At 59.6% G+C, this 183,465-nt stretch carries 146 protein-coding genes; 61 read left to right on the top strand and 85 right to left on the bottom strand.

Translation table 11 applies throughout. The features are described from left to right. On the top strand, positions 1-962 hold a 962-nt coding region (locus R3C19_18705; GenBank protein MEZ6062378.1), incomplete at its 5' end, for a DsrE family protein. A gap of 307 nt (positions 963-1,269) precedes the next feature. Here the strand turns inward: R3C19_18705 and R3C19_18700 are convergent. Next, a complete protein-coding gene (locus R3C19_18700; GenBank protein ID MEZ6062377.1) occupies positions 1,270-1,812 on the bottom strand; it encodes a DUF2617 family protein in 543 nt (180 codons plus the stop codon). A 309-nt stretch (positions 1,813-2,121) separates the two neighbouring features. On the opposite strand from R3C19_18700, the gene R3C19_18695 reads away from it, so the two are divergent. The 3 genes from R3C19_18695 to R3C19_18685 all read left to right on the top strand — a co-directional run bounded on the left by R3C19_18695 (position 2,122) and on the right by R3C19_18685 (position 3,652). Continuing rightward, positions 2,122-2,532: a hypothetical protein gene (locus R3C19_18695; protein ID MEZ6062376.1), complete on the top strand. Its 411-nt coding sequence runs from the start codon at positions 2,122-2,124 to the stop codon at positions 2,530-2,532. 13 nt (positions 2,533-2,545) lie between these two features. After that, complete coding sequence (locus R3C19_18690; GenBank protein ID MEZ6062375.1) at positions 2,546-2,974, top strand: hypothetical protein; 429 nt, start codon at positions 2,546-2,548, stop codon at positions 2,972-2,974. Positions 2,975-3,058: 84 nt separating this feature from the next. Continuing rightward, positions 3,059-3,652: a thermonuclease family protein gene (locus tag R3C19_18685; protein MEZ6062374.1), complete on the top strand. Its 594-nt coding sequence runs from the start codon at positions 3,059-3,061 to the stop codon at positions 3,650-3,652. A gap of 130 nt (positions 3,653-3,782) precedes the next feature. On the opposite strand, the gene R3C19_18680 is transcribed toward R3C19_18685, so the two are convergent. The 9 genes from R3C19_18680 to R3C19_18640 form a co-directional block, all read right to left on the bottom strand. Next, positions 3,783-4,694, bottom strand: a complete 912-nt coding sequence (locus R3C19_18680; protein MEZ6062373.1) for a hypothetical protein — start codon at positions 4,692-4,694, stop codon at positions 3,783-3,785. Positions 4,695-5,702: 1,008 nt separating this feature from the next. Continuing rightward, the gene (locus tag R3C19_18675; protein ID MEZ6062372.1) at positions 5,703-6,389 is read right to left on the bottom strand and encodes an N-formylglutamate amidohydrolase; all 687 of its coding nucleotides are present in this window, start codon (positions 6,387-6,389) and stop codon (positions 5,703-5,705) included. A gap of 114 nt (positions 6,390-6,503) precedes the next feature. Further along, positions 6,504-7,742 carry a glutamate-cysteine ligase family protein gene (locus tag R3C19_18670; GenBank protein MEZ6062371.1) on the bottom strand — a complete coding sequence of 413 codons (1,239 nt, stop codon included), beginning with the start codon at positions 7,740-7,742 and terminating at the stop codon, positions 6,504-6,506. Further along, positions 7,739-9,214, bottom strand: coding sequence for a RimK family protein (locus R3C19_18665; protein MEZ6062370.1), 1,476 nt, complete (start codon positions 9,212-9,214; stop codon positions 7,739-7,741). The genes R3C19_18670 and R3C19_18665 overlap by 4 nt, the downstream gene beginning before the upstream one ends. Before the next feature lie 243 nt (positions 9,215-9,457). After that, positions 9,458-10,210, bottom strand: a complete 753-nt coding sequence (locus R3C19_18660) for a C39 family peptidase (protein ID MEZ6062369.1) — start codon at positions 10,208-10,210, stop codon at positions 9,458-9,460. Between the two features lie 196 nt (positions 10,211-10,406). Further along, complete coding sequence (locus R3C19_18655) at positions 10,407-10,871, bottom strand: hypothetical protein (GenBank protein ID MEZ6062368.1); 465 nt, start codon at positions 10,869-10,871, stop codon at positions 10,407-10,409. Between the two features lies 1 nt (position 10,872). Beyond that, positions 10,873-11,616, bottom strand: a complete 744-nt coding sequence (locus R3C19_18650) for a hypothetical protein (GenBank protein ID MEZ6062367.1) — start codon at positions 11,614-11,616, stop codon at positions 10,873-10,875. Between the two features lie 347 nt (positions 11,617-11,963). After that, positions 11,964-13,595, bottom strand: a complete 1,632-nt coding sequence (locus R3C19_18645; GenBank protein MEZ6062366.1) for a hypothetical protein — start codon at positions 13,593-13,595, stop codon at positions 11,964-11,966. Next, positions 13,595-13,867 carry a hypothetical protein gene (locus R3C19_18640; protein ID MEZ6062365.1) on the bottom strand — a complete coding sequence of 91 codons (273 nt, stop codon included), beginning with the start codon at positions 13,865-13,867 and terminating at the stop codon, positions 13,595-13,597. Before R3C19_18640 ends, R3C19_18645 begins: the two co-directional genes overlap by 1 nt. Before the next feature lie 286 nt (positions 13,868-14,153). On the opposite strand from R3C19_18640, the gene R3C19_18635 reads away from it, so the two are divergent. From R3C19_18635 to R3C19_18625, 3 genes are all read left to right on the top strand, one after another. Then, entirely contained in the window at positions 14,154-15,200 is a 1,047-nt protein-coding gene (locus R3C19_18635; GenBank protein MEZ6062364.1) for an alpha/beta fold hydrolase, read from the top strand. Between the two features lie 94 nt (positions 15,201-15,294). Further along, positions 15,295-15,519, top strand: a complete 225-nt coding sequence (locus R3C19_18630; GenBank protein ID MEZ6062363.1) for a DUF2905 domain-containing protein — start codon at positions 15,295-15,297, stop codon at positions 15,517-15,519. A 14-nt stretch (positions 15,520-15,533) separates the two neighbouring features. Continuing rightward, positions 15,534-16,034: an NUDIX domain-containing protein gene (locus R3C19_18625; protein MEZ6062362.1), complete on the top strand. Its 501-nt coding sequence runs from the start codon at positions 15,534-15,536 to the stop codon at positions 16,032-16,034. 3 nt (positions 16,035-16,037) lie between these two features. Here the strand turns inward: R3C19_18625 and R3C19_18620 are convergent, their stop codons facing one another. The 9 genes from R3C19_18620 to atpD form a co-directional block, all read right to left on the bottom strand. Beyond that, positions 16,038-16,874, bottom strand: a complete 837-nt coding sequence (locus R3C19_18620) for a FoF1 ATP synthase subunit gamma (protein ID MEZ6062361.1) — start codon at positions 16,872-16,874, stop codon at positions 16,038-16,040. A gap of 2 nt (positions 16,875-16,876) precedes the next feature. Continuing rightward, on the bottom strand, positions 16,877-18,385 hold the full coding sequence (locus R3C19_18615) for a F0F1 ATP synthase subunit alpha (GenBank protein ID MEZ6062360.1): 1,509 nt from the start codon (positions 18,383-18,385) through the stop codon (positions 16,877-16,879). A gap of 147 nt (positions 18,386-18,532) precedes the next feature. Further along, a complete protein-coding gene (locus R3C19_18610) occupies positions 18,533-19,285 on the bottom strand; it encodes a F0F1 ATP synthase subunit delta (GenBank protein ID MEZ6062359.1) in 753 nt (250 codons plus the stop codon). A gap of 2 nt (positions 19,286-19,287) precedes the next feature. Then, entirely contained in the window at positions 19,288-19,554 is a 267-nt protein-coding gene (locus R3C19_18605) for a F0F1 ATP synthase subunit C (protein MEZ6062358.1), read from the bottom strand. A gap of 6 nt (positions 19,555-19,560) precedes the next feature. Continuing rightward, positions 19,561-20,232: a F0F1 ATP synthase subunit A gene (gene atpB, locus R3C19_18600; GenBank protein ID MEZ6062357.1), complete on the bottom strand. Its 672-nt coding sequence runs from the start codon at positions 20,230-20,232 to the stop codon at positions 19,561-19,563. Beyond that, complete coding sequence (locus tag R3C19_18595; protein ID MEZ6062356.1) at positions 20,232-20,540, bottom strand: hypothetical protein; 309 nt, start codon at positions 20,538-20,540, stop codon at positions 20,232-20,234. The genes atpB and R3C19_18595 overlap by 1 nt, the downstream gene beginning before the upstream one ends. Then, positions 20,533-20,778: an AtpZ/AtpI family protein gene (locus R3C19_18590; GenBank protein MEZ6062355.1), complete on the bottom strand. Its 246-nt coding sequence runs from the start codon at positions 20,776-20,778 to the stop codon at positions 20,533-20,535. The genes R3C19_18595 and R3C19_18590 overlap by 8 nt, the downstream gene beginning before the upstream one ends. A 150-nt stretch (positions 20,779-20,928) precedes the next feature. Beyond that, on the bottom strand, positions 20,929-21,423 hold the full coding sequence (locus tag R3C19_18585) for a hypothetical protein (GenBank protein ID MEZ6062354.1): 495 nt from the start codon (positions 21,421-21,423) through the stop codon (positions 20,929-20,931). Next, positions 21,420-22,826 (bottom strand): F0F1 ATP synthase subunit beta, encoded by a 1,407-nt coding sequence (gene atpD / locus R3C19_18580; GenBank protein MEZ6062353.1) that lies wholly within the window; start codon positions 22,824-22,826, stop codon positions 21,420-21,422. Before atpD ends, R3C19_18585 begins: the two co-directional genes overlap by 4 nt. A 465-nt stretch (positions 22,827-23,291) precedes the next feature. Between atpD and R3C19_18575 the strand changes: the two genes are divergently transcribed. Continuing rightward, positions 23,292-24,512: an exo-alpha-sialidase gene (locus R3C19_18575; protein MEZ6062352.1), complete on the top strand. Its 1,221-nt coding sequence runs from the start codon at positions 23,292-23,294 to the stop codon at positions 24,510-24,512. A gap of 896 nt (positions 24,513-25,408) precedes the next feature. Here R3C19_18575 and R3C19_18570 read toward each other — a convergent pair. Continuing rightward, positions 25,409-25,702, bottom strand: a complete 294-nt coding sequence (locus tag R3C19_18570; GenBank protein MEZ6062351.1) for a hypothetical protein — start codon at positions 25,700-25,702, stop codon at positions 25,409-25,411. 22 nt (positions 25,703-25,724) lie between these two features. After that, complete coding sequence (locus tag R3C19_18565; protein ID MEZ6062350.1) at positions 25,725-26,369, bottom strand: ion channel; 645 nt, start codon at positions 26,367-26,369, stop codon at positions 25,725-25,727. 3,355 nt (positions 26,370-29,724) lie between these two features. Between R3C19_18565 and R3C19_18560 the strand changes: the two genes are divergently transcribed. Then, on the top strand, positions 29,725-30,468 hold the full coding sequence (locus tag R3C19_18560; GenBank protein MEZ6062349.1) for a hypothetical protein: 744 nt from the start codon (positions 29,725-29,727) through the stop codon (positions 30,466-30,468). Between the two features lie 87 nt (positions 30,469-30,555). Further along, positions 30,556-31,788, top strand: a complete 1,233-nt coding sequence (locus R3C19_18555) for a L,D-transpeptidase family protein (GenBank protein ID MEZ6062348.1) — start codon at positions 30,556-30,558, stop codon at positions 31,786-31,788. Here the strand turns inward: R3C19_18555 and R3C19_18550 are convergent. The 8 genes from R3C19_18550 to R3C19_18515 form a co-directional block, all read right to left on the bottom strand. After that, positions 31,699-32,319: a hypothetical protein gene (locus R3C19_18550; GenBank protein MEZ6062347.1), complete on the bottom strand. Its 621-nt coding sequence runs from the start codon at positions 32,317-32,319 to the stop codon at positions 31,699-31,701. The two genes, R3C19_18555 and R3C19_18550, sit on opposite strands and share 90 nt — an antisense overlap. Positions 32,320-32,526: 207 nt before the next feature. Continuing rightward, the gene (locus R3C19_18545) at positions 32,527-34,356 is read right to left on the bottom strand and encodes a hypothetical protein (protein MEZ6062346.1); all 1,830 of its coding nucleotides are present in this window, start codon (positions 34,354-34,356) and stop codon (positions 32,527-32,529) included. Between the two features lie 269 nt (positions 34,357-34,625). Further along, complete coding sequence (gene rpsT, locus R3C19_18540; protein ID MEZ6062345.1) at positions 34,626-34,898, bottom strand: 30S ribosomal protein S20; 273 nt, start codon at positions 34,896-34,898, stop codon at positions 34,626-34,628. Positions 34,899-35,073: 175 nt separating this feature from the next. After that, positions 35,074-35,787 carry a metallophosphoesterase family protein gene (locus R3C19_18535; protein MEZ6062344.1) on the bottom strand — a complete coding sequence of 238 codons (714 nt, stop codon included), beginning with the start codon at positions 35,785-35,787 and terminating at the stop codon, positions 35,074-35,076. A gap of 52 nt (positions 35,788-35,839) precedes the next feature. After that, positions 35,840-37,003 (bottom strand): aminotransferase class V-fold PLP-dependent enzyme, encoded by a 1,164-nt coding sequence (locus R3C19_18530; GenBank protein ID MEZ6062343.1) that lies wholly within the window; start codon positions 37,001-37,003, stop codon positions 35,840-35,842. A 20-nt stretch (positions 37,004-37,023) separates the two neighbouring features. After that, complete coding sequence (locus R3C19_18525; GenBank protein MEZ6062342.1) at positions 37,024-38,289, bottom strand: tagaturonate epimerase family protein; 1,266 nt, start codon at positions 38,287-38,289, stop codon at positions 37,024-37,026. A 78-nt stretch (positions 38,290-38,367) separates the two neighbouring features. Beyond that, positions 38,368-40,836 carry a DEAD/DEAH box helicase gene (locus R3C19_18520; GenBank protein ID MEZ6062341.1) on the bottom strand — a complete coding sequence of 823 codons (2,469 nt, stop codon included), beginning with the start codon at positions 40,834-40,836 and terminating at the stop codon, positions 38,368-38,370. Positions 40,837-41,007: 171 nt separating this feature from the next. Next, positions 41,008-41,475, bottom strand: coding sequence for an Rrf2 family transcriptional regulator (locus tag R3C19_18515; GenBank protein ID MEZ6062340.1), 468 nt, complete (start codon positions 41,473-41,475; stop codon positions 41,008-41,010). 136 nt (positions 41,476-41,611) lie between these two features. Here R3C19_18515 and R3C19_18510 point away from each other — a divergent pair, with 136 nt between their 5' ends. After that, positions 41,612-42,907 (top strand): hypothetical protein, encoded by a 1,296-nt coding sequence (locus tag R3C19_18510; GenBank protein ID MEZ6062339.1) that lies wholly within the window; start codon positions 41,612-41,614, stop codon positions 42,905-42,907. A gap of 8 nt (positions 42,908-42,915) precedes the next feature. Here R3C19_18510 and R3C19_18505 read toward each other — a convergent pair whose 3' ends face one another. Continuing rightward, complete coding sequence (locus R3C19_18505; protein ID MEZ6062338.1) at positions 42,916-43,365, bottom strand: response regulator; 450 nt, start codon at positions 43,363-43,365, stop codon at positions 42,916-42,918. 8 nt (positions 43,366-43,373) lie between these two features. Continuing rightward, positions 43,374-46,463, bottom strand: coding sequence for a PAS domain S-box protein (locus tag R3C19_18500; protein MEZ6062337.1), 3,090 nt, complete (start codon positions 46,461-46,463; stop codon positions 43,374-43,376). A gap of 297 nt (positions 46,464-46,760) precedes the next feature. On the opposite strand from R3C19_18500, the gene R3C19_18495 reads away from it, so the two are divergent. Further along, positions 46,761-47,900 (top strand): fused response regulator/phosphatase, encoded by a 1,140-nt coding sequence (locus R3C19_18495; GenBank protein ID MEZ6062336.1) that lies wholly within the window; start codon positions 46,761-46,763, stop codon positions 47,898-47,900. A gap of 215 nt (positions 47,901-48,115) precedes the next feature. Here R3C19_18495 and R3C19_18490 read toward each other — a convergent pair whose 3' ends face one another. Next, a complete protein-coding gene (locus R3C19_18490; protein MEZ6062335.1) occupies positions 48,116-49,738 on the bottom strand; it encodes a hypothetical protein in 1,623 nt (540 codons plus the stop codon). A gap of 338 nt (positions 49,739-50,076) precedes the next feature. Between R3C19_18490 and R3C19_18485 the strand changes: the two genes are divergently transcribed. From R3C19_18485 to R3C19_18475, 3 genes are all read left to right on the top strand, one after another. After that, positions 50,077-50,802 carry a class I SAM-dependent methyltransferase gene (locus tag R3C19_18485; protein ID MEZ6062334.1) on the top strand — a complete coding sequence of 242 codons (726 nt, stop codon included), beginning with the start codon at positions 50,077-50,079 and terminating at the stop codon, positions 50,800-50,802. Next, complete coding sequence (locus R3C19_18480) at positions 50,799-51,938, top strand: glycosyltransferase family 2 protein (protein MEZ6062333.1); 1,140 nt, start codon at positions 50,799-50,801, stop codon at positions 51,936-51,938. Before R3C19_18485 ends, R3C19_18480 begins: the two co-directional genes overlap by 4 nt. A gap of 511 nt (positions 51,939-52,449) precedes the next feature. Next, positions 52,450-53,781, top strand: coding sequence for a UDP-glucose/GDP-mannose dehydrogenase family protein (locus R3C19_18475; GenBank protein MEZ6062332.1), 1,332 nt, complete (start codon positions 52,450-52,452; stop codon positions 53,779-53,781). Positions 53,782-53,815: 34 nt separating this feature from the next. Here the strand turns inward: R3C19_18475 and R3C19_18470 are convergent, their stop codons facing one another. Continuing rightward, entirely contained in the window at positions 53,816-54,148 is a 333-nt protein-coding gene (locus tag R3C19_18470; GenBank protein MEZ6062331.1) for a hypothetical protein, read from the bottom strand. Positions 54,149-54,214: 66 nt separating this feature from the next. Beyond that, positions 54,215-57,097, bottom strand: a complete 2,883-nt coding sequence (locus R3C19_18465) for a 2-oxoglutarate dehydrogenase E1 component (protein MEZ6062330.1) — start codon at positions 57,095-57,097, stop codon at positions 54,215-54,217. A 305-nt stretch (positions 57,098-57,402) separates the two neighbouring features. On the opposite strand from R3C19_18465, the gene R3C19_18460 reads away from it, so the two are divergent. Further along, the gene (locus R3C19_18460) at positions 57,403-59,223 is read left to right on the top strand and encodes a c-type cytochrome domain-containing protein (GenBank protein ID MEZ6062329.1); all 1,821 of its coding nucleotides are present in this window, start codon (positions 57,403-57,405) and stop codon (positions 59,221-59,223) included. Between the two features lie 50 nt (positions 59,224-59,273). Here the strand turns inward: R3C19_18460 and R3C19_18455 are convergent, their stop codons facing one another. The 3 genes from R3C19_18455 to R3C19_18445 form a co-directional block, all read right to left on the bottom strand. Further along, the gene (locus R3C19_18455; protein ID MEZ6062328.1) at positions 59,274-61,109 is read right to left on the bottom strand and encodes a GTPase domain-containing protein; all 1,836 of its coding nucleotides are present in this window, start codon (positions 61,107-61,109) and stop codon (positions 59,274-59,276) included. A 90-nt stretch (positions 61,110-61,199) separates the two neighbouring features. Next, the gene (locus tag R3C19_18450; GenBank protein ID MEZ6062327.1) at positions 61,200-63,101 is read right to left on the bottom strand and encodes a GTPase; all 1,902 of its coding nucleotides are present in this window, start codon (positions 63,099-63,101) and stop codon (positions 61,200-61,202) included. Between the two features lie 344 nt (positions 63,102-63,445). Next, on the bottom strand, positions 63,446-63,751 hold the full coding sequence (locus R3C19_18445; GenBank protein ID MEZ6062326.1) for a ferredoxin family protein: 306 nt from the start codon (positions 63,749-63,751) through the stop codon (positions 63,446-63,448). Between the two features lie 15 nt (positions 63,752-63,766). On the opposite strand from R3C19_18445, the gene R3C19_18440 reads away from it, so the two are divergent. The 5 genes from R3C19_18440 (at position 63,767) to R3C19_18420 (ending at position 68,557) form a co-directional block, all read left to right on the top strand. Then, positions 63,767-64,168, top strand: a complete 402-nt coding sequence (locus R3C19_18440; GenBank protein MEZ6062325.1) for a hypothetical protein — start codon at positions 63,767-63,769, stop codon at positions 64,166-64,168. A 114-nt stretch (positions 64,169-64,282) separates the two neighbouring features. Beyond that, complete coding sequence (locus R3C19_18435) at positions 64,283-64,861, top strand: sigma-70 family RNA polymerase sigma factor (GenBank protein ID MEZ6062324.1); 579 nt, start codon at positions 64,283-64,285, stop codon at positions 64,859-64,861. Between the two features lie 303 nt (positions 64,862-65,164). Continuing rightward, positions 65,165-66,742: an Hsp70 family protein gene (locus tag R3C19_18430; protein MEZ6062323.1), complete on the top strand. Its 1,578-nt coding sequence runs from the start codon at positions 65,165-65,167 to the stop codon at positions 66,740-66,742. Between the two features lie 46 nt (positions 66,743-66,788). After that, complete coding sequence (locus tag R3C19_18425; protein ID MEZ6062322.1) at positions 66,789-67,814, top strand: hypothetical protein; 1,026 nt, start codon at positions 66,789-66,791, stop codon at positions 67,812-67,814. Between the two features lie 47 nt (positions 67,815-67,861). Beyond that, the gene (locus tag R3C19_18420) at positions 67,862-68,557 is read left to right on the top strand and encodes an RluA family pseudouridine synthase (protein ID MEZ6062321.1); all 696 of its coding nucleotides are present in this window, start codon (positions 67,862-67,864) and stop codon (positions 68,555-68,557) included. A 51-nt stretch (positions 68,558-68,608) separates the two neighbouring features. Here the strand turns inward: R3C19_18420 and R3C19_18415 are convergent, their stop codons facing one another. Beyond that, positions 68,609-69,304: a response regulator gene (locus R3C19_18415; GenBank protein MEZ6062320.1), complete on the bottom strand. Its 696-nt coding sequence runs from the start codon at positions 69,302-69,304 to the stop codon at positions 68,609-68,611. 209 nt (positions 69,305-69,513) lie between these two features. Here R3C19_18415 and R3C19_18410 point away from each other — a divergent pair, with 209 nt between their 5' ends. From R3C19_18410 to R3C19_18400, 3 genes are read left to right on the top strand one after another with little or no spacing between them, the layout of a single operon-like run. Further along, the gene (locus R3C19_18410; protein MEZ6062319.1) at positions 69,514-71,010 is read left to right on the top strand and encodes a cyanophycin synthetase; all 1,497 of its coding nucleotides are present in this window, start codon (positions 69,514-69,516) and stop codon (positions 71,008-71,010) included. Beyond that, the gene (murB, locus tag R3C19_18405; protein MEZ6062318.1) at positions 70,967-71,848 is read left to right on the top strand and encodes a UDP-N-acetylmuramate dehydrogenase; all 882 of its coding nucleotides are present in this window, start codon (positions 70,967-70,969) and stop codon (positions 71,846-71,848) included. The genes R3C19_18410 and murB overlap by 44 nt, the downstream gene beginning before the upstream one ends. Then, on the top strand, positions 71,842-72,759 hold the full coding sequence (locus tag R3C19_18400; GenBank protein ID MEZ6062317.1) for a D-alanine--D-alanine ligase: 918 nt from the start codon (positions 71,842-71,844) through the stop codon (positions 72,757-72,759). The genes murB and R3C19_18400 overlap by 7 nt, the downstream gene beginning before the upstream one ends. Before the next feature lie 75 nt (positions 72,760-72,834). On the opposite strand, the gene tsaD is transcribed toward R3C19_18400, so the two are convergent. Both tsaD and R3C19_18390 read right to left on the bottom strand, forming a co-directional pair. Then, a complete protein-coding gene (tsaD, locus tag R3C19_18395; GenBank protein ID MEZ6062316.1) occupies positions 72,835-73,875 on the bottom strand; it encodes a tRNA (adenosine(37)-N6)-threonylcarbamoyltransferase complex transferase subunit TsaD in 1,041 nt (346 codons plus the stop codon). Between the two features lie 3 nt (positions 73,876-73,878). Next, complete coding sequence (locus R3C19_18390; protein ID MEZ6062315.1) at positions 73,879-74,919, bottom strand: hypothetical protein; 1,041 nt, start codon at positions 74,917-74,919, stop codon at positions 73,879-73,881. A 175-nt stretch (positions 74,920-75,094) separates the two neighbouring features. Here R3C19_18390 and R3C19_18385 point away from each other — a divergent pair, with 175 nt between their 5' ends. Then, on the top strand, positions 75,095-75,880 hold the full coding sequence (locus R3C19_18385; protein ID MEZ6062314.1) for an SDR family oxidoreductase: 786 nt from the start codon (positions 75,095-75,097) through the stop codon (positions 75,878-75,880). 184 nt (positions 75,881-76,064) lie between these two features. On the opposite strand, the gene R3C19_18380 is transcribed toward R3C19_18385, so the two are convergent. After that, positions 76,065-76,625: a transcription termination/antitermination NusG family protein gene (locus R3C19_18380; protein ID MEZ6062313.1), complete on the bottom strand. Its 561-nt coding sequence runs from the start codon at positions 76,623-76,625 to the stop codon at positions 76,065-76,067. 166 nt (positions 76,626-76,791) lie between these two features. On the opposite strand from R3C19_18380, the gene R3C19_18375 reads away from it, so the two are divergent. Next, complete coding sequence (locus R3C19_18375; protein ID MEZ6062312.1) at positions 76,792-77,661, top strand: sugar nucleotide-binding protein; 870 nt, start codon at positions 76,792-76,794, stop codon at positions 77,659-77,661. 47 nt (positions 77,662-77,708) lie between these two features. Here the strand turns inward: R3C19_18375 and tssG are convergent, their stop codons facing one another. The 10 genes from tssG to R3C19_18325 all read right to left on the bottom strand — a co-directional run bounded on the left by tssG (position 77,709) and on the right by R3C19_18325 (position 88,649). After that, the gene (tssG, locus tag R3C19_18370) at positions 77,709-78,797 is read right to left on the bottom strand and encodes a type VI secretion system baseplate subunit TssG (GenBank protein MEZ6062311.1); all 1,089 of its coding nucleotides are present in this window, start codon (positions 78,795-78,797) and stop codon (positions 77,709-77,711) included. After that, positions 78,761-80,608: a type VI secretion system baseplate subunit TssF gene (gene tssF / locus R3C19_18365; GenBank protein MEZ6062310.1), complete on the bottom strand. Its 1,848-nt coding sequence runs from the start codon at positions 80,606-80,608 to the stop codon at positions 78,761-78,763. The genes tssG and tssF overlap by 37 nt, the downstream gene beginning before the upstream one ends. Positions 80,609-80,614: 6 nt before the next feature. Then, the gene (tssE, locus tag R3C19_18360; protein MEZ6062309.1) at positions 80,615-81,097 is read right to left on the bottom strand and encodes a type VI secretion system baseplate subunit TssE; all 483 of its coding nucleotides are present in this window, start codon (positions 81,095-81,097) and stop codon (positions 80,615-80,617) included. Next, a complete protein-coding gene (locus tag R3C19_18355; protein MEZ6062308.1) occupies positions 81,090-81,899 on the bottom strand; it encodes a type VI secretion system accessory protein TagJ in 810 nt (269 codons plus the stop codon). The genes tssE and R3C19_18355 overlap by 8 nt, the downstream gene beginning before the upstream one ends. Positions 81,900-81,919: 20 nt before the next feature. Further along, positions 81,920-83,488, bottom strand: a complete 1,569-nt coding sequence (gene tssC / locus R3C19_18350) for a type VI secretion system contractile sheath large subunit (GenBank protein MEZ6062307.1) — start codon at positions 83,486-83,488, stop codon at positions 81,920-81,922. A gap of 89 nt (positions 83,489-83,577) precedes the next feature. After that, the gene (tssC, locus tag R3C19_18345; protein ID MEZ6062306.1) at positions 83,578-85,071 is read right to left on the bottom strand and encodes a type VI secretion system contractile sheath large subunit; all 1,494 of its coding nucleotides are present in this window, start codon (positions 85,069-85,071) and stop codon (positions 83,578-83,580) included. Between the two features lie 2 nt (positions 85,072-85,073). Next, complete coding sequence (gene tssB, locus R3C19_18340; GenBank protein ID MEZ6062305.1) at positions 85,074-85,610, bottom strand: type VI secretion system contractile sheath small subunit; 537 nt, start codon at positions 85,608-85,610, stop codon at positions 85,074-85,076. Between the two features lie 217 nt (positions 85,611-85,827). Beyond that, the gene (gene tssA / locus R3C19_18335) at positions 85,828-86,946 is read right to left on the bottom strand and encodes a type VI secretion system protein TssA (protein MEZ6062304.1); all 1,119 of its coding nucleotides are present in this window, start codon (positions 86,944-86,946) and stop codon (positions 85,828-85,830) included. A gap of 610 nt (positions 86,947-87,556) precedes the next feature. Continuing rightward, positions 87,557-88,249, bottom strand: coding sequence for a sigma-70 family RNA polymerase sigma factor (locus tag R3C19_18330; GenBank protein ID MEZ6062303.1), 693 nt, complete (start codon positions 88,247-88,249; stop codon positions 87,557-87,559). Further along, the gene (locus R3C19_18325; protein ID MEZ6062302.1) at positions 88,242-88,649 is read right to left on the bottom strand and encodes a hypothetical protein; all 408 of its coding nucleotides are present in this window, start codon (positions 88,647-88,649) and stop codon (positions 88,242-88,244) included. The genes R3C19_18330 and R3C19_18325 overlap by 8 nt, the downstream gene beginning before the upstream one ends. Before the next feature lie 321 nt (positions 88,650-88,970). On the opposite strand from R3C19_18325, the gene R3C19_18320 reads away from it, so the two are divergent. The 3 genes from R3C19_18320 (at position 88,971) to R3C19_18310 (ending at position 92,344) form a co-directional block, all read left to right on the top strand. After that, on the top strand, positions 88,971-90,356 hold the full coding sequence (locus R3C19_18320) for a DUF1501 domain-containing protein (GenBank protein ID MEZ6062301.1): 1,386 nt from the start codon (positions 88,971-88,973) through the stop codon (positions 90,354-90,356). A gap of 451 nt (positions 90,357-90,807) precedes the next feature. Beyond that, positions 90,808-91,074, top strand: coding sequence for a BON domain-containing protein (locus R3C19_18315; protein ID MEZ6062300.1), 267 nt, complete (start codon positions 90,808-90,810; stop codon positions 91,072-91,074). Positions 91,075-91,306: 232 nt separating this feature from the next. Next, entirely contained in the window at positions 91,307-92,344 is a 1,038-nt protein-coding gene (locus R3C19_18310; protein MEZ6062299.1) for an ATP-grasp domain-containing protein, read from the top strand. 46 nt (positions 92,345-92,390) lie between these two features. Here the strand turns inward: R3C19_18310 and R3C19_18305 are convergent, their stop codons facing one another. Together R3C19_18305 and R3C19_18300 are read right to left on the bottom strand one after the other, a co-directional pair. Continuing rightward, positions 92,391-94,106 (bottom strand): hypothetical protein, encoded by a 1,716-nt coding sequence (locus R3C19_18305; GenBank protein ID MEZ6062298.1) that lies wholly within the window; start codon positions 94,104-94,106, stop codon positions 92,391-92,393. Positions 94,107-94,214: 108 nt separating this feature from the next. Next, positions 94,215-97,502, bottom strand: a complete 3,288-nt coding sequence (locus R3C19_18300) for a family 78 glycoside hydrolase catalytic domain (GenBank protein MEZ6062297.1) — start codon at positions 97,500-97,502, stop codon at positions 94,215-94,217. Between the two features lie 556 nt (positions 97,503-98,058). On the opposite strand from R3C19_18300, the gene R3C19_18295 reads away from it, so the two are divergent. The 4 genes from R3C19_18295 (at position 98,059) to selD (ending at position 104,176) form a co-directional block, all read left to right on the top strand. After that, on the top strand, positions 98,059-98,529 hold the full coding sequence (locus R3C19_18295; protein ID MEZ6062296.1) for a 6-carboxytetrahydropterin synthase: 471 nt from the start codon (positions 98,059-98,061) through the stop codon (positions 98,527-98,529). A 146-nt stretch (positions 98,530-98,675) separates the two neighbouring features. Continuing rightward, positions 98,676-100,613 carry a selenocysteine-specific translation elongation factor gene (gene selB / locus R3C19_18290; protein MEZ6062295.1) on the top strand — a complete coding sequence of 646 codons (1,938 nt, stop codon included), beginning with the start codon at positions 98,676-98,678 and terminating at the stop codon, positions 100,611-100,613. Continuing rightward, complete coding sequence (selA, locus tag R3C19_18285; GenBank protein MEZ6062294.1) at positions 100,600-102,018, top strand: L-seryl-tRNA(Sec) selenium transferase; 1,419 nt, start codon at positions 100,600-100,602, stop codon at positions 102,016-102,018. The genes selB and selA overlap by 14 nt, the downstream gene beginning before the upstream one ends. A 4-nt stretch (positions 102,019-102,022) precedes the next feature. Continuing rightward, positions 102,023-104,176, top strand: a complete 2,154-nt coding sequence (gene selD, locus R3C19_18280) for a selenide, water dikinase SelD (protein MEZ6062293.1) — start codon at positions 102,023-102,025, stop codon at positions 104,174-104,176. 126 nt (positions 104,177-104,302) lie between these two features. Here selD and R3C19_18275 read toward each other — a convergent pair whose 3' ends face one another. Next, a complete protein-coding gene (locus tag R3C19_18275) occupies positions 104,303-104,710 on the bottom strand; it encodes a thioredoxin domain-containing protein (GenBank protein MEZ6062292.1) in 408 nt (135 codons plus the stop codon). Positions 104,711-105,122: 412 nt separating this feature from the next. Between R3C19_18275 and R3C19_18270 the strand changes: the two genes are divergently transcribed. Then, positions 105,123-105,455: an iron-sulfur cluster assembly accessory protein gene (locus R3C19_18270; protein ID MEZ6062291.1), complete on the top strand. Its 333-nt coding sequence runs from the start codon at positions 105,123-105,125 to the stop codon at positions 105,453-105,455. A gap of 112 nt (positions 105,456-105,567) precedes the next feature. Here the strand turns inward: R3C19_18270 and R3C19_18265 are convergent, their stop codons facing one another. The 21 genes from R3C19_18265 to R3C19_18165 form a co-directional block, all read right to left on the bottom strand. Further along, entirely contained in the window at positions 105,568-106,497 is a 930-nt protein-coding gene (locus R3C19_18265) for a lactate/malate dehydrogenase family protein (GenBank protein MEZ6062290.1), read from the bottom strand. Positions 106,498-106,682: 185 nt separating this feature from the next. Further along, entirely contained in the window at positions 106,683-107,567 is an 885-nt protein-coding gene (locus tag R3C19_18260) for a class II aldolase/adducin family protein (GenBank protein ID MEZ6062289.1), read from the bottom strand. 25 nt (positions 107,568-107,592) lie between these two features. Next, the gene (locus R3C19_18255; GenBank protein ID MEZ6062288.1) at positions 107,593-107,871 is read right to left on the bottom strand and encodes a EutN/CcmL family microcompartment protein; all 279 of its coding nucleotides are present in this window, start codon (positions 107,869-107,871) and stop codon (positions 107,593-107,595) included. Positions 107,872-107,876: 5 nt separating this feature from the next. Continuing rightward, positions 107,877-108,476 carry a hypothetical protein gene (locus tag R3C19_18250; GenBank protein MEZ6062287.1) on the bottom strand — a complete coding sequence of 200 codons (600 nt, stop codon included), beginning with the start codon at positions 108,474-108,476 and terminating at the stop codon, positions 107,877-107,879. A 157-nt stretch (positions 108,477-108,633) separates the two neighbouring features. Beyond that, positions 108,634-108,894 (bottom strand): EutN/CcmL family microcompartment protein, encoded by a 261-nt coding sequence (locus R3C19_18245; protein MEZ6062286.1) that lies wholly within the window; start codon positions 108,892-108,894, stop codon positions 108,634-108,636. A gap of 51 nt (positions 108,895-108,945) precedes the next feature. Continuing rightward, positions 108,946-110,382, bottom strand: coding sequence for an aldehyde dehydrogenase family protein (locus tag R3C19_18240; GenBank protein ID MEZ6062285.1), 1,437 nt, complete (start codon positions 110,380-110,382; stop codon positions 108,946-108,948). A 121-nt stretch (positions 110,383-110,503) separates the two neighbouring features. Next, entirely contained in the window at positions 110,504-111,034 is a 531-nt protein-coding gene (locus R3C19_18235; protein ID MEZ6062284.1) for a hypothetical protein, read from the bottom strand. A 51-nt stretch (positions 111,035-111,085) separates the two neighbouring features. Continuing rightward, a complete protein-coding gene (locus R3C19_18230; protein ID MEZ6062283.1) occupies positions 111,086-111,469 on the bottom strand; it encodes a EutN/CcmL family microcompartment protein in 384 nt (127 codons plus the stop codon). A 24-nt stretch (positions 111,470-111,493) separates the two neighbouring features. Then, on the bottom strand, positions 111,494-112,693 hold the full coding sequence (locus tag R3C19_18225; protein MEZ6062282.1) for an acetate/propionate family kinase: 1,200 nt from the start codon (positions 112,691-112,693) through the stop codon (positions 111,494-111,496). 10 nt (positions 112,694-112,703) lie between these two features. Beyond that, positions 112,704-112,970, bottom strand: coding sequence for a BMC domain-containing protein (locus tag R3C19_18220; protein MEZ6062281.1), 267 nt, complete (start codon positions 112,968-112,970; stop codon positions 112,704-112,706). Positions 112,971-113,025: 55 nt separating this feature from the next. After that, a complete protein-coding gene (locus tag R3C19_18215) occupies positions 113,026-113,322 on the bottom strand; it encodes a BMC domain-containing protein (GenBank protein ID MEZ6062280.1) in 297 nt (98 codons plus the stop codon). Between the two features lie 155 nt (positions 113,323-113,477). Next, on the bottom strand, positions 113,478-114,233 hold the full coding sequence (gene pduL, locus R3C19_18210) for a phosphate propanoyltransferase (protein MEZ6062279.1): 756 nt from the start codon (positions 114,231-114,233) through the stop codon (positions 113,478-113,480). Between the two features lie 25 nt (positions 114,234-114,258). Further along, a complete protein-coding gene (locus R3C19_18205; GenBank protein ID MEZ6062278.1) occupies positions 114,259-115,032 on the bottom strand; it encodes a DeoR/GlpR family DNA-binding transcription regulator in 774 nt (257 codons plus the stop codon). A gap of 345 nt (positions 115,033-115,377) precedes the next feature. Further along, positions 115,378-116,463, bottom strand: coding sequence for a hypothetical protein (locus tag R3C19_18200; GenBank protein ID MEZ6062277.1), 1,086 nt, complete (start codon positions 116,461-116,463; stop codon positions 115,378-115,380). A 191-nt stretch (positions 116,464-116,654) separates the two neighbouring features. Further along, a complete protein-coding gene (locus R3C19_18195; protein ID MEZ6062276.1) occupies positions 116,655-119,306 on the bottom strand; it encodes an FtsX-like permease family protein in 2,652 nt (883 codons plus the stop codon). Next, positions 119,303-119,968, bottom strand: coding sequence for a hypothetical protein (locus R3C19_18190; GenBank protein MEZ6062275.1), 666 nt, complete (start codon positions 119,966-119,968; stop codon positions 119,303-119,305). Before R3C19_18190 ends, R3C19_18195 begins: the two co-directional genes overlap by 4 nt. Then, entirely contained in the window at positions 119,935-120,294 is a 360-nt protein-coding gene (locus tag R3C19_18185) for a hypothetical protein (protein ID MEZ6062274.1), read from the bottom strand. Before R3C19_18185 ends, R3C19_18190 begins: the two co-directional genes overlap by 34 nt. 96 nt (positions 120,295-120,390) lie before the next feature. After that, on the bottom strand, positions 120,391-121,083 hold the full coding sequence (locus R3C19_18180) for an ABC transporter ATP-binding protein (GenBank protein ID MEZ6062273.1): 693 nt from the start codon (positions 121,081-121,083) through the stop codon (positions 120,391-120,393). Between the two features lie 86 nt (positions 121,084-121,169). Next, entirely contained in the window at positions 121,170-122,777 is a 1,608-nt protein-coding gene (locus R3C19_18175; protein MEZ6062272.1) for an arylsulfatase, read from the bottom strand. 151 nt (positions 122,778-122,928) lie between these two features. After that, positions 122,929-124,320 (bottom strand): MFS transporter, encoded by a 1,392-nt coding sequence (locus tag R3C19_18170; GenBank protein MEZ6062271.1) that lies wholly within the window; start codon positions 124,318-124,320, stop codon positions 122,929-122,931. A gap of 408 nt (positions 124,321-124,728) precedes the next feature. After that, complete coding sequence (locus R3C19_18165) at positions 124,729-125,130, bottom strand: PEGA domain-containing protein (GenBank protein MEZ6062270.1); 402 nt, start codon at positions 125,128-125,130, stop codon at positions 124,729-124,731. A gap of 417 nt (positions 125,131-125,547) precedes the next feature. On the opposite strand from R3C19_18165, the gene R3C19_18160 reads away from it, so the two are divergent. From R3C19_18160 to R3C19_18120, 9 genes are all read left to right on the top strand, one after another. After that, entirely contained in the window at positions 125,548-126,912 is a 1,365-nt protein-coding gene (locus R3C19_18160) for a protein phosphatase 2C domain-containing protein (protein MEZ6062269.1), read from the top strand. Positions 126,913-127,163: 251 nt separating this feature from the next. Further along, complete coding sequence (locus tag R3C19_18155; GenBank protein ID MEZ6062268.1) at positions 127,164-128,828, top strand: HAMP domain-containing sensor histidine kinase; 1,665 nt, start codon at positions 127,164-127,166, stop codon at positions 128,826-128,828. A gap of 235 nt (positions 128,829-129,063) precedes the next feature. Next, on the top strand, positions 129,064-129,249 hold the full coding sequence (locus R3C19_18150) for a hypothetical protein (protein ID MEZ6062267.1): 186 nt from the start codon (positions 129,064-129,066) through the stop codon (positions 129,247-129,249). 241 nt (positions 129,250-129,490) lie between these two features. Next, entirely contained in the window at positions 129,491-131,113 is a 1,623-nt protein-coding gene (locus R3C19_18145) for a hypothetical protein (GenBank protein MEZ6062266.1), read from the top strand. Positions 131,114-131,312: 199 nt separating this feature from the next. Beyond that, positions 131,313-132,404 carry an NAD-dependent epimerase/dehydratase family protein gene (locus R3C19_18140; protein ID MEZ6062265.1) on the top strand — a complete coding sequence of 364 codons (1,092 nt, stop codon included), beginning with the start codon at positions 131,313-131,315 and terminating at the stop codon, positions 132,402-132,404. Between the two features lie 16 nt (positions 132,405-132,420). Further along, positions 132,421-133,491, top strand: coding sequence for an NAD-dependent epimerase/dehydratase family protein (locus R3C19_18135; protein MEZ6062264.1), 1,071 nt, complete (start codon positions 132,421-132,423; stop codon positions 133,489-133,491). Between the two features lie 61 nt (positions 133,492-133,552). Further along, on the top strand, positions 133,553-134,521 hold the full coding sequence (locus R3C19_18130; GenBank protein MEZ6062263.1) for a glycosyltransferase family 2 protein: 969 nt from the start codon (positions 133,553-133,555) through the stop codon (positions 134,519-134,521). 907 nt (positions 134,522-135,428) lie between these two features. After that, positions 135,429-135,833 (top strand): hypothetical protein, encoded by a 405-nt coding sequence (locus tag R3C19_18125; protein ID MEZ6062262.1) that lies wholly within the window; start codon positions 135,429-135,431, stop codon positions 135,831-135,833. 11 nt (positions 135,834-135,844) lie between these two features. After that, a complete protein-coding gene (locus tag R3C19_18120) occupies positions 135,845-136,423 on the top strand; it encodes a HEAT repeat domain-containing protein (protein ID MEZ6062261.1) in 579 nt (192 codons plus the stop codon). Between the two features lie 249 nt (positions 136,424-136,672). Here the strand turns inward: R3C19_18120 and R3C19_18115 are convergent, their stop codons facing one another. Next, positions 136,673-139,264: an alpha/beta hydrolase-fold protein gene (locus tag R3C19_18115; GenBank protein MEZ6062260.1), complete on the bottom strand. Its 2,592-nt coding sequence runs from the start codon at positions 139,262-139,264 to the stop codon at positions 136,673-136,675. Between the two features lie 398 nt (positions 139,265-139,662). On the opposite strand from R3C19_18115, the gene R3C19_18110 reads away from it, so the two are divergent. After that, positions 139,663-142,011, top strand: a complete 2,349-nt coding sequence (locus tag R3C19_18110) for a glycosyltransferase family 39 protein (protein ID MEZ6062259.1) — start codon at positions 139,663-139,665, stop codon at positions 142,009-142,011. A 237-nt stretch (positions 142,012-142,248) separates the two neighbouring features. Here the strand turns inward: R3C19_18110 and R3C19_18105 are convergent, their stop codons facing one another. Together R3C19_18105 and R3C19_18100 are read right to left on the bottom strand one after the other, a co-directional pair. Continuing rightward, complete coding sequence (locus R3C19_18105) at positions 142,249-143,241, bottom strand: glycosyltransferase family 2 protein (protein ID MEZ6062258.1); 993 nt, start codon at positions 143,239-143,241, stop codon at positions 142,249-142,251. A 42-nt stretch (positions 143,242-143,283) separates the two neighbouring features. Continuing rightward, complete coding sequence (locus R3C19_18100) at positions 143,284-144,177, bottom strand: MotA/TolQ/ExbB proton channel family protein (protein ID MEZ6062257.1); 894 nt, start codon at positions 144,175-144,177, stop codon at positions 143,284-143,286. Between the two features lie 568 nt (positions 144,178-144,745). Here R3C19_18100 and R3C19_18095 point away from each other — a divergent pair. Beyond that, a complete protein-coding gene (locus R3C19_18095) occupies positions 144,746-147,058 on the top strand; it encodes a polysaccharide biosynthesis tyrosine autokinase (GenBank protein ID MEZ6062256.1) in 2,313 nt (770 codons plus the stop codon). A gap of 42 nt (positions 147,059-147,100) precedes the next feature. Here R3C19_18095 and R3C19_18090 read toward each other — a convergent pair whose 3' ends face one another. Both R3C19_18090 and R3C19_18085 read right to left on the bottom strand, forming a co-directional pair. Continuing rightward, on the bottom strand, positions 147,101-148,420 hold the full coding sequence (locus tag R3C19_18090; GenBank protein MEZ6062255.1) for a polysaccharide biosynthesis/export family protein: 1,320 nt from the start codon (positions 148,418-148,420) through the stop codon (positions 147,101-147,103). A 134-nt stretch (positions 148,421-148,554) separates the two neighbouring features. Next, the gene (locus tag R3C19_18085; protein ID MEZ6062254.1) at positions 148,555-149,430 is read right to left on the bottom strand and encodes a hypothetical protein; all 876 of its coding nucleotides are present in this window, start codon (positions 149,428-149,430) and stop codon (positions 148,555-148,557) included. Between the two features lie 489 nt (positions 149,431-149,919). Here R3C19_18085 and wbaP point away from each other — a divergent pair, with 489 nt between their 5' ends. Beyond that, the gene (gene wbaP / locus R3C19_18080; GenBank protein MEZ6062253.1) at positions 149,920-151,512 is read left to right on the top strand and encodes an undecaprenyl-phosphate galactose phosphotransferase WbaP; all 1,593 of its coding nucleotides are present in this window, start codon (positions 149,920-149,922) and stop codon (positions 151,510-151,512) included. Here wbaP and R3C19_18075 read toward each other — a convergent pair. Both R3C19_18075 and R3C19_18070 read right to left on the bottom strand, forming a co-directional pair. Next, a complete protein-coding gene (locus R3C19_18075; protein MEZ6062252.1) occupies positions 151,509-152,495 on the bottom strand; it encodes a sulfotransferase in 987 nt (328 codons plus the stop codon). The two genes, wbaP and R3C19_18075, sit on opposite strands and share 4 nt — an antisense overlap. Positions 152,496-152,555: 60 nt before the next feature. Continuing rightward, positions 152,556-153,395, bottom strand: coding sequence for a class I SAM-dependent methyltransferase (locus R3C19_18070; protein MEZ6062251.1), 840 nt, complete (start codon positions 153,393-153,395; stop codon positions 152,556-152,558). A 425-nt stretch (positions 153,396-153,820) separates the two neighbouring features. Between R3C19_18070 and R3C19_18065 the strand changes: the two genes are divergently transcribed. From R3C19_18065 to R3C19_17995, 15 genes are all read left to right on the top strand, one after another. Next, the gene (locus tag R3C19_18065; protein MEZ6062250.1) at positions 153,821-155,215 is read left to right on the top strand and encodes an oligosaccharide flippase family protein; all 1,395 of its coding nucleotides are present in this window, start codon (positions 153,821-153,823) and stop codon (positions 155,213-155,215) included. Between the two features lie 99 nt (positions 155,216-155,314). Beyond that, positions 155,315-156,217, top strand: coding sequence for a hypothetical protein (locus tag R3C19_18060; protein ID MEZ6062249.1), 903 nt, complete (start codon positions 155,315-155,317; stop codon positions 156,215-156,217). A gap of 75 nt (positions 156,218-156,292) precedes the next feature. Beyond that, a complete protein-coding gene (locus tag R3C19_18055; protein ID MEZ6062248.1) occupies positions 156,293-157,339 on the top strand; it encodes a sulfotransferase in 1,047 nt (348 codons plus the stop codon). Positions 157,340-157,347: 8 nt separating this feature from the next. Next, positions 157,348-158,592 carry a glycosyltransferase family 4 protein gene (locus R3C19_18050; protein ID MEZ6062247.1) on the top strand — a complete coding sequence of 415 codons (1,245 nt, stop codon included), beginning with the start codon at positions 157,348-157,350 and terminating at the stop codon, positions 158,590-158,592. A 94-nt stretch (positions 158,593-158,686) separates the two neighbouring features. After that, positions 158,687-160,144, top strand: a complete 1,458-nt coding sequence (locus R3C19_18045) for a hypothetical protein (protein ID MEZ6062246.1) — start codon at positions 158,687-158,689, stop codon at positions 160,142-160,144. Next, complete coding sequence (locus tag R3C19_18040; protein MEZ6062245.1) at positions 160,141-161,364, top strand: glycosyltransferase family 4 protein; 1,224 nt, start codon at positions 160,141-160,143, stop codon at positions 161,362-161,364. Before R3C19_18045 ends, R3C19_18040 begins: the two co-directional genes overlap by 4 nt. Before the next feature lie 332 nt (positions 161,365-161,696). After that, positions 161,697-162,416, top strand: a complete 720-nt coding sequence (locus tag R3C19_18035; GenBank protein MEZ6062244.1) for a class I SAM-dependent methyltransferase — start codon at positions 161,697-161,699, stop codon at positions 162,414-162,416. 79 nt (positions 162,417-162,495) lie between these two features. Further along, the gene (locus tag R3C19_18030) at positions 162,496-164,103 is read left to right on the top strand and encodes an SDR family oxidoreductase (protein MEZ6062243.1); all 1,608 of its coding nucleotides are present in this window, start codon (positions 162,496-162,498) and stop codon (positions 164,101-164,103) included. Between the two features lie 4 nt (positions 164,104-164,107). After that, positions 164,108-172,147 (top strand): SDR family NAD(P)-dependent oxidoreductase, encoded by an 8,040-nt coding sequence (locus R3C19_18025; GenBank protein ID MEZ6062242.1) that lies wholly within the window; start codon positions 164,108-164,110, stop codon positions 172,145-172,147. 1 nt (position 172,148) lies between these two features. After that, positions 172,149-173,513: an aromatic ring-hydroxylating dioxygenase subunit alpha gene (locus R3C19_18020; protein MEZ6062241.1), complete on the top strand. Its 1,365-nt coding sequence runs from the start codon at positions 172,149-172,151 to the stop codon at positions 173,511-173,513. Continuing rightward, positions 173,407-174,141: an SDR family oxidoreductase gene (locus R3C19_18015; GenBank protein MEZ6062240.1), complete on the top strand. Its 735-nt coding sequence runs from the start codon at positions 173,407-173,409 to the stop codon at positions 174,139-174,141. The genes R3C19_18020 and R3C19_18015 overlap by 107 nt, the downstream gene beginning before the upstream one ends. Positions 174,142-174,150: 9 nt before the next feature. Continuing rightward, positions 174,151-175,608 (top strand): condensation domain-containing protein, encoded by a 1,458-nt coding sequence (locus R3C19_18010; protein ID MEZ6062239.1) that lies wholly within the window; start codon positions 174,151-174,153, stop codon positions 175,606-175,608. After that, positions 175,608-176,984 (top strand): O-antigen ligase family protein, encoded by a 1,377-nt coding sequence (locus R3C19_18005; protein MEZ6062238.1) that lies wholly within the window; start codon positions 175,608-175,610, stop codon positions 176,982-176,984. Before R3C19_18010 ends, R3C19_18005 begins: the two co-directional genes overlap by 1 nt. A 20-nt stretch (positions 176,985-177,004) precedes the next feature. After that, positions 177,005-177,823 (top strand): 4'-phosphopantetheinyl transferase superfamily protein, encoded by an 819-nt coding sequence (locus R3C19_18000; protein MEZ6062237.1) that lies wholly within the window; start codon positions 177,005-177,007, stop codon positions 177,821-177,823. A 12-nt stretch (positions 177,824-177,835) separates the two neighbouring features. Further along, positions 177,836-178,975, top strand: a complete 1,140-nt coding sequence (locus R3C19_17995) for a hypothetical protein (protein MEZ6062236.1) — start codon at positions 177,836-177,838, stop codon at positions 178,973-178,975. 100 nt (positions 178,976-179,075) lie between these two features. Here the strand turns inward: R3C19_17995 and R3C19_17990 are convergent, their stop codons facing one another. From R3C19_17990 to R3C19_17980, 3 genes are all read right to left on the bottom strand, one after another. Continuing rightward, a complete protein-coding gene (locus tag R3C19_17990) occupies positions 179,076-181,190 on the bottom strand; it encodes a S8 family serine peptidase (GenBank protein ID MEZ6062235.1) in 2,115 nt (704 codons plus the stop codon). 123 nt (positions 181,191-181,313) lie between these two features. Next, positions 181,314-182,357, bottom strand: a complete 1,044-nt coding sequence (locus R3C19_17985) for a zinc-dependent alcohol dehydrogenase family protein (GenBank protein ID MEZ6062234.1) — start codon at positions 182,355-182,357, stop codon at positions 181,314-181,316. Positions 182,358-182,441: 84 nt separating this feature from the next. Continuing rightward, on the bottom strand, positions 182,442-183,465 hold a 1,024-nt coding region (locus R3C19_17980; GenBank protein MEZ6062233.1), incomplete at its 5' end, for an alkaline phosphatase.

Below are 183,465 nucleotides of genomic sequence, written 5' to 3'. Positions count from 1 at the left end.
TCGCCCAGCGAGGTCCGGGGCGAGGACTCGGTCGCGGCTTCGGTCGCGGGGCCGGCGGTCGCGGCGCCGATGAGCGGCACGATGCTGATCGCGAGGATTTCCATTTTCTGCTGACGAATCATGAACAGATCACACGCACCGTAAAGCAGCTTCCCAATGGCGTGGAAACGCTGACGGAATCCGATTCACCGGAGGTTGCGGCAAGGATCAAACAGCACGTTCAGTGGATGCAGCGCCGAGTCGAAGAGACCAGGCCGATCCATCTGCGCGACCCGCTGTTCGCCGAATTGTTCCGACACACCGATAAGATCACGATGAAGCGGGAAGAAACGGAAAAGGGTGTTCGCGTCACGGAAACTTCCGATGATCCCTACGTTGCGAAACTGATTCAGGCGCACGCGGAGGTGGTTTCGAAGTTCGCCGCGAAGGGATTTGCCGAAGCGATGAAAAACCACGCCGTGCCCGGCCGCGAGGCACCCGAATACCGCGAAGCGACGGAACCGGCGATCGGCAAATACGGTAAGGTTGTCAGACTTCCGGAAGCCGCACAGCAGCCTCGCACCGGCAGCAGGATTGTCGTTGATGTCACGAAGGGCAGTGATCCCGACGTGCTGAATCCCGCGATCGAAAAAGTCGCTCGATTTGTGAACATCTACCAATCCGCCGGACAGGAATCGGCAACCGCTGAAATTGCGATTGTGCTTCACGGCGACGCGACACTGGCCGTGCTGAACGCGGATGCCTACGGAAAACAGTTTGGAACAGACGGTAATCCGAATCTGGACTGTCTTCACGAACTTCACGAAGCAGGTGTCGCGATCTATGTTTGCGGTCAGTCGCTGCTGAGCAAGGGAGGCAAACCCGAGGACGTGGTGGTCTTCGCCGATACGGCGGTGTCAGCGCTGACGACGCTGGTCAACCTGCAAAGTGACGGCTTTGCTTATATTCCTCTGGGCAATTGAATAAGGCTCCGCTGCAGAACGACACGCGGGGGCCTGATGCGCAAGCGCGATCGCCTTTCAGGAAGGGGCATGGCGGAAACCATGTCTTCGGTGCTGATGTGTGGCCGCAGTTTTCACGAACAGCGGTGGGCTGCGACGCCGTCGTGTTTGGCATTGTGATTCCGTCGCGCGCCCGCAATGCCGTCAGCACGATGGGAAGCCGATCGTGCCGCTGCGTCGGCACGACTGGACTCCGATCCCGCCGCGTGGTTTCGAGGGCGACGGAGTCGCGTCGTTCAAAGATCAGGATTCCTTCGGACGGGACGGGCTACAGCAGCTCAAACAGCGTCTGAGTTCTCAGCACCGCAGCGTTTTCCGGAAACGTGTGGAAGGCATGCACCACCAGCCCTTCCGACAACACGTCACACTTCATCAGGCTGATGCACTCGGGACTGTGTTCAGTTGCTCCGGGAAGTGTGACCGCCAGCGCCGCGTTCTGCGCGTCCGCTTCAAACTCCCGGTGCAACTGCAGGTATATTTCCGGAGGGACGTGTTCCAACTGATAACTGCAGTGGTACCGCACGCCGGGCAGATCGATCATGTGAGTGCGGTAGCCGATCAGCCGCCGATCAACAACTTTGCGATTCTGCGGAAGTGAATCGTGACGCGACGTTGCCACTTCGGTAATCACCGAATCTTCCGTCCGAAATGCGAGCAGGTGACCAGACCTTCCGATGCGAATCGTGGCTTTGTGCCCGCTGAAGGAAATCGTGCAGGTTCGCAGCGATTCAAAAAGCTCCGGATGAATGGGCCGCTCAAATGTGCGAAGCACCATGTCGGCGACATCAGGTCGAGTCAACTGGACGGGCATTTCGGATTCCTTTGCGAGATCGCTCTTCCGTGAGCGGAGTCTGCAGTATAGGTGCCGCGACGGAAGCCCGGAAATGGCCGAATCACGCGGTCCGGGAATTCGGGCGTTTTCCGGGAAACGCCGGCAACAACGATTCACTTTGGCCGGTGAGCGCGGTAGCCGGTACACCGATTCCGGGTTTCCGGGCACCTTCCGAATGCATCGACTTGCACGCTGCGACCTGAGCGAGTTCGGTCGTCGTAGTGCGCTGGTTGTTGTGATGCTACGATGCTGCCGTCACAGCGCCGGATTCGCGTCGCAGAGAGAGACATGAACGATACCATCGACGAATTTGAATCCATCTTTCGCCGCGCCGACAAGCAGGTCCTGTCGTTCGTGGACATTCCGATTTCGAACCTGGCCTTCGTGACGGACAGCAGTCCGGCAGATTCTGAGGCGGCACTGCAGACCGTTCAACCGCTGCTTTCTCGGCTGGAATCGGTCGACAACTGGCGCATCATTGCCGGCGAACGATATCACACCGTGGCGGAACTGCTGGCCGAGATCGACAACCAGCGCACGGATCTGATCGTGACCTACCGACATCTGCAGGAACGGTCCTTCATTCCTCAGCACAGTCTGGGCGTTTATCTGGACGTGCTGACTCAGACGACTTCGATTCCGGTACTCGTGTTGCCCGGAACGGCGGCTCAGCCGGTGTCCGTGTCAGGCGCGCTGTGACCGCGTGATGGTGATGGCGGATCACATTCGAGGTGACAACCGGCTGATCAACTACGGCGCGCGAATGTGCCGGACCGGCGGCACGATGTGGCTGTGCCACATTGAAGACGATCGCGTCTTCGAACGCTATATGAACGTGATCGAGCGGATCCCGGAAATCGATTCCGCGGATGCCCGACGGCTGATCGAAGAGCAACTGCTGGCCGAAGCCCGCGACTTCATCGAAGCGTGTGAAGTTACGATTCATGAAGAAGGCCCCAACATCGAGGTCAAGAGCCACGTCACGCGCGGGCACCACCTGCAGGAATATCGCCGGCTTGTGCAGGAACACGACATCGACCTGCTGGTGCTCAACACCAAGGACGATGACCAGTTGGCGATGAATGGCCGTGCGTATTCCATCAGCGTCGAATTGTCAGACGTGGCGATGCTGCTGCTGTAAAGACCGCCGCTCCTGACCGCCACTGTGCCGGTCGACATGACGACGCTTCGGCGCATGTGGTAACTTCCGCCGGTTCCGAATCTGATGCCTGAGCAAATGACAACCGGCGGAAACGTGAAGACTCGAAAACTGACTCCCGCTCAATGGGCAACAATCGTTCTGCTGGTGCTGGCCATCGGCAGATGGCTGCTGGGGTTCGAAACCGCGGTCCCGGAACCGGAGGACGGGAAAGCGTCCTCGCCAACAATTTCCGCCCGCGAATCCGCCGCGCCCGATCGGATCGTCACCGTGAAGCGTGTTTCGGACGGCGATACGTTCGTTTCCAGGGAAGACAACAAGCGTGTCCGGCTGATCGGTGTGAACGCTCCGGAACTTGAGCGTGAAGATCACGAAGAAGAGTTCTACGCCAAAGAAGCCACGCAGTGGCTGAGAGCTCGCATCGACGGCACGAAAGTTACACTGCGATTCGGACCGGACCCGGAAGATCAGTACGGCCGCATTCTGGCATGGGTCTACGCGGAAGACGGTTCATTGGTCAACAAAGAGATTCTGGAAGTCGGAAACGCTCGATTACTGGCAAGATTCGGGCTGCCCGCCGACCTGGAACCGGAGTTGCGGGCCGCCGAGGCAGCCGCGAGAGCTCGCGGTCTGGGCATCTGGCAAAAGAAGAAGCGTTGATGACCGCGTCCGCCAGGATTCCGGGATTGCAGAAATCCCTGTCCTGAAATCGCTTTGCTGGTGCCGGCCGCGGGAACGCGAAAGCGATATCGAACTGGGAAGTGTGAACCGTCGGCTGCCGAGCGGCATTTCAATCGCGGAATCGAACGTGACAGCGATGGCAGCAGTCGCTGAGCCTGTCGAACGCCTGGTTCGCAGCGTCGACTTTTTCTTCACGAACATCAATCAGCAGCGTCGACGCAAGTTCGTCCGATTCGGTCAACAGCCTGACGAATTCGGCGTCGCTGTCTGCCGGCAGGGTGCGGCTCGTTTCGTGCAGGATCTCGCTCAGCAGCAGTGCTTCTCGGCTGGCAGTGATCTCCGGCGCTGTCTCAGCGTCCGCTTTTGCCCAGTCCATGCTGCGGAATCGCTTCAGATGGTCGAAGCTGCGGCTGAGTCTTGCCATCGCCTCAGCCAGGGCTTCAACATCTGCAACCTCGACAAGTTCCGGCAGCTTCGTGTCAGGCAAAGGCGGAACAAAGGCAGCGACGTCGCGCCACAAGCCGGCGTATTCCTTACTCGTCCCCGCATCAGTAAGGATCTGCAGGGCGCGCGCAGCGTCCGCTGATCCTTCCACGCGACAGGCGATCGCGGCAGCCGCGGGACCGCGATGCTTTCCATGATGACAGTGAATGAATACGGGACCGGAGGTTTCCCGGATGACAGCCGTCAGGGCATTCGTCGCACCGGAGGGAATACCGTCATAGCCGAAGGGAATATGCACGTATCGCAGACCGTGCCGTTTCGCAAGTTCCACTTTCGGCCGAACGCCGTCAACGCTGACGATGGTCCTGACTCCCATTCGTTTCAGTGCAGCGAACGCCTCCGCAGTTTTCGGTTCTCCGCCTGAATACACGCGGTCTGACAGCCTGACCAGGTTCTCGACTTCGACGTGTTCGGAACCGTTTCGGTTGGAAAGCGATTCGTCCGCACGCACCGGTCCGGCAGTGATCGACGGAAATACGACTGCCGTCAGCAAGAAGAGGAGTTGCGGAGTCTTCACAGTGAGCCCCTGTAACCTTTGCGAACCGGGTCGCGATATTTCCGTTTGTGTCGGTTCAGACACACCGGCGATCACCGTCGGGGAATGTCCGGGCAACATCGCCACCGGTCGATTTCCCTTTGCCACGCGGCCCGGCCAATGGTTCATAGCAGATTCATCGGGGAACAGGATCTTCTCGGTGGGCAGATTTTGTCTTGCGATTCGAGAGATTTCCGTGTCGCCAGCAGAAGGACGAACAGCAAACGCTCGCCAGCCTTCCCGCAGGGCCGGGAACGTCATAACAGGTGTGTGCACCAGAAAAGCTCGCGGTCAGGCTGGTTTGAGGGAGGCCCAGTCGTTCTTCCCGGGATTGGGTTCGCTCTTGAAAAGGGCTCGCAGTTGGCAGAGCGCAACCACGATGTCCGCTTCCTTCAGACCGACGCTATGACATTGCTGATGCAATTGCCGGCTGATTTCTTCGAGAATCATCAACCCGGACACACAGCGGCATTCAACAGGCCGTCGTCGGCAACGTTCGCGATGACAAGGATCAATGGGCGGTGAATTGAACACGACACCGACCCACGGCATGCGACCTTCGACTTTTGCCCCCTGTTTTCCCTGCTGAGGAACGCCGGTCGCATCGAGTTCCACGTACGCGATCCTACGGTCAGAGGCATCACGACGCCAGTCCCGGACATCGTCCTCCCAAATTCCTGCCAACTTTCCAGATGCACACACGGCAGGCCAGTCGCGGTCGATCGGACTTTGCGTTCGGCGGCCATCGTCGCTACGATCGGGCGACGAAATCCCAACTGTCCATGTCACCTTTCCTGACGAATTCCCACGTGTCATCTCGCAGCTTCTCATCAGACGAGTCAACGCGGCTGTTCGACTCGCGGCGGTTACTGATCGGAGCAGTCGCGGCGGCTGTTTTCTATTTCGGCGCGGTCATCGGAGCGGCATCGTTTTCCGGCAAGCCGGCATTGAGCATTCTGAACGACGCTGCGGCCACCGCCGTTCATCACGTCAGCGAATCTCCAGAATCGCCTGGAGGAGGTCGTCCGTGAGCACTTGCGCGTCGCGCGGGTCGGCCAGGATCCTCTGATTGATTTCCAGCTCAATGCCCGCGTATTGCGAATTCGGCCAAAGCTTCCGCAGGTGCGTTGTGAAGCCGTCCGCCGTTCCCAGGTACGGATAGTTTCGGCGGACCCGCAGCTCCGGAGTCCAGTGCCTCAGCAACGCTCGCATGGCCGCGCACCACGCGACTTCCGTGGCCCGCGCCGGGTCGTACAACAGGCCGACGTCCGCATTGCGCACGCGGCCGTTCAGTTCCGGGACGAAGGAATGCACCGACACATGCAGAACGGGGCAGCCTTCACTGATAAACTGACCAATCGCATTTTCCACGTTTCGGCGATAGGGAAAATAGAACCGCCGCAATACGTCTTCGCGGTGCGCTTCGTCAAGCACCCGGCTGAATTCGGAAAACAGGGACCGGTGATGTGTTGACCGATTCAGGTCCACCAACAGGCGAGTCACCATCGAATGGAACAACGGCGCGGACACTTCGCGCGCAATGCGGAATGCAACCTGAAATGCTCCGATGTCGTAGCCGCGATGAGTCTCCAGAACGGCTTCGTGCCCCGCGAACAGCAATCGAAACTCATCAGGAACACTGTTCCCTGCATGTTCACAGGTGAAAAAACGCTGCATCGGCGATCCTTAAGAAACGAAAAGTGGGTTTCCGCCGAACGATGGCGTCTGATTGCCTCGGCAGGCACTTCTCAGGAGCCAGGTTCCTGCCGGGCGTGCGCTGTTGCGGGTTTGTCACGCAATGAATGCTCGCCCGTCGGCCAGGCAGTCCATCAGTTCCCGGCAAACAGCGACGATTGCTGCCCGCTGCGGATTGCGCTCCAATCGCGCCGTGATTCGCTGCGCCAGCGTGCCGTGTTCAACGATGTTGTCAATCGCGGCACGAATCCGCGGATCGGGAATGTCCGCGGACGTCAGCCGTCCGGCAAGCGTTCGCCAGATCTCACCCGCCGTCAGCGAAGAGACACCATCGATGCCGAACAGTCCCCGGTAGCCGCCATCGCTGACTACCGCCGCCTGAGCGTCGCGAGTTGTCTGCACCAGCAGTTCGGCCAGGTTGTCCGTTGCGGCGGCTTTCTGTGATGCGAGCGTCGACCATTCTTCGGTCACGAGGTTCTTCAGCACGGCGGCGATGATGGAACAGATTGCCAGATCCGCCGTCGGGAATTCCTGGATATCCAGCACGCGGATTTCAATCGCTCCCCGGTCGAAACGAGCGATCGCGCCGCGGGCATTCAGCCATTCGTGCTGCAGAATTCCATCGGGATCATGCGGTGCGATGTCACGATAGATCCGCCCAAAAATTTGTTCCTCGTATTCGGCCTTCGTGAATACGGCTTCCGGAACAACCTGTGCCGAAATCGACGGAATTGCCTTCGCATTGGTTCGGTAGTGGACGAGCCGGTTGTCCATTGTTCCCGTCAGTCGACCTTCGACAACCGGCGAACTTGCCGCCAGAGCCGGCAGCAGCGGAAGGACCAATCGAATAGCGGCGTGCAGCCGACCGAATTCCTCGTCGCCATCAAACGGCAGGTTGATATGCACGCTTTGCAGATTGGCCCAGCCGTGTCCGCGGCAATCGAAGATCCGATGAAAGGATTCATAGACAGGGCTGTAGTCATGTTCCCACAGGTGCATTTCGCGATGGGGGTCCATCAGCGGATGCATGGCGGTCGGCATCAGAGCGGCGCCGGCGGGTTCCAGCAGTTGATTGATCTTTCGGACATGTGACTGAAACTCATCCGCCAGCCCGTCCAGAGTCTTCGCCGGCCCGTTTGTTTTCAGTTCGATCACGTGAGCGGTCAGTTCGTTGGACCAGGCGAGTGCTCCGTGTTCAATTTCGGACGCGATCGCGCCGTCGGCGTCACGCAGCACAACGTCACTGATCGGGCGGACCGACAGTGTTTCCCGGTCCACAATCATGTATTCCAGCTCGACACCGTATCCTTCAAACAGGTGCAGCGGCTTGCTCACGGTTCGCGGACTCCCATCTTCCGGTTTTCGATCCGCTGCCGAAAGACAGTCATGATTCGGCGGTAGAGTTCATCTCTCAGCACAGTGTCTTCCTGCCCCGCGTCGATCGTCGGGTTGTCGTTGACTTCAATCACATAGAAGTTGTTTCCGGATTGTTTGACGTCGACGCCGTACAGTCCGTTTCCGATCAGATCGGCGGCCCGCAGAGCGATGCTGACGGCCTTTCGCGGAGCCAGTTCGATGGGAATTGTTTCGACTCGCCCGTAGCGGCTGCCGCCGTGTTCGTCACGCCGGACAATCTGCCAGTGATTGGGCGCCATGTGGTATTTGCACGCGTACAGCGGCTTTTGATCAATCACGCCGATGCGCCAGTCGAATGTTGTCGGCAGAAACTCCTGAGCCACGATCAGGTCGGATTCGTCCAGCAGAGTTTTCAGCGTTGACTGCAGTTCCTCGGAAGTTCGAGCTTTTGTGACTCCCGCTGAAAACGCGCTGTCGGGTTTCTTCAGCACGCACGGCAGGCCGAGTTCGGCTTCCAGGCTTTCCGCGTTGTCACGATGCACGACGACGGTTTTTGGCGTCGCCACTTTGTGACGCGACAGCAATTCCGCCAGGTAGACCTTGTTGGTACAGCGGACGATGGAAACCGGGTCGTCAATCACAACAAGTCCCATGTTCGCCGCGCGGCTGGAAAACCGGTAGGTGTAGTGATTGACGTAGGTCGTGTCGCGAATGAACAACGCGTCGAATTCCGCCAGCCGCGCATAATCGTCGCGCGTGACAAGTTCCGCTCGAATGCCCAGCGATTCGGCAGCTTTGACGAATTTCTTGATCGCCTGCGCGTTTGACGGCGGTTCCGGGTCGTCGGGATTGTGCAGAATGGCCATGTCGTGGCGTAGCGGCGACTTCCTTTTCACGCGCCCGCCGCGGCCGGAAAAATGCTGGCTGGCAACGTCTTTCAGAAAGCTGCGATGAGACTCCGGCACGTCATTCAGCGCGATGGTGGAAACGGATCGCAGAGTCCAGTGGCCGTCCTTTTCGCGAAAGAACTGTGCTCGCAGCAGCGGAGACTGAAACAGGTTGTACAGGTGCAGGCTCAGGCGATCGTACCGCTTCGCAAGGTTGCGGCCGAAGTAAACACTCAGCTTGAACTGCGACGACTGCAGGTGCGACAGACTGCTCTGGATCAGTTCATCCAGTTCCTGAGAGACCTGCCGGACAATTGCCGGCGATTTCACATCGCGGATGACGTTCGCGCTGGGTTGAGGCCGGTGACCGCGAGCTTCCGCCAGAAGTGAGACGTAATAGCCGATGCTCTGGTACCGAAAACTGCGGCAGAAATTGAATACTTTGACGGAACGCAGTTCACTGAACTCCGACTTCGTCAGGTAGTTCCGGGCGTCGACAACATCGACACCGGGAATCTCGAACGTCCATTCCTTCGGGTCATTCACGACGATCAGTGTCGACACGGCGTGATCCTTATTCTGAACGTTGAGCCCGACACAATTCCCGCGGACAGTGCAGCTCCCGCGGACGGTGCAGCCGCGCGAATCTCGTACGGCGACATCCATCTCATCCGATCCCTGGTGTCATCTCTCCTCAACGACATCTGTTCCCTCGTTTTTGAATTCAGCATCGGATTGGCGGAGCGACTTTCGGAATCGGGATGATGTTCGGCATGCCTCCGGCTGACAGTCCCATTTTGGGTATTCCTATTTCCGGGGTGTCAGGATCAACAGATTGGCGTCATACGTCAACGTACCCAGCAGGACGGCGCTGACCACGCGGTCAACGCCGATGACATAGTAGTTTTCCCTGGGCGCGACAGGATTCGGCAGGTACGGGTCAGCAACCTGCACCAGCTTGCGTTTGCGATCGTAGCCGCACAACACGACGAAGTGTCCCACCGGCGTTCCGCGGATGTCGTCCGGTTCGCACGTCGCGCCGATCTCTCGTGCGCTGCGGTACAAAAACGTGGAACTGAGTCCTGTCAGAATCGGTATGCCGCGACTCAGATACCGCCTCAGGATTTCACGCGTCAGGTCGACCATCCGAATGGTGCCGCCGCTCAGAATGAAGTTGCGGTACGCGTCGCCGGCCAGCCGCAGCTTGTCGTCGTGCTTGACGTCCAGTTGCGCCTGAAGTTTTTGCGACAAGTCCGTGATGGCGTTTCCGTCGGCATCAAACCACGTCGGATCAAACACGCGCAGATTGAACGTGTAGATCACAGCCTGATAGTTGCGGCGAATCGCGTGCTGACCCAGCATCGGAGCCAGAGTGCCGCCATCCACAAGCGCCGGTGTTTCAGAAATCACCTGGTCCAGAGAAACGACGTCGCCATAGTAGCCATAAACGGCCTGCAGGCACGTCGGGCCGCAGGTCGTGTCGTTCGGCTGCGCCAGAATACTCAGGTGAATGCCATCGACCAGCGTTTCGTCGTCAGGTGCAGACGGAAATGTTGACACCGCACTCCTTCACCGAAAGCCGGAACGATCGCCGTTGCACGCCCGCTGCCTCGCGACGCCGGCGCGACCGATGCCGACTCGTCAGACACGGAACCGGTCATGTGCGGCAGTCTAATCGCCGTTCGAAAATCCGCGAAGAGCGCTCGCCGGATTCCCGTGGTTCACAATTCCGCCCATTCCCGAGAACGCTCCGCCGTCATTGTGCCGACGAATCCGAAGCGGCCGGATTGCCGCCAGCCGGGCGGATCGATTCGAAGTAGCGCCGGATCGTCTGCCGATAGCCGGCGGGCAGCGCTTCGGCGTCCAGCACGGCGTCGGACATTTTCTGATACCGGCCAAATACTTCCCGCGCTTCGCGCTGAGCTTCCTGGGGAGTGAATTCACCAGACTCCGTTTCAATGTCCGTAGCGCCGTCTTCGCCAAGCTGTCCGGTCAGGCGAGCCATCTGCCGCTCACTTTCGAGCTTTGTTTTTTCCCCGTCGACGTTGCCGGCCGTTTTGGCGCCGGTGCTGCTGCTGGAATTGCGGGACCGAGCCTTCGTGGTTCCTTTCGCCAGGTTTCGAGTCTCACTGCCCTGCTGGCTTTCTCCCGCGACCTTCGCCGCTCCGGCACGCATCTGATTCCTGCTTTCGGCAAGCTTCATGGACTGAGTCTGCAGCATTTCAGACATTTGCTTGCGGACCGCATGCCGGCGAATCTGCTCGGCAACGTCTTCGGACGACTTCTGAACGGCATCGGCCTGCTGATCTCGCACGGCGTCGCTCGAGGCTGGACGTCTTTTCGCTCAGTTCATTCATGCCGGCATCCTGCATGGCTTTGGAAACCTCCGCGAGCTTTTCCGCGGCGGCCCTGGCCTCCCGGGCGTCCAGACTTTCCGGATCGGCTGCCTTCAGCTTGTCGGCTGCACCGGCGAGGTCTCCCTGCTTCAACGCTTCCGCAGCCGGCTGAAATGGTTCCGCCGTTTCCAGTGCTTCGCCGAGCGACTTCAGTTGCGTATCTGTCGCCGCAATGCTGAGTTCCGTCTGCAGTTGCTGAAGCTTTTGCTGCATATCGGACAACGTCGCTAGCGCTGTCGGCAGGTCAGCTTCGGGATCCTTTAACGCAGCCGTCTGCTTGCGCAGCTCATTCACCAGCCGTTCGAATTCCTCAAGCCCGGATTCCTGCGCGGCCTGCTGCAGGTCGTCGAGTTCGTCATCGACGCGGTCAGCGATGGCGGCCGATTCGTCCAGCGGCGCCGCTGCCGCTTCGATAAGTTTTTCATGCGAAGGCAGCAACGCGACCAGCACAGCCAGGGCGACGCTGGCCGGAGTCCACCAGGCCCATTTCGGCAGACCGATTCGCACAACCTGCGAAGCGTCGACGTCTCGCAGGTGTCGGACCGCATCCTTCACCTGCAGCCGCTGCAAGTTCCGAAGGCTGCTCGCTGCCAGCAAATTCCAGAGCCGTCACGATTCGATCTTTAAGGTGGTGGTGAGCATCGACGGCCGCGGCCGCCGACTTCCACGGCAATCGCTGCATCGCGGAAACAATCGCCGCGAGAAATCCCGTGACGAAGGGAATGACCAGCGCGGACCGCCACATCGCAACAGCTTCGACAAGTCCGGTCACAACCGCCGCGCGTGCCGCGGCACTCAGAAGCACGACGGCGATCGCTCCCGCAGAAACTCCGCCAAGAAAACTCAACAGCACCGCCCTCCAGCGCAGTCTTCTGCGAACGGGTGTCAGCAATTTGTGAACAGGATTGCTCATCGGATCATTCTGCTCGTGCGTCGTATCGCTCACTCTTCCAGGCCACCGTTTCGTCGTCGGTCTTCCGAGGCTTCTCGCTGCCCGCCTGACGTCCGGGCTTGCCCGGAATACAAAGCGACACCATCAGAAACAGCGTCGCTCCCAGCCCTGCGCCCAATACTGTTGATGACTTGATGTAGGCGCCCCTGAACTGAGACCGTTTCCTGCCTGGAGCATAGAGAAAAACTTCTTCGCTCCCGACCGGTGACGCAATTGGGGCACGTGCTTCGTTGAAGCCATCAAAAAATCCGACGGCATCCAGTTCCGCGCCGGCCGCGATTTGCGAAGCTTCGAATTGCTGATAATCCTGCTGGTATTGCTGCCCATAAGCCAGTTCCGCCTCGAATTTTTCCAGCAGACTGAGCATCACCGCCTGGCCCTGTGGAGACTCCCGCGAGGCGACGTCGTCGACGGAGCGACCATCGTCGTCCGTCGCAGCTATCGACGCGGCAATCATCTGCTGACGCTGCCGACAATGCTGTCGCAGAAACTCCTGCACCTCCGGATCCGGCCAGAATCGATCCGCCATGGATGACGCGCGAGCGAACGCGGTCCATGCGATATAACGCTGCCCAACTCGCAGCATTGTCTCTCCCAGCGCCAGTGCAAAATGCGGATTAGCGCCCCCGCCCTGTCGCCACATGCCGATGATTCCCAAAACCGGCTCATCGAACGGAACGGGCTTGCGGTGCGAAGGAACATCGACGCTGTCCCATTCCCGCTCGGCACCGACCCGCGTAATGTGCTCGCGGATTGGCTTCAGAGTTTCCCACATCATCGGATCTGACGGATCGACGTCCTGCTTGAAGAATTCGGGAACACCGTACTCGGCATCCCCCCTGCCGAACGTGACGTCCGTTGTGCGGGAGTACCCTGTATCCCAGGCCGCGATCTCCCGGTCCAACGCATGAGTGATATCCAGGTCAAGTCGGTTGCCCAGGCAGTCGAACGTCGACAGCAGCCGGGGATCTTCCATGGCCGCCAGCAGGAACTCCGCGATCGCCGCCTGCCAGCGTTCGCGTCCAAAGTGAGCCTCGGGCTTCACTTCGACCGACGAGCGGATGAAACCGACGCCCTCACGGAAGTCAGCCTTCGCTTTGTCGTCGCCGGCGATGGCGGTCGCAAAGCTGGCATGAATGAGCAGCGTTCCGAGATTCGCGTAGGTCGTGTACAGGTCTCGCCCTGATTGCCCGGAAGCCTGCTGCGCGGCAAGTTTGTCCCGGAGAATCGGAATCCCTTCTTCGGAACGCCGCAGGCGATCGAGGCCGACCGCCAGATCGTCAATCAGGGCGAATCGCTGCGGATCGTCGGCAGACAGACCGGTCAGCTTTTCGCGAGTCGCGCGGTTTCGTTCTTCATAATGAGCCGAACCGTGTTTCGGGAATCGCTCATGGATGACGTCGTGAACCATCGCCAGCCGCAGGGAAACGCCGCCGGAATACTGCGGGACGTGATAGGGAAGCGGAGCGGTTTCTGCCAGAAACGAAAAATCCCGGCCCGAGCCGAGTGCGCCCAGCAATCCCACGATGCAGCCGGCAACAGTACCCGCGGCCGCGCCGAACAGCACGAAGATGACGCGAATTTTCCGGGACGACATTATTCGGTTCCGGCTTCCGTTCGGACCTTCCGTTTCACCAGCGCGAGCGCCGTCGAACCAGCCAGCAGCAGCCAGCCACCCGCCGACATCATCGTCAGGTTCGGAGCGACCGGTTTGTTACGCGTTAGCATCGGCGGCCGTCCTTCGTACTGAGACCGGAATTCACGCTCGTGCTGTGGAAGTTCGGCATCGTTCAGGCAGGCCTGGCAGATCTCTCCGGTCGCTGTGCAGCAGATCGCCACCAGCAGAAGCGCGGGAAGTCGTTTTCTCATCGAAGAACTCCTCTTTGTTGTCGAACTGCCGGAAGGATCGAACCGCCGTCATCGGTGGAAATCCAGCGGCACGGTTTCGACCGCGACCGCAGTGGATTCTAACGCCGGGCCATCGGGAAAGCACGGCGATTTGGCCACGCCGCGTGTGGTCGCGCCGCTGCTGGCTCGGGGCAATGGCGTCGTGCCGATACTTTGAACTCTGGACCGAAATAACTGACATTCATTTCCAGCGCCGCGAGTCGTAGAATCCGCGCGCATTGATGTTGAACACTCAGGAACTGATGGCATGAGGCTCCACAGAACCGGGCGAACACACCTGCGACTGCGTCGACCCGCGGTCCTTGCGGTATCTCTGATTGCGGGAATGATGCTGATGGCAGAACCGGTTTCATCCACCGTCAACGCGGACGAAGGACCAGCCGAAGCCCGGTCTTCGGAAGTGAAGCTTCCGGTCACCTCGAAGACGCTGGGAGGCCGTCAGTTCTGGGGTGACGTGCATCATCTGCACGGTTGGAGAATTCAGAAAAATGTCATCACCGGCCACTATCGGTTGCTGGATCCCGACGACAAACGTCACTCCAGCGGAACGCTGGAAGAATGCCGGGCGCGTTTGGAAACGATCCGCGTCGAACGGCAGCTCCCGCCGATGCAGGGCAAGGCCGTGCTGTTGATCCACGGATTGATTCGGTCGTCAAAGTCCTTTCACGCCATGGAAACGGCGTTGCGGAATGACGGCTATGCGGTGGTCCGGTTTGACTATCCCAGCACGCGCGTGGCCATTGAAAATTCCGCCGCGTTTCTGCACAGCGTCATCGAATCACTCGGCGATGAAGTCACGTCCATCGACGTTGTCGCCCACAGCATGGGCGGCATCGTGCTGCGGAGCTTCCTTCAGCACTACAACGAACCGCGGCTGCACCGGGCGGTGATGCTGGGAGTGCCCAATCGCGGAGCGGAAATCGCCGACCGTTTTAAGAACAACGCGCTGTTCAAAGCCGTCTACGGACCGGCCGGAACTCAGCTTGCCAGCGGTCACGGCGGTATCGCCAGTGAACTTCCCATTCCGGAATTCGAATTCGGAATCATTGCGGGAGGTCGCGGAGCAGCCAGAGGATTCAACCCGCTGCTTCCCGGCGACAACGATACGACCGTGACTGTCCGCAGTGCGCGGCTGCCGGGAGCCAGCGACTTTCTGCTGGTGCCGGTGCTGCATTCGTTTCTGATGGCCAGCGAAGAACCAGTTAGAGCAACAGTCTACTTTCTGGACCACGGACGCTTTTCCCCGGACCGTGCTCCGCATCCGATCACGCCCGATCAACCCGACGAACCGTGAGCAGCGTCCGGCATCGCGGCCGGCGGCGCGTCGAAAAATCGTCACCGCGGCAAAAGCGGCCAGGCAACGCCGCGACAAACGCGAGGCAAACAGCATGACACAGCATCCCGCCTGGCTTCTGGTCGTCGCCGGGCTGATCATTGCCGGGATCGGTGCCGTTTGGCTGCTGGTTCCGTCGATCCCGTGGCTGGGAAAGCTGCCGGGCGATATCAGCCTGGAACGCGGCAATGTTCGATTCTACTTCCCGGTTGTGTCGTGCGTTATTGTGAGTTTGGTGCTGACGGGAATCGTCTGGCTGATCCGATTTCTGTCCAGGTGACCGGAGCGACGTTTGTGGCGACATTGCGTGTCAGCGCCGGCTTGCTGATGTACCGCATTGTTTCCGACGGCAGCGTCCAGGTGCTGCTGGTGCATCCCGGCGGGCCGTTCTTTGCGAACCGGGACGACGGAGCCTGGTCCATTCCGAAAGGGCAGGCCGAACCGGATGAAGATCTGCTGACGGCTGCACGTCGTGAATTTCGGGAGGAAACCGGTGTCGTGCCAGCCGGTCCATTCATTGCGCTGACACCGGTAACGCAGAAAGGCGGCAAAATTGTGCATGCCTGGGCGTTCGAGGGCGATTGCGATCCGGCTGCGATCATCAGCAACACATTTTCTCTTGAGTGGCCGCCGCATTCCCGTCAGCAGGTTGAATTCCCGGAGGTCGACCGAGCTGACTTCTTTGATGTCGATACTGCACGCCGGAAAATCATCGCCGCGCAGGCGGACCTGATCGACGAGCTTGAAGACCTGTTGACGAAGCAGGGTGAAGGTCGCGGGCTATCATCCGGCTGAGGCTCAATCAGCCTGAAATCGAAAGCGCTGCCGGCTTCCGGAGACGATGTCCAGCAGTTCCTGAGTGGACGCTTCGCTGCGGGCTCCCGCGAGTCGCCTCGCGGTTGCTGCGGCGGTTGTGTCGAGCCATTCCAGAGCGGACTCCGCAGCCATCAGCCGCATGCCGTGTTCGGCCGCTAAAGCATCCAGCAGGATTTCATAGAGCGTGATGTACAGGTACTCGCGCACGGCGACCGTCGTCAGATGATTCGCGTCGACGTAGGGTGAACGGCGCAGCGGGCTGGCGGCGTTGACGGGTGCGATCGGCAGCACTCGCACCGACAGCGGAGTGAAGTGACCGACTCCGTCGAACCCGGCTGAGACCACCTGCAGAGTGCCGATTTTCATTGCGAGGTAGTCGGTCAACACGTCCTGAGCCAGACCGAGCAGCAAACGCGACACACCTTCGTAACTTGCCGGAGCGTCGTAGCAGCGTGCGGGATCGATACCGTTTTTGGCCAGGACGCTTCTGACGCGCCGGCCGACGGAGTAGACGGTCCCGGCTTCGTACGTCCCGGCTTCCTCAACCGCCCTTTGAGAAAGCCTGGCGTTGTAGTCGCCGCACAAACCCAGGTCAGATGCGACAACCAGCAGTCCGGCGGGAACACCGGCGTGCAGCGGCTGGTGAATGCCGATTTCCGCGACCATCGTTTCCATTTCGCTGCGGTATTGCCGTGCGGCCGTCAGCGCCTGCCGCGCACGGCGGAAATGATGCGCCGACAGCGAACGCATGGCACTGACAGCGTCCTGCAGTGCTGCCAGAGTTTCCAGGCGGTGCCTGAGGTATTGCTGGCGTTTCATGATCATCGATCCTGCGCCGGAACGCGACTTCGCGCTTCCGCTACGAGAGGCTTGATGGCGTCTGGCCAGTTTCCTTCGGGCTCTTCACCGCGATCCAGAGCCGCCACAATTTCCGGTGCCTGCCGGCGGGCCACTTCGACCAGCGCCTCCGCGGCGACGACGGCCTGCCAGGGTTTCAGGTCGCTCAGCCAGTGTTCGGAGACCGCCGTCAGCGCCAGAACCTGGACAGCGATGCTGCGCGGCGAAAGCCGGGACTGTCGCAGCAGCGCTCGCAGGATGTTGCCTTCCCGCAGCGTGCCCTGCGTTGTCACATCAATGTCCAGACCGACTCGCGACAGCTTTTCCAGCGATTCAAACCGGGACAGTTGGATCTTCAGGTTCTTCGCGGCCCGGCGCATCGGCGGCGGCTGTGCGACTGCGCCGATCCGCGAGACACTGCGACCGATGTCGATGGCCGGTCGCAGGTCACGTTCGAAGCGGCCAGTGTCCAGGTAAATCTGACCGTCGGTGATTGAGATCAGATTTGTGGGGATATAGGCCGAAATGTCGCCGTCGGTTGTCTCCACCAGAGGGAACGCCGTCACCGATCCACCGCCGCGCTGATCGCTCATCGCCGCCGCTCGTTCCAGCAATTCGGCGTGCAGGTAGAAGATGTCACCGGGATAGGCTTCTCGCCCCGGCGGCCGGTCCAGCAGCAGCGCCAGTTCACGATAGGCGTCCGCGTGCTTGGTCAGGTCGTCGTAAACAACAAGCGCGTGGCCCCCGGCGTCGCGAAACGATTCCGCCAGCGACGCGCCGGCCTGCGGCGCCAGGTACTGTAATCCGGGACTGTCCGACGCGTAGGCCGCAATGATGGCTGTGTTGGACAGGCAGCCCGCACGTTCCAGCGCGTCACGCAGTGCTCTCACGCGCGACATCGGCTGTCCAATCATGACATAGACGCAGGCCACATCACCCGGCTTTTGAGCGGCGACGAAGTCGATGGCCAGAGCGGTCTTGCCGACATTGCGGTCACCGATGATCAGTTCCCGCTGGCCGCGACCAATGGGAATGGCGGCATCGACGGCTGTGACTCCCGTCCACAGCGCCCGTTCGACGCTGCACCGCTCGATGATTTCCGGTGCCGGGCGAAACAGCGGAAAGCGGTGTTCGCCCCGCAGCGGAGGCCCCTCGTCCAGCGGATTTCCCAGCGGATCCAGCACTCGGCCCAGAGCTTCCGGACCAACCGGCAGATCGGGCAGCCGGTTCATGCCGACCACTCCGTCGCCTTCGCGTACCTGCGCAGCGCCCGCCAGCAGCACAGCTCCCAGGTCACAGCTTCGCAGGTCGAAGGCAATGCCGAACGCGCCGGAATCAAAGACGAGCAGTTCTTCATACCGCACGTCTTCCAGGCCGGACACCGCTGCGACTCCATCGCCAACGCTGCGAACGACACCCCGCGGCTGTAGCCCGTCGGCCAGACGCACCGTTTTCGCCGCTGCGGCGAGCTGTTCGGCGACTGTGGGAATCACATCCGGCAAAGCTGGTGACTTTCTGTTGTGCCGCGAGTGTCCAGGCGGCGTGGTCGAGTCGAGCAGTCGACGACGTCGCCATGGTTCAAAACAGCACCGGCTTCAAGCCGGTTCCATCGCCTGAGACCCGAGATTGCGGTCGCTCGACTACGTGGATGTGTCGCGTAGAGGATTGTGATTGTTGGCATGATGATTCAACTCCCTGACCAGTGACTGGCGAGCGAAGCCGGTCAACCCGCCGACCGACGCGTCGATCAGACCGTCAGCCGTCAGAATTCGAACTCCGGCTCGCAAGTCGTCCATGGTTCTGAAATCCGCACCGGGCCCCGCCGAACCAAGGGCCTGCGTCAACGAGGCCCGTTGCTGCTCAGAAAGCTCACGTGCCGATTCGACTTTGACCGTTCCGAGACGGTCTGCCGACAAAATCCCAATTTGCCGGCACGCGGATTCCACAAGCGCGTCGTGAAGATCCGGCCCGGCGATTTGTTGCAACAGATGACCCACGGCATCCGCGGCGGCGTGCGCAGCCACACGGGCCAGAGTTTCCTGCTGAGTTTCAGACATGCGGACTGACTGCCGGCGGGCGAGCTCCAGTTCATGGTCAGCGGCTTTTCGTGCGTCGGCAACGATCCGCTGGGCCTGCTGACGCGTGGCTTTCAGTTCCCGGTCGCGTGTCGCATTCAATTCCTGCTGCAGGTTGTCGCGGGAGGCGTTGATTTCCTGTTGCATCCGCTGGGCATCGGCCAGTTTTTCCGCGGTCTGCTGTTCTTCGAGTTCCATCTTCTCACAACGGTTGCGCAATGCCTGACGCACGGGCCTGAAGAACAGCCAGGCCAGAACAGCGGCCAGCGTGAGAAAATTCGCGGCCTCGAACAAAAACGTGGTCAGTGTCGGCGACACGACTATCCGCCCGTGGTGCCGGTAAAGGGGTTCGCAAACAGCAGTATCAAAGCGATGACCAGGCAGAAAATCGCCGTGGACTCGACCATTGCCAGACTGACGAACAGCGTCCGCGTGATTGACGAAGCTTCGTCCGGCTGGCGAGCCAGAGCGTCCATGGCCGCCGCTCCGATGCGGCTTTCACCGATCGCCGCGCCGATGGCGCCCAGAGCCATCGTCAGCGCCGCTCCCGCCATCGCCACAATGGCGATGATTGTTTCGTCTTTCATCAGTGACTATTCCTCCCCGGCGCTGATTGCCGCGCCGATATAGACCGTCGCCAGAACTGCGAAAATGTAGGCCTGCAGCAATCCGATCAGCAGATCGAGCGCCATGATCGGAGTCGGCACCAGAAAGCCGGCCAGAGCCACCAGCAATCCGACCACAAGATGACCGGACATGATGTTTCCAAATAAGCGAACGGCAAGTGCCAGCGTCCGCGACAACTCGGAGATCACGTGCAGCGGCATCAGCAGCGGGTTCGGGCGAAAATAACGCCTGATGTAGCCCCACACGCCGTGAACTCGAATGCCGGCGATCGGCACGCTGAAGAAAACGACCGCCGCCAGGGCCGATGTTGTGGCCAGGCTGCCGGTTGCCGGATGCACTCCCGGCAGTTGTCCGGCGATGTTGCACGCCGCAATGAAGGTGAACAGGCTGCCCGTCAGCGTCGCCACCAGCACGTGACGCCTGCCGACGATGTCCGCGACCAGACGATCGCAGCTCTCCACGGCCGCAAACGCCGCTACCGACATCGCGTGTTGCGGATGACACCGGACGAAGTGTCGGAGAACCAATGCGGCTGAGATCAGCACGACCGTCACGACCGACGACGTCACCATCGTCTCCGTCACCGGAACGGGGCCGAGTCGAAACAGAACCGGGTCACCAAAGATTCTCAGATGCATCAGTTGAGCTGTCCCCTCGACGAAGATTGCGTTTGGTTCCCGGTCGGAGCAACCGCCCTGCGGAACGCCAGCAAGGTGGCAGGGATCGCAAAACCGATCGTCCAGCCGATGGCCGCCGCAGCGACGTGTCCCGCCAGGGCAGCGGCCGTCAGGATCGTGCCCACAACGACAAAGCGTGCCATCGCGAAAACGGGCGCCCAACTGGTCAGCCGATGAGCGGCCCGCCACAGCATCGTCACATGCGCCAGCCCGGCCAACAGCCCCGCGCACAGCCAGATGCCCGTCTGTGGATCGAATGCGTTAATCATGCCTGCCCGTCACCGATTTCCATGCCGCGTAACAGCCGATGAAAACGCCGGCCGTCATGAACATCAGCGTGTAGCGAACTCCGGTTCCCCATTGTACGTCCAGATATCGGCCCAGCAGACTTCCGCCGACGGAGCCCATTGCGATCGGCCAGCCGACCATTCCCAGCACACTCAGTGACTGCCAGAAACTGCGATGTCCCTTCTCACGCCGCGCCAGGCGCGCACCGTCGCGATGCACGGCCGCCCGTGGATCCGTTCGAGTTGTCCGGTTCGTGGGATGCATCACGTGGCTGCCGCTTTCATTACGTGCAACGCGGAATTCAATGTCCTTCGCTGCGATGGTCGAATCCGGTCGAGCCCGTCTTGAACGAAGGCATCGGGACGGCCGTCATTGGTTGCCACCTGTTTCCTCACCTCGATGCAGTTCCTGCAGAATGCGGGTCTCCAGCCGACCCAGCGTCCGGCGGATTTCCATTTCTTCGCTCGGCGCCGACAACAGTGAATCCAGTTGCCGGGAAACCGAATCGATATCGTCGCCCGCCACGGCGAGTGGAGTCAGCAGGCTGGCCGTTTCGCCGTCCGTGTGCAGCAGCCCGCCCGCTGTACCTGCATATTGCGTACCGCCGCCGTGTAGCCCACTGTTGCCCTGTGGCCCACTGTTGCCCTGTGGCCCACTGTCGCCCTGCGGCCCACTGTTGCCCTGCCGAACACCGTCGCCGCGCAGCACAATCAAGCCGGCTTCCACCGCCAGCACAGACGGCTCGCTTTGCGGCCGCAAACCGACCTGCCCGGTGTGCGTCGGCACACGCAGTGCTGAGACGTCTCGGTCGACGATCGTCTCGCTCGGTGTGCGGATGGTGACGTGCAGGGTCCTTCGAGTCATGACGCCTTCAGTTCCGACGATTCGTGCGGCCCGATTTCCTCCAGGGCACCGATCATGAACAATCGGTCTTCGGGAATCGTGTCGCATCGGCCATTCAGGATCGCTTCCACTCCGGCGACCGTCGCGGACGCGGGCACGTTGCGGCCCGGCATGCCGGTGAACGTTTCGGCAACAAAAAACGGCTGAGTCAGAAAATTGCGCACCCGCCTCGCTCGCCCGACAAGCCTGCGGTCTTCACCGGAAAGCTCGTCGATTCCCAGCATGGAAATCAGATCCTTCAATTCTTCATAACGTCCAAGGACGCGGCGGGCCTCCTGAGCGACATCGTAGTGCCGCTGTCCGACGATGGACGGGTCAAGCGCCTTCGACGACGAAGCCAGCGGGTCAACCGCCGGGTACAAGCCTTCGGCAGCCACGTCTCGCGACAGCACCAGCGAACTGTCCATGTGCCAGAAGGCGTGAGTGATCGCCGGATCGGAATAGTCGTCGGCGGGCACGTAAATCGCCTGAACCGAAACCATGTCGCCGTGCCGCGTGGCCGTGATGCGTTCCTCCAGAGCCGCGATGTCAGCGGCCAGAGTCGGCTGGTATCCGACGCGGGACGGCAGGCGCCCCAGCAGTCCGGATACCTCCATTCCCGCCTGCACGTGCCGGTACACGTTGTCGACCAGGAAGAGCACATCCTTCTTTCCGACATCTCGAAAGTGCTCTGCCACAGACAGCGCCGCCAGGCCGACCAGAAACCTCGCGCCGGGAGGTTCCTTCATCTGACCAAAGACCATCGCCGTGCGGTCCATGAAACCGTGATCACGCAGCTCCTGCCACAGTTCCAGTCCCTCGCGCGACCGTTCTCCGATGCCGGCAAAGACAGCGATGCCTTCCAGTTCGGCCACGGCGTTGTGGATGAACTCTGTCAACACGACCGTCTTGCCGACGCCCGCGCCGCCGAACACCGCCACACGTCCACCGTGAGTGAACGGGCAGAACAGATCGATCACCTTGATTCCGGTCGGATACATCTCTCCCAGGCCACGGCACTCGGAAGGCGGCGGAGGTGAACGGTACAACGGCAGAGTTTCGTCCCACGACAACTCGGGCCCGCCGTCCAGCGGTCGTCCACCCAGATCAATCACGCGGCCGATCAGCTGTTCCCCGACCGGAATTCGCAGTGGCAGTCCGCGACACGTCACCGCAGCCCCGCGTTTCATGCCGCGAGTACTGCCCGTGGCAATCGCGCGCACGGAGGAACGGCCCAGGTGAGAATGCACGACAGCCGTCACCGAAGCGAGCTGATCGACCTGGCATTCCAGCGCCGCATCGATCGGCGGCAAACCGCCTTCAAACCAGGCATCCACCACAGTTCCCCGAACCGCCGTGACTTTTCCGCCGATCACACCATCCATCGAATTTCCTTCGCATCTCCCTGACGCCGGACGCTGCCAGCTCATTGTGGCACGAAATCACACGCTGCGTCGCCGCACACCGCACCGGATTCCGGTTACCAGCGCCGCAACCAATTCGGCCGCCAGACTTCCATCGTACGCGCCTGCAACATCGGTTCCATGAACTCAAACTCCGCAAACCGAAAGATTCGATTCTCAACAGTCGTTCCGGAAAGCGACCAGGCCACAAGACATCCGGCTGATATCGGCACGCGCCCTGGGCTGGCACATCGGTGTGGTTTCCAGCCGACGATTCAATCGCTTCGCGTCCGGGAGAATGGAGACGATTGGTTTCGAAGGACGGGCGTGCAAATCCGCGAGGCTCGCTGTGAAGAAGTGTCGTTCAGCGGGGTTGCGGTGGAAGCCTGGTAGACCCAGGATGCAATATTCCCACGGAACAAACCCGCGACCAGAGACGACACATTCATGTCCGCGAAGAAAAACGTGATCACTTCATTCGCCGCTCTGCTGCTCACGCCGCTGGTTGCGCTGCACGCTCAGGACGAGTCTTCACAGCAGATCGCAGACGACGCGATCATGCTCGCCGACGACTGGGTGCCCGAAGACCCGCACCAGATTGACTTCGACAAACTACCGCGGGTCCAGGCCGACCACGCTGTCATCAGCGACGTTCGCGATGCCGCAGGGACTCGCGTTCATCAACACGCCTATCTGGCTCATCATGATGGCCGGTACTGGGCCATGTGGAGCGATGGGCCGGGGCTGCCCAGGGCCGGCGTGACTCCCCGGCAACATCGCAACATCGTGCCCGGTCACGATCAGCCTGGTACCAGAGTTTCCTTTGCGACAAGCGTCGATGGACTGCACTGGACGACGCCTGCCGACCTGTCCGGCCCACCGCGCATCGAAGGCTTTGGCTGGATCGCTCGCGGTTTTTGGCAACGTGACAGCGAACTTATCGCTCTCGCCAGCCACTTCAACGCGCCGGGGTATGAGGGTCCCGGACTTAGCCTGGAGGCCTTTCGCCGGAATGGCACGAAGTGGGTGGCTTACGGCACGGTGCAGGACGATTCGATGAACAACTTTCCGCCGAAGCGCCTTCCGTCGGGAGAATGGATGATGACCCGCCGCGATCACCAGCGCCAGGTCTCCGTCATGATCGGCGGCACGAAGGCCTTCAACGACTGGCGCATCAGTCCGCTCGCCGCGTATGACGACGACGGCCGCCCGGAGGAACCGTACTGGTACATTTTGCCCGACGGCAAAACGATCGTCGGCCTGATACGCGACAACGGCGGTTCAAAGTTCCTGCATCGCACGTTCTCACGAGACAACGGCCGGACGTGGAGCCAGATTCGCCGCACGAACTTCCCGGACGCCACCAGCAAATTCTTCGTGCATCGCACCAGCCGCGGCTACTACGTGATGGTGTCCAACTCGAACCCTCGCAAACGAGATCCGCTCACGCTTGCCATCAGCCAGGACGGACTCGTCTTCGACAAGCTCTTCTGGCTGATCGGCGGACGTCACGTCGACTATCCCCACATTATCGAGTACGACTCACATCTGCTGATCGCGTTCTCCGGTGCGAAACAAACGATGGAAGTCATGAAGGTATCGCTGGACGAACTGGAACGTCCGGGGATCCTGGAGTCGGCGGAGGCAGGAGTCCATCGGGAAGATTGAAGACTGCAGAGTGAAAACCAGGGGTGTTTTCCTGTGTCCTCAAACTTCCGGCCCGGACAGTCGCCGCAGGTCATCCGGCGTCCCGGGATGACGCAATGGAGGCGGCAGAAATCGTACCCGAATGCGGTCATCCGGAACGCGAGTCTGATCAACGGTTTAAGGATTTGCCGCCAGAACTCGCTGCAAATGCGCTGCAGGTTGGTGTCTCGCAGTGGCCCGACGTGACGCAGCTTGACGCAGACTTGAACGCGATCGTTTCGGCCTGGACATCGCGAGAACCCTCCTCAATGGCAGAGTTTGTCATCTGCACGGCCGCAGCGATTCCCCGTTGACCAGACGAAAAGACCCGGCTGGCTCATGCCCACCGGGTCCCCATGCGTTACTGAACAGAAGAATACCGATGCGATTGGGTCATCACCAGCGAAATCGACTGCGCAGGGAACCACGGCTGATGCGGCAGCATACGAGTTGTCGCGACGGTCGCCGGCTGATTCTGCCGGTGTCGGCTGGCTGCGGGAGAATTCGTGTCCCCGCGTTGTCCACTCGCCGATAGTAGACAAACGTCCTTTCGTCATTTCAGGGCGATCGGTGAGTGCGGGTGGTGGCTGCCACGGACACCGCGGCCACCACCCTGCCTCTCGCCACTGGATAGCGACGAACGAAGCAACCACTCGGACGGGGTGAAGGCGATTGTCACGGGCTTGACGGTCGCCGTTCACTCATTCGATGCTCCAGTCCCGCCAGACCAGGTAGTGCCATGCGACGTGGAGCACCGAGCCGCCGCAGATGATTATTCAGGCAAACTGCGCCGGAGTGATGGCCCGCCGCGGCTTCCCTGCGGGCGTTTCCTGCGTTCGCGGAGCTTTGTAAGGGTTCATGCGATCGTGCCTGGGCCGTCAGTCGATCCCGCGGACGATTCTGACGCCCAGCCTTCCGAGAATCCACCGAAGCCCGAAGAACGTCAGAATGGCCGCCACGAGCCCGCTCAGGCCGATCAGCAGCGCCGGCCCATTATCCATCGCATTTCGTCCCCGGACGTTCGCGAACGCCAGCCAGCCGGCCAAGACACCGTTTCCGACTGTGGCCAGCACCACCAACCAGCCGGCCACCGTGAAGCGGCTGAAATCGATATCGAGTTCGTTGACTTTCCGACCGATCCGCCCTGCCAAGCCATCATCATCGTTCTGCATTTCCGCGCCATTCTGTCGGGGACTATCCGCTTTCGCTCAATCCGCCGTTGTGACTGGCACCCGCCCGCGACAAAGCAAAACCGATAAAGAACGCCATTGCAACATATCCCAGCATGGCTTCGATGGCTGCTGCCATCCGGACGGCTTCTGTTGGCTGGAAGTCGCCGTAGCCCAGCGTGGTCCACGTGACGAGGCTGAAATAGAACGCAGACTTCAGTGAGTGATCAATCCCAACGGCTGGGTCGGGATGCTGAAGCCCAAACGTTCGGAAGATTCCTGCAAACGACCCGATTGTCAGCATCAAAGAGACTATCGCGAGGAAGGCGAATTCACGCAGCGTCCAGTGAGCGCTTTTCGAGACGATTCTGACCATGGACATCAGCGACACGTCGATAACCATTCCGGCTCGTGTCGGATCAGGGTCATGCACGGCACCGATATCGACAAGGACAACTTGAACTAGGCTGCAGGTCGTCAACACAAGTTGCCGTGTGCGATGAGACCACTTGCTACCGAGGCGACCGTCACTGATTCGCCAGATGGGAATGGCAATGACGCCAAAACAAACGTAGTACGGATTCCTCATGGTGATCGCCCACACGCACAGGATAACCGCCAGCACCCACCGAACGACATCGCTGGTTTTGGTCGCTTTTCTTTCCACCATAGCACGTGATCCCGCGCAGGACTGGCCGAACTTTGCTACTCCTGCGATTCGTCCGCACGCCTGAGTTCGAACATTTTCACACTCCTCTGGATCATATTGCTAAAGCCTTGCAATACCATCAGGGTCAGCTGTTGGATGGCAGATTTGCAAATGGGATTCCGTCAGCCACACCAAAGTTGCCTCCATCAACATCGTCATCGTCGATGGGGGCATCATAGTCGACGAGATCGGTTTTGTTCTCAACGAGTTTTTGGAAGAGCCTCCGTGATCTCTAGCTGCGATTTCTTTGGCTTGCTGGGGGCTTTTCAGACCCGAAATGCATTGATGGAAAAAGGTTGCATACTGCTGTATGCAAAATACCACCGTCTACAGGGCCTTCTGTCAGGCAGCATACAAATGAATCACTAAGATTCGCAACTGGGTTGTCGAAGAACAAGCGAAGTATTCGACCACCAGCCCATGCTGTCCCATGGGCAGACGATTCAAACGGAATCTTCCAGACTCGGAGGATCCAGACGCTCGCATAACCAAACTCCGATTTCATTGATCCCAACAGCTTGCCCCTTCCCAGAGGTGGTATTCGGCATCTGCTGCCTGAATCAGGAACTCACCGCATTCGACAACGGACCAAGTGTTTGCTTTACAGTCGTTTCGATGGCAATCTTCAAAAGTCGAACATAGACACCTAATCGTTTGTGACGGGATTTCAGCTAGAAGTCTTCGCGGCGACGGCGGCATTTCTGCATGTTTTCCTCAAGCAGGATTGGCAACTGTCGAAGACGAGAAGCTGGCGACGAATGCCTTAGCGGGGTCTTTTGAAGTAAGTCCGCCGATGTTCTTCCACTTAACTCGGGGAATCGCTTGTTATAGGACAACAATCGAAGGCTTTGGGAAGTTCAGGTTGGTTTCGAACGCACCTGCTTCCAAGCCCAGGTACTTCGTCGTTCGCACCTTTATTCTGGTGAGACTGAATCTTTTCCTAGCGGCATCGACCGACTTGGCAAAGTCGGCAGGCAACTTTTTAAGCATCGTTTTGATCGATTTCACGCGATCAGAAACCTTGCTAATCGGTCCAGCGGCAACTTGCCAGATCTTGAGAAAGAAGTGCTATTGCTGGCGAAACCACTGCGGAAATGTCTTATCGCGGTTCCAGTGACTGGCAACTTGAGAAGCGAACTTCTTTGCCAGCTTGTACTCCGATGAGTTCCTCTCCGGCCGGGTACAGCCGCCAGACGCGAGGAGTTCGTTGCTCCGCACTCAGCCAGAAACTCCATACGCCCAATTCGATTCAGTGATCATCTCTTCAGCGATTTTGGGAATGACAGGTCGACGGTGGCAACTCACACGTTTTGGACACCCCCGTTCAACCAGTAACCACACTCACCGAACTTTCGCAGGTCGCTGTCAACTGGGATCGCCACAGCCCAGTGCTCGACTTTCGTCGTCACGGAGGTGCTTGTAGGAGACGATGGCCTGCGTGTCGCCGATATAATTCAAACTCACTTCTTCGAGAACAAGACGCCCCTCGTCCAAAGAAGATGGTTTTGAGCGATTCCGGGGCCGCGAAAACGTTCCACTGAAGTTCCAGTTCCAGTTCGAATCGAGCCACAACCAGGCCTCGAAGCGTCTGTGTTCCGTCGCTTCATTTTCAGCCCACGGAAGTGACTCCTTCCCCACGAACGGTCACCGACTCGCCATTCGGGAGTTCAACAGAACTTCCTGCCGCTGCTGATACCGTTCGCACCATTCTGATCTGCCGGCAACGAGGTCATGGGCCACGACATTAACGATCTGATTGCCTAATCGACTCCTATGGAACCCCTGACTCACCGATCGCAGAGGATTATATTTCGACATGCGTTCCCGTTCAATGCAATCGACAGATCAATTGGTTTCAGAATGTGGTGGTGGGAGCTGTTGAGTATCCGGGTCTGGTGAACTTGAGATTTTCCCAAATTCCGTGGCGTGTTTCCCCGCTGGATTAGTCAGATAGGGGACGAGGTGGTGCAGGCTTCATCGGGAACACGCCTGTTCTCTTTTTCGGGTGGTTGGTGAGTGATTCGTACTGAGCCGGGTGCCGGCATTTGAGGCTGTGAGTGTCCGCGACAAGATGCGCCAGCCAGCAGACCGCAAGCGCCCGATCGGCGTCCGGCCGCGTTTCATCAGCCAGAATGGTGCGGCACAGCGTCACCGCCTGAGCGATGTGTAGTTCCTGGGTCGCCAGCGTCGCTCCGGCGGGCAGCGGTCCGGGGATCGCGGGGACCTCCACGTGGTGCCCGCGTCAGACGCTTTCCGCCGGATGCAGGATGTTCGAGGAAAACGTTGTGGCGGGCTGTTGGCTTCGATGAGGGTTTGGGGATTGTTGGGAGTCAACTGCGCTGGCTCATCACGCGGAGCCTGATGGCTACTTTGGCTCCGGATGGGCGGCCTTCAGGGTTGAGGGTTTTCATTGTTGATTGGGTCAGTCGGTGAAGCGTCCTGGGCTCCGATGGAATCCCGGGACCCGTGTCAGTGCGCACTCAAAACCGGCCAGGCAGTTGCAGCGTAAAATCGACCATCGAGGGCCGCCATGTGTTCTCTTGCACGAGATGTGATGAGGACTCAGGGTGGCGGATCAGCTTTCAATGGCTCAGCTTCATTCCATCGGAACGCGGCATTGTTCGGGCATTCGAATCGGGAAACTGCTCGGATTTTGAAGGTCGACTGCGGCACGGTGAACAGAGGTGAATAGATATTTGGGGCGTCAGCGGGCTCTGGATGCTCAAAACCGGCCAAACGCGCCCGCCGGGGCGAAGGTCGGTGATTCGATGCAAATTTCCCCGCTGGACTTGACGAAAAAACGGCCCGGAGAATTCGTCGAAACGACTCTCCGGGCCGCTGAGTTTCGCAATCAGATCCGGTGATCCGATCCGCGACGGTGGCTGTCGTTCGAGACAGTCCGCCGACTGTTACGTGGCGACACCACCCTGACCTGGACTACAGCATTCATTCACCGGACCACCTCCTTTCTAGAATAAAGTTCCCCTTGGCGACAACCTGCAGAATTGTTGCCGCCGCGGGCTACCGAAATCAGGCTGCGTGTGCCTGAACCAGAGGTGCCAAAATTCTTGGCGACAAGGCGGGCCGGAGCAACCCCAAATCACTGCCGTTTTTCGTCTGCGCGAGGATTTGCGGGAAGGCGCCGACTGTGATACATCGGTCAGCATCCGAAAATTCGTGCAGTTCCGCCGAAGGCCACCCGGTTCGCTGTTTGTCGCCGTGACCCGGTCGCATGCCCGCGCTGATGTGCGGCGAGTCACCCGTTGAACTGCCGCTGAAGGTGCCGTGTGCATCCTAAAACAGGAATCCCCGGAGAATGATCAATCGGTCGACACAGAAGTTTGGCACCCTGCAGTGCCGGGTTGTGGATTCGCTTCCGTCAGGAACTCCGCCGAGCCATCTGGTGGTCCTTTGCCACGGCTTCGGCGCGCCGGGTCATGACCTGGTGGACCTGGGTCCGTTCCTGCTGGAATCAGATCCGGAATTGGCCGGGGCGTGTCGCTTCGTGTTTCCTGAGGCACCGGTTGATCTCGCGCCGCTGGGGATGCCTGGTGGACGCGCGTGGTGGCCGATCAACATGGCTCGCCTTGCCGAAATCAACCAGACCAGCGACTACGAAAAACTGACGAACGTTCGCCCGGATGGACTGCTGGAAGCTTCCGAGTCGCTTGCCGACGCGGTGAAGGCCATGCAGCAGGCGTTCGCGCTGAACGATGCTTCAACAGTTATTGGCGGATTCTCTCAGGGAGCGATGGTTGCCACGGACGTCGCTCTGCGGCACGGAATTCGACCGGCACTGTTGACGCTGTTTTCCGGAACGCTGCTGTGTCGTGACGAATGGACCCGGATGGCCGCCGAGCATCCCGGCTGTCCCGTCTTTCAGTCGCACGGCACTCTGGACCCCCTGCTGCCGTTTGCACCGGCCGAATGGCTGCGCGACATGCTGCAGGCGGCTGGTTTCGAAGTGGAATTTCAATCGTTCCGTGGTCCGCACACCATTCCCATCGAAGCCCTGAAGCGCGTTGCAGGCCGGCTGACGGAAGCCGTCGCCCGGAAGTGACGAGGAATTCCGGTAGCCGCAATTTGAGTGCTTTGGCACAATACGGCTTCGCCTGAATCATGGATCGGAACCAGGGGATCACGGACGATGGAACCCTTTGCCTATCAACAGCCGAAACGACCCATCCGCGTATGGCTGGCGGTTGCGGTCGCTGCCGGAATCGCTGCCTGGCATTTTGACGTATTTCCGCAGTTTCTGCCGGTTGAAACAGGCCGCGTCGAAACCGACACCGACCTTTCCGTGGACGAGCCGCTCGTCCCGCAACAATGGGACGCCATCATTGACCATCGTTCCGACGGCAACCCGTTTCGGGAGGAACCTGACGACGACGATCCGCTGTTGAGTGCCATTGCGGCGCAGCAGGAACCCATCGAATTCACGTTTCCGGAATTTGACAGCGACCTGCGCAACGACCGCTCGGGGACTTCGGCGACCGGGCGACCGGCCGCCCGGGATCTGACTCCGCCGGATTTCGCCGACATGACTTCGGGCGAGGTCATTTCCGACGCAAACTTCCGCCCTGCAGCACTGGAACTGCAGGACGATTCATCCGCGTCTGACGTTGAATTTCCGGTGTTCGAAGAGGTTGCCAAATCACCGGAACCTCAGGTGCTGCCGCCTGAGGTTGCGGCGGCATTGAAGCAGGTCGACCTGCTGATTCAGGCCAACAGCAATTCCGACATCCTGAAGGCTCACCACCAGCTTTCGCAGCTTTATCTAAAACATCCGGAGCTTCGCCCATTGCTGGCGGAGCGGATTGAATTCACCGCGGCGGAGATCTATGCCAACCCCAAACGGCACTTCGCGGAACCGTATTTTGTGGAAGCCGGCGAAACACTTGATTCCATCGCCAGAGCACACAATCTTCCCTGGCAATATCTGGCCAGGCTGAACCGGACATCGCCGAAAAATCTCCAGGCCGGCCAGCAGCTCAAGGTACTGAAGGGACCATTTGGAGCCATTGTGGAACTCAGCCGTTTTGAGCTGACCATTCACTCTCACGGCTGGTACGTCCACCGCTATCGCATTGGAACGGGACTCGACGGCCGAACTCCCAAGGGTGAATTCGTCGTCGAAAGCCGGCTGGAGAACCCCACATGGTACGATCCGGACGGCGGCACGATCGATGCCGATGATCCGTCAAACCCACTGGGCGAATACTGGCTGGGGCTCGGGAATCACATCGGCATTCACGGCACAATTGATCCGGATTCCATCGGCCGCGCTGTTTCACGAGGGTGCATTCACCTTGCGGACGGCGACATTGCCGAAGTCTTCGATCTGCTGGGAGTCGGGTCGAAGGTGCTGATCCGCGAGTGATCCATGAGTGTGCTCGGCGGCCGTATGTGGTGACGCTGCTGTGACACCGTGCGGCGAATCTCCGTGCTGTCGCGGTATTCGGCGGAAGCGCGTCAGCCAGCAAAGAAAGCCGGCGGCGCTGACAAGCGGTATCGCCGGCAAATCGGGAAAGGCGACCATCGCGAACAGCACACGCTGCCATAGGAACGATCGGCCGAACTCACTCGCCGACGACCACCACATCGCCGTGTGGATGCCGATTGCGGCCACAACACTCGCAGCGATAATCCATGCCACGGCCGCCGACCAGCGTCGTGTGGTCGCCGGCCGTCGGGCCTGAGCCAGCCAGACGATCGTGAACAGCGACATCGCGACGAACGTGTTCCAGACGATTAGCGACGACGTCGGAGGTCCGCAGCCCCAGCTGCCACAAATGGCGTGATTTGAACCGACGACCGCTGCCACAAGCGGCTCCGACTTCAGAATTCCCCAGGCGGCGGCGATCCACAACACGGCACAGCCAGCCGACGACAAGACGCTTGAACGTGGCACGTGCCGGTACTCCGAAGCGGGAAAAATGATTGATCGCAACCGCGATCGCACGTCGCGTCACACGATTCGCAGTCAAGATGCCGTTGAATCATATCTGCCGCGCGGCAAAACTTCCGTGACTTGTCACAAGCGGGCCGGACGCCGCGGGAACAAGTTGCCGGCCGCGATTGCGGTCTGACGCCTGCCGCCCCGGCAGATCTCACCGCGTCAGAAGCGTCGCAGCTTCGTGCGAGACGCCAAGTTTTGCTGATCGGAGATCTGCATGCCGGTGATTTTCCATTCTCCGTTTCGCGGCTCGATGCGGAATACGGCTTCGAACCGATTTTCGCGTTCGTGAATATGGCCCCAGTGTTCGACCGTTCCCGACAGAGTCCACGTGCTGCGATACCGGAACGCCGGCCAGTCAGCGGCAGCATTGTTGTCCGCGACAATACCTCCGTCCAGGTAGTTGACGTCGCGCACGCGAGCCACGGCGCCGCCCTGTTCGCGCATCTGCATGGCATTGCGAAGCTGCAGGTAGATGTCTTCCAGCAAAGTTCCGTCCACGGTCTGTCGCAGTACGTCGTAGATGCGGTCTTCGGTTCCGAAATCCATCGCCCGCATCGTCCCGCGGTGCAGTTGCCGAAAGACGTCATCGGCTTCACCCGCCGCGATCGGCGGAGGCTGCCGAAACGGGTCGGCGATCTGACGCTGCCCCAGCGGCCAGCACAGTGCCGCGGTGACCAGCACAACCACAGACAATCGTCGGCACCAGCCGGCCCGAATTGCCAGCAACAGCGCTAACGGAAGCAACGCCACGCTCACCACGGGTACAGTCAGCGTCGGCGGTGGCGGAATACTCGCCGGAACGGCGCCCGCCGGCTGCGGCAGATCGTCAGCTTTCGCAGACCAGTGAAACACATTTTCGTCCGCGGCGTTGAACCGCGAGAACTCAAACTTCTGCAATCCGTCCGGATACGTGAAGACAACGGACTGCACTTTTCGAATCGAGGAGTGGAACTTGTCCCACGTCAGCGCCACTTCGCGAACGACATCGTCCGGGACGGGATACGTCAGGATGATTCCCACGCGGCCGCTGGCCAGACTGACGCGGCGCGCCTGCGCCTGCCGCGCGAAATCCTTCAGGTCCAGGCCGAAGAAGTCGATGCGCGAAAAGTCCGGTGCCACCGCCTTTCCGTTGATCGTCACGGGGTTCACGTCGGTCAGCCACTGGCGAATCAGTTCGCGAACGGCATCCTGTTCCGCGATCTCGATGAATGCCGGATCGGAATGCTGCATCGGCAATACCGTCTTCAGATTTGCCAGCGGGATCAGGATCTCATGCCGCACTTCCGCCGGTTCCACGTAGATGAAGGAGTACACACTGCTGTAACTGGTGATGCCCAGTGTTTCCTCCCGCTGCTGCTCAAACCATTTCTTCCAGTCTTCGTCAGTGGCATCTTCGGGCAGCGATTCCTGATCCCAGTCGAACCGAAGCGTCACGGGTGCCCCTGGTTTCAGCGTGTCGGTGTATGTCATGTCGGTGCCGGACTGGTGCAGCGCCAGCTTCATTTCGGACGGATAGATGAAGTTGGCATCACTGATATCCTGCTGCAGCGTCAGGAATTCCGGAGGCTCGTCGAACGGAAACTCCAGTTCATATGTCGCCGTATGAAGCATCAGATCGTCGACGGATATCCCGTCCGCCGGGATTTCAAACGGGCGCACGTCGGTGACCTGGCCGCGGATGAGTTCTCCTTTCGCGTCTCGCAGGGTCACCTTCTCCAGAAGAAACTGCCTGTGCTGTTCCAGCCCGAGACGAAGCTGGTCGGGCGACAGGACGTCGGATTCGTCGGCCTCCAGGTTGTCGAACAGGTACAGATCTTCCGCAAACAACTGAATTCGAATCCGGGCGGCTGTCTGCGTCACAAAGACCTGCGCCTCCGTGACGGAAATCGGGTGTTCCGCCAGCGACGCCGGATTGGTCAGCAGCATGGTGAACGCGGCGCAAATCGGCCAGGCCGGGAAACGAATCACGATGTTGGAAGGTGCGATCACGCTGGTCAGGTTCCCTGGCGCCGGAAAGGAAGTGGCACTGTCGAATCTGCGGGAGTCGCCATATCGGCGGCTTCCGTCGACGCGGCGTTCACCAATTATTGCTGCAATGCCCGTATCGTCACTTGTTTGCGCGGCCGTGCAAAGGGAGCTGTCGGAAAGTTCGCGTGCAAATGCCGGCTATGAACTGCAACGGGGATGCGCAAACAAAAATGGCTGCGGATGATCCGCAGCCATTTGCATATTTCTGACTTCGCCGAAGTGAACGGCAGCTACTTTACAAACACCTTCTTCTTCAGGGCTGCCAGACGCGATTTCGTGCGGGACGAGGCGTTCTTGTGAATCAGGCGCTTTGCGGCCGCCTGGTCCAGAGCCTTGCACATCGCGGAAAATGCCTTGTCCGCCTCTTCCTGAGTCGGCGTTCCGGCCATCAGTTCGCGAAATTTCTTGAGTCGCCCTCGCAACTCAGATCGCTGAGAACGGTTTCGAAGACGCGTTTTCTGGCTGTGCCGAAGATACTTGGTTGCCGCTGCTGTGTTAGGCATGGATTCTTTGCGTAAACAGTTTTTCACAGGAAACCTGCGTCGACAGCGGCAGACATGTCCGACTGTGCGCAGCTTGAACGGCGGGCAGATTAGTCGCCGTGTCTCGGAATTTCCAGCCTGATCGCAGCTCGTCGGCGGCAAGTCCGGAGAATTCCCGTCGCCGCGCCGGCGTTTTTCAGTCCACCGGGTCTGTGACGGTCTGCCGGCCGCCGGTTCGCAGCACGGATTCGGCGATGTCGATAATGTCGTCCTCGATGCCGGATTTCCGCATGTGGTCGATCGTCCGGTCGACGTCGTACGCGACTCGGCGGAATTCGACTTTTCCATTCTCGATAATCGCGTAGGCGGCTCGCGGGTCGCCGTCGCGCGGCTGTCCGACGCTGCCGGGATTGATTACCTGAGTGCGCTCCAGCCGAAGGTGCATGGGCACGTGCGTGTGGCCAACGCACACGAAATCGACGTCGACGTGTTCCAGCCGCTGAGCCCACTGTTCGACAACATCCGGCACATATTCGTCCATCGGGTCCCGCGGTGATGCGTGGACCAGCAGATAACTGTGCCGGCCGTCTGAAAGGTGCTGAGTTACCGGCATCCGGGCGAGCCACGTCAGGTGTTCGTCGTTAAGCGCCCGGAAGTGCTGTGGTCGCATGGCTGCCGCGATTCGGCGAAACGTCCCCGCCGGCCGCATCGTGACTCGCTGAGCCACGGAATGGTCATGATTTCCCCGCACGGAGACGCTGGCATACTTCTGCAGCCATTCAATGCAGGGCGCCGGATCGGTCGCGTAGTCAACGGCGTCACCCAGAAAAAAGCACGCGTCGAAGGATTCATCGATTGCAGACAGCGCCGGCCAGTTCGCGTGAACGTCCGCCAGCAGGAGTATTCTCATCAACGCCACCCTTTCCTTCCGGCACAACTTCTCCCACGAATCCAGTGGCGCGTCAACGGAATGACGCGGCAATCCTGTCAATGGCCTCCACCACGGCGGCGATCTCGTTCTCACTCGTGAACGGCCCGGGGCTGAGCCGAATGGTGCCGCCCCGATCGAAGGTCCCCAGCGTCCGATGCACCAGCGGAGCACAATGCAGGCCGGCTCGACACTGGACGCCGGCCGACTGGTCCAGCATCACCGCGACGTCCCGGCAATCCAGGCTGCCAATGTTCAGCGAAACGATCCCGACGCTGGAAGACTGTTCCGCGGCATAGATCGTCACGTCCGGAATCTTCTGCAGTGCTGACTTCAGGCTGTGAGTCAGAATCTCGAGGCGCTGGTGCAAAGCGGTCACGGTTTCGTTCAGGATCCATTCCGCGGCCGCGTTTAGTCCGGCGATACCCGGGACATTCAGGTTGCCGCTTTCCAGCTTTGCGGGCATCGCGTCGGGCTGAAGAATCGATTCGCTGCTGGTGCCGGTGCCGCCGCACCGCACGGGCCGAAGCTCGCTCTGCAGTCCCGTCCGAAGATAGACAAAGCCGGTCCCCAGCGGCCCTAGCATACCCTTATGTCCCGCCGCGGCCAGCAGATCCACCCGCAGCTCGCGCACGCTGAACGGCAGGTGACCCGCCGTCTGAGCGGCGTCCAGCAGTACGAGTGCTCCGGTTTTGCGAGCCGCGCGCGTGATGTCGGCGATCGGCTGGACGGTACCGGTGACGTTGGAAGCGTGGTTGATGACAACCAGGCGAGTCGGCTTTTCCAGGGCTGACTCCAGCGACGCAACGTCGACGATTCCTGTTCCCGGATCGAAGTCGATGTGCTGGACGTCGAGTTCGAATTCCGATCGAAGCTGCTCCAGCGGCCTCAGCACCGAATTGTGTTCCAGCGTCGTCGTGACAACGCGGTCGCCGGGCCGCAGCAATCCCCGCAACAGCAGATTCAGGCCGTCGGTGCAATTGAATGTGAAGGCGACCTGCTCCGGACTTTCGGCATCAATTACGCGCGCGACGCGCTGCCGACACTGCGCGACCAGTCGTCCCGCTGCGTCGGTCCCCGAGTGGCTTCCCCTTCCGAATGCCGAACCACCGCCGCGCAGACAGGCATCCACGGCTTCATAGACACATTCCGGCTTCGGGAAACTCGTCGCCGCGTTGTCGAGATAGATGGACTTCATGAACGTGGGGCGGTTGCAGCCTACATGCCGTTCTGCAAAGCTCGCAGGTGGCGTTCAAAGTGGTCGGCCAGAACTTCCGTGTACGTATCCGGATGAGTTTCCAGCACCGATCGGACAGCCGGACCCAGCTTTGCGTCGGTCAGCGTCGATCCGAACGTGCAGTGAAGAAGCTGACGTCCGGGCTTTGTAAATCCGCGGCCTTCCGGAACTTCGCTCCAGAGTTCCAGGTACTCCAGTTCAAGTTCCTGCACGCTGCTGACGACTGCCGGAGCCGGGGCGGAATCGGTTGTCGCGGAAACGTGATATGTGGCTTTGTCGATGTCGTAACGCGACCGGCCGAAATCAATAATTTCGCGGAACAGTGCCTCGTCATGGCGAGCAACAACTCGCAGTGCTTCCAGGTAGCTGGTGCCTGCGGTTTTGACGTGAAATCGTCCCTTCGTTTGCCGGGCAAGCAGACCATACATCGAAAGCTTGTCCGAACCGGAATGAAGACTCAGCTTGTATCCGCCCAGTCGTTCCGCGATCGCGGCGTGCCGGGCCAGCGACGCTTCGAGTGCGGCCAGGTCGCCCTTGTAGTCGACACCTTTTTCCAATTCGCCAATAAATCGGGGTGCCAGACTCACCAGCTTCATTCCGCCCTGCAGGCACTGATCCGCAATGATGTAGTGTTCGGCGAGTGTCGTAGGCTGTTCTGTCTCATCGACGGACAATTCGATCTCATAATCGCGGCCGAGCTTTTCGTGAACGGACCGGATGTATTCTCCCATGTTCAGCGCTCGAGCCAGAGCTCGACCGTATTTCACCGCGGCGCGCATGCAGACCTGTTCAGTCAACTCGATGACTGTGTCGGCCGAAATCGATACGGTGGTGCCGAGATAGCTGTCGCACCAGCGACACAGTTCTCGGACCGCGGAGAACTTCTCACGGACTGTGGCTTCGCTGTAGTCGTCGGCGGCCTGGTCAACGTCGTCTGATGGATCAATCGTGAAGAACGTGAATCCGACAGCGGAGGTCGCGTCGACATCGTCCGGTGTCTTCAGGTGATCCGCATCCGCTCCAATGGCGCGGGACCAGCCGGCCGCGACTGCACCGTTCAGAGCATCGTCCATGACCTGTTTTGCCGTGCGTTTGGTGCGCGTCATTTCGCGAATCGACTGCTGCGGATAGATGGCTTCGATTCCGCCGCCGGCGCGATTCATGGCTTCGACGTGGCCGGGTGTCGCAAGGCCGATTCTGTCGCCAAAGCCGAAGGACGGAGCCAAGCCGAGTGGTGTGCAGTGCATGGGCTGAATCAGCTTTCTGGAAGTAATGCTTCGTGAATTCAACCGGCGTTCAGTGAACCCTGCCGGCCGGTGTCGGCGTCAGTGAGTTCTGGATCGCTTCTGGTGTAGAATCCGGCCGGCACGGCCCAGCCGGGTTCGAAGTTTTTCCAGCTCTTCGTCGACTTCCGGAGGCGTGACCGGAACGCGCTGGTCAATGGCGAACTCAGTCACATCGGGAATCACGATCTGTCCCGTCAGCAGAGTCGAAAGCAGGCTGCTGGTACATGCGACGGATGCATTGCTTTCGGTAAGAAACAGTTCCAGATCTTCATCCGCAATGCCGGGCGGAACGGCCGTGACACAGGCCGGACATCCGGCGGCACACGGGCAGTCGTCGATGATCGTTTTGGCCAGTTTCAATGCTTCCGTGAAGACTTCGAAGATCTTTTCTGCATAGCCGACGCCGCCTTCAATGGTGTCGAAAACGTACAGAGCACTTTTCCAGTTGCCGGGAGTGACTTCCGTCAGTGATACATCGGTTTCGATGTTTTGTTCGTCGCACAGGCACAGACTGGGAGCCGTTTTCTTCAGAATATAGGCGAGTCCATACATGGCAGCTCCAATGTGACGCTGGTCGATCCGACCAACGGCTTCCTTCCAGCCCGCCGGAGGGTACATCCCAAAGCCGGCCGTGTCATAGATGAACGGATCAAGCGTGATGGGACCGTAGCCGATGTTTTCCAGAGTCCGTTCGCGAATCTTCTTGTACAGTTTTGGTTGCCGGTTCACGTTGATATAGCCGAACTCCAGCTTTGCGCCCTGCTGCGGCTGGTCGGCGGGAAGGCAGTATTGATCGAGACTTTCGGTGATTGTGACGCGGCTTTCCCAGACGCATTCGGTGTAGTAGTCGACGTCGACCGAATCGACACGGCAGAGCTTCTTTTCCAGGTCCAGGTCCATCGACATATAGCGTCTTCCCAGATGCTGATAGATGGCGTCCTTGTAGAGTGTGCCGCGGGCACCGATCGGGTCGAGTTCTCCGATGACTTCCGTGCCGCAATAGATTTCGATGTTGTAGTCGGTCATACCTCGCAGGTTGACGCCTCTGGCAGGATAGTCACGCAGCGCGTACCGATAGTCCCCGTGATATTCCTTCAGGCTTCCGTCTTCGATCAGCACGTCCAGAGCCGCCGGGTAGGCCGGTTCGGAAAACACGGGCTCTTCCGTTCGCAGCGGGTGTTCGTGAGCCGCGCACGGCAGGTGCTGCAGCAGAATGTAGGGGTTGTCGGCGTTCAGCCACGCTCGTTCAATCGGCGCCTGCTGCAGAAACTCCGGATGATTGACGAAATACTGGTCGATCGGTGTGTCTCTGGCGGCATAAACAATCACGGCCCGGGATCCTCGTCGTCCGACGCGGCCTGCCTGCTGCCAGAAACTGGCCATAGAACCCGGATGACCGCTCAGAATGCACAGGTCCAGATCGCCGATGTCAATTCCCAGTTCCAGAGCATTGGTGCTGATGATTGTTGTGACTCGCCCTTCCGCCAGGTCGCGTTCCAGTTGCCGCCGTTCGTTGGGAAGCAGACCGCCCCGGTACGGCTTGACCTTTTCGCGAAGGCCCGCGTGTCCGTCCAGCACGGCGCGGCAGAGGCGTTCGACCTGCTGCCGTGATCGGCAAAAGCAGATCGTGCGAATTCCCTGTTTGGTGGCTTCCCGAATCAGGGGAATGCTGACGGACCCCGGCCCCTTGCGGTACATCGCATGGCCGTGACTTTTCGTCAGCGGAGGATTGATCAGATACAGATCGCGTCGCGGCCTGGGAGCACCGTCGCGGGTAATCACATGAAACGGCCGCTGAAACAGGGCCTCGACGTGTTCGGCGGGATTGCCGATGGTCGCGGAAGAACACACAAACGTCGGCCGGCTTCCATGAATTTCGCAGGCTCGCACCAGCCGCCGCATGACGTTTGCCACATGCGACCCGAACGCCCCGCGATAGGTATGAACCTCATCAACAACGACATACTTCAGCCGCGAAAGAAACGTTCGCCAGCGACGATTGTGATTCGGCAGGATTCCGGAATGCAGCATGTCCGGATTGGTAATCATGAAATCGGCCTGCGACTGAATGCGATTGCGTTCTTCGCGCGGTGTGTCGCCGTCAAAGGTCCCCAGCCGCATGTCCGCTCCGGCCGCCTGCAGCAGCCGGCCGAGCGTACCTTCCTGATCGCGTGACAGTGCCTTCGTCGGATACAGCAATGCCACGCCGAACGGAGCCGGAGCCTGCAGGTATTCGTGAAGGATCGGCAGCAGGAACGACAGCGTCTTGCCGCTGGCCGTTTTCGACACCAGCACAGTGTCCTCGCTGCGACGGATCGATTCGAACGCTTCGCTCTGATGCGCGTACAGCCGCGTCAGTCCGCTGCTGCGAAGTGCCTGCGCCAGCCGCGGATCGAGTTCCGCCGGGAACGCTTCGAACTCGCCGGCTGACGATTCCAGCACCGTGTGTGACGCAATTTCCGCGGCGAACCGTCGTTCCATGAACTCGACGAATGACAGAATGCTCACTGCACGCCTCCCTACGTTCGATTTCGCTGATGACGGCGGATTCCCGTGGGCGGGTCCATCGACCGAACCGCGCCGGACGATTTCTAGTCTGCCAGCGGTCACCGATCAAATCACGGTCAGAACGGCTGCCGGCGGTTTCGGGCACGACGCGACACGCGCGTTTCGCGGGGCTTACGGCAAAGTGACATCGCGGGCCGTTCCGTCGCACAGCGGTACGCTGGGATTTGCGTCTTCCAGCAGTTCGGCCAGTGTCGTTGTCTGAAACGCGTCCTCAATCATCTTGATCGCGTTATCGATGCGGCGATGCAAAGCACACAATCTTGCTCCGTGAGCACTGAGTTCCAGCGGACAAGTCGTGATTCGCTGGATCGGATCCACAGCATTCACGACGTCCAGAATCGTCAGTTCGTGAATGGGGCGAGCCAGCGTGACTCCTCCGCCGATTCCTCGCTGAAGCCGGACGATTCCCTGCTGCTGAAGCCCCTGAAGCACCTTGGACAGGTACGCAGAAGGAACCTTCGTCGCCGCAGCGATTGCGTTCGTTTTCTGAGGACGGTCATCCTGCGACGCCAGGTAAACGACTGACCGCAGGGCATATTCCACGGTTTGAGAAAACACGCGACGACCATTGGAAATCAAGTGGATAACCGATTCCCGCTATGGGAACCTCCGATAAACAGGATACACTTATCCTGTTTATTGTTCAAGAATGCATAGCGCAAAGCGATTGCCTGACATGAACTGATCGCACCTGCCGTCCGATGCGAGAACTGCGATGACCGCCCGAATCCCTGGTATCTCCACGCTGGTTCTTCTGTTCCTGAGTTTCCCCGCTGCTACTGAGGCGCAGATCGAATACGAACGCGAGCCGATCAACTACAGCGACTCGCAATCGACCGACGCCGTGGCCACGCTGGCGAAGCGACTGGAAACCGGTGAAGCCGTGCTGACATGGGAGCCGGAACACGGATACCTGAAATCAATCCTGCAGCAGCTTGGTGTCTCATGGTCATCGCAGACGCTGGTGTTCTCAAAGACGAGTCTGCAGGTGAGTCGAATTACTCCCGAAACGCCGCGAGCCGTTTACTTCAACGACGATGTGTACGTCGGCTGGGTGCAGAACGGTGAGGTCATCGAATTGTCGGCGGCGGATCCGAAACTTGGCGGCACGTTCTACACGCTTCCGCAAAAGAATGACGTCCCGGCGAAAATCAGCCGTGAAACGTCGCGATGTCTGCAGTGCCACGGAACGTTTCACACGCGTCGCACGCCGGGGCATATGGTGCGAAGTGTGATTCCGGACAATCGCGGACTGCCGGTCTTCCGGCTGGGGACGCACCTGAATGATGACACCAGTCCGTTCGCGGAACGCTGGGGCGGCTGGTACGTCACGGGAACTCACGGCGATCAGCGGCACATGGGCAATTCGTTCCTGAAGAACCCGGAACACGACGAAAAACTGGATATGGAATCCGGTGCGAATATCACGAACCTTTCGCCGCTGGTAGACACGTCACCGTATCTGACGCCTCACAGTGACATTGTCGCGCTGATGGTGCTGCAGCATCAGGCGACGATGCACAACATTCTGACGGCTGCCAATCATTCCGGTCAGTTGACGATGCGGGATGCCGAAGTAATGAACAAGGCGCTTGACCGACCACTGGATTTCGTGTCGGAGTCGACCGAGCGCCGGTACGCTTCCGCCGCGGAAAAGGTCGTTCGCGGCCTGCTGTTTTGTGACGAGCTGCGCTTGACGGCGGGGATCCACGGCACAAGTTCGTTCGCCGAAGAATTTCAGCAGAAAGGGCCGTTCGACGAACAGGGACGCAGCCTGCGGCAGTTCGACCTGAACACGCGGCTGTTTCGCTATCCCTGCAGCTTTCTGATCTATTCCGACGCGTTCCGTGAGATTCCGGCGGGTGTCCGCGACAGAGTTGGGCAGCGGCTGCAGGAGATTCTGGCGGGAAACGACACGTCCGGCGAATTTGATCATCTGACAAAGGAAGACCGCGACGCGATTCGGGAAATCCTGCTGTCGTGTCCGGAACGACTGGCCGTATCAATCTGACTGCGGTTTCAGGCGTCCCACTGCGGCAACGACGCGACTCGAAACCAGTACTGCTGGACGCATTCGACGACGGCGAAAAACTGGTCCAGGTCGACGGGTTTGACGATGTACGAATTGGCCCCCAGCGAATAAACAGCGTTGATGTCGCGTTCGTCGGCGGAGGTTGTCAGCACCACGACGGGAATCAGCCGCAGTGATTCATCGCTGCGGACTTCCTGCAGGACCTGCCTTCCGTCGATTCGTGGCATGTTCAGGTCGAGCAACACCAGATCCGGCCTCGGACACTGCGTGAAGCGACCCGTCCGGTGCAGCATTTCCAGAGCCTGCTCACCGTTGACGGCGTGCAGCACCTGACTTCGAATTTCCCCCCGCTCAAGGGCACGGCGGGCCAGGTCGGCATCGGAGGGGCTGTCTTCCACGAGCAGGATTCGCATTTCGCGAAGAGTGTCGTCGGGCATGTTCGCCTTCAATCGTTCGTGACCTGACTGCTGAGCGGAAGCGTGAAGTAGACGGTTGTCCCTTCGCCCGGAACCGAATCCAGCCAGATTGTTCCCCCGTGCCGTTCGACGATTCGCTTGCAGACGGCCAGCCCGATTCCCGTACCGGGATACGCTTCCCGGGTATGCAGCCGTCGAAAAATTACGAACACTTGCTCGAAAAATTCCGGATCAATCCCGATTCCGTTGTCGGACACACTCACGGTCAGCAATCCGCTGCCGACATCGCTGGAACTGCGAATTGACAGGTTTGGCGGCTGCTGCGACCGGTATTTGATGGCGTTGCTGATCAGATTCTGAAACAGCCGGATGATCTGGCCGAAATCCGCGAACACCTCCGGCATCGTTTCGACTTCGATGACGGCGCCACTTTCCTGAATCACGGAAGAAAGCAGCGCCTGAGCTTCCCGGACCGCCTGGTTCAGATCCACGGTTGCGAACGGACTGCCCTTCCGCCGGATCCGCGAGAATTCCAGCAAATCGACGATCAGCCGCTGCATCCGCTTGCCGCCGTCGACGATGGATTCGACAAACATGCGGCCTTCGTCGTCCAGCCTGTCGCTGCTTGTTGTCTGCAGTAACTGGCAGTAGCCGACGATGGCTCGCAACGGTTCCTGCAGATCATGCGACGCCACGTACGCGAACTGTTCCAGTTCCTCGTTGCTGCGCTGTAATTCCAGAGATCTTGCTTCCAGGTCCGCCTGGACCTGTTTGAGAACCGTTACGTCGCGGCCTTCGGGAATCAGATAGACGATGTTTCCGTCATCATCCCGGGCCGGCTTGACCGAGAAATCGACGAAGATCGTGGAACCGTCAGCCGCGGGATGAGTGGCTTCGAATCGGTCGAATTCCCCGTTTGCCGCAGCGCGAATGGCCGTTTTCAGTCGCTGCTGAAGTTCGGGCGAATGCTGCCACCACACGGTGTCCCAGAACGGTTTGCCGACCACGTCTTCCGGTTTCACACCGCTGGCCGACATGGCGGTCCGGTTGGCATCGATAATCGTGCCCTCCGTCGTCAGCAGGCCGATGAACTGAAATGTCTGGTTGAAGATTCCGCGAAATCTCGCTTCGCTTTCCTTCAGAGCCGCCTGGGCCTGACGCTGTTCCGTTACGTCAACGTGAACTCCGATGAACCGGATGGGATCACCGTTTTCATCCCGAAACAAATTGCCTCGCGACAGAATCCAGCGATAGCTTCCATTCTGGTGGCGCAGCCGGAATGACGATTCGTACTTCGGAATTCGCCCTTCGATAAAGTCGATGGTCTTCTGACGAGCGGTCTCGATGTCGTCGGGATGCACGCGGATTTCCCAGTCGTCCAGGGAAGTCCACGGTTTGGATGGATCCTCCCCGAGCTGTTGCTGAAGTTCCCGGGACACTTCGACCTCCCCGGTTCGGACGTTCCAGTCCCACATTCCGACGTTGCCGCCCTGCAGTGCCTGCTCAAGCTGCAGCCGCGTCCGTCGAAGTTCTTCCTGAGCTTTTCGCCTTTCGTCGATGTCCTGAATGGAACCGGCCATGCGAGTCGCGCGGTCGTCATCATTCCAGATGGCCTGGCCACGACCTCGAAACCAGCGATATTCGCCCGTTGCACTTCGCAGCCGGTATTCTTCGTCGTGAGGAATATGGTCCTGCAGGTGATCGTCAAACGACTGCAGCACACGTTCACGATCGTCCGGATGAAGGTGTGATCGAAAGCTGCCCATCACGTTGGGAAACTGTTCCAGGTCGGAGCCTTCGTATCCCAGCAGTTCGCGAAATCGGGGGGCATACCAGACTTCACCGTTTTCGACGTTCCAGTCCCATAGGCCGTCGTTGGTTCCCTGCACGGCCAGTTCGAAGCGTTCCTGCGCGTCGGCCGCCAGATCCTCATTGAACTTCAGCATCGTGATATCGCTGGCAAGTCCGAACGTTCCGACGATGTCTCCGGATTCATTCCTCATCGGCAGTTTTGTGACCACGACCCACCGCGGATCACCGTCGGATTTCCGAATGATGCGTTCCTGCTTCCCGATGATCGGTTCACCGGTTTCCATGATTTGCTTTTCGTCAGCCATGGCGTCGGCAGCGAGTTCCTCGTCCCAGACATCCATATCCGTCAGGCCGTACATCTCACTCGGTTCGGCGAATCCCGCGTCGCCGGCCATCGCCGGATTGACGCGGATAAACTGGTGCTTGTCGTTCTTGAAGAATACGGAATCGGGAATGCTGTCGATCAGACTGCTGAACAGACACTGTTCACGTCGAAGCTGAGCGTGCAGACCCTGCAGCTCGTTGACTTTTTCTCGCAGATCCTGCTGCGCCTGCTTCAGTTCCGTGATGTCGCGGGAAAGTCCGAACGTTCCTACGATCGCTCCCGATTTGTCACGCAGCGGCATCTTTGTTGACGAAACCCAGTGGTGCTGACCGTCTCGCCACAGTTCATACTCCTGCTTATTGATGATCGGTTCGCCAGTTTCAATGATGCGTAGTTCGTCCGCGCGGTACGTATCAGCTTCCTCCGCCGGAAAGAAGTCGTGGTCCGTTTTTCCAATCGCCATCTCGGGCGACGACAGACCATAGATGGCCGCTGCCTGTCTGTTGCAGCGAATGAAGCGAGAATCGGTGTCCTTGAAATAGATCGCGTCCGGGATTCCGTCGGCCAGAGTCTTCATCAGATCCTGTTCGCGCGTCAATTCACCGCGCATGGCGGCAATTGACATTTCTGCTTCGCGAATCTTGTCAGGTCCCGGCAGGCGGCGGCTGTATCGCTTCAGCAGCCACAGCGTTCCGGAACCCAGCACTGCGGCAAATGCGGCCGTCAGTGTTCCCGTTGGCAGCGTGGCCGAAGCGGGCTGCGATGCCGTCACGGCGTCCGCAAAATGCAGCATGCTGCAGAACGCCAGCCACAACACGACCAGCCACATGATTCGCACCGAACTGAAGTCCGGACGGCGTTTCAGAAAAACGGCAAGGCAGACGGCCATCGCGACAAACGTAAGAGCGATCGCCAGTTGCGACAGAACGTATGGCCAGACCGACGCGGCCAGCAATCGGGCGTTCAGAATCCAAAACGTCATCTCGTCCCCCTGGCGTCACATGGTGACAATTCCGGGATATTCCGGCCACTGAACGAATTCGGGCTGCGATCGCGCCTTCCCGCGGGTGTTCACAGTCACCGCACGTGTCAAAGGCTGGGCGGTCGGCGTCGCGCGGCACCTGCGAACTCAGTGCCGAGTTTCTCAATTGATCGCGTAACTGGTATTCTCTGCCGCCACCTTTTGAACACAACCCGGGACGATTCGACAACGCCGTTTCGCCCCGCAGCAGCCGCCCCACAGCGAAGGGCGGGCAGCCTTCGCGTTGAAAAGCAGACGATGCACGGTGATCCGACAATCAACCTGCTGCTTGTGGAAGATAATCCGGACGATGCCGGACTGGCCCAGGTTTATCTTCGACTGGGTTTCGGCAGCGTGGACATCACTCGCGTGGAACGGCTGGCCGACGCGATTTCCGCAGCGGCCGAACGAAAATTCGACGCGGTGCTGCTGGACCTCAATCTTCCTGACAGCAGCGGTGTCGAGACCTTCCATAAACTGTCTGCCCGGCTGAACGGCGTTCCAATCGTTGTGCTCAGCGGCATGGACAACAACGACATGGCCGCCGCTGCCGTCGGTGCCGGAGCCGAAGACTTTGTCATCAAGGGACGGTACGACGCCGACACGCTGGCCCGCAGCGTGCGATTCGCCATCGAACGCAGCACGCGGATGGCGGCCGAACGCGAACTCATCAGCATGCGCAGCGAACTCAGCGCGGCTCAGACGATTCAGGATTCACTGTATCCCGCCGCTGCGCCGGAAATCACGGGGTACGAAATCGCCGGCGGCGTCCGATCGGCCGGTACCGGCTGCGGCGATTATTACGACTTCATCCCGCTGCAGGATGGCCGGTTGCTGATTGTTGTGGGCGACGTGTCCGGTCACGGGATGGGTTCCGCCATCGTAATGGCCGAAACCAGAGCCTGTCTGCATACGCTGGCCGACGTCCAGATTCCTCCGGGACGAATGATGTCCTCCCTGAACCGGCTGATCTGCGAAAGTGCGCCCGAAGGAATGTTTGTCACGCTGATGCTGGTGTTGCTGGACCCGCAGGCGGGAAATTTCAGCTATTTCAACGCCGGTCATATCGGATGGATTGTTCGTGCTGACAGCAGTTGCGAACAGCTTGCCACGCACCAGTTTCCTCTGGGGCTTGTCTGGGAAGCGGACTACAACTCCAGCAACCAGTTTTCGCTCAGTTCCGGCGATATGCTGTTGATGCCCAGTGACGGAATTCCGGAATCGATTTCACCATCCGGGACACCGTATCGCAGCGGTCCCATGCTGCAGACCGCGATTCAGAACAAGACGATGTCGGCGTCAGAGATCGTCGCCGCCCTGTTCGACGGAGCCATGAATCACAGCGGCGACTCCAGACCCATGGACGACATGACGGCCGTCGTGCTGAAGCTGCTGTAAGGCGATCGGCAGGTGTCGAGTTTCCGGCAAGCCGCAGGAGCGTTCCGGACGCCTTTTTCAACCGACCGGTTGTGGAGACAAACAGACCCGAGTTTCAGCGAGCAGCGCGACGTGAGTCCGCTTTCGCTGTGTTCGATTGCATCGTCCGCGTTCGGCGGTGCTGATTGCGGACTGACGTCGCGCAGCTCGCCTTTGCGTGGAGGCAGTCCCGATTGTCAGCGTGCGTGGGCGATTCGTTGCGGGTGTGTGTCAAGAACCGTGTATGTGCCCGAGCGGAATACGACGGGGAGCGTGGTATCGTATGACGGCGGGACTTCGTCGCTCGCGAGACTCTGTTCGCGTTCCTCTACCACTAAGAAACGCTGGTCGCTGCAGCGCAGGGTGTTGTCGATGAGGTCGACTCGACTCGGAAACAACTCGCGCAGAATCGTCATGGTCCAGTAGCGAGTTGCCGGGCGAATTCGCAGTTCGTTGTAGAGATGAACGCTGTGGACGTTTGCACAAGTGAGCTGGCCGTCCTGAACGTGCTGAGACTTCAGGAACCGCACGACATCGCTGAGGTGTTCCCAGTCCGGGAAGTTTCCGTGCGCAAGGCTGGCTCTTATTTGCGGCGTGCTGCCTTCGGTCCAGCAGCGAGTCCAGTTTGCGAGCCGTTGCGGACGCAGCATCGGTGACGACAGCATCGCGAGCAGCAGGAATGCGCAGACGGCCGTTCGTCGCAGCGACACGTCCAGTTGCCAGTTCCAGCCGGCAATCACCACCATTCCCAGCAACAGCGCCGGGACGTGGATGTAGTCCATTGCGTGCTGCAGACCAAAGGACTGCGCCAACCAGCCAATGTAGGCGGCGGACATCAATCGCTGAGAACGTTTGCCGGCACTGTTCGATGTTCCGGAACCCGCTCGGAGCGATCCGATGGCCAGAGGAATGGCGACCAGATGAACGATCCACCACGGTCGAAAACGCTCGACCATCATCAGCCAGCGATTCAGGTCTTTCCGAGAAGCGCCGGCGGCCAGATATTCCGGATTCCAGTTCAGCATCATGTCCTGAAAATGGTGCCAGGTTCCCGTGGATACCAGCCAGACAACGCCGGGCAGCGCGACCAGAATTCCGCCGGCAATCACAGCGACAATTTCCTTCAGCGCTGACGGCAGCGATGAACGGCGAAACAGATCCGCAGCGATCACAGCGATCGCCGGAATCGCCACGTGCGGCTTGATCCAGAACGCGGCACCCCAGCAGATTCCCTCCAGCACGGCTTGCCGAATCGCACGGCTTCCGGGCGCCGAAGTCGATCGCAGCCAGACCGCTGCAAGCGCCGGAAGCAGCATCCAGGTATCTCGCTGAGCATGGCACCACTCATTGGTGGAAAGATAGAACAGCATCGCGAGCAGCACGAACAGTGACGCGGCTATCGGCTGACGACGGAACTTCGACTGCCGCAGTAGTGCGCAGCACAGGCACAGAATGCCTGCGACGATCAGCAGGTCAGCGGCGTTCATCGCTTCGAATGACCATCCCGCGACGGAGCGAATCGCGGAGTGCAGCCACACGATTCCCGGCAGGTTCGGTTCAACAATGTCGCGGTAAAGGACTCCGCCGTTCAGCATTACCGATGCCTGCACATCGAACAGGGCGGTATCGGAATTCAGCGGCATGCAGACGAAAAGTGGCCCCAGCATGATCAGCAGCAACACCACTGCGCTCCACACGGCTTTGGGCGGCAGCAATTCCGACGGCGACGCGGATGCGACGGGAGTTGCGCGGCATTCCGGCGCGGGCAGCGGATTGCAGCCCTGACGGCGGCGGGAGTTGTCGTTGACGACGGCTGGCATGAACGGGGAGGTTCCGTGCGATTCGCAGATTGAAAACGTGTTCGGCGCGCGAAGTCGGCGCCGGCAACTCTGCCCCGGTGCGCGACGCAGCGATTGCTCCGCAGCGAATTCGCTTCGCGGAATCGAAGACCAGCCGCGGGACTTTGCCGATCACGTCGGCCGTGCGGCCTGCATCGGTTGCGCGACGTGTTGCGAAAAACCAACATCATCCGACTGACCGCCAAACTTCCGTCACGTTTTGCAGAAGTCCTCACCGTCAGGCTCGTTCGCCCGACGCCGGCAGCGTTCGAATGATAGGTTTTCCCCAACCGTTCGCATTTCTCGCGCAGGGCGCCGACATGGATTCCAGTCATCTGAGACAACTTGTTGATCTTGAAGACGGTTACTGGTGGCATGTCGCAAAACGGCAACTGGTAACGCGGCTGCTTGAACGGTTCTGCCCGGCACCCGGACATCTGGTGGAAGGCGGAATCGGTTCCGGCCGCAACCTGGTGGAGTTTCGTGAAATGGGATATCAGGTGACCGGATTCGACCTGATGCCGGAGTCCGTTGCACATGTTCGCGGCCGGGGAATTGACGATGTTCGGGTTCACGATCTGGGGCAACCGTGGCCCGTCGCTCCAAACAGTCTGAGAGCAGTTGTCCTGCTGGACGTTCTGGAACACGTCGAAGATCCGACACAGGTTCTGAAGTACGTCCATGCTTCGCTGGCCGACGATGGCGCGGCGATCATCACTGTGCCGGCCTATCCGTGGCTGTACAGCCGCTGGGACGAGCAGCTCGGCCATTTTCGGCGCTACACCGTTCGGGAATTGCGTCGCCAGGCAGCGGACGCCGGCTTTCGTGTGCGGTGGCTGAACCACTGGAACAGTTTCACTCTGCCGGCCGCGATGGCGGTTCGAGGCTGGGAGAAACTGTTTCCCCGGCGAGATCAGCCGGACTTTCCTGAAGTTTCCGCGCTGACCAATCGCGCTTTGTTGTCGGCTGCTGCGGCCGAACGCTGGTGCATGAAAGCTGTTGGAATCCCGGCCGGATTGTCTCTTGCGGGAGTGCTCAGCAAATGATTGCTCCCATGCCCGGGCCGGATTTCATCTGCCGACCCCGAAATGCACTGATTTCCATTGTTCTTCCGGTTTTCAACGAAGCGGAAATCCTGCGCGAACTGACTCGCCGGATCATCCGGGTCATGGACGGCGTCCGGCGGTTTGAGATCGTGTACGTGAATGACGGTTCGTCCGACGGCAGTTCGCAGATCCTGAATCAAATGGCACTCGACGACGATCGAGTCGCGGTCGTGCATTTGTCACGCAATTTCGGACACCAGGCAGCGGTTCAGGCCGGACTGGAGCACGCTTCCGGCGACGCTGTCGTCGTGATGGATTCCGACCTGCAGGACAATCCTCAGGCGATCCCGAAGTTTCTGGAACAGTGGGAACAGGGGTTCGATGTCGTCTACGCGGAACGGTTCAATCGCAAGGAAGCTTTGCTGAAGCGGTCTCTCTTCTATGGCTTCTATCGAATCCTGAACGCCGTGTCCGACACGGCGATGCCGGCCGACGCGGGCAACTTCGGACTTCTGGATCGTCGTGCGGTGGACGTGCTGCTGGCGTTGCCGGAACGCGACCGCTACTTTCCCGGACTGCGAAGCTGGATCGGCTTTCGTCAGACGGGGGTCCGCGTCGAACGTGATGCTCGTCACGACGAAACGCCGCGCGTTTCGCTGGCCGGGCTGTTTCGCCTGGCGAAGACGGCCGTGTTTTCGTTCAGTGCTTTTCCGCTGACTTTGTTCTACGTCATCGCGGCGGTGTCCGCGGTGGTCTGCGGCGCGTCCGTGTCTTTTGTCGTCTATCACAAGCTGATAACCGGGCTGGCGATCCCGGGCTGGGCTTCTGTCATCATCACGGCTTCGTTCTTCGGATCGCTCAACGCGCTGGGAATCAGTGTGTTGGGGGAATACGTGATTCGGATATACCACCAGGTTCGCAGCCGACCGGTTTACGTCGCTGACAACGTGAGAAACCTCCGGCCCGGCCGCACACATTCTTCGTCGCACCCCGTGAGTTCCGTCGAACCGCTGGCGACTCCGGGAACGGACCTGCAACTTGCGGAACTTCTTGAACAGATCCAGCATGTGGTGCAGACTCGGCAAATCCATGACGACACGCAGAGAGTTCGTCGCCCGGCCGGTCTGGTAGATTAGCCCGGAATATTCACGGGTCTGTGCGATGGGACTCCGATCCGGTCGAAATGCAGCGACGGGATCGGAGTCGCATCGTGCAGTGTGCATTTCGCCGACCCGACATGACCACCGTCTCCCAGACGCCTTACGCCAGGAAATTCTGATCACGTGAATCATCCGGATCAGCGACGCGGCGGCGTTCAGCTTTTTCCTGCGTGGTGCTGCACGCCGGGGTCAAGCCACCGCCGAGCCGCCGGAGGCTTTACCGGGCTGTCGTGTTCCTGAGCATCCGTGCGGCTTTCATTGTTGATTTGCCGGCTGGTGACGTGTGACTTCGGTGCCTGATTTCCAGCGAAATCGCGGCCGTTGAGGATAATCGAAGACGCTGCGTCCGGACGTGGCGGTGCTGGCGCCGGCAATCAGCCGTCGAACGGCCGGCCGGGTTCCAAAAAGCTTGATTCACAGGCGGGACTGGCCCATGATCCCCCCGAACCAATCTCCACCACCGGCAGAAAAAACGGATTCGAAATCAATGAATGTCACAATGATCGGCACGGGCTATGTCGGACTCGTCACGGGAACGTGTTTCGCCGAAAGCGGTAACGACGTGATCTGCCTGGACATCGACGCCAGGAAGGTTCAGATGCTGAACGACGGCGGTGTTCCGATCTACGAACCGGGCCTGTCCGAACTCGTGAAACGCAACCGCGCCGCCGGGCGGCTGAACTTCACGACCAGCTACCAGGACGCGATCAGTGAAGCCGACTGCATTTTTATCTGCGTCGGCACGCCTCAGGGAGATGACGGTTCCGCCGACCTGAAGTACGTCCGGAGTGCGGCCGAACAGATGGCGCCGTTCCTGAAACGAAATGCCGTTGTGATTTGCAAGAGCACTGTTCCGATCGGCACGAATCGCCGCGTGCGGGAATGGATCCAGGCGAAGTCGGATACGCCGTTCTATTCGGCTTCGAATCCGGAATTCCTGAAGGAAGGTGCGGCGATCGACGACTTCACGAAGCCGGACCGCGTCGTCGTCGGTGTCGACGATCAGGACGCCGCCGATGCCCTGCATGAGCTCTATAAACCGTTCCTGCGCACGGAAAAGCCGTTTATCGCGATGGGGCTCGAAAGCGCGGAAATGGTCAAGTACGCCGCCAACTGCATGCTGGCCACAAAGATCAGCTTCATCAACGAAATGGCAAACATCTGTGAAAAAGTCGGCGCCGACATCAACGAAGTGCGAAAGGGGATCGGCCACGACGAACGGATCGGGTTTTCGTTCCTGTTTCCAGGCGTCGGTTACGGCGGTTCGTGTTTTCCGAAGGATGTTCGAGCACTGCATTCCGTCGCGGCCAGCCACGGAGTCGACGCGACGATTCTGCAAAGCGTCGATGAAATCAACAATCGCCAGAAGGAAGTGCTGTTTCAGAAACTGTCGCGGCACTTTAACGGCGATCTGAGCGGCCGCACCATCGGAATCTGGGGTTTGGCCTTCAAGCCGCGCACGGACGATATCCGAGAAGCTCCGTCACTCGTGCTGATTCGCCGCCTGTTGGACGCCGGCGCGACGGTGAAGGTCAGCGATCCCGTTGCGATTGAAAATGTTCGTGCAGAAATCGGCGACGCCGTGACATATTGCGAACACCATTACGACGCCTGCGACGGCGCCGACGCGCTGGCGATCGTCACGGAATGGAACGAATTCCGGAATCCGGACTTCGACTACATCAGAATCAAGATGAAGTCACCGGTCATCTACGACGGCCGCAATCTGTACGATCGCCGCAAGATGGCTCGGCGGGGCTTCCACTATTCCGGCATCGGCCTGAACGCGCTGCCGGTGGCGAATGTCGAAGTGAAGTGATCCGGCGAGCTTCACGGCACATTGCCTGCCGGACTCAGTGTCGCGATTTCCATCGCCGCACCAGTTTCAGCAGCAGTCCGATGGTGAGTGCCAGAGCTGCAATCGCGGCCAGGCCGGAAACCGCGAAGATAACAAACAGCCCGAACTCATTGTCCAGAGAGCGAGTCTGAATCGCTGTGGCACACGTCACGAAAAAAGTCGTGACGAAGACAAAGCCCCCGACCAGCACGCCCGCGACGACGGACAGGACGATGGAAAGCGGACCCGGCGATTTCGATTCGGCCTGGCTTGCTGCGTGAACCGCCGATGCTGACGCTGCGTAAGGATTATCGTCGTCCGGAGTCGGCGTGTCCGGTGATGGTGCCATCAGCGCTTCCCGTGTTGGTTCAATGCAATGTTCCGACAGCCGCCCGGACGGATTCAGGGGACTGAGTTATCGGGCCAGCGTGCAGACGTCCATTCCCAGAGCTTCGTCCAGAATGGCTTGTTGTTCAATCTTGTGACTTCTGGCCGAACCCGTCGCGGGACTGGCGGATTCCGGCCGTGAGATTCCGGAGAACGCGAACTGATCGAACAGGCGATCGCCCAGTTGCAACCGCATGTACGGCCAGGCTCCCATGTTGGCGGGCTCTTCCTGGACCCAGAACACGGCAGTCGTGCCGGCATACGCCGCCAGGGTCGTGTGCAGCAGATCACGCGGCAGCGGATACAGTTGTTCGATACGGATAATGGCGACATCGGTGCGGGATTTGGCTTCCCGCTCGGCCAGCAGTTCGTAGTAGATCTTGCCGGTACACAGCAGGACCCGCGTGGCGTCGCCGGGAGCGATCGCGGAATCCGTAATGATTTCCTGAAACTCACCGCGCGTGAAATGTTCGATCGGCGACACGGCTTCCTTATGGCGCAGCAGACTTTTGGGAGTCATCACGACCAGTGGCTTCTTCCATTTTCGCAGCGTGTGCCGTCGAAGCATGTGAAAGTACTGAGCGGGCGTCGTTGGATTTGTGACCAGCATGTTGTCTTCGGCGGCCAGCGACAGAAAACGTTCCAGCCGTGCGCTGGAATGTTCGGGGCCCTGCCCTTCAAAACCATGAGGCAGCAGCATCACCAGACCGCTGAGTCGTCCCCACTTGTCTTCTGTACTGGAAATGAACTGGTCGACGATGACCTGCGCGGCGTTGACGAAGTCGCCGAACTGCGCTTCCCAGATCACAAGTCCGCCGGGCCGGTCCAGGCTGTAGCCGTATTCGAAGCCGAGCACCCCGATTTCCGACAGCGGGCTGTTGTGGATTTCGACAAGTTCCGGACGTTGCGCCAGGTCCTGCAGGCCGATCCAGACGTGCCCGTCTTCGCTGTCGAACAGCGCGGCGTGCCGGTGGCTGAAGGTTCCGCGTCGAACATCCTGGCCGCTAAACCGCAACTGCCGGCCTTCCGACACAATCGTTCCCAGAGCCAGCATTTCCGCGGCGCCCCAGTCGTACGAAGTCGCGCCGTCGCCCATTTCCAGCCGCTGATTCAGGATCCGCTGAATTCGCGGATGCGGCCGGAAATCCCCCGGAGGCGTGTTCAGCACGCGCATAATGCGCTGGACTTCGTCGGCGGGAACAGCGGTCTCGACGGATTCGGCCTTTGAGTACGGCCCGCCGAAGTATTCTTTCCACGTGCCGCCTCCGCTGTCAGTCAGAAAGGTGAACTGATCTTTGCGAGCTTCCAGAAGTTCGTCTTCCAGCACCTGCGTCCGGTGTTTCAGAATCTCGTCGGCTTCTTCGCGCGTGACGCCGCGCAATTTCAGCAGTGATTCCAGGTAGCTTTCAAAGACGGATGCGCGCTGGCGGATCTTGTTGTACATCGTCGGTTGAGTAAACGCGGGTTCGTCGCCTTCGTTGTGCCCGCGTCGCCGGAAGCAGTACATGTCGATGACGACGTCCCGATGAAATCGCGCGCGGAAATCCATCGCCAGTTCGACAACCTGAGCAACAGCTTCCGGGTCTTCGCCGTTCACGTGAAAGATCGGAATCTGCAGCATTCTCGCGACGTCTGTGGCATACGTTGTCGAGCGTCCTTCTGACGGCGAAGTCGTGAAGCCGATCTGGTTGTTCACGATGATGTGAATCGTGCCGCCTGTGCGGTAGCCGGGCAGTTCGCTGAGATTCAGCGATTCCTGAACGACGCCTTCTCCGGCGAATGCGGCGTCGCCGTGGATCAGAATGACGCAGCTTCGCAGCCGGTCGTAGTCGCCGCGATGATCCTGCTTGGCTCGCAGGCGTCCCAGCGCAACCGGATTGACGAATTCCAGGTGGCTGGGATTAAAGCACAGGGTCAGATGAACCTGCCTGCCTGTGCTGGCCTTCCAGTCGGAGCTGTAGCCAAGGTGATACTTGACGTCGCCGCGGCCCATGTTGCGTTCGGGATCACGATCTTCGAACTCACGAAAGATGCGGCTGGGACGCTTGCCCATGATGTTGGCCAGAACGTTCAGTCGACCGCGGTGAGCCATGCCCATGACAATCAGGTCAATTCCCTGGCTGCTGGCCCGTTCAATCGACATGTCCAGCAGCGGAATCAGGCTCTCCGCGCCTTCCAGCGAGAAGCTTTTTGCGCCGACGTATTTCTTCTGCACAAATTCTTCAAACGTGACGGCGTCGCTGAGCCGCGTCAGGATCCGCAACTGCTCGTCACGCGATAATCGCAGCCGGTTGGCCGTGCGTTCCATTCGTTCCTGCAGCCACGCTCGCACCTGCAGGCTGTCGATGTGCATGAACTGCACACCGATCGAACGGCAGTAAGTCGTCTGCAGCCAGGAAATCATGGACCGCAGCGTGCGGCATTCCGGCCCGCCGAACCACTGCGTGGAAAACTCCAGATCCAGATCGGCATCGGTGAAGCCGTAAAACGCGGGATCCAGTTCGGCCGGACGAGGCCGTGAACCGTGCAGTGGATCGATCTGAGCGATAATGTGCCCGCGGACTCGATAGTTGCGAATCAACTGGTCGAGCCGCTCCTGCATGGCCGCTGTCTTGGACGCTCCGCCGCCGGTGCCGCCGTCCGAGCGCCGGTGGAAGATGCTCTCGTGGCTGAACGGAGCCTGCAGGACTTCCGGCGTGACCTGTTCGTTTCCGGAACTGATGTCGTCGAAATATTCGCGCCAATCGGGAGAAACGGAATTCCGGTCACGCAGATAGCTGGCATAGCTGGCTTCAAGAAACTCCAGGCTCTGAGCACTTAACGCCGACAGCTCCGATGCTTTCGGTGAAGTCTCGCCGGGAGAATCCAGGAACGCAGGAGCCGCCGCGGATTGGCTGGTGGGCGATGCCATGGCTGGGAATGAAACCTCCGGCCTGGAAGCTGACGAATGGACCCCGGCGGGAAGCGGCGGACGCAGGCGGTCCGCGGCCGCACGAAATAGCCTGCTCTGTCCGGCAGTCCGCCACGATCAGCAGACTGTACAGGATGGGAACTTCCCTGCGAATCCGGGTTTCCTGCAATTGCCACCGAACCTGAAACGCCCCTGGCCGCGTTGAATGATGGCAGCCGATTCAGGAACCGAAAGTTGAACACTGGTCGATCAGCCACGAAACTGTCTGCGCAATCTGTTGAGACCGCACTGGTCCGGAGTCTTACATGCGTTCGCAAATGCTGTTCCTTCTGCTGATGTCGTGCATTGCCTTTGTCGCTTCGGCGACGGTTTGTGAAGCGACGCTGCCTCCGGAGGTGCGAAAGGAACTGAGCGAACTGAAAGACGAATTGCGTCCGGTCGCGGGGCTTATCCGTAAGAAAGACGTTGCCGCGGCGAAGGCCATCATTCAAAAGGTGGAAGACCGCCTTGTCGAACTGGCCATTCCCGAAGATGAACGCGACCGCAATCTTTCATCGCTGCGAACTCAACTGGAGCGGGCAAAGGCTTCCATTCCCATCAGTTTCGAACGCGAGATCGCCCCGATTCTGAAGGACAACTGCCTTCGGTGCCACGGACCGGATCGCGCCGCCGCGCAGTTGCGGATGGACACGTTCAACAACATGGCTCGCGGCAGTCAGCACGGTCCGCTTGCGGTCGCCGGGAATCCCGGAAACAGCCGGATCATCTTCCGCCTGACGGTCGCCGACGAGCAACAGAGAATGCCGCGAAACGATTCTGCCCTGCCTGCTGAACAGATCGCGCTCATCGCCCGCTGGATCGCCGGAGGGGCAGACTTCGACGGCGAAAACCGCGACGCGCCAATCGGCGAATCCGCAGCGCCGAAGAAGCCGGAAGTGAAAATTGTCATGGCGGACGGCAGTGAGACCGTATCGTTCCGGGATGATATCGCGCCGATTCTGGTCAACATCTGTCAGAATTGTCACCGCGGCAACAATCCTCGCGGCGGGTATTCGATGGCAACGTTCGAATCCGTCCTGATGGGCGGCGATACAGGCAGCACCATCATTCCCGGCAAGCCCGATGAAAGTTACATCGTCGATCTGACGCTGCGCCAGGATCCGATCAAGATGCCGGCCGGGCAGGCACGACTGAAGCGGTCGCAGGCTCAGGCGATTGCGACCTGGGTCGCGGAAGGAGCTCACTTCGACGGCACCGACCCGAAGGCTCCGCTGCAAAGCCTGGTTCCGACCGCTGATGAAGTTGCGGCGGCCCGGCTTTCGGCGATGTCCGACGACGAGTTTCGGAAGCGTCGCACCGAACAGGCCGCTGCGATCTGGAAGCGAGTGGCGCCGCGCGAAACCGCTCGCTCGGCCACGACGGAAAACTTGTTTGTGCATGGCAGTGTTCCGCAGGAACGCATCGACCAGATTTCCCGGTGGGGCGAAGAACAGGTCGCGCAACTGCAGGAAAAGTATCCGCTGCCCGATCAGACACAGCCCTGGCGCGGGCGACTGATTGTGTTTGTGACTTCGTCGCGGTTCGACTACGAAGAATTCAACACCGTGCTGCTGGACCGGCGGACGCCGCCGGCCGTGTCCGGGCACGTTCATCTGACAGCGAATCTGGATGACGCGTACGTCGTGATGCACGATGTGGGTGATGCGGAAAACTCAGACGCACTGACCGCCCGGGAACTGCTGTCGTCCGTTCTCGCGCAGGCGTGGCTGGAACGCGACGGCACAAGTCTGCCCGATTGGCTGCGAGAAGGATTCGGTCTGATGGAATCGGGTGCCAGCGCCGGAGCGGGATTCCTGAAGGCCGCTCCCGCGCGAGCCGCCACGGCACTGGCGACGCTCGACGATCCCCGCAGGGTCTTCGAAAACGGCACGTTCGCTCCCGAAGACGTGACGTCCGTCGGCTACCTCGTCACGCGGTTCCTGGTCACTCAGGGAGGCGCGGCGCGATTCCGGCAACTGGTTCAGGCGCTTCGCAACGGCGACAGCGCGTCGAAAGCGCTGGAAGAAGTTTATGGTCAGGACGCTGCGTCTCTGGGGCGAGCGTTCCTTCAGAATGGCGGCCGATAGAACACGAATCCGTCGCCTGATCGCACGGCGTCCCGTTTCGTCGAAGCCTGTTACGCGTCGCTTCGGCGACCGCCAAGGAATCCGGCATTTGACGTTGCCAGGTTGTGCCGGAACGCCGTCGTTTGTTCCAGCAGCGCGGTGACGCGATCACTGTCGGTCTCAATTCGCGAGCATGTTGCTTCAAGTGACGGGAACAGTCCGTGGGCCAGTCGTGAATCGGCCATGGTTTGAGCAAACTCCCGGACGCGACGAGTCAGCCCGCGCCGCAGTCGCCACGTAAACGCTGTCACCAGAACCGCTGACCAGATCACCAGAAACAGGACTGCCGGAATGTAAAAATCCACTTTCAGCAGCTCGGCCTGTGATTCCTGAAACCCCAGAATCGGACCCAGAAACGACGCCCAGAAAAAGTTGTAGCCGACTCGCACCAGTAGAAATACGACGTAAAGCAGAAGCAGGGTTTCATACCACGCACGGATCAGCCAGCCGCAGTTCTTCGCCGCCAGATCCTCAATGAGTTCGTCCACGGAACGCCGCGCGTCTCCCAGAAACTCACCTTCCAGAGAAGCGGCCTGCCGGCGCAGGTCGGCCAGGTCGCGATGGTCTTCGGTCTCGTCACGATCGATTTCCGCGGAACGCACGTAGCCGGAAATCACCATTCGCGATTCCTGCAGAAGCTGGTCGCTGATACCAAACGTGGACAGCCGCTCCAGGCTGGAATCGGCCTCTTGTTCCTTCGCGCGGGACTTCATCCAGCGAGCGCCCTGAACGGCTCCAATCAGCGCCATCTGAGCGGACGTGCGTGCCCGAAACAGCGTGAACGATGCGATGAAAGCTCCCAGCCCGTTGTACAGCCGCAGCGCCGACGAAAATGGACTGAAACCCCATCTGTCGGTCACGGCACCGATCAGGCGGCGTTCCCACAGGTTCTGATTGACCAGCAATTCGTCGCACAGTTGACTGGTCAGTGTGGTCTTCAGCCGGCTTCGCTGCTGTTCCAGTTCGGACTGCAGACTGCGAACCTTCGGAAGCCCGTCGTCGTATTCCAGTCGACAGCGGTTGAGAGCTTCCTGCAGCAGGTCAACCAGATTCGCGCGACGGATTTCCAGACGGCGCGACGCTCCCAGTTGATTTGTCAGCAACTGCAACAGTCGGCCAAAGTCTCCGGACGGCTGTTTGCCTTCACGCTGTTCGCCCAGAGCCCTGGGCGAATCGACGAAGAACATGTCCGGCACTTCATAGCCGGGAGACAGTCGCGTTCGCCAGTCATCGCGAATGTCCGAATCGCGGTCGGCGTGAGTCTGCACAAAGACCAGCCTGCAGCCGCTGGCGATATCACCCAGTTCATCGATGACGCGGGCGTTTCGATACTTCTGCTGCGTCGAGGTATAGATCAGCACGTCACAGTGAGGAGCGATTTCCCGTAGCAGAGCAAGATTGCTGCCCGCCGTGGCGGATTCACTGGTATCCGGATCCGGACAGTCGACAACGACGATGTCCTTCAGCACCGGCGCATCGATCCGTTTCACGACGAATTGGTCGGTGTCCAGCCCCAGAGCATCAACCTCCAGGTCGGGATGCACCAGCAGGATGGGTGTCTTTGTTGTGGGACGCTGCCGTCCCGCGGCGGTCACTTCGTCTCCGATCAGAGCGTTGACGAGTGAGCTTTTTCCGGTCCCGGTCCCTCCAAAGGTCGCGACGACAAGGGGTGATTCCAGCCGAAACCGCAGATTCTCGACGCGATTCATCAGCCGTCGGATGAGTGCCCGGCAGCGGTGAGCGGGTTCCCAGTCGGGACTGGAATCCACCCAGCGATTCAGGCGACTGACCAACCCGTCGATTTCGGCAAGGACAGCGATGTGATCGAGCTGGCGGTTTTGCGTCATGAGAATTCGTGTCCTCGTTCCGGCGCGTTGTCCCTGAACGCATTGCCGACAGATGCTTTCTTCGTCATCGAACGGCCTGGCGGGACTGAGCTACGGTGCTGCAATCAACTTCCTGAGCTGCTCGATCAGTTCGGTCACGTTCCGGAACTCGACTGATTCCGTCACGGCGGAAGCCGCTTTGAGTTCTTCCGGCAGAGTTCCCAGCAGTTCCGCGTGGATCTGTTCCGTCAGCCAGTTCACACGCCGTTTGGTGAACGACGCGTGCAGGTTTTGGAAATACGTCTGCAGAATTCCCGCTCCGGTACCGGCCGCTTCGGCCACGGCAACTTCGCCCGCGACGGCTGCTGTTGCTCCTCCGGCAACGTCGGCGAACACGTGAATCACCGCCTGAGCAGCCGCATCAGCGACGAACGGTGCAACCGTTTCTCCGGCCGGACCGAATCCCAGACTGAACAACACAACGCTGGTCATGGGCCGCACGGCCGCCGACACATTGTGAAGATTCTTGTAGAACCGGAACAGTTCCGGGCTGTCCGTACTGAACCGCTGCATTTCGTCGCTCACGACATCGCGCAGTTCCTTTTCGAAGTCAGTTCTCTGATGCTGAAGGCGCAGCTTTTCGATCAGTTCCGATCGGCTGGACGCTTTCAGGATGGATTCCACGCGAGGCTTGATCAGCCGGTTTCCGCTGTCGGCCATCCACTGAAGCTTGTCGAACAGCTCTTCGATTGTTGTCAGAACGGCCGACCATTCACGATCCCGGTAGCGATCCAGCGGCGGAATCGGTTCGCCCTGAATGACGTCGCGAGCCTTCCGGAACGGCCATTTGATGCCGGCTCCGACCGTGTCGTAAACGGAATTCACCGTGCGAGCCCAGCCCTGCTGCCGCTGCTTCCACCAGCTCCGGATTTCCGTCACAAACGCAGTGTTTGAAGGAATCGGCCAGTCTCGAATTCTCAGCACCGCGTCCGTGGACAGGCGTTCCGAAGCGGCGGCGAGTTCGGAGCTTGCAGACTGAAGCTGCGACAAATGTCCCGGCACTCCGTCGACGGGATCGACCAGATGCCGCAGAGAACCCTGCAAAGTACGAATGCGCACTTCCTGAAACTTCAGCCTTGCCAGGTCCGCGGACAAATCACGCGGCTGTTGGAAGGCCGGTTCCGCGGAGGATGGTTTCCAGCCCGGTTCCACCGGCCAGGGACGTTCGAAAAACGGCAGCTTCAGGCTTTCAGCGGCCTGACGATCGGCCGGCGCCAGATAGACCGCGTCGGGTGTAATCCCGGTTTCGCGGCAAAACGTGTTCAGCCAGATCGGCCAGAATTCTTCGTCGTCGGGAAGCAGGCACTGGTTGAACACGACCATGATCGACTTGTCTTCCGCGCCTGCCTTGCGGAAGAATTCCTTGACCGCCGCGTCGTTGTATTTCTGCTGCGTCAGCACGGCGATCAGGACGTCAGCACAGCGTCGAACGGCGTCGGCTCGCACCCAGTTGACGCGTGCATCGCTGTCGATATCCGGTGTGTCCAGCACCAGCAGAGTCGGCGGCAGTTCCGGAGCCGGACGCCAGAACAAATCATGCCGGTCCGTTTCCCTCAGCGCTGCCGCGGCGTCCGACCATTCGTGCAGCGTGAAGTCCGGAAAGATGCTCTGCAGATCCTGGCGGTCATCGAATCCCGCCGGAACCAGGCACACAGGGTGTTTTGTTCCCGAAGCGAGCGGACTGGTCGAACTGGCCCGGCACCGCGCAAGATGATTGAAGATGACGCTCTTGCCGATGTTTGTGCCGCCCACGACCGCAGCCACGAGCCATGCGTCTTCGCCCAGTTGAGGAATCAGCTTTTGCCGCAGAGACTCAAACCACTCCTGGCCTTCCAGCGCGGGAGGCTGCAGGACTTCGAACCGCTTCTGAAGCTTCCGGACCTGGTCGTACAGCTCACGCGTCGCTGCAGCCAGTCGCGGAAACGAAGATTGGTTGGTGGAATCGGAATCCATTGTACGGAGGTACGCTGGGAACGCGGCGTCATTGGCAACATTACCGGTCGAAATCAGTTATACCGCTAACGGGTAAGAATGAGGCGCTCGGGCTCGTGGGTTAAGACGTGCTGAAAGCATCAGTGTTCTCCGCGGCCAGTATAATACCCTGATCGGAACGAATTAACGCTTACCGCCGCAGGGCACAAAGAAGATTCACCGAGTTCGGTCACTGCCGCGGCGGATATTTCTCCCGCGCCGTCCCAAAGTCCCCGGCACCGCGCATACGAAAGGGTCTCCGGGAACGATACTCCCGAAGACCCTCGTCGATAGCAACATTCCTCGCCGCGCGGCTGCGCCCAGACCTACTTTTCAGCAGACGGACACGCTCCGCCGGTTTCAGCCAGCGAGGTCTTTTGTTCTGTAATCACAGGCCACTGCGGAGCCATTTCGGCGTTCAGTTCCTTGTATCCGGCCCACTGTTCCGGCAGGTTGTCTTCGTGGAAGATCGCCTCAACCGGGCATTCCGGGACACAGGCTTCACAGTCGATGCACTCGTCCGGATGGATGACCAGAATCTGTTCGCCTTCGTAGAAACATTCGACCGGGCAAACCACAACGCAGTCTGTGTATTTGCAGTTGAAGCACGGCTCGGCAACGACGTGGGTCATGAGTTCGGATTCCTAATGACAATTCGCGTTAAGAAGCAGGCCAAACACCTGCCGGAAGCGGACATTGCGACGTTTTATGACAACTGTTTCGGCATTTTCCATCGGCGACGCCTGACCAAAAGCGCCTTGGGTAAATTGAGACACAGTCTCGATTTCACACAGCGCGTCGATTCACGGAAACACAGCGGCTTCTTCGTTTTTTTGTGGGTTTCTGCTCCCGCCGAACGTCGTAGACACGGCGCGCGTCATACCTTGCGCAATCCCGGCGATAGGCGAAATGCTTCCCAGTTGTTGGATCGGAATAGTTCTTGCACAACTCGCACCTTTGCGGATGGCCTGATCGGCATCGCCGAAAACTCAGATCGTGTCCGCAATTCAACGGGAATCCGCTGTTTCCGGCGGTCGTCCGCGAAATAAATCCCTATGGTTTCCCGCAAAAAACGATATCAAAGACGTAGGAATGGAAGTTAGTCTGAAACAGGGCCTGGAAGCAGGATGCCGGTGTCATTTTGCAGAAAGCCAGTGATCGCCATGCCTCTGACTGAAAAAGACCGACGAATCGTCAACGACCTGCTGAGTGGAAAGCAGGGAGCCTGGACGGACTTTGTTGATCGGAATTCGGCGCTGATCGTTCAGGTTATCAGGCACACGGCTCACGCCCACAGTCTCCGGCTGACGCGTGATGACGAAGACGATCTTGTTGCGGAAACGTTCTCGGCTCTGCTGGAACGAAACATGGCCGCCATCCGAGCGTTCCGTGGTGGCAGTTCATTTGCCACCTACCTGACAGTGATTTCTCGCCGGATCACTCTGCGGAAGCTGACTCAGCGCCGGTTTCGGGAAGCGCTGGGGCACGTGACTGCTCACCAGGCGTCCGTTGACGTCGCGTCCTCTGCGGATCACGAACATTCCGTGGATGCCGCTGACGAAGTTGAATCACTGATGTCGTCGCTGCCGGAAAGGTCACAGGCAGCGCTGCGGCTGTTCTATGGCTTCGGCCACTCGTACCGGGCAATTGGGCGAAAGCTGGGACTGCCTGTGAATTCCGTCGGTCCGTTGCTGTCACGTGCCGTCGCGTCGCTGCGACGAAAGGCTGCTTCGCGGTCGTGAGCCACGTGTCCGACTCGACAGCCCTCTCAACATGCCGGATCGCTGCGCGCAGCCGACGCATCCTCGCGTCCGCTTCATGAATCTGCCGCCGACGCCGTCCGACACCTGCGCCGACAAAACCGCGCCAACCGGTCGTTTCCAGTCGCGGTCAGCTTGCATCACCAATCCCGGACGACCAGAATGGCGAACCTGCGCAGACTAAGTGTCCACGCCGGAAGCCGCGCTGCCGCTTCGTGTGCTGCAATTTGCAGTCCGGTTGTTTCCGTATTTCTGAACCCCGTTTGAAGGTTTGAGGCCAGGTCTATGAAGTTTCTTGAAGGTCACACGGTCGGTATCGATCTCGGAACAACCTACTCTGCGATCGCATATCTTGGTGAAGATGGCGAGCCGACTGTCATCAACAACGCAGACGACCGCCCGATTACTCCGTCGGTCGTGCTACTGGATGAAGACCGAGTCGTTGTGGGACCGTCCTTCGAGCGGATTTCATTCGCGGACCCCAGTCAGATCGTCGAAGCCATCAAGCGGGAAATGGGAAATAAGGACTACTTTGTCGTTTACCAGAACAAGAAGCTGACGCCCGAGTTCGTTTCGGCGCTGATCCTGAAGAAGATGAAGCAGGACGCGGAAAAACGCATCGGTCCGATTACGAACGCGGTTATCACTGTGCCTTATTACTTCAACGACGTGCGGCGCAAGGCAACGCAGGACGCCGGTCGCATCGCCGGCCTGAATGTGATTGACATCATCAATGAACCGACGGCCGCGACGCTCGCTTATGCCTGGGACAAGGGAGAACTCGGGCGAACGGATCTGAGCAAGGAAGAGCGGACGATCCTTGTTTACGACCTTGGCGGCGGAACCTTCGACGTCACGGTTGTGCGCTACACACCGACCAACTTCCGGGTACTTGCCACCGACGGTGACGTGATGCTGGGAGGACTGGACTGGAGCAAGCGGCTGGCAGACCACCTGGTTGAGCAGTTCAAGCAAAAATACAACCTGGATCCGTCTGAAGACGCGGAAACGATGTTGAAATTCCACCAGGAGTCAGAGGACGCGAAACGCGATCTGAGCGAGAAATCTCAGATTCCCATCAGTGTTTACTACAAGGGCAAAACACTGTCGGTATCGCTTTCAAGGGCCGACTTTGAACGCATGACGGCAGACCTGCTGCAGCGAACGAAGGACACCACGGAACTTGTGATGCAGCAGGCCGGTGTCAATGCCGGTTCACTTGACGAGGTCGTTCTGGTCGGCGGGTCAACCTATATGCCCGTGGTGGAGCAGATGCTTCGCGAGGTCACGAAGAAGGAACCGTCCCGCGAGCTGAAGCCGGAGCGAGCGGTCGCGGAAGGGGCCGCAATTCACGCGGCCATTCTGCAGGCCAGATTCGGCGACGGTTCCAGCAAGGTCGCGGAAACCGTTCAGAAGCGGCTTAACAGCGTGCGCACCAGCGATGTGAACTCACACTCATTGGGAATCAAGATCACCGATCCGGGAGACCGTACCCGCAAGATCAATCACATCATGATTCCCAAGAATACGCCCGTGCCGCACCATGTCAGTCAGCGTTTCGGTACCAACACGGACGGTCAGCAGAGAGTGCATGTGGAAATCCTTGAAGGCGACGCCATCGATCCGGCTGCCTGCGAAATGATCGGCGATTTCCGTGTGTTCAATCTGCCGTCCAGCCTGCCGAAGGGATCTCCGATCGAAATCACGTATGCGTACGATTCGTCCGGACGAATCAGCGCGACGGCAAAGGAACTGACCGGCAACAACGAAGCTTCGGCAGAAATCGTCCGCGATTCCGGATTGAACGACTCGCAGGTTGTTGACGCGTTCGAGGTTCTTTCCAGGGAGTACGAGATCGAATAGATTCACGCGAACACCTTGTGAACTCACAGTGATTCGGGAGAAGCGTGTGTCTGATATCGATGTCTACAAAGAATGGCTGGGGATTCCGGAGGGCGAACGTCCTCCGGATCACTACACCATTCTTCGGCTGGTTCAGTTCGAAGACAGCGTCGAGAAAATCCGTGAAAATTACCGCAAGCTGAACGCTCACGTTCGCAAGTACGCTACGGGACAGTATCTGAAGCGGTCTCAGGAACTGCTGAATGAACTCGCCAAGGCGATGCTGTGCCTGACAGATCCGGACGCCAAGCACGAGTACGACGAAAGCCTGGGGCGCGAGTTCACCGGTGATACGGACGAATCAGCGGATACCGTACTGCAGTATCTGGTTGCCAGGAATGTCATTAAGCGTTCTCAGGTCAGCGAGATTGAACACTTTGCTGATGCTCGCGGCCTGACGCACCGTGACGCTGTGATTCAGATGAAGCTTGCCGAGCCGGAAGATGCGACCCGGGCTCTGGCCGCCGAACTGCGGATGTCGTTCATCGACCTGGACGACATGCTTCCGGAAGACGATGTTCTCGACCGACTGCCGCGACACGTCGTCAAACGCCATTCCTGTCTGCCGCTGTTCGAAGATCGGGGAAAGCTGCTGGTGGCCTGTGTCGATCAGCCCGGCCCGGAACTTGAAGATGAAGTTCGGATTCGCTTCGGCATGCCGATGCGCGGCGTGCTGGCAATTCCGCGGACCATCAATCAGGCAATCGCAAAGTATTATGCGGCTGGCATGAGAGACGAGGCCGCACCGGAGGCCGCGCCAAAAGCCACAGGCAAAGCACGTGGCAGCAAGACCGAAAAGCCGAAGCCCGAAAAGAAGGCCAGGCCACAGGGCAAGTCCGCTCCCCTTTCCGATGAAGAAAAATCTCAGCGAAGAGCGATCAGCCTGATTGCGATTTGCTGGGCCGTCATCGGGACCAACGGCCTGTTTTACGTTCTGAACGACTTCGTTCCTCCCGGGTTCGGTCAGATTGCAGGGTCGCTGGTGATTGGAGCTGCCGTTGCCGGAATCCTGAAGCTGACGTACTGGAAGTGATTCCGGGCGAAAACGGCACCGAATCCCCGATCAGCGCGCAAACACCGGTGACTTCTGACTTTCCAGCCGTGCTGTTTGAAGACAACCACTGCCTGGTGGTGATGAAACCTGCCGGTACGCTCACCATGGGAGATCAGTCGGGCGATGTCAGCATGGTCGACGCCGCTCGCGAATACCTGAGAGCCCGGTACCACAAACCGGGCAATGTGTTTGTCGGCGTCGTTCACCGGCTCGACCGCCCGGTCTCCGGAGTCCTGCTCTTTGCCCGCACCAGCAAGGCTGCTGCACGTCTGTCGGAAGCATTCCGGACCGGTACCGTCCGCAAGACCTACGTCGCCGCCGTTTACGGCAAGCCACCTGAGAATCAGGGGACGCTGAGCAGCTGGCTTTTGAAAGACCGCGCGACCAATCGCGTTCGCTGCGTGCCGGAATCCACTCCCGGTGCAAAAGCCGCGGTTCTGAAATATCGGCTGATGGAATGCGGAAGAGAACGCAACCTGCTGCAGGTCGAACCGGTCACGGGACGCAGTCACCAGATTCGAGTGCAACTGGCGTCTGTCGGATTGCCGATTGTTGGCGACGAACGCTACGGACCCCAGCGCAGATCACGGCGAAATGCCTCACGGCCAGTGCGACAAATCGCGCTGCATGCCGAACGGCTTGCGTTTCCGCACCCCACACGGTCGGAAACGATCGAAGTTTCAGCCGAGGCACCCAGAAGCGAACTGTTTCGAATCATGTAGATTCGGGCCGCACTCCGAGCCCGGCGTGGATCTTCACCGCCGCAGAGCGTTTTACCGGCCGCCCCCTGAGCCCTCGCCGCGTTCACGTTCGATGAGCCGAATCAGTTCCGCAAGGCTGTTCACTTCCAGCTTTTTCATGGCCTTGCTGCGGTGTTTCTCGACGGTCTTGATGCTGATCGCCAGCTGAATACCGGCGGATTTGTTCGTGGCTCCGTCATACACCAGATCGATGACCTCCCGTTCGCGGCGGGACAATCGGTCCAGGTAGCGACCACCGTTCGGAAGAACCGGCGGCAGCGAATCCGACTTCTCCATCGCATGCTGCAGTACGTTCAGTGCCTCGTGGATCGAATCAATCAGTTCTGCCTTATCGTAGGGCTTGTCAAGAACAGTGATGGCTCCCTGACGCATGGCCTGAACAGAGACTCTGGTAGACGGGATTCCGGAAATCAGAATCATCGGAAGCTGCGGCGTTCGGCCCTGAAGCGCCTTTTGAATCGCAAGTCCGGTGACGGCCGGCATGCATTGGTCGGTCACCACAACTCCCGGTTCCAGATGCGGCAAGTCCGCCAGAAAATCGGTCGGCCGAGCATAGCAGCGCACGTCAAACCCTTCCGGTTCCAACTGCATCGTTACCAGATCCAGCAACTGCGTGTCGTCGTCGATGGCGTAAACCTTCCGCAGGCCGGACACCGATTTCGTGCCGGATACCGTAGTCTCGAATTCACCAAGCGTTGCGTTTGTCATGACGGGCTCCGGAATTCGCAAATTGGGACAAACGCACCGCGAATTCCGCTGGAGGTGCGTTCAGATCTCACAGGAATCGCCTGATTATGTCCGCGCGGACCGCATATTCAACCCCGAGGACTGCCGCGGGGTGATGTTGCAGCAAAGGCAGCTCTGAGCTATACCGTCGGGCAGCGGCAGCTTGCTGCTGGCCGAACGGACATGGCAGGATGCCGGAGTCAATGAATCCCGAAGTCTACACGAAAAAGCTGTCTGACGGCCGGCATCGCTGTCTGTTGCTCGGTGCCTGTGGAACGGGAATGAAGTCGCTGGCTCCGATCCTGTCTGAGGCCGGACACGAGATCTTTGGTGCGGATGCGGCGCTTGTTCACCGTGGTTCCGGGACGTCGGCGTTGGTCGTTGCGAACGGTGAAACTCCGGGGGGAAACGAGTCAGGTCTCCGGCTGCCGGTGACGTGGATTGCCGAGCACAGCATTCGGTCTCACGGAGCGTTTGATATTGCCGTACGTTCACCGGCGGTACCGGCAGCGTCAGATGTCGTTCGTCAACTGACGCAGCAGGGAACACGGTGTCTGACGCTGCAGGAAGCACTGGACGAAGTCTTCCACAACCGGCAGCAGATTTGTGTGGCGGGAACGCACGGGAAAAGCACAACAACGGCGCTCGTAAGCTGGATTCTGGGCCGAGCGGACCGGGCCCTGGGATACTTTATTGGTGCAGAGCCTGCCGGAATGCAGGCGGGAGGAAGTCTTGGCAGCGGACCGATGGCCGTCATCGAGAGCTGCGAGTTCTCCCGATCGTTTTGCCACCTGAATCCGACACACATTCTGCTGACAAATATCGACCGCGATCATTTCGACTGCTTTCCCGACGAATGCCTGGAAGACGACGCATTTCAGCAGTTTCTGCGGCGAAGTGTTCCGGACGGAATCCTGCTGGTTTCCGCCGCCTGCGAGCGTTCTCATCGCGCGGTCGCTGCCGCCTCACGCTTCGCGATGACGTTCGGAGTTTCAACTAACGGCATGGTCAGTGCCGGGGACTGGACAGCCGACCGTGTTTCCCTGAGCGCGGATGGGATTCGCTTCTGTGTTCGGCGGCGCGGTGTCGATTTTGCCACGATCCACAGCCGGCTGTTTGGATATCACAACGTGAGGAATGTGCTGGCAGCCGTCGCGATGTGTGCGGAGCTGGGAGTCAGCGCTGCGCAATGCCGGACTGCTGTAGAAGAATTCCCGGGACTTCGACGCCGTTTTGAAATCCGCGGTCAGTACGGCGGGATGGCGCTGGTCGATGACTATGCTCACCACCCGCGCGAGGTCGCCGCAACGCTGCAGGCTGCCCGAACAGCGTTTCCCGGACGTCGAATTGTCGCGGTGCTGGAACCGCATCAGGTGTCACGAACGAAAGCTCTGTTCAGCGATTTCGCAGGCACACTCACCACTGCGGACGAAGCTCTGCTGCTGCCGGTATTCGCAGCGCGTGAAAACCCGTCGGGCGCAATGTGCCGTCGGCTGAGCGGCCAACTGGTACGGGCCGTCAATCAGCGCGGCGGACGAGCATTCCTGCTCGCCAATCTTGACCAGGTCATCTCCAGAATAGACGATTCCGGTCGGCCCGGCGACGTCATTCTGACGATGGGGGCCGGTCGGACAAATCTGATTCATGACGAATTCACTCGAAGACTTCAAAGACATTCTGCAGCGTGACGTGCCGCTGGCTAAGTACACGTGGCTGAAAGTCGGCGGCCCCGCCGATTACGTGCTGTCCCCCCGCAGCCGCGACGAGTTGCTGGCCGTTGTCCGGTGCTGCAGTGCCAGCCAGATTCCTGTCAGGGTCCTGGGCAGTGGATCCAACCTGCTGGTTTCCGACGAAGGTGTCCGGGGCGCGGTGATCCGAATTGTCGAACCTCTGCTGTCGGCCATTTCGACTGAAGGAACACGGCTGACGGCGGAAAGCGGCGCGCTGCTTTCGCACGTTGTTTCGGAATCCATCCGCGCCGGACTGGCTGGCATGGAGAATCTGGTCGGCATCCCGGGAACGATCGGTGGTGCGCTTCGAGGCAACTCCGGCGGCCGGCACGGCGACATTGGCGAGCTGGTACGTTCGATTTCCGTACTGACCACAGAGGGCGAAGTCGTCGAACGCAGTGGCGACGAACTCACGTTTTCGTACCGTCGCAGCAGCGTTATTGATCTGCTGATACTCTCCGGCACTTTTCAGCTCAGGGAGGATGACACCGAAAGCCTGACGCAGCGAATGCGCAAGAACTGGATCATGAAACGCGCCACACAGCCGCTGACCGATCAGTCAGCCGGCTGCATTTTTCGCAACCCCCGCGGTCTGAGCGCCGGAGCCCTGATTGAACAGTGTGGTCTGAAGGGCCTTGCGGTGGACGCGGCTCGCATCAGTGACCGGCACGCCAATTTCATCGTCACCGAAGACGGCGCGACGGCCAGTCAGGTCCATCAGTTGATTTCCAAAGTCCAGTCGGCCGTTCTTGACAAGTTCGGCGTCGAGCTGGAACTGGAAATCCAGACGTGGTAACAGCGCTGCGGGTTCTGGTGCTGGCCGGTGGCTGCTCTCCCGAGCGCGAAGTCAGCCTGGACAGCGGAAAGTGCGTCGCGGACGCGCTGCGCGGCGAAGGTTGTCTCGTATCCGAAGCCGACCCGGCGACGACCGACATTTCCCGACTTTCGTTCCGTGACTGGGACATCGCGTTCCCGGTTGTTCACGGAACCGGCGGTGAAGACGGAGTGCTGCAGCAAGCGCTGCTGAACGCTTCGATCCCCTATGTGGGAAGCTCACCGGAAGCGTCTGCGCTGACTTTTGATAAGCCGCGGACTCGTGAACGGCTTGCGGGGACGGAAGTTTGTGTCCCGCCGGGATTCGTAGTCAGCGACGCAGATCGGGATTCTGAAACTCAGGCTCGGATTGTCGAATTCGGGTTGCCGATCGTCGTCAAGCCGGCGTGCCAGGGTTCCAGTGTCGGCATTACGATTGTCCGGGAATTGTCCGGCGTGGCTGCCGCACTAAGGACGGCTTTCCAGTTCGGTTCGAAATGCCTGGTCGAACGGTACATTTCCGGCCGCGAAGTCACGGTTCCAATCGTCGACGGTCGCATATTTCCGGCCATCGAAATCGTCGTCGCCGAACAGTGGTACGACTATCGGGCGAAGTACGCGGATGACCGAACGCAGTATCGAATCAGCCCGGACGATCTGCCGGCTCAACTTGACGCGATCACACTGACAGCCTGCAACGCCTGCGGAGTCGAAGGCATCGCCCGCGCCGACTTTCGGGTTGACGACTGCAACATTCCCTGGCTTCTGGAGATCAACACGGTACCGGGAATGACCTCGCACAGTCTCGTCCCAAAATCGGCCGCAGCACTGGGTCTGACACCTGGACGGTTGTGCCTTGGAAGCATCCGTCATCGGCTGGAGTTGCGGAAGTGACCGGGCGTCGCCGAGATTCCGGTCATGCCGAATCGAGCCAGTGCCAGGTCCCCGCCTGCGACCGGTTGCGGCGACTCAGACGCCGGTACGGCCCGGGCGAACCAGTCCGGGCAGCACGTCGGCATTCAGGTCTGCAAAATGCCCCTGTTCGAAGTACTCCCATGCGATTGCAGCCATGGCGGCATTGTCTGTGCAGAGTTCCATGGGCGCAATCAGAAGTTTGACATCGTCCTCTTCACACTGTCGCGTCAGTTGTTGTCGAAACAGTCGATTTGCCGCAACTCCGCCACCGACACACAGCCTCGAATAGCCCAGTTGTCTGACGGCCCGACGGCACTTGTGCGTCAGGACATCAACAGCCGCCCGCTGAAACGATGCGGCCAGATCGGCCACGCGTTCCGGCGGCGTGTCCGGAAGCTGGCCCGGCCCCGGCACTCCGCGGGCTGCGTACAACACTGCCGTCTTCAGTCCGCTGAAGCTGAAGTCCAGTGTTTCGGAATTCAACATAGGTCGCGGCAGTTGAAACGCCGTCGGATCACCAGACTCAGCGGCCCTCTGAATTGCCGGCCCGCCTGGATAGGATAGATTCAGAATCCGGGCGACCTTGTCGAATGCCTCACCGGCGGCGTCGTCAGTCGTTCCGGCGATCAGGCGATAGTCCGTCGCCGAACGGCAATCATAAAGGTTTGTATGCCCGCCACTGACCACAAATCCGACTGCGGGAAACACTGAGTTTGGTCGACCCATTCCGCAGGCATAAATGTGCGCGGCGATGTGGTCAACAGTGATCAGTGGAACGTCGATGCTCATCGCCAGTGTCTTGGCCGCCGTCAGTCCGACCAGCAACGATCCCACCAGCCCCGGTTCTGACGTCACCGCCACCGCAGCAATCTCCGCGATGGTGCAGTTTGCTTCCTGAATAGCCGCTTCGATGACCGGAAGGATTCGCCTGACGTGTGCACGCGAAGCAATTTCCGGAACCACGCCGCCGAAATCCTGATGCAGTTCGTGCTGAGAAGCCACGATGCTGGATACTACGGTGCGGTCCTGATCGATAACGGCCGCGGCGGTTTCGTCGCATGACGATTCGATCGCCAGCAGCAGTCGACGGGTCATCGATCAGTTTTCCTGCTCCTGCGGTGGACCGGGAGACGGAGGATCGACGGCGGGAACTTCCGGATCGGGCGAATAGTCCGCATCCACAGCCGGCGGCCCTCCAAACGCACCGGGACCGCCGCCGCCCATGCTCTGCATCATGATTCCCATCGCCTGCCCCTGCAGACTTTCGACGGCCGCATTGAATTCTTCCTGCGTTTCCGCGGATTGCAATTGAGCCAGCATCCCCGGAAGAACTCCTGACACAACCATCACCGGCATTCGGATCTGATTGATGCTCTCGGGAAGCTGTGCCAGCGACTCACGCGTGTTTTTCATGTTCTCATCCCATCTGGCGACCATTTCAGCGGGCAGCCACTTGCCGTCGACACGGGTGAATGTTTCTTCGCTGCTCTTGCCATCGGATGTTGTCAGCTTCAGGACGGCCGAGTCTCCGGACTCACTGACAGTTTCAATTTTGACGTCCTGCATCAGCAGCGCCGGGTTGACCTGTCCAGCGGCGGACGCATCGGCGGGCATTGCCGCCAGCAGACCGGCCACGCCATGGGAGATCTTTGTGCCGGGACCACCCAGAAACTCGCCGCCATCGAACGTCTTCAGTTTTTCAAGATCTCCGGCGCTGTCCAGAAGTGCCTGCAGCAAATCAGCCGTGGCAGGAATTGCGGCTTTTGCGGATTCGCCGTTCGGGCTATTGGCCACACCAGGATGGTTCATGATGAATTCCTGTTTGTCGTGCAGCAGCGTGTTCACTGAGGCGAGCATACCGTGAATCTGCGTCCAGATCTGAGGATCCATCTTCTGAGCGAAGGTCCGGACGATTTCATTGGCGTCGTTCTGATACTTTTCCGGAAGCGAATTCCAAAGGACCACAGGTCGTCCGGCCTTCAGTTCCGCCATGACGAAGCTGGCGGTTGCTTCCGCCGAATCGCCGGCCGGCGCCGGGGCGGCAGCGCCTGCGACCGAATCCTTCGTGTCTTCAGATCCGCAGCCCGGAACGAATGCCAGGAGCGATACCAGCAGCAGTGCAAAACTCAGCTTCTTCATCTGTTCCGTCCTGTTCCGAAAGTTGATCAACGGGTTTTTCCCGAACAGCACTGCTCACGGGCGTCTGTTTCGTTATCACTCGCTGCCGGGATCTTATCGACGCGCCCGTAAAACGAAACGGGAGTCCGATCGGATTCAATGAATTCCGGGAATCTGAAACCGCGGAGAAATCAGCATGAGTCACCCGTTGCAGCAAACGGTCGTCGTCACAGGAGCAGCCAGCGGTATCGGCAAAGCGACTGCGCTGAAGTTCGCGGGTCCGGGACGGCACGTCGTTGTCGGGGATCTCGGCTTCAGCGATGCCACGCAGTCCGAGTTTGCGAAGGCCGGCATCGATTTCCGGATCTGCGATGTCAGACGCGTTACCGACATCGGCAGCCTGGTCGAATTCGCGGTCCAGCAGACGACACGACTGGACGTATTCGTTAACAACGCGGGCGTCGGCATGGTCAAACAGATCGAAGAGATCACCGAAGGCGACTGGCACAGCGTGATTGACGTGAACCTGAAAGCCGTGTTCTTTGGCTGCCAGGCGGCGATTTCGGTGATGAGGCAGCAGGCCGAAGGAGGCAGCATCATCAACGTCGCCAGTAATGCAGGCCTGCTGCCGCGAGCACACGACCCATTGTATTCCATCAGCAAGCAGGCCGTCGTTGGTCTGACCCGCAGCCTGGCACTCTGTCACTCAAAGGACCGAATTCGCATCAACTGTGTGTGTCCCGGACCGGTCGAACACACAGAAATGATCGAAGAGAACTTTCACGGTCGCGACAATCGTCAGCAGGTCGTTCGCGAACTCATAAACGCCAGTCCTTTGGCGCGAGCCTGGGATCGGATGATCCAGCCGGAAGAAGTTGCGGACGCGATTGTCTATCTGACTGACGATTCGGCCCGAATGGTCACCGGCACAGCGATCGCGATCGACGGCGGCAAGTCGCTGGGCGTTCCTCCTGCAATTTGACCGATTCGACTCGCGGCGTGCGGGGTCGCGAGCATCGGTGCGACAATGCCTGTTCTTCGGCGGAATGCCGCTCATGCTGTCATTGAGCGACACCGCAGCATTCATCGAAGGTGGCGAAAGTACGACGTTGTCTTCCGAGCGGACGGCGGGCGATCGTGTTTGCTTCCGGTTTCGCCGCAGCGGATCAGTCAAGAAATTCAAGGTCGGCTTCATCAACGGTGACCGACGCGCCCTGCTGCATGAATGTTACCAGCACCGTCAGCCGGTGCCGTGACAGAACCTGGCTGACCGTTCCCTCGGCACCCATCATCGGGCCGGAGATCACACGAGCCGGCCGGCCGACCATCGGCTTGGGTTCCGGGCGTACATCCCCGCCCTTCTCGATGAGCAGCCGAATCTGCTTCAGATCCTCCCGCAACTCGTCGGGATCCAGCACGTCGAGACATTTTGAAATGCAGCCAGTCGCGACGGCGTTGTAGCGATCCACCGGAGTGCCGCAGACGAATACGTACCCGGTGAACAGTGGCAGGTAACTGACACGAACACGTCCGGCGGGTGATCGTTTGCGAGTCGGTGCCATCGGACCGTAGTACGCGATATTCTGCGCTTTCAGACGTCTCATCAGGTCTTTTTCACGCCGTGACAGCGTGTACATGGCGTACCAACTGACGTCTGAGACTGCCGGAAGTCCCTCCTCAAGCAGGGTTTCCGGAAACAGATCGGGTTCATGGCCAAGAATGGGCATAGTGAATTGACAATTCCTTGGAAGTACGGGAAACCACGAAGTTGGGGCAGCAGCAGTCCGATTCGCGATGTCACCAGTCACAGGTGTTCAGAATTCTACTGTACAGCGAAAGCGGGATCAGGCAAATCGCTCCTTTAATCACTTCGGATAAAGAACAGGTTAGCAGGTGATAGTCATTCTCGGTGGGTCAGGTTTTGTCGGAACCGCGTTTCAGCGATTTCTGAAACAGTCCGGTCAGGAATTTGCCGTCGTTTCGCGGCGTGACATCAACTACGGCGATCCGGAGGAATTGATTGCGTACCTCAACCGTCAATCTGTCTCGTTTCTAATCAACGCCGCTGGCTACACCGGTCGGCCGAACGTTGACGCGTGCGAACTTCACAAAGCCGAGTGCCTGAGCGGAAACGCCGTTCTTCCGGGGATCATCCGTGAAGCCTGCGAACACGCCGATATTCCCTGGGGGCATGTTTCCTCCGGATGTATTTACACAGGTACCAGACCGGACGGAAACGGGTTTACGGAGCAGGACGCTCCGAATTTCGACTTCCGCCACAACAACTGCAGCTTCTATTCGGGGTGCAAGTCTCTGGGGGAAGAAGTCCTGCAGGGTGCCCGCCGCTGTTACATCTGGCGGCTGAGAATTCCGTTCGACGAACTCGACTCACCCCGCAATTACATCAGCAAGATGATCCGATACGATCGATTGCTGAACGCGACGAACAGTCTGAGCCATCTGGGTGAATTCGTTGCGGCGTGCATGGCCTGCTGGACGAAGGGCGTGGAATACGGCACCTACAATCTGACGAATCCCGGGTTCGTCACGACGAAGGATGTGGTGGCCCTGATTCAAAAGCACGGGCTGAGCGATCGGGAGTTTCGATTTTTCGATTCGGAAGACGAATTCATGCGCCAGGCCGCCACGACACCGCGATCGAACTGCGTGCTGGACTGCAGCAAGGCAATCGCCGCAGGACTGCCACTGAGCCCGGTCCAGGAGGCTCTTGAAAAATCGATGCGGCATTGGGTCACGGGTTGAACTCTACCGGGCGGCGACTCGCTGATCGCCGAAGCGTCGACGACCCGCTATTGCGTAAATGCGAACACCGCATCGTCCGCGTCCTGCGTCCGGCGTTTGCTTCCCATCCAGGTTGTCCAGCCCAGACGCGGTGCCTGTGAACCTTCACCGCCAAGCTGGCAGGCCGGCACATCGGATGCCCGAAGCACCAGTTGCACATCAAAATCCAGTGTCGGGCCGACGTAGAAACGAATCAGCGCCGCAATTCCAGGCAGGAACTTACCGTCAGGCATCAACTGAATGAACGTGGCCCACGGCAGCGGCCCAAGACGAATCCGCACGCGACTTTGTACGTCCCACACGCGCGATCCGGCAACAGCATTCTGTCCCAGCGCCAGATTACGGCCCAGGCGATCATTGGCCGACGGCATTTTTGTCTGAGCTTCCACGGGCAGGTACAACCACTGTCCGAAAAACTGAATGACTTCCGCCGGGATGGAAAAGTAGCTGAGAATGATCTGTTCCAGCGACTTGGCGGACCGAGTCTGGTTTGCGAACAGTCCGCCGAACAGCAGCGTCACGTGGTCGTGGACACGCATTCGATCCTGCACGGCTCGGATTCCCAGCCCGGTCAGGCTCAGCAGGCAGGATGTAAACAGATCCTCATCGACGGTGCCTTCCGTTTCCTGCCGCTCGTAGAGAATCGGAAACCGGTACTTTTCCCATGCCCGATAGTAGAGTGAGATTGCCCTGTGGTTGAACAGGTCAAAGAACTCTCGCAGCGTATGGTCCTTGTGGCGAACGTGGCAGCGTTCGATTAACAGCGATGTATAGTGCTGCGGCAGAACGCCGGAGGGCCCCGTCAGGCCCATGAACGCGACCATCAATTCGCCGCGACGAAAACGGTGGTCCGGTTCGATCTGTTTCAGGGAAGAGATTTCTCCCGGTGGAAAAGACAACGACGGAATTGCGCGAAACCGTATGATTTCGTCAGAGACCGGTCCGTCACCGCCGATGCGAGCCGGAGGACGGGCGCCCGCAGATTCCACCGCCGCGCGTTCCAGCAGCCGCACGGCCTGGAAGAATCCGAACTGGTGCGGGTGACTGAACAGTTCGTCAATCAAATCAGGGGCTTTTCGCCCGCTCGAGCCGTCCATTTCCAGGTTTCCGCTTCGCGTGATTCGTTGTCGCGGGTCGTTGCGGTCAGCCGCGTGAAGGAGTTGATGGTCGTGTACATCGCAAAGAACCGGTCCAGAACGCTGGCAAACAGATACGCACTGTCACCGGAGTAACGTTCATCGTCCATCACCAGGTGAACTTCAACTCCCCGCGCAAACGCTCCGCCCACGCGCTGCACCGTCGGGCTGCACGTCATTTTGACAATGCCGTCAATCAGACTTTGAGACTGCGGTGACTCACGAACGTCACTTAGTGTCAGCATCTCCTGCAGTGCGGTCAGCGCCTCTTCCGAAGAGGTCAGCGACAGATGATTCAGCGACAACTGCGAAATCAGCGGCCACAGGTTGCGCCGTCCCATGTGTCGGCGAATCGTCTGCGTCGGCGGCACCAGGCAGGCGATTGAGGAAACCGGTCCGCGTCCGCCGATAATGTCAAACCTCAACTGAGAAGCGTTCCGCGTTCGGAGCTGATCCGGCAGCGACCGATTGAAGCAGATCAGTCTTGCATGAAGCGAACCGGTCCCCGGGCGACGCGGCGAGAACTCACTATCAACCAGCGACAGATACATCTCAGTGCCCTCATCGGGGCTCAATACGTCGCCTGCCAGAGGGCCGGGACGGCGCGTGGCATGCCAGAATCCGGTGTCACCGGTCGAAGCGGAGTGACTGACAGAATAGAACTGACGATACGGCCGCAGGTCTCCATTCTGATCTTCCACCTCGACATCTTCGACCGAATAGATCTCCATGGAATCTTCAGCTCGCGCGTCAGGCACGATGCGGTATTCCGCGGTCCGATACGAAAGGGGAATTGAATCGGCCGTCCGGTGGAACAGATTGACGATCGGCGTACAGCCCATCCGGATCGAATCTCTGGAGACGAGTTTTTCCAGATCGGCCGAGCCTTCGCGGAGCAGAACGGTGATCTCCAGTTGGTTGTCCAGCTTCTGCAGGACGGCCGGCGTCAACCCGGTGATTCTGAAGAACAGGTATTTTTGCGGCAGAACGAAGTATTCCGTCAGCAGCCGATATCCGGGAAACGACTGTGCTTTCCATGGCAGCAGAGCATCTTCGTCGGCAAAACCCACAGGCTGCAGGCACGAAGCCGGCAGGACAGCCGCGGCCCTGGTCTCGTCCGTACCGGTCACGACGATTTCCAGAGACTTCGTGAACAACAGTTCGAACAGGTCTGCCGCTTTTTCGAAATTGGCGATGTGAACATAGAACTGCAGTTCGTTCAGTTCATATTCGCCCAGCGACTTCTTTGGATCAAACGTGTTCAACTGCAGACGGAACGCCGCTTCCGCGCGCGAACGACCCGGGGAATCCGGACCGGAAAACGGCCGGGGCAGCAGTCGCGCAGCCGTCATTTCCAGCGGGTAGAGCTTCAGCGGATAGCATGTTCGAAACTGGCAGGTGTAGCTGCCGACTCGCTCCGATTCCAGTGGCGTTCCGCTGCGAATCACGTGTCCTGCGGTCTGGTCTTTCTGACCGGGATTTAATTCAAACTGCAGTACCGTCATTGACGGAACGGGCGCCAGCATGTGGGGATACAGGACGCTCAGCATCGCGTCGGCCAGTTCCGGAAAACTGTCGTCCAGCTTATGTCGAGTGCGTGCGTTCAGATAGGCAAACGCCTGAATCAGGCGTTCGACATGCGGATCGCTGGTCCCCGCCGCGCTCATCCCCAGCCGGTCGGCGATCTTGGGAAAACGCCGCGAGAACTCGATCGCGTTTTCCCGGAAATAGTCCAGTTCGCGCTGATACCAGAAATCCAGCGGTTCGCTCATCGGCCGTTACTCCACCTCGAACTGCCCGGTGGCAGACTCCAGCGACGAGTCAAACCGGACTTCCTGCCGGATCGAAGCGATGACCAGCACGGCGTCGATCCGGAAACGAAAAGTGCGATCGAGATACTCCTTGTTCTTGATCTTCTCGAGGCGGACCTCCGTCAGACGGGGTTCGAACAAAGTGATGGCGGCGCGGATCGATTTCAGCAGGATCCCGTCTTCTTCAGCGGCGTTCAGACTTGCCGCCGTGAAGTCCGGGATTCCGTAGTTGATCAGGGAATTATCCAGTTCCTCCAGTTCCGGCGGCCAGGTTGTGCAGCGGTACCGCGTGTTCAGCAGATCTTCCAGGTCGCGCCTGACCGCCAGTTGGATTCTGCGCATCAGCTGCGCTTCCTCCATCGGCGGATCCTTCTGTGATCCCGGATCGTCGTCAATCAGACGATCCAGGATCGACAGTCGCGGCAGATTCCGGACAGACGATTTAGCCATTGGACTGTGATCCCAGCAGCAGCGACCGGATTTCCATCACGGCGACGGCGTCGTCTCCGACAAGAAACTCCTTCTGGCCGGCGCCGCGCACAGGAGCATCGTCGGACGACTGCAGCCATTCCGTCGAACGGCCGATCCGGACTCGTTCATCTTCGTGCTTTTCGGAGCCAAAGTAGATCGCGGGAATATGAATGCGGCCGGAAATATCGCCGGTGGCTTCAATCGTCGCCCCGCGCCACAGCATATCGGTGAGGTTTGTGACCTTGTCGAGTTCCAGCGAATGGATCTGCGAGAACGGAATCCAATAGTAGTTGCCGGTTGCGGTAAACACCTCAAGCACCGGTCCCAGCAGATCATCCATGTCACGGATGCCTTCGAAGTCCGATCCGTTCAGTTTGCCGCAGACGGGTACTTCCAGTTCCTCGGCTTCCGCCAGCAGCGCCGATGCCTTTCCCGCGTCTCCTTCGCGAATCAGCAGCAGCGCCTGCATTCTTTTCTGCAGCGCTTCGGACGGCTTCTCAACAAGTTCCGGGACGCGACCTTCCGAAAAGACTTCCCGTCGGGAAATCTCCGAGCGAATCAGGTGCCGCAGCATCGATGCGCCCACCATGGCTTCCGGATCGATCGTGGCGACGGCATCCAGTTGCTTGTCGGCCCGCTCCAGATCTCCCGCAAAACAAAGGACTTCACAAAGCGTGCTGCGCGCGTGCAGATCGGTCGGCTTCTTCCTGACAGCCTCAGTGGCCGCCGTGACAGCCTCCGACAGCTTTCCGCTCTGAAACAATTCGACAGGGTGCGTCACGAGGGTTCCTTTCAGGTGCGTTACAGGCCGTCCACGCGGCGAGCAACAAGGGTCATACTGGATGACAACTGGTCCAGTTGGTAATGCGGCAGCAGCCGAATTGTCAGCATATACTTGCCCGGTTCGCCGGGGACTTCGGCCACTTTGACTTCCGCTTCCCGAAGCGGAAACCGGGCTTTCATGGAAGGCGGAGCTTTCTCATCCGGCGTCACATATTCCACCAGCCACGTTCCCAGATCGTCTTCGATTTCGCGGGGACTCATTGCAGAGCCGATCTTGTTGCGAGCCCGCAGTTTCAGATAGTGAGCAATTCGGGAACAGCACAGCACGTACTGCAGCATCGACGAAATGCGGGCGTTGGCCGTCGCTGCCGCGTCGTCGTATTCCTTCGGCTGGTGAACCGACTGATTCGAATAGAATACGGAATAGGGTGTTCCCTTGCAGTGAGACAGCGGGATGAATCCCTGCTGCGTGAGTTCGGCGTCCTGCTGATCGGAAACAGCAACCTCCGCCGATGACTTCAATGCGACTCCAAACGGATCCGTGCCGAACGAATGGACGGGTAGTTCGGTCACCAGCCCGCCGCCTTCGACTCCCCGTTCCACACCGCGCAGGTCCGCAAACCAGCCCGATGACGCGAACGCCCGCATGATGACCGTGGCCATCGCCCAGGCCGAAGAGCCCCACAGATAGTGGCTGTTGTCGCTGCCTTCCACCTCTTCGCGAAACCGAAACCCGTGGTGCTTAGCGCCGGTATCTTCGTATGGCGTGCGCATCAGAATCCGGGGCAGCGTCAGTCCCAGAAACTGAGAATCCGGCCGTTCGCGAAGTGACCGCCATTTGCGGTGTTTCGGCTGCTGGAAGATCTTTTCCAGATCGACCGGCTGTTCCAGCGTCTGGAAACTGTCCAGTCCAAGCAAAGACGGATCGGCGGCGGCAATCACCGGCGCGAATGCGGCGGCACCCACGCCGCTGAGCTGTGCCAGCAGGTCGATGTCATCGGGATGGTTTGTGAACTCATAATTGGCAACCAGCGCGCCATAGGGGTTGCCGCCCGCGATTCCGAATTCTTCTTCGTACACCTTCCGGAACAGCATGTTCTGGTCAAAGTCGACAGCGTCTTCAAAGTCCTTTTGTAGTTCCTTCTTTGAGACATTCAGGACACGAAGCTGAATCTGGCAGTGTTCGCCTTCCCGTTCGTTTTCCAGGGTCAGCTTTTGAGCGGTGCGGGTCAGCAGCTCAAGGCCGCGCCATGCGGCCTCCAGTGCCTGAAATTGCGGGTGGTGCAGGATCGCGTTGACCTGCCGCGACAGCATCGCATCAATTCGGGAGATGTCTTTGGCAAGCTGCCGACGAGCGGTGTTCTTTCGCAGTTCGGTGTCGGGAAGGTATCCCAGCCACAGACGGCAGCCTTCGGCGGCGCTGCCGGCGTTCAGAAAATCGGCAACGACTTCCGCACGCGCACTCGATGATCTGGCGGCCTCGGCCTGCGTCATGCGATCGAGCAGGCTTGGTGATGCGGCAGGTGTCGACGGTTCGTCGGCAAGCAGAACCTGTTCGCGAGTCTCTTGTGCAGATTGCTCAGACACCAGCGAAGTCCCGGGTTTGGTTCGGATGCGACGCGCAAAAAAAGGAGTCCTGCCGCCGACTGCCGGCAGGACTCGTGCGATTCAGCTCATCACGCCTTCTGGGGCAGCTTTGCCACCATTCGCAGTGATGTTGTCAGTTCTTCCAGCTGCAGCCACGGTCGCAGCAGTGCCACCGCGTTGTAAGAACCGGGAGCGCCCGGGATTTCTTCTACACGGATGTCTGCTTCCGCAAGCGGGTACTTGGCTTTCATTTCCGGGGACGGAGACGAATCGGCAAGCACGTAGTTTGCGATCCAGCGCTTCAGGAAGTCTTCCATGTCCTTGCGTTCCATGAAGGAACCAATCTTGTCCCGAGCGATGCACTTCAGGTAATGCGCAATTCGCGAGGAAGCCATGATATATGGCAGACGAGCCGAAATGGCGGCGTTGGCCGTGGCTTCTTCCGTGTCGTAAACCTTCGGTCGCTGGCACGTTTGTGCGCCGAAGAAGACGGAGTAGTCCGTGTTCTTGAAGTGACACAGTGACAGGAAGCCTTCCTTGCTGAGTTCCGCTTCACGGCGATCCGTGATTCCGACTTCGGTGGGACACTTGCTGTCCAGGTCACCGTCGTCACTCATGAAATTGTGGACGGGCAGACCTTCAACCTTACCGCCATTTTCAACCCCTCGAATGGCCGTACACCAGCCCGTGGTGGCGGAGGCTGCCGTCATGTTTGTGGCCATCACATAGGCGGCGTTCATCCAGCAGTAGTCGTGATGGCTGGCCGGCTTGGCCTCACCGGATGCGTCCAGTTCGAATTCTTCGAAGTCGAATTCATCGATCGGCTTGGTGTTCGCCCCGTACGGCAGACGTGCCAGAACTCGCGGCATCGCCAGCGTGACGTAGCGGGAATCTTCCGAGTCACGAAACGAGTTCCATTTCGTGTACTTCTTCCCCATGAAGATCTTTTCGATGTCCCTCGGCTTCGTCAGATCCGTCCAGTCCTCAAAGCCGAACAGCTCCGGTGACGCGGCGGAAATAAACGGACAATGCGCGCCCGCGCAGACGTTGGAGACCTTTTCGAGCAGGTCAATGTCTTCCGGATGATTGGTGAATTCGTAATCCCCGACCAGAGCACCATACGGTTCTCCGCCGGGCATGCCGAATTCATCTTCGTAGATCTTCTTGAACAGGAAGCTCTGGTCGAACTCGACAGCTTTGTCAAGGTCTTTGAAGAGTTCCCGCTTGCTGATATTCAGCATCCGCAGCTTCAGGGTCTTGCTGGTTTCCGTATTCATCACCAGGTGATGCAGACCGCGCCAGGAACCTTCCAGCTTTTGCAGTTGCGGATCGTGAAGAATGGCGGCCAGTTGTTTGGACAGCTTTTCGTCAAGCTGACCGATCGCCTTGCGGATCGTTTTGGTGACGCTTTTGTCCCACGTCAGTGCTCCCTGCATGGCAACGTCGATGACGTTGCGCACCATGTCAGACGCTTCGTCTTTCTCCACAGCCCGGGGCATGACGGACGTAATCTGGTCCAGCAACGACATTGTCGTTTCCTGACCACCACTGGCGGCTTCAGCGCTTTGTTCTGCGGCACTCATAGTTATTCATCTCCCTTTTCTTCATCCGAGGATTTGCCACCGGCGCCAATGCCAAGTTCACCAGCCGCCTGTTCGACCTTTGATGTATCGCTGAGGATGCTTTCCAACTGAGCTTCCAGGTCTTCCGACTGATCCATCGTCGTCAGAAGGTCCCGCAGCTTGTCGCGCGAATCGACCAGACTCTTCAGCGCCGGCACCTGTTCCACGATGCGGCCGGGATCAAAATCGTCCATCGACTTGAATTTCAGTTGAACGGCCATTTCGCTGCCGTCGTCCTGCAGCGTGTTCTTGACCCGCATGTTCACTTCGGGAGCGATGTTGGCCATGACCTCATTGAAATTGTCACGGTCGATCGAAACGAACTTGCGCTTGCTGAGCGCTTTCGGGGGCGTCGTGGGATTTCCGGAAAAGTCGCCCATGACCCCCATCACGAACGGCAATTCCTTTTTGACGACTGCGTCACCGATTTCCACGTCGTAAGTAATATGAACACGCGGTTTTCGAACGCGACTCAGCTTTTTCTGAGTAGATTCTGCCATCCTTCGGGCCTTTCGCTGTTAGGGACACAAACGAACGATACGTTACCTGAACTGGTTGCTGCCGGTCGGCAGGGTGACGCACAAGTGCTAAGCGGGCGTCGCCGGACGTGCGTCGGACCGGCTTCCGGATCTAAATTCACAGCGTTTTTGCGGATTCGAAGCTGCCAGGTTGCTGTATCAGGCAGCTGAATTGCGACCGATGCTCGCTGTTTGCCAATCAGGAATACTCCTCCGCTTCCTGCTGGATCTCAATTCCGACGTCCCGGTAAAGCTGGTGCCGCACCGCTTCGTCGGAGATCAGATCTCTGTAAAGCTCTTCCGGATTCATTCGCCCGCGTCTGATCGCCTTGCGGATCTCCGAAGGCAGGATACTTTGTGGCTCATGTTTCTCAAACCAACGTGCGGCGTTTTCCAGCATGGCAAACGCATCTTCGCGGCTTCCCAGGCCTCCCGACTTGCTTCCCGAACCGCCGCTGCCGCCTTCACCTGCGGCTGCCGATCCTTCTGCCTCACTGCTGTCGGCAGCGTCCATCTCCGCCGCGGCGAGACGGTCGCCGGCGATTTTTGAGACCACGTTCTCCGCGTCGGCGTAGGCCGCTTCAAATTTCGAAAAGAAGGGTGCGTCTTCCTCACCGACTTTCTCCACGAACGCGTCCCGCAGTTCCGTCGTCGCCGCTCGCACGTCCGCCAGATCCGTCACCAACTGCTGATAGAACTCGATCGGCGTCTCCGCCACGGCGCGGTTGAACATCTCCAGAGTGGCCGCACCGCGAGAAACACGCTCCTCGCGTTCTTCGACGCCCATGCTTTCCAGTTGCTGCGCCTGGACATACTGCCAGACAACAAGTTCACCGATGCTGGTGTCGGCGGTGACCGGTACACGAGCCAGCGGATAGGTGATGACGTCGCCGTTCATGCGGGAGATCGGGCGAACGGTGGTTTCAATTCCGTCTTCGTCCGGCGTGGGCAGGACTTCCCCCCAAAACGCATCCACGAGTTCCTTTGTCAGCCGCAGAGACTGTGCAAGTCCGCTGAATCGCCCCAGCCGGATCGATGCCTCAATCATGTAGGCAACGATTTCCAGATCCTTCGCAACATTCTGGAGGTATTCCTGCCCTTCGTTCCAGACATCTCGCCAGTGACGATCCGCCTCAGCGTGACTTTCGCCGGAGATATCTGCCTGACGCTCTTCTTCGCGAGCTTCGTTGCGCGCGTCGCGAATGCGTCGGTAGGAATTGTTGGGATCGTCGCTTTCTCGCAGATCCTGCCCGCCGCGAGAATCCCCCTCAAACGGGGCCAGCAGCGCCGGGATGTCCAACTCAATCTCGCTACTCAATGCTGTCACCTTGCTGAAGTTTTCAGGAGCTGGTTTTCAAATCCCTTATCGGCGTTTGCAAAAGCGGCTTCAGGTGGAATTCGCAGACATCAGACGCTGACGTCTGGCCCGATGCGGGTCCTGCCTGATGCACACAGTTGTAGGACCAGCGTCTGACGGGTTCAGATTCCTGACGAACGGGATTATTCCACGTGACCCGGATCGATCGACAATCTGGTCGTTTCCCCGCCAGGCAGCCGGTCAGGTGCCTGCCTCCTCCGCATGCAGAGTACGTGAATATCCGAGCCGCAGTTCCCATCGACCGCTGCGGGACCGTCACACGATCGGCAGTCACTTCCCTTCCCCGCGGGTTGTCGTTTACGAGTGTCTGCAAGACCTCCGATGTTGTCGAAATTCGTGTGGCAACGGCTGTGCAGTGCGATTTATCGAAAGTCGCCTCCGACCTGCCCGCCAGAACCAAATGCTTTATCAGCCGCGGATGTCTGGTCTGTCTCCGATGATGAAATGCCGGATCGGTTATCAGACGAAACAGGCATTACCGCAGAACTTCAGCCCGACTGGTAAAAATGCAGGTAAACCAGCCGAAAGCTATCGCTCAGAGGCGGAAGTTTCAATCATTGTCAGGCGACAGCCGCAGCGCCAGCGTGTTCAGGATGCGTGTATGCAGACGGCTTGCCCATGCCTTGCTGATTCCGATCCGTTCTCCGGCGTCTTTCAGAGTCAGGCCGTCAAAGTAAACACTTTGCATCAGGGCGCGTTCCTGTTCGGGAAGTTCGGCCACCAGGCTAATCAGTCGCCCGCAGATATCTTCGGTTTCCGCCTGTTCCTGCGGGTCCCGCGTGCCGTCATCGACGACTTCCGGGGTACGACCGTCTTCCGACGCCATCTGCGACATCAGGTAGACCATCGACAGGGACCGGGCTGTCGTACCGAACCATTCGGTGTCCTGCCCGGTATCGGCTCGCCGGGTTTCGGAGGCATCGTCCAGTAGTTCGTTGGCCATTCGTTCGTACCGTCCGCTGCAGTAGTCCGCCTTGTTGAACCACGACATCGTGGATAATCCGTCAAGGATCGAGCCCCGGATTCGGTAGTAGGCAAACGTCGTAAACTGAAACCCCCGATCCGGGTCGTAATTGTTGGCGGCCTCAGCAAGACCGACCTGGCCGTACCCGATCAGGTCATCCAGTTCGACGCTGCTGGGAAGCTTCTGGTGGATCTTCCACGCGATGGAACGAACAAGTCCCTGGCAACTGTAGATCAATTCGCGGCTGCGCTGAGCCTGCTTTGAATTGTTGCTACTCATGGTTGGCACGCCCTCGCACGCCCGCCCAAAGTCGTTCCACGCGCACGCGAGCCACGGGGTCGTCGTACAGCGTCGTGGCCACGAATTCCGTGACTTTCGGTCCCAGCTTCGGGCCGAGATATTTCATTCGACTGATCACCGTGTCGACCATGGCCAGCAACACCGGCTCCACGGTCAGTTCCGCCTGAGGAAACCGGCGACCGACGGCGTCCAGTTCGCGCTGCAGTTCCACGTCCTGATCGGCGGAATGCAGTGCTTCGTCGGCTGCGGCGATAATCTGCTGCAGAAGCTGTGGAGTCGGCAGTCCGCGACGCGCTGTGCTTCCGCCCGCTGCGCCGGCTGTTTCTGACCAGTCCGCCTTCGGATCAGGATTGTTCGGTTCTGATTCCCGTTCACTCATAACTGTCTGTTCCTGTCAGACGCCTGCTGGCCTGCGGAATCGGCCGAATCCGCACCATGCCGACCGGCAGCATACCACGACCGGCAGGCTCGGAGAACTCCCCGCCGGGCGATGAAGTCAGATGACACTGTTTCCTGCCGCCCTGGGTTTCAGTATGCTGAGACGATGCTGAGGTGGAAATTGACGCGGCAAACCGTTGATCGTGAGTTACGCATCGAAGCCGCCACTTGCGCGATCACTGCTCGCGGAACGCCGGGCCGTTAGCCAGCTGCGGAACCGCACCCTGGGCCAGCGGTCTCATTCCTGTTAAGGATCACCCGGATGCTGTCACTGTTCGACACGCGACGAACTCGCAGAGCGGCGATGCTGCAAATCGGCTCGCTGGCGTCGACCGGTCTGGGGCTGAATCACTTGCTGGCCGCCGATCGCGACGCTCACGCATCGCTTTCGGGCCGCTCGGTCATCCTGCTGTTTCTTCACGGCGGCCCCAGCCAGATCGAAACCTTCGATCCGAAGATGGATGCTCCCGCCGAAATCCGCAGTGCCACCGGGGAAGTCGCCACATCAATTCCGGGAATCAAGTTCGGCGGGACGTTCCCGGGGCTGGCGCAACGGGCTGACAAACTGGCGATTGTTCGATCCTTCACGACCGGCGACGGCAATCATGATATCAAGCCGGTCGTGTCCCGGCATTCGATGGGAGCGTCCATCGGGTCCATCTATTCCCGAGTCGCCGGGTCGACCGATACTGCCAGCGGACTTCCGTCAAACGTTACGCTGTTTCCGCGAGCGGTCGATCCGGAACGCCAGCCGGCCCAGTTGAGTTTCGGACGGTTCGATGCCACCGGTCCCCTCGGGAAGGCCTACAGTCCGTTTGTTCCCGGGACCGGAGGACCGCTGCAGGAAAACATGAAACTCTCGCTGGCCTCCGATCGACTGGACGATCGCCGCGCACTGCTGACACAACTTGATCGATTAAAAAGCAGCGTCGACGCCACCGGAACGCTGGACGGAATGGACCACTTCCGACAGCAGGCGTTCAATACAATTCTCGGCGGCGCGGCTGACGCGTTTGATCTATCCAGAGAACCGCAGGATCTTATCCGCCGATATGACACGGCGCCGCTGCTGAAGCCCGATCAAATCAGTCGCCGCTGGAACAACTACAACAATTACGTCGACAATGTCATGACACTCGGCAAGCTCATGCTGATGGCTCGCCGGCTTGTGGAGCGCGGATGCGGTTTCGTCACGGTCACCACAAACTTCGTCTGGGACATGCATGCCGACGTCAACAACGCGACAATGGAAGAAGGCATGCGGTATATGGGTCATCCGCTGGACCACGCGCTGTCGGCTTTCATTGACGACATCGAATCGCGAGGTCTGAGCGATCGCGTGCTGCTGGTCTGCTGCGGCGAAATGGGCCGCACGCCGCGAATCAACGCGGCTGGCGGTCGCGACCACTGGGGTGGACTCGCCCCGCTATTGTTCTACGGCGGCGGAACCAACTGCGGGGCTGTTACAGGACAGTCGACAAAGGACGCCGCGTCGCCATTGTCCGAACCGTGGGGCATCAATCATCTGCTCGCAACGATTTTTCATTCGGTCTTCGACGTCGGAAAACTCCGTCTGGACCGCAGCCTTCCAACCGATCTGGTGCGACTGATCACAAGTCACGAACCGATCGACGGCGTTCTGGCCTGAACAAACCTGCGCCGAAGCCACTTCTTTGCCGTGATCTCTGCGGGATTGCTGAGTTTCCCCACCGGGGTCATCCATGTTCGGCAATCGGCCCGGAGCATATCGATCTCGATCCGGCGGCTTCGGCAAGATGGGGCATTCAGGAAGCGGCGACAAACCAATGGTGTCTGTCACGCGATTTTGGACATTCAGACGCGATCTCATCTTCACGAATTATTCAGCTCGCGATATCATATCGGCACCATCTAATGAAGGATGGTTCTTATGCCATTGCCGGGCACGAGGTCGGGCGACGAATGACTATCAGAGTGATCGGTTCAAACCATCAGCTTTGCTGTTTGAGGACAGTCGATCCGTTTGTCCTCTGAACGGGGTCTATCTGCCGGGTGCGGGACTGGCCTCCGTTGAAGTTGATGATCTTTTCATCCGCACTCGCTCACGGAGGTCCGCGAAGATGCCACAACTGGAATTGGACCCGGTCAGTACCGTTGAACGCGGCTGCCTGCCCCATTCGATAGAGTCTGACGTTCGGCGAGCACTCCTGAGTACCTGCGGGCTCAACTTCGCCTCACTGGTTGTTCGCCGGATTCCGAACGGCGTCTGCCTTGAAGGAGTGCTGACCCGCTACACTCCGGACGAAGATGTTGCCGCGGCGGCTCAGTCCGTCGAAGGCGTGGTCGACGTCCAGAACCATCTGCTTTTGTGCAACACGGACGAATGATGCTTCGGTGACACTGGTGAACGGCGCCGTTGTTATTCCGCGAGCAGAACAGGGTCGCACCTTCCGGCTTGCGGGAACAGGGACAGCGATGAGTGTCGGTTCCTGCCACTTTCGAAGTCACTGACGTGGCCCGGTGTTCCTGTTGGAGCCGGGCTTTTTTTGTGCCGCATTTCATTCGTGTGACGCGCCGCTGACACCGCTGAGTTGAGGTTACTGACTTGAGGTCACTGAGTTGATTCAACGCCTGCTGGTGTGCGAGTTCCTGCATGCCGACCGCGCCGCATTTTCCGCAGCGCCTGTGTCGCTCAGAAGTGAGGGTCGTCAGATGCTTGCGGCGGTGTTGTCGGATGCCGCGCGGATCTCCGATCTGGATGTTGCCGTCCTGCTGTGCCCGGAAGCCGCCGAGAGTCTGAAACAGGATCTGTTGGCGTGTTCCGCGAGTCCTCTTAATCCGCACCTGCGGCAGCCGTTCCTGAACTCGTTGGTTTCCGCGGCGGACGATCGCGACGCCGTTCTGCTGATCGCTCCGGAATCGGAAGGATGCCTGTTGCAGCTTTGTCGTGAGCTCCGGGCGGCCGGTCATCGTGTGCTGCTGCCTCCGACGGGAACAGTTGCCGTTTGCAGCGACAAGCTTGTCTGTGCCGATGCTCTTTCAGATGCCGGGCTGCCGGTTGTTACGACCGTTGAGCCAACAAACGCATTACTTGCGACGCTGCCGTCATCGGTGGTGTTGAAGCCGCGCTTTGGCTGCGGCTGCGAAGGAATTCGACGCTGTCAGCGTGAAGAACTCGATGGCTGGTTGAACGCAGCTATCGGCGCGTCGTCAGAATTCGTAGCTCAGCCGTACTGCGAAGGAGACTGGTTCTCGATTGCGTTCATCGGTTGCGGTTCGCAGGCTGCACCGCTGATCCTGCCGCTGGCTGAACAGTACATCCGCTGGACGAAGACAGGGCCGCTGTATTGCGGCGGCCGCGTTCCGGCTTGTGTTCCGTCGATCATGCATGAACAGGCCCGTTCCATTGCAACAGCCGTTGCATCCGTGATTCCGCCGGTTGACGGTTACCTTGGCATCGACCTGTTTCTTGCCACTGGTTCCGGGGCACTGCAAATCATGGAAGTGAATCCACGATTGTGTACCAGCTACACCGGGTATCGGAAGCTCACCGATGACAATCTGCTGTCGCGAATCCTGCAGCGGCATCGCGATACTGCGATGGCATGGAAACCAACCGCTGTGGAGTTCACGACATCGGCGGCAGTGGTCGATTGAGCTCCCGTCGCTGACTGATGCGTGCGAACGGGCAGTGATCTGCATTTCAGGAACCGGCACCGTTCTGCTGTCGTTCGCTGATGAGCACCCAGGCGGCGACAGTGACCAGATGAATGACGCTGGCCCAGCCAAGCCATCGCAAATAGTCGGGCATTCTCGTCAGGTATTGTTCGTACCCGCCTCGCACGACCCAGAACGGCAACACAAGCTGAAACAGCAGTGTTGCCAGAGCCACGGCGCCCACAGCCTTCAGCCATGCGGGGCGAGCCGGCCGGACGCGAACCTGCGATGCGGAAGTCCGCGACCGGTCCGATTCCTGTTCAGCGACTGTTGCGGTCGCTGCCGATCGGGCTCCCGCCATGGACGCCATTACCGTGTAAAGCACCGCGGCAACAAACCACAGCGGAATCGCGATGAAGAATTCGTGGATTGCCTTCGAAAACCACAGCCCCAATGCAATCGCCACAGTGATCACCCACGCCGCCAGTGCCGGCCAACTGACAGATCTGCCCGTTGTGCTGAACCAATACTGTCGCAGACCGATGCGGGGAAACAGCCAGTGCTCGACGAACACGATCGCACCGACCGGTGACAGCAGGATTCCGAACAGTGCCACAAAGCTCAGCAACTTGCCGAACACAAACGGAAAGCAGGCGACGATGGTTGTCGCAACGCCGACCAGCAGCGTTACCAGCCATCGCGGCCAGCCGGGAGTCACGGCCTGCAGAGCCAGCCCCGCTCGGTACAGCGTGGGATTCGACGTCGCCCAGCCGGCAAGTGTCACGGCCAGGATGCCAGCCAGTCCGAGAGCCTGGTACGCGACGCCTCCGGCATCCAGATTCGGCAGCGGTTTCGACAGAACAAGCGCGGCCGCGGCGCCCATGACTCCGGCACACACCCATGCCAGATAATGTCCCAGATACATGCCGCAGGCGGAATACAGTCCGTACGACGCTCGTGGTGCATATCGCAGAACGGCCATGTCGGACAGGCCCACATGAAACGCGAGGTTGCAGATCAGTGCGAACGCCGCGACGTGCCACATTCCCATTACCGAATCCGGCCGTTTCACCCAGATCTGTTCCTGGGCGATTCGCCAGAGATTTGATGCGTCAGCAACGCTTTCCAGTTCGAGTGCGTTCGCCAGAACAGGCAGCATCCCCAGCGCACCGGCGAAGAACATGACGAACAGCCAGGGCACGCAGACTTCTGAAAACTGAGCCAGCCGCTTGAATCCCAGAATTGCCACGCTGACGACGACGGCTCCCACGATCAGCACGATGAACACGAACCGAACGTCCTGCGGATACCACATCGTCTGTTCGGGAATGCCGAACGGAATGCGGATGGCCGACGCGGACACCGTGATCATCGTTCCGGACAGGACGCAGAACAGCAGAGCGTTCAGCACGTTGTAGGCCGCGGTGACTCCCGGCCCGGCGATCTTGCGAAGATACCAGTACAGCGTCAGCCGCGTTCTGACGGCGATCGGCGCGCAAACCAAAGTCCACGCCAGTACAGCCAGAGCGTTCCCGATCAGCAGCCCAAACAGCACATCCGCGGCGCTGGCTCCCCAGTCGACGAAGGCCGCTCCGATGACAAATTCCGTGCCCGCGACGTGTTCTCCCGCGAACAGCGCCGCGAAGTGTTTTCCACTTTCCAGTTTGTCTTCGGAAACCGGTTCCCGTTCGAATTCGTAAAGCTTGTCAACTCGTTCAGTAAGCGACGCCGCGGCGGTTGTTTCGTCGAGTGATTCGTTCAAGTCTTGTGTCTCCGAGTACTTCCGCTGTTTGACCCGAAATCGATGGAGCCCACCGTTTGCACCGCGCGGTCTGCGTCGGGCTTTGCCGTCGGACCTGTTCAAACGGCGCTATTCCGCTGCTGCAGTCACCAGCGGTGCGGTGAAGTTGTATGTTCCCGAACCCAGCTTCACCACCACCGCATCGGACGAAGTTTCCAGCACCGGAATCCCGGAACTCTCACCAATCGCCCTGCCTGATTCGCGAACTCGATCCGGCGAAGTTGTCGGCACCCGGGCTGTCGCGGACGTGTTCGGCGGCACAACAACCTTCCAGTGAAACTGACCATCGGCACGGTTCCAGTCGCTTTCGATGCGACCGTACGTGGATTCGTGAGACGCTCTGACCCATGTCAGATCGCCGACGGGTCGCGGTTTCAGGATGATGTGCCTGAAGCCGGGGTTGTCCGGGTCGTAGTTGATTCCGCCGAGTGTCTGATAACACCACGCTTCGAAGTTTCCGGAAAGAATCTTCTGACTCTCGCCGTTCATGCCGCCGTCCTGAGTGTCCGTGTCCCACCGTTCCCAGGACGTCGTTGCGCCCTTGCTGATCATGTATCCCCAGCTCGGACGGTCCGTTCGAGTGGCAATCGTGTACGCCACATCCGGGCGGCCGATGTTCGTGAGCACCTGCATCTGCCACTGAGTTCCGATCAATCCGACTGACGTGTGACCGTTGTGAGTCACCAGAATGTCGCGGATGAGATTGTCGATCACCCGCTGCCTCACATCGTCAGGCACCAGTCCGAACGCCAGCGGCAGCACTGCCGAACACTGCGTCGCGCTTTCATACGTTCCGGAAGCGTCGTCGAAGAAGCGAGCGTTGAAGCCCCGGTAGATTCGGTCGGCGAGTTCCCGGAAATACTTTTCGTCGTCCGGGCGGCCTGTCAGCCGCGCCGCTCGTTCGACAATCCGGCAGTTGTTGTACAGATACGCGGTCGCCATCAGCGGACGCGAAGTCGCTCCGAAGTTGCGGCTGTTGGCTCCGATCGAAGCGGTGTCGACCCAGTCGCCATACGTGCAGTGATCCATCGTGTCGTCCGGCTTCAGGTTGGCACGCTCGTGATACAGCACGAAGCGCTTCATCAGGTCATAGTTGTCGACCAGCAGACGATCGTCGCCGTAGAAGTTGTAGTACCAGTCGGGAATCACCGTCACGACGCTGGGCCAGATGATGTCTCTGCCGTTGAATTTCCAGTACGGTGGCAGGATTTCCTGCAGGCTGCCGTCGCCCCCCTGATGTTCGCGATAGTTGTGCAGAAAATGTTCGTAGAACCGGGCGACGTTAAACGCCCAGCCTTCGCTTTCGGACGTTTTGGCCGGATGACCGGACCACGGCATGCGTTCGTCGCGGTCCGGTTCCATCGGCACGCTGCGATTCTGCAGGCGGGTTCCCCAGCGAGCATTCAGATACACGCGGTTCACCAGATCATTGGAACATTCGAACTTACCGACGGCAGCGTGATCCGTGTGAGTCACCAGACCGGCGAAGTTGTCCGCGGTCGGCGTTCCCGGGAAACCCTCAACCTGCACCCAGCGAGTCGCATTGCCTCGAAAACGCGGATGCCAGGTTTCGTTTCCGCCGCCCTTCAGTGTGTAGACATCGGTGTTGCGGGCACTGCGGTCGTTGATGAAATTCAGAGTCCCGCCGGGCAGGACATTGAAGCTGGTCCGCATGGAAATTCGCGTGCCGGCCGGACCGCTGACGTTCAGCCGAACGACTCCGTAAAACGCCTGACCAAAGTCGACCATCCAGATGCCCGGCTTTGCTTCCAGGATCCGCACCGGTTTCAGGACTTCGGTTACGCGAATCGGCTCGACCATCTGCGCTTCAAGGCGGCCGCCCGGCGACGGAACAACCTCCGCCGGTCGCCATCCGGAATCGTCAAAGCCCGGTTCGGACCAGCCGGGCATTTCCATCGTGGCGTCATATTCCTCGCCGTCGAATTCGTTGCTGGCACGCAGCGGGCCGTCCGTTGTCAGTTTCCAGGACTCGTCGGAAACGATCGTCTGAACGCTGCCGTCAGCATACTCCAGTTGAATCTGCCCGATCATTTGCGGATACCCGTACGAGTGCATCGGCATGGGATTCTGCGATCTCGGCGCGAAGAACCTGCCGTTGCTGAGGATGACTCCGACGGCATTCGTTCCGGAACGCATCGCGTCGGTCAGGTCAAATGTCACGTACAGATCCCGCTTGTCGTACCCGGTCAGAGCCGGATTCATCAACTGGTCGCCGATCAGCCTGCCGTTGACATGCAGGTCGAAAAAACCCAGCCCGCAGATGGACGCGGTCGCGCGCCGGATTGTCTTGTCGGCGGCCGTTTCGAATTCCCGCCGCAGGTATCGACCGGGAAGACGGCGATGCTCCGACGTCCAGCGGTCGTTCCACGGAATTCCCCAAGGGCTGATTCCCGCCTTTCCGAGTTCCATCGCGGCGACCCATTCGGAATTGGAAAACTCAGCCGACTGCCAGCCGTCCGCCACCGACTTGGCGGACTTCCAGTCGCCGTCGGAAAGCACAACCATTGGTTCACCGGAATCGAACTCCACTCGCAGCGCACCAATCCAGCCGCTCGGATTGGCGGGCACGTCGGCCGCGCCGTTTGTCAGGGCAACTGCCAGGTGATTCTCACCTGGTTTCAATTGCCCCGTCAGATCGACGCCGATGAGCGACGGATGTCCGCGACCAATACCCGCCAAAACGTCGTTCACGTAAAAGGAAACAACATCGTCCCCGGCAAACAGGCACACGGCACGAACAACTCTGCGATCCGCCGGCAAAGTCACGTTGCGACGAAAGTAGCGAGTTTCAACGGGAGCGTCCTGAGCCGCGTTACCTTCCGGATACCACAGCCAGTTGGCGGCTTTGATATCGGCAGTGTCAATCGAATCGTCATGGGACTCATTGAGCCCGATCCACTTCGCGTCCTTCCATGCCTCGGCAGCCAGCAGGCCCATCGACCAGAACGCGGGAGAACTCCATGCGGAAACATTGCCATCCTGATCCCACACCTGCACCTTCCACCAGTACTGCTGGCGCGATTCCAGCGGCCTGCCGTCGTAACGGACAAGCTGCGACTGATCGGATTCCACCCGACCGGAATCCCAGACGTCGCCCTGATCGCGATTGAGCAACTCCGCATCACTGGCTACCAGAATCCGGTACGCCGACTGACGCTGATTGCGGAGCGTGTCGACGGCAGGCATCAGCTTCCAGCTCAGCCGGGGACGCACATCATCAATGCCTCGCGGATCGATCAGGTGTTCGCAGCTCAGGCCCGAAACTTTCAGTCCGGCGCCCATCGTGTCCGACGCGAATGCCAGGATGAGAAGCAACGCAAGCCCGAAGTATCGCATGTTCCACCCACATTCCGGCCTTACCAGCCGGCCCTGTTTTCTGCCTGAAGAGTGGTCCGTGAAATTCTGCCGCTGTGGCGCGATGAATTCACCGTCGGACTGTGGTCCGCGAGGCGTGCGCATCGACGACAGACTGACGCGGAAAAGTTCCGCGTGATAATACAGAATGATTACCGATAGCGGCAGGAACAGGATCGGCACGCACCGGAGACCCCTGTGACCAGCCGAACCCGGGATCGGCCACCATGCAGACCACGACACCCGGATCACATGCGATCCGTGCAAAGAGCCACGTCTCCCGCACAGAAGGTCCGCCATGGTTCGCGCGGCCCAAAGGTTTCCGGCATTCTTTGCAGTCCGCGCGTTGTGGGGAGTTCACAACGGATGCTGTCAGCGCGGGCGACACGCAGGATGTCGCGGTGACGGCTGGTGCATAGTTCTGGTTGGTTCACCGAGCTAGAATTCAGCGGCGCCGTGTACAGCGCTGAATGGCCGATCGCCGGAACGGATCCGGTGGCTTTCCGAAGAATTCTGTGAACTGTCGACCGGGGAAATCATGATTATTGAGAAGCAGTACAAGTTCTACGCCGCCCATCGCAACGAAACGCTGCGCGACAAATGCAGTAATATTCACGGGCACCGTTACGGTCTGCGAGTTCACTTCGAGGTCGAGCGGGAAGGCGACATCAGCACGCTGTTCGGTGATTTCGACGCAAAGATGGAACCGTACCTGTTGCAGAACTTCGATCACGGGATGCTGATCAATCGCCACGATCCGCTGTATGAAACATTGCAGGATCACTGCCGCCGGACAGGCGAGAACCTGCGGCTGAAGGTTCTGGACGGTCCGACAAGTGTCGAGAACCTGGCGTGGGTCATGTTTACGGAAATCACGGAAATGGGTTTTCGTCTGGATCGCATCGAAATTCAGGAAACCGACACGTCCACGATCATTTACACACGTGAAGACTGGGTTCGCGACAATCGCTACTTCGCGGCGGAACACGCGGAAACACAGAAGTCATAACGGCCGCAAATTCAGCCGAATGGCGGATCCCGGCGACTTATTCCATCGAATTCCTGCGCCCGAAGCGTGCCGACGGCGGGACACAAGCGACCTTTCTCCGCTGCTGCTGAATGAACATCGCTGCGTGATGTCGTATGCTGTGCGGCATGAGTTACACGATCGTCGGCGTCATTGGGCACATAGATCACGGCAAGACGTCGCTGGTGCGCGCGCTGACCGGGACCGACACCGATACTCACCCTGAAGAAAAACGCCGCGGCATCACGATTGATCTGGGTTTCGCCGCGGTCCGCGACGGCGACCGGGAATTTGCTTTCATCGATGCTCCCGGACATCAGAAGTACATCGGCAACCTGCTGGCGGGAGTCTCCGCCGTGGATGTGGGCCTGCTGGTTGTCGCGTGCGATCAGGGCATTCAGCAGCAGACTCTGGAACACGCGTCGATCCTGCAAATGCTCGGCGTGCCGAAACTCATCGTGGCCATCTCGCGAATTGATCTGTCGACCGAAGACGCTCTGCACGAACTGACGGAAGAGCTGGAAGTGTTTCTGGCCGACTTCGGGTTCAGCGATTTTCCGATTGTTCCGCTGTCGTCGGTGACGGGTGAAGGGCTGGACGAACTGCGGAACGCTCTTCGTCAGGCGGCTCGCACGTCGCTTCGCAGCGCCGATGGTTTCTTTCGGATGCCCATTGACCGCGTTTTCAGTGTTCCCGGCCGAGGCTGCGTGGTGGCCGGTACAATCTGGAGCGGCACGGTCGGCATCGGAGACACGCTGGAATGGCGACCGGCCGGCGCAGCAGCCCAGGCTCCGGCGAATGTCCGCGTGCGGGAGCTGGAAGTTCACGGAGAAAGCGTCACAAAATCCGTCGTCGGACGTCGCACCGCCATGAACGTCACCGGCGTGGACACGCACCTGGTGAAACGCGGCGACGAACTGGTCGCACCCGGACTGTTTCCCGTGTCGCGAAATCTGATCGTGGAAATCCGGACGTTCGCCGACGCGCCTTCGTTGCGATGCCCGGCGACGGTTCAACTGCATACCGCCACGACCGCGGATTCGGCAAGGATCAGCGGCATCAAGCGACTGGAAGCCGGGCAACAAGTGATCGCCTTCGTCGAAACGCAGTACCCCGTCGTTGCGACGTTTGGCCAGAAAGTTCTGCTGCGACTGCCGTACCCGATCGGTTCCTTTGGCGGAGGTCGTGTGCTGGCAGTTCTTGACAGCGGCATTCGGCAAAAGCGCCGAATGCTTGACGACGCGCTGCCGCTTGGTGACGCCGATCCGGCGATTCGTCTGGCGGCGCTGGTGCAACTCGATGGTGAAGTCGATGTCGATCCGATCCGGTTCGAGCTGCAGCTTGGGATTCCCAGTCGTTCCTGCGACGAAATTGTCGAGCAGACTGTCGCGCTGAAGTCCGTGCTCATGCCCGTCGAAGGTCGACTGGTTTCGCGCGCCGCCGCCGACCGGGTTCGCAGTCGGGCGCTGGCGCTGCTGGCTCAACAGGCGGAGGATTCGCCGAATGCCTGGTGTGTGGAAGCGTCGCTGATTCAGCAACTTCGGCCGCTGGGTTCGGCCGGAATTGTGCAGTGGGCACTGCGTTCTCTGCAGGACGAGAATCTGGTGGTTCGTCTGGGAAGCCTGCTGGCACTGTCAACGGGGGAGAATGCTCTTTCCAAACGTCAGCGTTCGCGGCTGGACCAGATTGTTGAGATGTTTCGCGGCAACCGGGCGTCACCGACGACAAAGGAAATCGCGAACAAACTGGAAATTTCCACCGACGCCGTTGCGTCACTGATCCGCTTCGCCGTAGAACAGAGAATCGTGATTGATGTCGGCGGCGGTTTCATGATCTCTGCGGATACGTTTCGAGAACTGTGCGGCGAACTCAAGCTGTTGTTTGATGAGCAGCCGGAACGCTCCGTCGCCGACATCCGGGACTGCTGGCAGGTGACTCGCAAACACGCCATTCCGTTTCTGGAATACTGCGATCGCATCGGCGTGACACAGCGATCAGGAGATGTCCGAATGGCCGGACCACAGCTGATGGAATTTGTGCCGGAGCAATCCGTTGAACAGCGCTGACCGACTGCGGAAGCTTCCGTCGGTCGACGGAATCCTGAAGTGCGGGGAACTCGCCGACCTGCGCGATCGATTCGCCCATCCTCTGCTTTCGGAATGGGTGCGTGCCGCTGTTGAAGCGTGTCGACAGAATCTGCTGAACGGCGCGGAACTCGATGACGACGCGACGCGACAGTTCGTGTTGCGGGAAGTTCGGCTGCAGGCGGAATGCGACGACGGACAGTTGCAGCGACACGTCATCAACGCCACCGGTATCCTGCTGCACACGAATCTCGGTCGAGCACCGCTGGCGGATCGCGCGATCGCCCGGATGAACGACGCGGCCGCGTACGCCAGCGTGGAACTGAACCTGCAGACCGGTCGTCGCTGCCGTCGCGGCGAACGGGCGATGAAGCTGCTCGCGACTCTGGCCGGCTCCGACGACGCTCTGGTCGTTAACAACTGTGCGGCCGCCACGATGCTGGTTCTGCACGGAACGGCGGCCGGTCGCGAAGTCGTGATTTCGCGAGGCCAGCTTGTCGAAATCGGCGGAGGATTTCGCCTGCCGGAAGTCTTCGCGGCGGCCGGAGTCACGCTGAAGGAAATCGGTACCACCAACCGTACTTACCTGCACGACTACGAACGTGCCATCAGCGAAAACACGGGCGCTGTCATCCGCGTGCATCGCAGCAACTTTCGTCAGACAGGCTTTGTGACAGAACCGTCCATTCAAGAACTGGCCGCGATGCAGCGACCGGCGGACTTGCCCGTAATCGACGATGTTGGCAGCGGCTGCATACATGACCTCACCGCATTCGGCCTGCAGGAACCGACAGTGTCCGCAAGTGTTCGAGCCGGGGCCAATGTGACGCTCTTCAGCGGTGATAAGTTGTTCGGCGGGCCTCAGTGCGGAATCATTGTCGGTCGACAGAAATGGATTGATCGGCTGCGGTCCAGTCCGCTGATGCGAGCCATCCGGGTCGACAAGCTGACGCTGGCGGCGCTGGAAGCCACAACGGAAGTTCATCTCTCCGGAAACGCGTTTGGCGAACTGCCGCTATTGAAGATGCTGTCGAAAGATTTGTCCGCGATTCGTGCGGAGTGCGAAGCAATTGTTGCGGCTCTGAAATCGACGCACGCGGCGCTGTTCGTCGACGTCGTCGAATGCGATGCCGAAATCGGCGGCGGCTCCGTCCCCGGTTTCACGATTTCCAGTTGCGCCATCAGAGTCAGAGGATCAGCCGATGGGACAACGTTCGATCCGGACGCGATCGCGAAGCGGCTTCGAACGGGACGCCCCGCAATTCTGCCGAGAATCTCTGAAGATGCCCTGCTGCTGGACCTGCGAACCGTCGCGGACGCCGAGTTTCCGGCTCTGACCGAACGCCTGCGAGCCGCGCTTGCCGGTTGCGTCTCGGGTGGAGCGTAGTCGGATGCAGGAACGCCTGAGCAGCCGGCATGTGGTACTGCTGGGAGTCGGACACACAAACGCTCACGTCGTACGCATGTGGGGCATGAATCCCGTTCCGGACGCCGACCTGACGTGCATTTCAGAATTCGGCGTCGCGACATATTCCGGAATGCTGCCTGCGGTGCTGGCCCGTCAGAGACCCCGGCATGAAATGGAGATTGATGTTGTGAGGTTGTGCCGGTCGGTGAACGCTCGGCTGATCCTCGGACAGGTCACGGGCATCGATCATTCTCGGCGGGAAATTCTGTTCAACGACCGACCGGCCATTCCCTTCGACGTGTTGTCTGTTGGAATCGGTTCCGTGCCGACGACCGACGGAGTCGCGGTCCGCGGAAGTTCGATGGTGGCGATCAAACCGATGCAGACCTTCCAGAACCGGCTTGCGGCCTGCATCGCCTCACTTCCCGGCGCCGATGCCGGTGAACCACTGCGGCTGACTGTTGTCGGCAGCGGTGTCGCCGGTGTGGAGATCGCGTTCTGCGCACCGGCGTTCATTCGAACACTGACGCAGCGGCCGCTAAAGCTGATCATGGTGACGCGCAGCGACTCGATCATGCCAGGCGTCACGCAGGGCACGCGACGGCGGACCGAACAGCATCTGCAGCATCGGGGAATTGAAGTCACGTGCGGCCGGACGGTGACCGCAGTCGAACCTGGCCACGTTGTGCTCGACGACGGAACGACTCGCGACGCCGATGTTGTGATCTGGGCGACGGGTGCGGCCGCGCCGCCGATACTGCGGTGTCTGGATCTGCCGACGTCTCAGCAGGGATTCCTTCTGACAGACGCCTCCCTTCAATGCCTGGACACGCCTTCCGTGTTCGCGGTCGGCGATTCCGGCACCATTCAGGGAGCGGAGCTGCCGAAGGCCGGAGTCTACGCCGTCCGGCAGGGACCCGTTCTTTGGGAAAATCTGCAGCGTGCGCTCAGCAATCGGCCGCTGACGTCGTACGTTCCGCAGCGATCATTTCTGAAGCTCATCAACCTCGGCGACGGCACCGCCATCGGACAATGGAAAGGCCTGTCGTTTTCCGGTGGCTGGGTGTGGAAGCTGAAGGATTCCATCGACACACGATTCATGGAAATGTACCGGCCGAAAGGTTCGATGCTGCATGACGGCTTACCAATGCAGTGCCGTGGCTGTGGTTGCAAGCTGGAAGCCGATGCGCTCGACAGGGCACTTGCGAATACCGTGAGTCCGGACGATGCCGCTGAAATCGGAGGCGACGATTCCGGACAGCTTCTGGCATCAACGGACTTCTTTTCCAGCCCGTTCGACGATCCCTGGCTGTTCGGACGAGTGGCCGCTCTGCACGCAGCCAGTGACCTGGTCGCATCCGGAGCCGCGGTGACGCACGCTCTGGCAAACGTCGTTGTACCGGAAGGCAGCAGTCGCGATCAGCAGCGCGTCCTCCGCGATTTTCTCAGCGGCGCTCGAAGGGAATTCAGCGCAATGCGCGCGGAGGTCGTTGGCGGTCACACGATCGTCGGTCCTCGCTTCGAAGCCGGGTTTACGGTTTTCGGTCGAACAATCGGCACGACTCCGCTGCGAAAAAACGCCCTTCGCGCCGGTGATCAGTTGTGGCTGACGAAATCTCTGGGCATCGGAATCCTGCTGGCCGCGCACATGCGAAGCCGATGTTCCGCTGCACATTACGAATCGGTGATAAGGACGATGCTGCAGCCTCAGCACGCTCTTGCCGCTGCAGCCGTCCGTTCCGGGGTCGCTGCGGCCACGGATGTGACGGGCTTCGGACTCGCCGGTCACCTGCTGGAGATGCTTCACGCAAGCCGCCTGGCGGCAGACTTATGGCTGACCGCACTTCCTTTGCTTGACGGCGTCGCGGAACTCGTGTCGCAGGGAATCGAAAGCAGTCTGGCTCCCGGCAATCGAGTTCGCGAATCGCAGATCGCTGTAACTGACACTGTGCGGGCGGATCCTCGCTACGCCGTCCTGTTCGACCCGCAGACGTGCGGAGGCCTGCTGCTCGGTGTGCCGCAGCAGAACGCGGCCGACTTTCAGTCTGCCATGGTGACCGCTGGTTTCGAGGACTGTGTCCGCATCGGCGAAGTGCGGGGATCGGATGCCGCCACAGCACTGATCGCCATCCGGTGAAACTCGGCCGTCGCGATCGCCCGCTGCCGCGACCGGCTACGCGGCAATGATCGCGTCATCAGACAGTTCCGTCAGCGTTCCGGACCGCACGACATGGAACGTACTTTCCAGGTCGATTAGCCGGCGCTACTTCAGATTCAGCCGAGAAACGATTCCGGCAGCATCACGAAATCCAAGCATTCCACCGACCGCCTTTCCGCTCCTGAAGTAACGCACGTCCGGAATGGTGCTCACCTGGAAATACTGCGCCAGACCAATGTGCAAATCCACGTCGACCGTGACGACCAGTACCTGATCCGGAAACTCAACGGCAATAGATTGCAGTTCCGGGTCTAGCTGTCGACAAGGCCCGCACCAGTCGGCACGGAAGTCAACCAGAACAATGCGGTCAGGGTCCGCCAGGGCTTCTGAAAGGCGAATCTGCCTGTGCTGGACGCTTCCGTCAGAGGCAACCGCGATCTGCTCAACGACCGCATCAGGCGCGGCGTCCGCTTCTACCAGCGGCGCCGAAACTTCGCAGCCGACCAACGACATCGACGCAGCCAACAGCAAGACAACAGCAGGTATCGGACGAATCACCGTTGCCGTGGACCGAAACAATCCGTGCATCATGCCGCCTTTGTCGAAAGTCTGAACGAAAATCAGGACAAGTCCGCAGACAACAGACGTTCGCCCGCGAAAGTGTATCAGAATGACGTTCCTGAGATTGCCCGCCTTACGAGAAATGCCATCGTCACTTGCCGGTCGCGAATTCGTGGTCGTCGACGACGTTCACATCATTCCTCAGCGGGAAACGCGAAAACGCGGTTTGGAAAGAAATCCGGTTGAGCCTATACTGTTCGCCTGACTGAAATCACCCTGTCGCGACGGCGGCCGGGGCTATGTTCTCACCGTTCGGCCGTTTGCCGACGCAACGTCTTCATAAGACTCACAGGAGAATCCTTCGATGAGCGTTACTCTTACGGAAAATGCCGCCAGCGAAATCAAGCGCGTGATGCAGGAACAGAACCGCCCGGAACTGAAATACGTTCGCGTTGGCGTGGTCGGCGGCGGCTGCAGTGGATTCCAATATGCATTCGACTTCACGAATTCCTATGACGAAACGACCGACCTGATCTCCGAACACCATGGTGTGGGTGTCGTCGTCGATAAGAAAAGCGATCTGTTTCTGGACGGCACGACGATCGACTTCTACACCGGCCTCGAAAAACGCGGCTTCACGTTTAACAACCCGAACGCCGTAAAAAGCTGCGGATGCGGCAGCAGCTTTTCGGCATAGCCGGCACCAAAAAGTCCCGCTTACGACAAAACGGCTGCTGAGCGCTTCGTGCTCGGCAGCCGTTTCTCTTTTCGCAGCATCAGGGCAATGCAGCGGCACGCTGCGATATCCGCTATCCCTTCAACACTTTGTCGATTGTCTCGCGAAGAACACTGCCGCTCCTGGCCAGAGCGGTTTTTTCCTTCGACCACAAGTCGATCTCAATGTGGCTCTTTACGCCCGACCGACCCACGACGGTTGGAACCGACAGGCACACGTCGTTAAGCCCGTACGCTCCGTTCTGAAGACTGCTGATCGGCAGGATGCGGTCGTCATCCAGAGCGATGCTGTGAACAACATCGGCAATCGAAACACCGACGGCAAAGCCCGCTCCCCCCTTCTTCTTGATGACTTCCGCACCGCTGCCGCGAGTCTTCTTTTCCACTTCGGCAATCAGCGCCGGGGTGACTCCGGGAAACTTCTCCAGTGGCAGGTTGGCAACCTGAGCCGCCGACCAGACCGGTACCATGCTGTCGCCGTGTTCACCGAATATCGTCACGTCGACCTGTGTTGATGCGACGTTAATTCGCTGAGCCAGCATGCTTCGCAGTCGTGTCGTGTCCAGCACGGTACCCAGACCGATGACCTGCCCCGCCGGAAGAGAAAGATCCTTCACGGCAAGGTATGTCAGAACATCGACAGGATTGGACACGACAAGAACGATCGCGTCCTTCCGAATCCCGTGAACCCTGATGTCGGCCAAAATGTTCCGGAACAGCGCCACGTTTCTGTTGATCAGGTCCAGCCGGCTTTCATCCGGCTTTCGGCGCAGCCCTGCCGTGATCACGACGACATCGCTGTCAACAACCTGCTCCGTCCCGCCCGCCGTGATTCTCTGGGGAGCGACAAGTGACGAACCGTGCAGCAGATCCAGAGCCTGACCTTCGCAGAGTTCAAGATTCACATCGACCAGGGCGATTTCCCTGACGATCCTCCCCATCTGCAGAGCAAACCCGGCACACGAACCGACCAATCCTCCGCCGCCGATAATACTGACTTTCATCTGTTGCCTTCACTTTCCATTCCCGGCACGAAAGTGCCGCGTTGCTGCGTCTGTTGAAGAATTTGTGTCCGCCGCTGCGGGGCCTCATGCTCCATCGATCGGTGTATTCAGACGATAGATAACCGCCGTTGGCGAACGCAGGCTGTGAGTCGTCTGCTTGACAGTCACGGTGATCGCGGGCACTGCTATTTTCCGAGCGCTGCCAGCACCTGATTTGTGATCATCTGAACCAGATCCTCGTCTGCGGCCGGTGATGTTTCGCAGGTTGCGCCGCACGGCTCCTGCAGGTAACCGGGGTAGTCCGGTGCCTTCGGAAACGCCCGCTGCACGGGAATCTGCTCCCTATACCCTTCCCGAAACGCACTGTTTCCGCACAGGTCGCAGTTTTCGTTGTGGAAACGCGGATCGTCAAAGCCCAGCTTCTTCTTCAGATCCAGCAGTTCCCGGTTCTTCTGCTCATTCAGATACTGAACCGGCCCCAGTTGCTTCGACAGCAGCAGAATCCGGCAATAAGCGTCCAGGATTTCCGTCTTCCAATAGGCTTCCGTCAGATCCTTTCCGAAACTCACGGTGCCGTGGTTCTTCAGGATGATGGTGTTGGTCGCCTTCAAAAACGGCGTCACAGTCTCGGCGAAGCGCTGGTCACCGGGAGTTTCATAAGGAGCGATCGGAACTTCGCCCATAAACACTTCCACTTCCGGCAGGATACACTGCGGAATGGGTTCCCCGGCGACCGCAAAGGCCGTGGCATGCGGGGGATGACAATGCACAACCGCCTTTACGTCCGGCCGGTGGCGCATGATTTCCAGATGCAGCAGAACCTCACTTGTCCGCTTGCGTTTTCCTGCGATCTGCTTCCCCGTCATATCCACCGCGCAGATGTCTTCGGGCTTCATAAAGCCCTTGCAGATCATTGTCGGCGAACACAGGACCTCGTTGTCTCCAACGCGAATACTGATATTTCCGTCGTTGGCTGCTGCGAAGCCCTTGTTGTAAACGCGCCGACCGATCTCGCAGATTTCTTCCTTCAACGCTCGATCGTGAATTCCGCTGTTCCATTGATTTGGCATGAATCTGTTCTTTCAGTGTTGTGGTTCAATTCCGGTCGATATTCAGGTTGTCAATGATTGCCGCGTCGTAAGCGTCGATGGGCATTGTGTCCGGGTAGAATGCCGCAGCCGCTTCGGCGCTTTCGCTGACAGCCATCAGACTGCCGATGCCGGCTCCCAGTTCGTCAAATACCACGACTGGCTCCGTGCGTCCGGATTCACTGCCGCACAGTCCGCCATGCATCAGCGGAACCGCCAGTTTCCATGTCGCGCCGTTCAGCGATGCGTGACACCGTGACAGAGTCACTGTTCCGATACACTCCATGATTCTCACGTTCGTACTCCTTCCGGGACTTCCTTCCAGCTCGCCGGGACTTCTGGACTGCAGGCGGTGAACTGCCGCAGCAACTGCCACACGGCCGCCAGGCTCCAATGCTCTGGGGAGAAGCAGACAACGTTGGGATTCATCTGCCGCCAAATAGCATCCATACTGCAGTTCGAATTTACGACAGCCGCTCGCATCCCCCGATGCCGGTTGACCAGGCAGGCGACAATTCCGGGTTCACCGCCACAACAGGCGACGCGCGTCGTCGCTGCCATTGGAATCGCCCTGGCGGCTGCCTCGACTTCCGACGCGACCGAAACGCGCGACCAGCTCACCACTTTTGCGGCTGAATCGGCAAGAGCATCGCAGTTGATGGAAATCACCACGCCTGGAAGGTCGTTCCGAACCGGACTCCCTGCTCTGGTGACAACAACGCGATTGCGGCGCAAATAGTCGTACCCCGACGGCGTGATGACGGCCTTTCTGCCCAGCAATACCTGTCGCCCGACAATGCCGGCGTGTTCCAATACCGCTTCTGTAATGACACGGTCCGTCAGCGCGGCGATGGCGCCGGCGGGTTTGTCGTAACTCTTTGCGTGGTCCATTGCTGATGTTCCTGCCGAACCGCAGGAACAACGGCCACCTGGCGTCACACCACGGGCCCGAAGTGCCGTCAGGACGCTTTGAGTGATGCTTTCGAGTTGTTCACCTGTGACGTTCATTTCTGCGTGTGATCGCTCGTCTTCCGGCCTGAAACCGGTGCTATGAATTATCGATGATTCCCTGAACAGCGAATCGCACCGGACAGTCGTTCCTGCCAACCATTTCTCTGATACTGCTGCCATCACTTGTGAAGAACACCAGACTATTCCGGGCCACGCCGAGTTCGTCTATCGCAAGGATGGGAAAGCCGTCCGCCTGATTATTGATATCCAGCGGCTGCAGCACGATCAGTCGCCATCCGTCGAGTGACGGATGCCTGACGGTTGCCGTTGCATTGCCAAGGACTCTCGCGGTTTCCACTTCGTGTCTCACATTTCCAGCGGCACGGGAGCATGGTAGCTCCCGCCGACGTCAGATGATTCTCAGATCTTCCACCATTGCACAACGGCGCTGACGCGTGAATGTCATGGGGCTGGTCACTCCTTCGCCGGTTGGTGTCGCGACACTGAAGGACAGGAAGCCCTCCCCGCCAAGTCCCAGCCCAGCCATGCTCGGTCCATTCTTAACGAACAGTGTCGTGTTCATGATTCGTCCCATCTTCGTGATGGTCTTCACGTCTTTGGAATGAATGATGGCCGTATGTCCGAAGCCATGCTCATATTTCTTCGCAAGAGCAATGGCATGGTCAGCACAGTTACATCGCACAAACGGCACAAAGGGCATCATCTGTTCCTCGCTGACAAACGGATTGTGCTCGTCCGTCTCGCCATAAAGGATCTGCGTGTTTGCAGGAACGTCAATCCCGATCTGAGCGGCCAGCCACGACGGATCCCTGCCAATGTAGTCGCGATTCAGGACATGGTGACCGCCTGGATCACTCGGAGGCGCAAACGCCTTCTCGGTGAACTGCCGGACCTGCTGAGCATTCAGCCGATAGCCGCCGTTATTGCCGACAGCCTCCATCAGCGAGTCGAAGATGTCCCTGACCGCAAACACTTCTTTTTCGCCAATGCACAATAGGTTGTTGTCAAACGCCGCCCCCGCAACGATCGATCGCGCAGCGCTGTCGGGATCGGCGGTTCCATCCACGACGACGGGAGGATTACCCGGACCGGCAACGATGGCCCGCTTGGGACTTCGCAGGGCGGCCCGCGCAACGGCAGGGCCACCTGTCACGACCAACAGCCGGACACCGCGATGGTCAAAGATTGCCTGAGCAGACTCAATTGTGGGACTGCCGATAATCGTTGCCAGATTTCGAAGCCCCGTCGCCTGGTAGATGGCCCTGTTGAAGCGGCGCACGCCTTCCGCGGCTATCTTTGCTCCACTGGGATGCGGGTTAATGACCAGCGAGTTCCCGGCCGCCACCATGTTGACAAAGTTGCCCGCCAGCGTTGGCAGCGAGTGAGTGACTGGCGTGATCGCTCCGATGACGCCAAACGGAGCATATTCCGTGACCGTCAGGCCCAGATCGCCGCTCACTGCATCTGTTCGCAGTGCCTCAACTCCCGGCACAACCCTGATAGCGCGCAGTTTTGCAATCTTATGATCCAGACGTCCGATTCTTGTCTCGGCCAGTTCCATACGGCCGAGTTCCTCGGCCTGTTCATCACAGATGTCCTTGACGATCTGTATGGCCCGCTTCCGCTGCTCCATTGATGCCTGGCTGAGCTGCTCGAATCCTTCCTGAGCCGCCGTCACTGCCGCATCGACATCGTTGAACACGCCCCAGTGGTTATCATTCGATCGAGAGAGTGCCGACGTTCCGTTCCGCGATTCGGTCCGGTCAGACAATTGACTGAGAACCTCCTGGACGATCTGTCGAACTGCTGCTTCTGATGCCTGCATTGCCATTAGCCTTGTAAGAAAAATGCCCTCCCTGGGTTTCGCGAAATCGGCGTCCGAACCTTGCGTTGAATTTCCGGGCCAGTCTCTATCCACAGAAACTGCCTCGCGTTCCTGAATACCGCTAGCTCATCTCAATTTCCTGAAGTCGTTCATGGATCCACGAGTGCACATTCGCCGCTGAAGGAAGGCGAACCGCAATCAGCAGGATCAACACTGCCGCAACCGCCAGATTTCCTCCAAATCGCGAGATGATGTAGGCCACCAGATTGAAGAAGGCCGCAGCCTCAAGCATCGCCATGGCGATGATATGTCGTTGTCGAAATATCGGTAACAATAACCCTGCCTTCGCTGCTACATCTGAGTCACCAAACCTCCGGGAATCAATCCTTCGAATTGCCGCGTGTGCCACGAGTGGCGGAACCAGTATGTGCATCAGAAACTGAAGACCGGCAAATCCGAGTGCCAGCCACGCGACGATGTCAGGTTTCCCGTCAATTGCTCCCTGTGACAGCACCAGTGCGATACCCAGGAAAACCATTGGCCCGATGGCAAGGCCAATGGTGATAAGTTTCAGGCTGCGAACTTCAAATTGAACTTCCGGATCGTAGTGTGGTTCGTTTGTGGTTTCCGGTGCTGAATAGGGGTTCGTCATTGTGGAACATGTTCCCGTCCGGGCCTGAGTTCCGAGGGAGGTAGTCAGGTCCTACGCGGAGCGGCTGTCAAAGATTGTCTTTTCATGAACCCGCACGGAATCGATGATGCCCACGATTGCCGCATCGATGGGCAGGGTCTTCGTTGTCGGCGTAAAGCGGGCACTGCTGCCCTGGACACACAACACGACTTCTCCATGTCCGGCCCCGACGGTATCCACACACACAAACGATCGACCCGTAGGCTGAAGATCGCTTTGGTCCTTTTCGTTGACACGCAGTGGTTCAACGATCAGCAGTTTCTGACCAACCAGCTCACCGACCTTTTGAGTCGAAACGACACTGCCTGTAATCCGTGCCAGAAACATGACCTGAGCCTTTGGTTGCCGTTGCCGGGAAGCGGTGGAATCTGTTGAAGATGGCGTGCGTCGCGGCATCGTGCAGCGGAGCACCTTACATGTTTATGTCCTGTTGCCGCCGATCGCAGCGGCTGTCTGACGAGCAACCACCAGTTCTTCGTTTGTCGGGACTACCCAAACCTGAACCTGGCTGTCATCACTGCTGAGGCACGCTTCCTTCCCTCTGCAGACTGCCGAGTTCCTGCTGTCATCCAGCCGAATTCCTGCCCATTCCATATTGCGGCAGACGTTGCTCCGGATGCGTTCGCTGTTTTCTCCAATACCTCCGGTAAAAACGATCACGTCTGTGCCGCCAAGTAGTGCCAGATAGGAACCCACATGCGAACGGATCGACGCTTCAAAAAGCCGGAGAGCCATCTCCGCGCGGTCATGACCGTCTGCCGCGGCGACTTCCAGATCGCGGCAGTCTCCGCTCAGACCACTGACTCCCAGCAATCCGCCTTTGGAACTCATTTCCTCCAGCACCTGCTCAAAAGTCAGCCCCGTGGCCTTCATGATTACAGGGATCGCGTAGGCATCAAAATCGCCGACGCGATTGTTGTTGGGCAATCCTCCCTGCGGGCTCATTCCCATTGAGGTTACAAGACTCGTCCCACTGTGAATCGCACAAACGGACGCGCTGCCGCCAAGGTGACAGCTAATGACCTTCAAGTCCTCCCGACCGAGCAATTCCGCGACTCGACCGGAAATGAACCGGTGACTGGCTCCATGAAATCCCCATCGGCGGATTTCGTAGTCCGTGTACCATTTGTAGGGAACTGCGTATGCACGATGTTCGAACGGTATTGTCTCGTGAAACCCGGTTTCCAGGGCTGCCACAAGAGGAATTTCCGGGAACGCCTGCCGCAATTGCCGCATCGCCCTGACATAAGGGGGATTGTGTGCAGGAGCGATCTCGGACAGCGCTTCCATCCGTTCAAGAAGTTCCTCATCGACGAGTCGAACGCCGCTGAGTCTTCCCGCAAACACGGCCTTGAAGCCGATGCCAGCGACGTCACTGACGGAACTCAGACATCCGCGAGCCGGATCGGTGAGCTGGTTCAGACAGATTGCCACAGCAACGGCGTGATCAGGCACGTGCTGCCGGCTCTCAGTCTTATAGTCACCGATTTCGACTGCACAATGACTTTCCGGTTCCCCAATCCTGTCGATTCCCCCGCGCGCAAGCTGAGACTCGTCCGAGAGATCGAACAGCCGGTACTTAAAGCTTGTCGAACCAAGATTTGCGACAAGAACCTTCATTTGTCCTGCCCTAGACAAACTGGTCCAGCAGTGCCTGGTCCGGCCGGGGAATCAGATGAGCACTGACGAGTTCGCCGGTTTGCGAAGCAGCCGATGCTCCCGCGTCGACAGCGGCCCGAACGGAGCCGACATCGCCGCGAATAATGGTTGTTACGTACGCCCCGCCGATTTGAACCTGTTTGACAAGGGTCACGTTGGCGGCTTTCAGCATCGCATCGGATGCCTGGATCTGTGCGACGAGACCCTTTGTCTCAATCATGCCAATTGCTTCTGACATCGTTGGTGTTCCTGAATAGAAATGGTTTGTCGGACGTGGAAGAACGGGAACAGGACTACTTTGCCGCGGTGCGGCGCTTGGGAAGAATCCCGATCAGTTCTTCATGGGGGCGGGGAATGACTTCCACGCTGACGACTTCACCCAGCTTGGATGCCGCCTGAGCGCCGGCGTCGATCGCCGCTTTGACAGCCGCCACGTCACCGACGATAAATGCTGTCACCAGACCGCTGCCGACCTTGTCCCAGCCAATCATCTCGACGTTGGCTGCCTTCAACATCGAATCGACGGCTTCGAGCATACAGACGAAGCCCTTCGTTTCGATCAATCCCAGTGCTTCCATTGTTTTTGCCATTTTCAATGTTCTCCGGCCTCTGACGCCGAGTCCCCGACGCGTCGGCAAATTTGATGGGCAGCACTCCGTGACCGCCTGGTAGGTAACAATTGACAGGGAATCGTAAGCAATGGCCGGCTGCTGATTTCCGGATCACTGCTTATGATTCACCGCCGTTAGTGCTGACAGCGGCACGGCGCCGGCTTCACAAGTTCCACTTTTGTGGCATTCTCCAGATTGACGGCATTGCCTTCGTCTGTGTCCAGGTGGACCTCCAGCTTGATATTGTCTCCCGCACGCACGACCAGATCTTCCAGAACTGTGGTGCAGCCCGGCGATTCGACGCGAAGGTGAAGTGTGTCCTGGTCGGCAACGCCGTAATACAGCAGGTCCGCCGGCCCCATATGCACGTGACGCATGGCGCGAATCACGCCCTGAGGCAATTCCACGACTCCCTTTGGTCCCACCAGAATACACCCCGGCGTTCCCTGGACATTTCCGCTGATTCGCACCGGCAGGTCGATGCCCATCGAGATGCCGTCAGTAAAGGCAAGTTCCACCTGCGAATCGCCCCGACACGGCCCCAGCACTCGAACGTTTGGGATCATTCGTCGACGAGGACCGACAACCGCAACCGTCTCCTCCGCAGCGTAGTAACCGGTCTGGTACAGGTCCTTTTGAGGTGTCAGTGTTGCCCCGCGTCCGAACAGAATCTCCACATGTTGCTGAGTCAGGTGAACATGCCGCGCTGAGATGTTCACGACGAGCGGACTGCGGTCTGCCGCCGAGGCGATCTCCGCTGCGTTTGTTCCACTGCCGCGAAGTACGGGAATTCCTCCGGCGACGGCGCTCCGTCTGCCGGAATGGCGAGCGAGTACGTCACGCACAATTCGCTCGACATCACTTCGCTGAATCGCTGCCGCTGATACCACAATGCTCTCCTCAATCCCCCGCCGACTACGCCACTGTTCCTGCAATCAGATCCACAACTTCCATCGCAATCCCTTTCGCTCGCAGATCCCTTTGCCACTCGTCCGAGATTCCGTCATCCGTCACGATTTCGTCGACCGCATCCAGCGGGCACAACTGTGACAGCGCCCGGCGACCGAACTTGCCGCTGTCGGCCACCAGCGTCACTCGCTGCGCCGCGCGAATCATCTCGCGTTCAGTTTCCACAAGCAGGGCATTGCTGTTGAACAGCCCCTCCGCCGTGATTCCGCCGGCACTCATGACCAGACGCGACACATTGATGTTTTTCAGGGCATCCACAGCCATCGCGCCGAGCGCCACACCTGTTTTCGGATAGACATAGCCACCAATGAAAATCAATTCGATCTCATGCTGATTCATCAGCAGCGATGCAATCGGCAGTGAGTTTGTCACCACCTGAAGTGACTTCCCCGCCAGATTTCTGGCTACCTCCAATGTCGTCGTGCCGCCGTCCAGCAGAACTGTCTCCCCCGCCGAAATCAGCTCCGCCGTGTGGCGGGCGATTCGACGCTTTTCTGTGGACGCCTGGTGTCGCCGCACGTCGAAATCCGTCAGCGACTCTCCCGCGTAGGCAGCTCCGCCGCGAGTGCGGCTGATCTGACCCATCGCATCGAGATACTCCAGATCTCGCCGAACGGTGGATTCACTGGCTCCCAGATCGGCGACAAGCTGCTGCAACGACACAAACCCGGATGCTTCCGTGACTTGAAGGATTTTCGATCGTCTTTCGTCAACAAGCATCAGAGAGTCGCCCAGATTCAGTCACATAGTTGACAGATTATGAAATGAAATGGTTTCTGATGCAAGCAATGAGCGAAATAATTAGACAGATAATGATTGGTAGTCTCCCAGAGTCGGCAACCAACGTGAATTCTCTGATGCGAAAACTCTACCACGTTTCGCGCAGAATGTTGCGAAAAGGCCACGTCCGACGGCTCGCCGGCGCACGGAACGACTGGCTGTTCCGGTTCTGACGGTAATCAAGGCAGGCCGATGCCAGCCGTGGATCTCCACAAGCTGTCAGCCGATTGGCGGGGGCGTCGCGTTCCGCGGTCGGTGACCGAAGCCGTTCGGCGCAGCGACGCGTCAGTGCAGGAGCCGCACTCGGTGATTGTTGCTGTCACCGATGTAGATTTTGCCGGCGGAATCGACGAAGACCCCGTGAGGCCGGTCCATGCGGCAGTGCTTCGGGTCGCCGTCGGGGCCATTTCCCTGGCTGCCATCGCCTGCCAGAGTTTCAATGGTTCCATCCGCGGCACGAACCACCCGGATCGTGTGGCTTTCTGTGTCCGCAAAAACGATGTCACCGTTGGGAGCGACACTGATCCCTTTGGGGCCGGACAGGCGTGCCTGCCTGGCGGGACCGCCGTCTCCGAGATAACCGCTTTCGCCGGTGCCCGCGAGGTGATGCAGCGTGCGAGTGTTCAGGTCTATTCGGAAGATCGCGTTTCCTTCGCGAAGTGCCAGAACCAGGCTTCCCGTTCCATCGAAATCCAGTGCTCGCGGACCGTTCAGAGAAGTGCCGGCAACGTTGGCTCCGTTGGGAGTCGGCAGTCGTTCTCCGGTACCGCTGAACGTCTCGATGCGGCCTGTTGCCAGATCAACGAGTCGAATCCGGTGATTGCCGATGTCGCAAATGTATAGGTGACCGCTGTGGTCCAGGGCGATCGAATGCGGCTGTTTCAACTGCGCGGCGACGGCCGGTCCGCCATCGCCGCTGAAACCCGGTGTCCCGGTACCGGCGACGAGCGTCATTTGATTCGTTTTCGCGTCGACCCGGCGGACGACGTGATTCTGCATCTCGACGAAGTACATGTTCCCATCGGTGTCGAATCGCACTTCGTAGGGTTCGTTCAGCCGGGCATCAATCGCAGGGCCACCATTGCCGGAGTAGCCCTTTTCTCCGCAACCGGCAACCGTGGTAATGATGTTCGTGTCGGGATCGATGCGGCGAATGACGTGGGATCCGACTTCGCAAACGTAGAGCGCCTTGTCCGGGCCGATGACGATGCCGAAAGGCTGGGAAATCGCCGCATCCGTCGCCGCGCCGCCGTCACCGGAATAACCATCGGCACCGTTGCCGGCGACAGTTTTTACGGACAGCTCCGAAGCTTGCACCGGCGTTATGCAGAGCGAAACCAAAAGAACGGCGACTGATGGCAGGCGAATCATGGCGAAGGTTCCGGAGGCGGCAATTCCGCAAACAACGTGACGGAGCGGGACGCGATGTCGAACTGTCGACGCCTTGACTATCGAGGATTGAGCCGCAAATTTCCAACGTGAAACCGCGAGGCCGGCGCTGTTGGTGTCGTGAGCGTCACGACGGCGTCGCATCAATTCGGCGGCGGATCGCGGCGGAATTTCTATTCGGTGGCCAGGTTTTCCCGGATGGACACGGTGGCCGCGCGCCGGATGGCGAAAACAGATGCGACGCTGCCGATCGCGGCAACGGCAGCCAGCGTGATTCCCAGCGGTTCCCACGGCACGTCGGCTCCCGTGCTGAGCAGGTGCGGAAGCATCGCCAGCAGTGCGGATGCAGCACCCAGTCCGATTCCCCAGAACAGCAGCAGCCAGTTTTCGATCAGAATAACGCGGCAAACTCGCAGCGTTGTGAAACCGACGGCTCGCAGCAGCGCGATTTCGCGGCGTCGTTCAATCACGTTTCTCATCATGACGGCTGCCAGACCGAACGTACCCACCAGCAATCCGAGCCCTCCCAGCATCTGAAACGTTGACAGGTAGGTATTCTGCACGGCGAGGAATCCCGCGAGCCGCTGAGCGACCGGTTCGGTATCCATGCCGAAGGAATTCAGGCTGCCTTCCAGCGCGGCTGCTGCTTTGTCGGCGTTTTCCGGTTTCGACACTTCAACCAGGAAGTAGCGATCGCCGGAAACGTCCGCGTCAACTCGATGAAGGTTCTCGGTGCTGAGGATCAGGGCTCCCTGCAGCACGCTGCCGTCCAGCATCCCGACAATCTGCAAAGCGAACTGCGGCGAGATTTCATCGGGAACCAGAACAACGTCACCGATAGCTTTTTTCAGACTGAACTGCAGTGTGTTCATGTCGCCGATGACGGGAATTGCCGGCAGGCCATCGTTGTCGGGAAGCGATTCTGTCAGCAATTCCCACGGGTTCTCGCCGGGTGTCTTCGCGAAACGAAAGCCGCCGCGACTGATGAATTCGCGCGATGCTCCCAGCAGAGTCGGGACGCGTGCCTGATACAGGTTCGCGCAGCTTGCGTCCTGTCCGGGTTTCATTGAAAACGAGTAGACCCTGGTCCCGGCGGGCAGTGCCGGTTTGTTTGGCGCCGACCCGAAACCAAGTTTCGTTCGGCCATCGTCCGTGTTCACGTCGAACAGAATGGGCTGCGACGATTCGGCGACCAGCGTAAAGCCTCCGTTGCCCGACCGGATGTCCGGCGTTTCGGACAACGGGTTCCGCCGTCCGGCGCCGACCGCGACGATGACGAACGTCGCGAAGGCGATCAGGGCCGTGGTCAGCAGGCTGCGCTGTCGGCTGCGAGCGGCATTTGCCAGAGCCAGTCCGGTCAGTCCACGAGCGACAGTGGACACATTGTCGGCGGACGCTCGACGCAGCAGAAGTCCCTGCAGCACGAACAGACCGGCGGTCAGGCACGCGAATCCGGCGACAAAGAAACACACGACGTTCCATGTCAGACCCTCGAACGCTTCGCCCTGAGGAATGACGCCGAACACGACGGCCAGCGGAATTCCAATTGCCAGCAGCACCGCACCCCAGCGACAAATCGTCATCACTCGCAGCCACGCCGACCGGCCACCGGCAGCGGGCGATGCGTTTTCGTCGGCGGTCCCGGTCAGCAGTTCGCGCACGGGAACGCGGCGGTAAGCACGGACGGCTGTCCAGATGACAAACCCTGCCAGCAGCATCGAGATACCCGCCGCCACGGCGAGCCGCGAAGGCCGCACGTCCGGAAGCAGAAACTGTGTTCCGATGGCGCCGACCCACCAGGTCGTCAATCCATGGATCATTAGCCTGGCAAAACCGACAGCCGCGAAGGTCCCCACAAGTGCGCCCGATGCCGCAACAACCAGGCCTTCCGCAAGAAAGAACCACCGGACGCGTCCGGACGGCCAGCCGACGGCCTGCAGCAGTCCCAGTTGAGATACTCGCTGCTGAATACCAAGACGAAACATCAGCGCCGCCAGGATGATGGCGGACAAGATCAGAAAGAAGCTGAAGCCGATGAAAAGCTGCGTGAAGTCGTTGGCTCCGACGGCCGCCGTCAGTCCTTCTGCCAGCACCGGACGGAAGAACAGGCCCAGCGCTGTCGGATCGATGTTTGCCACAATCTGATTCGTGATTCGGTTGGTGAGACTTTCCCGCTGAGCTTCCGTCAGAGAACTCAGGCCGCCAACGGGCGCGATGCGAATGGACGTGTACCGGCCGAAGCGGCTGCTCCAGAGGTCTTCCGCCGTTGCCAGCGACACGAAAGCCTTTGGAGTCGCCCGATGAGCGGCCCAGTAAGCGTCGTCTCGTTCGGTGATGCGGCTCATTTCCATTTCAAACGGCTGGTTCCAGTCACTGAACGATTCGACGTCGGTAATGCCCGGCACGTGCGGGGTCAGGTTCACGTCGACGGTCTGCGGGTCGTCGTCGGGAAAAATGCCCTGCACCGTGAAGTCACGTTCGATCTCCGGCAGTTCGCCATGGCTGCCGACATCATGCCAGCGAGCTTTGACGGTCCCGCCGACGTCCACCTGAAGATCCGCGGCAAGCCACGCCGACAGCAGCAGGTCATGGTCTCTCAGTTGCGGAACCGGCTTGCCATCACGCAAACGGTAGCTATCCGAAGCCTGCCGATCCTGAAACGGAATGCCGGCGACGATGGAATACATCGAATAGCGTTTGTCGCCGGAATCACGGTCCGCCGCGGCGATTTCGTTGGCGAGATACACCAGTGTCGGTTCGGCGCTGAGTCCCAGTTCTTCCGCGGCGGCAAGAACCGCATCGGAGAGCGGATCGGGAAGAATCATGCGATCGCTCTCCGCCGAGATGTAGCCGCGATCGGTGATCGGCCGCAGGCGCAGGCCGACGTCATCCGGCGTGATCTGCGACTTGATCGCTTCGGCGAGACCACTGTCATCGGCGAGAGCTCCCGCCGCAGCCGAAATGCCTGCAGCGGTGTCCGGAGTTGTTTCGGAACTCGCCAGCATTGCATTGATGCGAGCCGGTTTGGCAACCGCGCTGCGACGTCCGGCATCGATCTCTTCCAGCCCCATGCTGCCGTTTGCAGCGTGTCCAGAGCCAGAAACGCGTTGTACGGAAGCTGCTGCGCCGGAGTCAGCGAGAACCGCGACGCGCCGGTGGATTCGCTCAGCACGTGGCTGACGGTGGCCTGAATCTCCAGCGTCGTTTCGTCGCGTTCGCCCAGCAGGCTGTCTCGCGGAATCGACGACGGCAGTTCGACCCACAGCGAAACGGTGTCACCGGATTTCACGTGAAGTTCCATCGCCGTGCGATACCCCAGAACAACTTCGCGATCGCCCGGAAGCGGAGTGTCGGACGTTTCCAGCAGGCTCCAGCCGTCATTGGTGATTCCGGTGATCGTCACGGAACCGGCTCGGTGAATGGACTGGTCGTCGTGTGCTTCAACGCTTCCGGTCAGCAGAATCGCGGGTGGCCACAGTTCCGGCACCGGATTGCTTCTGAACCTCCGCCGCCAGATCCTGCCGAAAGAAAGTCGGTGCTCTGCGCGACATGCGTGATCCGCCCCAGCCGCTGCAGCGTCATCTGCCTCAGGCTGTATCGCACACTGTCACCAACGATCAGCGACCCGCCAATCACGGCCGTCGAAATGGCGACGGCCAGCATCACGACGAAGTTGATTCGCCGATAATAAACGGCGCTTTGGAGGATGTAGCGGAGCATGTCGGGGAACAATCGCGAACCAGGCGATGAGGAGTGAAAGTCAAGTTCGGAATCGGCGATATTGGCCGTGGTACCGGCGATTCCCGAGAACACGCTGATTGAATGCTGCTGAGTTGTCGGCGGTTGCGGATGAAATACCGTAGCAACGCCGCACCAATAGTCGAAAGCGCGCGGCCCATCGGCAAGACTTCACCCGACGGCCGCGTGATATTCGACGTGGCCGGCGTTCAGGCTGATGTGGTCGGGAAACTTTTCGGCAAGTTCGGTGCTGTGAGTCACGCACAACAGGGCTGCGTCGTTTTCGGTGGCGACTTCCAGCAGTAACTGTCCGACGGAATCCGCTGTTGCCGGGTCGAGATTTCCGGTCGGCTCATCGGCCAGCAGCAGCGATGGCTGGTAGATCAACGCTCGGCACACGGCGACTCGCTGCCGTTCGCCACCCGACAGTGCGGCCGGGCGGTGAGTCATTCGATGCTGCAGGCCGACACGTTCCAGCAGCGACGTCGCTCGCTGCATTGCGGCCTGTCGATCGCCGACGAAGCCGGCCAGGGTTGGCAGCAGGACGTTTTCCAGAACGCTGCACTGGGGCAGAAGCTGATGTTCCTGGAAGATGAAACCGATGTGCTGGTTGCGGAATGCCGCCAGTTTCGAGCCGCGAAGTGTCCACGGGTTTTCACCGAGAATCTGAATGGTGCCCGACGTCGGCTGGTCGAGTGTCCCGGCGAGGTGCAGCAGAGTGCTCTTTCCGCAGCCGGACGGTCCCTGAATTGCCACGGCGGTATTCGACATGACCTGCAGATTGACGTCCGAAAGAATTGTGAGCCGACCGCCGGCCGTTTCAAACGTGCGGCTGACATTGTGCATCTGAAGAACAATTGGCATTGGGAATTGTCGCTGGAGACCTGAGGTTTGAGGCAGGAGATTTGAGATTTCAGATTCGAGATTCCAGATTTGAGATTGGTTCCCCGTTATTCCCTGAGTGCTTTGAATTCACTCATGGCGCCGTTCCAAAGCGCGTCCAGCTCCGCGACGCGATCGGGGAATTCGGCGGCCACGTCGTGTTGTTCGGCGCGATCGGTGCTCAGGTTGTAGAGTTCCCAGGGATCGTTCTTCGCGGCGACCAGTTTCCAGTCGCCGACTCGAATGGCTCGGTTTCCTTCATGCAGCCACCACAGGAATTCGTGTTCGACCGAACCATCCTGTGCCAGGGCAGGCTGCAGACTCATTCCGGGCGCTGCAGGAACCGGTTTGCCGTTCCACTCATCGATTGGCTTCGTTCCGCAGACGTCGAGAATTGTGGGAACGATGTCGATCACGTGTCCGGGATTTGTTCGCAGTTCGCCTTTTTCGGCGATTCCGGCGGGCCAGTGTACGATCAGCGGTGTGGAAATCCCGCCTTCATGGACCCACGTCTTGTGCCGACGAAACGGAGTGTTGCAGGTCGTCGACCATCCAGGGCCGAGACACAGATACGTCTGTGCCGAACCCGGCTCGGCTTCCGGGTCGTGGCCGTCATCACGGACCATGATTTCCGCGCTGGCTCCGTTGTCTGACAGGAAGAAAATCAGTGTGTTGTCGAACGCGTCCATTTGTTTGAGCTGCTGCAGAACTCGACCGAATTCCTGATCGAGCCGGTCCACCATCGCGGCGTGCAGCGCCATTTTTGTGGCCTGGAACCTTTTCTGGCCGTCCGTCAGTGAATCCCACGGCAGCGGGCGATTGACTTCGCCGCTTCCGAGGATTTTCAGGTGTTCAGGAAAATCGTACGGCGGTCCCAGATCGCGTTCGACTTCGGACAGCGTGCCGTCCAGCAGTCCTGTTTCCTGTTGGCGCTGCCAGCGTTCTGCGCGAACAACTTCCCAGCCTTCAAGATAACGGTCTCTGTACTTCGCGACGTCTTCGGGCAGCGCTTGCAGCGGGAAATGCGGAGCCGTGAACGCCAGATAGTGAAAGAACGGCTGATCGCTGTGCTGTGACGCATGTCCCTGCAGACATTCGATGGCGTGATCGGCGATTGCCGTTGTTCCATAGAATCCGCTGCTGATTTCCACGGCAGGCAGTTTCCTGTCGTCCTTCCAGTGTCTTTGCGGATTGAAGAACCGGCCCTGATCCTGAAGCAGATAGCTGCGATCGAATCCGCCGGCGATCGGCATGCCGTCGAGATGCCATTTGCCGGAGTGGTACGAACGGTATCCCGCGCGCTTGAGCATTTCCGGAAGCAGGCGAGCCCATTCCGGCCGCGGGTTTCCGCTGCCGCCGCCGCCACCCGTGCCGGGCAGCGCGTCGCGGTTGACCTGCTGAGCATAGTAGCCGGTCATCAGCACGGCACGCGTCGGCCAGCAGCGGGCCGTGTTGTAGAACTGAGTGAACCGCAGTCCGCTGGCTGCAAGACTGTCCAGGTTCGGCGTGCTGATTTCACCGCCGTAGCAGCCGAGGTCGGAGTAGCCGAGGTCGTCGGCCAGGACCAGTAGCACGTTCGGGCGCTTTGACGGATCGGCGTGGGCAATTGCGGAAAACGCCGATAACGTCACAGCGGCGGTCGTCACCGCCAGCGTCAGGTGAGTTCGCAGTGTCACGGGATCCCTTTCGAATGGCGACGTGAAACGCAACACCGGCGTTGGTTCGCGCTGCGGCGCGTGCGAGTTCGGAGGTCACGCCTCGACGATACCAAGTCCGAACGTCTTCTCCCACCATCCGGCTCACGTCCGCGACGGCTCGCGCGAGTCATTACGACGCGGCGCGGGTCGTGTTTGGTTCAGCGATGTCGGAATCGGCGTGGTCTTCGGGAGCAGCCTCGGCGTCACGGTCGAACGCCGGCAGCACCGGTCGTTCCAGCGAACCGGCCATTGGTCGCACGGCGATCGTGCGGCTGACGAGTACCCGCAGCGCCGACGTTGTCGACTGCACGGTCGACTGAACAACCGCTCGTCGTCCCGGGATCAGCAGCAGCGATGCCAGACGAGCCACCGACGAAAACCCGAACAGCATCAGATAGGCGGACCCGTTTCGGCCAAGCAGCGACAGAAACACGGCACCAATCAGCGAACCGAGCACCATCGCGGCTGAGTTTCCGAGGTTGTAGATCGTCAGCACCCGGACGCGCCGTTCGATGGGAATCTGACGAAAGAACTGCAGCAGCATCGATAGTTCGTAGCAGGCCCAGACCAGCCCGCTGTAGATCTGAAATGCGGCCAGACTCCAGAACGTCTGCGAAATCATCCACAGCGCCGAGGTGGGGATGACTCCCAGGCCTCCGATCCACATCAGCCGATTGACTCCGGCGCGATTCGCGAGTTTCGCGGCCCACGGCAGAGCCAGCATCTTTCCGATGAAACACAGTGACAGCAGGATCATGTAGTCGATCCACGACAGCTTCAGTGTTCCCAGCATGTACGGAGTGAAGTAGGGGCCGGCGATGTACACGGCAGTCTGAACGGTCACCAGATACAGAATGAAGCGTTCAGCCGGACCGGAGGTTTTCAACCGGTTCAGCATCCCGATCGATTCGACGTTCGGACCGGTTCGCCTGAGCCTGGGGACGGCGGTGCGGTCGTTCGAGCCTTCTGACTGCCGTGCCAGCATCGCCGCCGAAACAAATCTCGACGCGGCCGCGATGCCGAACAGCCATGCGAATACCAGCAGCGGATTTGACAGCGACGTCGAAAATTTCAGCAGCACGCCGCCCAGGACGAGCCCCAGCAGGACCCCGAAATGGCTCAGACGTCCGCGCCGCGCGAAGAAGCCGGCTCGCAGGCTTGACGGAACCAGTTCTTCGGCCCAGGTATTCCATGCGGGTCCCGTCGACAGGCCGGCCGCCCAGTAAAGCGTTGCAAACAGGAACACGGTCCACGTCGGCAGTTGCGGGCGAATGGCGGTCAGCATCAGTCCCAGCAGACTGCCGGCCTGCAGCGCCGCTGTCAGCACGACGAATCGCCGATACGACTGCATGTATCGCAGAGCGGTCGGTGCGACGAGCTGCAGCAGGCTGCCCGCGAGGATCGGCACCGTCGCGATGAGTGCGGCGGCGAGTTCGCCTTTTCCGGACGACAGCACAAACGCCGGAAGATAGGTTTCCCCGATTCCCACCATGATGCTGAACGCGAATCCGTCTGCGCTCATGGCCAGCAGATTTCGTCGCAGCGCTTCAGAGCGATCAGCGGAAGGAGCGCGGGCGATCATTGCGACAGTCTGGGGATTCGAAACGGCGAAGTGGCTGGTGACGAGTGGCGTGTGAACATTGCCGGCGAGTTCGCTGTCAGGCAACGATCCTGCGGTGTCACGTTCCCGGTTTCGCGGGACGTCAGGGCGCCGGCGATGATTGCCGTGGCGGCTGCCGTGACGCTGACAGGCACGAATTCCGCAGACGCTTGTGCGGAAGTCTAAGGCCGGGCATGGAAGCGGGACAGTGGAAAGAAGCAAAGTCGCACGGTTGAGACTTGGCGGGCGAACCGGCGGTCGCCCCGCAACCCTGCGGTGCATCGACGTCGGCTGGCCGACGGTTGCCGCAGGATCCGCGTGTCCGTCGCGCTACAGTCCGTGCGTCGCTTCGCTGCGCAGGGAGCGGCCTCGCTGAATCAGATTCGTCGGATTGTCCACCTGTTTCGGCCGCATCTGAATCTGAATCCGCCGGTGGTCACGGACGTGAGTTCCCAGGAAGTTGTCGCTGAAAAAGTCCAGCGGGAATTTCTGATACCACGGAGCGTTGATGTCGACCAGTTGCGTCTGCGTTTCAAATCCGTCCTTCAGCAACTGAACTTCGCGTGTGCCGTAGTACGTGAAATCGACGGAAGCGGGCGTGTAGCCGATATCTCGACCGTCAACCTTGACTAATGCTCCCGGCGGATCCGAATGAATCGTCACGCGCCGGTGAACGCAGCCGATCTGCAGCAGCAGAATCACAAATGCCGGTAGCAGGAGGCGTATGGACATGACATTCAGAAAGCAGTCGAAACGAATGTTCCGCGGGTTCCGGACGAAAAGACCGCCAAACGCGGGAGGGGATCGTACGCGATCCGCCGGATTCGCTAAAAGGTCAGATTCGCGGCTGTTAAGCGCGTGGGGAGGAGCGGGTGATCCGTCTGCGGGTGACTGTGCAGGAACCGCGTACCGCGCGGTCATCGATCGATCGACGCGATTCTGACATCTTCCCGCGGCGCCGCCTGACCGGCTGCGGGGTCTGTGCATTCAACACCAATCCGGCGAGCGATTTGCGTGAATCTCCGCACCCGGTACACTGCCCGTCACTTGAGTTCCCCCGGACACTGCGGTTCCGGGAATTAGCGGTGCAGACTTCCACACTTTGCCGGACGCAAGTCCGGGATTCTGGCCGCGTCCGGGTCAATCAGAATGAGCGTTCAGCCACTGGTTCAATACGCGTCCCGCACGGACGTCGGAATGCGCAGAGCCGCGAACCAGGACGCACTTTCCGTCCGCCTCAGTACGGGCTTCGACGAATGGGCGACCTGCGGTCATCTGTTTGTCGTCGCCGACGGAATGGGTGGTCATTCAGTTGGCGACCTGGCAAGCCGCATCACGATTGAGACGCTGCCGCACGCTTATTTTAAGATGGACACCGACGTCCTGCCGGAACGCCTGCGAGGCGCCATTCACTCGGCCAACCGTGCGATCAACACAAAGGCCCGCGAAAACCCCGAGTTCGCCGACATGGGCACGACCTGCAGCGTGCTGACACTGACGCCGCAGGGAGCCTACGTGGGACAGGTGGGAGACAGTCGCGTTTATCGCGTTCGCAACGGTCTGATTGAGCAACTGACGTTCGATCACAGCCTGCAGTGGGAAATGATACGTCAGGGCCGGGCGACCATGGAAAACGTGGATTTGCTGCATCCCCGCAATGTGATTACCCGATGTCTGGGCCCCGACGAAAACGTCACCGTGGACGTGGAAGGGCCATTCAGCATTCAAAAGGGAGACGCGTTTCTCCTGTGTTCCGATGGCCTGACCGGGCACGTGACTGACAGCGAAATCGGTGCCATCGTCGGGAACCTTCCGCCGGCCGAATCGTCACGTCTGCTGATCGATCTGGCCAACTGCCGGGGCGGTTCCGACAACACCACCGTCGTGATTACTCATGTGCAGGACTATCCGAAGATCGACGGTCCGGTCGTGGACCCCGAACCCGCGACGCCGCTCACCCGACCGACGGCGGTGATCGAGCCGGCCTCGGAGCCGAAGCCGAAGCGATCGCTGATGAGTTTGCTGTCACTGCTGGTGTTCGTGGTCCTGTCTTCGTTCGGGCTGATGTTTCTGCTGACCGACCAGCGCCGCGGCCTGGGACTGGTGATGATTTCAGCAGCACTGATTCTGGGCTTTGTCCGACTGATTGTTGCCGGCACCCGGCGTCAGGCAGACGATGACACCGACTTCTCACTGTCCGAGTCACAGCGGACGACTCTGGCCGAAAGTCAGATTCCCGAAGAAAAGTCCCCCTATCGTCGCGCGACGGCGGAGCTGTCCCTGGAGTTGCTGGAGATCCTGTCGGAAACGCAAAGCGATCTGACTCAGGCCTGCTACGACAACGGCTGGACCGTGGATCTGGATGAACTCAGCGTTCTGAATCGCCAGGCTCTGGCCGCGCTGCAGCAGAATCAGAAGGGGCGCTGCCTGCAACTGCGCGCGAAAGCCATCGATCTGCTGATGCGCGAACTGTACGCTCAGACCCGCGGTCACCGGCCGTCCGCACGCGATTAGCGCCGTGGCCAACATGTTTCGATGTGTGGCACAGCCAGTGCCACACAGCTCAGCCATGCAGTGGTGACACAGCACTGCCGCGAGCGGCAATTCACAGACTGCTGACGGAGGTCCATGGACCGGCGGAATCTGCCGACATCCGGTCTGTTAAGGAATTTCGACGGTCACTAAACTGCGACTCCATTCCGGCCGCAGGTACCCCAGTCCGCGGAGTCATCCCTGACTGCGGCCGCGCCGACACGGAGGTCCGCGTGTTCTTTCTTCGCAGCATTCGACGACGGCTGGTGACAGGCTTCACCATTGCGCTGACGCTGATGCTGGTGATGGCCGCCGCCGGCATTGTCGGGCTTGTCTGGCATCAGGACGCCGTCGCGGAGCTGGAGGAACTGCTGCTCCGCCAGCCTGACCGCGATCGTCTGATGGCAGTCGTCGCGGGAATTCCGGACACGCTGAATCTGAACGCTCAGTTGAATCTGAAGAATCCGGATGCTCTCCAGAAACTGCGACACGACTACCACGCCGGGATTGTTGCCGCGGAAGATGAGTTCCAGGAATTTCGGCGGAAACTGGAAAGTATCGATCAGACGCCGGAGATGTTTCGACAGCAGGGCCTGATCTATTCACGGCTGCTGCTGGTCGAACGAGATCTGGTGCAACTGCGTCAGCTTCAGCAGGCACTGCAGCCCGGACCCGATCCGGCCGATGTCGCACCGAACGCTGGTTCGCCGAACGCTGGTTCGCCAGGCGCCCGTCCATCGAACGCTGTCGCCGCGGACACGGTTGCCGAGACATTCGGGGCCGTCATCATCGAAGCGTCGCGGCTGAATTCCGAAATTCGCAGAACGCTCAGCACGCTGCCGGCGTTTCATGATTCCAGCCAGGTGCTTTCGTCGCTGGGACGTGAACGCCGACGATCGGAACGCCTGCTGAAGCTGATTCTGATTCTCACGCCCATCGCGGTCGCGCTTTATGGCATCACGATTCTGTTTGGATTTCGCTGGATTTCTCAGCCGCTGCGGACGATCGCCAGGGGAGCGTCGCGGATCGGTCACGGAGATATCGGCTATCGGATCCCTTCGGTTTCTCGGTGGAATGATGAGTTCGCCAACCTGACGGAAAACGTCAATCGCATGGCGGACCGGTTTCAGCAGTCCGAAGAATCGCTGCAGGCCAAGGTCGAAGAACGCAGCCGGCAACTGATTCGTTCGGAGCGACTGGCGGGGATCGGGTTCCTGGCCGCCGGTGTCGCCCATGAAATCAATAACCCGCTGTCGGCAATCACGATGGCGGCAGAGTCTCTGCAGAACCGCCTGTATGACGTCGTCGATCCCGGCCACCCGGACGAAAAGGAAATGTTCGACAGGCTGTCCATGATTCAGCGGGAGTCGCGTCGCTGCGGAGAAATCACCGCACGGATTCTGAACTTCTCCCGCGGTGAAAACGCTGAAAAGGCGATGGACGATCTGACGCGAATTGTCGGCGAAGTGCTGGCCATCATCCGACCGATGGACCGCTACCGCGATCGCACGATCACGTTTGAACGCGTCGAGCCGCTGATGGTGGAAATCAACGGTTCGCAGATCAAACAGGTCGTGCTGAATCTTGTCGCCAACGCGCTTCAGGCAACACAGCCGGGCGGACACGTGGAAATCCGGCTTCTCGAACAGATCGACTGGGTCATTGTCGAAGTCCAGGACGACGGTTCCGGAATGTCGACGGACACCATTCGAAACCTGTTCGAACCATTCTACACGACTAAGGAAACCGGTCAGGGAACCGGCCTGGGTCTCAGCATCACGCATCGGATTGTCGAAGACCACGATGGCACGATCGATCCGATCAGCGCGGGAGCGGGACAGGGCAGCCTGTTCCGTGTTCGTCTGCCGAAGCGCCAGTCGCAGCAGAACGCTGCGTGAGTCGCCGGCGATGACGGATCACCGGGGCCGGTTCCGATTCGAACGATTGCACGAAACGCGCCGGATCTGCGCCGGCAGCAGAGTCCCGCTTCCTGCCGTGATCGGAAATCGGCGGACCAAAGCCGCAATGCTCACCAGCCGCTTCGCAAATCCTGCTGGCATCATGATTCCAGGCTGTTCTATACTCTCAGGCTCGCTGATCGCCCTCGCTGTAACGCCGGCCGGAGTTGTTTGAATGTCAGGTACCGCACAGTATTTCGTGTTTGCCTCACTGGCGATCGTTGCCCTGATCGCCGTGCTCTGCATCCTCGACATGATCTTCAGCTTCCCGTTCGGCGGCCAGATGGTGCTCGACATCGTGTTTCTGATCGCCGGTGCGATGACGGCCTACATGGCGATGGACTGCCTTCGCAAGAAATAACTGCGAAACACCGAGCGCGTCCGGTCCCGAGAACCGTTGAATCCGGAATTGTCCGCTCCTTGTCGCGAATGCCGCGACCTCTTTTCCCGCGCGTCATAAAGCCGCTGAACCACGGGAAGCTAGTCTGAACCTGAGGACACTGTTCTGCGTTCAGCCCTGCACTCAGTCGCCGTCGTCATTTGTCTGCTTCTGCGGTCTGCGGGACGGCGCGTTGCTTCCCCTGCCCTGGCTCGCGGCTCTCATGGAAACCAGCAATGTTGGCAATCGATCTGCCGTCCCGAATGCGCGGATCGATGCCGCGTCAGGCGACCGATCCGCTGCGTTCGACGGCACAGCCACTTCAGACTTTCGCTGCGTCACCATCGTCGCGGCGCTAGCAACGCTGGCACTGCTACTGCTTCGGGCGACAACAACGGGGCTGCTGTGCGACGAGCTGCTGTTCGTCCACGCCGTTGATCTGGGACCGGTGGACGGGCTGTTTGCTCCCGGATCATCGCACCCGCCGCTGCTGAGACTGCTGGTCGGCAGCTTCGCCGATTCTGCTTCGCCCGACTGGGTACTGCGATTGCCCTGCCTGCTTTTCTCCGTCGGAAGTGTGCTGATCTGGAGTCGCGTCCTGGTGCGTCTGTGCCCGGACCTTGTTTGCCGCGGCCTGCTGCTGGCTGCGATGGCTCTGAACCCCGCGATGCTGGAACTGGGTTTTCAGTGCCTGCCGTACGCGCCGCTGACGTTCTTTGCCAGCCTTCATTGTCTGGCGTGGATGCGGTTCATTGAAAACGACACATTGAGGAACCGGCTGCTGCTGGCGGGGTCCGGCGTTGCTTTACCCTGGGTGCATTTCTTCGGTATTCATGTGTTGCTGGTGGACCAGATCGTCTGGCTGGCGCTGTTGCGACATCGTCGGACAACGATAGCCGCCTGGCTGAAGCTGAACTTTGCGATCGCTGCCCTGACCGTGCCGGTCGTTCCCGTCGCGCTGTTTTACGCAAAGCTGGAAGGTGCCTATTCCATCGTTCGCATCGACGATTTCCGCGGCTACTTCGTGTCGGCGTCGGCGGCAATCTTTTCCGATCTGACGTTTCCGGGCATTGGAAGTTCCTGGCCGCTGTATCTGCCGTTGTATGCGTTCGTCGCAGCGTATGCTGTTCGAATGTGGCGGTCGGGCAGGGAACTTCGCGTTGCCGGCCATTCAGTTGCCGAACGTGCGATGCTGTTCGGCACAGTGGCGATTGCGATCCTGCTGGCCGGGTTTCCGTTCGCGCAGCTGCATTCGGTGCTGTCGCAGAAGGCGTTCTGGCCTCGGTATGCCATCGCGGGAGCGTGGCTGCACCTGCCCGTCATCGTCCTGCTGCTTTCGACATTCGCCGGCCGGCTGCCGGCACGGGGCGTCGCGACTTTCGCGACGTTGGCGGCCGCCGCGAACGTGTTGTCGTCGCAGCCGCTTCCCGGTACCGACTACGCGGAAATCAGTGCGACGATCCGTGATCGCTGGAACGACAACGACGCGTTCGTCGCTCAGCGGATCGATATGTGGGACGACGGCAATGAATTCGACCGGCTGTGGTTCCGTCGGTATGTCGGACGGGAAGGCCGGGTTATCAGCGGTCCGCCGCTGCGCCGTCACGACCTGTACGAGTCGGGACTGCCGCTGCAAAACATCGACGCATCCGTCAGTCGGATCTGGGTGTACTCGCACCTGTTCAGACGCGACTGGCTGCTGTCGATGCGGGTTCGCGGCTGGGAATTGCGGGAAGTCATCAGCTTCGGTGGTCCGTTTCCTCTGGCACTTTTCGTGCGCCAGCCGGACGTCGCCGAAGACAGCCGCCGAAGCCTGGCCGAGCGACGTCCGACTCGCGGGTCGTGACGATCAGGCCGGTTATGGCAGACTGTTGCGATTTCGGCACGTCGCCGGCAGAGTTTCAGTTTGCCGCTTCCACATCCGCGACCTAGCGTTGCCCGGTTCTCTGCGCATGTCTTGGCGCGGAACTTCCTACATGTCGCGGACCTGCCGACCGGCCGCGTTTGCGACGTGGCACGCCTGACGAATGACAGGAAGCGGATGCATGTCAAAGATCGCAATAGTGACGGGATCGGCGGGACTGATCGGAGCCGAGTCGGTTCGCTTTCTGAGTTCGAAGGGATACCGCGTAGTCGGCATCGACAATGACATGCGCCGTGAATTCTTCGGCGACGACGCTTCCACGCGCTGGAGCCGCGAGCAACTGCAGGAAACTGTGCCGGGATACTGCCACGAATCGCTGGATATCCGGCATCATGCACGCGTCGAACCACTGTTTGCGGAACTCGGTTCGGACATCGACATCGTCGTTCACACTGCCGCGCAACCATCGCACGACTGGGCCGCGACGGCTCCGTTTGTAGACTTCTCCGTCAATGCCAACGGCACGCTGGTGCTGCTGGAACTGGTTCGCAAGTACTGTCCCAAAGCTTCGTTTATCTTCACGTCGACCAACAAGGTCTACGGCGACAACCCGAATCGGCTGCCGCTGGTCGAACAGGAAACTCGATTCGAACTGCACCCGTCACATCCGTTTGCTCAGCACGGGATTGACGAGAGCATGTCCGTCGATCAGACGCGGCATTCACTGTTCGGTGTCTCGAAACTGGCGGCCGACGCGCTGGTTCAGGAATACGGTCGCTACTTCGGCATCAACACCGTCTGTTTTCGCGGCGGCTGTCTGACCGGACCCGGACATTCCGGAACCCGGCTGCACGGCTTTCTGTCCTACCTTGTCAAATGCTGCATCACCGGCGAGCCGTACACCGTTTACGGCTACCGAGCCAAACAGGTCCGCGACAACATTCATTCGCTGGATCTGGTGCGGATGTTCTGGGAATACCACCGGAACCCGAAGCCAGGCGCCGTGTACAACGCCGGCGGAGGCCGGTTCAGCAACTGTTCGATGACGGAAGCCATCGCGATCTGCGAACGCCTGGTCGGGCGATCGATGAACGTCAGCTATTCCGAAACGCCGCGAATCGGAGATCACATCTGGTACATCTCCGACACACGCCGGTTCCAGGCGGATTATCCGAACTGGAAGCAGCAGTACGGTATCGAAGACATCCTGACGGAAATCTGCGACGCAGCAGAACGGCACAGTCGCGAACCTGCGGTGGCTGCCGCGATCTGACGGGGAGAAACCTGCCATGCAGTTTCGCAACATACTGGTCACCGGCGGTGCCGGGTTCGTCGGCAGCAGTCTGGCGCTGAATCTGCGGCGTGATTTCCCCGACGTCCGTGTCGCCGTGCTGGACAATCTCAAACGCCGCGGCAGTGAGTTCAACCTGCCTCGACTGCGATCCGCCGGTGTCGAATTCTTCCACGGAGACACTCGCTCCGCCGACGATATCGATGCCGTCGGCTCCTTTGACCTGCTGATCGACTGTGCGGCGGAACCTTCCGTGCAGGCGGGGCTGACCGGGTCACCGCGCGGCGTCTTCGATGTCAACCTGAACGGAACCATCAACTGCCTGGAAGCCGCGCGCAGAAACGACGCGGCCTTCCTGTTTCTCAGCACCAGCCGCGTGTATCCGATGTCCGCGATCAACGCGATTCCGTTCGAACAAACAACGACGCGTTTTCGCTGGACAGTCAGCGATACGGGCCGAGGTGTTTCGTCTGCCGGGATCAGCGAAGAATTTCCTCTGACCGGAGCCCGGTCATATTACGGCGCCAGCAAACTGGCCAGCGAACTGATTGCCCAGGAATACGCGGCCGCGGCCGGAATGCGCGTGCTGATCAATCGCTGCGGTGTACTGACCGGGCCGTGGCAGATGGGAAAGGTCGACCAGGGCGTCGTCGCACTGTGGGTGCTGCGACACCATTTCGGTCAGCCGCTGAAGTACATCGGCTACGAAGGGACTGGCCTGCAGGTCCGCGATCTGCTGCACGTCGACGATCTGTACCGACTGCTGATCGCTCAGTGCAGCGACCTGCGGTGCTGGGACGGAACGGTCTTCAATGTCGGCGGCGGTGAACGTGTTTCCGTCTCGCTGCGGGAACTCACGGATCTGTGCCGAAACGTTACGGAGCGACGTGTCGACGTCGCTGCTCAGCCGGAAACCAGCAGTGTCGACCTGCGGATCTTTCTGACCGATTCGCGGCGTGTTCAGGAAGCGTTCGACTGGCAGCCGGAACTGGCGCCCGAACAGATCGTTTCCGACATCCATCTCTGGATCCGTGACAACGAGACTCAACTTCGGTCGCTGGTCCTGTGAGTTCCGGTCGGGGAGTTGCCGTGTTGTGCGCCCCGGAAATTTCCGTTGAAAGTCGTCTGCGATGAAGCTCTCAGTCGTCATTCCCGCCTACAACGAAGAACAGAACATCGGCCGCTGTCTGGACGAACTGCGTGCGGTCGTCTGTGAACAGAACGGGATCTGCAGCGAGTTTGTCGTCGTCAATGACAACAGCACGGACGGCACGGAAGCGGTTGTTCGCTCGCGAATGGAAGGTGACGAAAATGTTCGCGTGATCAACCGCGATCAGCCGGGAGGCTTCGGTCGAGCCGTGCGGACCGGACTGGAAGCCGTGACCGGCGAAGTCGTCGTGATCTGCATGGCTGACCTGTCCGACGACCCGCGCGATGTCGTTGCCTACTATCGCAAGATTCAGGAAGGTTATGACTGCGTCTTCGGATCACGCTTCATTCGAGGCAGCGTGGTGGAGAACTATCCGCGCGTTAAACTTTTCGTCAACCGCATCGTCAACCACGCCGTCAGAATTCTGTTTCGGACGAAGTTCAACGATCTGACGAATGCCTTCAAGGCGTATCGAACGTCCGTCATCCGGGAATGCGGCCCGTTCTGGTCCAGTCATTTCAACATCACACTGGAACTGTCTCTGAGCGCCCTGATCCGACGCTACAACATCGCGGAAATACCGATTCGGTGGTACGGCCGGACGTGGGGAGCCTCCAACCTGCGGCTGCGGGAAATGGGACGCCGCTACCTGTGTACGGTGCTGACTCTGTTCTTTCAGCGGATGCTGATCAATGATGACCTGATGGTGGAACGCCTGTCCCGCGGCCACGCTGAACGACGCGCGGAACATCGGAATATCCAGGCTCTGGAACAGCGAATTCGTCGGCTGGAAGAAGGTGTGTTGAAACTTGTGCATGACTCCGGCCGGGTGAATGAATCCGGTGTGGTTTCTGCCACCGGCGAAGGATCGCAGAGCCCGAATAATCGGAATGACCGGAACTCTCTAGCGCGCAATTGCGGTGCGATTCCCGTCGTGGCGGAACGCTGACGGACCTGCCAAAACCACTGCCGTGCGTCGTGCCGGTCACATACGTGTCACGACATGAATAAGCGGCCAATCGATACGCTCGACACCTTCGCGACAGGTGTTTTGCCGTGAGAAATCGATACCGGGTCTGTTCGACACAGCAGGGAGAACCCGTGACGGCCGGAAAGTCACGCGCAGGTTGCCTGACACGTCGAAAAATGGCGGTTTCAGGGGCTTCCGATGGCAGTCGGGTCGACGTCAGTTCGTGCATCCTTCGCAATCGGAACGCGCCGGGCGGAAAAGTGCGATTGCAATTGCCGGACAAACCGCTTGACAAATTCAAGCGCTTGATTTTGGGCGACGATAGTTCGAACAGCCCTCGAACTTGCAACCGCGAAGCTGCTATGTGACGGCAGTGGACGGACTCTACAGGTCAACGACAAACGCAGTCGACTGTTTGTGCCTGGTTGCCGGTTCGCAATTTTCTGAGTGACAACGACCCCGTTCGGTCAGTCAAGTCCCGCAGCAGGTCGAGGGAGGCCTTCCACACGAAGGCAGCGACATTGTGAACCCGGCAAGGTGGCAGGCAAAAGGTCAGGGAATGATTCCCAGGAAAGGAGACACCTCACAATGAAATGGATCAGAATGTTCAGTGCAGCGGTCGCACTGTGCGGATTGACGGCGTCCGTCGACGCCGGCATGTTCGGCCATGGCGGCTGCAAGAGCTGCGGCTGTGCTGAAGATTGTCAGCCAGCCTGCTGCAAACCAACGATTGCTCGTCCGTGTTGCAAGAATGTCTACACGTACCAGCGCAAGTGCTCCAACATCAAGCCACCGTGCTGCGATAGCTGCTGTGCTCCGGCAAGCTGCTGTGCTCCCGCCGGCTGCGGCAACGGCTGTGGCAGCGAATGCGGAAACGCATGCGGTAATGGATGTGGAAACGGCTGCGGCAACGCCTGCGATCCAGGCTGCTGTGCTCCGGCTGGCTGCGGCAACGGTTGTGGAACCGGCTGTGGCAACGCCTGTGACCCAGGCTGCTGTGCTCCGGTTGGCTGCGGCAATGGTTGTGGAAACGGCTGCGGCAACGCCTGCGACCCAGGCTGCTGTGCTCCGGCTGGCTGTGGAAATGGCTGTGGCAACGGTTGCGGCAACGCCTGTGACCCAGGTTGCTGTGCTCCGGCAGGCTGCGGAAATGCTTGTGGCAACGGCTGCGGCAACGGCTGTGATCCGAGCTGCTGTGCTCCCGCTGGCTGTGGAAACGGCTGTGGCAGTGGCTGCGGCGACGGATGCGGCGAATGCTGCAACGACAACTGCTGCGAAATTGCCAAGCTGATCTATCAGTCGATGACTGCCTGCTACGCCAAGGATCGTTACCGAGCCATCCACAAGCTGGGTGATCGTTACGATTGCTGCTGCCACCCGGAAGTCATGAACGCTCTCGTCTACGGTTTGAATGACTCAGACGAACGCGTTCGCCGGAAGGCTGCTGACGAAATCGGCGACCAGGTGCGTCGTAATCGCTGCTGCTGCGGTCCCTGTGTGATTTCTGCCCTGACCTGTGCTCTTGGTGACTGCGATCGCCGAGTCCGTCGTCAGGCAGAAGAAGCACTGGAACGATGCGGCTACGAAATCGTAGATGGCTGCTGTGGTTGCGGAGACGGATGCGGAAACGGCTGCTGCCAGACGGCATGTGATCCGGCCTGCAGTGCTCCGTGCAACAGCTGTGCTCCCGCCGCTCCGGCAATGGCCGCTCCGGTTCAGCACGCTGCTCCTGCACAGCCGACTCCGGCTGGAGAAGCAGTTCCCGCTCCGGCACCACCGGAAGAACCACAGGCTTACTTCCCGTCACGTCTGCACAAGACCAACGCCTCCAAAGGCAGGGTCCGCAGCACTCTGGCAGGACTGTTCGGCCTGGCTCGATAAGCTCGACTTGATTGCGGGATCGATCTGACACCAGTTCATCCCCAACCCGTTGTGACTCAGAAACGCAGACGGCCTTCAGGCGGAAACGCTCGAAGGCCGTTTTGCATTTGTTCGGCGATCATGGACGTGTCAAGCTGTGGAATCCGCCGTGTTCCCGTCACTCGCCGCCTTCTTATTCGGCGCGAACGTCAGCACGAATTCCCGTCCGGCGGTCTGGTCTGTCGCGCCGGGCATCGTTGATGCCGCGATTTACCTGCCGGGACTTTCCACCGTCAGGTTCCGGCTGTAGATCGTCGTTCCGTGAGCGACGTACAGCGTCGAATGATCTGTGCCGGCCAGCATGCAGGTGACCAGCGGCTGGTCCTTGTCGACTTTGGGCAGGACTCCGCAGGGCCGGCCGGTGGGGTCGAAGATTTGGATGCCGACGTCACTGGTGACGTAGTAGCGGCCGGCTTTGTCGACCGCCATGCCGTCGCCTCTGGCCACCGGAACATACGGCGGAGGCTCGTTGAATTGAAAGTCGCCGTCCTGATCGATCGGCAGCCTCATGGGCATTGTTGGCATTTTGGCGTCCAGCACTCCGCCGGGGTTGACTCGGAAGGTCCACGTGTAAGTGCCGCCGTAGTCAGAGACAGCCAGTGTTCCTCCGTCGTTCGACAAGGCAATACCGTTGGGTCTCGTGATGCCGGTGTCGACCGGTGTGACTTCGCCGTTCTCGGGATTGATGCGCACCACCTGAGACGTTCCTGTCTGAGTGAACAGGATGAAACCGTCTTTCGTGACCGCCAGGTCGTTGGGCTGGACGTCTTCCGCGACGGTCTTCACTTCGCCGTTTGACGGGTCGATGCTGATGACTCGTTTCTTTGATCCCTGACACGCATACAGCAGTGAGCCATCGGGATTGAATTCCAGGCCGCTGACGCTTTCCCGGCAGACTTCCGTGCGAGAACCATCTGCCGCATTGATGCGTACAACGGCCGGGGCTTTCATGTCGCAGAAGTAAAGGTTGCCGTCCCTGTCGGCACACAAGGCGTCCGCGAAACCCACGTTATCAGCAGCGACTTGCCAGCCTTCACCGGGAATCAGCAGGTTCAGCAGCGTGAGGTCTCCGCCGAGATCGCCGGTCGTATCAATGACAGGAGTGTGAGTTTCCTTTCGCCACAGCCACTTCATGGCATCGGGGAACTTTGATCCGCCGAAATCGGCGTTGTGAGCATACCCTTCGGCCTGATCGAAGCGGACGTCGTAGCCCATGTACTGCAGAGCCGACGCCATCCTCTGATTGGCCCACCACCAACTGCCGAACGCGTTGTCGACGTCACCGCTGGTGTCCGCCATGTAGACGCGAATCGGTTTCGGTTCCGTCTTGCGAACCAGCGCGGGATAGACATTGCCGCCTCGAAGATTCGTGAAGCTGCCGACGCTGCTGTAGACCTTTCGGAAAAAATCTGTGCGTTCCCACGCCGCGGTGAACGCGCAGATAGCGCCGCTGCTGGAACCGCCGATCGCATGCATCTCCGGATCATTCGAGATGTTGTACTTCGTTCGAACTTCCGGAATCACTTCGTCCAGCAGGAATCGCACGTAGCGGTCGCCCAGGCTGTCGTATTCGAAGCCGCGATTCGAATGTCTTCCGTTCCGACGCGGCCGGGATTTGTCGTGGCCGGGATTCAGGAAAACGGCAATCGTGGTCGGCATGTCTCCGCGAGCGATCAGGTTGTCGAACACGATCGGAACCCGCCAGCGCCCGTTTTCGTTCATCATCCCGGTGCCGTCCTGAAACACCATCAGCGCGGCCGGTTCGTCCGGCTTGTATTGAGCAGGAACGTAAATGGCCCAGTCGCGAGTCGTGTTTTCGAAGATCTGCGATTCGAACGGTTCCTGCTTTTCGACCGTGCCTTTGGGGACACTGTCCTGCGGAACAGCGTCCGCATGAGGCTGCCATTCCGGTTTCGTCTCCACGATCGGCATGTTGTCAGACGGTGCGTTGTCGTCCCACAGCCACCGCAAAGCGTTCGGAAGTTTTTCACCCGCCCACTTGCCGCTGTGACCGCCATCGGTCATCACCAGCTTGTACGTGTAGCCCGCGAACTGCAGCGCCTGAGCCAGGTCCTTGTTGCCGAGCGGCCAGTTGCCGTGCAGGTTGCTCAGGTCGTCCTTCCCTTCCTGCAGATACACCCGAATCGCTTTCGGGTTGTCCTTCGTCTTGCGGACCAGACCCGGATACGCCCAGCCGCCGCGAATATTGGTGAAGCTTCCGATGTGGCTCATCACTCTGCCAAACTGATCCGGCCGTTCCCAGGCGACGGTGAACGCACAAATTCCGCTGGACGAAATGCCCACGACAGCTCGATCGGCCGGGTCGCCGGACACGTTCAGGTCCTTCAGCGCGACGGGAAGGAATTCGTCAATCAGAAACTTCGAGTACCTGTCCCCCAGCGAGTCGTACTCAAACGACCGATTGCTGCGGTCGGAAGCGCCGTCCATTGTGGCGACAATCGTGCCGGGGTTGACGAACACGGCGATTGTTACCGGCATCGCCTTCTGATGAATCAGGTTGTCCAGCACGACGGGAGCTCGAAACGCTCCGTTCGGATTTGCATAGCCGCTGCCGTCCATGAACACCATCAGGCGAGCCGGCTCATCGGCGTTGTATTGAGCGGGCACGTAGACGCTGTAGTCCCGCCGAGTCCCAGGAAACACTTCGCTGGTTTCGAAGACGCCCGACGTCAGTGTTCCCTGCGGAACATCAGGTTGCACCGTTCTGTCGGGATTCTCCTGAGCGCTGACAGAAGCAAGAAATACCAGGGCACTGACACAGACACGGAAGGCAATCATCATGAGTTCATCCCGGCAGGAAGAAGCGGTTCGGAATTGCAGGCGATAACACTCTGGTCGAAATCATGGCCGCTTTTCTGTGCTCTCACAAGTCGCCGCCGTGACTGGAGTATGATCCGGAACCTCATAAGGGAACCTGAAGCGACCGCGGTGTCCTGCCCTGGTTCGCGATTTTGAAATGTCCCCGGCAAAATCACTCACGCCCGTTCATTACCAGGCGTAAGACGCAACAGGATGAACTACGATTCCCGCCGAATGAATCGCAACGGCGATGGATCAACCGCCGCGAATGTGTTCCCACGTGTCAGTGTTCCCACGTGTCAGGGTTCCCGTGTCTTGAAGTGTGTGTCGTGCTGAGATGACACTGTGCTTGCTGAAAATCCAATGAGAAGGTGCCGCTGTTGAGTCTTCGCCGGTCTGAGTTTGCTCTGCAGTTGGCGGGATTGCTGTGGATCGCAGGGTTCCTCTGGTACTTCTTCAACGTGCCGCTGCCGAACGTGTCTCCCGCCGACATCGGTCTGACGGAGAATCATGAATCCGGCGCGGACGGAGTCAGCAGGTTCGCCATCTGGCGGCAGTTTTATCCGGGCTGGCACAGTCTTCCGAACCCGCTGGACTTCGACACAGCGCAGACACAGAACGTGGATTCCGGCTGGAAGTATCTGCCGCAGAGAATTCCGTACGGATTGACGGCGGCGATTCTGTTCGCGTCCGCGTGGCTGATCGGCAGCGTTGTTACCCGGCGGCTGACATCACCATCGTCGGTAACTCATGCCGAGCGATTTGTCATTCAGGCCGGTGTGGGACTGTCCGCCCTGTCGCTGTGGGTTCTGATGATCGGCCGACTGGCGATGTTGTCGCGTTCGGCCGTACTGCTTCCGGGAGTGGTCGCGGTCGTGGCGGCGGTAGTCGCGGGAATTCGTTCGAAGCAGCGTCGGGCTGAGGTTGTCGCGGATTCACCTCGTGAGTCTGCTGGTCGCGGTCCGGTCGTTCTGGCAGCGTTTGCTCTGGCGCCGTTTGTGTTGATGCTGATACTGGGAGCGATGACTCCGCCGTGGGACTTCGATGTCCGCGAGTACCACATGCAGGGACCGAAGGAGTGGTTTCGGAACGGCCGCATCACGTTCCTGGAACACAACGTCTATACCAGTTTTCCGTTTCTGAGTGAGATGCTGAGTCTCGCGGCAATGGTTCTGGACAACGACTGGCGATCCGGCGCGATCAGCGGCAAGCTGCTGCTTTCGTCGTTTCAACTGCTGACGACGGTCTGCGTGTTCGCAACCGCACGTCGCTGGTTCGGACGCAGCGCTGGCCTGATTGCCGCGGTCGTCTACCTGACGACTCCCTGGACGTTCCGAATTTCCATCATCGCGTACGCCGAAGGCGCATTGACGTTCTATCTGGCCGCCGCGGTCATGACCGCTCTGCTGGCCGCACGATCGACTGCATCAAATCAAGACCGACTCTGGCTGGTGACTGGTCTGCTGGCGGGAAGCGCGATGGCGGCGAAGTACCCGGGAGCACTTTCCGTCGTCGCGCCCGTTGGTCTGTTCCTGCTGTTCACGACGGCGCGGCGTCGCCTGCTGATTGCACCAGGTGACTCACCGGACACGGTCCAGGCACCGTCGCCGACCGGCGCGCGCCCGATGATTCGCAGAGCAGTTCTGTTCGCATCGGCCGTGCTGATCACAGTTGGCCCGTGGCTTGTGAAGAACACTATCGACACCGGGAACCCCGTGTACCCGCTGCTCTACAGCGTCTTCGGCGGAACCGACTGGAGTGAGGAACTGAATCTTCGATGGAAAGCCGGACACAGTCCCGCCGATCACAATGTTCATCAGATTCCGCAGTATCTCGCCGACGTGGCCGCTCGCAGCGACTGGACGAACGGTCTGCTGTTCGCGCTGGCCGTTCCTTCGTTTCTGATGTGGCGGCGATTTCCCGCAGTCGCCTGGCTGTGGCTGATGGTATTGTGGATGTTGTCAACGTGGTGGGCGTTCACTCACCGGATCGATCGATTCTGGATCCCCGTCATTCCCGTGATGTCGGTTCTCGCAGGCGCGTGCTGGCAACTGTTCAGCGACCGACCATTCCGAATCGTGATACTTGCCGCGGTCGCCGCATGCTGCGTCTTCAATCTCGGGTTCTGGAAGATCCCGCGGCTGGCCGGATTTCAGGCCGGACTGATGGACCTGACCGCTCCGGTCTCTCCCACCATCCGATCAGATTTTTCGCAGATGAACCGCATCATCCCAGCCGGCGCTACCGCGCTGATGGTCGGCGAAGCGGAAGTTTTTGATGCGCAGTTCGACACGATCTACAACACGGTTTTCGATGAGAACATCTTCGAACGCTGGACGGAAGCTCCGGACGACATTGCGACGCCCGCCCGCAATCGTCGCATGGTCCCGCCACCGACGGTCTCGGCCGTGCTTAAAGAACATTCCGTGTCGTTTGTTGTCGTTAACTGGTCCGAGATTCTGCGGTATCGGCAACCGGGCTCGTACGGTTTCACCGACTACGTACAGCCGCGTCGATTCAACGAACTCGTCGCCGGCGGAGTCCTGGAAGTACCGGCGACCCTGACTCATGGAGACTGGAACCGCCTGTCAGACGCCGATCGCGGCGAAATCCTGTCGTGGGACGATGGTCGGTCGCTGGTCCACGACGGAAGCTGGACAGCAATCGAGATCTACCGAGTCGCTGACGACACAAAGACCTCCGCCCAACGCCCTCATCGGTCTCCGTGAATCCGCCGACTGATCGACGAACGTTCGACACGACGCAGCAATCGTCGCGACAACCGCGTCGCCCGGACACTGGGTTCCCGCCTGCGCGGGAATGACGGAGCGCGAGGCGCGGGAATGACGCGTAGGATGCGCGGACGAAGCTGGGTGCCCGCCTTCTCGAGAATGACGGGGTATTGAGTGCGGGAATGACGGGGTGCTGATTGGTCGATGCACGAGCCTGCTGTTACGGAGCCGACGTCAGGCTCTGTTCGCCGGATCGGGGACGGGAGTTTGTGGTGACGAATGCAGTCGGCGTTCGGCGACGCTGTAGGAATCGCGGCTGCTGCTGGTGTAGGCGACGATCAGTTCCGCCAGCATTCCGAGCGACATCGCCTGGCCGCCCAGCAGCACGGCGGCGATGGAGTATGCCAGCAACGGTCGGCCTCCGATCGGATGTGGTTCCAGCAGCCCAAAAACATTCATCAGCAACCACAGTGCGGAAAGGTACAGCAGTCCTGCCGCGCCGACGCCGAAGAAGAAGATCCCGACAGCTCCCAGCGCGTGTTGCGGTCGTCGTCCGAAGCTGATCAGGAATGTCACGGTCAGCAGATCCAGCAGGCCCCGCAGGAATCGTCGCGCGCCGTACTTGGAATGTCCGTGTTGCCGAGAACGATGATGGACGGGAATCTCCGTCACTCTGAATCCCCTGGCAAATGCAAGCACGGGGATAAACCGGTGTAGTTCGCCATAGATCTGAATTTCCGAAGCGACCTCAGACCGGAACATTTTCAGTCCGCAGTTATGGTCGTGCAGCGAAAGTCCGGTCATGCGGCTGACCATCCAGTTAAACACACGGCTCGGGTAGACCTTGTGCCAGGGGTCGAGTCTCTGTTTTTTCCAGCCGTTGACGACGTCGAAACCGGCGTCGATGCGCTTCAGCATTTCCGGGATTTCTGACGGATCGTCCTGCAGGTCGGCGTCGATCATCAGCAGCAGATCGCCGGAAGCGGCCTGCATTCCGGCGGTCAGTGCGGCGGCCTTGCCGAAGTTTCGTCGCAGTCGAATGCCGGAAATTCGGTCGTCGTCGGCGATCAGACGGCAGATGGCGGGCCACGATTCATCGGTGGACCCGTCGTCGACAAAGATCACTTCGAAGCTATCGACGGCCGTGTTTGCCGTTGTCTGAATTTCCCGCCAAAGCTGGCGCAGGCTGTCCTGTTCGTTGAGCACAGGCACGATGATGGAAAGCATGCGGCATTCCCCGGATTGACGGCGACGGACCGACCGGTCGCATCAGACTTTTGTGGCCGGACGTTTTTCGGCTGGCGGCGGTCCCTTCCTCGCGGGAGCCTCACCGCGTTCGCGCAGGGCTTCGGCGGAAATCAGGTGGACCAGTTCCTGTCCCAGGCGGTCCATTTCCATAACCAGCGCATCAATGCGGCCGGACAGATACATGTAGGCCGTCAGGGCGGGTATCGCAATGAACAAGCCGACGGCGGTTGTCAGTAGTGCCATGGCGATTCCTGATGCCAGTTCCTGAGCCTGACCCATGGCGTTGCTGGCTGCGATGTCATTGAATGCCTGGATCATCCCGATCACGGTCCCCAGCAGACCGATCAGCGGAGTCAGCGTGGCGACACCGTTCAGGACTCGCAGCCGCTTCTTGAGCTGGCTGATCTGTCGTTCTCCGCCGTCGATGACGGCCTGTTCGATTTCAACGCTGGGCTTGCCCCACTTGCGGACTCCGTGAAGAAACACTTCCGCCATCGGACTGCCGTTCTGCTGGCAAACGGTGATGGCGTTCGGCTTGTCCATTCGTCCGGAACGCAGGTGCATCAGAAATCGGTCAACGAACGCTCGCGGGATCACGCGCCGCCGTCGAAGCAGAACCAGCCTCTCAATCGCTGACCAGAGCGCTACAACGGAGGCGATCCCGAACACCAGAGCGAACGGGATTCCGATGGCCCTGACAATTTCCTGCGGAGAACTGGGAATCGCCGAGGAACTCTGGACGCCGGTTGTCGGTTCGTCCGCGTTGGTCGATGGTTCCGCAACACCCGGCGCGTCGGCTTCGGAATTCTGCCAGGCAACGGCAAGCGCGGGCCAGGCTGTCGAGGCTAACGCAACGCCCAGCCAGACCAGGACGGATGATGCGACGGACGAACGCTGGATTCGGAGATTCATCATAGATGGATGGCGACCAACGGTGGACGGGAAGAACGGGCTCGCGAGATTGTAACAGTAACCAATGTGCGATTTAGCGCGATTCGTTGCCAATCAGCCACCGATTCAAAAAGCCGATCCGCACATGTGCAGCGGAAGTCCCGTCAGCGACACGTCTGCGGGCCTGCTTAGCAGCGGCTGCCCTTGTTCCCGGATGCCGGAGTCGCAGGACATGACCACTATGCATTTGTTCGCATTTGCTGCGGCAATCCGGGGCGGGCAGGCGTACACTGCATAGGTATGGACCTGTCAAATAGGCCGTGCGTGTCCCCGTTTTTGCGTCGTTTCCAGTTCGCGATTCGGAAGTTCCTTGCTGTTACCGAATGGGGTGGGTATCAAGATCGCAATCGGCGATCGCTTGCCGGTCAGCTTTCGACTGCGTCCTGAATGCGGCGACTTCTGACCGGCCACCGTCGCCGTCTGGCGGCAATGTCGGTTGACTTGCCAATCTCCGCCAGTCAGCGTGAATTGAATCCGCTGCGCAGTTCCGTTGTCTCGAATCATCGCCTGCAAGAAGAGTGACAGTTGTCTCATGTCGCTGACGAATTCCACGAATCGCAACAACTACAAAGCCGCGACAAACGGTCAGGCGGGAAGTCTGGGGCAACTTGTGTTTGCCGGTCCGCGGCAGGAGCCACCGTCGTTGAAGCTGACGGAAGTGCTGTCGCGCCAGGTCTGGGTGATCGTTTCCTGCACGGTTCTTGGTTTGGCCTACGCCTGCATCTATTGGATGTACGCTCCGGTGTGGCACGAATCGTCGGCCAGCGTACTGGTCAGTCAGCGTGACCCCGGCATGGCATCCGTCGGAAGTCAGACTTCCGGCTCAGAAGTCGTTGTCAGCGAAGATATTCTTGCCAACCACATGGAAGTGCTGCGAAGCCGCCGCATCGTCGGAGACGCACTGCAGCGACACGGGCTGACGAATCTGCCGTCCATCGTGGCTCAACTGAAAAAGGACGAGGACTCGGTCGATTACGTGATTTCGCACCTGAAACTGACTCGCGGCGGCGACGGCGCAGCGCGGGACGCGCGCAGTTTGAAGATTGCGTTCGAACATCGGGATCCTGACGACGCGAAGCTGATTCTGGAAGCTGTCATTATCGAGTACCAGCAGTTTCTGATGCAGCAGCTTTCCGAAGCCATGTCCTCCGCCAACACGCTGATCGCCGAAGCGCAGGATGAGCTCGAATCAGAACTCACGGATGCTCAAAACAAGTACGTCAGCGCTCGCCAGAAAGCTCCCGTGCTGTTTCAGGGCGAGGGCAGCAGCAACATCTACGTCGATCAGTTCCGGCACGTCAGCACGGAGCTGCTGACGCTGGAAATCAAGGAATCGCAGCTCAAGGAACGACTTGCCAAGGCTCGCGACGCGATCGCACAGTACGGCGAAGAGGAACTGATTCCGCTGGAAGCTCTGGGGGTCATCGACACCGAGAGTCTGCAGCGACTGGGTGTGTTCGCCGGACTGCAGGCCAATGTCTCACGATCGGCCGAATTCCAGGCGGCGCAACCGGAGCGGCTGGAAGAAGCCCGTGCACAATACACGCACCTGCTGCGGCTGATGTCGGAGAAGCAGCGGCTGTCAGCGGACTTCGGACCAGGGCATCCGGAGGTCCGGAAGCTGGACGACGAAATCCGCCTGGTGAACGAATTTCTGGAAGAACGCGGCGCCGGCAACGCTGCGGAATGGGAAGAGACCGAGCTTTCTCCGAGGCAGTTGCTGCGAGCGTACACGGGCTTTCTGGTCAGCGAACTGGCATCCGTCCAGGATCAGCGGCGCGAACTGGAGACGCTGGCCGCCGATGCCGAAGAACAGGCTCGAAAACTTGTCGAATTTGAACTGGAAGAAGGCATCCTGCGTTCGCGCGTCGAACGCACGCAGCAGCTCTTTGACGGACTGGTCGAGCAACTGCGTGATCTCGACATGGCCAGCGGCATGCAGGGCTATGTTCATGAACTGCTGGAAGTTCCGCGGCGCGGCGAACGAGTGTGGCCGGGACTGGGTGTCTGCGGCGTCGGCGGGATCATGCTGGGCATGATTGCCGGGCTGTTCATCGCCGTGGCCAACGACCAGATGAATCAGAAGTTCAACTCCAGCGACGAAATCGGCACCACCATTGATCTGCCGGTTCTGGGCCACATCAACAGGCTGCCGGTTGGAAGTACCGGCGGCATCGTTCCGGAATCCGCGCCGGAAGCGGAAATCTTTCGCATGCTGCGAACGGTGCTGCTGGGAGACGTGCGTTCCGGGCAGTTGCGCGTGCTGACAGCGACAAGCCCGCTGCCGGGCGACGGAAAGTCCACCCTGCTGCTCAACACTGCGGCATCGTTCGCACAGCTGAACATTCCGATTGTGCTGATCGAAGCGGATATGCGGCGACCGACGCTGCAGAATCGTCTGGCCATCAGATCTGAATTCGGTCTGTCCGATGTCCTGCAGGGCAAGTGCGAACTCGACGAAGCGCTGCATTCCAGCGGCGTCAAGGATCTGACCGTTCTGTGTTCCGGAGAGATTCCGTCGAATCCGTCCGAACTGCTGGAATCGGAAAAATTCGCGTCCGTGCTTTCTGAACTCCGGTCACGGTTTCAGTTGGTGCTCATCGACGTGGGACCGGTGTTGGCTGTGTCCGACTCCATGGTCGTCGCGCAGAAGTCAGACGGTATGCTGCTTGTGACTCGCCCGTCAAATGACACGCGGGAAGACGTTTCCGAAGCGGTCAAGATCCTGCAGTCGGGCAGCACGAATATCCTGGGCTGCGTCGTGAATACCTTCGGCAGCCGCGGCAGCTTTCTGCGAAAGAGCTACTACGCCGGCTATTATGACTACGGTCGGAAACCGAAGTAGCCGGCGATTCGCTTTGCGTCGGGCCTCTGCAACCGGCCGAATCTAGTTGCGGCCGGTGGCGACTGCGGTCACGTTAAGGTTCAGCCATGTCGCGATTCCGTTCAGGAACGCCTGATGTGGCTTGAACTGCAGCATCACAACGTCATCCGATTGAATCAGCAGCCGTTCCTTTTCGTCCGTCATGGCGCGGGCCAGATCGACTCGAATCGGCAACTGGCGACCGTCGTGCATCTTTCGCAGGATGATGACTCGCGACGGCCGAATCAGATAACCCGGACTTCCGGCGGACAGAGCATTCCCTGACTGGCCCAGCGGACCTCCTGTAGAACCATTGGCCAGTGCGATGGCTTCCAGCACGTCGATGTCTTCGTCTCTTGGCAGCGGCAGCTTGGCTCCGCCCAGCAGTCCGCCCGTATAAAAGTACTCAGCTCTGCGCGGCACGTAGACGACGTCGCCCTCGTCAAGAACGACCGACGATTGATCGTACGGCACGCACTCTCCGGGACAGCCAGCCAGCGGCAATCGAATCACCTGACGGTCTTCACCCACGGTTTCGTGGTAACTGACGGTCCGGACCTGCAGTTCTTCCGGAAGAATGGCATGGGGATTCGTCAGGCCCGATCGCTTAAAGACCCAGATTTCTCTGGCGGCGTCGGTCCCCGGCATACCTCCGGTCGAAGCCAGTGCGTGCAGCACGTCGTTTTCGTAAATCGGCAGGTCAATGACTTCGCCGGAACCGCGGTGGATGTGATCGACCTGGCCCGGAGGCAACAGCTCGACCTGTGGTGACGGCGTGTCCTCACGAACCACAAGAATTCTGTGGACTCGCGGCGTAATCAGAGAGACCGTGACACGTTCCGTACCGCCCTGAGCGAAGATTTCCTTCTTGCGATACGCCTCCCTGACGGCGTCAGTGGCTTCCCGCACGGTCATCCCCGAAACATCCAGGGCACCGACCAGCGGCAGATCCAGAGTTCCGTCCGCGGCGACTTCCATCGGCAGCCCGGTGACGGCACCGACGGCACTGCCGTTCGGCGGATAGTAACGCTGATTGACCGGCTGACTTTTCGGCAGAACCGGAGCCTCCGTGGTGGACGGCGGCAGCACGCCGTAAACATAGACGCCCAACTGGTCTCCCGGTCCGATCTGGTGAGCCGCCGGCTTTTCCTGGCCAAGCGCCGTCAGAGGAAACGGAAGGCAGTGTTCACGAGCGGCAGCACAGTACTCACGCGGAAGCCGACTTGCCGGCACCGCGTCCTTGACGCACGTGATGGTGTGGCAGCCCGAACAGGCCGTGATCAGAGCAAACGCCAGATTACAGATCAGAAGCGGCTGGGTTCCGCGAAAAGATGGGTTGAGCATCGTTCAGTCCTTGATTGGTTGATCCTCGACCTCAGTGCGAGGAACCCTGCTGAGACACCTGCAAGACTCAATGGATTTCAATTCACGTTCAACGCCGCGAGAACCTCGCTGCACATTGCCGGAAATGGCGCTGGCTAGCGTTCCGTCGCCAGGCCCGCGATTAACCGGGCCGTGAAGGATCGCCGATCATCGCGCGGCACTGTTTGCACAACACGCTTGTTTCCGGTGGTGGATTCGGGCGAGTCGCGCTTGTCGACGGGAATGACTTCAATGTCCCATGTCGGAAGCATGCCGGAATCGTACGGCCGCGGTTGTGTCTCTTCGACCGATGGTTTGACAGGCTGAGTTTCGAACGGTTCCAGGTCAGCCGGCTGTGCATCCTGTGTCGGTACCGGAGACAGCTTGTCCTGCTGAGGAACCGCGTCGTTGGCCACGGAATCCACGGAATCGGCAGCCGGAGTCGCAGCCGCATCGTCGGCGATGTCGTCGCCGGCGGGTTCGGTCGCTTCGACCGGTTCGACCGGTTCGCTGTCGCTGACCATCTCTTCCGGTGGCATGATCGGCTCAGCCGGAGGGGCCGCAGGGAACGTCTCCGTATGGCACACCGGTGTCAGGCACATCGACGGACCAGGCGCCCAGACGTGCAGGTAGTGGTAGTCCGGCTGCGTCTTGGCGAAGCATGCGCCGTCCTGAAATCCCGTGTACCAGTCGTCCCGGCGACTTTCGTCGCGTTCAAAGAAAACGGGAGGCTTGTGGTACTTCTTAGGCGCGATCAGTGGCGGACAACCGGATCCGCCGGTGGCAACGTCGTAGAAGCCTGCTTTCCAGCCGGAGGCGTAATCTCGGGTGAAACACTGGTCCTGACAGCTATTGAAGTGCTTCCACGCCTGAACAGTGCGAATCCGCTGTCCGGTCTCGTAGCCGCAGTCTTCAAGCGACGCGCAGCCGGAAACGGCGATGATGGCGATTGCTGCTGTCGCAACGAAAATCTGTCGCGGGATTGCAAGCATTGAAAGAGACTCCTGTTCTCCTGGGGCATCCAGTCAATCAATGCGATCGACCGTCCGGCCGGCGACGCTGCGATCTTGCCGCCGATTTTGCCGACCTCCGGCCGCTTCCGCAAAATGGCTGCGCAAATCTTCGTGCAACAGTGATATTCGTTGTGGCACGCAGATCACGTGAAATCCGGTCCGCCGGCATATTCCGACCAGCCGGAAAACTCCGAATGCGTCGCTTCTCCTGTTCGGATCAGGCCGACGACGCGTACCGTCGCTGGTCCTGGTTCCGCAAAATGATGCGTACATCGGCTTTCACTTCGCCCTGAGTGTGAAGCCGGATTCACCCGCAGAGCCACCATTTTCGCTATCACCTGAAAAGTTTATGAAACGGGCGGGAATGTGTTCGACACTGTCTTTCAGCGGTCGGTACGATCGAGCACGGGAAAACGGAGCGAGTTCTAACAGCGGGCCGAAGCAGTCTTTTTCAATTCTGAATTCAGTATGCCTTCGCATTTCGCTGCCCGTCCGCAGCTTTCCGATCCCGGATTGGTTGACCCGATTGTCTCAACGGAGGCACTGGAAGGTCTCAATTCCGGTCGCGTCAGACGTGATCGCCGAACCGCCAGCGGGTGGAATTCGCAGGAACACGTCCCTCCATCTCGTCGCATGGAAGGAGCACGGCTCCGGCAGGTCGTGCTGACGGCTCTGCCGCTAATGGCTGCGGATCTGCTCAGCCTGGCGGTGTCATTCGGCCTTGCGTCAGTCCTCGTCAGCAGTGTTCTGGGGCGACAGTTTCCGCCAACATTCCTGAACAACCTTGTGGCACTCTGCTGTGCGCATCTGGTGATCGGCCTGCTGAACGGACTCTACCCCGCGACGGGTGTGAACCCCGTTGCGGAGTTGCGCCGGCAGCTGACGTCGATGGGAATGGCCTGCATGATCCTGCTGGTGCTGAATGCGGTCTTTGGCGTTCTTTCAGCCGTGGAAGTTCTCATTCTGCTGGTCGCCACATTGCTGTTGGCCGTGCTGGCCCCGATGTTCCGGTTTCAGACGCGGCACCTGTTCGCTAAACAGAAATGGTGGGGAGAATCTGCGATCATCGTGGGTACCGGAGCGCATGAACGGGCCGTGCTCCGACACCTCGAAGCGCTTCCCCAGCGGGGACTGAAGCCAATCGGAGTCGTTGATGACACGCCCGCCGACTATTGGCGCAACACGACCAGAAATGACGGCGCGCGATTTCTGGGTGTAACCAGTGACCTGGTTTCCATCTGTCGCAGCAACGATTGCCACTGGGTCATGCTGTTCGCCGGCGGTGATTCGACCGACCGTGTCGTCGACGTACTCGAGGAAAGCAGTCTGGTTCCCAACATCATCATGCTGTACACCAACGTGATGATTCCCACCCTGTGGACTTCGACGTTCGAAGCAGCCGGATTGGCGGGCGTTCATATCCGGGATCGCCTGCTACAGCCTTATCAGCGGATTGCGAAGCGTCTGTGTGATATGGCCGTATCTGCGCTGCTGCTGCTGGTGCTGCTGCCGGTATGGATCCTGGTCGGACTGGCAGTGCGTTTGATGTCTCCCGGTCCGGCGTTCTATAGCCATGCCAGAATCGGTCGCAGTGGCCGAACGTTTCACGCCTGGAAATTTCGGACGATGGTCCGGGATTCTGACAAAGTCCTGAAGGAGTATCTGGAATCGAATCCTGCCGCGGAACTGGAATGGCGGGAGACTCAGAAGCTAAAGAACGATCCGCGAGTGATTCCCGGAATCGGTCATTTTCTTCGTCGTACAAGTATCGATGAACTTCCGCAGTTGTGGAACGTACTGGTTGGCGAGATGAGCCTGGTGGGGCCGCGTCCGATTTACGACCCGAACGAAGTCCGCATGTTCGGCGACCACTTCCCGTTTTACCTTCGAGTGCGTCCCGGGCTCACCGGCCTTTGGCAGGTCTCCGGCCGGAATAACACGACGTACAACTCGCGGATTCGGCTGGACATCTACTACGTGCGCAACTGGTCTATGTGGCTCGACTACTTCGTGCTGCTGCGAACCATTCGCACAGTTCTGCGTCGCGAAGGCAGCTATTAGGACGGCTGCCTGTCCGTAAATGGTGCCGAGACCGGCGAAACGGAAACGTCGGCACCACGCGTCCAGTGAGCCAGGTCACGGTTAAGCAGCTCACCCAGACGAACGACGTCGTCACGCATTTCCCGGGCAATCAGGTTCCGCAAAGTTTCGGGCAGACGTGGTTTCCCCGCTCCCGTGCGCATTGCTGAAAGCGTCTTGTGCCGAAGTCGAACGGCCATCGGTGCCGGCAGGTGTGTCTGCAGCCAGCGAAAGGCATGCAGGACCGGCCGCGGCGGTGACAACAGCCGTTTTGCAAGCCACGGGAACCGATAAGTAAACGCTTCATTGACGCGCGGAAAGTCTGTACGGCCATCGTGTGGCACTTCCAGAAAGTCGAGTGTCCGCGCGTACTCGGTGCCGGGATCAGCGGCGAAGTCATCATAGACAACGACACGCACACGTTCGCCAGGAACCGTCTGCAGCAAACGTTCCAACTGCTCTCCCAGGGCGATGATCTTCCGGTACTGCAGTTTTTCAGGGATGTCACAGTTCTGTGGTATGTGACGTCCCTGTTGCCGGTCCGCCTGCAGGCTCCAGGCCTTTTCCGGACACGTCACGTCTTCGTGAAACTGCCGGACCAGGTAACTGTGCCACGAATGGAACATCTCAACGGGGTTCCGCACCATGACAATAAATCGCGCCTGCGGATTGAATTCCAGAATCCGGGGGACGGCAGCAGCAGAATAGAGATTCAGCGTGGTCCCTTCGCCCACGGCCAGATGGTCTGCGGTCGCCGTTCGGAAGAGCTTCAGGTACCCGTTCACGTTGTCGGTGGTCACCAGCCAGCGTTCCGCGCGGGGATTGTTCTTCAGGTCGGAGCACCAAAAGCGAGGTTCCTTCGGATTCGAAATGAAGACGCGGGGATGCTGTCGCAGATATTCCGTCAACGCCGTCGTGCCGCATTTCGGAGCGCCGATTACAAAGAAATTGGGGATCTTCTTCATCACGGTATCTGTCGACAGTCGTCAGTCATCCGTTGTTCGGTGCCAGCGACGCGATGCCTTTCACGAAGGCTTAAGGGCCACAAACGTGTGCTGGATGTTGGAATCGTTGTGATGGAAATCCACTGAGCCAAAGCCGGCGTTCCTGAGCGTCTGTTCGACGAACTTCGACTCATACGCAACAGCCGCTTCCGGGACTCCCGGATTCTCAATATACGCATTTCCGGAACGATGCTTGTAGGTATTGCCGCGATCATCGGACGTCAGATCGACACATTTGCAGGTCATTACCAGAGCGCGGCCGGGAACCAGCACCCGAAACGCTTCCTCGAAGTAGTTGATCATCTGTTCTTCCAGCAGATGGGTCAGCACTGATGTACCGAAGACCAGCCCCTGGCTGGCATCGTCGACCGGCAGTCGGTACCTGGCCGTTTCCTGTTTGCTCAAATACGCCGAACTGGCGTGGCTGGCACAATGAAATTCAAAGCGTTCCCTGTCGTAGTGACTATTGCACCAATCGACCATCTCCGGGTCGATGTCGATGCCTGTGTATTTGCCGGAGTATCGGATGCCATGAAATTCGAAGTCTCGCATCCAGTATGTGCGGCGTCCGATACCGGAGCCGATTTCCACGATATTATCAGTGAACCTGACGAGGCCGTTTGCCAGCAGGTAGAGCCAGAGGTCTCTGCCTTTCAGCAGGAATTGAGGTTGATTATTGAAAAGTCGGCCGCCAACACCAACACGGACGCGCAGTGCGTTCGGGGGAAGTTCCCGGAACTCCGGGAAACGCAGCTTTGGACCAATGTCCGTCGTGTTCAGGACGGCTGCCATCAGTGGATTTCCTCCGGCGATCCCCATGAACAGATTGAGGCGGTTCTTTAGGATCTTGACGAGTCCCATACGTAGTTTCCGATGCTGGTGCGTATTGCTTTAGCGCGTTGTTGGCGAGCGGCTCCGCGGCGCGGTTCTGAATTGCGTTTTTTTTGCGAAATGCGGCCCGGGATGGCAGATTGTGCGTGATGTGCGGTGAACCAGTTAGACGGGCTGACTGGCTGCGGCGATGAGGATGCAACTGCCGAGTCTGCGCCGTCGGCTCCGTAACTGAGGCCGTGTGCTGGAATCCGATGGCAAGCAGGAATCCGACAGCCCATCCGGAATTCTGCTGTACCCCTACTGGCGCCGTCACTATCTTATCAACAGAATTTCCATGTCCTCAGGTAATTTACTCCTTACACGGGTTTCTCAGAGCCGGTCATCTTCGTCAAATCCGGAGTGACCGTCAGCAACACATGTCCAGGAATCACGTTGCATCCACAGATGTCCAAATGTTTCACCATGAGGGAACGGGCGGCTCGCAACTGAATGTACGGTCTCTTGTGCTGCGGCATGGTTCCTGGGCGTCCATCGGAACCGCTCTGAATCTGGTGTTTGCACTGCTGAGTACTGTCATTCTGGCTCGAGTCTTGTCACCAACGGATTTTGGACGTTTCACGATCGCCCGGACGGGTCTGTCTTTTCTTGGTGTGTTTGCGACGTTTGGTCTGGGGACGGTAGCGCTAGGGATGTTAGGGCGCTATGCATCGGACGTTGGTTCGTCGCGGCGCCGTCACGTGATGACGCGAGTGGCCGTGATATCCATGGGAAGCCTCACAATCGGCGCAATTACTGCATTCGCTGCATCTCTCCTGTTTGGCGAAACCCTGACCGGTGGTGAAACGGGGCTGCTGGTCGCGATCGTGTTCGCCCTGGGCACAATTGCCAGTGGAGTGCTGAATATTGTTTCTGACTCCGTGCGAGGAACTGGTTCCCCGGCCGCTGCCAATATGTTGGGTAACGTAATGCAGGGGTCTCCGGCACCGCACGCGGGTACGTTGCTGACGGTTGCGGTGCTTTCCTATGTGGGGCTGGCAACCTGGCAGAATGCGATCATGGCCTACGCCGCATCAGCCGCGATTGCTGCGGGGTGCGGATGTCTTGTGCTGTGGAGTCATTTGAAGCCCGGTGAGACGGTTGCGAACGACGGTGCGAAGGGCGATCAATCACTTCCCTCTGTTGTCGACGTATTGTCGTGTGCCTGGCCGCTGGCAATCGCGTCGATGATTTCGTTCACCACCAGCAGTTGTGACCTGTTCATGACGTCGGAGTTCTCGGATCCGGACAGCATGGCCTACTACGTTGCGGCACGTCGAGTCATTGTTCTGCTGGCGATTCCTTTGTCGGTCCTGAATACAGCCGCTCGGGGTGTGATCAGTCCGCTGTATTCAGCCAATCTGTCGGCACAGCTTGAGAAGCATCTTCGCCAGGGGGCGGGACTGGCGGCGATTCCCTGTATGCTCGCCGCACTACTGGTGCTGATCATGCCGGAGTTTGTCCTGAAAGTGGTTCTCGGTGACGGCTATGACGAAGCGTCCACCATTTTGCGGATTCTGATACCCGGTCAGGTGATGCTGGTGGTCTCCGGGAGCTGCGCGGCGCTGCTGCGGCTGTCCGGGTTTCAGCGTGTGATGCTGATCATTGACGTGGTGACGGCACTGTCTCTGGTTGTCCTGGGACCGCTTGTGGCCGCCGGTTTTGGAGCGATCGGGCTGGCTGTCCTTGTTTCTTCGCTGCAGATTGCACTGAACGTCGTTACGTGGGCGACTGCGTGGAAACTCACGGGAATCAACACGTGGTGCAGTTTCCGCGTGGTGTCCCGGTTTAGATCACTTCTTGCCCGGTGACGTACAGCACCAACGGCGTTTTCCGGCACCGCGGAATCCCGTTCATCATTTCCAATGCCGCGACGTCCCGGCGGTGAACAATTCTCCTGACGGGCAACCATGAGACTCTCACGCCTGATTCACAGACTCGTCCGGCACCAGCGGTGGGAAATTGGTCTGGTCCGGCAGCCGATTCATTCGTTTTTGGAGCACGAATTTGTCCCGGATGTCGCCTGGATGCCGGCACGTGACCGAAGGCAGTTTCGTGCGGATCCGTTTCTTCTTCCGCTCGGTAACCGCCAGATCGTGTTGTATGAGGACTACGACTACCGAACGCATCTTGGACGCATCTCCGCAGGAGTAGCCGATGGCGGACAGATCCGTGAACTTAAGACCGACGTGTTGCCTTTACGCTGCCATCTTGCATATCCGTTCACACTGCAATACGACGGCCGCTGGCTATGTATTCCCGAGAGTCACCAGGACTTTGAAGTATCCGTCTGGGAGATGGATGACGGGACGTTGACAATGCGTAAGGTCGGCACCATTCTGAAAGGAGTTCCGGCTGTCGACAGCACCGTCTTTCAGTACGACGGGCGCTGGTGGCTGGCGTGTACGCGTCAGGATAATCGGCCTCTGGAGCAACTGCACATTTTCCATGCTGACGACTTGTTCGGAAAATGGCAGCCACATCCGAAAAACCCGGTCAAGAGTGATTCGTCGTGTACTCGCCCCGCAGGAACGCCGTTTCTTCATGACGGTCAGCTTTACCGGCCCGCACAGAATTGTTCACAACGGTACGGAGCAGCGGTTGCCATCAACAGGATTGTCACGCTTACGCCGGACGTCTTCGAAGAAGAAACGGTGCGCTTTGTAAAGCCGATTCAGGACGGCCCTTTTCCGATGGGAATCCACACGATTTCCTGCGTGGGCGATATGACAGTTGTCGACGGGCTGCGGTATGAATTCTTCCCATCTGAAATGCTGCGGCTGGCTGGCAGCAAACTGGTCCCATCCCGTTAGACTGACACGTTTGACGGCTCGCAAGCAGTCCTGAAAAGGTGTCGTCGTTCGAGCATTCCAGAGAAGACACGATCCATGACAAGCGTATCCGGCGAATCCGCAGACAGCCGGCCGAAACCAGGCTTCTTTCTGATCGGCGCGCCGAAGGGAGGAACCACTGCGCTGGCTCATTATCTATCGGAGCATCCACGGGTGTTTTTTTCCGCTCCGAAGGAACTTCATTTCTGGGATGAAGACCACGAACACTCGCGCCGCGTGCATGGCGTGTGGTCGCTGCAGCACTACCTGGAATATTTTCGGGACGCGGATCCGGGGCAACACGATGTCATCGGGGAAGGATCAACGACGTATCTGCAGTCGGAGGTCGCCGTGAAGTCGATTCTGGACTTCAACCCGCAGGCGAAGTTCCTGGTGATGCTGAGAAACCCTGTGGAAGTGGCTCAGGCCATGCATGGTGAGCTGGTCCGTCATTACCACGAGGACGTCACTGATTTCGAAGCGGCGTGGCGCTTGCAGCCGGAGCGTGCTGCCGGGCGGCGAATGCCAGGGAATCCGGCATTTACTCAGCAGCTTCAGTATCAGGAGGTCGCCACGTTTGCGCCGCAGTTGCAGCGGCTGTTCGATGCTGTTCCGCAGACACAGCGCATGGTGGTGATCTTCGATGACTTCGTGACCGACACGGCCGGCGTCTATCGAGATGTGCTCCGGTTCCTGAATCTCGAAGACGACGGACGCACCGAATTCCCAAAGGTCAACCAGGCGCGTACGTATCGCCTCGGCTGGCTGGGACGTCTGTACCATGCACCGCCGAAATTGATTGAACGGCCGATGCGGGCTCTGCGTTCAAGAATCAACGCGAATTCCGGTCCATTCAAGGAAGCGATCCGGCGCGTCGTTTCCGTCAATCAGCCCAGAACCGGACTGCGGCCGGAGTTCGTTCAGGAGCTGCGAGGCGTGTTCCGCGAAGACGTGGCGCTGACATCCGAAATGCTGGGCCGCGATCTGAGTCACTGGACAGCAGAGACGTCTGAGCGAAAGACCTGTCAGCGGGACAAGAACGGCGTTGCCGCAAGTGTTGAGCAATCGCTGCCGGAACGTTCGCAGATGGAGATGCGTCGTTGAGTCGGCTGATGATGACTGCCATTCGTACGTTTTCGTACGGGTCGAATCGCATGATGTTCCACTACGCAACAGCCTTGCGTGAAGCTGGACACGAGGTGACGTTCGCCTACGAAGCCGTTCCGACACCGGAGGACGTCAGGACCGGCGAACTGCTGCCGGAACTGCAGGCTGCCGGCATTTCGACTGTTCACATACCGCGTCTGTCGCGGGCGATGATTCCCGGAATGAGCGGTGGTTTTGCCAGGGAAGTTCGGCAACGCGAGATCGACCTGATCATTTCCACCCAGCTGCGAGATGCTCCGGGGACGATGGCGGTTGCCGTGCGGTGTGGCATTCCGGGTGTCGTGTTTGCTCAGGGGGCACCTTATTTTCAGGGGTCAGCTCTGTCCCGGTTTGCGAAGCGAAGCTTTTATCGGCGGGCTTTGCGGTCACATGCTCGCAGAATCGTCTGCGTCGCGCCGGCGATCCGCGACCGGCTGGTACAGCAACTGGACGTTCCTGCCGACAAGCTGACAGTGGTCCTGAACGGACTGAATCCGGACACGATTCCGGCTCCTGACAGCAGTCACAGAGCGTCAGTGCGCAGGGAATTCGGATTTGCGGACGACGAGTTCATCTTCATCACCATCGGCCGATTCGACGAAGTCAAGGGGCTGGATATTCTGGTCGATGCCGTTGAGCGAATCGTCCGCTCCGGCACGGCGAAGGAACTCGCCCGATTCAAGGTCATCATTGCCGCGGAAGCGTACTGTCCGCGATCCATCGCCTATCGCGAATCGATCGAGCGGATGATCGAAAAGGCCGGGCTAACGTCATACTTTGTCTTTCCCGGATTTCGCAGTGACTGCAATCGCCTGTTGCAGGCGGCAGACAGCTTCTTGCTGCCGTCACGGTCTGAAGGAATGCCGCTGGTAGTGCTGGAAGCGTTTGCCGCAGGGTGTCCGGTTGTGATGTCGGAATATGGTGAGCGATTTGCGGGCTTTCACGATGGCAGCGATGGATTTTACGTGCCGGTGGAAGACGCCGGAGCACTGGCCGATGCGATGGCACGAATGATGCAGCTCTCCGTCGCCGAGCGCCGGGATATTGGAATTCGTGGTCGACATTACCTGAAACAGAACCTCACACTGAAGGGCGGGCAGGACAAATTCGCAGACGTCATTCAGCGCGTTTTGGGAAAAAGTGTGTCCGGCAGTCAGCGGCTGGCGGAGGCTGCCGCTCTTTCCTCCGCCTTTGGAAACAATCATCGATAGCTCGCTTTTCAACTCGCCGGAATCCGAACAGACGCCCGAGCCGCGCGGATACTCCGCAGCCGGCAATCGGAGAGAAGCGGATGAGGAATCTGCTGTGAACGAACAACCCGCTGTATCCCTGGTTGCCGCGGCGCGACTTCGCGCGGCCATGCGTCACGGGAGAGGCACCGGCGGCGATGCGGACACGGACGATTCGCGCGCCGAAGGCGCCGCACCGCGATCTGTTACGGTTGTTGAGCTTCCGGCGCTGCTGGTCAATGACGAGACATTGCGTCTGGCTCATCCGTGGCCGCTACTGCTGGCCGGCATGTGCATCTTTCTGTCGGGTGTCTTTTTTCCCCCGCAGGCCTATACGCAACTGCTCGGCGATCAATGCCACATGTTTCTGGATGCAAAGCTAATCACCTTCAATCTTGCTTCCGTCGCCATGATCCTGGCAGGAATCTACGTCGCTGGATGCACGTCGGCCTTCGGTCCGCCACCGCAAACATCGTCCGAAAACGTGTACCGACCGTATCCGTGGACAGTGGGTGGTTTTCTTGTCGTGCTGATTCTAATGAATCTTGTGTCGGTGTACTTGTTCTATCGGGTGGGAGGCATCGGTAGTCTGCTAGCGGCGCTTCGTGGCCAGGTGCTGTTCATGACGGAAATGACGAAGATGAAGGGAACGGCCGGCGGGGAGCCATGGAAAGCGGTGCTGAACGTTTCTTCCATCGCGCTGCCCGCAGCCTGGCAGTGTTCACGTTCCTTCTCTCGCCATTCGCTGATCCGAGTTCTGCTGATTGTGTGTATCCTGACCTACATTCCAGCGGCTCTGCTGACCGCGAAACGTAACTTTCTGACTCGTCCGCTGCTGGGTGCCCTACTGGTCTACCTTGTTTGGCCGCTTGCAAGACGAAAAGTTTCCGGCAGGCAGGCTTTGATGACATGCCTGCTGCTGGGTGTCCTGGTCGTTGTCGCTTTTCTGGGGATGTCTGCGTTACGCAAGGGCATCAGCGGCACCACCGAAGCGACGGCAGAAGTGATTCGGTACGTGATCGGTCCGTATAACACCGAAGCACTGATCGTGAATGATGAAATGGAAGTCCCGGGCAGCCGCAAGGGGTTTTATTGGACACGCTGGTTCTGGGAATTCCCGGTTGCCGACCAGTACTTTGAACTCGACCGGCTGCGCGACCGGGTGCTCGGCGAAAAAGCCCCGTACGGAACGGAAGAGCGAGCTCCGGTGCTCAGGAAGCACGGGCTGACAGTGACCACGGCCATGCCGGGGTTTGCGTCGACCTATGTGGACTTCGGATGGCTGGGGATCTGCGCGTATTTCTTCGTCGGGCTGGCGGCCGGCGGACTCTGGAAGTCGTTTCTTGCGCAGCAGCCTGCCGGACTTCTGTTTTATCCCGTAGCCGCGTACTCGTTTGTAGACTGCCGCGCCAACCTGATCTTTCCGTCAATCTTCACGAGCTACTGTCTGCTGGTTTACGTCGTCATGAAGTTCAGCATGACGTTCGAAGGCATCGCGACGCGAAATCGCAGTTCCGGGAGCCTGGCGGCATGACGCACGCCGTGCACGATTCGCAGGGTGACGCCGTGGAGGCGGCGTTCGACAGTGGACCCGGTTCGCCATCGCACGGCGACGGATACGACCGATCTCTGGTGGTGCTGCACGTTTCTCAACCGACGAATGCAGGTGTCAGGGCCGTTGTGCTGGATCTGCTGCGCGATCAGATGCAGCGAGGATGGAAGGTCCTGCTGGCCTGTCCGGAAGCAAACGATCTGGACGCGCAGTGTCGCCGACTGGGCGCGACCTGGATTCCCTGGAACGCGACTCGAAACCCGGGAGCAAAGGTTCTTTCCGAATGCCTTCGGCTTCGACGCATCATCAATGACATGCGGCCCGACGTTGTGCATTTGCATTCCTCCAAAGCGGGGCTGGCCGGACGCCTGGTCCTGCGCGGACGACTGCCGACTGTGTTTGAGCCAAACGGCTGGTCGTTCCACGCCGTCGACGGCTGGCTGGCGACAGGGTCGCGATGGTGGGAACGATTCGCCTCGCGGTGGACCCATTCGACGGTGTGTGTCAGCGAAACGGAACAATCGGCAGCGCTGCAGGCCGGCATGAAGGCTCGCTGGGACATCGTCAGAAATGGAATTGATCTGCGAGTCTGGCAGCAGCCGGAAGCGGACTCCCGAAAGGCAGCCTGCGACCGGCTTCAACTGGATCCGGACGTTCAGAACGTTCTTTGTGTCGGGCGGCTTTGTCGGCAGAAGGGACAGGATCTGTTGCTTCGAGCATGGCAGGAGGTGCGTCGGCAGCATCCGCGAGCCCGTCTGTATCTCGTCGGTGACGGACCGGATCGCCCTTCGCTGGAATCTCTCAGCGACGACAGCGTGACGTTTGTGGGTCTGCGCTCCGACGTTCGTGACTGGTTTCTGGCGGCGGACCTGATCGCCATGCCGTCAAGGTGGGAGGGCCTGAGCATCGCTCTGCTGGAAGCGATGTCGTGTGCCCGGCCGGTGATCGCCGCCGAAGTCAGCGGGATGCGGGAAGCGATCGGCGAGACGGCGGGAGTTCTGATTCCTCCCGAAGACGTCGCCGCCCTGGCTGAAGGAATTGCGAACCTGCTGTCGTCACCGGAGACCCTTGCGGAAATCGGTGCCTCCGCACGTCAACGTGTTGTTGCAGAATTCGATCAAAGCGTCACAAACAGTCGAATCGCGGCCATCTATCGTCGGCTGCTGGATGATCGTTCGATCCGGTTGTCATCCGGCGAGTGAACATCGCTTTCAGAAGGCGGACCACGGCATACTGTCCCCTGGGTGACACCGGCACGACCCGCCATCCGTTTTTTGCATTTTTTTGCGAATAGCCATCGGTGTCGACAGTCGAAGGCTCGTAAGCTGGGGGCATGTAACGTGATGGCACGAATGGATTCCGGATCGGCGGTCGCCAGTCAGTATCAGGTCGGCGTTGAGTTTGCATCGGAACGGCGAGAGATTCGCTGCAATTTTCGGCGTTCTCGCGTGCCTTCGTGTCGCGATGCCGTTCCGGCTTTGACCTGCCATCGTAATGTTTTCGATCGCGTGTTTCCTAACGGTTCGAATCCTCCATGACCACCGAAGCCGCTCGGCAAAACATCACCACGCTTTACACGGAAGGCAGCTATCTGGAGCAGCATCCGGAATGGCATGCGGAACGATCCCCGTGGAAGGCTGGTCATGTCGTGCGCGGAATTCGTGAGGCCGGACTGACGCCCGCCACGCTGTGTGACATCGGCTGCGGCACGGGACTTGCGCTGGCAGAAGTCACGCGGGGACTGAACGGAATCCGGCGCGCTGTCGGGTTTGATCCCAGTCCCGACGTTCCGCTTCACCCGAAGGCGAAAGACGTAATTGAATTCCGTCGGGAGAACGCCGCGTCATGCAGCGAAACATTCGACATCGCCATCATGCTGGATGTGTTCGAACACGTTGAAGACTACTTCGGTTTTCTCCGGGACTGCCGCCATCTGGCACAACACCATATTTTTCATATACCTCTGGACGCAAACGCCAGAACTGTGGTCGGCAGCGGCTGCGACCGCCCGCGGCGAACGCTTGGGCATCTTCACTACTTTAGTCGTCTGACTGCGCTCGCCACACTGCGTGACACCGGATACGAACCGATCCACTGGCACTTCACGAAGTCCGGATGGGATGGCCCCGGCGCGAACCGGAGTCCCTGGAAGCCAATCAACATCCTTCGAAGGGTTTGCTATCAGGTTTCACCCGAGTACACGCATCGTGTGCTTGGCGGCCTGTCGTTATTGGTCGTTGCCAGGGCGACTTAGCTTCGCAAACTGCAGTTTGATCCCGTCCCCGCTTATCGAAAATGTTCCGCGGCAAAACCGCTCCTCGTTCCAGGTTGCAATGAAACAGTCAACGTCCAGCGCAAATGCCGTGCTTCTGACCGGCGCCACCGGCATGGTTGGTAGCCTGCTGCTGGCTGATCTGTTGAGAAGCGGATTTCGCGTCGCGACGCTTGTTCGTCCGTCAAGAGAGCTTGATGCCGCCGCCCGGGTCGAAAGGATTCTGGCAAAGCTGGAATCCCGGTTTGGCCGTCGCTTCATTCGTCCGCACGTAATCACGGGAGACATCGCTCAACGGCGTCTGAGGCTGGATTCGCGCGATCAGCACTGGATTCATGACAACTGCTGTACTGTCATACACGCCGCTGCAAACCTGGTGTTCAGCCCGGCCAGTAAGGATCCGGACAACGAGCCATACCGCACCAACTATGACGGCACTCGCCATCTGCTGGACGTGTGTACCGATGCGGGAATCGCTGACTGGCATTATGTGTCGACGGCCTATGTTGCCGGACTTCGAACCGGAGCCGTTCTGGAATCGGAATGCGACGTCGGGCAGGAGTCCGCCAACGATTACGAACGGAGTAAGATTCTTGCCGAGCAACTGCTGAAACAAGCCGGGTCGGTCGGTACGCTGACAATCTACCGTCCGTCGATTGTCATCGATCCACATCCCGAGAGTGTCATGCCGGCAGACCTGACGATCAACGGCGGCTTTTCCGCATACGAAATGCTCAGCCGGAAGTTCGGCGTCCCGGAATTCCACAACGGCTTTCAGAACCTGGGATTCCGGCAGGGTGACCGCAAGAATCTGGTAACGGCGGACTGGGTTGCACGCGTAATGGCGCAGATTTTTCGAAGACCGGACCTTCACGGACGGACGTATCATTTGACCAGCAGCGGTGGCACGGAACTGTCAGAAATTGAAGCGGCGTTTCATACGGTGATGTCCTGCATTCCGGGCGTCCGGGAACAGCCGGCCGTCGGCACCGATGACAAAGCGCAGGAGTTAATTGCACCGTTCATCGCCGCGTTTCAGCCCTATTTTCGCGACGACCCGGATTTTGACCGTACGAACACGCTGGCGGCGCTCCGAATTTCGGGACAGCCCGACTGTCTGCAGATCGGTCGGGCACAGATTCGCGAACTCTGCGAACAGAAGCTGGCCGTCGGCGGTTCCCCGTCGGAGTCTCAAATGAGATTGCATGAACGGCGACCGGCCCGCAAGTCGGAAGCGACGGAACCGCGTGTGAGTCGACATTCTGATTCTCCGCCGCTTCGAAATTTGCATCCGGCGGGCGTCCGGCCGAACCCACGCAATGGCTGCCCGGAATCAATTGGCCTGGTACTGAGCGGTCCGAGAGGCGGCGAGTTCATCCTGCGGCAATCGGATCGCGTCGTCAGTGTCGCGCGCGGCAACGCCGGCGGCGAACGCTGTCGGCTGTACACATCTGCGGAGCATTGGCGGCAACTGGCTGCCGGGCCGAATCTGCTGGCAGCGATCACGTCCGGTACCGTGCTGGTCGAAACTGACGAGGCGCCGGTCAGCGATGATGAGCTGGCGGACCAGCTTTCGCCGTTCGCCGGGTGTTCGCTCGAAACCGAAGGTCCGGAGCCTGCTTCGGTGCGACGTGTCGGTGCCGTCCCTTCCGCAAACGGGAGGGCATGAATCGATGACATCGCACAGTCCGTTGGCGATCGTCGGGATGGCGTGCCGCGTTCCCGGCGCGAACAGCCTTGACGCGTTCGAAGAAATGCTGTTCGCCGGGCGCAGTGGTGTCTCGGAATTGCCCGAGGACCGCCTGCAGCGCGACCTGTATTTTCATCCGGAACGGGGCCGGGAAGGATTCACGTATGCGACGCTGGGCGGCTATGTCCCGGAAATCGCTGACAGTGCGGCAGAATCACAGGCGCCGGTGAATCGTTCGCGGCCGTCTGATCCTTCGCACCTGCAGTTCCGAGAAGTGGCTGTCCGTGCCTGGCGTCACGCCGGACTTTCGCCTGCTGACCCGCAACTTGCTCGAACAGGTGTCTACGTCGGACATTCCGGCGGCACAAAGCTCGGCGGCGCCATCAGCCTGGCGACTCAGATTCAGGACGCTGTCGAATTCCTGGACGACGTCGACGCGCTGCGCGGACTTTCGGCGTCGCAGCGATCCGCTGTGAAGCAAGCTGTCTGCGAACGAATTCGTTCCGGACGGCCGTCGCTTCGCGCCGATTTGCTGCATCGGCTGAACGCCTATCAGGCAGCGGCAATCACAAGTGAGGCACTTGGCCTGAATGGCACTCGATGCGTGATCGACGCGGCCTGTGCTTCATCACTGGTCGCGCTGTCGCACGCGGCGCTGGCGCTTCGAACCGGGCAGATTGATCAGGCGATCGTCGGCGGTTCAACCTACAACAGCGTCGACAACCTGATTTTGTTTTCACATTCTCAGGCCTGCACGGAAGGACTGTCCTGTCCGTTTGACCATCGGGCCGGCGGCCTGGTGAGTTCCGAAGGATATGTGGCGATTGTCGTGACGACTGCCGCGCGGGCGCGGGCAATGGGGCTGCCGGTTCTGGCCTGGCTGACGGGGCTGGGAATCTCGTCCGATGGCCGGGGGCGCAGCCTGTGGGCTCCGCGCCGCGAAGGCCAGGAACTTGCGATTCGACGCGCGTATCGGGGCGGCAGCGTCCTGAACATCGACTATCTGGAAGCGCATGCGACCAGCACTCAGCTCGGCGACGCCACCGAACTGGAAGCTCTGGGTGGATTGCTGGCGGAATCATCGTCAGGCGACCGCAGGGCCGCCCTGCGAATCGGCAGCGTGAAATCGAACATCGGCCACACTCTGGAATCCGCCGGTCTGATCGGATTGGTGAAAGTGCTGCTGTGCATGAAGCGCAGTGAGTTCGCTCCTTCGATCAACATCGAAGAGCTGACATCGAGCTGCGACTGGGACAACATTCCTCTTCGTGTCGTGCAAGAGCGAGAGCCCTGGATTTCGGGACAGCGGCCGCCGCGAGCGGCAGTCAGCGCGTTCGGAATCGGCGGGCTGAACGCTCACGCTGTCCTGCAGGCCGCGGCTGCGAATGACGCTGTCGAGACGACATCGGATGTCCTGAACAATGACTATGTCTCCGACCCGATCGCCATTGTCGGACGCGGAATCGTGCTGGCAGGCGCCGGCGGTGTGGCCGAATTGCAGGCGCTGCTGGATTCCGGGAGGTCCGCAATTGGGGATGCTCCGGCCGATCGCTGGAACAAATCCGCCGGTTTGGGTTCGGAGAATCGTACTGCCGAACACCGCAGCCCTCACTGCCGGGGAGGTTTCGTTCGCGACTATCAATTTGACGGACAGAAGTATCGCATCCCGCCGAAACAGGTGCAGCAGGCGAATCCTCTGCAGATGATGCTGATCGATGCGGTTGCCCAGGCGGCTGCCGAATGTGGTGTGAAGACTCCGGCGGATGCCTGGCCCTTCGATCGCACCTCGATGGGCGTTTCCATCGGCAACGTGTTCGGCGGTGAATTCGGCGACTCTCTTCAGGTCGGCATGCGGCTGCCGGAAATCTGCCGCGAATTGTCGGCGTCGCTGGTTGAGCAGGGTGTCGACAAATCCACGGCCACAGCGGCGGCTGAGCAGTTTCGCAAAGTCGTACTGAAGAATCGTCCGGCGCTGCTGGACGAAACCGGAAGCTTTACGGCCAGTACGCTGGCATCCCGCGTTGCGAAGACGTTCGATCTGATGGGCGGTGCGTACGCGCTGGATGCTGACAATGCGTCGTCCATGCTGGCGCTTTCGACGGCTGTGGACCAACTGCGAAGTCGTCAGCGCGACCTGATGGTCTGCGGCAGCGGATGCCGCGCGATGAATCTCTACGCTTTCGAACAGCTCGCTCTTGCCGGCCACCTGGTTTCCAGCGGAAATCCGGACGACATCCCCGAAGACGGAACACAGGTACTGCCGGGCGAAGGTGTTGCCGTCGTTCTGCTGTGTCGGTTGAGCGACGCGATGGAGCGCGGTCTGAAGGTTTACGGCACAATTCACGACGTCGGTTCCGCCACTGCCGGAGTGTCGCAGCCTGGCTTCGATTCCACCGATATTCGCCTGATGAAATCGGTCGGATTCCTGGCTGGCAGTCATTCCCTGGTAAGACTCGTCGCGGAGACGTTTGCATCGGAATCGTCGGAGGCGGAACCGTGCCGGATCGCGGCCATGAACGACGACGGCTTCGGCCTGGAACTCACGATGTCGCACGGCGCTTCGTCTGCTGACAACGATCGACGAGATGCCGGCGATCCACCGGTACCGGCTCGCGAGGATCGGGCGGCGGCTCCCCAGGTTGCATCCAGCGAACATGACGTTTCACATTCTTCAGTGGCCAGCTTCATTGAACGGCGGATCGTGATTCGACTTTCGGCGCGAACCGAAGAACAGATGTCATCGCTGCTGCGAAGCGCGACACAATCGTCTGACGCAGCGGCGAAGGCTTCAGTGCGGCGGTTTGAACCTGCCGATCGATTCCGCGTCGCCATTGTCGGTGACGATCCGCAGCAGTGCTTCGGTCGCTTGAAGACCGCTGCCGCGAAATGGCTGGACGGCGTCCGTCGGCAGGTGTCTGATCGGGACGCGTTTGTGATCTGGTCGAATCCATCCCGGTCGCCCCGGCTGGCGTGGCTGTTTCCCGGTCAGGGCTCGCACTATCCCGGCCGGCCGGCCGTGATCGACTCGTTCGCTGAAGCCCATCGTCATCTTCGGGAACTGGACTTGATCCTGCAGCACCGCGGCATGGAAAAGCTGACCGCGCATTGGGAACAGCGCGGCGGTTCACCGGTTGGCAGTGATGTCTGGCTGGCACAGATCTGGGTTCTGGGTGTTTCGACGGCATTGGCGCGAGTGTTGTCGGGGCACGTCGCTCGTCCTGACGTTGTCGCGGGGCACAGCTTTGGAGAATTCACTGCGGCCGTTCAGGCAGGCGTGTTCGACGTCGAAGCTGCCGTCGACCTGACCCGCCATCGTGCCGACGCGATTCTGACACGATCTATTCATGGAGGCGGCTTGTTGTCCGTGCGTGGCTCCGCCAGCGACGTTCGTGCCGCATTTCGGAATTCGGACGCCGCGATCTACGTCACGCACCTGAACGCTCCGCGGCAAACGGTGATCGCCGGAGACGCCACGGCGCTGCAGGCGGCGAAGGCTGTTCTGACTTCCGCGAATCTGGCACACGTGGAAGTCTCCGTTCCCGCACCGTTTCATACTCCAATGATGGCGGCGACGGAAGAATTGTTCGGCCAGTTGAGCGGCTCGGTCCCGCTGCATCCGCCGGTCAGTGGATTCCTGTCCGCGACGACCGTCCGCTATCTGTCAGAACCTTCGGACGTGCGAGACAGTCTTGTGCGACAACTGACGCGTCCGGTGATGTGGACGTCAACCGTGTCGCGTCTGCTGGATGACGGCTGTGAGGTTCTGCTGGAAGTCGGTCCCAACAACATTCTGACTCGGATGAACCGCGAAATCGCCGGCGACCGGGCGCTGTGCGTCAGTGCTGATGTGCCTGGCGAGCCCATGTCCTGTCGTCTGCAACTGATTCAGACGGTTCTTGAATGTGTTGGAATCGAAACGCATCCGTCGCCGACAGATGCAGCAAGACGTCCGTCGATTCCGTCGCGGCCAGTGACTCACGACGAGATCGTCATGCTGGATGTGACCGGTGCGGGTCGCCGACGGCAGGATACCGATGATTCCGCGTCTGCAATGTCGACTTCGGCGGAAGAAAAAACTTCCGCGGATTCCGGCGTCGCACTGCCGGAAGCGGTTCCGGTCGGTGCTTCCGGGGAAATCGAAGCGTTTCTGGTCGACCTGGTTGTTGAACTGACCGGCTACGATCGCGACGTTGTTGATGTTCAGGCCGACATGGAAGCGGATCTGGGAATCGACAGCATCAAAAAGGCACAGATCATCGGAGAACTGGCCGCGTGGCGCGACCTGAACGTCGCGCCGACAGATCTGCGTCTGGAGGATATTCGAACGCTTGCCGACGCCGCTCGCATGGCCGACCGCCTGCACGAAGCCGCAGCCTTGAATTCTTCCTCCGCGACAATCGGCGAAAGTTCGAAGCCGTCGATCGCTGCAAATGTCGGTCGTTTGACGAGCGCTGCTCAAACGAAGGAAACGTCTGCGCACGAACAGTCGTCACGCGAATTGGCGTCCACTCGCGCGTCTGCAACGGACGGACCGCGGACTCAGCGGCCGAGCTCGGACGAACTTGACTCGCTCCTGATCGATTTCGTCGTTGATCAAACCGGTTACACGCGAGACGTCGTCGATGTCGATGCCGACCTGGAAGCAGATCTCGGGCTGGACAGCATCAAGCAGGCTCAACTGATCGGAGAACTTCGCGAACAATACAATCTGGCGTCCGTCTCCGTTGAAACGCTGACGCAGTCGCGGTTTGCCACACTGCGGTTGATTCGTGAGTTTGTTCTGAGCCAGATGGCAGCGACGAATGAACCGCTTTCCCGTCAGCCGGAGACCGTGAACCATGCCACTCGAATTGCCGATGTGCGCAAACGATCCACAGGACCAATCATCGACAAACTTTCCGTCGGCGCACCGCGCACGGACACGCAGCGTCGGGTCAATGGCGTAACGGCCGGCGACCTTCGTTCGCACCACCAGACCGAGACTGACGCGCACCGGGAGAGCGTCGACAGCCAGCACCGGTCCGGACGTATGCACGCCGACTCGCGTGACGCACTGGGACAGCGACAGTTCACCGGCCGCAACGGGGCGCAGCATTGCGAGCCCGCACCTCTCCGCGGCGTCGAGCCGACGGATGAAATCCTCGCGGCGTGGAGGTCGTATTTCGAATCCGCAGCGTCGGCGACCGGTGAGAATTCCGGCGACTACGAGCGACTTCGCGCAATCGGACTTCAGCATCGGGGAGAAATCCGAGCTGCATTGCGGCTGCTGCACGATCGTTCGCTTCTTAAGTCGGATCGCACAGCCGGCCGGCCGGACGAGAGTCCCGGTGTCCGGGGACTTGCCGACGGCGCAGGCGTTGCAGCCGCAAGCGTTCGGCTGGCGGTCAACTTGCTGCATGGCAACGGTCATCGAGCGGGTTCCGCGAACGCAACGTCCGAAGAACTTCCGGGCGTGGCGCGGAAAATCGTCGACGCACATCGCGCCGCGGAGCACCAGCAACCGACTGCGGCTGTCGAAATCAGTCAGCTTCGTCCGGGAACTCATCGCTTTGCTCTGCGGACAATGATCTCTGCGCGGCGCCGCGGTGTTCCCGCCGTACCGGAATTGAATGGTCCGGCACTGATTCTGGGGGACAGCCGCTTTGCCGAATCACTGGGTGATCGGATTCGTCAGTTGGGTGAGCTGGCACATGTCATCTCCACGTCGGATGACGCCGCTGAAATCGAACGTCGATTGGAACAGCTTTGGGAACAGCAATTGACGCCTCATCTGTTCTTGATGATGGCCCACGACGATGCGGCGCTGCAGTCACTTCGATCCGACGACTGGGCTCGCCGTCGCGCGGCGGGCCTCAGTACGCCGTTCCGAATCTGCCAGCTCTGGATGCAGCGAATGGTCGACGCTGATCAGATGGAAGGCGCCAGCGTTGTTTGCGTCACCCGTCTGGGCGGCGACCTGGGATTTTGTGCGCGGCGCGTTCTGTCTCCCGAAAGCACGGGTGGCCTGGTCAAAGCGATGCTGATCGAAGCCTGGATGCGCGGATTTCGCACGACGCCGATGAAGATGATTGACGTCGCCCCGGAGTGCTCAGCGGAGCGCGCGATCGAAGAGATTCTTGCTGAACTGGCGGCTCCGTCTTACGACATGGAAGTTGCGTTCGACGGCACTCAGCGTCGCGTCGTCCAGGCGATACCGGCCGCTCTGAAAACTGGCATTACGGTGTCTGAACACCCCGAATCGAACCGTTTGATCACTCCCGGCGGCGTGTGGATCGTGTCCGGTGGTGGTCGCGGTATCACGGCGATGACCGCGATGGAGCTGGCAATTCGGCATGGGCTGAACCTTCACCTGCTGGGCACTGCGCCTCATCCGGAACTGTCGGAAGCGGACCGGACGGCTGCGGCGAATCGCAGCGAATTCCGACGCGAAGTGATGCGCCGCGCGTCGCAGCGGGGAATCAGTCCCGTGGAAGCCTGGCGCAACACGGAGAAATCCGTTGAAATTGATGCCACTCTGCGAGCCTGTCGGGAAGCGGGTATTGCGGCCGTCTACCACTGCTGCGACGTCGCCGATGCGGCGGAACTGACTTGCCTGCTGGACCGCATTCGTCGCGAGCACGGCCCCATTCGTGGAGTGATTCACGGAGCCGGCGCCGGGCAGGATTCGCGGTTCGACCGCAAGCGAAGCGACAAGGTGGAAAAGTGCCTGCGTCCCAAGATCGACGGCACGATTGCACTGATGCAGGCCACGGCGGAGGACCCGCTGGACTGGTTTGCCGCCTTCGGATCGATCAGCGGCCGCTTCGGCGCCAACGGTCACACCGACTATTCGCTTGCCAATGACATGATGGCGAAGCTTGTCGACCGCTACCGTCAGCAGCGGCCTGAAGTCCGCAGCGCGACGTTTCACTGGCATGCCTGGGATGATGTCGGCATGGCGACCAAGCCGGAGGCTCGGCTGGCCCTGGAAATGATCGACATGGAATTCATGCCCGCCAGGGACGGACTGAAACATTTTCTGGACGAACTCGAATACGGCGGCGACGAATCGGAAGTACTCATCACAGATGTCGCGTATCTTCGGAAGTTTTTCCCGAATCAAACGGCCCGGCCAGCCGGCGCTGATATCACCGAGATGCTTCCGCTGTTGAAGTCCGCGCGCATTCAGCAGGACGGAGCGACGCATTCCGTGGTGGTGACACTGGACCCGGTGTCGGACCGATTCCTGGCACAGCATCTGGTCAAACAGCGACCGACGCTGCCGTATGTCGTTGCTCTGGAACTGATGTGCGAAGCGGTTCGCAGTTTTACCGGCGGTCGTCGAGTCATCCGGTGCCGCGACGCCAGAGCGTTTCAGGCAATTCGGTTTGTTTCCGACGATCCGATGGCGGTTACGATTGAAACGTGCGAGGTTCGCCCGAACGTGTTTCAGTCGCGGCTACTGGCCGACGTTCGCCGCCGGGATGGCCGGCTGGTCGAAGAAGGCCGGCAGTTTTTCGCCGTCCTGTGCGAAACGGTCGACGCCGAGAATCCCGTGGACGCTGCGGTCGATTCCGTCCGGTTTGCCGCGCCGTCGCACGAATCGCTGAACTGGCAGCGAATTCAATACGTGTCTCCGGACGCCGTCGTCTATCACGGGCCGGAATTTCAGGAGCTGCGCAAAGTCGGCTTGAGTCGGCAACAGGCGGTCGGCCGAATTGCGGCATCGGCTGCTGTGCAATTGTTCGGTCCGGAGCGAGCTTTGGGTTTCACTATCCCCTGCGCGACAATGGACGCCTGCCTTTACGCCGTGGCCTGGACGGCCTGGCAGAGACTAAAGAAAGCCAGTCTTCCCGTAAGTTTTGCGGAAATCGAATTCGGACGGTCGCCGGATCCCGGCGAATCGTGCGAAGTGGTGATTCCGGAAATTCGTAAAGAATCCGGCGGCGCTGTCTGTGACTTCCGGCTGATCGGAAGCAACGCCGACCTGATTCTTCACGTCACGGACTGCCGGATTTCCTGGCTGCGGACAGCGGGACCATGACATGTACCAAAGTCCCGTATCCTTCATTTCTCCGTTGTCGCCGGCCGACTACAGCAGCGACGACGCGCACCGCCGCGAAACGAATGCACTGTTCCGGCGGTTCTGGCAACCGGTCGGCGTTTCGTCGGCACTGAGCCGCAGCGGCGATCAGGTGACCGCCGAATTCGGTGAAATACCGGTGGTCGTGCGCAACTTCGACGGTCGGCTGACGGCGCTGCACAACGTTTGTTCTCACCGTCACTGCCGGCTGGTTTCGCAACCCCACAGCCGATCGGAAAAACTCAAGTGCCCGTTTCATGGATGGGAATTCGGGGCTGATGGCAGGACTCGGAAAATTCCCGCAGCACGCAATTTCCCGGCATTCGATCGCGATCGATATCGACTGCAGGAGTTCGAACTGGACAACTGCGGCGACCTGATCTTCGTCCGCTGTGGTCGCAGCGGACCTTCACTTCGTGAGTGGCTTGGTGAGCATTTTGAGATGTTCGCGGAATGGTTTTCCGCGCCGGTCTGGGCTCTTTCGATGCAGCGGCATCTTAGTTTTCCCGCGAACTGGAAGATCCCCATCGAAGCGTCGCTGGAGAGCTATCACATTCCCGAAGTGCATCCGGCAACTTTCGGAATTGATCCGGGCGAAGACCTCAGTCGCCATGCATTCAGCGCGAACTCGTCCTCATTCTACACCGCGTTCAACACGCCGCGACTTGTTGATCGTGCGCTGAGGACCGTTGAAAGCGCGGTTCATGCCGTGTTGGGACGAACGTTCTCCGGAAAGTATGAACATCACCATGTGCTTCCGAATCTGTTGGTTAGCCACACGGATTCGCTGACAGTGGTGCAGACGGTGGCTCCCGTCACGGCGACGACTTCGGAAAGCCGAGTTTGGCAGTTTGGACTGTGTAGCCGGCGTTCCAATCCGCTGTCACGGATGACGGCATGGACCTGGCGGCACTTCACCGCTCGACTGGCGCTGCGAATTCTGCACGAAGACATTCGCATGTATCCCCACATCCAGGCGGGAGTTTCAGGAAGGCACCGTCCGGCGATTCTGGAGCGCTGCGAGGAACGTCTGCATACGTTCCAGCAGTTCGTGTACGACCACGCCGGCAGCGTTGCTTCCGTCGACGGCGCATCCGTCGACGGCGCAGCGGACGGAGTTGCAGAGAATTGTTCAGGGTGTGCGGCGGAAGAGAAGGAATCCACTGTCGCCCGTTCAGAGGGCCGTTTGAGTGTTCAGCCTGAAAGACAAGACAGCACTGGTGACCGGAGCCTCCCGCGGGATCGGACGTGCCTGCGCGATCCGGCTGGCTCAGGCGGGAGCCAACGTCGTTGTCAATTTTCTGTCGTCACCGGACGCGGCCCGTGAAACCGCGTCGGCAGTCAAGTCGCACGGTGTCGATTCCATCGCAGTGCGCGCGGATGTGTCGGTTCGCGACGATGCTCACGCGCTGGTGAACGCGGCCGCGGAACACTTCGGGGGCCTGGATATTCTGGTCAGCAACGTCGCGGGCGGAGGATTTCGTCCTCTGATGGATGTGACTCCCGCGGGAATCGACGCTGTCGTGCGAACAAACGCGGCACCGCTGGTGTGGCTGACGCAGGCGGCGGCTCCGCTGCTGTCCCGGTCCGCCGGAAACGGCAAGGTCATTTGTGTGTCCAGCCACGGTTCTGCTCGCGCGGTTGCGAACTACGGTGCCATCGGCGCATCCAAGGCCGCTCTGGAAAGTTTGATGCGGCATCTGGCGTTCGAACTGGGGCCGACGGGAATCAACTTCAATGCCGTGATGCCGGGACTGGTTCCGACGGACGCCGTTCGCACGATGCCGGGTGTGGATTCGCTGCTGGATCTTGTCCGAAAGCAAATGCTGCTGAAGGATCGGGATCTGACAGCGGAGGACGTCGCGGACGTCGTCGCGTTTCTGGCAAGTCCTGGAAGCGATCTGATTCAGGGCCAGACAATCATCGTCGATGGCGGCATCATGGTTCGTGTGTAGAAATAGCCAATGACAGCGCAGCGAACCACAAATCCGACATCTCACTCGGCACCGGCGCCGTCCGGTCAGCGTTCGCGGGAACTTTCCGCATCGCTGCCGGCAACTGTCTTTGAACGCTTCGTGCTCAACAGTGAGGACCACGCTCACCGGATGATTATTCGTGTGGTGCTGCGACTGACCGGCGAAACCGATTCAAAGGCTCTTACGGCGGCATGGAATGAAGCGGTCATTCGTCATCCGCTGCTGATGTCGCGCATTTCCGTTCGGGACGGTGTTCCCTGCTGGGTAGCGACTGACCCGCCGACGCTGACGGTCGAATATGCAGAACGATCGATCAGCGACATCGATCACGGAGCCGTCGGACGAATGCCGCTCAGTGAACAGCCGGGCTTTGCCGGTCGGGCGATCATCGGCGATGACGGCCTGCTGATCACGCTGGACGTTCATCATGCCTGCAGCGACGGCACGGGGATGAGACAACTGATCGCCGAATGGATGCACCTGTACGACTGCCGGGTGCGAGGTCTGGAATCGCAGCTTCCGCCTGCTGATCCCGCGCTGCTGCAGGCTCGTGACGAGATCGTCCAGACATCCGGTGACTCGAAGAACTCCGTTGGCGGCTGGGAGGGAATTCGCAATTTTCTGCTGACCGTCCGTGGTCGCACGGTTCGTCCGGGATCTCGACTGCGTGCCGCGTCCGGAGAATCGGCACAGCTCGCTGCGGCGACGTGCTTCGTCGAAGCGGCCGTCGAATCTGCGCAGCTGCTGCCGGGAGTCGAACAGGCATGCCTGAGGCGCACGCTGAAACAGTTCGACGTAACGCTGAATGATCTGCTGCTGGCATGCTGCATGCTGACCGTCAGCGAACTATGGCCGAACGCGCGCCGGTCCGATCGAATCACGATCCTGAACCCGGTCGACCTGCGCCGGCCGTCGGACCGTTTTCTGTCCGCGTGCAACCGCTTTGGTGTTGTGTTTCTGCGTCGAAAATTCAGCCACTGCGGCGATCCTGTCGGCCTGCTGCGCGGGCTGCACGACGAAATGACGTACATCAAGAACAAACAGGTGGCCGTCGAATTCCTGAAGGGAATGCAGCAGTTGGAAAAGGTCCCGGGTGGACCGGGTTTGTTCCGCCGGCTGGGCTGGTTTGTTCCGACGCTGCAGTTCACGTGTCTGGGAGACATCACGCGAGTTCCCAGTCGCATGTTTCGAACGGACGATCGTTGGGTTTACACGGGCCATCTGCGTTTTGAATCGGCCACCGGAATTCCGCCGCTTCCGCCGGGTTCGCCGCTGAGCGTGGCGGCGTGTCTGACAGGTCCCCGGTTGACGCTGGGAGTACGGACGTCGTCGGATGTAATTTCCGAAGCGGAAACTCAGCGGATCCTGGCGACACTGATCGGGCAATTGCAGCACATCTGCGGTTGCCTGACTCGCGACCGCAATTCTCAGCCGGCGGAGAAGTGATGTTTACCGGCCTGCCAGTCTGGATTGCATTCGCCGTTGTGCTGGCGCTTGTCGTGCTGGTGACAACAATCCGGCAGACTCCGGCACGGGCACTGGGCGCGGCGATGGCCGTGTCGTTCGTGTTCCCGGTGTGGATTGTTCAGGACTGGTTCGATCAGCCGATCGGACTGCGAACTCTGGCGGCCATCATCGGACTGCTCGCGTTTTGTGTGCATCCGAAGGGCAGTATCCGGTCGCCGATAACTCTGCTGGACTTCTGTATCGGCGCTATGTTCATCGCTCATGTCTGGTCAGACACACTGGCCGACGGTTTCAGTGTCGGGATTCCGTTCAGAGCGTACGGTGAGTGGGTGCTGCCGTACGTCGCGGGACGTTTTTCCATCGCGCGGACGCGCGACCTGCGATTTCTGCGGCCGTGGATGCTGTCGGTACTGGTCATTCTGTCGTTGACGGCCATCGGCGAATCGCTGTTCTCGTTCAACATCTGGGACGCGGTTTTTGGAGAACCGCCGACCAGCGAAATCAACCGCGACGGTCAGCGGTTCGGCTTCCAGCGCGCCTACAGTATGACTCTGCACCCGATCTTCACGGCGATGCTGTTGCTGCTGATGCTGCCATGGACTCGCATGAATGACGGCGAAGAACGCGATGTCGAAGCGGATGACGCAACCGACGACCAGCCGTCCGCGCTCTGGCAGACGCTGCCGCTGATCCTGCTGATAGCTGGTGTCGCCGCCGGGATTTCTCGCGGACCGATTCTGGGACTGGGAATTGCCGCGGTCGTCGCCTGGGTGCTGAATCACCGCCGGTTCCTCTGGCCATCGCTGGCAGCGGCGGCCATTCTGATTGTCGGAGCCGTCATTTTTCCGGATGCCGCCGTGACCGTTCTTGAAAAATTCGGCGGCAGTCACGTCCGGCTGGTGGAAGTCGATGGCGAAGTTGAAGAAATCACCGGGACGCGCAGCCGGCTGTTGATCTATCAGGCCTACGGCGGCCCGATGCTGAACGCCGGTCTGACCGGTTACGGAACAATTGCGACCAACCAGTTTCCGCCGAACATCCCGTATCTGGAATCGACGCGTGACTCAGTCGAGAAGCTGCGACTTGTCGACAACGCCTACGTGCTGCTGATTCTGAGATTTGGGTGGCTGGGTCTGGCGTGTTTTATCCTGTTGTTTCTAACCGCACTGGGAACGGCGATTTACCTGAGCAGCGATCCGCAGATCAGGCGCTGGTGCACCGTGTTTGCCGGTTGTCTGGTGGCGTCGCTGATGGTGTTTTTCACAGTCTGGATGAGTTACGACTTTGGATTCTATCTGCTGTGGAGCGTCGGGTTGCTGTCAGGCCTTGCGTCGGCCCGGCAGAAACAGTCGTAGGACCGGGAGTCGGCAAAGTCATGCTTCAGTTGGCCGGTCCGATCGACATCCTTCCCGGCGTGCAGTTGTGGCTTCATGACGCCACTGCAATGTCGGCGCGCGACGAAGACCGGTTGACAGCTGAACGCCTGTCTGATTGCGACCGCCGACGATTCGAACGGTACCGGACTGCCGATAAGCGGCGGCAGTTCGTTGTCAGCCGGCTGGTGCTGAGCGACATCCTGCGCAAGCTGATCGGATTGTCTGACGGCTTTAGTGTCGTTGCGACAAGATCCGGCCGACCGATTGTCGTGGACGAGAACGGCGAAGAGATCGTTTCTATCAGTCTGTCGCATTCCGGAAACATCACCGCTGTCGCCACATCCCGAACAATGCGCCGAGTCGGAGTCGACATCGAGGTTCGGGCGCCATTGAATCAGCCAGCTCTGGTACCAATGATCCTCAGTCAGGACGAACAGACCTGGTTCCGCGTCATTCCGCCGACACGCCAGGAGGAAACCTTACGTCAAATCTGGACGGTCAAAGAATCGGTGTGGAAATGTCATGGCGAAGATTGCCATACTCGCGTCTTGGATATCCACGTGAATCGCAACGGTGAGATCACCACTCGCCGGCACTGTGCGGGATTCGCGACAGAAACCGGACAGTCAGTACAGACGTTCACGAACTTTCCGTGCGACGTCTTGCCGGGCATACGAAACCTGAGGGAAATCACAGGTTTTTCCACACACATTCAGGGCAGTGTTGCGACGTCTGACTGCATGTGTTTTGTCGACTTACCGAATGAAATCCCCGTGTCGGATCACCAGGCGGGAAATACCGGTCCCGCAGTTTGTTGAAAGGCCACATGAGTGCACAGCCAGACGATTCTCGCGCCGCTGACCATCCTGCTGTTGGTCGTCACGGCGGTTTCCGTATACCGGCAGATGGAGGAGAACAAAGCCAACACGTTCTCCCGCCAGCAGGAATTTCTGGCCGGCGCGGAGACTGAAGCGGACCCTTTGACTCGCCAACTAATCGTCGGGACCAGCGCCACGACGACGCCACTGCTGCTGGCAGGAATGTCTTCGGTCGTGCCAACCGTCGAAGACTACCCGGCTCTTGCCGAAGTGCCCTGGGATCTGAACCAGGTGACCACGATGTACCGGCACGCCGGGCAGGCACTTTCGTGTGAGCTGCTGGGCGCCGGAGTACCGCTGACGCAGGGCCTGGTGTCTCCGCAGGCGGGCGTCGCCGGAGCGCTGGGACGTGATTCCGCGTTTTCCATCCGGCTGCAACTGGATCCGATCGGCGAAGCGGAACTTCCCAGAGTCACCCGCGGCGCGGTCAACAGCTACCTGGAAAGCCATCAGTTGACCGTTCAGCCCACGCTTTATCACACGGAATCCGGTCACGATTTTTTCGGTCCGCAGGTCAAGGCGGCATTCATGTCGACGGACGGATCGGAAAACACAGTCGAAGCCGAAGCCATGATTCTCAGCGCGATTTCGTCACTGCGTACGCTGGGGCTGGTGTGGGAATCAAAGGAACCACTGTCTCTGGAGTCCGCCCGAACGATGGTGCTGGCGTTTCGATACACAACCGAAGAACGGACAGCCGCTTCTCCGGACGGTACAAGCCACCGGGAATTTGAACTGCTGTTCCTGCACCGGTTGAAGGACTCCACTGCGGAGAATCCGCACTACGCGGTGTTCGCCACTTCGGTGGCCCGCACGCAGTTTCATCTGCTGGATACGTCGGACCCGACAGCCGAAGGCAGTGCTCCCACCGTTTCCGCGACAATTCGCTTCGGCAACATGAGCGCCATGGGAATGTATCCGGCACTGCCCGTGGTCACCGGCGTAACGCATCGAGCTCTGCTGACGCTGCCAGTCGACACGGTCAAGGCACAGCTCGGCGGGCTGACAGGTGATCAGTCGGTGTCGTTCTCCGAGTTCCTGGATCAGCTTCACGAGCGAGCCTCCACGGAATTGGACTCGGAATCCAACTGACTCGCAGCGCCAAACGAAAGATGCCTCGGCGACACCGCGTCGCCGAGGCATTGTTCATGATGAGATCCGTTTCGCCGGTTTTGAATGCGGCGAGTCTTTGTCAGGCTTTGGCTGCCATTCTGCGTCGTCGGGCGGCTGGCCTTTCTGCAGCTTCGTCACCGATATCAGCGGTCATCACGGCGCGGTTCGGCGAATCTCCCGGGACGGCTGCCGGCACCAGTTCCAGTCCGAAGTAACGGACGTGTCCGCGATCGCGATGAGCAAAGTCTTCCACCTGCAGCGTCCAGTCGCCGGCGGGACTCATTCCGGCGAAGTTCGCAAGTTCTTCCACGCTGGCCGCGTCGTAGACTCGATGAATGTCATGCGTCCCGCGGCCTTCCCGGTTGTGCAGCACGACGGGATCCAATCCTGACGCCTCCGGCGGTATCAGTTGCACGACAAGATCGCCGATGTAGGTGTGCTGAATTTCGACCTCCACGCGCAACAAGGAAAGTTCGCGCGTCTCGCCGACCTGAAGCCGAACTGAGGTCCTCCGGAAGTCATTGATCTCGGCGTTGAACCGTGCGGCGACAATGACGTTCTCCAGCGGTTCGTCGGCGACCGCGGCGCGAACGGCTTTTTCCGCGTTCAGGCGGCCGTGACCGTAAAACGCACTGTGACCACTGGCCGCGTCGTAGTTGCCGCCCTGCGGGTCGATGCGGTCGCTGGAGCTTCCCAGAATGCGGCGAACTTCGTCCCATCTCAGCGCCGGGTTGCGGGACAGCACAAGCGCCGCGACACCAGCCGCTCCCGGACACGCGCTGGACGTTCCTCCGAAGCTGTTGGTGTAGTTGCCGGCAAGATCTCCCGTCTGCAAGTCGCCATGGTTGTAGCCGTCGCGGCCGGAACGGTCTGTCGTCCAGATGCCAGGCGTCAGCGGTTCAGGATGACCCTGTGCGGGCCATCCGAAGTCGCTGCTGGGAAATGAACAGAACACGGCATCGCCAAAGTCGCTGTACACACTGCGCCGGCTTCGGTCATTGCACGCGGCCACCGCGATCACATGCGGACTGGCCGCATAGCCATCGTTGTCAGCGCTTTCGTTTCCGTTTCCGGCCGCCCAGAAGATCACGCAGCCTCGTCCGCCGCGGCCGTTGTTGATCGCGTATTCAATCGCCAGCCGAGTGCTGTCGGGTAGCGGAACGAATGTGTTGTGCAGCGGATCATTGGGGTCGAACCATCTGCCGTCGCGCGGCCCCCAACTGCAGGAAATCACGTCCGCGCCGTTGTCCGCCGCCCAGTGGAACGCGTCCGCTTCGGCCTGCGACCCGAGCGAACTGACGTTTCGAATGGGCATCAGCCGCGCTCCGGGAGCCACTCCGCTGGCGCCGAATCGCCCGTCCGCGCAGGCCACTCCGGCGCACGCTGTGCCGTGATTGTCGCCGACCCGCGGCCGAGGATTCGCATGGCGGGGATCGCTGACGGAAAACGAAGTGTCCCGGGGTGCGACGATCTTGCCGGGCGATGAAAATTCTTCGTGATCGATGTCAACTCCGTCGTCGATCACGGCGATCGTAATGCCTTCGCCCGTCGCCAACTGGTGAGCCGCATCGACACTGGTGCCGGCGTCCACTGGCTGGCCGTTGACGGTCGTCTTCTTCAGATGCCACTGCGGCTCGAAGATCGTTCGCAGTTCCTTCTGCCGGACAAGCTCGGGATGCGCCAGTTCGACGTCTTCGCGTTCCAGCAGCGTTTGAGCGATGTCGAAGACCTGCTGGCCGGTACCTTCCGGCGCTTCGACAAAAAACGCGTTACGAGCGTACGGCAGCGATCGCTTTACCGTCAGACCAATCTGATTCAGGATGTCCTGGCAGTAATTCTCGCTGCACGAATCCTCAAACTTGACGAACAGGTTCTCGGTGTAAACCACGGGATCCTGCGACCCTTTTTGCACCAGCACTCGTCCGGCGAATCGTGTGTCTGCAAACTGCCTCAGCTCGCGCTTGGTGTTTTCCAGAGCCGTCTTCGAACGACCTTTCGTGCGGCGATAGACTTCGACGTTGGCTTCCGGGAAGGAAAATGCCAGTTCCATGTCTTCCATAACGGCCAGTTGTGGCGGAGCCAGTGCTCGGCTGGACAGCGTCCGGCCGCCGCGAGTTCTGACAGCCAGCAAGTCGTCGCTGGTTTCGAACTCGATCGTCTGTCCGTTTTCACCACCATACGTGACCTTCGGCATCAGGATTCTCCTCAACTGAAGTTAGTTCACCACCACGGACTCCATTCCAAAATGATTCGGGAACAGCATCTGGCCGCCCCTACGAACCTTCAACCTACGAAATTCCAGGTGAAACGGCAACGATCAGGAAAAGCGATCGATCACGATCACGCCCGTGCCGGGGAATTCATTCATTCGCGGCAGCAGCGCGGCGGCTTCGCTTAGTGAGACAAGGTCACCGATCAGTCGTTGCGGCTGCAGCGCTTTTCGCTGAATCATCTGCAGCATGGCGGGGTAGTCGGCTGACGGCATTCCGTGGCTTCCGAAGATCTCCAGTTCTCCAGCAATGACGTCGCTCATCGGGACGGCAGGGTCTGAATCGCTTCCCAGCGTGAGTCCGACCTGAACATGGCGGCCGCGCTTCCGAAGGCATTTCACCGAATTGAAACACGTCGCGCGACTGCCGAGTGCATCCAGCGAGACGTGTGCTCCGCCGTCTGTCAATTCACGAATGGCGGCGATGACGTCCGGCGTTTCCGCGGCATTCAGCACGGCGTCCGCGCCGCACTGACTTGCCAGGTTCAGCCGAGCCGGATCGACGTCAACACCGATCACGCGTGCCCCGACGGCAGCCGCGATCATGACCGCAGACAACCCGACTCCTCCGCAGCCGTGGACCGCGACAACCTCGCCGCCGCGGACGCGTCCCTGGTCCACGATTGCCCGAAATGCCGTGGCGAATCGGCAGCCGAGACTGGCAGCCGTGACATCTTCAATCGATTCCGGAAGTGCCACCAGATTGACGTCAGCGTGCCGGATTTCGACAAGTTCCGCAAACGCGCCCCAATGCGTAAAGCCCGGCTGCGTGTAGCGATCGCAAATCTGTGAATTGCCGGTGACACATTGGCGGCACGTTCCGCAGCCGCAGCAAAAGGGCGTCGTGACACGATCGCCAATATGCCAGTTTCGGACAGCACTGCCGACTTCCGCGATGGTGCCGGCAAGTTCATGTCCCGGAACATGCGGCAGCCGGACATCGCTGTCGTGCCCCATCCATCCGTGCCAGTCACTGCGACAGATTCCGCACGCTTGCACCCGGATGATCGCTGAATCCGCTTGAGGCCGTGGATCAGTGACGTCGCGGACCGTCAGAGGTTTCTGGAATTTTTCGAAGACGGCGGCCTTCATGAGATCGTTCGCGATGACACGGACGCGTCCCTTGTGATTCAAAGGATCGGCGGAACCGGCGGGAGTCGATTCTGGAACAATTCGCTACGGAGACGTGCCGTCGATCAGCAGTTCGGGCCTGGTCAACTGCAGCATATGGCCGTGGTCCGCGGTGACGATCACCAGCGATTCGTTCCAGTTGCTGTGACGTTCCACCCAGTCGGTGATCGTCCGGATCGCGTCGTCGCCGCTGTTGACGGCTCCGATACTGTTGTCGATGTTGTTGTCGTGGTTGGCCCAGTCGACGTCGCCGGCTTCCACCATCAGCCAGAACCCGTTGGGGTTTGTTTTCAGAACGGAAATGGCTGCTTCCGTCATATCCGCCAGCGTCGGGTTTTCAGAGACATCTGCCGGCGTCAGTGTCTCTGCTTTCTTGCCGTTTCCGGGGACCGGGTCATAACTGCCGTCTGCTGTCTGAAAGGGCAGGTGGCCGTTGTAGGCTCCCATGCCGAAGAACCCCAGCAGTCGATGGCCACCTTCTCGAGCTGTGCGTGCGGCATCCCGCAGCAGCCGGCTGCCGTCTTTCCCGTGAGTTCGAACAGCCACGGCATACTGCCCGCCGTGTCTGACGTCGACGCGACGCAGATCGCTGTCCGCCAGGTAGATGTTTCCGGGTTCGTAGTTGGAGCCCTGTGCCCTGCCTTCATCGCCTTTCGTGCCAAATCCGCCGCCGATCACGACGTCCATTCCGGACAGGGGATGATCCGGATGAGCGATCGAGGGCAGTCCCAGCATGTCTCGGGAAATGTCCTGGTAGTCGTTCCGTGTCACGTTGTGGGCATAGGCTGCCGCCGGTGTGGCATGACTGATGGGTACGGACGAAACAGCACCGACGGCCCGGCCCTGCTCCTGCAGTTCGTGAGCGATCGTCGATACCTGTTCTCCGCCGGGACCGACGTTCACGCCATTGTTATAGGTCTTGATGCCCGCGGTCATGCTGGTGGCGGACGATGAAGAATCCGTGTAAGCGTGCTTTGGGTTTCCCTCCGCCGGCTGTCCGATGAGATATCCGACGTCGGCGGGATCAGCCCACGGCGTGGTTCCGCCGGCGGAAGCGTCGTAGCCGCCG

Source organism: Planctomycetaceae bacterium, assembly GCA_041398785.1.
Classification (GTDB): Bacteria; Planctomycetota; Planctomycetia; order Planctomycetales; family Planctomycetaceae; genus JAWKUA01.
This window is presented reverse-complemented; position numbering and strand designations above follow the sequence as displayed.

Excerpts from the sequence above, each read along its gene's own strand:
- R3C19_18700 (MEZ6062377.1), bottom strand. The coding sequence starts at position 1,812 with ATGCCCGTCCAGTTGACTCGACCTGATGTCGCCGACATGGTGCTTCGC.
- R3C19_18695 (MEZ6062376.1), top strand. The coding sequence starts at position 2,122 with ATGAACGATACCATCGACGAATTTGAATCCATCTTTCGCCGCGCCGAC.
- R3C19_18690 (MEZ6062375.1), top strand. The coding sequence starts at position 2,546 with ATGGCGGATCACATTCGAGGTGACAACCGGCTGATCAACTACGGCGCG.
- R3C19_18685 (MEZ6062374.1), top strand. The coding sequence starts at position 3,059 with ATGCCTGAGCAAATGACAACCGGCGGAAACGTGAAGACTCGAAAACTG.
- R3C19_18675 (MEZ6062372.1), bottom strand. The coding sequence starts at position 6,389 with ATGCAGCGTTTTTTCACCTGTGAACATGCAGGGAACAGTGTTCCTGAT.
- R3C19_18655 (MEZ6062368.1), bottom strand. The coding sequence starts at position 10,871 with ATGCTGCAGACTCAGTCCATGAAGCTTGCCGAAAGCAGGAATCAGATG.
- R3C19_18645 (MEZ6062366.1), bottom strand. The coding sequence starts at position 13,595 with ATGTCGTCCCGGAAAATTCGCGTCATCTTCGTGCTGTTCGGCGCGGCC.
- R3C19_18640 (MEZ6062365.1), bottom strand. The coding sequence starts at position 13,867 with ATGAGAAAACGACTTCCCGCGCTTCTGCTGGTGGCGATCTGCTGCACA.
- R3C19_18635 (MEZ6062364.1), top strand. The coding sequence starts at position 14,154 with ATGAGGCTCCACAGAACCGGGCGAACACACCTGCGACTGCGTCGACCC.
- R3C19_18630 (MEZ6062363.1), top strand. The coding sequence starts at position 15,295 with ATGACACAGCATCCCGCCTGGCTTCTGGTCGTCGCCGGGCTGATCATT.
- R3C19_18620 (MEZ6062361.1), bottom strand. The coding sequence starts at position 16,874 with ATGAAACGCCAGCAATACCTCAGGCACCGCCTGGAAACTCTGGCAGCA.
- R3C19_18605 (MEZ6062358.1), bottom strand. The coding sequence starts at position 19,554 with ATGAAAGACGAAACAATCATCGCCATTGTGGCGATGGCGGGAGCGGCG.
- atpB (MEZ6062357.1), bottom strand. The coding sequence starts at position 20,232 with ATGCATCTGAGAATCTTTGGTGACCCGGTTCTGTTTCGACTCGGCCCC.
- R3C19_18595 (MEZ6062356.1), bottom strand. The coding sequence starts at position 20,540 with ATGATTAACGCATTCGATCCACAGACGGGCATCTGGCTGTGCGCGGGG.
- R3C19_18585 (MEZ6062354.1), bottom strand. The coding sequence starts at position 21,423 with ATGACTCGAAGGACCCTGCACGTCACCATCCGCACACCGAGCGAGACG.
- atpD (MEZ6062353.1), bottom strand. The coding sequence starts at position 22,826 with ATGGATGGTGTGATCGGCGGAAAAGTCACGGCGGTTCGGGGAACTGTG.
- R3C19_18575 (MEZ6062352.1), top strand. The coding sequence starts at position 23,292 with ATGTCCGCGAAGAAAAACGTGATCACTTCATTCGCCGCTCTGCTGCTC.
- R3C19_18570 (MEZ6062351.1), bottom strand. The coding sequence starts at position 25,702 with ATGCAGAACGATGATGATGGCTTGGCAGGGCGGATCGGTCGGAAAGTC.
- R3C19_18565 (MEZ6062350.1), bottom strand. The coding sequence starts at position 26,369 with ATGGTGGAAAGAAAAGCGACCAAAACCAGCGATGTCGTTCGGTGGGTG.
- R3C19_18560 (MEZ6062349.1), top strand. The coding sequence starts at position 29,725 with ATGATCAATCGGTCGACACAGAAGTTTGGCACCCTGCAGTGCCGGGTT.
- R3C19_18555 (MEZ6062348.1), top strand. The coding sequence starts at position 30,556 with ATGGAACCCTTTGCCTATCAACAGCCGAAACGACCCATCCGCGTATGG.
- rpsT (MEZ6062345.1), bottom strand. The coding sequence starts at position 34,898 with ATGCCTAACACAGCAGCGGCAACCAAGTATCTTCGGCACAGCCAGAAA.
- R3C19_18535 (MEZ6062344.1), bottom strand. The coding sequence starts at position 35,787 with ATGAGAATACTCCTGCTGGCGGACGTTCACGCGAACTGGCCGGCGCTG.
- R3C19_18530 (MEZ6062343.1), bottom strand. The coding sequence starts at position 37,003 with ATGAAGTCCATCTATCTCGACAACGCGGCGACGAGTTTCCCGAAGCCG.
- R3C19_18525 (MEZ6062342.1), bottom strand. The coding sequence starts at position 38,289 with ATGCACTGCACACCACTCGGCTTGGCTCCGTCCTTCGGCTTTGGCGAC.
- R3C19_18510 (MEZ6062339.1), top strand. The coding sequence starts at position 41,612 with ATGACCGCCCGAATCCCTGGTATCTCCACGCTGGTTCTTCTGTTCCTG.
- R3C19_18505 (MEZ6062338.1), bottom strand. The coding sequence starts at position 43,365 with ATGCCCGACGACACTCTTCGCGAAATGCGAATCCTGCTCGTGGAAGAC.
- R3C19_18500 (MEZ6062337.1), bottom strand. The coding sequence starts at position 46,463 with ATGACGTTTTGGATTCTGAACGCCCGATTGCTGGCCGCGTCGGTCTGG.
- R3C19_18495 (MEZ6062336.1), top strand. The coding sequence starts at position 46,761 with ATGCACGGTGATCCGACAATCAACCTGCTGCTTGTGGAAGATAATCCG.
- R3C19_18490 (MEZ6062335.1), bottom strand. The coding sequence starts at position 49,738 with ATGCCAGCCGTCGTCAACGACAACTCCCGCCGCCGTCAGGGCTGCAAT.
- R3C19_18485 (MEZ6062334.1), top strand. The coding sequence starts at position 50,077 with ATGGATTCCAGTCATCTGAGACAACTTGTTGATCTTGAAGACGGTTAC.
- R3C19_18480 (MEZ6062333.1), top strand. The coding sequence starts at position 50,799 with ATGATTGCTCCCATGCCCGGGCCGGATTTCATCTGCCGACCCCGAAAT.
- R3C19_18475 (MEZ6062332.1), top strand. The coding sequence starts at position 52,450 with ATGAATGTCACAATGATCGGCACGGGCTATGTCGGACTCGTCACGGGA.
- R3C19_18470 (MEZ6062331.1), bottom strand. The coding sequence starts at position 54,148 with ATGGCACCATCACCGGACACGCCGACTCCGGACGACGATAATCCTTAC.
- R3C19_18465 (MEZ6062330.1), bottom strand. The coding sequence starts at position 57,097 with ATGGCATCGCCCACCAGCCAATCCGCGGCGGCTCCTGCGTTCCTGGAT.
- R3C19_18460 (MEZ6062329.1), top strand. The coding sequence starts at position 57,403 with ATGCGTTCGCAAATGCTGTTCCTTCTGCTGATGTCGTGCATTGCCTTT.
- R3C19_18455 (MEZ6062328.1), bottom strand. The coding sequence starts at position 61,109 with ATGACGCAAAACCGCCAGCTCGATCACATCGCTGTCCTTGCCGAAATC.
- R3C19_18450 (MEZ6062327.1), bottom strand. The coding sequence starts at position 63,101 with ATGGATTCCGATTCCACCAACCAATCTTCGTTTCCGCGACTGGCTGCA.
- R3C19_18445 (MEZ6062326.1), bottom strand. The coding sequence starts at position 63,751 with ATGACCCACGTCGTTGCCGAGCCGTGCTTCAACTGCAAATACACAGAC.
- R3C19_18440 (MEZ6062325.1), top strand. The coding sequence starts at position 63,767 with ATGACAATTCGCGTTAAGAAGCAGGCCAAACACCTGCCGGAAGCGGAC.
- R3C19_18435 (MEZ6062324.1), top strand. The coding sequence starts at position 64,283 with ATGCCTCTGACTGAAAAAGACCGACGAATCGTCAACGACCTGCTGAGT.
- R3C19_18430 (MEZ6062323.1), top strand. The coding sequence starts at position 65,165 with ATGAAGTTTCTTGAAGGTCACACGGTCGGTATCGATCTCGGAACAACC.
- R3C19_18415 (MEZ6062320.1), bottom strand. The coding sequence starts at position 69,304 with ATGACAAACGCAACGCTTGGTGAATTCGAGACTACGGTATCCGGCACG.
- R3C19_18410 (MEZ6062319.1), top strand. The coding sequence starts at position 69,514 with ATGCCGGAGTCAATGAATCCCGAAGTCTACACGAAAAAGCTGTCTGAC.
- murB (MEZ6062318.1), top strand. The coding sequence starts at position 70,967 with ATGACGAATTCACTCGAAGACTTCAAAGACATTCTGCAGCGTGACGTG.
- tsaD (MEZ6062316.1), bottom strand. The coding sequence starts at position 73,875 with ATGACCCGTCGACTGCTGCTGGCGATCGAATCGTCATGCGACGAAACC.
- R3C19_18390 (MEZ6062315.1), bottom strand. The coding sequence starts at position 74,919 with ATGAAGAAGCTGAGTTTTGCACTGCTGCTGGTATCGCTCCTGGCATTC.
- R3C19_18385 (MEZ6062314.1), top strand. The coding sequence starts at position 75,095 with ATGAGTCACCCGTTGCAGCAAACGGTCGTCGTCACAGGAGCAGCCAGC.
- R3C19_18380 (MEZ6062313.1), bottom strand. The coding sequence starts at position 76,625 with ATGCCCATTCTTGGCCATGAACCCGATCTGTTTCCGGAAACCCTGCTT.
- tssG (MEZ6062311.1), bottom strand. The coding sequence starts at position 78,797 with ATGGACGGCTCGAGCGGGCGAAAAGCCCCTGATTTGATTGACGAACTG.
- tssF (MEZ6062310.1), bottom strand. The coding sequence starts at position 80,608 with ATGAGCGAACCGCTGGATTTCTGGTATCAGCGCGAACTGGACTATTTC.
- tssE (MEZ6062309.1), bottom strand. The coding sequence starts at position 81,097 with ATGGCTAAATCGTCTGTCCGGAATCTGCCGCGACTGTCGATCCTGGAT.
- tssC (MEZ6062306.1), bottom strand. The coding sequence starts at position 85,071 with ATGAGTGCCGCAGAACAAAGCGCTGAAGCCGCCAGTGGTGGTCAGGAA.
- tssB (MEZ6062305.1), bottom strand. The coding sequence starts at position 85,610 with ATGGCAGAATCTACTCAGAAAAAGCTGAGTCGCGTTCGAAAACCGCGT.
- R3C19_18330 (MEZ6062303.1), bottom strand. The coding sequence starts at position 88,249 with ATGAGTAGCAACAATTCAAAGCAGGCTCAGCGCAGCCGCGAATTGATC.
- R3C19_18325 (MEZ6062302.1), bottom strand. The coding sequence starts at position 88,649 with ATGAGTGAACGGGAATCAGAACCGAACAATCCTGATCCGAAGGCGGAC.
- R3C19_18320 (MEZ6062301.1), top strand. The coding sequence starts at position 88,971 with ATGCTGTCACTGTTCGACACGCGACGAACTCGCAGAGCGGCGATGCTG.
- R3C19_18315 (MEZ6062300.1), top strand. The coding sequence starts at position 90,808 with ATGCCACAACTGGAATTGGACCCGGTCAGTACCGTTGAACGCGGCTGC.
- R3C19_18300 (MEZ6062297.1), bottom strand. The coding sequence starts at position 97,502 with ATGCGATACTTCGGGCTTGCGTTGCTTCTCATCCTGGCATTCGCGTCG.
- R3C19_18295 (MEZ6062296.1), top strand. The coding sequence starts at position 98,059 with ATGATTATTGAGAAGCAGTACAAGTTCTACGCCGCCCATCGCAACGAA.
- selB (MEZ6062295.1), top strand. The coding sequence starts at position 98,676 with ATGAGTTACACGATCGTCGGCGTCATTGGGCACATAGATCACGGCAAG.
- selD (MEZ6062293.1), top strand. The coding sequence starts at position 102,023 with ATGCAGGAACGCCTGAGCAGCCGGCATGTGGTACTGCTGGGAGTCGGA.
- R3C19_18275 (MEZ6062292.1), bottom strand. The coding sequence starts at position 104,710 with ATGTCGTTGGTCGGCTGCGAAGTTTCGGCGCCGCTGGTAGAAGCGGAC.
- R3C19_18270 (MEZ6062291.1), top strand. The coding sequence starts at position 105,123 with ATGAGCGTTACTCTTACGGAAAATGCCGCCAGCGAAATCAAGCGCGTG.
- R3C19_18265 (MEZ6062290.1), bottom strand. The coding sequence starts at position 106,497 with ATGAAAGTCAGTATTATCGGCGGCGGAGGATTGGTCGGTTCGTGTGCC.
- R3C19_18260 (MEZ6062289.1), bottom strand. The coding sequence starts at position 107,567 with ATGCCAAATCAATGGAACAGCGGAATTCACGATCGAGCGTTGAAGGAA.
- R3C19_18255 (MEZ6062288.1), bottom strand. The coding sequence starts at position 107,871 with ATGGAGTGTATCGGAACAGTGACTCTGTCACGGTGTCACGCATCGCTG.
- R3C19_18250 (MEZ6062287.1), bottom strand. The coding sequence starts at position 108,476 with ATGGACCACGCAAAGAGTTACGACAAACCCGCCGGCGCCATCGCCGCG.
- R3C19_18240 (MEZ6062285.1), bottom strand. The coding sequence starts at position 110,382 with ATGCAGGCATCAGAAGCAGCAGTTCGACAGATCGTCCAGGAGGTTCTC.
- R3C19_18235 (MEZ6062284.1), bottom strand. The coding sequence starts at position 111,034 with ATGACGAACCCCTATTCAGCACCGGAAACCACAAACGAACCACACTAC.
- R3C19_18230 (MEZ6062283.1), bottom strand. The coding sequence starts at position 111,469 with ATGCCGCGACGCACGCCATCTTCAACAGATTCCACCGCTTCCCGGCAA.
- R3C19_18225 (MEZ6062282.1), bottom strand. The coding sequence starts at position 112,693 with ATGAAGGTTCTTGTCGCAAATCTTGGTTCGACAAGCTTTAAGTACCGG.
- R3C19_18220 (MEZ6062281.1), bottom strand. The coding sequence starts at position 112,970 with ATGTCAGAAGCAATTGGCATGATTGAGACAAAGGGTCTCGTCGCACAG.
- R3C19_18215 (MEZ6062280.1), bottom strand. The coding sequence starts at position 113,322 with ATGGCAAAAACAATGGAAGCACTGGGATTGATCGAAACGAAGGGCTTC.
- R3C19_18205 (MEZ6062278.1), bottom strand. The coding sequence starts at position 115,032 with ATGCTTGTTGACGAAAGACGATCGAAAATCCTTCAAGTCACGGAAGCA.
- R3C19_18200 (MEZ6062277.1), bottom strand. The coding sequence starts at position 116,463 with ATGATTCGCCTGCCATCAGTCGCCGTTCTTTTGGTTTCGCTCTGCATA.
- R3C19_18195 (MEZ6062276.1), bottom strand. The coding sequence starts at position 119,306 with ATGATTCTTCCCGATCCGCTCTCCGATGCGGTTCTTGCCGCCGCGGAA.
- R3C19_18180 (MEZ6062273.1), bottom strand. The coding sequence starts at position 121,083 with ATGCCAATTGTTCTTCAGATGCACAATGTCAGCCGCACGTTTGAAACG.
- R3C19_18170 (MEZ6062271.1), bottom strand. The coding sequence starts at position 124,320 with ATGAGCGCAGACGGATTCGCGTTCAGCATCATGGTGGGAATCGGGGAA.
- R3C19_18165 (MEZ6062270.1), bottom strand. The coding sequence starts at position 125,130 with ATGTCCATACGCCTCCTGCTACCGGCATTTGTGATTCTGCTGCTGCAG.
- R3C19_18160 (MEZ6062269.1), top strand. The coding sequence starts at position 125,548 with ATGAGCGTTCAGCCACTGGTTCAATACGCGTCCCGCACGGACGTCGGA.
- R3C19_18150 (MEZ6062267.1), top strand. The coding sequence starts at position 129,064 with ATGTCAGGTACCGCACAGTATTTCGTGTTTGCCTCACTGGCGATCGTT.
- R3C19_18145 (MEZ6062266.1), top strand. The coding sequence starts at position 129,491 with ATGGAAACCAGCAATGTTGGCAATCGATCTGCCGTCCCGAATGCGCGG.
- R3C19_18140 (MEZ6062265.1), top strand. The coding sequence starts at position 131,313 with ATGTCAAAGATCGCAATAGTGACGGGATCGGCGGGACTGATCGGAGCC.
- R3C19_18135 (MEZ6062264.1), top strand. The coding sequence starts at position 132,421 with ATGCAGTTTCGCAACATACTGGTCACCGGCGGTGCCGGGTTCGTCGGC.
- R3C19_18130 (MEZ6062263.1), top strand. The coding sequence starts at position 133,553 with ATGAAGCTCTCAGTCGTCATTCCCGCCTACAACGAAGAACAGAACATC.
- R3C19_18125 (MEZ6062262.1), top strand. The coding sequence starts at position 135,429 with ATGGATGTGGAAACGGCTGCGGCAACGCCTGCGATCCAGGCTGCTGTG.
- R3C19_18120 (MEZ6062261.1), top strand. The coding sequence starts at position 135,845 with ATGACTGCCTGCTACGCCAAGGATCGTTACCGAGCCATCCACAAGCTG.
- R3C19_18115 (MEZ6062260.1), bottom strand. The coding sequence starts at position 139,264 with ATGATGATTGCCTTCCGTGTCTGTGTCAGTGCCCTGGTATTTCTTGCT.
- R3C19_18105 (MEZ6062258.1), bottom strand. The coding sequence starts at position 143,241 with ATGCTTTCCATCATCGTGCCTGTGCTCAACGAACAGGACAGCCTGCGC.
- R3C19_18100 (MEZ6062257.1), bottom strand. The coding sequence starts at position 144,177 with ATGATGAATCTCCGAATCCAGCGTTCGTCCGTCGCATCATCCGTCCTG.
- R3C19_18095 (MEZ6062256.1), top strand. The coding sequence starts at position 144,746 with ATGTCGCTGACGAATTCCACGAATCGCAACAACTACAAAGCCGCGACA.
- R3C19_18090 (MEZ6062255.1), bottom strand. The coding sequence starts at position 148,420 with ATGCTCAACCCATCTTTTCGCGGAACCCAGCCGCTTCTGATCTGTAAT.
- R3C19_18085 (MEZ6062254.1), bottom strand. The coding sequence starts at position 149,430 with ATGCTTGCAATCCCGCGACAGATTTTCGTTGCGACAGCAGCAATCGCC.
- wbaP (MEZ6062253.1), top strand. The coding sequence starts at position 149,920 with ATGCCTTCGCATTTCGCTGCCCGTCCGCAGCTTTCCGATCCCGGATTG.
- R3C19_18075 (MEZ6062252.1), bottom strand. The coding sequence starts at position 152,495 with ATGAAGAAGATCCCCAATTTCTTTGTAATCGGCGCTCCGAAATGCGGC.
- R3C19_18070 (MEZ6062251.1), bottom strand. The coding sequence starts at position 153,395 with ATGGGACTCGTCAAGATCCTAAAGAACCGCCTCAATCTGTTCATGGGG.
- R3C19_18065 (MEZ6062250.1), top strand. The coding sequence starts at position 153,821 with ATGTTTCACCATGAGGGAACGGGCGGCTCGCAACTGAATGTACGGTCT.
- R3C19_18060 (MEZ6062249.1), top strand. The coding sequence starts at position 155,315 with ATGAGACTCTCACGCCTGATTCACAGACTCGTCCGGCACCAGCGGTGG.
- R3C19_18055 (MEZ6062248.1), top strand. The coding sequence starts at position 156,293 with ATGACAAGCGTATCCGGCGAATCCGCAGACAGCCGGCCGAAACCAGGC.
- R3C19_18050 (MEZ6062247.1), top strand. The coding sequence starts at position 157,348 with ATGATGACTGCCATTCGTACGTTTTCGTACGGGTCGAATCGCATGATG.
- R3C19_18040 (MEZ6062245.1), top strand. The coding sequence starts at position 160,141 with ATGACGCACGCCGTGCACGATTCGCAGGGTGACGCCGTGGAGGCGGCG.
- R3C19_18035 (MEZ6062244.1), top strand. The coding sequence starts at position 161,697 with ATGACCACCGAAGCCGCTCGGCAAAACATCACCACGCTTTACACGGAA.
- R3C19_18030 (MEZ6062243.1), top strand. The coding sequence starts at position 162,496 with ATGAAACAGTCAACGTCCAGCGCAAATGCCGTGCTTCTGACCGGCGCC.
- R3C19_18025 (MEZ6062242.1), top strand. The coding sequence starts at position 164,108 with ATGACATCGCACAGTCCGTTGGCGATCGTCGGGATGGCGTGCCGCGTT.
- R3C19_18020 (MEZ6062241.1), top strand. The coding sequence starts at position 172,149 with ATGTACCAAAGTCCCGTATCCTTCATTTCTCCGTTGTCGCCGGCCGAC.
- R3C19_18010 (MEZ6062239.1), top strand. The coding sequence starts at position 174,151 with ATGACAGCGCAGCGAACCACAAATCCGACATCTCACTCGGCACCGGCG.
- R3C19_18005 (MEZ6062238.1), top strand. The coding sequence starts at position 175,608 with ATGTTTACCGGCCTGCCAGTCTGGATTGCATTCGCCGTTGTGCTGGCG.
- R3C19_18000 (MEZ6062237.1), top strand. The coding sequence starts at position 177,005 with ATGCTTCAGTTGGCCGGTCCGATCGACATCCTTCCCGGCGTGCAGTTG.
- R3C19_17990 (MEZ6062235.1), bottom strand. The coding sequence starts at position 181,190 with ATGCCGAAGGTCACGTATGGTGGTGAAAACGGACAGACGATCGAGTTC.
- R3C19_17985 (MEZ6062234.1), bottom strand. The coding sequence starts at position 182,357 with ATGAAGGCCGCCGTCTTCGAAAAATTCCAGAAACCTCTGACGGTCCGC.